This window comes from Bradyrhizobium iriomotense, from assembly GCF_018130765.1.
Classification (GTDB): Bacteria; Pseudomonadota; Alphaproteobacteria; order Rhizobiales; family Xanthobacteraceae; genus Bradyrhizobium; species Bradyrhizobium iriomotense_A.
The window spans coordinates 285,240-484,427 of sequence record NZ_JAFCJZ010000004.1 but is presented as its reverse complement, the minus strand read 5'-3'; the positions used below and the strand labels follow the sequence as shown (position 1 = coordinate 484,427).

Genomic DNA, 199,188 nt, shown 5'->3' with positions numbered 1-199,188 from the left:
CTGCGCGACGAGTACCGGATCAAGCAGGTGACCAAAGCCGAGTCCGACACGATCGCCGGTCTTGCCAAGCAGCTCGAACTCGATCCGGTCGAACTCGAAAAGACGGTCAACGAATACAATGCGGCCTGTGGCCCCGAACCGTACAATCCGGCCGTTCTCGACGGCAAGGCCGCCCGCGGCATCTCGCCGCCCAAGTCGAACTGGGCTCTGCCGATCAACAAGCCACCCTACGTCGCCTTCGTGACCACCACCGGCATCACCTTCACGTTTGGCGGCCTCCAGGTGAATACGCGCGGCGAAGTGCAGGATATGACCGATCAGTCCATCCCGGGCCTTTATGCTGCAGGCGAACTCGTCGGCGGTCTGTTCTTCGAAAACTATCCGGGCGGTACGGGCCTGATGTCCGGCTCGGTGTTCGGCAAGCTCGCCGGCGAAAGCTCCGCCGCTTATGTCGGCGCAAAGCCGCGAAAGTCCGCAGCTTAAGCTATTAGTCGTGCGAGGCGCTCGCGAGGGCGCCTCGTTCTGTTTCGCAACATCGTCGGCGATTTGACGTAGCCGGATGCGGGACTGCGCTGGCATCTCCGAAGAGCGCCTGCTCCGTCTGTGAACCCGACTGACCCGTCCGCTTACAGACAATACCGAATTGCCGATTTCGGCTCATTGACTACGACCAAGCCGCCTTCGAGGCGACTTCCAGCAACTGACTATCAATGGAGATTTGGATGACACAGAAGGTTGCCGTGATCGGCATGGGACAGATGGGATCGGCGATGGCCGCGCGACTCCGGGATTCGAATTTCGACGTCTTGGGGTTCGATTTGAGCGCCGACCAGCGCGCCAGGCTGACGAAAGACGGATTCCGGATGGCCTCGAGCATTTCGGACGCCCTCGCGGACCGCTCGATCATTCTGACCAGCTTACCCGATCCCAAGGCCGTGTCGGAAGCCTGGCTTGGTACCGCCGGAATCGTCGCGAGCGCCCAGAAGGGAGCACTCTGCATCGAGCTCAGCACGATTGATCCGCAGACAATGCGGACCGTCGCGGAAGCGGCGGCAGCCCGCGGAGTCGCCGTCGTCGACTGCCCCGTGAGCGGAGGTCCGAACGAGGCTAGGTCCGGCAAACTCATTCTCATTGCCGGAGGCGAATTGTCAGACATCACTCGTGCGGAGCCGATCCTGCAGAGACTGGGCGCCGAGTGGAAGCACACAGGTGGGGTCGGCACAGCCAAGGCCGTCAAGATCGTCAACAACATGATGACGATGGGCAACGTGCTAGTGGCGGCCGAAGCATTTGCGCTGGGTGTAGCCGCCGGCGTCGAACCACAGAAGCTGTACGACGTATTGTCCGTCAGCGGCGGGCGATCGCATCATTTCACCAAGCGCTTTCCCAACGCGCTCAAGGGTGATTTCTCTCCCGGATTCAAGATGGAGCTTGGTGAAAAGGACCTCGCACTGGCCATCGAGCTCGGCCGGGCAATCAAGATGCCAACGCCGTCGGCATCGTCATCGCGCGAACTGTATGCATTGGCCTTGGCTGAGGGCTTTCGGGGGCAGGACATCGTGGCGCTGCTATCGATGTACCAGAACTGGGCGGCCCCGACGAAGTGACTTCGGACAGACAGGCGGGCTCGAGCCCGCTTGTCGACGCAGTCAATTGCACATTGGCTAAGCGCCCGAAAAGGGCGCCTTATATGGCTCCCCCACTCGCCGCCTATTCTTCGACCGCCAGCGGGGACACGCGCGCCTTTCCTTCCGATCTTAATGCGGCCGGCGAGACCTTTGAATCTCGAAGGCGCAGATAGACCTGGCCAGCAATCAAGGCGGCGGACAGCGCGATGAATACCGCGCTGATTGGATGCTTAACGAAGGCGAGAATATCGCCGTGCGACAAAAGCATCGCGCGTCGAAAGCTTTCTTCGAACCGAGGGCCTAGTACAAACCCCAACAGTATTGGAGCGGGGTGGAAGTCGAGGCGCAGAAGCACAAATCCGACTAGGCCGACGAATATCGTCTCGGCGACCTGAAACATCTCGTTGTTGGCGCTGTAGACGCCTATACAGACGAAGAACAGTGCGCTCGGATAGAGATACTTGTATGGGATCATGAGGAGTTTAACCCAGAATCCGATGAGCGGCACATTCAGTACGACCAGAATAATATTCCCGATCCAGAAGCTGGCGACCAAGCCCCAGAAAATGTCGGGGTGCTCGCTGATTAGCTGGGGCCCCGGCGCAATGCCCTGGATCATCAGCGCACCCAGAATAAGGGCCATCACCGCGTCACCCGGGATTCCAAGGCTCATAGTTGGAATGAAATCGCCCTGCACGGCGGAATGTGTCGAGGCTTCTGGAGAGGCCACTCCCTCGATCATACCCGTGCCGAACGCATCGGGCGTCTTCGAAATCTTCTTCTCGGCGGCGTAGGATATGAACGACGCGATTGTCGGCCCGGTGCCGGGAATAAGAGAGCACAGGCTACCGATCAGCGTGCCGCGAAGCATCGCCGGAATGGCGCGACGCAGCTCGTCACGCGAGGGCTGCAAATCGCGAAAGCTTACCTTCGAGTAAGCAGTCGTGATTTCCGAAGGCTGGTTCACGCTCTTCAAGAACTCCGCGATACCGAACAAGCCCAAGGCCAGCGCCACGATCTCTACGCCATCATAAAGTTGGGTGACTCCAAACGTGAAACGCGGGGTGCCTGAGTCGATATCGTTGCCGACGATTCCAAGCAACAAGCCAACCGTGGTCATTGCGATGCCCTTGAGCGGCGAGCCACGTGACAGGGTCGATCCCGCAAGCAATCCGAGCAACATCAACGAGCATATCTCGGTTGGACCGAACTTGAGGGCAACCAGCACCAGGACCGGCGAGAGGAACACCATTTCGGTGATTCCCCAGGAAGCGCCGACGAACGATGAAATAACGGTGATTCCGAGCGCTGCCCCGCCGCGGCCCTGCTTGGTAAGCGGAAAGCCGTCAAGACATGTCACTGCATGCGGTGGATGACAGGGCAAATTCAGCAGGATCGAGCAGATGGCTCCCCCGTATTGCGCGCCGTAGAATACGCCCGACAACATGAGGATGGCGCCGACCGGCTTGATGCCAAACGTGAGCGGCAGAAGAATTGAGATGGTCGCAAGTGGCCCCATGCCTGGAAGCACACCGACCATGTTGCCGATGAATACGCCAATCAGGCACCACATCAGGTTCTGGGGTTCGAGGGCTACGCCGAAGCCATACCAGAGATCGCTGAACGCTTGTGCAAGCATCAGAAGCTCCACCTGAGCAAAGGAAGCGGCGACTGCAGAAGACCGACGAACAGGAAGGAGCCGACCACCGATACTCCCAGAGCAAGGATGAGGGAGCCCTTGAGCGTCGCGGCGCGATCGCCGCACGCGGACACGAAGACACACGCGAATGTTGCAGGAAGAAATCCGAACCGCTCGCCGAATATGACGAATAGGATGGGGCCTCCCAGAATGCAGCTCCACGCCCACCAATGCTTGTCTTTTGGAAGAAAGCAATCCTCGGGGTCGAGCGGCGAGGTGACTGCCGTCCCAATGATAAGGCCCCCTACTACCGCGAGGACAATGCCTAGCATGAGAGGAAACATGCCCGGCCCCATCCGGGCCAGCGTGCCGAGATTGTAGTTGATGCTGGAGTCGAGCGCGACAGCGCAGCCGAGCAGCGTGATCGCCATACCGGCGTAGAAATCGCGCTTACGTAGCAGGGTAGACGACACGAATTTTCCAGCTCCCACTAGGGTCCGCGCCCCCCGCGGACGAGGCCCGACGTTTCTGCTCGGAACTAGTTCGGTTCGAGGTGAGCCGCGGCCGCAACGTCGGCGAGCTGCTTCGTCTCGGTGCGGATCTTGTCGGCGAACTCGCTTGGCGTAAGCGTGGAGATCAAGCCTTGCGGCTCGAGGCGGGATTGCACGGCGGGATCCTGGGTAGCGCTTACGATCGTCTTCTGCAGCAGATCGACGATCGACGACGGCGTCTTCTTGGGAACGAAAATTCCGACCCAGAAGGTTATATCGAATCCCGGGTACCCAGATTCGGCAATCGTGGGAACATCAGGGAGCGCCGGCAGACGCGTCGGTGAAGAGACTGCGATGGCCCGAAACTTTCCGGCTTTGATATAGGGAATCGCCGAGAGGGTGTCGAAAACGGCGATAACCTCCTGCGAAAGAGCCGCAACTTCAGCCGCAGCCGCTCCACGGTATGGGACATGGAGCATCTGGATCTCGGCGCGCTGACTGAGAAGTTCGAAAGCAAGGTGAGTGATATTTCCGTTGCCGGCCGAGCCGTAAGAGATTTCTCCGGGCTTGCCTTTTGCAGCGGCAACAAGGTCTTTGACGGTTTTGATGTCCTTCGACTTAGGGTCATCGGCATTCACCACGAGGATGAGAGGCGTGGCAACGACCGTCGTGACCGGCGCGAAGTCTCGCTCGGGATCGTAGGGAAGCTTCTTGAAGAGAGTAGGATTGAGCGTGATCGAACTGCTGTTGCTGACGAAGATTGTTTGGCCGTCGGGCTCGGCTTTGGCTACGGCCTCCGCCGCCAGTTGCCCGTTCGCGCCGGTACGGTTCTCGACGATGAACGGCTTGCCCAGCTTCTGGCCAAGCTGATCAGCAATAATGCGAGCCGTTACGTCGATAGTCCCCCCAGGACTGAAGCCCACCATCATCTTGACGGGCCTCGTTGGATAGTTTTGCGCGGCCACCGGTCGAACGGCGAAGGTGGCGCCGAGCGCCAGCAGGGCGACGGCAAGCCGGACGACACGATTCATGATTTCCTCCATATACTTAGGCTTATGACGGGGGCGCGCCGGGCCCAAGTCGCTGAATAGCCGGAAATCTGCCAACTGTCTACAGCTTACAATTCAAAAACCGTTGTGCTAACGCCTCTTATCTTTGATCGTCTGCACCCACAGGGCCTAATAAAAATGAACAAAGAAACCACCAGTGCCTCGCAGCTCTCTCTGTCGGCTCTGTTCGCCAAGCAATGCCGGCTCAAGGCGCATCGGACAGCAGTTGTGTCGGCGGGGCGGGAGGTTAGCTATGCCCAGCTCGACGAGAGATCGAGGAAACTCCAGTCCCTACTTGCTTCTCTCGGATGTACACCGGGAGATCGCGTATGCATCCTCAGTGAGAATTCCCCGCTCTTTCTCGAACTCGCGATCGCGGCGATTCGACTGAAGCTCATCGTTTCCACTCTGAATTTCAGACTCTCAGCAAAGGAAATCCGACACTGCGTCGAGCTCGTTCAGCCCAAGGTTACTATCGTATCGACCAAACTGACCTCGCTCCTGGCTGACACGGCCTGCGGTGAGATGCTTGAAACTGGAGAACTTCTCGATCGTCGGATCGAGCAGTGTGATCCGATGGACGGTCCCGGTGTCGACGACGATCCCGAGGCCGGGCTGTTCATCATCTACACCAGCGGAACGACCGGTCTACCGAAGGGGGCGCTTATCAGTCGCAGAGCGATCCTCGCACGCCTTATGGTGTACGTTAGCGACTACGGAGTAGATGGCGGCGATACCTTTTTGGCCTGGTCTCCGCTGTGCCACATGGCCTCGGTCGAGTTGGGGCTTGGCACACTTCTGCTCGGCGGCAAGGTCGTCGTGCTCGATGGGGCAGACCTTCCCGTCATCTGCGATTATCTCGAGAGCGATAGTCTCAGTAACCTGATCTTCTTTCCAGGCATGGTCGAACAAACGTTAGCTTATCTCCGTGAGCGGCGGCCGCAGGTGAAACGGCTCAAGAAGTTCGGAGCCATGGCCGACCTTTTCGCACCGCAACAGATTGCTGACCTCACGTCAGTCTTTGGCGTCCCTTTCACGAACACGTTTGGTAGCACAGAGACGGGCATGCCGCCCGCGTCTGCAGGGCGGCTCGCAACCGGCGAAATTCCAACAGATCTCGGAAAGACCGAGAGCTTGCTTTGCGAGGTTTCATTGGTCGATGATTCCGGAACGCCTGTTCTCGAAGGACAGCCCGGCGAACTAGTGATGCGGGGACCGACTTTGTTCAGCGGGTATTGGAATGCACCGGATGCTACGCGCGACGCATTCCGTGGTGGCTGGTATCATACGGGTGACGTCTTTGTTCGCCGCACCGATGGCCGGTTAAGCTATGTCGACCGAAGCAAGTATCTGATCAAGTCCGGCGGCGAGAACATCTATCCCGCCGAAATCGAGCGCGTCGCCTTGCAGCATCCGAAGATCGTCGAGGCAGTCGTGGTCCGGCAACCCGATCCACGTTGGGGCGAGGTGCCAGTCCTTGTGGTGGCGTCGGAATCCCCTGCCCCGAGCTCCGACGAACTGATAGCGCTGTGTCGCGACGAGCTGGCATCGTACAAGCGGCCCAAACGAGTGATGTTCGTCTCGAAGGGCAGCTTGCCACGCAACAATACCGGAAAGATACTCCGCTCGGAGGTCGAGGCCTGGGTCGCAAAGCAACCGCAGGACGCCTGATCAGGCCGCCGGACGACGGCGGTACATAATCGAAACCTCCATCTCCTGCACCTCTTCATTGCGCTGATTGACGAAGGCGCGTGCGAACGTCACCACGCCTCGATCTTGCTGGCTGGTCTCCCGCTTGGAGATGACTTGCGTGCGGACAAAGATCGTATCGCCATGTTTGACCGGTCGCTTCATCCGCCACTTGTCGATTCCGAGCAGGGCAATCAGGGTCCCGTCGTTCATCCCGGATGCATAGTTGAGTCCTGCGGCGACCGCAAAGACGAGCGGACCGTGCGCGATCGGCTCCCCGAACGGCGTCGTCTTGCAATACTCGTGATTGGTGTGGACGTCGTTGAAATCGCCTGACAGGCAGGCGAAGTTCACGATGTCGGTCGATGTGATCGTTCGTCGTCCTGTGGTTAAAACCTGACCGACGGTGAAATCCTCGAAATACATTCCGCGGGGGGCTGGAGCGCTCGTCATCATTTGCTGGCTTCCCTAGCTTACAGGCCCATCAGTTTGGCGATGATGTTGCGCTGAATTTCGTTGCTTCCGCCGCCGATAGGCCCGAGGCGGGAGTCTCTGAAGAGCCGCTGCATATCGTGCTCCATTGAGAAGCCGGCTCCGCCCATGACCTGCATGCCAATGTTGGCGCATTCGAAGTCGTTTTCAGTGGCCACGATCTTGGCAATCGCCGTCTCCATCCGCGAGTCGTAGTTGGCGTCCAGCATCTCGGCAGTTCGATAGGTCACCAAACGGGCGATTTCGGCCTTGATGCGCATGTCGGCGAGCTTGTGCGCGATGACCTGGAACTTCGTGATTGGTTGATCAAATTGGATGCGCTGCGAGGCATAGTCCTGGGCGATGTCGATGGCCTTCTGTGCATTGCCGGCACCACAAGCGGCGATCGCCATTCGCTCAAGATTGAGACCACGCATGAGGATGCGCCAACCCTTGTTTTCCTGCCCGATCAGGTTGCGCGCAGGCACGCGAACTTCGTCAAAGTAGATCTGATTGGTATGCGTGGTATGCCTTCCCATCGTCTCGATGGGCCGGATCGTTACGCCGGGCGCCTTGGCGTCGACGAGGAATAGGCTGAAACCGTTGTGCGCCGGCTCCGCGTTCGGGTCAGTCTTGACGACCAGGACGATGTAGTCCGCGACGTGCGCTGACGTAATGAACCATTTCTGACCGCGAATGATGTAGTCGCTGCCATCCCGGACCGCGTGGGTCTTGATCGAAGCTGCGTCCGAACCGGTCTGCGGCTCAGTCAAAGCAAAGGCAATGTAGATGTCACCCTTGATCATGGGGACCATGTAGCTCTGCTTCAGCTCCTCGGTGCCATTGTAGAGTAGCTGAAGGCCCGCATAGATCGCGCTGGTCATGTACGTCGTACCGAGGCAGGCATAGTGGTAGGACAGCGTTTCCAGCAGGATAGCCATGTCCTTGTAGCTGCCACCAAGGCCGCCGTACTCCTCCGGATATAAAAGGCCCAGCCACCCTCCACGCGCCAGAGCTCGGTAGGCGTCATGAGGCCAACCACCATCACGATCGAGCTCGCGGATTTTCTCGATAGGAAGATGCTGCTCGGCCAAGCTCAAAAGGCTTTGGCGCATCAGCTTTTGCTCGTCAGTGAAACCGAAATCGTTGAAGAGTGGCATTGCTAATCCTCCAGGATCGAAGTTTGGCGGCAGAGAAGATCGGCTTCGATCCCAAGCGGCTTCCGACCTTCTGCCAACTGTTGACACATGACCCTCCGCTTACTATCAGTCCTTCGCGAAGTCAAAAACCACGGCCATGCGATTTCGGCCGATGCGGAGCGAAGGATGGGAGCACTCGAGCCTGACCATCGAATGGGCGGATGGAGCGGCGTAGGTTACGACAGCGTCGAGGTCGGCACGGCCTTCCCTCCGCAACCGCTGCCGATCGACCTGAACGATCTGGCGCGATTTTATAGATGTTTGGGCGAAGAGGCGCCCTGGCTTCGGCCGGGCTGTCGGATTCCCGCATTCTTGCTCAACGAATTCAAGGCGCTGAAGGGGCAGATGCGATTTCCGCCAGGCGTGCTGCACGCTCAGGAAGAAATCCAAATGATGAGTGCCGCCCATCTCGGAGAGCCTTTGACTGTCGAAATCTCGATAGTCGACAAATTCATCCGCAATGAGAAGCGTTTCATCGTCGTCGACCAGCATGTGAAATGCACAACCGATAGCCGGTCCGTCGCCAAGATCAAACACACGTTGTATTGGCCATGCTAAGCATTCATGAACTCGAGGTCGGACAACAATTTGCCCGCAGCGGGCCGCGGATGACGTTGGAATCATTCTGCGATTTCGGTTCTCTGCTCGGTACTGACGCTCCGATCCATTGCGATCCCGCTTACGCGGCTAATACGCCGTTTGGGAAGGTGATCGCTCAGGGCCCCCTGCTCCTCGCGCCATTCGAATCTTGGATGTGCGAGCTATTTGGCGAAGACGCCTGGAGCCGCACCGGAGCAATCCGGGGAAAGTTTCTTGTTCCTGGCCAGGTCGACAGCACGGTAAGGCTGGAGATGAGCGTCCGCGATATCGTTGACGGCAGGGTATTGTTCGATCTTCGCGCCCTCAGCGATCAAAACTTACTAGCGGTCGCCACCGCCGAACTCACTTTGGCCTCCTCCTAGCAGCGGTCGACACCTCTCGCTTAGAAGCGGCGGACTTACGCAGCTTATCGTGCTCTGCCGCACGATGGCACGATCGCATCTCATCGTGCGATCAAGCCACCCCTTCAAGCCACCCTGGATTACGCCGTCGCATCGGTTGATAAAAGTCGCCGGGACCATCCAGCTGGTCCCGGCGAAGTCAAGGGAGGAACGCCCTAGAGGGCGATGCTGCCGCTTGCCAGTGCCCGACAGGCTCCGCCGACAGCAGCGGATCGTCACGCGCTCGGACATTCGACTGATCTGAACGACCGAACACGAATTCGCTTCGAGAGGGAGTACGGAGCGAACTCGGCTGGCAGTAATGCAAGCCATCAACATGTCAACTGTCTACATTTCGGTATTTCATTATGTCCGCGCCACGGAAATGCATTCTGTTTGACGGGCTACGCAGCTCGTGCATAATGTTTACAGTTTTCACAACCGCGACGAATGCCCGCTTGGGCATTAAAGATCGCCAGCACATTTGGAGGGAACATGGAGCTTCGCGCTCAACGCGGGATCTTTGGCTATGGCTTGGCTGCAATGTTGCTGATCACAAGCACGCACGCTCACGCCGGTGAAAAGAAGTACGGCCCGGGCGCGAGCGACACCGAAATAAAGATCGGCAATACAGCGGCTTACTCGGGTCCCGGCTCCGCCTACGGAGCAATCGCCAAGGCCGAGGCAGCGTATTTCAAGATGATCAACGAGCGCGGCGGCATCAACGGGCGCAAGATCAACTTCATTTCGTATGACGACGGGTACAGCCCGCCAAAGACGGTCGAGCAGACGCGAAAACTGGTTGAAGGGGACGAAGTGCTGCTCATGTTCAGCATGATCGGCACGCCAACCAGCGCCGCCGCCCAGACTTACCTCAATGCAAAGCACGTTCCTCAACTTTTCACCGCCAGCGGCGCAGCCAGATTCGATGATCCGAAGGCGGCTCCCTGGAGCATGGGATGGTCTCCGAACTACGTCGCGGAAGGTCGGGTCTACGCCCAGTACATCCTAAAGAACTTTCCAGGCAGTAAGATCGGCATCCTCTACCAGAACGACGATATCGGCAGGGACTACCGCAAAGGCATTCGCGAAGCTCTGGGCGACAATGCCGCATCCATGATCGTAGCCGAGGTGTCTCACGAAACATCCGAGCCGACGGCGGATTCGCAAGTCTACAAGATCAAGGCCGCCAACCCCGATATCTTCATGGCGCTGACGACCACCAAGTTTACTGCGCAGATCATCAGGAAGATTGCATCCCTGGGATGGAAGCCTGTCCGCTTCATCTCAAGCTCCGCGGCCGGGATTACAAATGTGCTGCAACCGGCTGGCCTGGATAATTCAAAGGACGTCCTGAGTTCCCACTACATGAAAGATCCGAACGATCCTCAATGGAAAGATGACGCCGGGATGAACGAGTTCAGACAATTCATGCAGGAGCACTATCCGGACGGCGACAAAACGGATCTGTCTAATGCCTACGGATACGGATCGGCAACCGCTCTCGTGAAAGTTCTAGAGCAGTGTGGCGACGATTTGACGCGCGAGAACGTGATGAAGCAGGCGGAAGCTCTCGATCTTTCGATCGGAGTCTACCTACCCGGCTCGCGGCTGAAGACCTCGTCGACGGATCACGCACCGTTGGAGCAAATTCGTTTGATGAAGTTCACGGGCGAGACGTGGGAGTTCTTCGGCGAACTCATCGACGGTCACAAGGATCGCTAATGAACGTTGGGAAGTGCTTCTCCTACAGCAGCGGCGAAAGAATGAGGATTGCATGACCGGCGCGTTAGCGGGAAAGCGCATTATCGACCTGAGTACTGTGATTGCGGGGCCGCTATGCGCCCGCATTCTCGGCGATTACGGAGCCGACGTGATCAAGGTCGAGCCACCGGGCGGCGATCCGCTGAGAATTGCAGTTCCGGCACGAAGCCGAAAGATGAGCGCCTATCATCTGCTCTTGAACAGAAACAAGCGTTCTCTCGCTCTGGACCTTAAGAAGAGGGACGCAATCGACGTCGTCCGCCGTCTCGCAGCAGGGGCCGACGTTTTGATCCACAACATGCGTCCCCGCGCCCTGGAACGACTGGGGCTAGACTACGAATCACTCAATCGTGCAAACCCCAAGCTCGTCTGTACCAACATCATAGGCTTCGGCCGTCACGGCCCCTATCGCGATCGTCCTGCCTATGACGACTTGATCCAGGCGATGAGTGGCATTGCCTCGCTCGCAGCTCGGGGAAAAAACGGAGTTCCTCGGTATCTTCCTCTGAATGCGGTCGACCGGCTCACGGCAGTCACCGCGGCTCACGCAACTCTCGCGGCCCTTGTCCGTCAGGAGCGGACGGGACGCGGACAGGAAGTCGAAGTCCCAATGTACGAAAACGCCATCGAGTTCATGTTGGGTGACCACATGACTGGCGCGCTATACGACCCGCCGCTCGGTAACATCGGAAACGCACGAGCTGTATCGCCCGCCAGGCGCCCCTTCCCCACCAAGAATGGCGCGATTTGCGTGATTCCGTTCACCGATAAGCATTGGCTCAAGTTTTGTGAGGTCACCGGGCGGACAGACTATCAATCCGACGCACGCTTTTCGAGCCAGGAAGCGCGAGCAAAAAACCCGGAGGCGGTGCTCGACGCAATGGCGGCCGTTCTCGAGACACGATCAACGGCGGAATGGCTCGAGCTCTTCGCAAGCTCGGAGATTCCTCACGGTCCGCTGCATACCTTGGAAGATCTCCTCAAGGATGCTCACCTGAAGGAGGTCGGCTTCTTCGTGCGACGCAGACACCCGACTGAGGGCGACATGGTCGTTCCTCGTCCGGCGGTTTGGATGTCGGAGACTCCACCCAGCCTGGCCAGGGACGCTCCGATTGAGGGGGCCGCGACTCGCGAGATCCTACGGGAGTCCGGCTACGATGACGCTGAGATCGAGCGACTGATTATTTCCGGCGTCGCGATCGAAGCCGCCCCCCAACCTTGAGCACACAAAAGCGCTCCCGCCTCGCTCGGGCTCGCTGGCTCACCACGGACTCTCACTGAGGTACCATAACCATGCAGTTCACCCACGTTAAGCTCGAAATCGACGATCAGATCGCGACTCTGACGCTCAATAGGCCTGAGGCGCGAAACGCACTTTCCGACCCAATGCGACACGATCTCGACGAAGCTCTCAAGATCCTGCGGGCCCGCGCTGGAAGCGACGTCAAAGTCGTCATCTTGACCGGCTCGGGTGGAGCTTTCTGTGCCGGTGGCGACGTCAAGTCGATGCACGAACGTGGTGGGGCTAGGACCGCATTCGCCGCCCGCGAGGGTCTGCGCGAATCCCATAATCGAATGATGGATTTGCTTAACCTTGAGGTTCCTGTGGTCGTTGCCGTAGACGGCGCGGCTGCCGGCGCCGGCTTCAATTTGGCTCTCATTGGAGACTTCATTCTGGCAAGCTCCCGCGCATTTTTCGTTCAGAGCTTCGTTCGCATCGGCCTGGTGCCAGACTGGAATGGCCTTTTCCTGCTTCCGCGCCTGGTCGGATTGCAGAAAGCGAAGGAAATTATGTTCACGGGCCGAAGGATCGGCGCGGAGGAAGCACTTGACCTGGGTATCGCGCACTCGATCCACGAACCCGGCGCGCTTATGGATGCGGCGCGAGATCTTGCTCGACGCCTCTGCTTAGCGCCTACTCGCGCAATCGGATTGACGAAGAATATCCTGAACCAGTCATTTCATCTCGACGCTCGTACGATCCTCGAGCTGGAGGCGTATGCTCAAGCGACGGCGCGCACCGACGAGTATCATGCCGCAGCCGTGAAGAGATTTGTAAACAAGGAACCGACGCTCTTCGATTGGAATGCAAGACCGGAGCGGTCTGCGACAGGCGGGAGCGTCAAGGTCGCAAACTAGGTTGCGAAGACCACGAAACCGTCTCGCTAACACTCTAGGTGCGTACCGATGACCGCAATCGCCTACGACTACCCCGAAGATGTCCGGATGCTTCTCGACGCAGTCGGAAATTTCCTGAAGACCAAGATATTTCCGCTTCATCAAAAGCATGAGCGGCTCTTGAGCGATCAGCGCCTCCTGTACGAGAGGGACGGACGGTTTGCGCCTGACGTACTCCGCCTGATCCACGATGTCAGGGTAGCGTCGGCTCAAGAGGGGTTTTATGCGATGTGCGCCCCCCAACACATGGGCGGCGGTGGCTTTCCCCTCGTCGCCTATTTCGCAGTCTGGGAACAAATATTCCGGATGTGCGGAATGAAATATTGGCTAGGTCATCACGTGCTGAGCCATTGGGCTAAAGGCCCCAGCGCCGTGCTCGACAATTTGCACCCCGACGCAAAGGCCATACTTCTGCCCGACATCATGAGCGGCAAGGCGACGCTTTGTTTCGGTCTCTCCGAGCCGGAAGCGGGCTCCGACGCGGCGATGATAAAGACTCGGGCAACACCTGACAGAGACGGCTGGCGTCTCAACGGCAATAAGATCTGGACCACCAACAGCCCTCACGCCGACTACGCGGTCATTTTTGCAGTCACGGATCCCGAGCGAGCCGAACGCCGCGCTGGGGGCATCAGCACCTTTATCGTTCCAACCGCCTCGACCGGCTTCAATATCGAAAAGGTCATTCGAATGTGGGGCAGCCCTGGCGGCGACGAAGCAATGCTTCATTTTGACAACGTACGGCTCGAGCCGATGCATCTGGTGGGATCTTTGCATAGCGGTTTTCGCACGGCGATGCTCGGAGTAAACCTCGGGCGCATCTATAACTCGGCTCGCGTCGTGGGGATTGGACGATGGGCCCTCGAAATGGCCTTCGAGTACGCGAAGGTGCGTCGAACCTTCGGGCGACCGCTCTCAGAATATCAGGGCGTAATGTTTCCTCTCGCCGAGTCAGCGATGCAAGTTCATGCCGCGCACTTGATGAGCTTGAACGTCGCCCAACTGATCGATCGAGGGGCCACTGCGCAAAAGGAACTCTCGATGACGAAGGCCTTCGCGGTCGAAGCCGGCGTCAAGGCCGTCGATCGAGTGATCCAGCTTCACGGCGCGATTGGCATGACGAACGAAATGCACCTAACGGACGCCTACATTACAATGCGAAAGATCAACGTCGCCGACGGAACGAACGAAATTCTTCGGCGTCAGATCGTCAAGCAAATGCTCGCCGGCGATCTGGCGCTTTAGAAGGGGATTTTTTGTGACGAGCCGTACTCCTGAAAAGACCACGCTGTTCGCAGACCTCGCGGTGCCGATCATTGCAGCCCCGATGTTCCTTGTAACCGGACCGGAGCTCGTCGCCGCAGCAGCGGAGGCTCGCGTGGTTGGCGTCGCCGCGTCATCGTCCACGAGATCTTCGGAAGAATACGACGAGTGGTTCGACCAAATCGGTCAGCGACTCAGCGCCTTCAGCAGGCATACCGGCAAGGCTACTGGTCCCGTTGCCGCGAACATTGGGGCTCCTTCACGTGAACGTGGCGACACCCCGAGACACATTCGGGATTTAGAGGTCTGTCGGAAACGGCAGATTCCTCTGGTTATCACTGTAAAAGGCGATCCGACGGAACTCGTTAGCGAAGTGCACGGCTGGGGCGGTCAAATCTTTCACGACGTGACGACCCTTCGCCATGCGGAAAAGGCGGCCGCGGCCGGGGTAGACGGACTTATCCTCATTTGTGGCGGAGGCGGCGGACACGCAGGTACGCTCAACCCGTTCGCCTTCCTGCCGCAGGTGAGAAAGTTCTTTTCGGGCACAATCGTGCTAGGCGGCGCGATCTCCGACGGTCGATCCATACGGGCTGCGCAGGCGCTCGGTGCCGACCTTTGTTATATGGGCACGCGCTTCATCGCCACGCAGGAGTCGATGGCACCGGCGGGGTATAAGTCCATGATCGTCGAGAGCCAAAGTCACGAGATCATCTACACGCCGGTCTTTACCCGAGGCGTCAACTGCAACTTTCTTGGGAGATCGATCGCCGATAACGGGTTCCCGCTCGATGGCCTTACCGACTTCTCGCGCGCGAACCCGGCTCGTCTGGCGGAACGGAAGCCGTGGCGTGATCTTTGGTCGGCTGGTCAGGGGGTCGGCCTGATTGATGATATCCCGAGCACATCTGAGCTCGTCGCACGGTTAGCGCGCGAATATAACGAAGCGGCCGGTCCGCTGCCGTGAGGAACGAGATGGACCCTATCGGAATGGCCGGTGTCTCATCACCGGTGGAGTTACTTCGGCACGTGTCCAACATCGAACAGATGCGGAAGTGTTGCTTTCGGCAACGTCTCGCTTTTCTTTAGAGAGATTGCGTCGTTACCAAGCCAGGCCGTTGGGCTCGGCAAACAACGATGCAGACCCGGCTCGCACGCGCTTCAAGGTGCCGTCTCAGTCGCCCCGCGATTCCAAATCTCGCTCCTTCCCTAGAATCGACCGACAGACGTCAAGCGCGCTCCGGACATGCGCTTGAGCTAAGCTTTCGGCCTTTTTCGCGTCTCTTTGCGAAATCGCCTGCACGATTGCAGCGTGCTCGGTCTGAGCAGCAGCGAAAAAGCCCTTCCCGGCCGACATTGTTGGCCCCAGAAGAGCGGTTGAATCTTGTAGGACGGATAGGCTCTTCTCGAGATAGCGGTTGTGAGCGGCCGCTTGAATCGCGGCGTGCAAATCCCTGTCATGCCGATAAAAGCTAAGCGGTTCGCGACCGAGTTTCTCACCTGCGGCGACTAATTTGGCGAGCCCAGCGAGATCTTTCGGGCTTGCGTTCTTTGCCGCCATCGCAGCGGCGGTGCCTTCAAGGGCAGCGCACATCTCGTAGAGCTCTTCGACCGCATCAATGTCGAGTACGGAAACAACAAGTCCAGCTCTCGGCCGAAGATTCAGCAATCCCTCGAGCTCAAGTCTCGTGAGCGCTTGGCGAGTAGGCGTTCGGCTAATGCCAAGATGCTCTGCCAATTCGATTTCGCGCATTCGCCTTCCGGGAGCAAATCGCCCTTCAATGATCTCGCGTCGAAGCGCCGCATAAGCGTAGTCGGCAGCAGATGCGAACTTCGTACGATCCGGCAGCGTCATCTCGTCGGTCATAACGTCCTTCGACCTCATTCAGCAGGGGTCCTGCAAGGTGGCGCACCAAAGCGTTCGATATTTCGGCGCGTCCAGTCCCTGGTGGTGTGACCGATACCTACTTACTGGCTCTCCAAGCCGACCTCACAGCATCCACCCGTAGGTAAAAAATAGCAGCATGGCATGCCATTGTATACGGCGGGACTCCGCGTATACAGAACATGGCTTTTCGCCGCCAATGAGGACATTTAACGCTGCTTTTATGCCGCGGCACCGAGCCAGGCTTGGGTCAGCGGAAAGTAATTGATCGTCTATCCTCAAGCTCACTTGTCGTGGCCACTCCATCCCAAGTATTTTCAGCTTATTGAAATGTAAGATTGCGCTCACGCGCGATCTTGGCAGCGGAATCATAGGAATCTTGGATCAGTGCTCCCCACTTTGGGCCATCGATATACTCGGGGATTCCATCGGAACCGTCGAAGACCTTACGATATGCGTCTCCCTCAACGATACGTTTGAGCGCCGCCCTCAGCCTCAGCACAATTGGTTCTGGCGTGCCTGCAGTTACAGCTATGCCTACGTAGACTGGTACCCGGAAGTCGGGAAAACCTTGCTCTGTCGAAGTCTTCACGTTCGGAAGATAGGCCTGCCTCTCGGGAGAAAGCGCAGCGATGGCTCGTATGCTTCCGTCTTCGATGTACGGTTTTATTGACGTGAGCGTCGACAAGATCAATGGCACTCGGCCTCCGATCACATCCATTACCGCCGGCGCAATTCCACGATAAGCGACGTGAGTTAGCTCAAGTCCCAGTCCGTCTGCCCAGGCTTGAGTGTGCAAGTGTGAAGGACTGCCTGCCCCAGACGAAGTATATCCTGTTCCTGGATTCTTTCGAAGATAGGCGACAAGCTCTTGCAACGACGTTACGTCGATAACCTTCGGATTGACGAAGATGAAGGCGGACTGCGTCAGAATATTCCCCAAGGGGGTGGCTTGCTGAGACAGCTGAAACGGCTTCTTTTGGGCGACATGTGCGACCGCCGTTGAGCTCGGCAAGAGCAGGAGCGTATGGCCGTCGGCAGCGCTTCGTTCAAGGGCTCCGAGGCCAACAATCCCCGTTGCGCCTGGCTTATTTTCAACGATCACGGCCTGTCCGAACTCCTTCGACAGCCCGTCAGCGATCGTTCTTCCCATCAGGTCCGTGGGTCCGCCTGGTGCAAATGGAACGATGAGTGTCACTACTCTGCTTGGATAGCCTTCCGCGTTCGCAGCACAAGCAAGAAAGGCGCACACGATTGCGGTGAAAACGCTACGGAGAGCGTGGTTCATCCCTGGTAACTCCCTGCCCTAGGCTCGCGCGAGAGCGCGCATGCGGCGGAGAAGACTTCCGCTCCGCTCACCGCGGATCGACAAAAGCGCCACCAAGTGCAAATTGTCAACAGTTTTCAGAGAAAACGGAGTTTAGGCCCCCACATCCAAGGGTATGCCCGAAATCAATCCCGACCAACGGTCGCCGGAGGCAAAGGTCGACCGATGCGTCTCCGTATTGCTCGCTCTAATAGCAATCCAGTGTGCGACGTCCGACCACGTCGCACGAGACGCGCCTTGTTCTGCTGCCTGAAACCAAAAAGCCCCGCTTTAGCGGGGCCTTGAGATGGTGGGCCACCAAGGCTAGAAGCTGGGATCCTCTGATAAAAGACATTCCATTCGCATTGATATCTCGCGGAAATTTTTTCAACTGAACCAAAATCGGATCATTAGAGATCAATGGCTTACAGCGCATAATCCTACCTTGAGTGCGCGTCAAAGCTGGCGGATCGACGCCTCCGAGGCGTCGGCTTCATGGTGCGGCCTCTGTGCGGGACGGCATCGGCCAATCGCGGTGGCTCACCAAGGATAGGCGCGTGTCAAGCAGATTGCTTATTGCGTTAAGATCCGTCATCTCCCTGGCAACGGCGAAGAGGTAGTAATCGGGGCGCACCAGGGCGGCGATCAGGCCGTGCTCGCGGAGTCCGACTTCGAAGCACATCGATGCAGACGCGCGTATATCTAAGAGCAGTTCGGCGCACGCAAAGATGCCTCGCCTCCACGACTGGCATGGCGGCGGTGAATCGCGGTCGCAGTACTATGCGGCTTGATCCGCCGCAGCGCACGGAGCAGATCAAAACTCAAGGTCGGCGTCTTTCGCGACCCGGCCTTTCCGACGGATGAGTCTCGTGCAGAAGTCGTCTTCGAGCGCCACCTCCGCCAGCGCGTACTCGATAAGCTCGGTGTCGGACGTTATGCCGGAATTTTTCATCGCGGCGGCCACCAGATCTCGGCAAACGCGGCCGCCGATCCGACGGTTTTCGCCGCCGAGCAGACCAAGTTTCCGTGCCGTTTCCAAGACCGCACGCCGCCTGACGTTCGGCTGTACCGGTACGCTTGGACTGTCGCGGGCCGACTTCAAAATGATAGATCTCCTGCTCGGAAAATAGAGATTTGGCCAACGGGTTCAACGTCCTTATGGCCCAAAAGACGTCAATCTTTCCCGGCCTGACGAACAACTTGGAAAACAAGCTGCCGAACCCACGGGGGCAAGGACGAGCTTGCGGGATCACCTCAAAGGACTCCGATGGAGACACGATCACAGCTATCCGGCTCGGATTGACCCAAACTGGACTCCAAGAGAACCACTAATCCCGGACTGAACACCAAAACCATTTTGCGGCCAGACCCAGACCAAACGGAAACGACAGATCTAGCCAGGGTCTTTACCGGATGCGTACCGAGCAAACCGGAGTTGCGTCGGCTCAGTGGCGCCACTGGAACCCGGCTGACAAGGTATTGTCCGCGACCGGATCGGTTGCCGATTTGACCGGCTCGGCGCCCGTCAAGCTGCAAGAGCGCGAGCGACCGACCGATATTCACGTTCGAGCCTGTCGACATACTCGCGGACGGTCGTAACCGCGTGAACGGCTCCGATGCCTTGACCTGCCCCCCAGATATCCCTCCACACCTTTGCATCGGAATTGCCGCCCGAGCCGAAGTTCATCTGCGAGGGATCCGACTCTTGAAGATTGTCCGGATCAAACCCTGCATTCTCGATCGAACCGCGCAGATAATTGCCGTGCACGCCGGTGAACAGGTTGGTGTAGACGATGTCTGCAGCGCAACCATCCACGATGCCTTGCTTGTAGGCTGCATTTGCATTGGCCTCAGCGGTGGCAATGAAGGCCGATCCGACATAGGCAAAGTCGGCACCAAGCGCTCGCGCAGCTAAAATCGAGCCTCCGGTCGCAATCGCACCGGAGAGGGCGATGGGTCCATCGAACCATTGCCGTGTCTCCTGCACGAAGGCGAATGGCGAGAGCCGTCCGGCATGGCCCCCCGCCCCGGACGCCACCAAGATCAGACCATCGGCGCCCTTTTCGATCGCCTTGCGGGCAAACGCCTGGTTGACGACGTCGTGCATCACGACCCCGCCGTAACTGTGGATGGCATCATTCACTTCCTTTCGCGCACCGAGCGACGTGATCACCAGCGGGACTTCGTACTTCATGCACATCTGGACATCGTGCATCAGGCGGTCGTTGGACGCGTGCACGATCAAATTGACAGCGAACGGCGCCGACGGGCGGTCGCGGTGGCGCGCGTCATGCTCCCCAAGCTCACCCTTGGTCCGCTTGAGCCATTCTTCCAGCATCGAAAGAGGCCTTGCGTTCAGCGCGGGAAACGATCCGACCACGCCCGCTTTGCACTGAGCGATCACGAGCTCAGGACATGAAACGATGAAGAGCGGCGCGCCAATCATAGGCAGCCGCAAACGCCCCTCAAGGAAGTTACGTTCAACCATTGCTACAGGCTCCTGAGTGGGTGCCTCCGCGAACGGAAACAGTCCGTTGCCGCGCACCGATGGCGGTTATTTGCCCTCGAAACGGGCCGTGCGTTTCTGCATGAACGCGGCGACGCCCTCGCGAAGATCGTTTGTCACGAACGCTCGCCCTTGAGATAGGGCTTCGGCGTCCAGCGCGTCGGGAACGGTCGCGCTCCAAGCCATCTCAAGTTGGTCCTTAATGAGTCCAAGGCCAATGGACGGGCCATCCGCGAGCCGTCGCGCGATATTCAACGCCTCTGGAAGCAAGTCAGCATCTTCGGTGACTTTCCAGATCAGACCCCATTTCTCCGCTACCTCGGCCGATAGCGGCTCTCCTAGCATTGCCAGCGCTCGGGCTCGTGCCACCCCGATCGATCGCTGCAGAAACAGTGACGTGCCGCCATCGAGAGCCGCACCTAGACGTACAAAACTCAGGATGAACCGGGCGGACCGGGCCGCTATCACGATGTCTCCCGCAAGTGCGATACCGACACCGGCTCCCGCGGCTGCCCCGTTTACTGCAACAACGACCGGAATGGGCAGTCTGCGAAGCTTCTCAATGACCGGATTAAGAGTTGCCTCGATTCGAGCGGCAATTCCATTTCCCGCATCGAATGCGTCGCCACCGAATTGCGCTCCTGAGCAAAAGCCTTTGCCGGCCCCCGTTATAACGACGGCGCGGGCTCTCGGAGCCTCAGTCAGCCCATCGAGAGCACCGCCCAGTTCGTCGAGCAGGCTCCCGCCGAGCGCATTGTATTGATCCGGGTTATTCAGTGTAATGACGGCAACGGCTCCTCGCCGCTCGGTCAGCACCATCGACATTGGAACTCCCCCGACGACCTAGCCCGGATGCTTGCAATTCAGATAGAGATAATACTATTATCTATCCTTATGCAAGCAATCGTTCGTGCGGGCAGTACGTCAGTCGTGATGCGTTGGAGGTGGCGAACGACGCGCGAGTAGAATTTCTGCTTCGGCCGGCCAACTCGCATGGGAGGATGTCATGAAGGCGGTTGTCGTCGACAGTTACGATAAGATCGAAAATGTGAGCATCAGGGATGTTGCCAAGCCAGAGTTGTCGGCGGGGATGGTCCGGATCCGAATTCAGGCGGCAAGCGTCGGTTTTGTAGACGGCTTGAAGGTACGAGGCCTCTATCAGACCAAAGATCCCCTACCTTTCACGCCAGGAACCGAGTTTGCCGGCATCGTCGATGCCGCGGCCGCCGACGTCAAAGGCTTCGTACCAGGCACGCCGGTCATCGGCATGGCTCGATCCGGCGGGCTTGCAGAATATATCTGCGTGCCGACTGAAGGGATTTTCGTCCGGCCGAATAACATCGAACCGGAGGTCGGCGCCTCGTTCTTCGCCAACTATCTCACGGCGCTCTATTCGCTCAGCGCGCGGGGCAAGCTGCGCGCCGGGGAAACTCTTCTCGTGCTGGGTGCCGCCGGCGGCGTCGGGATAGCCGCAGTTCAGATAGGGAAATTGTTAGGGGCCCGCGTCATTGCGGCTGCGTCAACCGAGGCAAAGCGACAGTTCGCGACCAAATTCGGGGCGGACGCGGTCGTGGACTATACGCTTGAGGGTTGGCGAGATGAGCTCAAGACACTCACCGGGGGCCACGGCGCGGACGTGATCTATGATCCGGTCGGAGGCGATTTGAGCCTGCAAGCATTCCGCTCGATTGCGTGGAACGGACGCCATCTGGTGATCGGCTTTGCTTCCGGCACCATTCCGGCCCTGCCCTTCAATCTTCCCCTTCTGAAGGGAGGAGCCCTCCTGGGCATCGATCTCGCTCAGATTGGTCGTCGTGAGCCAGACGTCCGAGATCAAGTGATTGCCCAGCTATTTACTTTGTTGAGTGAGAAGAAGCTCGTCCCCGTCGTGGGAAAGGTCTTCGCATTTCAGGATTTTCGCGAAGCTTTCAAGGCGATGACGACGCGCTCTGCCCTCGGAAAGATGGTCGTGCGGATCGATTGACGATGCCCTCGGCCGCCTTGACACCCGGAGACACACCATGAAGGTTTCGGACGCGCTGAACTCTCGAAGGTCCGTACGGGCGTTTTTGGACAAGCCCGTCCCCGAAGAGACCGTCAGGGACATTCTGCTTGCGGCCGGCCGCTCACCGTCCGGCGGCAATCTACAGCCCTGGCACGTCTGGGCACTGGGCGGACAAGACCTCGAACGTTTCAAGGCCATTGTAGCCGAACGTATCAAGATCAGCCCGATGGGCGAGCAGACCGAATACAACATATATCCGCCCGAACTGAAGGAGCCCTACAAGACACGGCGATTCAAGAACGGCGAAGATCTCTATCGCACACTTGGAATTCCGCGCGAGGACAAGGCAGCTCGCCTCAAGCAGTTCGCAAACAACTTTGTCTTTTTCGGTGCGCCGGTCGGCTTGTTTTTCGCCATCGACCGCCAAATGGAACCGGGGCAATGGTCCGATCTCGGCATGTATATGCAGTCGATCATGCTGCTCGCCGTGGAGAAGGGATTGGGGACCTGCCCTCAGGAAGCGTGGGCGGTCTGGCACAAGACCATTGCGGAATTCATCGGTCTACCTCCCCATCTCATGATCTTTTGCGGGATGGCTCTCGGCTACGTGGATCCCGAACATCCGATCAACAATCTGCGTACCGACCGCGCCGACCTATCCGAATTTGCGACCATCCGAGGATTTTGATCGCGGAGGGCGACAGTTGCTCGCTGACGCCACGTTTCGGCTTTCGCGCGCTGGCGGCGCAGCTGCGACGGCAGACCATCCGGCCCCTAGAGCCCGTCAGAGACAGCAGGGGTTGGTGATCCCTGAGCTGTCGCGGCAACCTTCGTCGCCTGGGAAGGTCGGCTGATGCGTCTGTCGTACCGATCAGCCAAGGCCAACAGCCTCTTCCTGATGAAGGGGTCCGCCTTGTCAGCAAGGTCACGAACAATCTTGGCTCTATCTCTCAGAAACTGTTCGTCCACAGCGACCATCGTGATTGTCTTCATGTCGGACCACATCAGGTAGGGCTTGGTGGCGTCCAGTTCGCGATTGTGTCAGCAAATTCCTGTGGCAACCGATAGGATTCTTGCGCGGCCGGAAATGTACCGCTGCGAACGTCAGTGGCCCAGCGCGACAGCGCCTCGCGCAACAACTGAAAACCGTCGAGATAGGCGCGGACGAATTTAGGGCGATGGCCTTCGGTCAAGCTCAACACATCGTGAAAGACCAGCACCTGACCGGAGCAACCGGGACCTGCGCCGATGCCAATCGTCGGTATTGTCAGGGTCTCCGTCGCTCGCGTCGCGAGCTCGGCTGGAATGCCTTCGAGCACGAGGGCAAAACATCCGGCTTCTTGCAGACGGTGAGCGTCCTCGAGCAGGCGCGAGGCATCATCGAGTTTGCGGCCCTGCACCTTGAAGCCACCCATGACATTGACGCTCTGCGGGGTGAGGCCGAGATGGCCCATAACGGGAATTTCGCAATCGACGAGGGCTCGCACCATTTCGATGCGCTTGGCGCCGCCCTCGAGTTTGACCGCATCTGCGCCTCGCTGAAGGAAGCCTCCGGCGTTGCGAATCGTCTCCTCGGGACTGAGGTGAAAGCTGAGGAAGGGCATATCGGCCACGAGCAAGGCACGGGGCCCTGTGCGCGCCACGGCCTCCAGGTGATGGTTCATCATCGCTATGCTGACCGGCAGCGTGTTTTCGAATCCAAGGCAGACATTGCCGACGCTGTCGCCGACAAGAATGACGTCGACGACGCTATCGGCGATCCGCGCGGTAACCGCATCGTACGCGGTCGTCATCACGATACGCCGCGCCTCTTCTTTCCAGCGCTGCAGCGCTGGCACTGTAGTACGATCGAGGGACGGCTCAGCCATATGGCTCATCTGGACCTCAATTCGTGGACAGCGCCGGACTGGGTCCTCCGGCAAGTAAAGGCGTCGGTTTGAGATCACCCGCTTCACCTCTTATTTCGAAGTGATATCGCTCTGACGAATTCGAACTGACCGAGTATGTCAGGCGATCAATGATCCTGTTGTCGCGGTCGAAGGCGAGAATTTTCGGCCTCAACTCGACGATTCGCCGCTCATCGATGAACGTCGAACTGCAGATGATGATCTGGTCGCCTACCTGGCATGTGCGTGCAGCGGCTCCATTGAGAATGCAACAACGTGAGCCTGGCGCACCGAAAATGACGTAAGTGGAGATGCGCGCTCCAGAACTCTTGTTCCAGATCTCGACAAATTCCATTGGAAGGATGCCGGCCTCGTGGCATTGATCCGGGTCGAGGGTGATTGAACCGTGATAGTGGAGGTTGGCGTCCGTGACGTGGATGCCATGGAACTTCGCAGCGAGCACTTTCTTCATCGACGGCGACCTCGTGAGCTTTACACCTCGGCAGGATCGGCGCTTCCTAAAGAGGACGGCGGAAACCTGTCAACAACGGAACGAGCAAAGAAAGCAATTTCTCCAAAGCGGGCGGCAGTCGCAGACAAACATCTATTGATCGCGCAACCATCGATGAATGTTTTCGCACCTTCCCGCGAACGCCTAAAGCGAGCGCGCGATCAGAAGCTTCATGATTTCGTTCGTGCCTCCGTAGATCTTCTGAATGCGCGCATCGATGAAGGCCCTGGAGATCGCGTATTCCTGCATGTAGCCGTAGCCGCCGTGCAGCTGCAGGCACTCATCCGCCGTCTCCACTTGCTTGTCGGTACACCACCATTTCGCCATCGACGCCGTCACCGTATCGAGGTCACCGGCAATCATGCGCTCGACGCACCAGTCGAGGAACACGCGGGCGATGAAAGCTTCGGTTTTCCGCTCCGCCAGCTTGAATGCCGTATTCTGAAACTCCAGCAGCGGCTTGCCGAACGCCTTGCGTTCCCTGGTGTAGTCGACCGTCAGCCGGATCGAGCGTTCCATGGAGACGACTGCGGCAATCGCGATCGCGAGCCGCTCCAGCGGAAGCTGCTGCATGAGCTGCGCGAAGCCCTGCCCCTCCGACGTGCCAAGCAGGTTTTCGGCAGGCACGACCGCGTCTTCGAAGAACAATTCCGAAGTATCGGAAGCATGCATACCGATCTTGTCGAGGTTGCGTCCGCGGCGGAAGCCCTTGCAATCCGTAGCTTCGACGGCAATCAGCGAGATTCCTTTCGCGCCCGCCTCGCCGGTCCGCGCGGCTAGGACGATGAGATCGGCCGCCTGGCCATTACTGATGAACGTCTTCTGGCCGTTGATGACATAAGTTTTGCCGCGCCTGATTGCCGTCGTCCTGATGCTTTGCAGATCCGAGCCGGTGCCGGGTTCGGTCATGCCGATGGCACCGATCATCTCGCCGGTCACCATTTTCGGCAACCAACGCCGCTTCTGCTCCTCAGAACCGAATTTGAGCAGATAGCTGGCCGTGATTGCTCCGTGCGCGACAATTCCGGTCGATAGCTCCGGCACAATGCTCTCGACATCCTCGATCACGCTCGCTTCGTAAGCGAACGATGCACCTAGGCCGCCATAAGCCTCGGAGACGCTCGGTAGAAGCGCCCCCATTTCCCCCAGCGCAAGCCAGGCGGCGCGGTCCACCAGCTTCTGGCGCCGCCAGGTCTCTGCGCGGGGCGCAAGATCCTTGGCGAGGAACCGGCGGAATTGGTCCCGGAATGCCTCCAGCTCCTCGGTCATCCAGCTCGATCGATAGGACATCTGCATATCGCCTACAGGATCAAACCGCCGCCGCAGACGACCACCTGACCGCTGATGTAGTTGGACTCAGGGCTACAGAAGAGGTAGACGGCGTCGGCCGCTTCTTCAGGGGTCCCGCCTCGGCCCAGTGGGATGATGCGCGCCATCGACTCGAGCATGTGCGGTTGTACGCCGACCTTGATATCCCGCCCCAGGACATCGATTGTCTTTTGCTGTGCTTCGATCGGCTGGGTCAGCCGCGTATTGATCAGACCAAACGCCACGCAATTCACGTTCACCTTGTACCGCCCCCATTCCTTGCACAGCGTACGCGTAAGCCCGATCAAAGATGCCTTGGCCGAGGAATAGGACGCTTGCCCTGCGTTGCCGTAGAGGCCTGCGATGGACGAGATGTTCACCACCTTTCGGAACACCTCCTGCCCCGCCTCCGCTTCCTTTTTCGAGAAAACTCGGATGGGCTCCGATGCGGCTCGCAGAATGCGGAAGGGAGCAACGAGATGAACGTCGAGCATCGCCTGGAACTGCTCGTCGGTCATCTTCTGGATGGTTGCATCCCAGGTGTAGCCAGCATTGTTGACGATAATATCCAGCCCACCGAAGGTTTGAATGGCCGCCTGAACGAATCGGTCAGCGAACCCGGGTTCGACGACGCTGCCGTTGACCGCAACCACCTCGCCGCCTGCGGACCTTATCTCGCGCACGACGGCCTCGCCGACGTCGCCGTCCAGGTCGTTTACGACGAGCTTTGCGCCTTCGCTCGCCAGCTTCAATGCGATGGCGCGACCGATTCCCCGACCGGACCCCGTCACCAGCGCAACCTTACCTTTAAGTTTTGCCATCTTCCGTTCTCTCAATTGTCTGCTAGTTAAGGGCTACGATTGCTTCGCCGGCGAGCTTGACATCGCCGGCCTCGTCCTTGGCGCTCAGCGCGAGTTTCATGCATTCTCTACCCGCATGCTGCAGGAACTCGGTTACATGTCCTTCGCATGTCAACTTGGCACCTACCGGCGTTATCGAGGCAAAGCGCGTCGAGAAACTCAGTACGAGCGAAGCCTTGACGCCATCAGTTAGCGCCTGGCCCAGATAGGCCATTGCCAACATGCCGTGAGCAAAGACGTCGGGGAATCCCGCCTTCTTCGCAAAGTCGATGTCCACGTGGATCGGATTGTGGTCGCCCGAGGCGCCGCAGTACAATGCGAGCAAATGGCGAGTGATCGGTGGAAATGATTTCCGTACAACACAGTCGCCCACGGAAGGGCGCCCCGTTTCGACATTTGTCATAGCCGGCCCCTAGTTTCGTACGACGATGGTGCGCGTCAAATCCGCGACGTGCACTCCACGCTGGTTGGTGACCTTCGTGCGGATGGCGACCATGGTCAGCGCGCCGCCCTTCTTATCGGCGATGTCGGTCACCTCGGGTTGGAACGTGAGACAATCGTCGACTAACATCGGCGCGTAATACGCGAAACCTTGCTCGCCATGGAGAACGCGACCTAGATCGATGTCCAACTCGGTGAGCATCGCGAACGGCTGATCAGCATCCAGCATTTCGAGGCAGAAGGAGTAGGTCGGAGGCACCGCAAGACCCGAGTAGCCTTCCTTACGAGCTGCCTCAGGATCGTGATAGATCGGATTGCATTCACCGATCGTTTTCAGGAAATACCGCAATCGCCCCGGCTCGACCCGAGCCTTCACGGACGGCAAGACGCGACCAATGGCGCTTCGGTCTACCATGTGCCGCGCTCCTCAGGCTGCGCGCTCGTAGAGCGTGACTACGCACGCACCGCCGAGTCCAAGATTGTGTTGCAGGCCGATTCGAGCATTCTGGACCTGCGTCGCTTCGGCGGAGCCGCGAAGCTGTCTGGTGAGCTCGTAACACTGAGCCAGTCCGGTGGCGCCGAGCGGATGTCCCTTCGACAGCAGGCCGCCGGATGGGTTCGTCACGTACTTTCCGCCATATGTGTTGTCGCCGTCGACGACGAAGCGCTCCGCGCCGCCTTCGGGGCACAATCCCAGGGCCTCGTAGCTGATCAGCTCGTTATGGGCAAAGCAATCGTGCAGCTCGACTACATTGACGTCGTCGGGCCCGATGCCCCCGCTTTCATACACGTTGCGCGCAGCCGCCTTGGCCATATCGTACCCGACGAGCTGCATCATGTCGCGCGCCTCGAAGCTAGAAGGCGTATCGGTCGTCATCGATTGTGCGCGGATGCGCACATTCGTGCGAAGTCCGTGGCGTAAGGCGTACTGCTCCGACACGAGGACCGCGGCGGCAGCGCCGCAGGTGGGCGGACAGGCCATCAGCCGGGTCATGACTCCGGGCCAGATCACCTGGTCGTTCATGACATCCTCGGGCGTCACCTCCTTCCGGAAGAGCGCCAGCGGATTGTTCTTGGCGTGCCGGCTTGCCTTGGAACGGATCTTCGCGAACGTCTCCAGCGAAGTACCGTACTTCTTCATGTGGCTGAGCCCGGCGCCACCGAAATAGCGCAGCGCGAGCGGCACGCCGGGCGCATCGACCAGCTTGTCGGCGAAGGCATCGAACTCTTCGAACGGGCTCGGACGGTCCGTGAAGATGGTGCCCAGGGCTCCCGGCTTCATCTGCTCGAACCCAAGCGCCAGGACGCAGTCCGCCGCGCCGCTCTCGATCGCCTGGCGTGCAAGGTAGAGCGCCGTCGAGCCCGTCGAGCAGTTATTGTTGACGTTGACGACGGGAATCCCGGTCATTCCGACCGGGTACAGGGCACGCTGCCCTGCGGTCGAATCGCCGTAAACATATCCAACGTAGGCCTGTTGCACGACGGCGTAGTCGAGGGCGGCATCCCCAAGAGCGCGACGCGTCGCCTCGGCTCCCATCAGCGTGTAGGGATCATTCGCTCCCGGCTTGAGGAAGGGGATCATTCCGACCCCGGCCACATAGACTTTGGACATCGTACTCCTCCAATCCGATCAGTGCAGGCTTTCGACGACGAGTGCGATCCCCTGACCGCCGCCGATGCACATCGTAATAACGCCGTAGCGTCCCTTCGAGCGGCGCAGCTCGTACAGGGCCTTCACCGTGAGAATTGCTCCGGTCGCACCGAGCGGGTGGCCGAGAGCGATTGCGCCTCCATTGGGATTGACCCTTTCCGGGAGCAGATGGAGCCCATCCGTTACCGCGAGAGCCTGTGCAGCGAACGCCTCGTTCGACTCGATCACGTCTATGTCGTCGAGCTTCAAGCGCGCCCGTTCCAGAGCGATCGGCACGGCTTTGACTGGACCGATGCCCATGATTTCGGGAGACACTCCGGCGAGACCCCAGGATACAAGTCGTCCGATCGGCGAGAGGTTTCGTCGTCTGACTTCCTCCTCGCTGGCCAGAACGACGGCCGCGCTTCCATCGTTTATTCCCGAAGCGTTTCCGGCTGTCACGGTGCCGCCCGACTTGAAGACCGGCCTGAGCTTGGCCAAATCCTCGAGCTTCGTCTGCGGACGCGGATGCTCGTCCTGATCGAAGAGCATCGTTCCTTTTCGTGTATCAACTTCGACAGGCACCATTTGCGCCTTAAAGCGGCCTTCGGCGATTGCCGTTGCGGCACGCCGTTGGCTCGTGAGCGCGAACTCGTCCTGACGCTCGCGTGGGATGCGGCACAGGTCTGCGACGTTCTCCGCCGTTTGTCCCATCGCGCCGTGTCCGAAGGGATCGGCCAAGGTGTTGCTTAACCAATCATAGACGACGGCATCGCCCATCCTATGACCGTATCGCATCGTGGAGATCGAATGGGGAGCGCGGCTCATGGCTTCGGCCCCTCCGGCAATCGCGATCCTGGATTCGCCAAGGATGATCATTTGGGCCGCGCTGACGATGGCTTGCGCACCCGAGCCGCAAAGCCGGTTCACCGTCAGCCCCTGCGAACCGACGGGCATGCCCGCTTCGATGGCAACTGTCCGTCCGAGAAACAGATCCTGCGCTTCAGTCGGAATGACCGTTCCAAAGACGGAATGGTCGACGTTTCCCGGCTCGATATTTGCGCGCCGGATAGCTTCCTTGACGACGACAGCGCCAAGCGCGGTCGGCGATTTGTCCTTCAGGGTACCGCCGAAAGTCCCGATCGGCGTGCGTACACCGCTCACGATGAAGATGCCGGTCGACATTTTTTGTCCTTCATTCAGTTGCGGAAATCAGGGTGATAACATCCGCAGGCGTCGGAGCCTGGTACAGATGCTCGATGTCCGTGCGGCGCCTGGACAGCGCGGCCCGCTGGTTGAGATATCCCTTGTCGGTGATCTCGCCGTCCTTTGCCGAGGGCGTGTCGGCGAGCAGGAGAGCCCTGCCGATCCGAGACGCCGAGCCGCCTAGCGCGAGCTGAGACATAGCGGACGCAATTCGCGCCCGGACTGCGCGACTGCGGATCAACGCTTCGAGCTTTGTATGGATATCTCCAGTCACCTCCCGGCAGCCCGTTTCGTCCGGGAAAATGAGGAGCCCAACCTCGTCGCGATCATGCCCCGTGATGATGACATCCTGCACGACCGGGCTTGCGGCGGCGATGACGGCGAGGCGCAATTTGCTTGCCTGCACCCAGGTGCCTGTTGCGAGCTTGAAGTTTTCCGCGACCCGACCGTCGAACAGGATTCCGCACGAAGGATCCGTCAAGTCGACGAGGCGGCCTGCGTCGCCGGTCCGATAGTATCCCTCCTCGTCGAATGCGGCTGCCGTCGCATTCGGATTGCGCCAATAGCCAGGCGTGACCATCGGACCGCGGACTCTTAGCTCAGTCGCATCGCCCGTAGGCACCAGCTTGATCGCCGCCCCGGGGATCGGAATCCCGAGATTGCTGCAGTGAGTATTTCCCTTTGGAGTGATCGACACGACGGGACCCGTCTCGGTCGCTCCCCATCCCACGCAAACCGAAAAGTCGGGACGACCGTATTCGGCGGCCAGAGCGTGAAGCTCGTCCCAGGTCGATTGCGGCAAGGCGGCGCCGGCGGAGAACACAGCGCGCAGACGGCAAAAGAAGCGTTCCGCGAGCTCCGCATCGGATCGCATCGCACGCGTCAATTGTGTAAGACTGCCCGGCACTGAAAGGTGAATGGTCGGCGGTCGGCTCTTGATGTTCTCTATCGTATGCTCAAATTGGCCGGATACCGGCCTCCCCTCGTCGATGAACAGCGTACCAGCGTTTCGCAGCACGCAATTGAAGACAAGATTGCCACCGAAGACATGGTTCCATGGGAGCCAGTCCACGATCTCCGGAGGCTCGTTCTTCAGAAACGTCCAGACCTCCCGGACCGCCTCTTGGTTCGAGCACATCATGCCGTGCGTCACGATTACGCCTTTCGGCGTGCCCGTTGATCCCGACGTGAAGAGTATCTTCGCGATCGTCTCGGAGGAGACCAGGGGGATCGCGACCCTTGACTGCTGCCCTTCGTCCAGCAGTCGCTCCAGCTTCTCCTCGCTCGCTGAGGAGTTCCTGGCGACGATCGTAGGTATGCCCAGGCGTTTCGCGAGCTGAAAGCCGTGCGAACAGACATGCTCGTCCTGGGCGAACACGAGCCCCGGCGTCAGCGCCTCCAAGATCCCAGCTAACCGGCTTGTATCTTCGAACTGAGAGTACGCGACCGAAATCGGCGCGACGGGAATTCCGGCGATCATGGCCCCGAGCGCGATCACCGCGTGCTCAATCGAGTTTTGAGACAAGATCGCCAGCGGCCGTTCAGCGCTGAGCCCACGCCCGGTCAATGCGCGCGCGATGAATCCCGCCTCGATTTGCGCGTCGAGATAGGTCAACGACTTCCAGTCGCCGCGGACGCGCTGCTCGAGAAATGGCTTGGTCGGGTGGCGTTTCGCGGCAGCAGCCAGCATCTCGCCCAGGCTTGGAAACGCGCGAGCGGAGAGGCTCGGCCCCTCCAAGACGAGCGGTTTAGCGCCCGGCGCTCGCATCGCGTTCCTCCTTAGCATTGCCGTCTTATCCATTCTCTCAATTAGATAACATCGTTACTTTCCTTATGCAAGCCATATGATTTCAATCCCCCTTGGCGTTCTGCGCTGAGCAGAGCCACGGCCACAACCAAAAACTTGCTGCGCAGGCTCGGTCGATCAACTAGAAGGATTGCCGAGCCTAGAAAGGACAGGTTGCTTTGAGCAGACTTACTTCGCCGCCCGCGCCCCGGCCTTCTCGCTCCAGTCGGTCCGGCGGGAGCACGCGTAGTACAAACCGCTCCGAAGCAGGAACGCCCACTCCTTCAGCGATCGATATGTCATACCTTGAGGGTACGATCGGCTACGCGATACGTCGGGCCCAGATGGCGGTATTCGATGACATTTTCCGCGCTTTCGGTGAGCACAAGATCACGACTGCCGAGTTTTCTGTGCTGGCGATCGTTGCGGACAATCCGGGTATCAACCAGGCCGACCTCGCCCTCTCTCTCGGCGTTGAGCGCCCGAGAATGGTGCCGATCATCAACCGATTGGAAGAGAGCGGGCTCGCGAGCCGCCTGGTCGACGGCCAAGACGGGCGTACCCGCCGCATCCATCTCACCCGCCAGGGAGAGAAGCTGCTTGAGATTCTCAAGGCGCGGTTCGCCGAGCATCAAGCGCGCATGCTGAAGCGACTTCGAGCTGGTACTCCGGACGGTATTCTCTCCGATCTCTGGAAACTCGCAGGCAGGTGATCGCGAGTCCGCTTGTCGGGCGCCCTCTGCCTTCAAGGTATCCCGCCCGTATGGCCGATCGACCTTTAATGGCACCGTCATCTTCCTTGCTGGACGGCGCGCCGCTTGAGCCACCAGGCATATTGAACTGGCCAATGCAACCAGTTCGGGTCGCAGCCCATCTGCAGCGCGGCCTGTGCCGGCCAGTTGGGATTCCAAAGCAGTTCACGGCCAAGCGCTATCAGCGTCGCCTTACCTTCCTCTAGCACGCTCTCGGCATACTGGGGCTCGCGGATCAGACCGACGGCAACCGTCGGGATCCTCGCATCGCGTTGGATCCTTTCGGCGAACGGGACCTGAAATCCCGGAGCGCGCGACACCAGCGCATTGCCCTGAGGCAGTTTCATGCCGCCCGACGAGCAGTCGACGACGTCGACGCCGACCTGTTTCAGAGCTTTGGCGAACTCGACCGAATCATCGAGAGACCAGCCAATGTCGATTCCATCGACTGAGGATATCCGGACGAATACAGGCAGGTGCGCCGGCCACTCTTCGCGCATCACGCCGGCAAGCCGAAGCGGCAGGCGCATACGGTTAGCCAGGCAGCCTCCGTATTCGTCGTTGCGATTGTTCGCGAGCGGCGACAGGAACGAGTGCAGGAGGTAGCCATGCGCGCAGTGCAATTCAATGACGTCGAAGCCAGCCTGTCTAGCTCGCCGAAAGGCTAGCCGGTAATCATCAACGACCAGATCGATATCTTCACCCGTCATCGTGCGCGGCGCCGGCCAGCCTTCCTCAAACGGAAGACTGCTGGAGGCGGCGATGTCCCAAGCGTTTTCACTCCTCACAGCAACATCAGAGGGCCCGAGCGGGCCACCGCCTTCCCAGGGGCGCTGCGATGATCCTTTTCGGCCGCTATGGGCGATCTGGATCGCCGCCTTGGCATTCATCTCGTGAATGATGGATGCCAGCCGCGCCAGCCCTTCGACGTGGCGATCATCCCAAATGCCAAGACAACCATGCGTGATCCGGCCCTGCAGGTTGACGGAGCTTTGCTCCACAAAGACCAGCCCCGCACCTCCCGCCGCCAGCTTTGCGATGTGTCCAACGTGCCAGTCGGTTGCGAAGCCGTCGATCGCCGAATACGTCGCCATCGGAGAGACGACGATTCGGTTTTTCAACGAGAGCTCGCGTAGCTGGATCGGCGCAAAGAGCAGTGGAGTAGGACTCATTGGGCAGGATTCCTTAGCGCGGTGCCGGACGGACAAAACTCAGCTGATCGTCACGCCTCCGTCGATCACGAGAACCTGACCCGTCATGAAATTGCCGGCCGCCGAGCCGAGGAACACGGCCGCGCCGGCAATTTCGTCGGGAATACCGATCCGCTGCATCGGGCAACGCGACGTGGACGATTTCAGCGTCTCGGGATCATCCCACAGAGCCTTGGCAAAATCCGTCTTGATGAGACCAGGCGCGATGCAATTGACGCGAATGTTGTGTCGACCGTACTCGCACGCCAGGTTGCGCGCGAGCTGCATGTCGGCGGCCTTGGATATGCAGTACGCACCGATCGTAGTCGAGCCCGTCAAGCCGCCGATCGAGGACACGATGATGATCGAGCCGCCCTTCCGCTCGATCATCTGTGGCACCACCATGCTGATGATCCAGTTATTGGCGACTATGTTGTTGGTCAGAACCTTGTTGAACTGGTCGTCGGAGATATCTGCGAGAGGACCAAAATACGGATTGGACGCGGCGTTACAGACGAGAATATCAATCTTGCCGAACCGCTTGTTACTCTCCTCGATGAGGCGTTGAAGATCCTCCTTGCTTGATATGTTCGCCGCGATCGCGAGGGCCGTCCCCTCGCCGAACCGATCATTGATCTCTCTGGCCACTCGGTCGCAGGCGTCGCTCTTGCGGGAAGAGATAACGACCTTTGCGCCATGTTCCGCCATCCGCTCTGCGATCGCCCGGCCGATTCCACGCGTCGAGCCCGTGATCACCGCGACCTTCCCGTTCATATCGAACAGCGTCATTTGTCCTCCCCAATATCCAGCCGGCGCGTGTGCCGGCATTCCGAATGGATTCCAGTCCATTCAAGCCTCTAAAAACGGGCTCAGATTCCTCCGAGACACAGATACTTGATCTCCAGGTAGTCCTCGATCCCGTACTTGGAGCCTTCGCGGCCATTGCCGCTTTCCTTCATTCCGCCGAACGGAGCCACTTCACTGGAGATGATGCCTTCATTGATACCGACGATGCCGTACTCGAGCGCCTCCGCCACGCGGAAGATTCGGCCGATGTCGCGCCCATAGAAATAGGCGGCCAGTCCAAACTCTGTCGCATTGGCGAGCCTGATCACTTCTTCCTCGCTGGAGAAGTGGAACACGGGCGCGACCGGACCGAACGTCTCTTCCTTGAAGATGAGCATGTCCGGGGTTGTGTCCGCCAACACTGTCGGCTGGTAGAAGGAGTGCCCCAGCGCATGACGCTTTCCGCCGGTGACGATGCGTGCGCCCTTCTTCACGGCGTCACCGATATGCTCCTCAACCTTCTCCACCGCATCGATGTTGATCAGCGGCCCGATGGTGACTCCAGCCTCGAAACCGTCGCCCACTTTCATCGCATTCACAGCCTCGGTCAGCCGGGCAACGAAGGCGTCGTAGACCTTGTCCTGCGCGAACAGCCGATTGGCGCACACGCAGGTCTGCCCGGCATTGCGATATTTTGATGCGATAGCGCCCTTCACCGCCGCCTCGATATCAGCATCGTCGAACACGATGAAGGGCGCGTTCCCGCCGAGCTCCATCGACGTGCGCTTGACGGTTGCTGCCGCCTGGACCATCAGCTTCTTGCCGATCTCGGTAGAACCGGTGAAGGTCACCTTGCGCACGGTCGGATTGGACGTCATCTCGCCGCCGATCGCGCTCGCCGACCCGGTGACGACCGAGAAAACCCCCTTCGGAATGCCCGCGCGTTCGGCCAGCACCGCCAGCGCCAGCGCCGAGAGTGGCGTCTGGCTTGCCGGCTTGACCACCATCGCGCAGCCGGCGGCGAGCGCCGGGCCGGCCTTGCGCGTGATCATGGCCGCCGGGAAATTCCACGGGGTAATGGCTGCGCAGACTCCGATCGGCTGCTTCAGCACGATGATACGACGATCTGCGGTAAAGCCCGGAATGGTGTCGCCGTAGACGCGCTTACCCTCCTCGGCGAACCATTCAATGAAGGACGCAGCATAGGCCATCTCACCGCGGCTTTCCGCGAGCGGCTTGCCCTGCTCCGCCGTCATGATGACCGCGAGATCCTCCTGGTTGGCCATGATCAGATCGAACCATTTGCGCAGAATCGCCGCACGATCCTTCGCGGTCCGGGCGCGCCAGGCCGGCCAAGCCTGGTCGGCTGCAGCAATCGCGCGGCGCGCTTCCGCGGCACCCATGCTGGGCACGGTGGTCAAGGCCGCACCGGTCGCCGGATTTGTCACCGTCAGGGTCGCGCCGCTGTCCGCTGCCGACCACGCGCCGTTGATCAGGCAGGTATCGCGAAGCAGCGAGGGATCATTGAGCTTGAGCGCAGACGCAGCGGTCTTCATATGTGTTGTCATTGTAAACCTACCCTGCGGCTTTGGACTCGAAGGCTTCGCGCAGCTTGAAACGAATGATCTTGCCGGAGCCGGTCCGCGGAATCTCGCCGACGAAGACCACAGCTTCGGGCACCTTGTAGGAGGAGAGATGTTTTCGGCAGTGCGCGAGGATCGCCTCGCCATCGGGCAAGGCAACACGGCTCACCACGAATAGCGCAGGCACCTCGCCAAGATGCTGGTGCGGGACGCCGACCACGGCGCAATCGACCACCTGCTCGCACCCGCCGACGACCTCCTCGATCTCCGCGGGCGCGATGTTCTGGCCACCGCGGATGATGAGCTCCTTCAGACGGCCCGTAATGGTCAGAAACCCGTTCTCGTCGCTCTTTGCGAGATCGCCCGTGTGATACCAACCATTGCGCAAGGCGGATGCCGTCTCCTCCGGCTTGTTGTGATAGCCGATCATCACGTTGGGCCCGCGCACGATCAATTCGCCCTCGGCACCAAACGGGACGTCGTTTCCGGCGAGGTCGACGATCCGGACAGAGAGGCCCGGCACCGGCAGGCCGCAGGAGCCGAGCACGCGGCCGCCCATCGGCCAGTTCATCGTCACCATCGTCGAGGTCTCGGTGATGCCGTACCCATCCAGCAGCTTGATTCCGAACCGCGACTCGAATTCTCGATTCAAGGTTGCCGGCATGATCGCGCCGGCCGAGATCGCAAGGCGTACGCCTTTCAGCTCGATGTCGCTCTTACCCTTCGTCGCCTCCAGCAAATAGTGGAACATCGTCGGTACGCCCGGAACGATCGTGAACCTGCCGGTGCCAAGCAGCCGCAGCGCTTCGGTGGTCGAGAACTTCTCCATGATGTATTCGCTGGCGCCTGCGGCGAGCACACTGAGCACGGAGAGATTCAGCGCGTAGGAATGGAAAAGCGGCAGCGCCGACAGGATCGTGTCCTTCTCCGACAACATCGCGATCGGGGCCCAGCAGGACGCCGAGATCCAGAGCATGCTATGGGTCGACAGCAACACACCTTTGGCGCGGCCCGTCGTGCCTGAAGTGTAGATGATGAACCCGGGTTCCTGCATCGACAGGGAATCGCGCGGCACCGAGCGCGGTGTCGTCGAGGCGAGCTCGTCGTAGCGGACCCCCAGTCCCGTCCTTGCACCACGCTCGACCAAGACGACGTTGGTCAATGCCGGGCACTGCCGCCGGATGGCCTCGACGAATTCGAAACGTTCGTCGGTGGTGACGACCATGCTGCAGGCCGCATCCTGCAGCCGGTAGATGACTTCGCTTTCAGTCGCATCATAGCTGATGGGTACGCTGACCGCACCGGCCCGGGCAATCGCGAAGCAGGTTTCGACCCAGCGCACGCAATTGGGCAGGAAGATCGCGACGGTGTCGCCCGCACGCACGCCGAGATCGGCGAAATGGCCCCCAAGGTTCGCCGTGCGTGTCGCAAGCTCCCCATACGAGATCTTCCCTGCGGCATCCTCGAATGCCGTCTTGCTTCCCCGTTCCCCGGCATGCCGCTGGATCAACGCCGGGATTGGCGCAATCAGATCAGTCTGCAGCATGTTTCCTCCGTGTCGCTCGTTGTTGTCGTCAAACCATGCTGAAGCCGCCGCTGACGCTGATCACCTGTCCGGTGATCCAGCTTCCGTGCGGCGAGGCCAGCAAAGTCACCATCGGCGCGATGTCCTGCGGCAGGCCCAATCGACGCAACGGATAGAATTTCGTCAGCTTGTCGCGATTGGCCTCGACCCAGGCGCGGTCATGCGCGGTCTCGATCAACCCGAGCGAGATCGTGTTGGCCGTCGTGCCGAACCGGCCGAATTCGCGGGCCAGCGATTTCATCAGGCCGATGACGCCCGCGCGCGCCGCCGCGACGATTGCAAGACCGGATTCGCCGACCCGCGAGGAGTCGCCGACCAGCGCGATGATCCGGCCGTCGCCTGCCCTCTCGAGATGCGGAGCGGCCGCCTTCGACACGTGGATTGCGCCGTAGAGGCAGATGTTGATCTGCTTCTCCCACTCGTCGCGCTTGGTATCTGTGAAGCGGTTGCGCAGGGCGACGCCGGCATTGTTCACAACGATGTTGAGGCCGCCGAAATCCTTGACGATGCTGTCGACCATCGTGGTGACCGCGCCGAAGTCTGAGACATCAGCCTGGTATGCGATCGCCTTGCCGCCCATCTTCTCGATCTCGGCGACGACAGCGGCCGCGCCGTCCTTGGAGCCGTTATAGTTTACCGCGACCGCTGCGCCTTCCGCCGCGAGGCTCAGCGCGATCTCGCGGCCGACATCTCTTGCAGCGCCAGTGACGAGCGCGACCTTGCCCTTAAGCTTCATGTCCATGAGTTGATTCCTTGCGGTCTGTTGTTGCGTTTTCGATTAGGCGGAAAAGCCGCTCTGGGGATACCGGCAACTCGAAGATGTCGATGTTGAACGGCGAGAGCGCATCGGCGATGGCATTCGCGATCGCCGCGGGCGCGCCGATGGTGCCGCCCTCGCCCATGCCGCGGAAGCCGCCTAGCGTGGTCGGCGAGTCCTTCTCGATGTGGACCACCTCGATCGAGGGCACTTCAGTGGCGGTCGGGATGATGTAATCGACCAGGCTAGCGGTCAGGTTCTGGCCCTCGTCGTTGTAGACCACCTCTTCGTAGAGGGCGGCGCCGATGCCTTGCGCGACACCGCCATGAACCTGACCGTCGACGATCATCGGATTGATCAGCCGGCCGCAATCCTCCGCCACGACAAAGCGCTCGATTTTCACTTCAAACGTGCTCGGGTCGATCTCGACGACAGCGAGGTGCGCCGCGGTCGCACTGGTGCCGAATACGGGGTCGTACGTCCTGGTCGACGTCAGTTCCTCCCGCTTGTCCGAGGGGATGCGTCCCATCTCCAGATAGACGGCACGCGCCAGCTGGCGGAATGTCAATGCGCGGTCGGTACCGACGACGGTGACCTTACCGTCCTCCACCGCGAGATCGTCGGCGCTGGCTTCGAGCAGATGAGAGGCTGCCCGCACGAGCTTCTCCTTGACCTCCCGCGCGGCGAGTGTCGCAGCGCCGCCGGCAAGCACGGCACTGCGGCTCGCATAGCTGCCGGTCGCGTTCGGTACCGCCGCACTGTCGCCCTGGATGATGCGGATATCCTCCACGCGGCCGCCGAGATGCTCGGCGACGACCTGAGCCAGCGTCGTCTCCAGCCCCTGCCCCATAGAAGCCACACCGAAGGCCGCCGTGATCGCACCGGTGGAGTCGATCGCGATCTTTGCGGTTTCAGTGCCGGTGTTGATCGGCATTCCCGGCGCGACCGAGATACGCGAGCCGATTCCCGTCAGCTCCGCATAGCAGGCGATCCCGATTCCGAACCAATGTCCCGCTGCGCGCGCCCGAGCCTGCCGCGCGCGCAGCGCGCTGTAGTCGGCTTGCTCACAGGCAGCATCGAGGCATTCGGTGAAGGCGCATTGATCCCACACAATTCCCGATCCAATGCGGTAGGGAAATTCGTTCGGTTGGATCATGTTCTTCAGCCGCAGCGCCACCGGGTCCATTCCGAGCTTGCGCGCGGCCATGTCCATCAGACGTTCCGTGACGAAGGCCGATGTCGGCCGACCGACGCCGCGATACGGCCCCATTGGCGGTTTCGACGTCGCAACGCCTCGAACACGCCCGCGATAGTTCGGGATCTTGTAGGGCCCTGGGAGAAAGCTCACGACCTGGACCGGCTCGATCACGGCTGTCCACGGATAGATGGAATAGGCTCCGACGTCACCGATGACGTCCGCCTGGAGCGAAAGGGCGCGGCCCTCCGCATCCAGCGCCAGTTCGGCATCGACGATCTGGTCGAATCCCTGGCTGGTGGACGCGAGATCCTCCATGCGGTCGCTCGTCCATTTCACGGGCTGACCGAGCCGCCTCGCCGCGAATGCGACAAGGATCTCTTCGGCATAGAGGGACGCTTTACCGCCAAAGCCACCTCCGACGTCGGGGGCGACCACCCGTAGCCGGCTTCCCGGAATATCCAACGCCTCGGAGAGCGCGTCGCGAATGATGCCCGGCACCTGCGTCGACGAGTACAGCGTCAGCTCGTCCCGGCCGGCATCATATTCCGCGAGGTAGGTCCGGTTCTCCATCGCGAGCGGCGATTTGCGCCTGAACCGAAACCGTCCCGATACCCGTACCGCCGCGCATGCGATCGCCTGATCGACATCGCCAGTCCTGAACTCGCGCGCACAGAGGACGTTTGTGCCTGCCTCTTCATGCAGCAGCGTCGCGGAAGGCTTCGCCGCCTCCTCGGGATCGATCACGACCGGTAGCGGATCGAACTCGATGTTGATCAGTTCGAGGGCATCTTCGGCGAGGTACCGGGTTTCTGCCACCACGGCGACAACGGGTTCGCCGACGTAGCGCACTTTGTCTCGCGCCAACGCGGTGATTGCGGTGGCATGATAGTCCTTCATCCGCGACGTCGCGAAAATCGCGTTCACGCTGGCCATGTCCTCTGCCGTGAACACGGCGACGACGCCAGGCATGCCGCGTGCATCATCGCAATCGATCTGCTTGATTCTGGCATGCGAGTGATCGCTGCGGCGAAAAGCGACGTGGAGCAAGCCTGATACGCGACGGTCGTCGACAAAAGTGCCCTTGCCGGCCAGCAGGCGTGCATCCTCTGTCCGTTTGACGCGCGCGCCCACAATCTTGGGACGGGCGGCGAGACTGTCGGCCGCGCCGCCCCGCTCCACTGCCAGGATGGGCTTGCCGTCAGTCATAGCAATCCGCCCCCTTGCGCAGGCTCTGCCATTGGACGGCATCGTGCCCGCAGATCACCGTCGCGCGCTGCGCCTCGATCTGCCTGATCCTCTGGAACGTCTCTCGGCAGACATCCTTGTTCCAGGTGTTCTTAGGTACGATGTCAGCATCCAGATTGCCGCGAATACCGACCGCATCGGAGGCCAGCAGGAAGCGGCCGCTGTGGCGAAGCGTCAGCAGCGCGCCCATCAAGCCGGGAGTATGGCCAGGCAAATGAGCGAGCCTGATCGCGCCGTCGCCGAACAGGTCGATATCGTCGCTCACGACCTGATAGTTCAGGGGATGATCCCAGTCGGCCCGCAAGTAGCCCGCCTCCGCGGCGGAGGGTGCCTTCGCAACTTCGAGCTCCTCCTTGCGGACCAGGAACCGCGCTTTGCGGAAGAACTGATTGCAGCCGCAGTGATCGGTGTGGAAGTGCGAGCAAATGACGACGTCGATGTCGTCCGCCGTCAATCCAACCGCCTTCAGTCCTTCCAGCACGTTGTCGCCGACCGGCATGATCGGCGTCATGACGCGCGCCATGCCGCCCCATTGCCCGTCCGGGTCGGTCGCAACCTCGGGATGGCAGCCGGTATCGAACAGCACATTGCCCTTGGGATGACGGAGCAACACGCACGAGACAGGTAGCTCAATCGTCTCTGCGCGATCGGCATCTGGAAAATAGATGCTCTTGCGCATCCGCAGGCGCCCGCCTGAGAGGAAATGCATCTTCATAGCGCGCTCTCCTGGTTCTCGCTCTTGAGCGCGTCAGCCGCCGCCCTGACGGCGCGGACGATGTTCTCATACCCCGTGCAGCGGCACAGATTGCCGGACAGCCCTTCGCGGATCTCCTCGTCACTCGCCAGCGGCGACTTCTTGAGGAGATCGACCGCTGTTATCAGCATCCCCGGCGTGCAGAAGCCGCATTGCAACGCGTGATGATCATGGAATGCCTTCTGGACAGGATGCAGCCCGCCCGAAGTCGCGAGGCCCTCTACGGTCATGATCTCCGCACCATCGAGCTGTGCGGCCAGCAACAGGCACGACCGCGCGCTGTCGCCGTTCACCAGGACGGTGCAGGCGCCGCAAACCCCGTGTTCGCAGCCGACATGCGTTCCGGTCAGGCCGAGCTCGATGCGAAGGAAGTCGGACAGCAGCAGCCGGGGCTCGACGTCGTGCCGGTACGCACGGCCATTGACCGTGATGGAGATGGAGACTGATTTAGCCATGCCTCGCCTCCGTCGCGCGCGACCACGCTCTACGAATGGCGCGCTCGGCCAGCACGCCCACGAGATGCCGGCGATAGTCCGCGGAGGCGTGCAGGTCCGTGTTGGGTTCGACGGATGCACGGATCGAGCCCACGGCAGCAGCCACGAGGTGATCGTCGAGCGGCCGTCCCGATGTCAGCAGCGCTTCCGTCTCCGTCGCACGCATCGGCGTATCGCCGACGCCCATCATTCCGATCCGCACATGGGAGACGCGATCGCCGCTCCGCTCGAGACAAATCGCGACACAGGCAAGCGCGAAATCGCCAGACCGGCGCGCGACCTCCTCGAAGGCCCACCCGGCGCTCGGTGGCATTTTTGGAAAACTGACGGAAACGAGCATTTCGCCTTCGGCCAAATCAGTCGTCAGGGCAGCGACGAAAAATTCAGAGGCGCTAAGGGTTCGGCGCCTCTTCGCAGAAGCGAGCTCGAGCTCGGCATCGAGCAGCATTGACATCATCGGTAGCTCGGCTGCCGGGTCTGCATGCGAGAGGCTGCCACCGATCGTGCCGCGGTTGCGGATCGCGAGATGCGCGACGTGCCCCATGGCCTCGCTCAGGACCGGCAATTGCCTTGCGACCAGCTCGGAGGTCTCGATCATCCGATGTCGCGTAAGTGCACCAATCCGGATCCGCTCTCCCTCATCCTTGAGGTAGGCGAGATCAGGAATGCGGTTAATATCGATCAGCACCGAAGGACGCAGCAGGCGGAAATTCAGCATCGGCATCAAACTTTGTCCACCGGCCAGCAGCTTGCCCTCGCCGTTCGCCGCCGCGAGCGCAGCTGTCGCGGCTTGGACGCTGTCGACGGAGAGATACTCAAAGGGCGGGGGCTTCATGTCAGCACCACCTGAAATCCGGCTTCCGCTTCTCGGCGAAAGCCTTGCGAGCCTCTCGATAGTCGTCGCTGTTAGAGGCACGATCGATCATCGCCTGCGCGAGGAGGCCGTCATCCGCCAAAGCTGCATCATTGAGAATGTATTTGGCGCCCGAGACCGAGAGTGGCGCTTTTTCCGCTATTTGCGCAGCGAGGCTCAAGGCATCGTGATGAGGATCATCGGAAAGGCGATCCACCAGGCCAATGTTCAACGCCTCTCGCGCGGCGACCCTCTCCGCCGTGTAGAGGATGCGCTTGGCGTTGGTTATGCCGACGAGGGACAGCAACCGTCTGGTGCTGCGGACACCGTAGACGATCGACAGGTTTGCCGCGGGAATGCCGAGTGACGCTGTCGGAGCGGCAAAGCGAAAATCACAAGCCATCGACAGATGACAGCCGCCGCCGAGGCAATAGCCGGAGATGACCGCAATCACAGGCTGCGGAATGCCGGCGATAGCATCGGAACAGGAATCGACGGCCATTTCATAAGCCGTACTCGCCGCCGCATCCGCCCGGACCGCATCGAACTCCGAGACATCGGCGCCGACGCTGAAGCTTTCGCCGGCGCCGGTCAGAATGATGGCCCGGACCTCCCGGTTCGCGCCCAGCTCCCTGAACGTCGCAGCCATCCCCCTCCACATCCCGAGCGTCATGGCATTGCGCACATGGGGACGGTTTATCGTCACCGACGCGACGCGACCGTCAAGAGTGCAACTGATGTCCGACACGGCGTTCCTCAAATTCAGGCTTCTTTGCGCATCACGCGTGGTCGGCGGCGGCGCTCTGTCTCTCGACTTGCCCGCGAAATTCGTCGAAGAACTGTGCGGCGAGCTTCTTCGCGGTCGAGTCGATCAATCGCCCGCCGAGCTGGGCAAGCTTCCCCCCGACCTTGGCTTCAGTATAGTACGACAGCACGGTACCTCCGGGCATGTCTTCAAGCTGAACTTTGGCCGATCCGGCGGCGAAGCCGGCGATGCCGCCCTGCCCTTCCCCGGATATGCTGTAACCAACCGTCGGCTGGATGTCGGACAAGCGGACCTTGCCCTTGAACTTGGCCTTGATCGGTCCGACCTTGATGACCGCAGTGGCGATGAACTCGTCATCCGCCGTCCGCTCGAGCTCCTCGCATCCGGGAATGCAGGCCTTTAAGATAACCGGGTCGTTGAGGGCGCGCCACACCTGCTCTCGCGGCGCCTTCAGCTCGATCTTTCCGAACATGTCCATGGAGGTATCTCCCGCTCAGGCCGCAACGGTGTGGCCGCGTACGTGAAGCGGCACGATGACTGACTTCAATCGCTCGGGCAGCGGCACCGGCCGGTTCGAGGCTCGATCGACATAGACATGGACGAAGTACCCCTGCGCGCATGCCTCATCCTCGTCGTCCCTGAACAGGCCGATCTCATAGGTGATGCTGGTGTTGCCTTGTCGCCCAATGCGCAGGCCCGCGTGCACGATCGACGGGTAAGCGATTTCCTTGAAGTACCGGCATTTTGTTTCGGCAACTAGGCCGATCACCTGGCTCCGCCGCACGTCGAGAAAATCGTTCTCGATCAGATACTGGCAGACCGCGGTATCGAAGAAGGAGTAGTAAACCGCATTGTTGACGTGACAATAGGCGTCGTTGTCCATCCAGCGCGTCGTTATCGCCCGGAAGTGCGCGTAGTCGGCGCGGCAGTGGGGCCTGGCACGTTCGGTCATAGCGCCTCGCTGTAGATTGCGCGCGCGTCGTCCAACGATACCTCACGCGGGTTGTTGATGAGTAGCCGTTGCTGCTTCATCGCGTCTTCCGCAAGTTGAGGCAGATGGTTGTACGAAATGCCGACGTCGCGCAGTCGCGTGGGCAGTCCGAGCGAGACCGGCAGGTTCGATAGATAGTCGATGAGCGCCGCGCTGCGCTCGCGCGCACTGCCTTTGTTCCCGGGAACCAGGACTTCAGCGATTTCAGCATAAAGGGGTTCCGCCGCGATCGCATTGAACCGCAACACGCCCGGCAGCACGAGTGAATTGGACAGGCCGTGCGGAACATGAAAGCGGGCACCGATCGGATAGGCCAGCGCATGCACCGCCGCCACGGGAGCATTCGCGAAAGCCATTCCGGCCAGCATCGAGCCGAGCAGCATGGCCTGCCGCGCATCGCGATTCCGGCCGTTGCTGCAGACCTCGTGAATGTTGCCGCCCAACAGCCGAAGCGCCTCGCGCGCGAGGCAATCAGAGACCGGATTCTTCAGCCGCTTCGACGTATAGGCCTCGATCGCGTGCACCATCGCATCGATGCCCGTTGCAGCCGTCACTGCGGATGGCAGGCCGAGCGTGAGGTCAGCGTCAAGAACAGCCCAGTCCGGCAACAGCACCGGCGATACCACACCCTTCTTCTCGTTCTCGCCCGTCGTGACGATCGAAATCGGGGTGACCTCCGAACCGGTCCCGGCCGTGGTCGGCACAAGGATCAACGGCAGCCGCGGCCCCTTGGCAAGTCCGACACCATAGATGTCCGAGAGCCGCTCCCTGCCGAGAGCGAGCAGAGCCACGAGCTTCGCGGTATCCATCGAGCTTCCCCCGCCAATGGACACCACGCCGTCGACCTTGGCCGCCAGCGCCTTCTGCACGCCGGCCACGATGACGTGTTCCGGTGGATCCACCTCGACTTCGGTGAACACCGTCACGGCGATGCCTGCGCGCTTCAGGCCGTCGAGGCCGGGCTGCAGCAGCCCGGCAGCGGCCACGCCGGGATCTGAGACCAGCAGCACCGAACGGCAGCCCAGACCGTGCGCCAGCTCGCCGATGCGGGCTGAACTCCCCGGTTCGACCAGCGAAGACTTTGTCGATTGAAACGTGAAACCCTGCACGTCGGTTGTTCCCTAGATCGGCCCGCCGCCATTAACTTGCATAACTGAACTACTTTTGCAGAAGCGTGTCAACCTGCTTTGCGGCAACAGGGGCTTGCGCGTTCCGAAGATACTGCTTCGTCCGGTCGATGATCTCGCCCACGATTCCCTTGCGGAACATCAGCACGCACAGCATGAAGATGGCACCGATCACGATCGGAATTTTGGTCGACAAATCGATCGTTAGCCCCATGATGTTGATCAGGCCGAAGTCGGCCAGATAGCCCTCCAGCGCCACGATGAAAGTGGCACCGACGATCGGGCCAACAGCGGTGCCGAGACCACCGAGCAGGCACATCAGAATGACATTGCCGGATTGCGTCCAATGCGCGTCGGGCAGAGATGCAAGGCCAAGGGTCTGCGCCTTCAATCCGCCGGCGAAGGCCGCGACCGACGCCGAAATCACGAAGGCCATGAGCTTGTAGCTGCGACAATCGTAGCCCAGCGACATCGCGCGCGGCTCGTTGTCCCGGATCGCAAGCATCACCTGCCCGAACGGGGCCTCCATCAACCGCTGCAAGCCCCAGATGGCGCCGGCAACCGAGACCAATACGAATCCGTACATCACAAGGTCGTTGTCGAGCAGTAGCAGCCCAAACAGCCGGCCGCGAGGAATCCGCTGCAATCCATCCTCGGCTCCGGTGAAGGGTGCCTGCAGACAGAAGAAATAGACCATCTGCGCCAGCGCCAGGGTGACCATGGCGAAGTAGATGCCCTGGCGGCGGATCGCCATGCCACCCATGACGAAGCCGAGCGACGCTCCGACGAGTACAGCCAATCCGAGTGCCAATTCCGGCGTGATCCCCCAGACTTTCAGCGCGTGTCCAGCGACATAAGCGCCCAGGCCGAAGAAAGCGGCATGGCCGATCGACAAGAGCCCGACATTGCCCGTGAAGAAATTGAACGAGCAGGCGAACAGCGCAAAGGCGAGACACTTCGTCAGGAACAGCGGATAGAGCCCGCCGAACGGCGCGGCCACGCCGACCGTAAGAATTGCAAGGAAGATCGCGGTGGATGTGCGCATCTTCAGGCCTCCCGTCCCATCAGGCCTGCGGGTCGGATCAACAGGATCGCAGCCATGGCTATGAAAACAACAGTTGAGGAAACTTCCGGGTAGATCACTTTTGAAAGTCCTTCCAAGACGCCGAGCGTAAGACCAGAGAGAATGGCACCCGATAGCGAGCCCAACCCGCCGATCACCACGACCGCGAAGGTGACGATGAGGAGATTGGAGCCCATCGCCGGCTGAACCTGATAGAGCGGCGCGGCAAGCACACCAGCGAAGGCCGCGAGGGCCGCGCCGAGCGCATAGGTCATTGTGATCATGACAGGAACGTTGATCCCGAGGGCTTGAACCAACCTCGGGTTCTCGGTGCCCGCTCGCAAATAGGACCCGAGTTTGGTTTTCTCGATCAGCAGCCAGATGCCACCGCACATCGCAAGCGAAGCCACGACGATCCATATCCTGTAGACCGGCAGCCGCATGAAGCCGATGTCGACAACGCCCCGCAGTGCTGCCGGCACCGGATACGGTCGGCCTGCAGCGCCATAAATGTCGCGGAAGATGCCCTCGAGAAAGATCGCCAGCCCGAACGTGAACAACAGGCTGTAGAGATGATCGACCCCCGCCAGCCTACGCAGGAATAGCCGCTCGATTGCAGCGCCGATCAATCCGACGCCAATTGGCGCGATGACCAGGGACCACCAATAGTCGACTCCAAATACCTGCAGCAGCAGATAGCCGCCGAAAGCACCCAGCATATAGAGTGCCCCGTGTGCGAAATTGATCACGTTCAAGAGGCCGAAGATGATTGCGAGCCCAAGGCTCAACATCGCGTAGAAGCATCCGTTGACCAGCCCGATCGTAATCTGACCGAGCAGGACCTGGAGCGGGATATCGAACATTGCGACCACCTTTAGATACCAAGGACCCGATCCACGGCGGCGTTGCCGTCGAGTTCGTCGCGGCTTAGCTGCATGACGACCTCGCCGCGCTCGACGACGAGAAAGCGATCGGCTAGCGGCTGGGCAAAGTACTTGTTCTGCTCGACCAGCAGGACAGTGTAGCCGAGGCCCTTCAACCTGATGACCGTATCGAACAACCGATCCACGATGACCGGCGCGAGGCCTTCAGAGATCTCATCGAGCAGCAGAATGCGCGCGCCGCTGCGCAGGATCCGGGCGATGGCCAGCATCTGCTGCTCGCCGCCAGACAATCGCGTCCCTTGCGCGCGACGGCGCTCGGCGAGGTTCGGCAGCAATTCGTAGATTTGTTCGAGCGACATGCCCCCGTCACGCTGCTTCGGCGGCAGCATGAGGTTTTCTTCACAAGACAGGCTGGAAAAGATGCCGCGCTCTTCGGGGCAGTAGCCGATGCCGAGTCGTGCCACGAGGTGCGGCTTCATCCCGATCGCTTCGCGCTGATTTACCGTGATGGACCCGGCGCGACGGTCGACCAGACCGACGATGGCGCGCAAGGTCGTCGTCCGTCCGCTGCCGTTGCGGCCGAGCAGCGCGACGATCTCGCCCTCCCCGAGCGACAGGTTCATGCCATGCAGGATGTGGGATTCGCCGTACCAGGCATGCAGATTGTGCACACTCAGCGCAGGGACATGGGTTTCGAGGGGCATGGTCGTCATGATGCGCGCGCCCCCGGCTGCGAGCGATCGCCTCGGCGGTTCGAGCCGAGATAGGCTTCTACGACCTCCGGATTCTCGGCAAGCTCCTGATAGGCGCCCTCGGCAATGATCTCACCTCGCCGTAGCACAGTGATGGTATCGGCAATCTGAGCGACCATTTTCATGTTGTGCTCGACCATCACAACGGTGCGGCCCTGAGCCGCGCGCCGGATCAGATCGGTCACCCGATCGACGTCTTCATGCCCGAGCCCCTGGGTCGGTTCGTCCAGCAACATGACTTTCGGATCGGCCGCGAGGGTCGTCGCAATTTCGAGCGCTCGCTTGCGCCCATACGGCAGATCGCCAGCGCGCTCCCGCGCAAAGCTCTCGAGCCCCACCTGACCAAGCAGCCCGGAAATTCTGTCTTCGCCGAAGGTTGCAGCCTTATCGCCGGCCCAGAAGCGCATTGCAGACAGCATGGGTCGTTGCAGCGCCAGCCTGATGTTGTCGGCCACCGAGAGATTGGCGAACACGGCGGAGATTTGGAACGAACGCACGAGACCGCGTGCAGCAAGCTGATCGGGTCGCAAGGCGGTCACGTCCTCGGACTCGAAGCTGATCCGGCCTGAAGAGAGCGGAAGGAAGCGCGTCAGCAAATTGAACACGGTGGTCTTGCCCGCACCGTTTGGGCCGATCAAGGCGTGAATGCTGCCGCGCCTAATCTTCAGGTTGACCCCTGCGACCGCGACGAACCCGCGAAACTCCTTTCGCAGGCCCTGTGCTTCGAGAACGCAATCATTCGGCGCAGCACGACTGCGCTCGGCCTGGCTCATCCCGCGCTTCCTCATCTGATTTCTCGTGATCCAGGCGGCGCGACATCACGCAGCGTCGAGGTCACTTGACAGGACCATAGCAAATTAGTCTAGTTATGCAAGTCAAATATCAAGAGCGCTTTCGGGTGATCTCCGAGGGCCAAGCAGGGAGGGAGCAATGAGAGTAATTATTCGGTTCGGTCTGGGAGTGACATTGGCATTAGGGGCGGCGGTCCCGGCCCTTGCCCAAACCGCCGGGATTTCCGACGACGTCGTCAAGATCGGTGTCCTGACCGACATGTCCGGCCAGTTCTCGCACGAGTCGGGCGAAGGCTCTGTCACTGCCGTGAAGATGGCTGTCGAGGATTTCGGCGGCAGCGTGCTCGGCAAGCCGATCGAGGTCGTGGTGGCCGATCATCAGAACCGCAACGAAGTCGCGATCGCCAAGGCACGGGAATGGTACGACGTCGACAAAGTCGACATGATCGCCAACCTGATCAACTCCTCAATCGCGCTGGCGGTCACCAACGTCGCAAAAGAGAAGGGACGGATCGCGATCGTCAACGGCTCCGGCACATCACGGTTGACGGGCGATTCCTGCACGCCCAACAGCATCCACTATGCTTACGACACGTATGCACTGGCGCAGGGCACAGGCAAGGCGCTGATCAAGGAAGGCTTGAAGTCGTGGTATTTCCTGACTGCCGACTACGCCTTCGGGCATGCTCTCGAGGCCGATACCAGTGCCGTGGTCAAGGCCAACGGCGGCGACATCGCAGGGACGGTACGCTACCCCATCGACACCAACGACCATGCGGCGTTCCTGCTCCAGGCGCAGGCATCGAAGGCCAATGTCGTCGCGATCGCGGGGTCGGGCACCGTGTTCATCAACGCGCTCAAGTCGGCAAAGGAATTCGGCGTCACGCAGACCCTGGCAGGCTTGCTGGTCTGGATCACCGATATCCACTCGATGGGCTTACGGTCCGCGCAGGGCCTAGTGCTGACCAATGCGTTCTACTGGGATCGTGACGAGGAGACGCGCGCCTTTGCCAAACGCTTTTTCGCCAAGATGAAGCGCATGCCGCATATGGGCGACGCCGGCGACTATTCGTCGACCATGCACTACCTCAACGCCGTCAAGGCTGCCGGCACCGACGACGCCAAGACCGTAATGGCGAAGATGCGCGAAATGCCGGTCAACGACTTCTTCGCCAAGAATGGACGCATCCGGGAGGACGGACGCTTCGTCCACGACATGTATGTCTACGAGGTGAAGAAGCCCGAAGAATCCAAATACGACTGGGACTATTACAAGCTGCGGGCAGTGATCCCGGGAGACGAAGCCTTCCGGCCACTTTCCGAAAGCAAGTGTCCGCTGATCCAGAAATAGCTGGTCCTCCCAAACTTCAGCCGGGCAACGCCCGGCTGCTTTTTTTGCCGCCATAGCGATCCGGGTTGTAACGCATGCGATATTGCATCGCGTGCGCCTGTACAGGGTTCTTGCATTCGTCGCATATCACGGTCGGCGTGAAATCGTGACCGCAATCGATGTGGGTTAGAATCAGCGGCACCTTCCCGTTGGATCTCCACTTGTCGCCCCATGCCATCATGATGATCAGGGGGCCATAAAGATCGAAGCCCATTGGCGTCAAAAGGTACTCGAAGCGATCCGGCCCGCTTTGGTACATCCTCTTCATGAAGATTCCGCGCTCGACGAGCCGTGTGAGTCGATCGGACAGGATGTTCGGGGCGATACCTAGCTCAGACTGCAGTTTGTCGAACCGCCGCGCCCCGAAGAACGCCTCCCGAATTACCAGGAAGCTCCACCGGTCCCCGATGACCTGCAGAGCACGCGAAACCGAGCTTGGCCGACCCCGATTGAACTGCTCATCGTCTGACGACCGTCGCGAGCGTTTGGATGGTTCGACGCTGACGAGCCCCGCCCCGGGGCCATCGCGATAAGTGACGTGGCGGGCCGTCACCTTATTCAGGCAATGGGAGCAGGCAACGAACGGCTTGCTCACCTTGCCGCAATCGGCATGCACCAATTGCAGGGGCACGCCCTGGTTCTCGGAGAGCCATTTGTCCCCGAACTGCATGAGAGCCATGAACGTCGGGTAGAGATCGATGCCCGACCGGGTCAGGCGGTATTCGACCCAGCTTGACGTCTCGGAATACTCGATCCGCTTGAAGATTCCCTCCGACACCAGGCGCTGCAGCCGATCGGTCAAGGTCGCTCTCGGTATCTGCAGCATCGAGCGGAATTCTTCGAAACGATGGGCTCCGAAAAATGCCTCTCGGATTACCAGGAAGGTCCACGCGTCCGACAGGATGACCACTGTGCGCGCAACCGAGCATTTCCGCTCCCGAAGTTCGGATGTTCCCTTGGGTTTGCTGGCGGACCGGGTCTTTCGCGCGCTTGGGCTGCTGACGGGGTTCGTGCGAGCCAAATAATTGCTCCGGCGCTGCAAAATCGGACTGGTGCGTCTCTGGTCGTCAAAGCAAGCGCATCGAATGACCAGAACATGCGGACTTGTTGCTCGGAAGACAACTAGACCACTGAATGCCAGTTCACAACTGCAGAATGCCAGCCCGCGCTAGTCCAGCCCGGTCCCGTCCCCGCGAACTGGGCCCCGTGCGCGGGGATATCGGCGGCTCGCTCGCCTCTCGGCTTAGAGGGAGCGAGCGATGAGCATTTTCATGATTTCGTTGGTGCCGCCATAGATCTTCTGAATTCGCGAGTCCACGAACATGCGCGAGATCGGGTACTCCTCCATGTAGCCGTACCCACCGTGCAGCTGGAGGCATTCGTCAGCGGTCTGGACCTCCTTCTCGGAGCACCACCACTTTGCCATCGATGCGGTCGTTGCATCCAGTTCGCCTTGGATCAGACGTTCAACGCACCAGTCGACGAAGATTCTCGCTATTGTGGCCTCAGTCTTTCTCTCGGCCAATACGAAGCTCGTGTTCTGAAACTCCAGGATCGGCTTGCCGAATGCCTTCCGCTCCTTGGTATATTCGGCGGTAAGAGCCACCGCTCTCTCCATCGCCGCCACAGAGGCGATTGCGATCAATAGCCGCTCTCGAGGCAGTTGGTGCATGAGCTGAGCGAAGCCCTGGCCCTCCTCCGAGCCAAGCAGGTTCTCCTTCGGAACGATCGCATCTTCAAAGAAGAGCTCAGATGTGTCGGACGCATGGAGACCGATCTTGTCGAGATTGCGCCCCCGGCGGAAACCGCTCGCATCTTTCGTCTCCAGGACGATCAGAGAAATTCCAGTCGCTCCAGGCCCGCCCGTCCGCGCGACAACAATCACGAGGTCCGCGCACTGCCCGTTGGTAATGAAGGTCTTTTGACCGTTCACGACGTAATGGTCTCCTTCGAGCCGGGCCTGGGTGCGGACGCTCTGCAGATCGGATCCGGTCCCGGGCTCGGTCATGGCGATGGCGCCGATGAGCTCACCGCGCGCCATGCCGGGCAGCCAGCGTCGCTTCTGCTCTTCCGAGCCGTAGTTCAGGATGTAGTGAGCGACGATACCGCTGCTGACGCTCACGCCCGCCAACGCCTCAGGCACGACCGCGGCAAGGTCTTCAAACACCGCCGCATCAAACGCGAATGTCGCTCCGGCTCCACCATAGGCTTCCGGAACACTCGGCAGCAACGCCCCGATCTCGCCAAGCGCGCGCCAAGCGGAGCGGTCCATCATCTTCTCCTTCCGCCATCGAGAAGAGGCGGGCAACAGGCTGCTCCTCAGAAATTTCTGGAAATGATCCCTGAAGGCATCGATATCCTGCGTCATCCATGGCGAGCGATAGGGCATTTGTTCCTCTTAACTTGGATGATGAAGGGGCTCCCGCAGAAGCCGCATTCAAGTTACGGCAGCTGCTGGATCAGGCACCCGCCCGCTCGGCGAAGGACCACGCGGTTCGCGCCAAGGGCTCGATCCTCGACTCGATTTCGGCTGCGAGTGGATGCGCAGCCGTGCCGTCACGTACGCGTCCGATCACGCCCTGCCCAATGCAGGCAATGCGATAGAGATTGTAGGCGAAGTACCAATTCAGGTCCGATAGGCTCCGCCTCTGCGTCTGCTCTGCATAGAGCGCGACCATCTCCTCGATCTCCGGAATGCCCAGCGCCTCGAGGTCCAGCCCTGCCAGCCCGCTTCTTCCATCCGGAGGAATGACCCAGTGAGACAGGAAATAGGTGAAGTCAGCCAAGGGATCGCCGAGGGTGGAAAGCTCCCAGTCCAGTACAGCGGCGACTTGCGTGTCGTTGTTGGAGAAGATCAGATTGTCGAGGCGGTAATCGCCATGCACGATCGACACCCGCTCCTGTGGCGGCACCGTCGCGGGAAGCCAGCCTATCAGCCTCTCCATAGGATCGATCCGCCGCGTTTCCGAGGCTCGGTACTGCTTGGACCAGCGGTCGATCTGACGCGAGAAATAGTTGCCTGGCTTGCCGTAGGTCGACAAACCAATTGTCTCCGGATCGATCATGTGGAGGTGTGCTAGGGTTGATACCTCGGCCCGGTAGATGGCGCGCCTCTCTCGTGCACTCACCTGCGGGAGCGTACCATCCCAATAGTGCCGACCATCGATCCACTCCATCACGTAGAAGGCGGAGCCAATGACCTCATCATCATCGCAAAAGACGATGGGCCGCGGGACAGGAAATCCGGTTCCGTGGAGGGCCGACATCACCCTATACTCGCGATCGATCGCATGAGCGGAGGGCAGCAGTTTTCCCAAAGGTTTCCTTCTCAGCGCGTAAGCACCGGAGGGACTTTGGATCCTGTAGGTGGGGTTCGATTGACCACCATCGAGTTGAGAGACCGTGATCGGCTCCGCCAGATCCGGGATGTTCGTCTTCAACCAGACGAGCAGCCGTGGTCCGACAGTCCGGGAGCCACCTTCCGCGGTAGTGGTTGGCGTGAGTTGATCCTCGATACGGCTCCTCGGCGTCACGACTTTTTTCCCCCGAGGCGCTTCTTGAATTCCATATGCGCGATCTGGCGGTTATGAACCTCGTCAGGGCCGTCGGCCAGGCGCATGATCCTCATCAAGGCGTATTCGCGTGCAAGGCCGAAATCTTCGCTTACGCCAGCAGCGCCGTGCGCCTGAATGGCATCGTCAATCACTCGCAAGGCAATCCGGGGAGCAGCAACCTTGATCATTGCGATCTCCAGCTTCGCCTCCTTGTTGCCGACCCTGTCCATCAGGTCCGCCGCCTTGAGGCAAAGCAAACGCGCCATCTCGATGTCGATACGAGCTTCCGCGACTCGCTGTTCCCAGATCGACTGCTCCGACAGCTTCTTCCCGAACGCCGTGCGATTCAGCAGCCGCGTCGCCATCTTTTCCAGCGCAGCTTCAGCGACGCCGATCGTGCGCATGCAATGATGGATGCGGCCCGGCCCAAGGCGTCCCTGCGCGATCTCGAATCCCCTTCCCTCACCGAGCAGAAGATTGGCAGCCGGGACACGCACGTTGTCGAGCAGGATTTGTGCGTGGCCGTGGGGCGCATCGTCATATCCAAACACCGGAAGCATCCTCTCGATGTTGACGCCCGGGGTGTCGAGCGGAACCAGGATCTGAGACTGCTGCTGATGGGTCGGACCCGTTGTCGCAGTCTTGCCCATCACGATCGCAATCTTGCAGCGGGGATCTCCAGCACCGGATGACCACCACTTCCTTCCATTGATGACGTAGTGGTCGCCATCTCGCTTTATGGAGGTTTCGATGTTGGTGGCGTCCGACGAGGCTACCGCCGGCTCCGTCATCAAAAAGGCTGATCGGATCTCACCTCGCATGAGCGGTCGCAACCACCGCTCCTTTTGCTCCTTGGTCCCGTAGCGGTGAAGCACCTCCATATTGCCGGTATCGGGCGCCGAGCAGTTGAAGACTTCGGAGGCGAAGAAGACCTTGCCCAACTCCTCGGCACATAACGCGTATTCGAGGTTCGAGAGTCCGGCGCCCTTAAATTCGTCTGTATCATGATGATCGGACGGGGGAAGGAACAGATTCCAAAGACCTTGCGATCTGGCTCTTTGCTTAAGCTCTTCAACGATCGGAACGACGCGCCAACGATCGGAACCGAAACCCGCGATTTGAGATTCGTAGGCCGGGACGGACGGGTAGATGTGTTGCTCCATGAACCCGACGATCCGATCGCGCCAGAGTCGCTGCTGTTCGCTCAAAGTGAAATCCATTCTCTTGATCCTTTCATGCCAAGTCGCAGCCGGCAGCTCACGCTGGCGGTGTCCCTCAGTCTCCGCGCAGCGCGTTTCCGAAGACGACCCATTCCGTTCCGTCGAACCGCGCGAGATAAGCATCGCGGATCGGCCTATAGTCCGATGGGCTCGTATTGATGCTGATGCCTGGCAGCAGCAGCGGCAAGCGAACGCCCTTCAAATTGGAGGCCTGCTTCATGATGCTTTCTCGCGTCAGGTCGTCCCCACAGCGCGTCAGCACCTCTCGGAGCGCGTTGCCAAGCAGGTAGGCGTAGATGGCGTAAGAGTCGCTCTGCCCGACGTCAGGCACATATTCCTTCATGAAGGAGATGAACTCGGCGACATCGGGGGCAGACTGGGTCGCCGGCGTGACCAGCTTGACCGAAAGCATCGTGACCAGGCCTTCCGCTTTTTCCAAGCCGGCGGGCCTCAGCACGGCTTCGATATTCGGACAACTACCGGAGAGAAAGCGCAGCTCTGGACGCCATCCGACGGTGTAGGCTGCTCGGATCGCCTGTGCACAGGCGCGCGGTGTAACGCTATAGATCATGAAGGCATCCGCCTTCGTCGCGGCGAGGCGTGCGATCTCGGAATCGATCGTCGGGTACTGCAGATCGAACGGAAGGGCCAGAGCTACGACGGCAGACTCGTCGTTGCCCAGAGCCTCCTTTACTCCCTTCATGAACTCCTTACCGGTATCGTCGTTCTGATAGAGGATTGCGACCCTGCCATTGGGATATTTGCCCCTGAAATAGCGCAGATGGATTTTCGCTTCATCGGCGTAATTCGGTTGCCATGAGAGAGCCATCGTCCATGGAAAATGAGCAGGATCGTTCCACCTCTCCGCGGAAGACCCGATGAACAGTTGAGGCACCTTATTGGTGTTCAGATATTTCTGGGTCGCGGTGTTGGGCGCGGTGCCAATGGTTCCGAAGATCAGGGAAACCCCGTCGTCCTCCACCAACTTGCGCGTCTGCTCGACCGTCTTTGGCGGCGAGAACGCATCGTCGCGGCTGACGAACTGGATCCTGCGGCCGTTCACGCCCCCCTTCGCGTTGATCATCTTGAAGTACGCGTCGAGCGTCTTTCCTATGGTGCTGAGCGAGGATGCCGGGCCGCTGTACGGCATCGTATTGCCGACCTTGATTTCGGTATCGCTGACTCCGGGCCCATACAACTTCTCAGCGTGGGCGCTTCCAATCATGGCTACCAGCAATCCCGAAATTGCTGCAGCTGACTTTGATGCGAACATTGCGCTCCCCCTTATCTTTGCCACGGTTGGATCATGAACCGAGCTAGCCGCTCTCATTTCGAGCTGGACAAGTCGTCTCGAAGTTCGCCTTTGAGAACCTTCCCTGCCGCGTTTCTTGGAAGCGGCTGCCTCCTAATCTGGATTTTGCTCGGCACCTTGAAGCGGGCCAGATTCTCAAGCGCATACGAGATCAGGTCTTCTTCGGTTGTACGAGCATCGGAGCGGACCTGGACGACGGCGGCGACTTCTTCGCCTAGCTCGGGGTGAGACAGCCCGATGACAGCGGCTTCAAGGACGTCCGGGTGGGATAGGAGCGAATGCTCGATCTCTATCGAATAGACGTTCTCACCGCCCCGGATGATGATGTCCTTGGTACGATCGACGATGTAGAGGAAGCCGTCTGTGTCGAACCGACCGAGGTCTCCCGTCTTCAGCCACCCCTCCGTAATCGCCGCCGCCGACGCTTCCGGGTTATTCCAATAACCTTGGATCACACCCGCGCTGCTGACCCAGATCTCTCCAACCTGCCCAGTCGCAACCGTCTGGCTTGACTCGGGATCCACCACCTTCACGTCAACGGCTGGGAGCGGATACCCAACGCTGCCTGGATGGCTGAGGTAGTCACGCCCCCACACCGCACTGATAAGACCTGAAGACTCGGTCAAGCCGTATCCGTTCCCGGGAATGGACCGGGGAAGGACGTTACCAATCTGGGAGGGAAGTTCAGGAGGAGCCGGCGCGCCACTAAATCCGATCGCCTGCAAGCTGGAGAGATCGCGTCCCGATTGTTGCGCGCTGGCCAAGGCCTGCAGGACGATTGTCGGTACTCCGGTGAAGCTGTTGACCTTCTCTCTTTCCACGAGCTCAAGCGCCTGGTTCGCATCCCACTTGTACATGAGAACGATCTTTCCGCCGCTTGCCATCGCAGCAACTAGGTGCGCGTAGCAGCCGATCACGTGAAAGAGTGGGACGGCAAGAAGAGCAGTGGATTGCCCTGCCGACATCTGGGAAAGCTGCTGTAACGTCGCTCCCTCGCGAAGAACGGTGCGGGCGCGAGCGATTGAAACGTTGCTCAAGAACGTGCAGACGGCACGATGCGAGCTGAGTGCGCCTTTGGCGCGTCCCGTAGTTCCCGATGTATAGAAAATTGTTGCGGGATCATCCGGGTGGATATCGACCGCGCTCGGCCAATCGGCTTCGGCATCGTCGTTCCGATCCACGATCGACGCGAACGTTCGCACCTCTGGCGTGGTTTCGGCACCACGCGCGACGATAATGGCGCTGATCTTATTCTTTGGAATGAAAGTCCGAAGACGGCTATATCGCTCCGCATCGAGGATCACGACCCGCGCGCCGCAGTCGTCGAGTCCATAGCTCAGTTCGACACCGGTCCACCAGGCGTTCAGGGGCACCGCAATCGCACCGATTGTCACCGCCGCCCAAAAGGCGACGGACCACTCCGGAAGGTTACGCATGGCTATCGCGATTCGATCGCCCTTCTTCAAGCCATACGATCCTAGTAGTTCTTGAGCGAGCCGCCTGACCATCTGACGATGACGACCGAACGTCAGTCGCTCACCGTCATAGACCAGGTATTCTCGATCGGGCCATGACTGCCCGCGCTCAAACACGGCACCAAGATGCGGGGGAGTACTCTTGTAAACCCTCGCCGACGTTGGACCGATTCCGATGCTGTGCATCTCGAACGGCCCCCCGGGCCCGGTCAGCAACCGGTCGACGTCCGAACGACTTGGAAATGCGATACTAGCTCCTTGCGCGACCATCGATTGATTCCACCCGGTGATATCCGCTGCCGTGTTGCAGCTGTTGTTCTGCGGCGTTCGCTCCCGGAAGCGCTTGGCTTCCGGGAGCGCTGGAAGACTAGTTCTGCCAAAAGTCCTTCGAGAGGCGCCGGCGCTTCTCGCGACCTTCCTTCGTGGTGAAGTCGGAGATACCCGCGGTCGAGTCCTTCGGCACGCCGGTCACGGGCTTCAAGAAGGGATGCGGTTGGATCGGGCGCTCAAGTGACAGTGCCTGGTCGACGGTCATGTCGGCGCTCTTGTTCAGGGCGAACTTGGTGCGGCGGAGCGAGATAGGATTCTTGGCGAGCATGACCTTCACCAGAGCATCGACCTCCTTGTCGAGCTCGGCGGGCGCGCACAGGCGATTCACGAGATCATACCGCTCCGCGGTTTGTGCGCTGAAGAGGGCACCGATCATGTTCCATTCTTTTGCCTTGCGGCGACCGGCAAAGCGGTTGATGCGTGAAATGCCGCCCCAACCCGGGGTGATGTCCCAGTCGATCTCCGGCATGCCCCAGCGCGACCGATCGGTGGCGATCACGAAGTCGCACACCAGAGTGAGCTCGAGGCCGCCGCCCGTGCAGACGCCGTCGACCGCAGCGATGGTCACCGGGGTCAGGTTCTCGAGGATGTTGACCGTCTCCTGGTACAGCTCGACCTGCCAGTACGCATCATCGGGCTCCCACTGATTGAACTCCTTGATGTCGTCACCCGCGCAGAATGTGTCGCCAGCGCCCTTCAGGAGAAGGATGCGGCAGGCCCGGTCCGCCCTGACCTGGCGCACCGCCTGGTTCAGTTCAGCCGAGAGCTGCTTGTCGAGCGCGTTGTGAACCTTGGGCCGGTTGAGCGTGATCGTCGTGATCTCGCCCTTACGATCGTAGGTCAGTTTCTCGTATGCCATTTGACGGGGTCCTCCATATGCATGCTTGCATAAGGGAAGAATACATGATTACTTCCCTTACGCAAGCGTAAATCGTCGCTGCGTTGCCGCATCTGCATATTCGCGAGGAATCTTCGTGGGCTACGAGTTGCATCCCCCTTGTGCGGAATCAAAATCCGTTCGATACGGAATTATGAAACGCGGGAAGGGCGCATCACATTTTGATCCGATCTACCGGACGGGCGAACTTTTAGGAGACGCCTGGTCGTGGATGATTCTTCGCGAAGCGATTTTCGACGGCGCCACAAGGTTCGGCGAATTCCAGGAGCGATTGGCTATCTCGCCGAAAGTCCTCACGGCGAGACTGGGAATGCTGTCAGAAGGAGGGCTATTCGAAAGACACATGCTCGAAGGCCGCGGCGCCCCAGTCGAATATAGATTGACAGACATGGGAAGAGATTTCGCCTCATGTCTTCTGAGTGCAATGAGATGGGGGCTGCGCTGGCAGGAGACAAAAGCGAGGTCGCGTCACAGGACGGTCGTGTCTCACGAGAGATGTGGGCATCCTTTCGTGGCCGAATTCCGTTGCTCGCATTGCCGCGAACCCGTCCGCTCCCGTGACGTCGGTGTTGTTTCGATGCACCGGGCTTCCGCGGATCTGATCGGTCACAAACGGCAGCGTATGCCTGATCTCGACGTCATCGATCGCTCCGGGACCTGTCCGATAGCTTACACGCTACGCGTGATCGGAGACCGCTGGAGCTCTTTGGTAATCCGCGAATGCTTCCTGGGCACAAAGAGATTTAGCGAATTCGAGGAGCATCTCGGAATCGCTACCAATATTCTGTCAAACCGCCTCGAACGGTTGGTCCACCTCGGTGTTCTCATCGCAAGCCCAATCTCCGACCAACGAACGCGTTTCGCGTACAGGCTCACGGAGAAGGGGCATGACCTTTATGGCGTGCCGCTGGCACTTCTTACCTGGGGAGAGCGCTGGCTCGCGCGCGGCGAAAGCCTGACGAAGCTGGTGCATAAGCCTTGCGGCCACCGCTTGCGCGCTCTCTTCTGCTGCGGATCTTGCGGAGCTCCCGCATCCTTTGACGATCTGGCCTTCCGCGCAAGATAGCGCAGCCTAACCGCATCGAGTTGGGAGCTCGCGCCACAGACAAGTAGAAGTACCGCCGTGCCGTAATAGATAATATCGTTATCTAAACCAAGGAGGAAATGAAATGACCGTCGATTATTCACGCTACCACGAAATCACAGCGCAGCGAGAGGACCGCATCCTGACGCTGACGTTCAATCGGCCGGCACAGTACAACGCCGTGAATCACGAGCTCCACGAAGAGCTATCCGACATCTTTTACGACGTCGCGAAAGACGAAGAGACCGATGTCGTCGTGCTAACCGGAGCCGGAAAGGCGTTCTGCGCCGGCGGCGATCTCCATGCGATGAAGGAGCACGCCGACGCCCACGGGGGTCCGGGCAGCTACCTGTCGCGGGTGAGCGCGAAGCGGATCATCTATTCGCTGCTCGACATCGAGCAGCCGATCATCGCGAAGGTGAACGGCCCATGCATGGGACTGGGCGCTACGATCGCCCTCTTCTGCGACATCATCTACATGGCAGACGACGCCACTATCGGCGACCCGCATGTCAGGGCGGGCGTGGTGGCGGGCGACGGCGGCGCGATCATCTGGCCCCAGTTGATCGGATATGCCCGCGCGAAGGAATTTCTCATGACCGGAGACAGCATCAAAGCGCCTGACGCAGAACGCATGGGCTTGGTCAACCATGTGGTCCCACGCGCTGATCTCGACCGGGCCGTACAGGAGATGGCGCAGCGACTTGCAGAGGGACCCAGAGACGCCATCCGTTGGAGCAAAGTGTGTGCGAATGTCGGGTTGCAGCAACTGGCGCACTCGATTCTCGACGCCTCCATGGCCTACGAATTCCTGACTCTTCGTAGTCCTACACACAAGGAAGCGATCCAAGCATTTACCGAAAAGCGCAAGCCGCAATTCCAGGGGCTCTGAGCGGCTATCGTGATTCCTCGGCCGCGCTGGTCGAGGAATCATTCGAGGCTCTAGCCGCGACCACAAGTAGTTCAAATTGCGGAAATGACGTAGTTTTCCGTCACGTCGGCCACCGTCTCATCGACCTTTACACCAGCCGACAAAGATCAGCCGTCCGAGCCTTTACAGATTGGGGCGTGGCAACTCGGCGACGAAGACGTCCCCTCCTCGCAACGAACTGCGGGTCTGGTTGGGGCAAAGCCTTCGGACGAAAAACGAGCATCCCGAATACCGACACTGCATTAACCATTTCATCGCGGTAAGACTGGCTTTTCGCCGCACGTATTAGCATATTTGCGGTTGCCGCCCGGTGCTGGAACACCGAACGGCAACCTAACCACAACCGATTGTAAGGAAATCGATCATGGCTAAGCACGACTATAGCGCCGATTCGGCGCCACTGCCCCACCCCTCTCTGGCGTTTCAGGTCCGGTCCCATTTGACCGACGTCGACAGCGCGCTCACCGCCAATCCGGTGTCCATCGCGACCGACACGACCGCCCTCATCACCCGGCTGTCCAACGGCTAGCCGAGATCGCAAGGCCCGACGTCGTGTGACGCAGATGCGCCGCATGGACTGATCGGTTTTCGTCCTACGCTCTGGCCGAGCTTGCAGATGTAGTGCATCTGCCCTCACCGCAGCCGGAAGGCGAAAATCCAAGAGCCAATGATGCCAAACACCCTTCATTGCGAAGATCCGCTGTGAAGGCGTGACGCCTCAAAGGTCCGTTCTGGTTTAACGACGTCGGCCTCGTGATCTCTCAACCCAGAGAGATACACACAATGTCCTTTTTCTTCAACAACACCTCCGCGCAACCCGCCTGCACCAGCAACATCCACCGTCCGATGGGCGGCATCGCCGGCCTTCGGGAGGTCCACGACGACGTTGGTCGCCTCACCGTCTCGGCCTTCCCGTTCGCGATCGTGAAAGACATCTCGCTCACTCTCGCCGCAGTGCCGGCCTGCTACATCCTTGCGGATCATGCGACGGCCTATATCGGTGAGACCGGCAATGCAGGCCGCAGGCTCGGCGAGCATTCCTGCGATCCGTCGAAGGCCTTCGCCCGCGAAGTCTACGTCATCTCCGGGTACCAGCGTGCCTGGTTCGACAAGACGGCAGCCATCTACCTGCAGTTCCGTCTGACGCAAATCGCGGAGCAGGCCGGCTTGGTCGACATCATGAAGGGGACGAACCCGCAAGTGCTGGAGCTCCCCAACCACAAGCGCGCCTCGCTCGACCACTTCGTCGAGCACGGCGAGCGCCTGCTGTTCGACGCTGGATGCCGCGTACTCCGCAGTAACTTTGCGAGCCAGCGCCGCAAGCCGGAAGCGGCCGACGCCGATATGGCGATCGGGCCGGAAGACACCGGACCGATGCAGATCGACGTGACGGGCTTGCCCCCGCTCGGTAGTGAGCTCGAGCTCGCCTATGGCGACCTCTGGGCGCGCGGCTACCCGGTCCGCGACGGCTTCGTGGTGACGGCCGGGTCGGAGGTGCGCAGCCTCGTCAACCAGAGCGTCAACCCGATCCTGCACACCCGTCGGGCCGAACTCGCCGCGGCCGACGCGTTGGCCACCATCCCCGGCATCGACGACCGGGCGCGCCTCCGCGTGGCCGTCTGCTTTCCCTCTGCCGCCATCGCGGCGAAGGTTGTGACAGGTGCACACGTCAGCAGCGGCAAGTGGGTCAATCCCCGCTATCCCGAGCCGATCTTGATCGCGGGCTGAGGGATCAATCATGTCGAACAATATGGAAATGCCGGCGCGCGAACGCCTGCATCACAGCCTCTCCGTCCAGACCGGCGATGCTGCTGATCCCGCCTGGAAGATCTCCAGGCCGGCCACCTCCAGGTGGCCTTTCACCGCCCAGGATATCTCACCGCTCGCGTGGTGGCGGACCCTGCCCTCCAACCTCCTCCGCGATGCCGAGCACCTGCTGGTGATCGACACTCTCGACACGATCTGCGTGATGGACCGCCACGACGAGGTTGCTACGGCGCTGCGCGGTGATCCCGCCGTGGCCGTCGGGGTCGCACTCTCGCTGCTGCCCATCCACGAGGTGACGCTCACCGTCGACATCGCCATGACGGCGCTGCTGCGCTGCGCCCTCGGCGGCGACGCTACGGCCGCCATAGTCGTTGCGAATCTCCTTCACCGCATCGAACTCGACCATCCTTTCGCAACCGAGTTGTCGGCATCCTGGTGCACGCGGGCCGCCAGCCATTCCCGCGAGGGAGCGGGCCGCGTCCTCCAAAACTCCGACTTGAACGCGAGCCTGTTGTTGGACATGGGCGACTGCCACGAGGAGGTCGGAGCATGAGCGCCACGAGCGACGACAGCAACGACCTCGACCTGCCGGCCGCGGAGGACGCGGTCTCGACTGGCGCGGCTGCAGATTCGGCCGATTGGGACGAACGCCTCAAGGGTCTACCCAGGCTCCTGCGTTATGCCATGCTCGCCGTTGACGGGGCCGATCACGTTCAGGAACGGCTGATCGCGGAAATCAACGAGCTTTGCCCGGGACTACCCCACAATGTCGCATGGGCTTCGGTCCCAACGCTGGCCAACGGACTGGCGCTCGCAGCTGAACTCGACCGTCGCGCGGCTGCTCAGAACGAGCCGAATCTCAGGAGCCTTGCCGATAGCATCCGGCTCGTGAGCTTGCCCACGCCGCGTAGCGACGAGCACTTCGAATTGCATCGCAGAGTCGCCAAAGCGCTGGTCAAGGCATTTCAGGTGAGTTCGTTACGAGTTGAAGAGCAGGTCCGCTGCGATCTCGAGCGGTTCACCTACGGCTGGGCCGCGCTGCCGGCCTGCGCGCATTTTCTGCCGGGAAAGTTCTCTGCAGCAATGAACGCCGCGCAGGTCGGACACCGCATGGCAGAGCATCGTATCTCGGCAGCCAAGGCGGCACTACGAAGCAAACTCAAGGAAGAAGAAGAACGCAGAAAGAAGCGGGCGGCTGAGGATCGGGCCGAAGCTGTCCAGCAGCAGGCCGCCGAACCTGCGGAATCCGTTCCCGACCATCATGTCGTGGTGGCGCGTCTGTCGGACACGGAGATGAAGAACACCAAACTCAAGGAAATCCTGGGACCGCTGAAGGGCGTCATTAACACTGCTTTGCCGCTCGTCGAGGTGCCGCCGCTCCACGAGGCGCGCAATGTTCTGCTGTTCGAGTTCCCGTACGCGGCCGACGTCATCGATTTTGCGTTGGCCGATCTCGTCGGGCGCACCACGGTCCATTTGCGCCCCCTCCTGATTGTCGGCGAGCCCGGCGGCGGCAAGAGCCGGTTTGCCCGGCGCCTTGGCGAGGTGTTGGGTGTCAGCGTTTGGCGCACCGACGGTAGCCGTTCGGACGGCGCCGTCTTTGGAGGTACGGATCGCCGCTGGTACTCGGCCGAACCGTGTCATGCCTTCCTCGCCATTGCGCAAGGGCGCATCGCCAATCCACTTGTGCTGATCGATGAGATCGAGAAGGCGGCGACCAGGTCGGACTATGGCCGGCTCTGGGACACGCTTCTGGGCTTTCTGGAGCCGGAAACGTGCGCCCGCTACCCCGACCCCGCACTGCAGACCAATCTTGATCTGTCGCAGGTGTCGTACATCGCCACCGCCAACCGTCTCGATCCGCTGCCAAGCCCAATCAGGGACCGTTTTCGCATCGTGACCTTTCCCAAGCCGACCGCGAATGACCTGGACGCGCTGCTGCCGGCCGTGATCGTTGATCTCGCCAAGGAACGCGGCCTCGACCAGAGCTGGATGACACCGCTCGACGGCGTTGAGCGCGAAGCCGTCGCGAAGCACTGGCCCGGCGGCTCGGTGCGCCGCCTGCGCCGCATCGTCGAGGCCATCCTGCGCGAACGCGACGTCCGCGCATCGAGGAACTGAAACATGGCCGAGCATGGCTCCGGAAGGGCACGGCCACTATTGCCTCGACCGCCGCAATTGCGCGGGATAACCCGAGCGCAGGGCTTAAACGGCGCACCCGCGCCCGGTACTATCGCGGGCAATCCTCAGAGGACCGATACCGTGACCGATCCCCAGATCGTCTGCCCGAACTGCCGTACCGAAATCAAGCTGACAGAATCGCTCGCGGCCCCCCTGATCGCCGAAACGCGCCGCAAGTTCGACCAGCAGCTTGCTGCCAAGGAAGCAGACTTTGGCCGGCGCGAAGCGCTGCTCAAGCAGGCCAGCGAAGAAATCGCGAAAGCTCGCGAGACCGTTGACGAGCAAGTCGCCGCCAAGCTGAAGGCGGAGCGGTCCAATATCGTCGAAGCGGAAGCAAAGCGAGCACGCCTGGCGATCGCCGATGAACTCGGCGTGCGCGACCAGCAGCTGGCAGATTTGCAGCAAATGCTCGCAGCCAACAACGAGAAGTTGGCCGCGGCCCAGAAGATCCAGGCGGACATGCTCCGCAAGGAGCGCGAGCTCGACGATGCCAAGCGCGAAGTCGAGCTCACGATCGAGACGAAGGTCCAGCAGGCACTCGCCGCTGTGCGCGACAAGGCCAAGCTGGAGGCCGAGGACGGCTTCAAGGCGAAGGTTGCGGAGAAGGAAGCCCAGATCGCCGGCATGAACCGGCAGATCGAGGAACTCCGCCGCCGGGCCGAACAGGGCTCACAGCAGCTGCAAGGCGAAGCCCTGGAGCTCGAACTGGAATCCCTGCTCCGGAATCAGTTTCCGCGCGACCTCATCGAGCCGGTGCCGAAGGGCGATTTTGGTGGCGACGTCCTCCATCGCGTGTTTGGTCCTGGTGGGCAGACCTGCGGCACGATCCTTTGGGAATCGAAGCGAACCAAACGTTGGAGTGACGACTGGCTGACCAAGCTCCGGAGCGACCAGCGCGCAGCCAAAGCGGAGGTCGCCCTCATTGTCTCCAGCGCGTTGCCGAAGGATATCGAAACCTTTGGACTGGTCGACAATGTCTGGGTCGCGGAGCCCCGGTTCGCCGTTCCGCTGGCGATTGTGCTCCGGCATGGGCTGATCGACCTCGCCGGCAGCCGTCAGGCTCAGGAAGGCCAGCAGACCAAGATGGAGATGATGTACGGCTATCTGACCGGTCCGCGCTTCCGCCATCGCATCGATGCGATCGTGGAGAAGTTCACCGACATGCAGGCCGACCTCGACCGCGAGCGCAAGACGATGATGCGGCTCTGGGCGAAGCGCGAAGAACAGCTCCGCGGCGTGCTCGACTCCACCGCTGGCCTCTACGGCGACCTCCAGGGCATTGCCGGTCGGGCAATGCAGGAAATCGAGAGTCTTGATCTACTGATGATCGAAGCGAAGGGTGAAGCGGCGGAGTAGATAGGGGAGCTAATATGCTCGTTTGAGCACTGATAAGGTTTGCGACCAAACCTTATCAGTCGGTCAACTGGAACCATCTTTTCCATTTCCTTGTTTGTCGCCAACTACTCTGCTTGCGACCACACCTCCCGGTCTGCAACCCGGCTCCGCTTGTCACTGTTTTGCCTGCCGCTGCCTTCCAGGATACTGGAACTGCGCACAAATGGCGGAGGTGTTCGGAACCATTCGTCAGCGTGAGAGGACCCGTCTCGATGAGGCAGCACTGCGCTCTTGAGTGCTGCTTGCTTCACGCCACAAACGAGCAACCTGCGAGCAGCAGCATCGCCCGGCCCAAGGCGGCTAGCATCCTGGGATCACGCTCGCACAGAGCTTCCATGACAGCTCGGACATCGAGGGCCTCGCCGCCTGAGGTGGCATAAGCGAACCTCGTCGCCACCTTGCCTATCTCGCGATAATAGGCGGTGAGATCTTCGTGGGCGGCGCACGCCTTCATGGCGCACAACATCAACGGAAGTATCTGCTCGGACTTGGAAGCGTTTGTTACCAAGCGCAGGCATCGAGTAATGACCGCATCTGCTAGCGTCGCACTTCTCGTCATGGAAGCGACATAAGCGCAGCACGTGAGTATCAAACGAGCGGTCCGAGGCGAGGCAAGCTCCTCGTTCGACCCTTCTAACAATCGCATCATCTCATCAATGTGGCTGCTATCGATCCCGCCTGCGTATGCGATAATCAAAAGGCCCGGAGCTTGCTTGAATGAATCGCGCTGTTTGAGAAGCTCCTGAACCTTGTGGATGTCGGCTTCTCTGGGGTGTGTCAAAGAAGGGAGCCGAAATCCATCGAGCGGGCCGGGGAAAATTGCTGACATTTTTGGATCGAGTTGGTTGAGCGCGGTTTCGATAAGACTTGTCCAAGAGGCAGGCGCCTTTCGTTTGCCGAACCGGCCAAGGGCTCTAAGGCATCGACCAACTATCTCGGCTCTGATCGAATCCGGTCCGATCCAATCTGAATCCCAGCGAGGCTCTTCTCGCAAATCGGGGACGGCATGCCACGTGTAGGCGCCACTAAATGCGTCTACCGCCCACCTCAGGAACTTCGTTGTGTCTGTGATATTGGACAGTGCGTTCGTAAGGACACCGGCGTGGGCAAGCGCAGCCAAGCGGAACCAATAGAGGGGTGCGCTGTGCTCGTTTGCGAGAGATCTCAACCGAGTGCTCGATATGACCGCGCAGGCCGAGAAAACCTCACATCGCCGATGAAGCCAAGTGGGGTCTTTGAAGAGCCTTTCTAAAAAGCGTCGTCCCATCGCCGTTGCAGCCCTGTCGCCGGCGCGATGTCTCACCACGCAGATCTCAAAACCGAACAGCAAAGAAAATGGATCAAAGGCGCCAAGCAGCAACTCAGTTTGGGTCAGCGATATGCGAGGCATCTCGCTCAACGGCATTACGTCGTCCGACAGACACCCGAAGGCGAGCCGCCGCAACCCGACATCTCCTTTATCCAACATGAAGCTACGGAACGAGGCATGCTGGCCCTGAGCATGCTCGGACAAGGTACTACCGCTCGGGACTGGTCCGACCAGGCGCTCAAAGTAGAGCCGGTCACGGGGGACCATGTTGTCCCCATTTAGGTTTTTCGGTTTCGAGAGCGACGCAGCGAAGGCCTCCGGCGTCTCCCTCGTGGCTGCGGCCAATTTGACGAACTCTTCCTCCTTGAGTGGACCAGTTCTTAAGGCTTTCTGCCAAGCCTTCTCCTCGTCGCGGAGCAAAGGATGGTTCTTAAGCATCCGCGCTAACGTGGCTGATCGCTTGCTTTGAGACGTACTGAGAAGGCTAGCCTCAGAAAACCTCAAGTTCAGACCGTCAAGGACGATCACCGGAACGCCGGCACGATCGATCGATGTCTTGACTGTGGCACGTGATCCGTCTGCGAGGCTCAATTGCGCGGAACGTTTCCCGGCTAATGCATTCCTAACGCACTTTACAAAGCTCGTCAGTTCTACCTCTTTAACGCCGTTTAGCGTCAATGCGGTCCTTAGCGGAATGCCAACTGCAGCTGCAAATCCGTCGAGTTCGAGAAGGTCTTTCTTAGTCTCTGGATGAGCAGCTAAAACCAGTCTTCTAACCACCGCTCGCCTGACGTCGACCGGATAGGCATCCTTCGTTTCAACAAGCTCTCTTAGGAACTTAGCGATGAATTCGATCGACGAACGATACAAAGCTGGCTGCGCTGAACGGAAGTGCTTGAGCAATCGTTCTTCGACCCAAACACCGTAGCGCTGCTCCATCTCCACTCTTGAGAATGGGCTTGTTACGAGCATCGCCAGATGGTTTGTCGCTACCTGTGTCGCTGCGCCCCATGCTCGCTCGTCCGCGGGCTGGCGTACCCACGCGAGAGGATTTGGAAGGAGAGTTAAGAGCCAGTTCGCGCGCGCAATCGTCCCTGCGGAAAATCGCCGGTCACTCCAGACTTGACGAAGAACCTGGTAGATCACTTGCCGTGAATGATTGAACCATGGGACTTCGGTGTCGACAAATGCCTGATTTTCATATGCGATCGTGAGGCTGCGGCGTATGGCGGTTAGCTCAGGTGTCTCCACCAGATGCTCGCTCTCGTTCTCCGCCCTATTTAGCTCGCGTCTCAGCTCCTCGGGATTGAATGGCACCGGGTGGTAACCGGCCGCCCGCAGCCGATGATGGTGTTCGTAGATCTGCGGCTCAGACAGCTGTCCTCGACTGTTAAGAGCGCGGATTAAGTCAAGGGTTGTAACGCACGGCACGGCCCGCTTTCCGTCTGACCAGCGCCCCTCATGAATAAGGTAGCGGTCATCGCAGACAACGGCGTCTATCTCTGACAGGTCTGACATAATGTCGACGGAGGGGAGTTTCTCTCCAACATTGTGTTCCTCGTCGCCCACCGCGCTAGGCAACTGCCGTCGGGCGGTGAAACTCAGACCCGAGCGTGCTTCGATGGACGCGTTGAGTGTCGAGCGAATACGCTCCACGGCGGATAAGAGGTCGGCAGAGGCCTCGGAGCTTTGGATTACCGAATCGCAATGGCTTTCAACCTCTTCGTGAACGAATACGTTCTTGATCTCCTGAGTGAGTGCGTCGAGTAGACCGACATGGTGAAGGTACACGACCGAGAGTTGGTCTAAATACAGAACGGATCGCTTAGTTATTCGCTTTGACTTAAATGGCCAGCCCTGATCCACCTGTGCTAGATAGACTTTCGCTCCTTCCGCGACAGCGTTCGTGACTTTACCTTTGAGATAATGCAAGACCTCCAGAGTGTCGGTGATGCAATCAGAGAAGGCGCTCATATCGACCTTCTCTTCGAGGAGTGACCGAAGCTTGAAGACCAGTGCGCTACGCACGACTATAGCCTTGTTCTCCCGCGCGGTATTTAGCAACTGATGCAGGTCCGGATCGATATCGAGGGACACGCTCTCGGCGACGCTTATCCGCTCTGATTTGAGAATTTTGAGCCGCTTCTTCGCAATAAGGTCCTTAATGTGCCGAGCTTTGGCGACCTCGGACGGCTGACGGAAGCGAATGAATTGCCTGTCGATGAAAAGAGAACTTAGGGTAGATGGCGCAATGCGGACTTGATCGAATGCGCCGATCACCTTTCCCAGTAGGCCCAAATAGTCGAGCGTGTAGAGCGCCGTGATGTCGAGAGCGATCCTGCGCAGGCCGTCTAGATCGTTGGGGCCTCTCGCACCGGAGAAGGCCAGTACGGGAAATTGCTGTTTTGGATTTGTGGTTCGTTGATTTCGTTTTGCGACGCCAACATATAGCTCTATGGGCTGGCGGTTGACGACGCGGGCGGCCACATTGAGGGGAATTTGGGCTTGAGCTAAAAGGTCGTTGGCGTTCTCAACTCTCTCGTTCCATCCGGGGGTTCGGTTGACGATCTCTTGAAGCTTAACGTGTTGGATTGGGCCGGTCGGTCCTGAGAGCTCAACGGCTTTTTGAAACCACTCGTGCGCGCGTGATTCTTGGTATTCGTCGCCTCTGTCGACGGAAAGTTGATAAGCGGCAAGATAAGGTTCAGGTTTGTCCGGTGCGGCAGCGATCGCGGCATCCCTAAATTGATCGACGTAGGGGCTGCCACATTCAAACGCCATGCGCGCGAGCCTTATGAGCGATACTGGGTCAAGTTGCGCAATGCGCGATACTTCGCGCGCGACGATCGATTGGATATGCCCCCAATCTCCCGTCTCCATAGCCGTGTTAATGTCCAGCTCTCGATCGTTCGTCTCATGACGTTTGCCGACTAGCTCCCGGGCGATAGTACGCGCCTCCAGAACTCGGCCGAGATGGAAAAGCGCCCATCCTTTGACCGAAGCAAATTCATCCTTTCTGGCATGAAGCTCCGGATATTGGTCGGACAGTTCGATGATCTCCTTGTACTGTCGTTCAGCGTAAAAGGCTTTCTGGGCGAGTTCGTAGTCCTCCTCCCGCTTATCTTCTTTGACCAGGATGGGCGCATATTTGGTGAGTTCTGCAAAATTCTTGTCTCGGAACAGGCTGAGCACCAGCAGTCGCAGGTGCGTGAGTTCCTTGTCGGTCTCATACAGGTTGCGAACGCGTTCGGTCTCGTTGCCTTCTTCGACAGAAGCGATCAGCGCCTCTATGGTGGTGGCCGCTTGTTCGCTGAGGACTTTCTTGCGATGTTCTTTAACTCGTACCTTGGCATCTTCAAACCGGCCGATGCGGGTTAGTGCTTCAGCTTCAATGTGCGCGAGGATCTCAAGGGAGAGATCTTGGCGTGAAAAGACTTCAGCGTGATGCTTGTCGAAGTATTCGGCCAGTTTTTTGACGTCTTGGCTGAACCAAGCCAGCAGAAACAGGGTGTACTGGTCATCAGCGGTGGCTTGGCCCAGCTCATACTTTGCAGTCAAGGAACGCTGTAGCGCGTCGCGATTGAAAGGGATTTTATAGGCGAGGGCCAGTCGCACCCTGCGCAGCGTCTTGTCGGGATCTTTGATCTCTTCCTCAATCTGCCGCTTTGCATCTTGGGCGGTCGATGAATCTTCGAGACGCAACCACAAGATCTGCTCATCGAGGTAGGGGCTGTAGAGTGTTAAATTCAGCGGCTTTATGCTTGATCGCGCAGCTTCAAGCTCTGAGCGTGCCTTAGCAATATTCGCTTGCGTTTGAGGGATGCTCGCAAACTGCAGCATTCGTGGGTTAATCGGTAGACCTTGGAACAGTACCCCTCGCTGATCACTAGGAAGTACAGCTGCGAGCAGCAGATTTGCCCGAATGGTTCTGAGCGCCGGAAACTGCTCTAGCCAATCCGCTGACAGGGCTTCCGCCTCGGTGAGCGCTGTCTGATGGTCACCTACCTCAGCGCGGCGTAATAGCAGATTGATTGAACCTGCGGCCCCGAGATCACGAATGCTGTAACCTTCGAGACGCATCCATGAGAGCGCTTCGGCGACGCCTTGGCGGCGAGCGATCACATTGAAGCGTGCGGCGCGCGCCTCAGGCCGGTCGAGTTTGCTCAGCCGCGTTAGGGCTTCGTCGCTATTGCCTTCCGCATCCGGCAACAGGGCGTCATAAAGCAACGTGTCACCCACGCCGAGCTTTAGTGCCTCAGCATGGAAACGCTTCGCGTTATCGACAGTCTCTGATGCCAGATTTGCCCTTGCTGCACGCTCTAGCGCGTCTGCGCGTAGAGCAATAGGCGCGGCTACCAAATTGCCAGCCGTGACGCGGGCGGCTATCTCGCCAAATTCCTGCGCAATCTTTGCCTCGCCAAACCCGCGTCTCTTATTTGCGCGTTCCAGCTCGGCCTTGAGCTGGCTTTCCGCGAAATCAGGCGGCAGGGCGTAAACCTGAACAGATGTTTGCCGCTGAATTTGGTCTGCAATGCCTTGAACTTGAGCGGCGGTCGGTTGGCCCTTTTGAACTTGGGCTACTTTATCGAGTTGTGTTTGGAATGCTTGGAGTGAGGGGCTCCACCCAGGATCGAATGCCTGCCGAGCACTGGGATATTGGTCGATCAGTTCTTCGAGCGTTCCCCAGCCCCAAACCTCAATGCGGATGTTCCGCTTCTTCTTGGCCTGATCAAGTGTAAGTTTCTGGGCTAGCTGATCCAGCGCTGTATCGTTCTTAGCTGTTGTAATGATGATGTATTCTTTTAGCTTCGGCGAATACTTGAGAGCCTTCTTCACCTCGGCGCGGACTTCATCTGCAGTCAGCGTGCTGGTCGGAGCTTTCTTTTTGCACTGAATGCCGACGATCTTGCTGACCTTCTCATCGCGGTAGCCGATCAGATCCACGCCATATTGTTCCTGGCCATCGCGCCCGAGGCGCTTCACCGAGGGGTCCTTTAAAATCTCACGGAATAGGACAACCGCTTTGCGCTCAAAATCTGCGTGATTTTTTGGGATAGGAACGTGGGTCGGCGTACTTCCTGCCATGGTTTGCCAGACTTCCTTGACCGCATCCTCAATAGATTTTTTTACAAAACTGGTGCGGGTGGCCGGACTCGAACCGGCACAGGCCTTGCGGCCCGCGGATATTCCTACCACTTCGGCTTTCGCCGCCGCCCATTCGGGGGCCGTGGTCTGGACTGTCCCCTCACCTTGGCGATGTCCGCTGTAGGTACCGCGCGTCTAGTCTCTACACCTTGTCCCTGCCGGGGCTTTGCTCGGGATTGCCAGCTAAAGTTTTCCCGAGGTTCGGTTCTGCTCCTGAAGTCTCCCCAGGGCGCTCGATGGTCAAATCCCCGCGGTACAACTGACAATATCGGCAAACGGACTTTACCCTCAAGGTCACCGAAGTGCGATTGCACAACAATTTGGCTAAGGGCGAGCGATAAGGAGAGCGCCATAGCGCAAAAGGCGAGCCGCTACCTGCTCGCAAGAGGAGCCCCTTCGGGCAGATTTCACGGCCCGGGGGCGATTCAGGTCCTTTGCTTTGACCGCGAGGGTTGCGAGAACGGCGCAACTTTTTTCTCCGCTACCCAGGGAAGCAGCTGCACCTCATGAGGCTCTAAATGAGCCGTTACGACCGGGAGCTTCTGCACAAATTCGTATAGTGCCGCGATCTCGTGCGGCTCGCAGTACCGTTCGCTGGTCTCGCTCTTACCGCCGTGTCCGAGCAGATCGGCACGATCCTCCTCCACCACGGACTTCTTCTTGAGCTGTGCGCCGAACAAGTGACGCACTGCGTGCGACCCAAGCCCCTCCTCCGTCACGCCAGCGGACGTCAAAATCGGCTTGAACTCCTTGTAGAAGCGATCACCCAGTGGGGAACGGCTGGAGGGAGAATAAAGATCAGGGAAAAGCAGTTCATAGCCGAGCGACTTGATGGCCCTCACGTATTCCGCGAATTTCAGCCGCAAGACTTCGGGATTGAGCGGGATATTGCGCTGGGATTGCGGATTCTTGATCCGCCGCCGCTTGTTCTTGGCGATGTGAATGTAGGGGATCGGGCCGTTGTCTAGAACGACGTCGTCGACCATCAACCCGCACAATTCCTCCCGGCGGCAGCCGGTATAGTAGATGAGGATCGGCACGAAGTAGAGAGCGCAATGGAATATCCGGCGCAGGGTATCCGGTCCGGATTCCGCCAGCCGATCCCAAGCCGCACAATTGTTGAAGGGAGGCGTCCGGAAGATCGCCTCGGCCTTCTCGATGGGCAGCTTGGCTCTTTCGTCGCGTGCGCGCTTTTTCTTGCCCTTCGAGCGCAGTTTGACGAGATCGATCTTCTCTAGGCTAATAACGCCACGCGCAGCTGCGTGCCGAAAAATCTGACCAAGGAAGGTGAGGTGACGATTGAGCGTGTCGCCGCCGATCCCGCGGCTCTTCGCATCGCGCGCCGACGCGTCGGCGCGCAGCTCGGCGATGGTCCGATGCTCATCCTTCGGCGATTTGCCGTAATGCTTGTAGACCTCTGACCGCATGAAATCGACGAACTTGCCGACGCGTTGCTGATCAAGCTCATCTAGTCCCTGGACCAGCTGATCCTGCAGCATGAACTTGACGAATAGGTTTGAGATGCTCCGGGCTTGCCTTTGAGTTTTCTCGTCCCAATGACCATCCTTGGCGTTTTGTTGGATGACATTTTCAGCGAAGGTGGAGAAGTCCGTCATCGACAGGGACGCCGCGGCGGGACGATCCACGGCCTTCGGTGGATCGTTTCTCCGGAGGTCGATGCCGGCCTCGGGTGATACAACCTGCTGCGGTGGATCGTTCACGGCCATGAGCATGCGATCCACAAAGCCCACATCCTCTATGCGCCTGCCTCCGTAGCGCCGATCGATTTCGGCCAGGGCGAGCTTCATTCCGCGGAAGTAGGTTCCTTGCGCGACCCCCAGGTTCATCGCTGTCGGGAGGGCGCCGACGGCACCGATCATATGATCGAGAATATGGGGGTTCGTCGGCACCATATTGTTGCGCCGGAGCATCGTCAGATGGCGCTTCACCGCCTCGATGTCGGCCTCAGAAAGTCCGCCTGCGGCCATCCGGACGCGATCCTCATCACGTACGACCGCGGCTGCACCTTGAGCATCCAAGAGCGCAAAGGTCCAAAATGCCTGCTTGTCGCCCATTCGATCGCGCTCGAGATCGAAATCAGACGAGCTCTTGGCGGCATACGCGAGCCGGTCGAGCTTCACGAGCTGCCTGTCAACGACGCCGCGAAGCATTGTCTCAATTTGAGACTTTGACAGGTGCGGGTCGAAGCTATCGGCGAGCATCGCGGCATCTTCCAGGATCAGGTCAAGCTGAGAGGCCAGCCGACGCGCCACGGTTCGGCTCGTCGTTTTCAGGCTGAGAAAAAGATGCGGACGTTCCACAAGATTGGCAAGCGCGCGAGGCACTCGGCGCCGCCAGTAATACACGGCGCTCCGGCGAAAGATGTGGACAGCCATTGCGAACACCACCCTGTGCAGCAGCAGTGTGTCCCAGAGCTGTGCAGCAGCTCCCCAGCCAGGCCGGTTTCGTGAGCAATTTCAGGCTGGGCGGGAGATCTGGCTGGGGCGGGAGGGATCGAACCTCCGAATGGCGGAATCAAAATCCGCTGCCTTACCGCTTGGCTACGCCCCAACAGGCGACCTCGGGACGGCGGAAGAACTGGCTACCGCAGATTCCCTCGGGTCGGAGCCGGTCTATAGGGTGCGGCACGGCATTTCAACCGCCTGGAGGGGCAAAATACCACAGTCCCCGGGATCGGCCGCGCCACACTCTATTATCGCGCCACACTCTATTATAGTGATCCGGGCGGAGGCCCTGTTCCGGGACTGAACCGTCCCGCGTCCGGGCAGTTGAGACCGCCGTCATTTCATGGGAATACCGCGGCCAAGACCAGTCTCCGGGGAGTGAACCATGACCTACCGCGCGCCGATCTCTGACATGCTGCTGTCGCTCAATCATGGCGCCGGCCTGAAGGCGGCGGTGGAAGCCGGCCATTACGGCGATTTCGACGCCGACATTGTGGCCGCCGTGCTGGAGGAAGCCGGCAAGTTCGCAACCGACGTGCTGGCGCCGCTCAACAAGGTCGGCGACGAGCACGGCATCAAGCTGGATGCCGGCAAGGTCACGACCGCGCCGGGCTGGCCCGATGCCTACAAGCGCTGGACCGAGGGCGGCTGGAACGCGGTCTCGGGGCCCGAGGATTTCGGCGGCCAGGGCCTGCCGCTGGCGATCAACGCCGCCTGCACCGAGATCTGGAGCGCCGCCAACGTCGCCTTCGGCCTTTGTCCGCTGCTGACGGCCTCGGCGATGGAGGCGCTGGATGCCCATGGCAGCGACGAGCTGAAAAAAATCTATCTCGAAAAGCTCGTCTCCGGTGAGTGGACCGGCACCATGCAGCTGACCGAGCCGCAGGCCGGCTCCGACGTCGGCGCGCTGCGCACCCGCGCCGAGAAGCAGGCCGACGGCACCTATCGCATCAAGGGGACGAAGATCTTCATCACCTATGGCGAGCACGACATGACCGACAACATCGTGCATTTCGTGCTGGCGCGCCTGCCCGACGCGCCCGCAGGCACCAAGGGGATTTCGCTCTTCCTCGTGCCGAAATTCATGGTGAACGCCGACGGCTCGCTCGGCGCGCGCAATGACATCTTCGCCAGCGGCGTCGAGCACAAGCTCGGCATGCACGCCTCGCCCACCTGCACCATGACCATGGGCGATCATGGCGGCGCCATCGGTTTCCTGATCGGCGAAGAGAACCAGGGCATGCGCTGCATGTTCACGATGATGAACCAGGCGCGGCTCGGCGTCGGCCTGGAGGGCGTCGGCGTCGCCGACCGCGCCTATCAGCAGGCGTTGTCCTATGCGCAGGAGCGCAAGCAGGGCCGCGCCATCGGCAAGAAGGGCGAAGGCTCGGACGCGATCTTCGTGCATCCCGACGTCAAGCGCATGCTGATGCGGATGCGGGCGCAGACCGCAGCCGCGCGCACCATCTGTTACGCCACCGCCGTCGCGCTCGACGTCTCCATGCGCGCGAGGGATCCGAAGGTGCGCGCCGACGCGGCCGCACGCGCGGCGCTGCTCACGCCGATGGCCAAGGGCTATTCCACCGACATCGGCAACGAGGTCGCCTATCTCGGCGTGCAGGTGCATGGCGGCATGGGATTCATCGAGGAAACGGGCGCCGCGCAGCATTATCGCGACGCGCGCATCACCGCGATCTACGAGGGCACCAACGGCATCCAGGCGATCGACCTCGTGACGCGAAAGCTCGCGGCCAATGGCGGCGCCGCCGTGTGGGCGCTGCTCGACGAGCTTTCTGCTGTCGCGAAGCAGGTCGAAGCGTCCAACGATCCCGCCTTCGGCACCACCGGCACCAAGTTGCGCGAGGCGCTGGAGGCGTTGACGCGCACCAGCAAGTGGCTGCTGGAGCGCGTCGCCTCGGCGCCGAACGAGGCGCTGGCCGGCGCAACGCCGTATCTGCAGCAGTTCGGCTCGACGCTCGGCGGTTGCATGCTGGCTTCCGAGGCGCTCGCCGCGAAAGCCGACGGCAATACCGACGCCACGCGCTACGTCTCGCTTGCGCGCTTCTTCGCCGAGAACATCAGTGTGCAGGCCGGCGCGCTCGAGCGCACCGTGACGGAGAGCGCGGAGTCGGTCGCGGCGGCGGACGCGGTGTTGCTGTAGGTGGAAAGCACTGACCACACACTCGGTGTCGTCCCGGCGAAGGCCGGGACCCATAACCACCGGGAGCAGTTTGGCGAAGATCGGCAGTTAAGCAGCTGTTCCGCGGTACCAAGATCCCGCGTTAGTCGATAGATCACGCGGTATGGGTCCCGGCCTTCGCCGGGACGACACCGAATATTTGGCTCGTTCAGCAACGTGCGGGTACGGTGGTCCCGGATTGCGCTACGCTCCATCGGGGCTACGGCGCTGCGATCTTCGCCCTTCCTCCCGGCCGCCACAGCACGATTCCCGCCGCTACGAGATCCAGCACCACGCACATCGCAAACGCCGTCGTGTAATTGCCGGTAAAACTGCGCACGAGGCCGACGATACCCGGGCCGAAGGCGCTGACGACGCCGCTGATCGAGGTGCCCAATCCCATCGCGGCGGCAAAGGCGGCAGAGCCCAGCTCGCGCTGGATGATCAAAGGCGGGAACGTGATCATGTTGCCGATCGAGAAGCCGTAGACGGCACAGCACGCCAGCAGCACTGTTGGATTCGTGCTCTGGAGAAGCACGAACAGCGCGGCCGCCTGGCTCGTCATCGACGCCGCGCAGGCGAGCCGCGGATCGAGCCGGTCGACGAACAGGCCGAGCGACAGGCGCCCGACCACCGCCATCGCGGCCATGATCGTCACCGCAAGACCCGCACTGGCGCGGCCGACCAGCGGTTCGAGAAACGTCACCTGGTGGATGATGAATCCCATCTGCGCCAGCAGCGCGATCGCGATCGGCAGCACCATGGTCCAGAACGCCGCGTTGGCGAGCAGCACCTTGCGCAAACGGGCCGGCGCCACCGTACCCGCACCGGACGGTCGACTGCCCGATGTCAGTGAGGTCCCGCCGGGCCAACCGATGAAGCCGACGACCACCGGCAGCACCAGCACCACCATGACGATCGTCGCCGCCAGCATCGCCGAACGGAAGCCGATGCTGCCGGTCAGCGACAGCAGCAGCGGAACGAGGATGATGCCGCCGCAGGTCGCCCCGTTGAAGGCGAGGCTGAGCGCGAGGCCGCGGCGCCGATCGAACCAGGAATTCAGAACGGTCGCGATCACCACGGTGCCCATGCCGGTCCAGCCGACCGCCATCAGCGCATAGGCGAGATAGAGCTGCCAGGGCGTCTGCATCAGCGCCAGCAGCGCCGTCGATGCGCCCAGCGCGCAAAGCCCGCACAGGATCAGCGCGCGCAGCCCGATGCGCGCGAGCAGATCGTCGGTGAAAATGACGAGGACGGACGTCAGGAGAAACGAGAAGGTGCTGGCCGCGGAGACCAGCGTGCCCGGCCAGCCATGGGCGCGCTGGAGTTCGGCGAGATAGACGCCCTGGCCGTAAAGGCCGAAGCCGAACATGAAGAAGGCCATCAGGAAGCAGGCCAGCACGACGCGCCAGCCGGGATAATGCAGCGAGGATTCGTCAACGCCCGTTGCGGCAATCATCGATCGAGCAATCGGCCAATGGAACTCGGGCACGATCGTGCCCCACAACCACCGGTTTTTCAAACAAAACATTGTAGCTATTTGTTGCGACGCGCAACGGGGTGTGACGGACCATGCAACCCGCGGTGGGCGCGACCCCGCGCATCAAGCTCGAAAAGGTTGAGCGAGCGCATTGGCACGCCAGCAAGATGATGTAGGCTGAGGCCTCGCGAGACTCGCGGACGGCAAACGGCGCGGCGGCGCAGGGGGGCTCTCATGCCGAATGGCAATATCGTGGTCACCGAAGAGCGGGGGACGCGCGTGATCACCCTGCGCCGTCCGGGCAAGAAGAACGCGATCACCCAGGACATGTACAAGGAGATGAGCCACGCGATCGACACCGCGCAGAACAATCCCGATATCCGCTGCATGATCATCACCGGCGGCTCCGGCGTGTTCACCGCGGGCGACGATATCGACGATTTTCTCAACGCCGACACGGCGCGCCCGGAGACACTGTCGAACGGCGCGAAATTTCTCTATTCGCTGGCCCTCAACGTCAAGCCGATCATCGCAGCCGTCGACGGTGCGTCGATCGGCATGGGCACTGTGATGCTGTTTCATTGCGACTACGTGCTCGCCTCGACAGCCGCGACGTTCTCCGCGCCCTACATCAAGCTCGGGCTCGTTCCGGTCGGCGCGGCCAGCCTCCTGATGCCGAACACGATGGGGTACCAGCGCGCCTTCGCGATGCTGGTGATGGGGCGGACCTTCACCGCCGCCGAGGCTCACGCCGCAGGCTTCGTCAACAGCGTGGTCTCGCCGGGACATACCGAGGTCGAGGCGCGCAAGGTGGCGCGCGAGATATGCCGGCTTCCGGCCGAGGCGGTCGCGACCTCGCGCAAACTGCTGCGCACTCCGCCGGAGGAATTGACCCGCCGCATCGACCAGGAGGCCCATCTGTTCGGCGAGCGATTGAAATCGGACGACGCCATGGCGGCGTTCAACGCGTTTGCGAACCGGAAGAAGCGGTAGGCGAGCGCGGTGCGAACCCCTCTCCCCTTGTGGGAGAGGGTGGCATAGGCGGCCTTCGGCCGCCGTTCTTAAGAACGCCGATGCTTCGCATCGGCTACGGCGCTAGCGGCGAGACGGGTGAGGGGTATGTCTCCGCGAACGATGCTGCATCGAGTGCTCGGAGAGAGCCCCCTCATCCGGCGCTTCGCGCCACCTTCTCCCACAAGGGGAGAAGGAAGGAAGCGCGGCGCGTTCACGACAATGCATCGTGAAATCTTCGCGCCGAACGACTAGTCTGGCTTCCATGCAATACCGATCCATCCTTGCCGTCCTCGCGCTGACCTGCGCCCTCCCCGCCTCCGCCCAGATCGCCGCGCCCGTCGAGCTGCGCATTCTCGCGATCAACGATTTCCACGGCAATCTGCGGCCGCCGCCGGGCGGGATCCGCATCAATGACCCCGAGGACAAGTCCAGGAAGGTGATGGTCGCGGCCGGCGGCGCCGAGTACATGGCGACGCTGGTCAAGCAGCTGCGCGAGGGGCACAAGAACACGATCTTCGTTGCCGCCGGCGATTTGATCGGGGCGAGCCCGTTCCTGTCGGCGATGTTCCACGACGAGCCCTCGATCGAATCGCTCTCGATGATGGGGCTTGCGATCACCTCGGTCGGCAATCACGAATTCGACGAGGGCAAGACCGAACTGCTCAGGATGCAGAACGGCGGCTGCCATCCGGTCGACGGCTGCCAGGGACCGCATCCGTTCCTAGGTGCCAAATTCCATTATCTCGCGGCCTCCACAGTGGAGACAGCAACCGGCAAGACCGTGCTGCCGCCCTACGAGATCAGGGAATTCGAGGGCATCCCCGTCGCCTTCATCGGGCTGACCTTGAAAGAGACCGCGGGCATCGTCTCGCCGTCAGGCATTGCCGGGCTCGAATTCCGCGACGAGGCCGAGACGGTGAATGCGCTGGTGCCGCAGCTGAAGGCGCGCGGCGTCGAGGCGATCGTGGTGCTGATCCACCAGGGCGGCGAGCCCTCAGGCGATTACAACGAATGCCCTGCGATTACGGGGCCCATCGTCGATATCGTGAAAAAGTTCGATCGCGCGGTCGACGTCGTCGTCAGCGGTCACACCCACCGCGCCTATGTCTGCGATATCGACGGGCGTCTCGTCACCAGCGGCGACAAATACGGCACGCTGGTCACGGCGATCGACCTCAAGCTCGATCCGGCAACGCGCGACATTGTCAGCGCGAGAGCCGAGAACGTCATCGTCGCCAATGCCTCGCTCGCGAAGGACCCCGAACAGACCGCGCTGATCGACGCCTATGACAAGCTATCCGCGCCGATCGCCAACCGGCCGGCCGGATCGGTGACGCAGACGTTGTCGCGCGTTCCGAACGAGGCCGGCGAAAGCGCGCTCGGCGATGTCATCGCGGACGCGCAGCTCGCAGCGACCAGGGACGCCAAGGATGGTGGCGCTGTCATCGCGCTTACCAATCCCGGCGGCATCCGCACCGATATCGTCCCGAAGGAGAACGGCGCGATAACGTTCGGCGATGTCTTCGCCAGCCAACCCTTTCGCAACCGCCTCGTCACCATGACGCTCACGGGCAGCCAGCTCAAGGACATGCTGGAACAACAATGGCTCGATCCGAAGCGGCCGCGGATCCTGCAAGTGTCGAACGGGTTCAGCTATACCTGGGATGCGTCGAAACCGTTCGGCGAGCGCGTGATGGCGGAGAAGATGGCGCTCAACGGCAGGCCGATCGAGGCTGGGACCGGCTATCGCGTCACCCTCAACGATTACCTCGCCGTCGGCGGCGACGGATTCACGGTCGCCAAGCAAGGCTCGGGGCAGCAATATGGCGGCTACGACGCCGACGCGCTGTTCACTTTTTTCCGGGCGCACGGGCCGATCGGCCCACTGCCTCCGACTCGCATCCTGCGTGTGAATTGATCCGGATCAAACGGGCCGGAACGGGACAACCCTTTGCCATTCCCGTCCAAGCGCATAGATTGGGTTTGGCATTGCGTTTTGGCGCCGGATGCGTCAAGCGACGTCAAGAGCCCGCATCCCCATGAGGCCGACCTGATGAGCACGCTTCTCCTGTCCCACAAGGCTTGCCTCGACCACGTCACGCCGCCGGGACACCCCGAACGGCCGGACCGGCTGCGCGCGGTGGAGGAAGCGCTGTCGCACGAGCGTTTCCAGTTTCTCGTCCGCGACCAGGCGCCGGAGGGCGATCTCGACCTCGTCACGCTCTGCCACAACGAACACTACGTCACTGAATTGCGCCACATCGCGCCGACCAGCGGCCAGGTCTATATCGACGGCGACACCTCGATGTCCCCGGGCACGTGGGAAGCGGTGATGCGCGGCGTCGGCGGCGCGGTGGCGGCGACCGAAGCCGTGATGGCGGGCGAGCACCGCAACGCCTTCGTCGCAGTGCGCCCGCCGGGCCATCACGCCGAGATCGGCAAGCCGATGGGCTTCTGCTTCTTCGACAATGTTGCGATCGCCGCGCGCCACGCACAGCGCAAATACGGCATCAAGCGCGCGGCCATCGTCGATTTCGACGTGCATCACGGCAACGGCACGCAGGACATCTTCTGGTCGGACCCGACCGTGATGTACTGCTCGACGCACCAGATGCCGCTGTTTCCGGGCACCGGCGCCAAGAGCGAACGCGGTGACCACGACACCATCGTCAACGCGCCGCTGGCGTCGGAAGACGGCGGCCCCGAATTCCGCTCCGCGTTCGAGAATCTGATCCTGCCGCAGCTCGAAAAATTCAGCCCCGAGCTTCTCATTATCTCGGCCGGCTTCGATGCCCACTACCGCGACCCGCTGGCCTCGCTGAACCTGCGCGCCGAAGACTACGCCTGGGTCACGCGCAAGCTGATGGACCTCGCCGACAAGACCGCAGGCGGCCGCGTTGTTTCGGTGCTCGAAGGCGGCTATGACCTGCAAGGACTGAAAGAATCTGTTACGGCGCATGTCGGCGCCCTGATGGGCGCTTGAAAGCACTCGCCACATTAAGCCCGCAAAACCCGCCTTCACTGCGGGCTAAGCGAATCGGGCGATCGGAAACGGATATGGCCGAAAATACCCAAGTCGACGTCTCCAGGCTCACCTTCGAGCGCGCGATCGAGGAACTCGAAACGATCGTGAAGCGGCTCGAGGACGGCAAGGTGCCGCTCGAGGAATCCGTGACGATCTACGAGCGCGGCGAGGCCCTGAAGCGCCGCTGCGAGGAACTGTTGCGCCAGGCCGAGGCCCGCGTGGACAAGATCACCACCGACGCCAGCGGCCAGCCCACCGGAACCGCCCCGCTCGACGTCCAGTAAGGCCGATGATCAGGACCCCGTTCCGGGCATCTGAAGCCTGCATATTTTTCATGATTGCACGCCGCAGATTCCCCCTCACGTGGCGGGCCAACCCGGGACAAGGATCAGGGAACTCCCTCCCAAGGGCCACTCGGTCCCTCGAATCCGCCAAAAAACCCCTCGCTCCCGCCAAAAATACTGCCGCGGAACCGGGCAAGACTGGAACCTGCCGCCGGCGCCGCGATTAACCACTCTGGCCCGGGGGTTGCAGGTGCATGCCCGTAATCGGCCCGGCGGGTTGGCTTTGGCCCAAGCTTTGGTGTAAAGCTGCGCGGAGTGTGGCTTTTTGTTAGCCTTGACGTGGGCACCGATTACCAACGACAAGCGCTTCAAATTGCTAATGAAATTGGCTGGGACGGACGAAGCCGATCTAAGTGACAGGGATCACAGAGACTGAACCGGAGCGCACCTAAGCTCACCTAAGCTTGAAGACGGGGCCTTGCCCCATGCAGGTGGCTCCGACGGTTTAAGGACTCGCGCTGCGCCGATATTGTGCAAACCCATCGCGCACCGGAACGATCTTCCGGCGCTGACAAATTGGAAATCGCCGTGAACGCATACAGTAAGACGCCGCTTCTCGACACCATCCGGACGCCGGAAGACCTGCGCAAGCTCAAGATCGAGCAGGTTCGCCAGGTCGCCGACGAGCTGCGGCAGGAGACCATCGACGCCGTCTCCGTGACCGGCGGTCACTTCGGCGCGGGCCTCGGCGTGGTCGAGCTCACCACCGCGATCCATTACGTCTTCGATACGCCGCGCGACCGCCTGATCTGGGACGTCGGCCATCAGGCCTATCCGCACAAGATCCTCACCGGCCGGCGCGACCGCATCCGCACCCTGCGCACCGGCGGCGGCCTGTCCGGCTTCACCAAGCGCAGCGAGAGCGACTACGATCCGTTCGGCGCGGCGCATTCCTCGACCTCGATCTCCGCCGGCCTCGGCATGGCCGTGGCACGCGACCTCTCCGGCGGCAAGAACAACGTTATCGCCGTGATCGGTGACGGGGCGATGTCGGCGGGCATGGCCTATGAGGCCATGAACAATGCCGGTGCGATGAACTCGCGCCTGATCGTCATCCTCAACGACAACGACATGTCGATCGCGCCGCCGGTCGGCGCCATGAGCGCCTATCTGTCGCGTCTCTACTCCGGCAAGACCTATCGCACGCTGCGCGATGCGGCCAAGCAGATCAACAAGCGCCTGCCAAAGATCCTCGCCAACCGCGCCAACCGCGTCGAGGAATATTCCCGCGGCTTCATGATGGACGGCGGTACGCTGTTCGAGGAACTCGGCTTCTATTACGTCGGCCCGATCGACGGCCATAACCTCGACCATCTCCTGCCCGTGCTGAAGAACGTGCGCGACATGGAGGAAGGCCCGATCCTGGTTCACGTCGTGACCCAGAAGGGCAAGGGTTACGGCCCGGCGGAAGCTTCCGCCGACAAGTACCATGCCGTCGTCAAGTTCGACGTCGCGACCGGCACGCAGGCCAAGGCCAAGCCGAATGCGCCGGCCTACCAGAACGTGTTCGGCGCGAGCCTCGTCAAGGAAGCGCAGAAGGACGACAAGATCGTCGCCATCACCGCAGCGATGCCTTCCGGAACCGGCGTCGACATCTTCAACAAGGCCTTCCCCGACCGCACCTTCGACGTCGGCATCGCCGAACAGCACGCGGTGACGTTTGCCGCAGGTCTCGCCAGCGAAGGCTACAAGCCGTTCTGCGCGATCTACTCGACCTTCCTGCAGCGCGGCTACGACCAGATCGTGCATGACGTCGCGATCCAGAACCTGCCCGTCCGTTTCGCCATCGACCGCGCCGGCCTCGTCGGCGCCGACGGCGCGACGCATGCCGGCTCGTTCGACAACGCCTATCTCGGCTGTCTGCCCAACATGGTGATCATGGCGGCCGCGGACGAGGCCGAGCTGGTGCACATGGTGGCGACCCAGGTCGCGATCGACGACCGCCCGAGCTCGCTGCGCTATCCGCGCGGCGAAGGCCGCGGCATCGAGATGCCCGAAGTCGGCATTCCGCTCGAGGTCGGCAAGGGCCGCATGATCCGCCAGGGCAGCAAGATCGCCCTGCTCTCGTTCGGCACCCGCCTCGCCGAATGCGAGAAGGCGGCCGACGAGCTCGCCGCGCACGGCCTTTCGACCACGATCGCGGATGCGCGCTTCATGAAGCCGCTCGACACCGAGCTGGTGCTCAAGCTCGCCCGCGACCACGAGATCCTGATCACGATCGAGGAAGGCTCGGTCGGCGGCTTCGGCTCGCATGTCGCGCAGTTCCTGACTGACCAGGGCGTGCTCGACACCGGCATGGTCAAGTTCCGCTCGATGGTGCTGCCCGACGTGTTCCAGGACCACGACACGCCCGCCGCGATGTACGGCCGCGCCGGTCTCGACGCTAAGGGCATCGTCGCCAAGGTGTTCGAAGCGCTCGGCAAGGACGTGAAGGCCGAGACGGTCAAGCTGGCTTGATGGGTTTCACCTCTCCCGCTTGCGGGAGAGGTCGCGCCGAAGGCGCGGGTGAGGGCTTTCTCCTCTCGGGGGTTCTCGATTGCGGAGACACCCTCTCCCCACCCCTCCCCCGCAGGCGGGGGAGGGAGCGCAGTTTTCGCCGCGGTTCGCAGCTCGCCTGATTTTCTCCTGAGTAACTCTCCATGAAAATCTATCTGGCAGGTCCCGACGTGTTCCTGCCGGATGCGGTCGAGATCGGGCGACGCAAAGCCGCGATCTGCGCCGCACACGGGCTCACCGCCCTCTATCCCCTCGACAACGTCATCGATCTCAGCGCGCCTGACGCCTCGCGGCAGATCTTTTGCGGCAACGAGGCCATGATGGATGCGGCCGATGCCATCATCGCCAACCTCACCCCGTTCCGCGGCGCCGGCGCCGATCCCGGCACCGTCTATGAGCTTGGCTACATGGCCGGCCGCCGCAAATTCTGCCTGGCCTATTCCAACGATGGCGCTGCCTATGCCGACCGTGTCGGTCGCTTCATGGAGCTCACCTCCGAGGACGGGCGGCTGGTCGATGCCCAGGGGCTGACGGTCGAGGATTTTGGCCTCGTCGACAACCTCATGATGATCCATGCGCTGGAGCTGCACGGCTGCCCGCTGGTGACGCCGGCCGCGATGCCCATCGACGTCTGGCACGACCTTGCCGCGTTCGAGACTTGCGTCCGGATGGCAGCCGCGCGATTGATCGCTAAATAAGCGCCAATCCTCTTCGGAGAGCCAATGTCCCCTCCCCGCAAGCGCGCGGATGTATTGCTGGTCGAGCGCGGCCTGTTCGAGAGCCGGGCGCGGGCGCGCGCGGCCATCGAAGCCGGCCTCGTCACGGCCGATGGCAAGCAGGTTTCAAAACCGTCGGAGACGATCGCCGAGGATGCGGTGATCCAGGCCGAGCCGGCGCACCCCTATGTCTCGCGCGGCGGCGTCAAGCTCGCGGGCGCGCTGGAGCGCTATCCGATCGAGATCGAGGATCATGTCTGCCTCGACGTCGGCGCCTCCACCGGCGGATTCACCGAGGTGCTGCTGGCAAACGGCGCGAGCCTGGTGTTCGCGCTCGACGTCGGCACCAGCCAGCTGCATCCCTCGCTGCGCGGTCATCCCAAGATCGTGTCGATGGAGGAGACCGACATCCGCGCCTATGAGGGCAAGCGCCTGCCGGCGCGGCCCGATATCGTCGTCATCGACGTCAGCTTCATCTCGCTCAAGAGCGTGCTTCCGGTGGCGCTGTCGCTGGCGGCGGCACCGATGAGCCTGCTGGCGCTCATCAAGCCGCAATTCGAGGCTGACAGGAAGCACAACAAGAAGGGCATCATCCGCGACGCCGCCGTGCATCAGGCGATCTGCGACGACATCGCGGCGTTTGCAGCCTCGCTCGGCTGCACCGACATCGAGGTGTTTCCCTCCTCGATCGCCGGTGGCGACGGCAACATCGAATTCTTCCTGGGCGCGCGCCGTGGTTGAGCGCTTGACGATCGATCACGTCGGCCATCGCGGCGACGGCGTCTCGCTCACCACGGGCGATGCAGTCTACGTGCCCTACACGCTTGCCGGCGAGACCGTCGAGGTCGACCACGTCGCGGGCCATCATCCCGACCGCCGCAAGCTGCTGGCGGTGGACGTCGCGAGCCCCGAGCGCATCGAACCATTCTGTCCGCATTTCGGCGTCTGCGGCGGCTGCGCCATCCAGCACTGGGCCGCGGAACCGTATCATGCCTGGAAGCGCGGCATCGTGGCCGAGACGCTGGCGCAGGCCGGCATCGATTGCGAGGTGGCGCCGCTGGTCGATGCCCATGGCGCGGGGCGCAGGCGCGTGACGCTGCATGGCCGCTTCGGCACGCACGACATCCTCAAGGTCGGATTCTCGGCGACGAGCTCGCACGACGTCATCCCGATCCATCGCTGCCCAATCCTCGATCCCGCACTCGAGGGCGCGCTCGATGCGGCCTGGGCTATCGCAGAGCCCCTGACGTCGAAGATGCCGGTGACCAAGCCGCTCGACATCCAGGTCACCGCCACCATCAACGGCCTCGACGTCGACGTGCGCGGCTCCGGCCCGCTGCCGACGCCGCTCGTCACGGCATTATCGCGCGTCGCCGAGCAGCATCGCCTGGCGCGGCTGACGCGGCATGGCGAGCTGGTGCTGCAGCGCCTCGCGCCGACCGTGCGGATGGGCCGCGCGGAAGTGACGCTGCCGCCGGGCTCGTTCCTGCAGGCGACCGTCGCAGGCGAAGAGACGCTGGCCGCACTCGTCGCCGAGCGCGTGGGCAAGGCCAAGGAGGTGCTCGACCTCTTCTGCGGCGTCGGACCGTTTGCGTTGCGGCTCGCCGAGAAGGCGCGCGTCACCGCCTATGACAACGACGCCGGCGCGATCGCGGCGCTCGCAAAGGCAGCGCGCACGCCGGGCCTGAAGCCGATCAAGGCCGAGCCGCGCGACCTGTTCCGCCGCCCCCTGGTGCCGCCGGAGCTGCGCGACTTCGATGCCGTGGTGTTCGATCCCCCGCGCCAGGGCGCACAAGCGCAGGCGCTGAAGCTCGCTGCGAGCAAGGTGCCGGTCGTCGTTGCGGTCTCATGCAACGTCGCGACTTTCGCCCGCGACGCGCGATTGCTGCTCGACGGTGGTTACAAGATGGACGCAGTGGTGCCGGTCGACCAGTTCCGTCACACGCCGCATGTCGAGCTGGTGGCGAAGTTCACGCGCTAGCGCCGCAGCCCGCTCAACGCCGGCGACTCGCCGGGCAGCATGTTCGACCTGATGTCGCTGTCCATGCGGCCCGAGTCCTGCTGGACAACCCCGGCCCCGAACGACAGGCTGAGGTTGGAGGTCGGCTTGAATTCGACGCCGGCAAATGCGCTGTATCCCGGTGCGGCGCTGGAGGTCAGCGGCGCAATCGAGCTGCCGATGCCGTTGCCGAATTTCAGCGTGTCGAACCCGGCAAAGAACGTGACGGGCATGCCGCCCGCAGTCTTGGTGTTGTAGCCGAACTGCGTGCTGTCATAGGAGAGCGCGCTGAAATTGCCGGCGAGGCCAGTCTGGCTGAGGCCGCTCCAATTCAGGTTGCCACGCTGGCTGCCAACGAAGAAGCCGTTCGCAAAGTGGGTGCGTCCACCGGCATCGCCGGCATTGAAGCTCGGAAAATTGCCGTAAGCGTCAGAGCTCTGGCCATCGCTTCCGCCATAGCCAAAGGCCCCACCCGGGATCCAATATCTCAGGGGTGCGACCTGCGCATGAGCCGGTGCTCCGCAGAAGCAGAGCACGGCGAAGAGGGTTGCGAGCGCACGTGAAGAAGCAAAGCCTAGCATTCAGGTAACCGTCGGAACGTCCCCGGATCATACAAGCAGGACCGCCAGATTGCCAGCGACGCGATGCCGGTGGCCGGCTCCCCCAGTTCCGGGGATCACCTCTTCCTGACGCATTGAACCTGCTCCGTGACGGATGGACCCATTTAAGGGGCCGCAAGCTTGCGCTTGCCGCAGCCCGGTAACGCGCAATTGCGCAGACCTTTGAAAATGTCCGTCATTGCATGGAGGCTATCATGGAGGTCAATTCCGACAGGTTGAATGCCTTTATGGGCAAGATGATCACCGAGGTGGGGGCAGCGATGAACGCATCGCTGGTCCTGCTGGGCGACAAGCTCGGCCTTTACCGCGCCCTCGCCGCCAAGGGGCCCATGAACTCCGCCGAGCTCGCAAGCGCCACAGGGACGACGGAGCGTTATGTCCGCGAATGGCTTTCAAGCCAGGCGGCGTCCGGCTACGTCGAATATGACACCGCTTCCGGAAAGTTCTCGATGCTGCCGGAGCAGGCGATGGCGCTTGCCGACCAGGACAGCCCGGTGTTCCTCGGCGCGGTCGGCAATGTCATTGCCGCGGCGTTTCTCGACGAGCCGAAGGTCACGGACGCGTTCAAGACCGGCAAGGGTGTCGGCTGGAACCGGCGCAGCGAGTGCCTGTTCTGCGGCACCGCCCGCTTCTTCCGCACCGGCTACATGCATCATCTGGTGCAGGAGTGGCTGCCTGCGCTCGACGGCGTCGTGGACAAGCTGAAGCGCGGCGCCAAGGTCGCCGATGTCGGCTGCGGCCACGGCGTCTCGACACGGCTGATGGCGGAGGCCTTCCCCAACTCCCGCTTCTACGGCTTCGACTATCACGAGGGTTCGATCGAGGCCGCGCGGAAGGCAGCCAACGAGGCCAAACTCGGCGACCGGGTCTCTTTCGCGGTGCACTCGGCCAAGTCCTATCCGGCCGAGGGCTACGATCTCGTCTGCTTCTTCGATTGCCTGCACGACATGGGCGATCCCGTCGGCGCCATCAGCCACGTGCGCGAGACCATGGACAAGGACGGGACCTGCATGCTGGTCGAACCGTTCGCAGGCGATCGCCTCGAGGACAATCTCAATCCAGTCGGCCGCGTCTACTATGCGGCGTCGACCATGATCTGCACGCCGGCCTCGCTCGATCAGGAGGTGGGCTTGGCGCTGGGTGCACAGGCGGGCGAAGCGCGGCTGCGCAAGGTCGCGCGCGAAGGCGGCCTGTCGCGCTTCCGCCGCGCCGCGGAAACACCCTTCAACCTGATCCTGGAGGCGCGGATCTGACATTTCTCACGCGGGCCCGTGGAGGCGGCATACGGCCATGCCGGTGCCGCAGCCTCGCGCCGCGCCGACATCCTTGCCTGGCTCGCGCCGCAACGTAAGCTGGCGGTCGAAGAAGGCGGCGTGAGTCCGCCGGAATGGGAGGATGACGATGCGATATCTTGGCCTGGCGCTGGCTGTACTGGTCACTACGGCAATCCCGGAAGTGGGCCGCGCTGCCGAGCCGACCCGCTTCGTGCCGCTGAAAGCGGACGAGCTGACGCCGGCACAGAAGGAATGGGCGGATGCGATCGCGGTACCGCCGCGCAACGCCAAATTCACCAACCCGCCCTACCGCGCCTATATCCGCAACCCCGAGCTCGCACCAAAGCTCTCGGCGATGTCGGACTATCTGCGCTGGAATTCGTCGCTGCCGGCGCGCCTCAGCGAGTTCGCCATCCTGATCACAGCAAGGCAGTGGACGGCGCAATACGAATGGTTCGCGCATTATCCGCTCGCGATGAAGGCCGGGCTCGATCCTGATGTCGCCAAGGACATCGCGAACGGCGTGCGTCCGAAGGCGATGAAGGACGACGAGGCCGCGCTCTACGATCTTGCGATGGCGCTCCATCGCGACAAGAGGGTGTCCGACGAGGTCTACCGCGCCGCGCAGCAAAAATTTGGCGAGCGCGGCATCATGGATATCATCGGCCTGATCGGTTATTACGACCTGGTCTCGATGACTCTGATCACGATGCAGGCCGAAGCGCCGAACGACAGCGTGCCCCCGCTGCCACCGCTGGCGGCGAAATAGAGGCAACACGCGCGCCTTTCCAGTACCGTCACCCCCGCGCAACGGCGAAGCCGTTGTCGCTGGAGGTGGCCGCTTCTTCAGCGGCCCTCGAAGGGCGACGGCCCGGCTGCATCGGGGCCGCGCATCCTTCGAGGCTCCCCATGGGACGCGTTGCGTCCCACGCCTCGCACCTCCAGCGACGAGCGCTATGCGCTCGCACCGGGATGATGGATTGGTGGGCGCATCCGTAGCACGTACCTGAAGACTTGGAGACCCCCGTGACCTCAGACAATCCCGTCACTTATGAACGCGTCGGCAACATTGCCCGCATCACGCTATCCCGACCGCCCGTCAACGCGCTGAGCCTCGAGGTCATCCGTGCGGTGGTGGCCGCGCTCCGCCGCGCTGCCGACGATAGCGATGCGCGCGTCGTCGTGCTGGCCAGCGCAATCGCAAAACGCTTTTCGGCGGGCCTCGACCTCGACATCCTGCTTGGCAAATCAGGCGCGCAGATCCGCGAATTCCTCCAGGCGCTCTATATCGACCTTTACGACGCCCAGTACGGCCTCGGAAAACCGTCGATCGCCGCGGTCGGCGGCGCGGCGCGCGGCGGCGGCATGACCATGGCGGTGTCCTGCGACGTGGTGCTGGCATCCGAGAGCGCGACGTTCGGCTATCCCGAGATCGATGTCGGCGTGATCCCCGCCATCCACTATGCGCATCTGCCGCGCATCGTCGGACGCCACCGTGCTTTCGAGCTGTTGTTCACCGGGCGCGTCTTCAGCGCTGCGGAAGCACGCGAACTCGGCGTGGTGAACCGTGTCGTCGCCGATGCCGAGCTCGAGGCGGAAACCGAGAGGCTCGCGGCGCAATTCGCCGCCAAATCGGCCGCGGTGCTGCGGATGGGGCGCGCTGCCTTCATGCGCCAGATCGATCTCGATTATCGCCGCAGCATCGCAAGTGCCATGGACGATTTCTGCAACGTCGCGACGTCGGATGAGGCGCAGGAGGGCCTGCGAGCCTTCGTGGAGAAGCGGGCGCCGAAATGGTAGAGGATCGCCCGGCGTCCGAGGCGCGAGCTGCTAAAGCGCGATGAGATTGGGATGAATCGTCATCGCGCTTTAGGTTGTCGTTTACGCATGATCTTTCCGGAAAACCGCTTCGCACTTTTCCGGATCATGCTTTAGCGTCCCCAGCGGTCCGACCAGATCTTCTCGCCGATCAGGCAGCTGACGCGCGGCTCCTTGTCCTTGTCGGCCACGCGCACCACGGGGCGCTCCGGCGTGCGGCCGGCGACCTCCATCAGCAGCTTGGTGCGGATCGCCTCCTTGAACTTGTCGCGGTCCTTGATCGCGATGACGAAGGAGCCGGGACCGCCGACGACGCAGTCCTCGTAATAGTAATCGAGATTGTCGATATCCATGGTCGAATAGGAGGGCTCCTTGACCATGATCGGCAGGCCGTTGATGACGATGCCCTTCTCGAGCGCGGCGTCGCGCGCCACCGTGACCGGGCTGCCGTTGTTGTTGGGACCGTCGCCCGAGATGTCGATGACGCGGCGCAGGCCCCGATAGGGATCCTCGTCGAACAGCGGCATCGCGAAGGTGATCGCTCCGGAGATCGAGGTGCGCGAGGCGCGCCGGATCGGCGTCTTCATGATCTCGGCGGCGACCGCATCCGCGGTCTCCGGTCCGTCGATCAGCCGCCAGGGAATGATGATCTTCTGGTCGGTGGAGGCGGCCCACTCGAAATAGGTCACCGCGATCCGGCCATTCGGACCCATCTTCAGCGCCTGGAGAAACTCCTTCGACTGGATCGCCTGCGCGTAGCCTTCGCGCTGGATCGCCAACTCGTCCATGTCCATGGAGTAGGACACATCGACCGCAAGGATCAGCTCGACATCGACCGTCTGCGCATCCTTGTCGGCCGCCAGCCGCTGCGGCTCTGTCCTGGGCGGTTCAAACTTCGGCCCTGGTGCAGCTAAGCCCGCGACGTCCCCCCCGGCGAGCACGCCGGCCACCAGCACAGCCCCGATCGAGAACAGCAAGCGCATCGCAGTCTCCCGTCGTATGACGCGATGGTGACATGCAATCGCCTTGCCGCAAAGTGCGAAGATCGCTTGCGCTTCACATTCGAGTTAGGAATTTGCACGCGTCACGCAAAGCTGCCGCCGTGTTGCCGCGCTTGCGTCACCGGAACAGGTGCGGTCACAGGCTCCGTCATTGCGGGGCGGCTCGAAGAGCCCGGAATGACGGCGACGAGCGTGGAGTGCACGTCCGGCCCACTTGTCCGGGGCGATTTCCATGCTAGGCTGGCCGCACAGATGGGGATGGAGTCCCCCGACAACCGCCCAGCGGCCTGGACCGTAGTGGGCTGATGACTCCTGCTTGAGGTGGGGCAATCATTGAGCCTCCGCCTTTGGCGGGAGCATGGACAAACCCGCCGATGGCGGGTTTTTTGTTGCCTGAACGAAGGAGAAGGCGTGGCGACGACGACACCGAGTGCTGCACGTAGCGGGCTGCCCAGGGGAATCTGGGTGCTCGGCTTCGTCTCGATGCTGATGGACATCTCCTCGGAGATGATCCACGCGCTGTTGCCGGTCTATCTCGTCACCGTGCTCGGGGCTTCGACGCTCACGGTCGGCTTCATCGAGGGCATCGCGGAGGCCACCGCCTCGATCACCAAGATCTTCTCAGGCGCGCTGTCGGACTGGCTCGGCCGCCGCAAGCTGCTCGCTGCCCTGGGCTACGGACTAGCCGCGCTGACAAAACCGCTGTTCCCGCTCGCGCCGAGCGTCGGATGGCTGGTGGCGGCGCGCTTCATCGACCGCGTCGGCAAGGGCATCCGCGGCGCCCCCCGTGACGCGCTGATCGCCGATATCGCACCTCGCGGCCTGCGCGGCGCGAGCTTCGGCCTGCGGCAATCGCTCGACACCATCGGCGCCTTCGTAGGGCCGCTCGCAGCGATCGGCCTGATGTGGTGGACGGCGGACAATTTTGCCCTCGTGTTCTGGTTCGCCGTGCTGCCGGCCTTCCTGTCGTTCGGCCTGATCGCCTTTGCCGTGAGCGAGCCCGAGCCGGACCCGAGCCGGGAGCCTCCGAAGAATCCGCTCAATCTCGCTGCGATGCGGCAGCTCGGATCAGTGTACTGGCGCGTCGTCGCGGTCGGCATCGTGTTCACGCTCGCCCGCTTCAGCGAGGCCTTCCTGATCCTGCGCGCGCAAAATATTGGGCTCAATGCGATGTGGGTCCCGGCGGTGCTGGTGCTGATGAACATCGCCTACGCGCTCTCGGCCTATCCGGCCGGCGTGCTGTCGGACCGCATCAACCGCACCGGCCTGCTCGCGCTCGGCCTCGTCTTCCTCGCCGGCGCCGACCTTGCACTCGCGCTGCTGCCGAACCTTGGTGGCCTCGCGCTCGGCGTCGTACTGTGGGGCCTGCATATGGGATTGACGCAGGGCCTGCTCTCGGCGCTCGTCGCCGACGCCGCCCCGCCGAGCCTGCGCGGCACGGCCTTCGGCTATTTCAACCTGTTCACGGGCCTTGCCCTGCTGGCGGCGAGCGTGATTGCCGGTGCGCTGTGGGACGCCTATGGCCCGGCCGGCACGTTCCTGGCCGGGCTCGGCTTCGCACTGGTGTCGCTGGTGGGCCTGCTCGCCATCGGCAACGGGCTCGCAACGGAGGGCAAGCAATGACGGAAGGCGGTTCATCGTGCTGAGCGGAGTCGTTGCGATCATGATCGGCAGCGTGCTGGGCGGCTGCGCGCGCTACTTCGTCTCCGGCGCGATCGCGCGGCGGCTGGGCGAGACCTTTCCATGGGGCACCATGACCATCAACGTCACCGGCGCCTTCCTGATCGGTATCTTTGGCGCGCTGGCGACGCATCCGGGCTCGGTCTTCGCCGCGCCCAATCCCTGGCTATTCGCGGTGACCGGGTTCCTCGGCTGCTACACCACGGTGTCCTCGTTCAGCCTGCAAACGCTGACGCTCGCCCGCAACGGCGAGCCCATGCATGCGCTCGGCAATGTCGTGGCCTCGGTCGGGCTGTGCCTCACGGCCGTGAGTTGCGGCTTCCTGCTTGCGGATCGTTTGGGAGGCTAGAGGCAGATGAACTCCCCTTCCGCCGAGCGCTGGCGCAGTGCTGTTCTTTACGCCTGGGTTTCCGCCGGCAGCATCGTCGGCGGGCTGACGCGCTATCTGGTCGGGCTCGCGCTCGACACCGGGCCGGGCTTTCCCTTCGCGACGCTGTTCATCAATGCCACGGGCTCGCTGATTATCGGCTTCTACGCGACGCTGACCGGCCCTGATGGCCGCGTGCTGGCGCGGCCCGAGCACCGGCAATTCGTCATGACCGGGTTCTGCGGCGGCTACACCACCTTCTCGGCCTTCAGCCTGGAAACCTTCCGCCTGGTCCATGGCGGCATGAAATACACTGCGCTCGCCTATGTCGCGGCCTCCGTCGTCTGCTGGCTGGTGTCGGTGTGGGCCGGGCATATGATGGCGAGCCGCTACAATCGCTTGACGAGGAGCTGACCATGCAAATCCCCAATCAGGCAGTTTCGCTTCGCATCTTCATCGGCGAGAGCGACCATTATGACGGCAAGCCGCTCTATGAAGCGATCGTGCTGAGGGCGCGCGAGCTGCACCTCGCCGGCGCCACCGTGCTGCGTGGTCCCATGGGATTCGGCAAGTCGAGCCGGCTGCACACCTCGAAAATCCTGCGGCTCTCGGAAGACCTGCCGCTGCTGATCGAGATCGTCGACAGCGAGGACAACATCAATGCATTCCTGCCCATCCTGGACAGCATGATGTCGAGCGGCCTGATCACCTTGGAGAAGGTACAGGTCCTGCAATATGGTGCGAAGGCCGCGAGCTGATCGCTTCCGGCCGGAAACCTTTAGCCCGCCGTGTCCAGGAGGCGGAATGAACGACAGCGTCACCAAGCCGAAAACCAGGACCAAGACCAAGGTCGAGCGGCCGAAGCTGCACAAGGTCATCCTGATCAACGACGACTACACGCCGCGCGAATTCGTCACCATGGTGCTGAAGGCCGAATTCCGCATGACGGAGGATCAGGCCTACAAGGTGATGATCACCGCCCACAAGCTTGGGGCCTGCGTGGTCGCCGTGTTCACCAAGGACGTCGCCGAAACCAAGGCCACCCGCGCCACCGACGCCGGCCGCGCCAAGGGCTATCCGCTGCTGTTCACGACCGAGCCGGAGGAGTAGGACTTCATCGTGCGACGATGAATGACCTTCAGCCCGGTGCGCGTCACGCCATCACCACCGGCGTCTCCTCACCGAGTCCATAGACGCGCTGCGCCTTGGAAAATCCGGCGATCGGAAATTCGCCGAGCGCGCGCCAGTCGTGGCGGCAGGCCTTGGCAAAGACTTCCGAGACCACGACGGTGCGGCCGAGCCGGCCGGCGATCTTCTCCAGCCGTGCTGCGAGATTGACGGCGGGGCCGATGCAGGTGAAGTCAAGCCGGTTGCCGCCGCCGATATTGCCATAAAGGATGTTGCCGACGTGGAGCGCGACGCCGAAACGGAAGCGCTCGACGATGTCGCCGACCGGAAAGGCGAGCGCCTCGACGCTGGCGCGGGACTCGCGCGCAGCCTCCAGCACGCGCGTGCAGACATGCGCGGCATCGCCGACATATTCGTCGATCGGAAACACCGCGAGCAGGCCGTCGCCCATGAATTTCAGCACCTCGCCGCCGTGGCCGCGGATCGCGGTGACCTGGCAGTCGAAATACTGGTTGAGGATCTCGACCACGGTCTCGGCGGGCAGCCGGTCCGACAGCGCGGTGAAGCCGCGCAGATCCGACAGCCAGATCGCGGCCTGCATGGTGTCGTTGTGGCCGCGGCGGATCTGGCCGCCGAGAATGCGCGCGCCGGCGCGGTTGCCGACATAGGTGTCGAGCAGCATCTCGGCGGTGCGGCGCAGGCTGATGATCTCCGCGACACGCGCGAGCGGCGTCACGATGGAGCGGATTGCCGCGACGTGGTCGTCGCTGAAGCCGCCGGGACGGCGCGTGACCCAACTCGTCGCATGGACCGAGCCGTCGAGAAACGGCATGGGCACTGCGATGTAGTCGGTCGCCCCTTCGGCCCGCATGTCGTCGAGAAACGGAAACCGCTCGTTGTCGCGATCGTCGATACGTCCCCGGACCTCCAGCCCCTGCTCGAACACGATACGAAGCGGGCTCTTGGCAAATTCGGGCGTCTCCAGGATCTCGAAATCGACGGAGCCGATCTCGACCTCCTCGCCCTGCCGCCAGATGAAGTTGCGGCCAAAGATTTCCGGATGCAGCGTGCGGATGAAGATGCCGAACCGCCACAGCGGCAGGCCGGCCTCGACCAGATGCTCGCAGACGTCGGCGATCATCTCGGCCGGGGTTCCGGACGACCTCGCGCCGTCGATCAGCCAGTTGGTGATGCGCTGGAGCTCGGAGGTTTCCATGCGCGCATTTGCGGACGAAGTTGTGCAGACGTCAAGCTGCGCGGTGGGCTGGTACCGCGACATTAAAGCGTCACTGCAGTGTCTTCACCTCCCCAGCGGGGAGAGGTGAAGAACTCAACGCCCGACCTGCCCGCGATCCCGAATGAAATGATCCGCCAGCACGCAGGCCATCATGGCTTCGCCGACCGGGACGGCGCGGATGCCGACGCAGGGGTCGTGGCGGCCCTTGGTGAAGATCTCGGTGTCGGCGCCCTTGCGATCGACGGTGAGGCGCGGCTGGAGGATCGACGAGGTCGGCTTCACCGCGAAACGCACCACGATCGGCTGTCCCGTGGAGATGCCGCCCAGCACGCCGCCGGCATGGTTGGAGAGAAAGCGCGTGCCATCATTGCCGGTGCGCATCTCGTCGGCGTTCTCCTCGCCGGTGAGCTCGGCGGCGCCAAAGCCGGCGCCGATCTCGACGCCCTTCACGGCGTTGATGGTCATCATCGCGCCCACGAGATCGGAATCGAGCTTTGCGTAGATCGGCGCACCTAAGCCGGCCGGCACGCCTTCGGCGACGATCTCGAGCACCGCGCCGATTGAGGAGCCGCTCTTGCGGATGCCGTCGAGATAGGTTTCGAAGAATGCGGCCTTGTCCTTGTCCGGACAGAAGAACGGATTCTTGGCGATCTCGTCCCAGTCCCACTTCTCGCGATCGATCTTGTGCGGGCCGATCTGCACAAGCGCGCCGCGCACCTTGACGTCGGGCAGCACTTTTCGCGCGATCGCGCCGGCCGCAACCCGCATCGCGGTCTCGCGCGCCGAGGAGCGGCCGCCGCCGCGATAGTCGCGCAAGCCGTACTTCGCCTCATAGGTGAAGTCGGCGTGACCGGGACGAAACTTGTCCTTGATCTCGGAATAGTCCTTCGAGCGCTGGTCGGTGTTCTCGATCAGGAGCCCGATCGGCGTGCCCGTCGTCACCTGCACGCCGGTCTCCGGATGCGCCATCACGCCGGACAGGATTTTCACCTGGTCCGGCTCCTGGCGCTGGGTGGTGAAACGCGACTGGCCGGGCCGGCGGCGGTCGAGATCACGCTGGATGTCGGCCTCGGTGAGCGGGATCATGGGCGGGCAGCCGTCAACCACGCAGCCGATCGCCACCCCGTGGCTCTCGCCGAAGGTGGTGACGCGGAACATGTGGCCGAAGGTGTTGAAGGACATCCGTCTCTAGCTCGTAAGTCAGTGCTGACTTGTGGTAGCGCCCCGGAATACGGCGTTCAACCCCGTTCCCGTCATTCCGGGATGGTCCGAAGGACCAGACCCGGAATCTCGAGATTCTCAGGTGCGCAAGGGCGCACCGGAGTTCGGCGCCTCGCGCCGCCCCGGAATGACGGCACCTAACTAAACTTCTCCAGCCGCCCGTCGCGGAACACGTAGACGGCGCCCTGCTCGATATAGAGCTCGGCGGCGCTGGCGGGGGTCTCCAGCCCCAGGGACACCATCAGGGCCCGGCAGGTCCCGCCATGGGCGACCGCGACGGTGTCGGTCCGGAGCTGGTCGTACCAGGCCCGCACGCGGACCTGGACGTCGGCATAGGTCTCCCCGCCGGCCGGCCCCACCGTCCATTTGTCGGCGAGGCGCCTCGCATAGATATCGGGATCTTTCGCCTCGCTTTCGGCCAGCGTCAGCCCTTCCCAGGTGCCGTAGCCGATCTCGCGCAGGCGATCGTCGAGCGCATAGTCGGCCACCGGCAGCTCGAGCTTGCCGCGCGCGAGTTCCATGGTCTGGCGTGCGCGGCCGAGCGGGCTCGACACATAGGGCAGCACCGCCTTGTCGCGGCCCTCTCGCCTGAAGAGATCGGCCAGAATGCCGCCGGCCTGCACGGCCTGACTGCGCCCGCGCGCGTTCAGCGGGACGTCCTTGGTGCCCTGAAGCCTCCCGAGCGCGTTCCACTCGGTCTCGCCGTGGCGAAGATAGTAGATCGTGGGCACAGGCATTTGCGGGGCTGAGGGTTAGTCCTTGCCGCCGAGCGAAATGTCCGGCGCGTCCGGCCGCTTCATGCCAAGCACGTGATAGCCGGAATCGACGTGATGCACCTCGCCGGTCACGCCGCGCGAGAGGTCGGAGAGGAAATACAGCGCGCTGCCGCCGACGTCCTCGGTGGAGACGTTGCGCCGCATCGGCGCATTGTACTCGTTCCACTTCAGGATATAGCGGAAATCGCCGATGCCGGACGCCGCGAGCGTCTTGATCGGCCCCGCCGAGATCGCGTTGACGCGGATGTTCTTCTCGCCGAGATCAGCGGCGAGATAGCGCACGCTGGCTTCCAGCGCCGCCTTGGCCACGCCCATCACGTTGTAATGCGGCATCCACTTCTCGGCGCCGTAATAAGAGAGCGTGATCAGCGAGCCGCCGTCGGTCATCAGCTTCTCGGCGCGCTGCGCCACCGCCGTGAACGAATAACAGGAGATCAGCATCGACTTGGAAAAATTCTCCTGCGTGGTGTCGACGTAGCGGCCGTCGAGCTGCTCGCCATAGGCGATGGCGTGCACCAGGAAATCGATCTTGCCCCACTTCTCCTTCAGCACAGCGAAGGCGGCGTCGATGGTCGCGGCATCGGTGACGTCGCAATGGCCGAGCACGAGGCCGCCGATCTCGGCGGCTAGCGGCTCGACGCGCTTCTTCAGCGCATCGCCCTGATAGGTGAAGGCGAGCTCGGCGCCGGCGGCGTGGCATGCCTTGGCAATGCCCCAGGCGATCGAGCGGTTGTTGGCAACGCCGAGGATCACCCCGCGCTTGCCTTGCATCAGACCTGAATTCTGCGCCATTTTTGAACGTCCCGTCGAGCTCTCGTTGAGGTCTGGAGGTACACCAGCCCTCCCCGGCGGTACAGCCCTAATACGCGGCGTTAACGCTGTTTCGAGCGCCGGAATAGCCGTTCCATTCGGGTGTTATGATCGCTATAGGCGCTCGCGCCGAACACCAGGACGTCAAGACGGCAATGAGTGCGTTTCGCCAGAGTGTGGAAGCCATGATCCCGGCGTTGCGCCGCTACGCCCGCGCGCTCACGCGCGATGCGGATGCGGCCGACGATCTGGTGCAGGACACTTTGGTGCGTGCGCTCCGTTCGGAGCGATTGTTCCTCGGAGGCGACGTCAGGAGCTGGCTCTATACGATCCTGACCAACCTCAACAAGAACCGGCGGCGTTCGCTGGCAAGGCGCCCGCAATTCATGCAGCTGACGGAGAACAATCCCGACGCCAGCGGGACCGAAGCCGAGGGGCGCGACATCGAGAAGGCGCTGGCAACGCTAGTTGAGGAGCAACGCTCGGTGCTGCTGCTGGTGATGCTGGAGGGCATGAGCTACCGCGAGGTCGCCGACATCCAGGGCGTGCCGATCGGCACCGTGATGTCGCGCCTGGCGCGGGCGAGAGCCCACGTGAAAGCCTCGCTGGAGGGTGAGCGCCCAGCGCTCAGGCGGGTGAAATGATGGCAGGCCTGATGCATCGAATATTGTCCGCCCGCAGCCTGACGGTGAGCTACGCGAAGTTGAGCCACGAAGGACTTTTTGGGCCGCAGAGCCAGAGACGACCGATATGAACGACCGCAACATTCCCATCACCGAGGACGAGCTCCACGCCTATGTCGACGGCGAGCTGCCGGCCGAGCGAAGCGCCGACGTCGAGGCCTGGCTTGCCGCCCACCCTGAAGATGCGGAGCGGGTGCAATCCTGGCGGACCATGGCCGAGATGCTGCACGCGCGTTACGACTCGGTCGCCCAGGAGCCGGTGCCGGCACGGCTCGAGCTGGAGCGGCTAGAGCGCCGTCCGCGGCAATGGCTCTATGGCGCCGCCGCGGCCGTGCTGGTGGCCTTCGTCGCCGGCGGCACCGCCGGCTGGGTGGCGCATGGCGCCGCCAACGCACCTTCGACCTTCCAGAGCTTCACGGCGGATGCGCTCGACGCCCACCGCCTCTATGTCGTCGAGGTCCGCCACCCCGTCGAAGTCGGCGGCAACGAGCGCGATCACCTGCAGGCCTGGCTGACCAGACGCTGCGGCTGGACCGTGTTCGCGCCGAATTTGGAGGCGAGCGGGCTGAAGCTGGTCGGCGGTCGGCTGCTGCCGGGGCCGAACGGTCCGGCGTCGTTCCTGATGTATGAGGGCGCCTCGGGCGAGCGGTACACGATCTACTCGGCCAAGACCGAGAATGGTGCAACGCAAATGCGCTACGCCAGGACGGACAAGGACGGCGCGCTGTTCTGGGCCGAGCGCGGCGTCGGCTATGTCGTCAGCGGCGGCGGCAGCGACCGCGAGCGACTCACCAAGGTGGCGCAGGCCGTGTACGACCAGGCAGAGAAAAACGGCACCTAGACAACTGCACAAGCGCGGTGCCTCGATTCCGTCATTGAAAATTTGGAATCAGGACATGGACGCGTCTCATTATCGCACCGGGTGTTCACGCGATTATGAGTAGCGTTCGATCCGCCGATCGACGCGGGCGGCCTCGATTGGGGTTTTTGGTACCGCGCTGGTCCCCCTCTCGAGGCCGCACCTTTTTATCGGCTGTCCCGCCGGACAGCCGACACGTCGAGACCATGAAGCGCTACACGCCTCAGGCATATGATGAGCATCATCTCCTGGACGATGCTTTAGGCCTTCAGGAAAAACCCCTTCAGTTCGATCGCGCCCTAACCGAGCCCGCTACGTGGATTGTAGGGGTGTTGGTCCCGCCACTTCTCCATCAATGCTTCAAGCTCGGCGTCGTTCCCGTCCGGTAGCATAATCCTGATGGTGACGAAGAGATCCCCGGTTCCACCAGATTTTGGCAACCCCTTACCTTTGAGACGGAAGGTCCGGCCGCTCGAAGTGTTCTTGGGGACCGAAAGCTCCACGGCATTGCCAAGGGTGGGCACGCGGACCTTGGCTCCGAGCACCGCCTCGTAGAGCGTGACCGGCAGGTCGATCCTGAGGTCAGCGCCCTCGACCTTGAAGAACGGGTGCGGCGAGATGCTGATGGTGATCAGGAGATCGCCGGGCGGATGGCCCTGGGCGCTCTCGCCCTGCCCGCGCAGCCGGATCTGCTGGCCCTCGGTGACGCCGGCCGGAATCTTGACGTTGAGCTCCTTGCCGGTCGGCAGCCGGACGCGCTTCTCGCCACCCTTGACCGCCTCTTCCAGCGAGACGGACATGGCGACGTTGACGTCGAGATCGAGCCCGACCCCGCCGGTGTCGAATTCGAACTGGGCACCGCCGCCGGCCCCGGGCCGCGCGCCGCGCATCCCGCCGCCGAACATGCTGTTGAGGATGTCCTCGAACGCGCCGCCGCCCGGCCCGCCCGCACCGCCACTCCGGAACGTGTAGCTCTCGAACCCGCCCGGGCCCGCACGGCCGCGCGGCCCGCCGCCGCCCGGAAAGCCCTGGAAGCGCGGCTTGCCCTCGGCGTCGATCTCGCCGCGGTCGAACTGCTTGCGCTTGTCCTCGTCGCCGATGATCTCGTTCGCCGAGTTGATCTCGGAGAAGCGCTCGGCAGCCTTCGGGTCGTCCTTGTTGCTGTCGGGATGGTGCTTCTTGGCAAGCTTGCGATAGGCGCTCTTGATCGCGGCAGCGTTGGCGCTCCGCGGCACCCCCAAGACCTCATAGGGGTCGCGCATCCGTCACGTCTCCTTCAAGGAATCGAATTGTTCAAAGGGCTCCCCGCCCCACCTGCGATCCATGTGGGGTGGGAGTGGCATTTTTGCAACTAGAACTGCCGGCCGAATCCTAGCTCCGCCACGGCTTTAGCGTATGAATCTCCCAACGGCCACGACTGCTTTGGCAGCCGGCGCCCTGGAGCCAGCTTTCCGTGGTCCCGTTGACGTAGCTCGCCAGGAAATCCCGGCACTTGCGGCCGTCCTCGGCCGCATAGGACTGCGCGATCGGCGTCACCGAGCCCCGCGCGCCCGTCTCCGGGTTCTCCCAGTGCTGGCTGGAATCCTTGTCGCCCTTGCTCAGCACGTCCGAGGCGGCGTTGCGGGCGAAGGCGAGATCGATCTCCGTCGGCGCGGTGTCTTTCGCCGGCCGCACGATCGAGCCGGTGAGGTCGCTGTCCTCGGCCTTGGCATAGGCACTCTTGTCGACACGGGAGAAGCTGCAGCCGCCGCCCCCGAGCCCGATCAGAATGATCGTCATGACAAGGCTGAACGGCTGGATCGCCGATAGGCCAACGCGTCCCCATGTCCTATATAGGGCGGTAGCGGACAACAACGCGTTTTGGACCGCGGGACGCAACTCGGACTCCAGACATGACCGACACGACCTCGATGAAACACCAGACACCCTTAACATCCGGTGATTTCACCGCCGCCGACGAACCATTTGCGCTGTTCGAGGCCTGGCTGAACGAGGCGATCAAGAGCGAGCCGAACGATCCGAACGCCATGGCGCTCGCAACCGTCGATCCCGATGGGCTGCCCGATGTGCGCATGGTGCTGATGAAAGGCTTCGATACCGAGGGTTTTGTCTTCTACAGCCACATCGCCAGCCAGAAGGGCCGCGAACTCGCCGCAAATCCTAAGGCGGCTTTACTTTTTCACTGGAAGTCGCTGCGCCGGCAGGTCCGCATCCGCGGCAACGTGACGCCGGTGACCGATGCCGAGGCCGACGCCTATTTCGCGACGCGGCCGAAGCAGGCGCAGATCGGCGCCTGGGCGAGCAAGCAATCCGAAGCGCTGGAGAGCCGCTTCGCCTTCGAGCAGGCCATCGCCAAGGTCGCCGCCAGATATGTCATCGGCGAGGTCCCGCGGCCGCCGGGCTGGAGCGGCTGGCGCATCGCGCCGGTGCGCATCGAGTTCTGGCACGACCGCCCATTCCGTCTGCACGACCGCATCGAATTTCGTCGTGACGCCGCCGGCCAGCCATGGTCCAAGACGCGGATGTATCCTTGAGCCTTATCCTGAGCCTCGTCTCGAGCTTTGGGCCGACCTGAAAGATGTCCATGCCGCATTCGTCCAACCTGCCGCGTCGTACGCTGCTCCTGACCGGGGCGAGCCGCGGCATTGGCCACGCCACCGTGATCCGCTTCTCCTCGGCAGGCTGGCGGGTCATCACCTGCTCGCGGCATCCGTTTCCCGAAGACTGCCCCTGGGATGCCGGACCTGAGGACCACATCCAGGTCGACCTCGGCGACCCCAAGGACACCGCGCGTGCAATCACGGAGATCCGCCGCCGCCTCGAAGGTGGCACGCTGCATGCGCTGGTCAACAACGCCGCGATCTCGCCGAAGGGGCCCGGCGGCTCGCGGCTCGGCTCGGTCGACACCGAGCTGGACACCTGGACGCATGTCTTCCACGTCAACTTCTTTGCGCCGATCATGATCGCGCGCGGATTGATCGAGGAGCTGAAGGCGGCCAAGGGTTCGGTCGTCAACGTCACCTCGATCGCGGGCTCGCGCGTGCATCCCTTCGCGGGCGCCGCCTATGCGACCTCCAAGGCCGCGCTCGCGGCGCTGACGCGCGAGATGGCGTCCGACTTCGGCCGCGTCGGCGTGCGCGTCAACGCGATCGCGCCGGGCGAGATCGACACCTCGATCCTGTCACCGGGCACCGAGAAGATCGTCGATCAGCAGATCCCGATGCACCGCCTCGGCACACCGGACGAAGTGGCCAAGATCATCTACGTGCTGTGCACGGACACCAGTTCCTACGTCAACGGCGCCGAGATCCACATCAACGGCGGCCAGCACGTCTAGGCATCCTCTATCCTTCGTCATGCGAGCCAACGGGTCCGCGCGAAGCGCGGCCCGATGACAGGCTCCGCGAAGCAATCCAGATTGCCTCCGCGGAGACGGTCTGGGTTGCTTCGTCGCTTCGCTCATTGCAATGACGAATTGGAGATAGTGACGAGGGAAGCAAGGCGATCCAGACGACGCCGCCGCAAGACCTGGATCGCCCGCCCTTCCTTCCGTTCCTCAATCGACTCGAATCCGACGTGACCGATCGCGCAGTCTTGGAGCAGAAGCACTTGGAGCTCCGGCATTGAATGCAGTCGAGCAGTCGTCGTCGTTCTCGCCATCGAGCAGCGGAGCACCACAGTGCCGGCACAGGCGTGCCGACATCGACATCGCCTTGCCGCTCGCCAGAACCTGACGATAGTTCGCCAGATCGATGACGTTGCGGGGCGACGTTATGTGTTTTTCAACCATGGTTGTTCCTCGCGGCTACGCACTACTTATCGCAGACAAGTTTCGCGCAAACGTTCAGCCCACCGCTCAAATTTTACCGGAGGAATTGGGGCAGCAAACACGCATCACCGCGACGCCGCAATCCCGCTCTATTCTGCGACACGATGCACCGTGTCTCTACGACCAGCGTAAGGTCTCGGTAGCTATTTTCCGAGAGTGCGACGAGATCACAGCCACTTCTTCCACTTGAAGATCCAGTACGGGACGATGGCGGCGATCAGCATCATCACCAGCGCCATCGGATAGCCGTGGACCCATTCGAGTTCCGGCATCGCCTTGAAGTTCATGCCGTAGATCGAGGCGATCAGCGTCGGCGGCATCAGGACAACGGCCATGACCGAAAACAGCTTGATGATGTTGTTCTGCTCGAGATTGACGACGCCGAGCATGGCGTCGAGCACGAACGTGATCTTGTTGGAGAGATAGGAGGCATGGTCGGTCAGCGAGACGACGTCGCGCTGCATGGTCTTGAGCTGCTCGCGCATGTCCTTCGACCATTTGACGCCTTCCACCACCGCCGAGAGGAATGCGGCGACGCGGCCGATCGAGACCAGGCTCTCGCGAACCTTGGAGGTCAAATCGCCCTTGCGGCCGATCGAGATCAGGATCTGGGAATATTGCTTGGCGTGACCGTGGCGCTCGCTCTCGGGCTCGAAGATGTCATGCGAGACCTGGTCGATCTCGGCGCCGCAGCGCTCCAGAATGTCGGCGCAGCGGTCGATCACGGCGTCCAGCAGTTCCATCAGCACCATCTCGCCGGTGACGTTCGGCGTGCAGGAACGGCCCAGCTTGGCCTCGACCAGGGCGAAGGGTTTGGGCAGGTCGTAGCGCACCGTCACCAGACGATGGTCACCCAGGATGAAGGTCACTGCCGTGGTCCGCGGCATGTCGGTATCGGAGTGGCACATCAGCGTCGCGGTCATGTAGCGGGCGCCGTTCTCGATATAGAGGCGGCTGGAGATCTCGATCTCCTGCATGTCTTCCCGGGTCGGGATGGCGATGCCGGCCAGCCGCTCCACGGCCTTGTCCTCGGCGGCTGAGGGGTTGACGAGGTCGATCCAGACCGCGTTCTCCGGCAGCGCCGTGAGATCCTCGATAACCGCCTTCTTGAGGGAGGCCTCGGAGGGAACAAACACCGAAAACATGAACAACTCCAGAGAACCTGCGACAGAATGACAGCCCTTAGCGCGATTCTGACAGGTTCACGATGACAACAACATTAACGGAGGGATTAACGGAGCGTTTGCATTTGTGGCGGCCACGTGGCTCAACTGTGGCACGGAATCGACAGTTCGGGCCTTTCCCGCCCCAAAACGCTCACAGCATCGCAAAACTTGCGGCAGAAAAGCCACAGCTTGGGTCTCGCAGCGCGGGAAAAGGCCTTCAGCGCTGGAATTGTGGCAGATTTCAACGATAATGGGATTAACGGAGTCGAGGAACTTGGGCGCTAGGCTCAGGCCTTCCGCACGGTATTGTTTTGATTGGAACCAAACCATGTCGTCGCTGAAAGTTAAGTTGGGGATTTTGGCCGCCGGTCTGATGCTGTCGGGCTGTATGCAGGCAACACATTTCGAGGCGACCGACACCAAGGCGTTCAAGCCGAAGGACAAGGAACTCCTTGCCAAGGTCCGGTACGAGAACACCCCGGTCGCGGAGCCGTTCCGCCGCGCCATCGTCGAGTACCACCGCAAGGAATCGCCGGGCTCGATCGTGGTCGATTCCGACAATCACTACCTCTATTACGTGCTCGATGGCGGCAAGGCGATCCGTTACGGCATCACAGTCGGCGAAGAGGCCATGGCCTGGTCGGGCATTGCCAAGGTTGGCAGCATGACCGAGTGGCCGGCCTGGCACCCGACCCCGGGCGAGATTTCCCGCCTAGGCGTTCCGACCTATGTCGCGCCCGGTCCGGACAATCCGATGGGCTCCCGCGCGATGTATCTCTACTCGGGCGGCAAGGACACGCTGTTCCGCATCCACGGCACCAACCAGCCGGAATATATCGGCGCCTCGATCTCGTCGGGCTGCATCCGCCTGACCAATGAGGACGCAATCGACCTCTACGGCCGCGTCAAGGTCGGCACGATTGTCGTCGTGCTCGAGCCCAAGCACGGTGACTCCCCCTACAACTCCCGGCTGGCGCTCGGCGCCGGCGGCACCGGCCAGGCGGGCAGCTACTGATCGCCTCCTGATCTCTGAAATCCAAAAGCGCCGGTTTTACCGGCGCTTTTTTGTTGCCGGCTTGTGCTGCTGAGCCTTCTTCTCCGGTGTCGACTTGTCCTCAGGCGCGGGGGATTTCTCCGCCGCCTCGTCATCGGCGCCTTCCTTTGCCTCGGGCTTGGCCGCGACCTCGCGCGGCGGCGCCTCCTCGGGACGCTCAGCAGGCAAGAGCGGCGCGACCTGCGGCAGGGGATCCCAGACGTTCCACTGGCAGATCCGGTAGTCGTTGCGCCGCTGCGCGAGATCGAGATGGATGTGGTCCTCGTGGTACCAGTCCGAACCCGGACCGAGCACGGTGGAAAAGCGCGTGCAGACCGAATGCAGCACGCGCTCGCGCACATCGCGCGACATGGTGCGGTCGGTGAGGCCGATCGACTGCCCGTTGGCGAGCTTGATGGCGCGCACGTCGAGCGCGTTGGCCTTGCCGTGCTCGGACAGCATCGCGCCAATGATGCGGTTGCGGCCCCGGCACTCGAAGCTGTCGAAATTGTCGAGATCGCTGATGGTCGTGCCGAGGCTGGCGGCCAACGGCACCATGTCCTTGCGCACCCAGTCGGCAATCGCGGACGCCATGGTACAGCGGAGGATCGCCGCCGGCTTCACCGTCACCTTGCGCTTGTCCGGCAGCACGATGGCCTCCAGCCGCACCAGATCCTCGCCGCCGCAGGCGCCGGGGCCGCGGATATCCGGGATGGACGGCGCAATCGCGATATCTTCGGTCAGCGCGAGGCGGCAGGCCGAGAGTTGCTTCTCCGGCGGCCGCGCAGCCTCGGCGGGCTTGGTGTCACCCGGCTTGTCCGGGGACGGCTTGCCGTCCTCCTCCGGCGGGGCCTCGTCGGATGCCTTGGGAGCCTCCTCGGGGCGCGGTCTCGGGAGCGGTATCCTGGCGGAATGACCCGTCGCACGCGGCCGTGGTGTACCAAGGCCAAAAATATCGAGCGGCGCAGCATATTTTCGCGCCTCTGCGCGCTCCGTCAGCACAAGCGACAGCCCCAGCGCGACGGTAACCATTGCCGCGCAGGCGGACATATAGCCGCGACAAGACCATTTGCGGCGAAAGTCCGGCAGGCTAAAATTCATGACAAGTCTTTGGCCCAACGCTGAGAGCGATAACGCGCCCAGCGACTTCTCGGAGGAACGTCGGAATGCTTGGTTTGATGCAAGACTGGCCCCTGCTCTGCCACCGGATCATCGAACACGCCGCCAGGATTCATGGCAAGCAGGAGGTGGTCACGCGATCGGTCGAAGGACCGATCCATCGCACCAACTATGGCGAGATCCACAAGCGCGCGCTCAAGGTCTCCCAGATGCTGGAGCGCGACGGCATCAAGCTCGGCGACCGGGTCGCAACGATCGCCTGGAACACCTGGCGCCATCTGGAGGTGTGGTACGGCATCATGGGGATCGGCGCCATCTGCCATACCGTCAATCCCCGCCTTTTCCCCGAGCAGATCGCCTGGATCATCAACCATGCGCAGGACCGCATCGTGATGACCGACATCACCTTCGTTCCGGTCCTGGAGAAGATCGCCGATAAGCTGACAAGCGTCGAGCGCTACATCGTGCTCACCGACAAGGCGCATATGCCGCAGACCACGCTGAAGAATGCGGTGGCCTACGAGGACTGGATTGCCGAGGCCGACGGCAAATTCAAATGGAAGGACTTTGACGAGAACACGGCGGCCGCGATGTGCTACACCTCGGGCACAACGGGCGACCCGAAGGGCGTGCTGTACTCGCATCGGTCCAACGTGCTGCACGCGCTGATGGCCAACAATGTTGATGCGCTCGGCACCAGCGCCTCCGAGACGATGCTGCCGGTGGTGCCGCTGTTCCACGCCAACAGCTGGGGCATCGCCTTCTCCGCGCCCTCGCAGGGCACCAAGCTGGTCATGCCCGGCGCCAAGCTCGACGGCGCCTCGGTCTACGAGCTGCTCTCGACCGAGAAGGTGACGCACACTGCCGGCGTGCCCACGGTGTGGCTGATGCTGCTCCAGCACATGGCCGCCAATAATCTGAAGCTGCCGGACCTGAAGATGGTGATCTGCGGCGGCTCGGCGATGCCGCGCTCGATGATCAAGGCCTTCCTCGACATGGGCTCGAACGTGCGCCATGCCTGGGGCATGACCGAGATGAGCCCGATCGGCAGCGTCGCGGCGCTGAAGCCGCCGTTCCAGAACGCAACCGGCGACGCCAAGCTCGACGTCCTGCAGATGCAGGGCTATGCCCCCTTCGCGGTGCAGATGAAGATCACCGACGATGCCGGCAAGGAGCTGCCCTGGGACGGCAAGACCTTCGGCCGGCTCAAGGTCTCCGGGCCCGCGGTCGCCAAGGCCTATTACCGCCTCGACGCCAACATCCTCGACGAGGAAGGCTTCTTCGACACCGGCGACGTCTCGACCATCGACGAGGCCGGCTACATGCGGATCACCGACCGCTCCAAGGACGTGATCAAGTCCGGCGGCGAGTGGATCTCCTCCATCGACCTCGAAAACCTCGCGATCGGCCATCCGGCCGTGGCGGAAGCCGCCGTGATCGGCGTGTTCCACCCCAAATGGGACGAGCGGCCGCTCCTGATCGTGCAGCTCAAGCAGGGCCAGCAGGCGAGCCGCGAGGACATCCTGAAATACATGGACGGCAAGATCGCCAAATGGTGGATGCCCGACGACGTCGCCTTCGTCGAAGGCATCCCGCACACGGCCACCGGCAAGATCCTGAAGACGGCGCTGCGCGACCAGTTCAAGGATTACCGCTTCCCGAACGCGGCGGCGTAGCCGGGCAAGCACCATGCACCGTCATTCCGGGATGGTCCGAAGGACCAGACCCGGAATCTCGAGATTCCGGGTTCGCCCTTTGGGCGCCCCGGAATGAGGGGCAGTGATGACCAGGAACCCTTGAATTTGCTCCCGGGCCGTGGTCTCAACGGCCCATCGTCGCGCCAGATCGGCCGGCACCAAGACCCCGGCAGAGCTTCACCCGATGGCCCGCAGGTTTTCCGCTCCCTACCAGACGGAGCCCGTGTCCAGCCTCGCCAACTGGGCGCGCAATCTCGCCGTGTTCGCGGTGGTGGCCGTATTGGTGTCGATCCTCATCGTCCGCTTCGGCTTCCTGGAGCCGAAGCCGGCGCTCGTCACCTTCTTCGGGGGCCTCGCGATCGCCGGGCTCTCGATCCTGTTCGGGCTCGCGGGCTTCGCTGCGATCTGGCAGAACGGCTCGCGCGGAATGGCGCGCATCCTGCTCGCGTTCCTCATCGACGGCGCCATCCTCGCCTACCCCGCCTATCTCGCCCTGCAATACCGCAAGCTGCCGGCGATCCACGACGTCACCACCGACCCGATCGACCCGCCCCGCTTCGACGCATTGGCGCGTCTGCGCACCGGCGACGGCGCCAATACGGCGGTCTATGCCGGCCTCTACTCGGCCGAGCAGCAGCGCCATTTTTACCCCGATATCGAACCGATCGAGCTCGAGATCCCGGTCGATCGCGCCTATGCGATCGCGCTCCAGCTGGTTAACAAGCGCAAATGGCTCGTCATCGACGAGCGCGCGCCGCAGCCGCCGCGCCGCATCGGCCGCATCGAGGCGGTGGCCCGCACGCCGATCATGGGCTTGCGCGAGGACATTTCCATCAGGGTCGTGCCCGACGGCGAGGATTCCCGTGTCGATATCCGCTCCGCCTCGCGCTATTTCGACAGCGATCTCGGCAGCAACGCCGCACGCGTGAAGAAATTCATCGAGGATCTCAACACCGCTGCGGACGCCGATGCGCTGAAACCGGTGAAGAAGACTCCGGTGGCGCCACCCAAGGCACCGGCGAAGACGGTGAAGAAATAGCCCCTGGTGTCATTCCGGGGCGATGCGCAGCATCGAACTATGATGCGCAATTGCGCATCTGAGAATCCATTCTTCCACCAACGCCGCGGCCCGATGGATTCCGGGTTCGCGCTAGCGCGCGCCCCGGAATGACGCGCTAGGCCATCCGGTACGTCCCGCCGATCACGGGATCGCCATCGGTCGCGACCACGCCGCGCGCGACGAGGTCTTCCAGATGCGCCAGCACGGAATAGCCCGCAGCCGTCGTCAGCCTCGGATCGATGCCGATATAGATCGCGCGCACCATGGTCGGGATGTCGGCCTCGCCCTTGGCAAGGCGGTGCAGGATCGAGGCCTCGCGGGCCTTGCGGTGACGGATCAGGAAACGCACGAAGCGCGGGCCATCCGGGATCTCGGGGCCGTGGCCGGAGAAATAGAGATCCTCCTCGCGCGCGGCGAGACGGTCGAGCGAGTCCATGTAGTCGATCATCGAGCCGTCGGGCGGCGCCACGATCGAGGTCGACCAGCCCATCACGTGGTCGCCGACGAAATTGAATTTCCGCTCGGCCCAGGCGAAGGCGAGGTGGTTGGCGGTGTGGCCGGGCGTCGCCACCGCCTCGAGGCGCCAGCCGGCCCCCTCGACGACGTCGCCATGGGCGATCCTGATATCGGGTGCGAAATCGCGATCGACGCCGGATTCCGGATTGTGCTTCTCGCTCTCGAAGCGCGGGCGTGAGGCGCGGTGCGGGCCCTCGGCGTAAACCGGCGCGCCGGTCGCCTGCTTGATCCGCGCGGTGTTCGGCGAATGGTCACGGTGGGTGTGGGTGACGAAGATATGCGTCACCGTCTCGCCGCGCACCGCCTCGAGCAGCGCTGCTGCATGCGCCGCATCATCCGGACCGGGATCGATGATCGCGACGTTGCCGGTGCCGACGATGTAGCTGACCGTGCCGGAGAAGGTGAAGGGGCTCGGATTGTTACAGAGCACGCGCCGCACGCCGGGCCGGATTTCCTCGACGATTCCGGGCTGAAGCGGAAAATTGCGGTTGAACGGGACGTCGTCGTTATCGGACATCGGACTTCCTGTGCACTGCTGCCCCAATCCTCGCCGTCATACCCCGCGAAGGCGGGGTATCCAGTACGCCGCGGCGCCCGTGGCGAAGGCGAGGTCTCTGGGATACTGGATCACCCGCCCCAGTGCGCAATTGCGCACAAGGCGGGCGATGACAGCTGAGCAAGACAACGGCCACGGAATACGTGGCTCAGAAAAACGCCTGAATGCCCGTGATCGCACGTCCCAGGATCAGGGCGTGGACGTCATGGGTGCCCTCGTAGGTGTTGACCGTCTCGAGGTTATGGACATGGCGCATCACGTGGTACTCGATCGAGATGCCGTTGCCGCCGTGCATGTCGCGGGCGGTGCGGGCGATGTCGAGCGCCTTGCCGCAATTGTTGCGCTTCATGATCGAGATCATCTCGGGCGCGAACTTGCCCTCGTCCATCAGACGGCCGACGCGAAGCGAGCCCTGAAGGCCGAGCGCGATCTCGGTCTCCATATCGGCGAGCTTCTTCTGCACCAGCTGGGTCGCCGCCAGCGGCTTGCCGAACTGCTTGCGGTCGAGCGTGTACTGGCGGGCGCGGTGCATGCAGTCCTCGGCGGCGCCCAGCGCGCCCCAGGAGATGCCATAGCGGGCGCGGTTGAGGCAGCCGAACGGGCCCTTGAGGCCCGACACATTGGGCAGCAGCGCGTCTTCGGGAACCACGACCCCGTCCATCACGACCTCGCCGGTGATGGAAGCGCGGAGCGAGAGCTTGCCGCCGATCTTGGGCGCGGAGAGGCCCTTCATGCCCTTCTCCAGCACGAAGCCGCGGATCTGGTTGTCGTGCGCCACCGACTTGGCCCAGACCACGAACACGTCGGCGATCGGCGCATTCGAGATCCACATCTTGCTGCCGGTGAGGCGATAGCCGTCCGAAACCTTCTCGGCGCGGGTCTTCATGCCGGCCGGATCGGAGCCGGCGTCGGGCTCGGTCAGACCAAAGCAGCCGACCCACTCGCCGCTGGCGAGCTTCGGCAGGTACTTCTTGCGCTGGTTCTCGTCGCCATAGGCATAGATCGGATACATCACCAGCGAGGACTGCACCGAGTTCATCGAGCGGTAGCCGGAATCGACCCGCTCGATCTCGCGCGCGACGAGCCCATAGGCGACGTAGCTCGCATTGGCACAGCCATATTCCTCGGGCAGCGTAATGCCGATCAGACCGAGCTCACCCATCTCGTTGAAGATCTCGCGGTCGGTCTTCTCTTCCAGGTAGGCCTTGGCGACACGCGGCAGCAGCTTGTCCTGGGCATAGGCACGGGCGGTGTCGCGCACCATGCGCTCATCTTCGGTGAGCTGCTCGTCGAGCAGGAACGGATCGTCCCACTGGAAAGAAGCCGCAGCCGGCTTGTCCTTGGCCTGAGGGCGCACGCTCATGAAACGTCCTTTCGCGTCTGGTTCCGTCTAGAAATTGCCCGACAAATTAAAGCGCCGCGGCAACAAGTGCAAATGCATCCTGGTTTCGGTCATTCCGGGGCGCGCAACGGCGCGAGCCCGGAAACGACGTGGTCAGGTTTCGAGCTGCTCGTTGGCGACGATCTCGATGCCGAAGCCCGACAGGCCCTTATAGTCATGCACCGAGGATGTGAGGTGCCGGATCGAGGTGACGCCGAGATCGCGCAGGATCTGCGCGCCGACGCCGATCTCGCGCCACTGGCGGTTGCGGTCGGCCTCGGTCGAGGTCTCGTCCTCCAGCGGCGATACGGGCACACCGGCCGCACCGTCGCGCAGATAGACCAGCACGCCACGGCCGGTTTTCTTGAAATGCTCGAGCACGATCGCCATGCGCTTGTGGCCGGTGAAGGTGTCCTTGACGATGTTCGGCTTGTGGAAGCGCGTCAGCACGTTCTTGCCGTCGCCGACGCCGTTATAGACGAAGGCGACGTGGGCGATGGAATCGAACGGCGAGCGGTAGGCATAGCCCTGCAAGGGTCCGATCGGGCTTTCGGTGACGAAGGTCGAGACCCGCTCGATCAGCTTCTCGCGCGCCTGGCGGTAGGCGATCATGTCCGCGATGGTGACGTGCTTGAGCTTGTGCCTGGCAGCGAACTGCGCGACCTGCTCGCCCTTCATCACGCTGCCATCGTCGTTCATCAGCTCGCTGATGACGCCGACCGGCGGCAGGCCGGACAGCTTGCAGAGGTCGACGGCGGCCTCGGTATGGCCCGAGCGCAGCAGCACGCCGCCATCCTTGGCGATCAGCGGGAAGATGTGGCCCGGCCGGGCGAAGTCGTTGGCGCCGACATTGGGATTGGCGAGCGCCCGGCAGCACGAGGCACGCTCCTCGGCCGAGATGCCGGTGCCGCCGTCGGGCTTGTAGTCGACCGAGACCGTAAATGCGGTGGTGTGCGCGGAATCGTTGTGGGCGACCATCGGATCGAGCCGCAGGCGGCGGGCGTCCTCGGTGGTGACGGGGGCGCAGACGATGCCGGAGGTGTGGCGGATGATGAAGGCCATCTTCTCGGCGGTGCAGAGCGAGGCGGCGACGATCAGATCGCCCTCGCCCTCGCGATCCTCGTCGTCGGTGACGACGACGAGTTCGCCCCTGGCAAAGGCCTGCAAGACTTCCTGGACGGTATCGGGCATTTCCCAATCTCTATCGGTTATGGGGCCGGAGGCTTGCCGGACGCCTTAGCCGGACTTGGCTCCAAGCGCTAGTGTCCTGAACGCAACCGCATATGCCTGATGGCGGGCCGGCCCGCGGGCCTCAGGCTTGCACCGAAGATACCAGGGATATAGGTGCGCAGAGCCCGGACGGAAGACGGCAAACCGCCGTCAGGGCAACACCTCGCGCCGCTCGCCGAGCCGCAGATCGAGCTCGGCACGCTTGTCCGCGAGCAGGCCGGCCTGGGCGGCTTCGATCACGGTAAACAGCTCATGAGCATCGCTGAGCCGGGTCACCGTGACGTAGCTGGCGCCAGCCGCATAGAGCTCGCCCACATCCGACAAAAGATCGGCCGTGGCAACGATCAAGGCGGTCGGATTGAGGGTGCGGACGTGACGGACCAGCTTCTCGTTGCTGGCGCCCTTCAGAAGCGCGTCCGGCACGCTGAGGATGATCATCTCGGACTTGCCGACACCGGCATGGAGCAGCGTGTCGGCGCTGCTGATGTCGCCATAGATGACGTGCAGACCGCGCGACAACAGCGTCTGGTACACATTGGGGTTGAAATCGATCACCGTGATCTGCTCGAGCAGCACCGGGGCCTGCCGTTCGATCTCGGCCAGCAGCGCGCTCGCCGCACGGAAAAAGCCGAGGATGACGATGCGGCGGGCCTCGCCATGGCCGCCCTCGTGGCTCTCCTCGGCATGGCCGTTGCCGTGGTCGAGATCGCGCAGGCCGATCCGCTTCAACGGACCGATCGCCCAGCGGGTGATCTCGTCGCTGCGGCTCATCGCGAAGGTTGAGAGCACCGCCAGCACCACGAAAGCGAAGGAGGCGGCATTCGCCGTCTCGGCTGCGATGTGATGGTCGTTGACGCCGGTCTGGATCACAACAAGCGAGAACTCGGAGATCTGCGCGAGGTTGAGAGCCGGCAACAGGCTGGCGCGCAGCCCCTGCTTCATCAGGTAGAGCGGCGTGAAGGTGGTGACGAGCCGGCTCACCACCGTGAACGCCGCGATCATCACGGCAAGCCCGATCACGGAGAGGCCTGGCACGGGAATGGTCATGCCGAGCGCAACGAAGAACAGCGTGATGAAGAAGTCCCGCAGCGTGGTGACCTTGGCGGTGACGTCGAGCGCGTAAGGGAAGGTCGAGAGCGAGACGCCGGCAATCAGGGCGCCCATCTCGCGCGACAGCGAGAGCCGCTCGGCCGTCTCGGCGACGAGGAAGCACCAGGCGAGCGCACCGAGCAGGATCAGCTCGGGACGACGGGCGATCTGGTGGAACAGGCGCGGCAGCACGTAGCGGCTGACCAGCAGCGCGGCGGCGACCAGCACCGCGACACGGCCGATCGAGAGCAGGATGACGGTGACTTCCAGATTGGCAAGGCTCGGCTGCACCGCCAGGAACAGGATGGCGAAGATGTCCTGCAGCACCAGGACGCCGAGCGTGATGCGGCCCGGCAGCGTGTCGAGCTCGCGCTTCTCGTAGAGCACCTTGACGATGATGACGGTGCTCGACAGCGCGCAGGCGACGCAGAGATAGACCGCGTCGAAATGCCCGCCACCGAGCGACAGGCCGATGCCGACGAAGAACGCCACGCCGAGCAGGCAGCCGCCGAGGAGCTGGCCGCCCGCTGCAAACAGGATCACCCTTCCCGCCCGCACGATCTTCTTCAGGTCGATTTCGAGCCCGATCATGAACAGCATGAAGATCAGGCCGAGCTCGGAGATGACGCTGATCGAGTCCTGCGACTTGACCCAGCCGGCACCGAATGGACCTATGCAGAAGCCGGCGATAAGGTAGGCCAGGATCAGCGGTTGCCGGGAGAAGTGGGCCAGGAGGCCCAGCACCCAGGCAAACAGGATACAGAGAGTGATGTCGCGAATGAGCTCATGCATGCCAAATTGGTCCGTTTTGCCGCACCCTAGTGGCGGGTTGCGGCGCGGCAAGCGAGCAATTCGTCACATGCGGTTCGTGCTCTGGTTGATAGCCCTGCTGGGTCCATTCGCGTCCGCCTTGTCGGCCGCAGCGCAATCCAAGGTCAATATCGAGCAGACTTTTGCCGATTCGCTCACCGCGCTGCCGAAAGAGGAACTCGCCGTCTCCGGAGGGTTCTACGTGCCGGCCTATTCCAGCGTTGCGATGAGCCAGGGCAAGCTGCGCGTCGATTTCTCGGTGACATTGAGCGTCCACAACGCCTCCGAGACGCAAGCACTGGTGCTCAAACGCATCGCCTATTTCGACACCGCAGGCAAGCAGGTCGAGAGCTATCTGAAGGCGCCGGTGGCCTTGAGGCCCCTCGCCACCGTCTCGATCTTCATTCCGACCGACGACGTGCGCGGCGGGACAGGCGCCAATTTCATCGTCGACTGGGCCTCGACAAGCGAGATCTCCGAGCCGGTGGTCGAGGCCTTGATGGTTGGCGGCGTCGCCAATGCGCATTACGCTTTCATCAGCCAGGGACGCCCGACCAGGACGGTCGGAAAGAAATAAGACCGTCCGCCCCGGACGGTCGGCAAGACGTAAGGCCGCGGGCGCAATGCCAGCCGGCTCAACAAAAACAAGACGAGGAACGCTCCCATGACGTCCAGCTTCGATTTCGCTCCCCTGTTTCCTGCAGGGCTGCCGGCCCCGACTGCGCGCTGGACGGGCCTTGCCAAATACAGCTTTGTCGGCGGCAACAATGATTCCGAGCAGGTCCCGCTCGACGAGCTGATCGAAGCGACCAACACGGTGCTGCGGCGCGAGGGCCGCTCGCTCGCCACTTACGGTCTGGCGCACGGGCCGCAGGGCTATCTGCCGCTGCGCGAATTCCTGGTGACAAAACTGAAGCGCGATGCCGGCATCAACTGCACCGTCGACGATCTCCTGATCGTCTCGGGATCACTGCAGGCGCTCGACCTCGTCAACAACACGCTGCTGACGCGCGGCGACACCGTGATCTTCGAGCAGGACAGCTATCAGGGCTCATTGACCCGCCTAGCCCGGCTCGGGGTCAATGTGGTGGGCATCCCTCTCGACAAGGACGGCATGCGCATGGACGCGCTGGCCTCGACGCTGGCCGATCTGAAGAGCCGCGGCATCCGCCCGAAATACATCTACACCATCCCGACGGTGCAGAACCCGACCGGCAGCATCATGCCGGAGAGCCGCCGCACTGAGCTGGTGCGGCTCGCAACCGAATACGGCGTGCCGATCTTCGAGGACGATTGCTATGCCGACCTGGTCTGGTCGGGCCAGCGGCCGCCGGCGATCCACGCGATGAGCCCGAACGGCGGCGTGATCCATATCGGCTCGTTCTCGAAATCGATCGCGCCGGCGCTGCGCGTCGGCTTCATTGTCGCGCCCTGGGATGTGATGTCGCGGATGCTGTCGCTGAAGACGGATGCCGGCTCCGGCGCGCTGGAGCAGATGGTGCTGGCGGCCTATTGCAAGCCGCATTTCTCGACCCACGTGCCGGCCTTGACGAAGGCGCTGCGCACCAAGCTCGACACGCTGATGGAGGCCCTCAACGAGCAGTTCGGCACGGCGGCCGAGTTCGAGGAGCCCAAGGGCGGCATCTTCCTCTGGGTCAAACTGCCCGAGCAGGTCGATACGCTCAAACTCTATCAGGCTGCGCTGGCCGCCGGCGTCTCGATCAATCCGGGGCCGGAATGGTCGACCAACAAGAGCCATTCGAGCTCGCACCTGCGGCTGTGCTTTGCAAGCCCCACGCATCAGCAGATCCGCGAAGGCGTCGCCGTGCTGGCCGAGGTCTGCCGCAAGGAGTTCGGCGTGCCGGCCCGCAGCGCCAATGTGGAGAAGCGGGCCTGAGGCCGATGACTCATCCGTCGACGTGGAATTCCACGTTGACCTGGCCGCTGCCCGAGGACGGAAAATAGTCGCAGAGCTGCTCGGCGGCCCCGCGGTAGTCGGACCAAGCCGAGCGCAGCAAACAGCATGATGGTGTCCGCCATCCCGCCCTCGCCATTGCACTTGATGGCGTAGTCGGGAAGCATGTCGAGAAATTCGCGGTAGCGGCGGCTCTGCCAAAGCTCGAGCACGCGCAAATCGACCTGGCGGTTGAACTCGCTGGCGACCGACGTCCACGCTTCCGGGCCGAGCTTCTTGTTTGGCCAGAGCCGATGCGAGAGCGAGCCGCTGGCGAGGATCGCGACCCGTTCGCCGGATTCGTCGATGGCCCGGCGGGTCGCTTCACCGAGAACCCGGCTCTCCTCGAACGAGGTGAACAGCGGCGAGGCGACCGAGACGACCTTCGCAAAACCGTCCGGGTTCATGTAGTGCATCGGGACGATGGTGCCGTATTCGAGCCCGAGGCTCGCCACCTGGTGGGCGATGACGTTCAGACCGGCATCTTCGGCCCTGCCCGCAATGGCTTCGGCGAGCCCGGTATCGCCGGGCAGATCGTAGCGCAGATCCTGAATCATCTGCGGTGCCTCGTGGCTGGTGAACGAGCCGCGATGCCGCGCATTGGCGTTGATGTGATAGCCGAAATTCGAGAGCCAGTGGGTATCGAACACCACGAAGCTGGTGACGCCGCGCTCGCTCGCCCGCCGCCCAAGCTCGCGCAGGGACTCGACGGCGGCCTGGCGCGCGACACGAAGCGGGCTGCCGGGCTGCTCCGACAGCATCAATGATGGAACGTGGGTGACCTTGGCCGCGAGTACGAGCTGCCCCATGGCGGCCACCCCCGAAACGTCAGGCCGCCTGTGGCTGGCTGCCGTGGATCGCCGAGGCCAGCCGCAGCAGCAGGACGATCGAGACGTTGCCCTTGCCGGCCTCGATCTGGGCGATGTAGCGCTCGGAAATCCCCGAGCGGCGGGCAAGCTCCCGGCGTGACAGGTCGCAGCGGGTGCGCGAGGACCTCAGGCGGTCGCCCAGCTCGGCCAGAAACGCGGTCTCCGAATAGGGCGGCACGGCGCAGCTCCCCGGCAGCACTTCGCCCGCAAAATCCATGACTTGATTCAGCATTGGTGTATCCACGTTCGCCTTCGGAGCTGCCATCCTACCCCCGCTGCGGCCGGCCTCATTGACGCGGATCAAATTCGCGCGCGATCGGCAGCCGGCGTGGACGGCCGCGCCGGGGATGCTAAACTTTGGAATTCTTCGAGGCGGGGCTTTTCGGGACATGACGCGTTGTTTGAGCCGCTGGACCACGGCGGCATTGCTGTGGGTTGCCTTCATACCTCTAGCGCGCGCGGAGACGCTTGCGGCGACGGTCGAGCAATGGGGCCTGCTCGGCTCATGGGCGGTCGATTGCGCGGCCCGGCCAGACCGCGACAAGGGGGCGCTCCTGACCTATGAGATCCGGAAGGACGGCCGGGTGATGTACCGGCGCAATTTCGGCGACGCCAAGGACGAGAACGAGGTCGTGTCCGCCACGGTCAACGCCGAGGGCCTGCTCAATGTGATGGTGTACTTCCCCTCGCTGCATCAGGCTCGCGAGTTCGGACTGCTGCTGGCGAAGGACGGCAGCCTGCGCGCGATCTACAATCGCAGCGAGCGCGGCGAGTACACGATCAGGGACGGCAAATACGTCGCCACCGGTGCGCCAACGCCCGCGCAGCAGCGCTGCGATTAAGCATTCCATTTGCGCATGATCTTTCGGAAAACCGCTCCACACTTTTCCGGATCATGCTCTGTCTGAACATCCGTTCAGAATTCTCCTGCAATTCCTCCGGAACGTTCGTACGAATGCGCGGTTTAGATTGGCATTCGATTGGAGGAGGACAGCATGAAGAAGCTTGGTTATGTGGTTGCCGCTCTTGGCGCGCTCGCGATCGCAGCGCCGACGCTGGCGAGTGCGGAGACGGTAGTGATCAAGCGTGGTCACGATCACGGCCCGTACGCTGCGCATGCCGAATACGGCATGCATCGTGACCACGGCTGGCATCGTGGCTGGCGTCATCATGACGACAGGGTCGTGGTGATCAAGCGCAGCCATCGCCATCACCACTGGGACTAATGCGCAACGCAAACGTGGAAATGGCCCCTCGCGGGGCCATTTCTTTGCGTGCTTCTTCCTTCTCCCCTTGTGGGAGAAGGTGGCGCGAAGCGCCGGATGAGGGGTTGCTTCGGCGAACTCCAACGCAAGAGATTCGAGCGCGGATAGAACCCCTCACCCGTCTCGCCGCTTCGCGGCGAGCCACCCTCTCCCACAAGGGGAGAGGGTAAACAACGGCTGCCTCGGCCGACTAATCCCACGCCGGCGCGAAGCCCGGATTGACGCAGCGCCTGTCCTTCGGCAGCGCCGCGATTTTCTTGCGGTCGGCCTCGTCGAGCGTGATCTTCAGCGCATCGAGATTGGCCTGCTGGCTCTCGCGGCGCGAAGCCTTCGGAATCGCGGCGACGCCGTCCTGGTCGAGCAGCCATTTCAGCGCGACTTGCGCGGCGGTCGCATTGTGTTTGGTGCCGATCTCGCCCAGCACGGGATCCGACGCGATACGCCCCTGCGCCAGCGGGCAATAGGCGACCAGCGGGATCGACTTAGGCTTGAGATAGGCCAGCACCTTCGATTGATCGAGCATCGCGTGATATTCGATCTGGTTGCAGGCGATCGGCGCCTTGATGTCCTCGACCGCGATCTTGAGCAGTGCGGTAGTGAAGTTGGCAACGCCGATGGCCCGCGTGCGCCCCTCTTCCTTCAGCTTCATCAACGTCTCGAACACCGCGCCCCAGTTCGCGGACTTCGACGGCCAGTGCACGAGATAGAGATCGACATGATCGAGCCGCAGCTTCGTCAGGCTGGCATCGAAGGCACGGCGGATTGCATCGGGGGCGAGGTTCTCGTGCCAGACCTTCGTCGTGACGTGCAACTCGCCGCGCGGCAGGCGGGCTGCGGCAAGCGCGGCGCCGATCGGCTCTTCGTTGGCGTACATCTCGGCGGTGTCGATGTGGCGGTAGCCGATCGCGAGCGCGCTCTCGACCGCCGCCCGGCAGGCATCGCCCTGCATGCGGAAGGTGCCGAGGCCGAGCTTGGGCATGCTGATGCCCTGTGTCTTCAGATGATCCATGAAACAGGCTCCTGACGTATTTCAGCCCGCCGAATGCGCGCAGCGATGCCGCGTGAGCAGACTCTTCAGTGATGGAAAAGAGATGGCAGGAGCGGACATTATAGCGCGCCGCCGGAGCAGGGCCAAATCAAGATCAGGTCAGCAAGATAGCCGGCGGGTATCGCCGCGACAGCCAAACGGCATTTCAGATCGGCTCCCTCTCCTGTCAGCATCTCACCATCGCGGTCATTCCGGCCGCACACAAGATGGAGACGATCATGAAGACGCTTTTGACGATGGCCATTTTGGCGGCTGCCGTTGCCGGCGCCGCTCCGGCGCATGCCGACGGCTTTGCCTATATGGGCTCGCCCAAGCAGGGCGAATTTTTCGTCCGGCAGACCACCGCGCCGCGCGCTCCGGACTGGATGAACGCACGCGCGGAGACCCCGCGACCCGTGACCCGGCCGGTGCGCGGCGGCATCGGCCTTCGTGCGCCTTAGGAATGCTGCGCCACCACGGCCGGGCGCGGCTGCGGCTGCGGCTCGATGTCGACCGACCAGAGATCGCGGTTATCGACATCCTTCAGGGTCACGGTCATGACGCCACTCGCGCCGTCGATGTCGACACGGCCGAAGAACTGCAGGCCGAAGCAAGGAGCGAGATTCTCGCCCTGCGCCGCGCTACAGCCGTTCTGGTACATCGCGACCGGACCAAACGTATTGTCGAGCTCTCCCGGTCCCCAGCTGCCGGCATGCAGCGGACCGGAGACGAATTCCCAGAACGGCTCGAAGTCCTGGAATTGCGCCTTGTTCGGATCGTAATAATGCGCGGCGGTGTAGTGCATGTCGGCGGTGAGCCAGACGATGTTGCGCACACCCGTGCGCTTGATGGAGGAGAGCAGATCGGCGATCTCGTGCTCGCGCCGGTCGGGTGCGCCATTGCCGAGCGCGACCGCGTCGAGGCTGACCAGACCGATCGGCAGATCGGCCGCGATCACCTTCCAGGTCGCGCGTGAGGCAGCAAGCTCGCGCTTCAGCCAGGCGAGCTGCTCGGCGCCGAGAATCCAGCCTCGGTGATCGTTGCCCTTGTTCCAGCTGTCGTCGCGATAGCTGCGCATGTCGATCATGAAGACGTCGAGCAGCGGGCCGTAGGCGATCTTGCGATAGACCCGGCCCTGCCGCGCGCCGATGTCGCGGATCGGCATGAAGTCGAAGAAGGCGCGGCGGGCGCGTGCGACCAGTCGCGAGGTCCCGTCGTCCTCGAAACCCGCATCGTCATAGCTGCCGGCCGGCGACCAGTCGTTGGTGACCTCGTGGTCGTCCCATTGCGCGAACATCGGCACCTCGGCGTGGAAGGCGCGAAAGTGCTCGTCCAGATGGTTGTATTTGTAGTTGCCGCGAAACTGCGCCAGCGTGTGCGCGACCTCGGCTTTTTCCTCAGTGACGATATTGCGCCAGGTTGCGCCGTTCGGCAGCTTCTGCTCGGTAGGAATCGTGCAATCGGCGTAGATGTGATCGCCGGAGTGGATGAAGAAATCGGGGCGGTTGTCGAGCATGGTGCGGTAGCTGCGATAGCCCCCGCGCGCGATGTCGATGCCCCAGCCCTGCCCCGCGGTGTCGCCGGACCACAGGAACGAGATCGACCGGCCTGAGGCCGGCGCGGTGCGGAAATGGCCGACGCGGCTTTCGCCGGTGATGCCGGTCGCGACGTCGTCAAAGCGGACGCGATAGAAGATGTCCTGCCCCGGCGGCAGGTCGTTCAGCAGCAGTTTTGCGGTGAAGTCGGCATCGGGCAGCGCGTCACGCGAAGCCGACGCGATGATGGCCTTGAAGCTCTCTGTGGTCGAGCACTCCACCTGCATCCGTGCGGCCCGGTCCGCGCGCCCCCAGATCACGGCAGAGCCATCCGAGACGTCGCCGGACTGGATGCCGCCCGCGATCCGGGGGCGGTCGGCGGCGCGGCTGATGCGGGGCGTTGCGAGCGTGCCGAGCGAGGCGACGGCGAGGCTTGAAGTCGAGCGGACCAGGAATTGTCGCCGGGTCCATGCGCGCGGGGCGCGGAGCGTTGCCATTCAGGAGACCTTCGTCGAATCGCGACGGAAGGTGCCTGCGCTCCTTGACTCCCAGCTTACGGTTTCTTGACTCCGCGCCTACGGTTTTACGACGCGGGGATGACGGCAGTTAATTGCAAACGAGATGGTACCGCAGAGAACGTCCGCCCCCTCGCCCCGCTTGCGGGGCCGCGACGAGCTTCGCTCACGCTGAGAGGGTTGGGGTGAGGGGGAGTCTCCTCGAAGAAGGTAAGAGCTGGAATCACGGAGAGTCCCCCTCACCCGGAATCTGCGCTCCGCGCAGATTCCGGCCTCTCCCCGCAAGCGGGGAGAGGCGAAGGGAGCGCTGCGACTACCGCTTCCAGTTGCAGATGCCGCCGCTGCGGCACGGCCAGGTCTGGATACGAGTGTCCATTGCCTGGGCGTCGAGCGGATTGCCGCGGCGATGCGCGAGCTTGGCGCGGGCGGCGCCGCGCGGCTGCGTGCTCCTGGCATGCGCGACCTTCGGCTCGGGCACGTGCACGCGTTCAGCTGCGACCCTCTTCGGCACATCCATCGGCTCGACCCGCGCCTGCGCGTCGTTGCCGCCCTTCGCCTCGAGCGCGACCGGCGCGAAGCGCGTCTCGGGTCCGAGCCGCTTCGGCGACAGCACTGCCTTGGAGAGATCGAGACCGAGATATTCGTCAGGCTTGTAGTCGTCAGCACGCGCGATACCGCCCCACGCAACGGCGAGGGCTACGGCAACGGCAAAAGGAACGCTTTTCAGGACCACGGACGCCTCCTGAAATGGATTATTTAGGGCGTAATTTATCCCTATTTAGGAGGCATCGCGCGGAATTCCAGCGGCCGGTTGCCGCCGTGGTTAAGAAGTTGACGGGTGTCAGGCGACCTTTCGCGTCGCCCCCGTCCCATCCAGGAACCCGATCAGGCGGCCGCGGATGATGGTTTCCGCCTCGTTCATGATGCGATCGATGAGTTCCTTGCAGGAGGGGATGTCGCGGATGAGGCCGGCGACCATGCCGCAGCTCCAGGCACCCGCGTCCATCTGCCCCTCCAGCATGATCCTGGGATAGACGCCCGCGACCTGGTCGTGAATGTCGTCGATGGTGAGCTTGGCGCCCTTCTCGCGCTCGATCTCGATCAGGCGATCGACATTGGCATTCTTCAGCACACGTTCAGTGTTGCGCAGGGCGCGCATGATGAGCCGGGTGTCGAGCTCGGTGGCCGCAACAAGCGCGTTCTTCACGTTGTCATGCACCGGGGCTTCCTTGGTCGCGATGAAGCGCGTGCCCATGTTCATGCCGGCCGCGCCCAGCGACAGCGCCGCGACGAGGCTGCGCCCGTCGGCCATGCCGCCGGAGGCGACGAACGGAATCTTCAACTCCTCGGCCGCACGCGGCAGCAAGATCATGTTCGGAATGTCGTCCTCACCGGGATGGCCGCCGCACTCGAAGCCGTCGACGCTGACGGCGTCACAACCGATGCGTTCGGCCTTCAGTGAGTGGCGGACCGAGGTGCATTTGTGGATCACCTTGATGCCGGCGGCCTTCAGCGCCGGCATGTAGGCTTCCGGGCTGCGGCCCGCGGTCTCAACCGCCTTGATGCCGCCCTCAACGATCGCGGCGATGTATTCCGGATAAGGCGGCGCGGAGAAGGTCGGCAGAAAGGTAAGATTTACGCCGAACGGCTTGTCGGTCATATCGCGGCAGCGCGCGATCTCCTTGGCGAGCAATTCCGGTGTCTTCTGCGTGAGACCCGTGATGATGCCGAGCCCGCCGGCATTGGAGACCGCGGCGGCCAGATCGGCAAAGCCGACGAAATGCATGCCGCCCTGGATGATGGGGTGCTCTATGCCGAACAGTTCGGTGATCGCAGTCTTCACGTAAGTCGCCTCCCGGATTTTGGTTTGTATGGAATCAGTCTAACCGCAGTCTTGCGCCGCGGTCACCACTTCTCTCCGAACGGCCTGATCTCCATCTCGAAGGTCCAGGCGTTCTTGGGCTGCTGGTAGAGCTGCCAATAGGCGTCCGCCACCGACGACGGCGGCATCAGGAGGTCGGGATTGTCGAGCGCGTTCGGCCCGAGCGCTTCGAGCCGGCGCTGGCGCACCCATTCGGTGTCGACGCCGGAATCGATGATGAGATGGGCGACGTGGATGTTCTTCGGCCCGAGCTCGCGCGCCATCGCCTGCGCCACCGCGCGCAGGCCGAACTTGGCGCTGGCGAAGGCGGCAAAGCCGCTGCCGCCGCGCAAGGACGCGGTCGCACCGGTGAAGAAGATGTTGCCGCCGCCGCGCGGCAGCATCAGCCGCGCCGCCTCACGGCCCGCGAGGAAGCCGGAATAGCAAGCCATCTCCCACACTTTCCGGAACACGCGTTCGGTTGTGTCGAGGATCGGGAAATTGACGTTGGCACCGACGTTGAAGATGCAGACCTCGAGCGGCGCATGCTTGTCGGCATCGTTGAGGAACGAGATGACCTCGTCCTCCTTACGCGCATCGAGCGAGCGCGCGTGGATCTCGCCGCCGGAGGTCTCGATGTCCTTCACCAGCGGCGCCAGCTTGTCGCCGTTGCGGCGGCCGGCGAAGATCGAAAATCCTTCCGCGGCGAACTTCTTGGCGATCTCGGAGCCGATGAAATCGCCGGCCCCGATGACGGCTGCTGTGGCGTTTCGCTTGGGCAAGGTCGCCTCCTCCGCTGAGCATGTGGTTGAGCGGAAGGCTATAGTTCTAAAATAGAACTGTCAAACTTCCGGGACAGATGCTAGGCTTAGCGGGAAATTGTGTTGATCGTTCAAGTCAGTTCCTTTTTCTGACTGACTAGCACTGCGCCGGAGACGGATCATGAAGTGGGACACGCTGGATGAGGAGCCCTGCTCGCTTTCCCGCACCGTCGCCGTGGTCGGCGATCGCTGGACGCTGCTGATCCTGCGCGAATGCTTTTTGCGCGTGCGCCGGTTCGAGGCGTTTCAGTCCTCGCTCCAGATCACACGACACCTGCTCTCGGAGCGGCTGAAGAAGCTGGTCCGCTTCGGCATCCTGCGCCGCGTCCCCTATTCCGAGGCGCCCAAGCGCTACGAATACATCCTCACCCAGAAAGGCCTCGACCTCTACCCGATCATCATGGCCATGGTGCATTGGGGCGACACGCACATGGGCGACGAGCGCGGCCGTCCGCTGCTGCATGAGCACAGGAATTGCGGCAAGCTCTTCGATCCCGTGATGGTGTGCTCGGAATGCGGCGAGGTACTGCATGCCAAGCAGGTGCATGTGCATGCGGGCCCGGGGCGGGAAGAAGCGGTGGGGTGAGCTCAAATGTCGTCCTGGCGAAAAGACAGGACCCATTACCCCAGGGAGACGTTTGGCGAAGACTTGGAGTTCGGTACGACGACCACACGCAATCGATAGATTCCGCGGTATGGGTCCTGGCTTTCGCCAGGACGACAGCGGGAGCTCAATGCCCCACCGCCATTCGTGATTGCAACGGTCAAAAAGCAAGCGCGGCACTTACCGTGCCGCGCTCGCCTCGATCATCCTGCCGCGACGCACTTCGCTCAGTGCGTCTTGGTCTCGTGCCATTTCTCGAGATCGGGTTTCACCTTGTTGTCCGATCCCTGCTCCTTCTCCGGATTGCCCTTCCAGGGCTTGTCCATCTGGGCATGAGATCCCCAGTCATTCTGCTGCCGGGGATCGTCGTTGGGCCGTTCCTTGCTCATCGGATATCCTTCCGTGAAGCGCCTTACGCGAACGGAACACCGTAGTACGAGTTGATGCCCCGAACGGCGGCGTCATCGCTCCAGTTCCAATCGCTTTTCGCGCCGTATTTCGGCGCGCCTTCCAGTTCCTTGGTCGTGATGCCGGTGACATAGCCGCCGAGCTCGGTGTCGTATTTCAGCGACTGCCAAGGCAAGGGGTAGTGATCATTACCGAGGCCCAGGAATCCGCCGAAACCGAGCACGGCGTAGGACACCCTGCCGCTGACCTTGTCGATCATCACGCGTTCGATCGAGCCGATCTTGTTGCGGTCTGCACCGTAGACCGATGTTCCCTCGACCTTGTCGCTGCCGATCAACCGGCCCATCTCGCTGCGGTCCAGTTCGCCTTGATTCAGCATTGTAATTCTCCACTCAGCCGATGTGTGGGCCAACCAGCTCTGATGGTGATCGTTCCAGCGTGCGGGTGCGGCATCTCGCGGCCAAGCAGGAACATCACAGAGAACGCGCCGTTCTCAATGTGCCCACCAGGAAACCGGGAGTGAGGTGGACCATGAGCGACTTCCGCGACATCCAGCATGGCGTCAATGATCCCGTCGACGGCGTCGATGTGAAGCAGCACTTCAACGACAACAGGACGCCGCACGAGCGCGCGCAGCGCCATGCGGACGTTCGCGCAGAGCCGTCGGCCGCACCAGGCGAGCCGTTCCTGCCGGAAAGGCTGCGGCGCAAGCCGACCGATCCGATCAACCCGCGCACCGGCCGCAATCCGACCGATTAGGAACCTCGGTCCCCAATCCCGTGTTGATCGGCGCAAATGTGCGCGGCGAGGAAGCTGGTCGAGCAAGCCGTGCAGGGTCTACGTGCAGCTTGCCGCGGCCGATGCGAGCTACGCGACCGGTCAGGTGTATGGCGCTGCAGGCGGATCCGGACAGCCGTAGCCGCAGGAACGATCATCGTCTCCCAAGCCTTACAAGAACGTCACGGGAGACATTGCACCAGCCGCGGACCGATGGCAGTCGTAACAGTCAAACCCACTCGGATCGACACGGTGATCGCGAATGAGATCGCCGACCACACCAATTCAGGGCTGGAGCAGACAGCGCAGACGCTGACCTGGGCGGCCGACGAGCATGTGCTTCTGGCGCTTGCCGCTGCAGGATGGCTCTACGCCCAATTGCACCGTCCGGAAGCACGCCCTGCCGCCAATCACATTCTGGCAGTGACGTTGGTGACTGCCATGATTCCGCACGCGCTGAAGTCCGTGTTCGACCAGACGAGACCTGACCGCATGACCGTTCGCGGTCATCGGAACGGCGTTCCCTTCTCCGGGCGAGCGCGCGATGCCTTCCCCTCCGGCCACGCCATGCACATGGGTGCGCTCGCCTCGGCCGCAGGACTGCTGCCGGCGGGTCCGCGCCGCACGGTACGCGTCATCACGGTTGCGCTTTCGCTGACGCGCGTCGTGCTGCTGGCGCACTGGGCGAGCGATGTGGTAGCCGGGTTCTCGCTCGGTGTTGCCGTCGAACGACTGCTCAGGCCGCTCACATTGGCGAGGCGCCAGCACCGCAGGCGGGTGCGGCCATGACCGAATATGTCGTGCGCTTCATCGCCGGCGGGGTGATCGTCTCAGCTTTCGCGATCCTTGGCGACATGCTGCGGCCAAAGAGTTTTTCCGGCCTACTCGGCGCCGCACCCTCGATCGCGCTCGCCACGCTGGCAATCGCGATCGTGCAGCATGGCAGAGCTTACGCCGCAGCCGAAAGCTGGACCATGATCTATGGCGCGATCGCGCTTGCCTGCTACAGCGTCGCCGTGTGCCATCTGCTGATGCGTTTTCGTTTTGCCGCGCTGCCCGCCACCACTCTCGCCTTCGCTGTATGGCTGGTCGTCGCCTTTGGTCTGCTCGCGAGCTTCGGAGGTGCCGCCTGATGCTGGTCAAGCTGTCCCCATCGGCGTTGAAGCAAACGCGCTGGTACGAATATGCTATTCGCTTCGTGCTCGGCGGAGTGGCGACAGTGCCGGCAGGCATGATGGGTGCGAGCTTCGGCACCTCCATAGGCGGGCTCTTCCTTGCCCTTCCCGCCATCTTCTGCGCCAGCGCAACGCTGATCGAAAGTCATGAGCGCCGGGCCAAGGAGAAGGCGGGCCTCGACGGCCGCCGGCGTGGGCAGGAGGCCGCAGCGCTCGACGCCGCCGGCGCCACCTTGGGAAGCATTGGTCTTGCTGCGTTCGCTGCCGTCTTCTACGTCACGGTCCCCGTGAGCAGCGTCGCGGCCTTCATCTCCGCCATCTTCGCCTGGGCCGTGGTTTCAGTCTCGGCGTGGTGGATGAGACGGAAATTTCGCACCGTCTCGCCTCATCGGTCGTCCGGATCCTGGTCGCGATCAGCGCGGTGCCGGAGCGCCCCGCAGTTTCAGGAATTCAAACATCTCCGCGGCGGCATGAAGCTGTTCGATGCGTGCGGCAACGGAATCCCGCTGAATGCCGAGCGGCAGACTTGCAAGCTCGTGCTCGAGCCGCAGCCTCTGCGCGTCGAGACGTTGTTCGAATGTGTGGGGTTCAGACTGCCTTCGCATCGTCCGTCCTCGGAGGTTGCAGGCCCGGCTGTTGGCCCAGCGCTCGACTTGATCGATGACCTTCTGGTGACTCGGCCGCACCGGCTTGGGTGCTTCTGGCTCGTCGGAAAGCTTGCGGGGTAACCTGACCTCATCCGTCATGGCCAATCTCCCTTTGCAGGAGAATGCGCCAGCACGAGACTCGTTTCAATATAACTTATTGATTTTACTTGATGTTTCTACTCACTTGGCGTTTTCGCCGATTCTTGTGGAACTCCCGCCAAGTTCGTTGGTTGAGCAGACTACTAAACTTACTCATTTTGCGTGATCAACCATGAATGACCTTCGCGCAGAGCGCCTTCAGGTCATGCTCTCACCCGACGAGCTGGCCGCGGTTGATGATTTCCGGTTCAAGCACCGCATGCCGACCCGCGCAGCGGCGGTGCGCGAACTGCTCAAGTTCGGGCTGACGGCAGCGGGCGTCGATGCAAAGGCCGGGGTCAAGTCAAGCGACTTCGGCGTGTTCGGCCGCGGTCCCGAGGGACACACGTCGTCGGATCCCGATAACGGCAGCGAGGACTGATCCAAAGCTCTCGTCACAAGCAAACGACCCCGGCACGGTGGGTGCCAGGGCCGTCCTTGGAGATTGCTTCCGGTGCACCGGGGGCATGCCAACCGGAAGCAATCCGTCGACTCTTCGCGCGCGGATTCGTTCCCTGCGAGAACCCTCTAGCGTTTGAGCATGATCCTTCCGGAAGACCGCTTCACGCTTTGCGCTAACGCGGCCCTCCGGGTCCAGATCATGCTCTACCCGGTTGGCGCGTCACCGGAATCGTCCGGCATCACGCCGGAGCCCGGCGTCTTGTTCTTATCGGTAAGGTCAGGATCGCGCGTCGCCTCACGCGACGGTGAGCCCTTCGGGTTCGCCTTGTGCACTGTCTGAGCGCGCTGCTTGTCGCGCGGCTGCTCCTCCGCGCGCTTGTCCTTGACGATGCCGTGGTCGGAATGGGCCATGTTATGCTCTCGCTTCTCTCTCGATGTATCGAAGCGGCTACGCATGTCAGCGCCGAATGTTCCGGATGCGAGCGGCAACGCTAGCCATGCGCGGCATGAACCGCAGCCGACGCCTTCTCGAGATGCACCTGCCGTACCGTCGTCACCGTCGCGAACGCGACCGAGATGCCAAAGGCGAGAATGAGTGAAAGAAGGGCAAGACGTGGAGCCATTGCAAAAACTCCTTCTGGAATCAAAATCCACGCGATCGACTGTTCCCGGATGATCCTGGATTGGCCGCAAGCGTTCCGTGCGTCGCCTCACACGCGGATTCACGAAGACGAGAGCCGCCTATGCCTCCCGGTCTTGGGGGATGCCGACCGTCACGGGCGGGACTTCGCCATCGAGCCAGTCCTGCTCCCTCGCGAGCGCCGTCCAGGCATCCGCCATGCGCGAATAGCGCCTGTAGGAGGGTTGCCCTTCCGCGCGCTCGGCGAGCTGCAGGCAGTTCTCGGCGTTATCCCTGAAAATGTCGGACTGTTTCATGGGGGAAGACGTGGGGACGGAACTCCTGCATCGCAACCGTCCTTGCCGGATCTTAACGGGCGGGAACTTCGCACGACATCGGTCATTGTCATCAATGCGAGTTCTTGTCGCGATCATCCTGGTGTTCATTGGCAGCGCAGCGCTGGGCGACAGCACCGGCGAGCAAAGACCTGATAACCGCGCGCCGACGGCCATCGACGTCATCAGCGGCCTCTACGCGTTCAGCCGCTTCCAGCACGGCCTTCTGGAGAGCACCGATCTGAAGGGCAATGCGGAGGTGAAAAACCTTGCCGCCTTGCGTGCCGAAGAAGCTGCGAAACGCGACAAGACCCTGAAGGATATTCAGGAGGCGATCGGCGCCGAGCCGCGCATCGGCAAGACGGCGGCGAGTGCGGGTCTCGCCGAGCCCGACAGCTCGGACGGACCGGCTTACGTCCGGACTTTCTATGCCGCGCAGATCCCCGAATATGAGTCCACCATCGCCCTGCTCGAACACTATCTGAAAGCCCCCGACAATGCGGCGCTTGCAGCGTTCGCGCGCGAACAGCTGCCGACGCTCCGCTCGCAGGTCAAGGACGCCGAGCGCACCATGGCGGACAAGTAGCCGCCCCGCATCCCCGTTGACGTCCTTGCCGCCCGAGATCGACGTGCCGCTGCCGCCGGACCCATTGGCCCTTCCTGAGAACCGTAGGTCCGCGAGCATCGAAATGGTCGAAAGCCGGTGCCCAAAATCTTTCTGAAACCCCATGGAACCATCGGCAGCCTTCACCGTTGCTTTAACCGGGCTGAGCAAAGCAGGTTCCATTTCCTCGCGCCGCAACCTTGGCGCTTGATTTCGAATTTGGCTGACGCTCTATTTTGATCAATTGCGTCTCGCCTTAGATTCGGCCAGCGCCTGCGGGGGAATCAAGTATGAGCGACCTCGATCCCGGAACTGCATCACGCTCCGGTCGTCGCGTCCCGAAACCCAAAACCAACGGAATGTCGGATCCGGATTCCCGGCCGGAATTGCTGCTCGCGCTACAGGCGATGCGCAGCGGCGATTTCTCAGTGCGCATGAGCGGCGACTATCTCGGCATCGACGGCAAGATTGCCGACACTTTTAACGAAATCATCGCTGCCAACCAGCGCATGGCGCAGCAGCTCGAATTGGTCGGCCAGGTGGTGGGGCGCGAGGGCAAGACCCGGCAGCGCGTGAAGTTCGGCCTCGCCTCCGGCTCCTGGGCGGACATGGAAGGCTCCGTCAACACGCTGATCGACGATCTGTTGTGGCCGACGCGCGAGGTGACGCGCGCCGTCGCCGCGGTGGCGCAAGGCGACCTGCTGCAGACCGTCAAGCTCGACGTCGACGGCCGTCCGCTCCGCGGCGAGTTCTTGCAGTCGGCGAACATCGTCAACACCATGATCAAGCAGCTCGGCGTGTTCACCTCCGAGGTGACGCGCGTGGCCCGCGAGGTCGGCACCGAAGGCAAGCTCGGCGGCCAGGCCCAGGTGCCGGAGGTGACCGGTGTCTGGAAGGATCTGACCGAGAGCGTCAACTCGATGGCGAACAACCTGACCAACCAGGTTCGCAACATCGCCGAGGTCACGATCGCGGTCGCCAACGGCGACTTGTCCAAGAAGATCACGGTCGACGTCCGCGGCGAGATCCTTCAGCTCAAGGAAGCCATCAACACGATGGTGGACCAGCTCCGCTCCTTCGCCTCCGAAGTGACGCGCGTCGCGCGCGAGGTCGGCACCGACGGCAAGCTCGGCGGCCAAGCGATCGTGCCCGGTGTCGCCGGCACCTGGAAAGACCTCACCGACTCCGTGAACGCGATGTGCGGCAACCTCACCGCACAGGTCCGCAACATCGCCAACGTCACCACGGCCGTGGCGCGCGGCGACCTCTCGCGCAAGATCACGGTGGACGTGCGCGGCGAGATCCTGGAGCTGAAGGACACCATCAACACCATGGTGGACCAGCTCAACTCCTTCGCCTCGGAGGTGACGCGCGTCGCGCGCGAAGTCGGCACCGAAGGCAAGCTCGGCGGCCAGGCCCAGGTGCCCGGCGTGGCCGGCACCTGGAAGGACCTCACCGACAACGTCAACTTCATGGCGTCGAACCTGACCGCGCAGGTCCGCAACATCGCCGACGTCGCGACCGCCATCGCCGGCGGCGACCTGTCGAAGAAGATCACCGTGAACGTGTCGGGCGAGATCCTTCAGCTGAAGGAAACGCTCAACACCATGGTGGATCAGCTCAATGCCTTCGCCGGCGAAGTCACGCGCGTCGCGCGCGAGGTTGGTACCGAAGGCCGGCTGGGTGGCCAGGCCAACGTGCTCGGCGTCGCCGGCACCTGGAAGGATCTCACGGAAAGCGTCAACTCGATGGCGTCGAACCTGACCGCGCAGGTCCGCAACATCGCCGAGGTGACGACCGCGGTCGCCGGCGGCGACTTGTCGAAGAAGATCACCGTGGACGTGCGCGGCGAGATCCTGGAGCTGAAGGACACCATCAACACCATGGTAGACCAGCTCAACGCCTTCGCCGGCGAAGTGACGCGGGTGGCGCGCGAGGTCGGCACAGAAGGAAAGCTCGGCGGCCAGGCCCAGGTGCGCGGCGTCGCCGGCACCTGGAAGGATCTGACGGACTCCGTCAACTCGATGGCCTCCAACCTGACCGGCCAGGTCCGCAACATCGCCGAAGTCGCGACCGCCGTTGCCAAGGGCGACCTGTCGAAGAAGATCACCGTCAACGTGTCGGGCGAAATCCTTCAGCTGAAGGAAACGCTCAACACCATGGTCGACCAGCTCAACGCCTTCGCCGGCGAAGTCACGCGCGTTGCGCGCGAGGTCGGCACCGAAGGCAAGCTCGGCGGCCAGGCCCAGGTGACGGGCGTCGCCGGCACCTGGAAAGACCTCACCGACAACGTCAACTCGATGGCGGGCAACCTCACCGCCCAGGTCCGCAACATCGCCGAGGTTGCAACCGCGATCGCCGGCGGCGACCTGTCGCGCAAGATCACGGTGGACGTCCGCGGCGAGATCCTTCAGCTCAAGGACACGCTGAACACGATGGTCGACCAGCTCAACCGTTTCGCGGGCGAGGTGACGCGCGTGGCGCGCGAAGTCGGCACCGAAGGCCGCCTCGGCGGCCAGGCCAACGTGCCCGGCGTCGCCGGCACCTGGAAGGATCTCACCGACAGCGTGAACTCGATGGCGGGCAACCTCACCGCGCAGGTCCGCAACATCGCCGAAGTGACCACCGCCGTGGCGCGCGGCGACTTGTCCCGCAAGATCACCGTGGACGTGAAGGGCGAGATCCTCGAGCTCAAGAACACCATCAACACCATGGTGGACCAGCTCAACGGTTTCGCCGGTGAAGTCACCCGCGTCGCGCGCGAGGTCGGCACCGAAGGCAAGCTCGGCGGCCAGGCCGAAGTGCCCGGCGTCGCCGGCACTTGGAAGGACCTCACCGACAACGTCAACTTCATGGCCTCGAACCTGACGGCGCAGGTCCGCAACATCGCTGAGGTCGCAACTGCCATCGCCGGCGGCGACCTCTCGAAGAAGATCACCGTGGACGTGCGCGGCGAAATCCTGCTGCTGAAGGATACGCTGAACACCATGGTCGAGCAGCTGCGCTCCTTCGCCGCCGAAGTGACGCGCGTCGCGCGCGAGGTCGGCACCGAGGGCCGGCTCGGCGGCCAGGCCGTCGTGCCGGGCGTCGGCGGCACCTGGAAGGATCTCACCGACAACGTCAACCTGCTCGCTGCGAACCTTACCACCCAGGTCCGCAACATCGCCGAAGTGACCACCGCCGTGGCGCGCGGCGACTTGTCCCGCAAGATCACCGTGGACGTGAAGGGTGAAATCCTCGAGCTGAAGAACACCATCAATACCATGGTGGACCAGCTCAACGCCTTCGCCGGCGAAGTCACGCGCGTGGCCCGTGAAGTTGGCACCGAGGGCGAGCTCGGCGGCCAGGCTCAGGTGCCCGGCGTCGCCGGCACCTGGAAGGACCTCACCGACACCGTCAACGTCATGGCGGCGAACCTGACCGAGCAGGTCCGCGGCATCGTCAAGGTGGTGACGGCGGTCGCCAACGGCGACCTCAAGCAGAACCTCACGGTGAAATCGAAGGGCGAGGTCGCAGCGCTCGCCGACACCATCAACAACATGACCGAGACGCTCGCAACCTTCGCCGATCAGGTGACCTCGGTGGCGCGCGAAGTCGGCGTCGAAGGCCGCCTCGGTGGCCAGGCCGACGTGCCGGGCGCTGCCGGCACCTGGAAGGACCTCACCGGCAACGTCAATCTTTTGGCCGCGAACCTCACCTCGCAGGTCCGCGCGATCGCGGAAGTCGCGACCGCCGTTACCAAGGGTGACCTGACGCGATCGATCCAGGTCGATGCCCGCGGCGAAGTCGCGGAATTGAAAGACAACATCAACACGATGATCACGAACCTCCGTCTCACGACGGATGTGAACACCGAGCAGGACTGGCTGAAGACCAATCTCGCGAAATTCACCAACATGCTGCAGGGCCAGCGCGACCTCACCACCGTCGGCCGGCTGCTGCTGACCGAGCTGTCGCCCCTGGTGAACGCCCACACTGGCGTGATCTACCAGATCGAGAGCGAGGACAATCCGCAGCTCCTGCTGCTCGCCTCCTACGCCGGCGACGGCGTCTATCCCTATCAACGCGTGCTGCAATTCGGCGAGGGCCTGATCGGCCAGTGCGCACTCGACAGGCGGCCGCGGGTCGTCGCGAACATTCCGACCGACGTGGTGCCGATCAATTCCGCACTGTTCCGCGTCGCCCCGAAGAACCTCGTCGTGCTGCCGGTTCTGTTCGAAGGCCAGGTCAAGGCCGTGATCGAGCTCGCCTCGCTCACCTCCTTCACGACCTCGCAAATGACGTTCCTGGAGCAGCTCACCGACTCCATCGGCATCGTGCTCAACTCGATCGAGGCGACGATGCAGACCGAAGGCCTGCTCAAGCAGTCGCAGCAGCTCGCCGGCGAGCTTCAGACCCAGCAGCGCGAATTGCAGCAGACCAACGAGCAGCTCGAGCAGAAGGCGCAGCAGCTCGCCGAGCGCAACGTCGAGGTCGAGCGCAAGAACCAGGAAATCGAGCAGGCCCGCCGCGCGCTCGAGGAAAAGGCGACCGAGCTCGCGCTGACATCGAAGTACAAGTCCGAATTCCTCGCCAATATGAGCCACGAGCTGCGCACGCCGCTGAACTCCATCCTGATCCTCGGCCAGCAGCTCACGGACAATCCGGACGGCAACCTCACGGCCAAGCAGGTCGAGTTCGCCCGCACCATCCACGGCGCCGGCACCGACCTGCTCAACCTCATCAGCGACATCCTCGATCTTTCCAAGATCGAGTCCGGCACGGTGACGGTCGATGCCGAGGAGATCTTGACCGCGAACCTGCTCGAGACCGTCGGCCGGCCGTTCCGGCACGAGGCGGAGAACCGCGGCCTCTCGTTCAAGATCGACGTCGATCCGAACCTCGCGCGCAGCATCGTCACCGACTCCAAGCGCCTGCAGCAGGTCCTGAAGAACCTGCTCTCCAACGCCTTCAAGTTCACCGCCGAAGGCGAGGTGCGCCTGAAGGTCGAGGCCGCCCTCGGTGGCTGGGGAACGGATCACCCGGTGCTGAACTCCGCGCCGGCCGTGATCGCGTTCGAGGTGTCGGATACCGGCATCGGCATTCCCCCGGAGAAGCAGAAGCTGATCTTCGAGGCGTTCCAGCAGGCCGACGCCGGCACCAGCCGCAAATATGGCGGCACCGGCCTTGGCCTTGCCATCAGCCGCGAGCTGGCGAGCCTGCTCGGCGGCGAAATCCATCTGCGCAGCGCGCCGGGCAAGGGCTCGACCTTCACACTCTATCTGCCGCTGAAATATTCCGGACCGACGCTGGCGCCGCGTGCCGCTCCGGCGCCGCAGCAATACAGCCAGCCGCCGGCGCTGCAGCCGGCCGCGCCGGAGCAGCAGCGCGTCATCGAGCAACTGCCCGACGACCGTCTCAACCTCGAGCCCGGCGACAGCATCCTCTTGATCGTCGAGGACGACCCGCATTATGCGCGGGTGCTGGTCGACCTCGCGCGCGACAAGGGCTTCAAGGTGCTGGTCGCCGCGCGCGGTGCGGAGGCACTGGAGCTTGCCAAGCAGTACCAGCCGCGCGCAGTCTCGCTCGACGTGTTCCTGCCCGACATGCTCGGCTGGACGGTGCTGAGCCAGCTCAAGCACAATCCGCTGACCCGCCACATCCCCGTGCAGATCATCACGCTCGACGAGGACCGCCAGCATGCGCTGGCGCGCGGCGCCTTCTCCTTCGTCAACAAGCCGACGACGACCGAGGGCGTCGCGGCGGCGCTGACGCAGATCAAGGAATATGCGCGTCCGCGGCGCAAGCGGCTCCTGATCGTCGAGGACAACGAGGCCGAGCAGCTCTCGATCCGCGAGCTGTTGCACCACGACGACATCGAGATCGTGGCAACCGACACCGGCGCCGGCGCACTCTCGATGCTCCGCGAGGCGCCCTGCGATTGCGTGGTGCTCGACCTCCGCCTGCCGGACATGAGCGGCTTCGAGGTGCTGGACCAGATCCGCAACGACGAGGCGCTCTCGAATGTTCCGGTGGTGGTCTTCACCGGCCGCGAGCTTTCGGCGGAGGAAGATGCCGAGCTGCACACCATGGCGCGCAGCATCGTGGTCAAGGGCGTGGAATCGCCGGAACGTCTGCTCGACGAGACCGCGCTGTTCCTGCATCGCGTGATCACGGAACTGCCGGTCGAGAAGCAGCGCATGCTGGAGAAGCTGAACAGTTCCGACGAGGACCTGATCGGCAAGACCGCGCTGCTCGTCGACGACGACGCTCGGAACATCTTTGCGCTGTCGAGCGTGCTGGAACGGCGCGGCATGAAGGTGCTGACAGCGACCACCGGCAGCGAAGCCGTGACACTGGTCGAATCCAATCCGGAAATCGCCATCGTGCTGATGGACATCATGATGCCGCAGATGGATGGCTATCAGACCATCGGCGTGATCCGCGAGAACCCGGCCTTCGCCCGCCTTCCGATCATCGCACTGACCGCCAAGGCGATGAAAGGCGACCGCGAGAAATGCCTGGAAGCTGGAGCTTCCGACTACCTCGCAAAACCCGTCAACACCGATCAATTGCTGCTTGCGATCCGCATGTGGCTGCACCGCTGAGCTGGATCCGCGAATGGACCACGAAAAGGTCAATATCCTCCTCGTCGATGACCAGCCGGCCAAGCTGCTCGCCTACGAGGTGATCCTGAAGGATCTCGGCGAGAACCTCGTGATCGCCTCGTCGGGGCGCGAGGCGCTGGAGGTGCTGCTCAAGACCGAGATCGCGGTGATCCTGGTCGACGTCTGCATGCCCGAGCTCGACGGCTTCGAGCTGGCGGCGATGATCCGGGAACATCCGCGCTTCCAGAAGACCGCGATGATCTTCATCTCGGCCATTCAAGTGAGCGACATCGACCGGTTGCGCGGCTACGAGATGGGCGCGGTCGACTACGTGCCGGTGCCCGTGGTGCCGGAGGTGCTGCGCGCCAAGATCAAGGTGTTTTCCGAGCTCTATCGCAAGACCCGCGAGCTCGAACGGCTGAACCAGGAACTCGAGGACCGGGTCCGCGCCCGCACGGCGGAACTGGAGAACTCCACCGCCAAGCTGCGCGAGAGCGAGCAGCGCCGCAGCATGGCGATTGCCGCCGGCAAGATGGGATCCTGGGACTGGGACTGGATCAATGGCGACTGGATGTGGGACGAAGGCCAGTACCGCATCTTCGGCGTGACGCCGGAGACCTTCAACGTCACCTCGGCGAACATCCAGGCGCTGCTGCACCCCGATGACGTCGACCGGTTCGGCGAGGCGATTGCCGCGTTCAATGGCGGGGCACGCGCCTATGAAGGGGAATTTCGAGTCAGGCGGCCCGACGGTGAGGTGCGCTGGTGCGTCGGCACAGCGGCCGCGACGGTGGACCAGGCCGGCCGCGTGGTGCGCGTGAGCGGCGTCACCGTTGACATTACCGAGCGCAAGCGCGCCGAGGAGCGGCAAAACCTGCTGGCGCGGGAAGTCGATCATCGCGCCAAGAATGCGCTGGCGCTGGCGCAATCGATCGTGCGTCTCACCCGTGCCGACGAGGTCAAGGCCTATGTCAACGCCGTCGAGGGGCGCATCAATGCGCTGGCGCGCGTGCACACGATCCTGTCGCTGTCGAGCTGGCAGGGCGCCGAGCTTTCCAAGCTGATCGACGAGGAGCTTGCACCCTATTCGCTCGGCGACCAGATCAAGCTCGCGGGCCCGGAGGTTCAGTTGCTGCCGACAACCGCCCAGACGCTGGCGCTGGCGCTGCACGAGCTTTTCACCAACTCCGCAAAATATGGCGCGCTCTCGACGCGATCGGGCCGACTCTTGATCGGCTGGCAGGTCGAGGAAGACCACCTCGCCCTGACCTGGGAGGAATCCGGCGGTCCGCTCGTGAGGACGCCGAAGTCTCGCGGTTTCGGTACCCGAAGCCTGCTTGCGAGCGTCGAGTCCCAGCTCGGCGGACGGGCGCAATTCGATTGGCGGGCCGAGGGACTGTTGTGCCGCCTGGACGTGCCGCTGACCCGCAAGACCCCTGCCTCCGCAGCGCAGGGCAAGTTCGACGCCGACACCTCTCCCGAGCTGCAGCGCGCGTCGGGTTAACCGGACGCGGCGACTTTCGTGCGCAGGATCGACCGGGGTTCGACGGCGACGCGCCCTTCGAGCCAGGCTTCCGTTTGTGCGAGATCGCGCAGCGCCTTCGCATAGCGGCGGGCGGCGCTTCGCTCCGCGCCGTGCGGCAGCTTGCGCGCCTTGCGCAACATGTCCGCAGCCGCATTCCGATAGGCCAGCGAGCGATAGAGATAGACGACCTTACCCATGGTGAAGGTTCCCGTGTTGATGGCCTTCATCCTCGCAAGCCCGGCATGAACGCCGGATGAAGCGGCCGATGACAATTCCTTCATGCAAATGGAACCCGCGATCATTGCGCGCGTTGCATGTGCAATCGAGGGTCGGTTCCATGCGTGCGAACAAGACACCCAAGAAGCCACCGAGCCTGATCTCTCCCACTGGCGTCATCAAGCTCGTGACGCATGCGATGATGGGCGCAGCACTCGGGCTCGCATTCGGCCTCGCGCTCACCCTGTCCAATCCGGCGGTCGCCAATCTGCTCAATCACGGCGGAAGCCAAGCGATTCTGGTCTTCGCCCTCACATTGGTGACGACGTTCGCGATCGGCGCGACGCTCACCGGCGTCGTGTTCATCATCGACGAGGACAAGGAATTTTGAAGCGGCGTGAAACGCGCGGATTACTTTGTCGGGAACTCCTGCGACGAACGGCAGTTGGCTGCCTGCGTCAATTTAACCCAGGGAGTTCCCGCGCATGAAGACAACCAAGCTCGCTCTCGCCATGATGGTGGCAACCGGCCTCGCCGCTGCCCCGTTTGCCGCACAGGCCAAATCGCACAAGGCGAAACATGAATCCTCGACCTCGCAGACGACCGGCGCCAACACGAAAACCAAGAGTCCCGATGCCTCCGGCCAGGGCGGCTCCGGCCCTGGCTCCGATCAGGGCGGCACGATGACCAAGGGCACAAGCACCGCCAAGTAAGGCTCGGCTGCTCATCGAAGGTCCCGCAAGTGCGGGGCCTTCTCGCTTTGGCATTCGATGCGATCCCTCCGACGCCACATCGCACGCGCTAAAGCGCGATGGGATCAGGATGAATCGCCATCGCGCTTTAGGTTATTGTTTGAGCATGATCTTTTCGGAAAACCGCTTCGCACTTTCCGGATCATGCTTTAGTCACGCTGCATATCGGCGACGTTCAGTCAGCAGCTCGCAGAATTCATCTTCACGAGATGGTCGAGCTGCGCCCGCTTGCGCGCAATCAGGAGCTGGGCCGCGGCGTCGTCGAGCCCCTCCCGCTGCAATTGCCGGATCGCGGAGCCCAGTTCGAGAATCTCGGCGCGCAGTCTCAGGATCCGGTACGTGTCCGGGTCTTCCTCCATGACGCGCTCCCAAAGCTTTCAGCGGTGCGCGATCGTCCGCACGGGATCTGCGGCTTTCTTCAGCAGACGAAGTCGTACACGATCGCGGACATCCGGCAGGACATCGCCACCGCCGGCCGCCTTCCATTCGCCGATCAGCAAATTGACTCTCTGGCGCAGATCCATCTGCGCCAGAGCCTCTTCCGTGCAATCGCGATCGCGGTTGACGAGGTCGCGCACAGATGCCTCGACGTCGGCCATCTTAAGCCTCAAGGCACTGATTTTACGTCTAATTTCATTAATTCTGTTGTCCATGGCTTGTTAGAACAAAATAAGAACATATAGTCAAGTCACGAATTCAGAATGGAGCGGCCAGATGCAGGTTCAAGGTAAATACGACGCCCGGGTTTTCCTCAGCGAGCAGATGACGCGGGCGCAAGGCCTGAAGTTGAAGCGGCTGAGCGAGGAGGCCTATCAGCCCGCGCAATACGATCGGGCTCTATCCTTCAGCGAAGCCGCGCGCCGCATCCAGGTGCTGGAAGCCGAGATCGAGCTGGCGAACTCGTTCTGAGACCCGCCGCGCGGCTGGAACGTTGAGTCCGCAGTAAGGTTCTTTCCCTGAGCCAAGGGAGAGAGTTGATGGCACGCAAGGCAACAAAGCGCCGCTATTCGCGCAGCGTCGGCAGCGATGTCGAGCGCGAGATGCGACGTTATAAGAAGGGCACCGCAAGAAGTGGCCCCGGCGGTCGTGGTGGGCGCGTGAAGAGCCGCAAGCAGGCCATCGCGATCGCCCTGTCGGAGGCGCGCGCGAAGGGCAAGAAGGTGCCGAAGAAAGCCTCAAAGCGGAAGGCGGCCAAGAGAGCGGCAAAAAAATCGTCGAAGCGCAAATCCAGCAAGCGGTGACGCTGACACCCCGTCAGATCATGCTGCCCGGCATGAAGCACCGGATCGAAATCCCGAACGCCGTCTTCACCGGCCAGACCATGGTGCGCCCCGCCCGGTTCGGTTCGGTGATGACGGCTTCATCCGGCACATCCACCCATTGACCGTCGAGACGCACGCGATAATGACCGTCGTGCGATTCCCAATCGGGATCCGAGACGGCAAATCCATCGGCATCCGAGCAGCACGGGCCGAGATGGCTGCGCAGACTGTCGAACCAGGGCTTGAGCGGTGAATCCGCGTAGCGGCCGTCGTCGCGCCCGAGGGCGCTTCCGGCCGAGAGCACGAGCGGCGCCACGAGCAGCGCACGTCTCAGCGAGAGCTTCAATCGATCCATGTCGGCACCGATCAAATGCGAACACCGGCCGGTTCCAAGGCAGCCGGACGTTCGGAGTTCCACCCCTGCGGGTAATATGGACTCAAGTCTGACGAGCGAACGCGGCTTTTTCGGACTAACCCGTCATCAATGCTGCCGTTAACGAGAATGTTATCGTCGGCCTGTGGGTATCTTCACGCCGGCACGAAAAAAGGCGGCCCGCGGGCCGCCTTTTTGAATTGCCGTTCAAAGCGAGGGACTTACGCGAGCGGCACCGCGACGAACCGGGTCGCCTCCGCGCCCTTGACCTGAAGCAGCACGCTGTTCTTGCCGGACGATTTCGCCTGCGCCAATTCGGCGCGGACATCGCCGACATTGGCGACGGGCTTGCCGCCGACATTGAGGATGACGTCGCCGGTCTGGATGCCGCGCTGCGCTGCCGGCCCTTGCGGATCGACCTCGGTGACGACGACGCCCTTCTGGCCGGCGCCCTGCACCTCGCCGGCCGGCGCGAGGCTAAGCCCGAGCCGCGGTGTGCCCTTGTCCGGCTGCACTTTGCCCTCATCGGCTTTACCGTTGCCCTGCGCCTGCCGCTCGTTCGGCAGCTCGCCGAGTGTGAGCGTCAACGTCTTGCTTCCGCCCTTGTGGAAGACATCGAGCTTCACGGACGTGCCCGGTGCCAGCGTCGCGATGGTGCGGGCAAGATCGCGGGAGTCCTTGATCGCGGTGCCGTTGACGGCGGTGATGACGTCACCCGCCTCGATGCCGGCCTTCGCCGCCGGGCTGCCGTCCTGCGGATTATCGACGATCGCGCCGCGCGCCTCCTTCAGGCCGAGACTATCGGCGATGTCGGCGGTCACCGGCTGCACCTGCACACCGAGCCAACCGCGGGTCACGGCACCCTTGTCCTTTAACTGCGCGACCACGAGCTTTGCGGTCGTCGCCGGGATGTCGAAGCCGATGCCGACCGAGCCGCCCGACGGCGAGAAGATCGCCGTGTTCACGCCGATCACGTTGCCGTTCATGTCGAAGGCCGGGCCGCCGGAATTGCCCTTGTTGATGGGCGCATCGATCTGGATGAAATCGTCGTAGGGCCCGTTGCCGATGTCGCGGCCGCTGGCCGAGACGATGCCGGCGGTCACGGTGCCGCCGAGGCCGAAGGGATTGCCGACCGCCACCACCCAGTCGCCGATCCGCGGCTTCTGGTCGGCGAATTTGACGAAGGGAAAGTCCTTCTTGCCGTCGACCTTGATCAGCGCGAGATCGGTCTTCGGATCGGTGCCGACCACCTTCGCGGTGTAGGTCGTGCCGTCGTCCATGGTGACTTGCACGGACTCGGCGTGATCGACGACGTGGTTGTTGGTCACGGCGTAACCGTCGGCGGAGATGAAGAAGCCGGAGCCTTCGCCGGTGACCATCTGGTGACGCTGGCGCGGCATGCCGTTCATGCCGCCCGGGCCGCGGAAGCCGAACTGCCGCGAGAACTGGTCGAACGGCGAGTCCTCGTCCGAATCCATCCGGTTCTGTTGCAGCATCGCATTCTTGTCGTTGTCGCGGTCGATCTTGACCCGCACCGAGATCACGGCGGGCTTGACCTTGGCGACGAGGTCGGCGAAGCCCGGCGGCGTGGCGGCGGTTTCCGCGGCCTGCGCGGGCGTGACGAAGGAGGTCATGCCGAACTGCGAGGAGCCGGGAGAGCCGGCCAGCACGGCCACGCCAAGCGCGGCCACGGTGCCGAGCAGCGCAAGCCGGCGCGGCCTCAGGATCTTCCGGGACGTGGTAGTGTCGGAATTGACGCGATCGTTCATGTCGAAATGTCCATGTTGGGTCAGGTGTCGCCTTGCACCCAACATGGCCGTCGCTACCTTACGGCGTTCCGTCCACGCGATTAAATCTTGGCAAAGGTGCTGCGGCCGGCCGTCCAAGATCGGGGCTGCACATTTGATGCAGCTCAAGGCTGCCCCTCGGCGCAGTGGAAGACTGCTTCTATCAACGATGTCGATCGGAGGCGCGCCATGTACAAAGACATTCTCGTCCACATCCCGACCGAGCGGCCGATGCGTGCCGTGATCGACGGCTCGATCTCGCTCGCGGCGCATCTCAACGCCCATCTCGACGCGGTCGCGGTCGGCTATGTCGCGAGCAGCGCAGCCTACGTCATGGACGGCGGTGCCGCCATGGCGGCCGTATTCGAGCTGGAACGCGAGCGCGCGGTGGAACGGGCCGAGGCTGCGCTCGAGGTGTTCAAAAGCGAAGCGGCGAACGCCAGCATTTCCTACACCTGTCACCCGCTCGGCGCGATCCCTGCCGATGCAGCCGGCTCGCTCGGCGCGATGGCGCGGCTGCACGATCTCAGCATCGTGCTCCAGCCCGATCCGGCGCAGGGTTCATTCGACAACGACGTGCCCGGCGAAATCCTGTTCCAGGCCGGCGGCCCGGTACTGTTCCTGCCGTACACCTTCCGTGGCGCCTTCAAGGCGAGGCGGATCGGCATCTGCTGGGACGGCAGCCGCGTCGCCGCCCGCGCGATGCGCGACGCAGCGCCATTCCTGGCGCGCGCCGAAGGGATCGTGATCATCACGATCAACGAGGCCGACGCGGTCCCGGGCGAAGTATCGGCAAGCAATCTGGCAAGGCATCTCGGCCGGCGGGGCCTGTCGACCCGCACCGTCGGCCTGTCAGCCGCCCGATCCGACATTCAGCCGACCATCCTGTCGCTGGCGGCCGACGAGAACCTCGACCTCCTGGTCATGGGCGGCTACGGCCATTCGCGATTACAGGAACGCTTTCTCGGTGGCGTTACCCGCGCCATGCTGGAGGCCATGACGATCCCGACGCTGATGTCGCATTAGCGAAGGCGGCCCAACGCTCTCACGCCGCGGCGGGGGTCTCCCATGCTTTGGCGACAATGGCGTCCTCGTCGCGTTGCGCATTGCACGCGTCGAAATGCGCCTTGAGCTCGACTTCCGCGAGATGTTCGAAATGTTCGGCCTGACCGAGCAGCTCCCAGTTTTGAAGCGGCCTGTAGGCGGCCTGCTGACGACAGAGGGACGCCAGCGCCCGGTAGCGACGTACGTTCTCCATGAGACCCTCCCTCGCATTCACTGGGCTTATTGCCCTAATTTACGTCAGGCCGATGGCGTTTATGCAAAACATTTGCTGCGTGCACAACGCGCCTGAACTCAGTTAATTTCGAGAAGCTCGGGTAAGAATTTTAGTTCCAAACGTCGGCGTGGAACTCCCGTCCCATGCGCTAGGCATAGAGGCGGCGCTCCACGGTCACGCCCACCAGGTCGAGATAGCGCTCGATCAGCTCGGGCCGGCCGACGAGGTAGCCCTGCATCTCCTCGCAGGCCTCGCGCGCCAGGAATGCACGCTGCGCTTCCGTCTCCACCCCTTCGGCGACGACCGGAATCTTCAGCGCATGCGCAAGGCTCAGGACCGCGCGGACGATCTCTGCCGATTGCGGCGTCGCCTCGAGATTGGAGATGAAGCTGCGGTCGATCTTGATCTTGTCGAACGGAAACGACTGCAGATAGGACAGCGAGGAGTACCCGGTGCCGAAATCGTCCATCGCGATACGGATGCCGAGCGCCTTCAGCCGCCGCAGCAGGTTGAGCGCGCGGGTGAAATCTCCGATCAGTACGCCCTCGGTGATCTCGACCTCGAGCCGCGTCGGTGAAAGCCCCGTCTCCAGCAGGATCTGGTCGATCGAGCGTTCGAGGTCACCGGCCTGGAACTGGACCGGCGACAAATTGACCGCAACCTGTAACGGCCGCGGCCAGGACGCCGCCTCGCGGCAGGCCTCGCGCAGCACCCATTCGCCGATCTCGACGATCAGCCCGTTCTCCTCGGCAAGAGGAATGAACTCGTCCGGCGGCACGAAGCCCCGCGTCGGGTGATTCCAGCGCAGCAGCGCCTCGAAGCCGATGACCTCGCCCTCCATCCGCGCCTGCGGCTGGAAGTAGACCAGGAACTGGTTCTGCTCCAGCGCCTGCCGCAGATCGTGCTGCAACAGCCTGCGGTCGCGCAGTTCCTGGTCCATCTCGGATTCGAAGAAGCAAACCCTGCCCCGCCCCACGCGCTTGGCGCGATAGAGCGCGGAATCGGCATTGGCCAGCAGTGTCGCGGCATCCACGCCGTCATCGGGATAGACGGCGACGCCGACGCTGACGCCCACATGGGAGAGATAGTCGTCGATCTCGAGTTCCTTGCCGATCACCTCCACCAGCCGCTCGGCGAGCGTCAGCACGTCCTCACGGCGGACGTTGTCCGGCATCAGGATCATGAACTCGTCGCCGCCGATGCGGGCGACGAAGGCGCCATCGGCTTCCGCGGCAAGACGATCGGACGCCGCCCGCATCAGCATGTCCCCGACCGGGTGTCCGAAGACGTCGTTGACCTCCTTGAAGCGGTCGAGATCGAGGCTGAGCACCGCAAAACTGGTCGAGGCCTCCTGCGCCCGCTCCAGCCGTTCGTCCAGCGCCGCGTTGAAGGCGCTGCGGTTCGGCAGGTCGGTCAGCGCGTCGTGATATGCGAGATGGCTGATGCGTTCCCGGGTGGTGACGCGCTCGGTGACGTCCTCGATCACGCCAACCAGATATTGCGGATCGCCGGCGCCATTCGTGATCAGCATTTTACGTGAATTGACGACGCGGTCGTGACCCTTGACGCCTATTTCGAGCAGGTGCTCCTCGAGGAACATCGGCAGGCCGCTGGCAACGACTCGACGATCCTGCTCGTTGACGATGCGGGCGACGTCGGCCGGAAAGATCTCGTCGGGTGTCCGGCCGAGCATCTGTTCGCGCGGCATGCCATAATAGCTCTCGCCGGCGCGGTTGAGCAGGATGTAGCGCGAATCCTTCGCGCATTTCGCGAACACGCGATCGGGATGTTTTCGACGATAGTATCGAGGAACTCCTGGGTCCGCAGCAGATCTTGCTCGACCTCATTGTGCGTGTGCGCGCGTGCGTCGACCATTCGCTGGCGGTCGCGCTCGCTTGCCGCATAGGCCGCGCTGACGAGCTCGCCGAGCTTGACCACGTCGACTCGTCCGCTTGCGTCTGTGGCGCAGCGAAGCTGCTCGGCGAACAGGCGATGCATGCTCACGCCGTCGCTCCGCGCTGCGCGCAGGCCCCATGTTTGCGAATGTCCTCGATCCACATCCCCGCGCACTCTCGCATTTCTAGGCGGCAGCTTGCGACGCTTAGCGTTGCTCGGGCGTTAATCGAATTTTCGCCTCAGGCACGTTGGTTACCCCGACCTGAAAGAGCCAATCGGTTTTGTCCAGCATCCCCGTAGAAGCCCGGAGCAAAGTGCCACGCCTTGGGACAACCGGAACGGCGAAGCTTTCGATGCTTGTGCCTCCCGTAGTCTACCGGACGCGACCTCCTTCGCCCACGCGCATCGGCTGCGCGGAACTATGTTGCAGCTTGGGAACCCGGCCGGCTTCGGCGGCGATGCGAATGGCAGCGATATTGGCGGCATAGTCGGCACTGCTCTTGCCGCGAAAGACGGCGGAGCCCGCCACCAGCGTATCGACGCCGGCGGCGGCAACCGCTGCCGCATTGTCTCGCGTAATGCCGCCATCGACCTCGAGCCGGATCGGCCGGTCGCCGATCATGCCTCGAATGCGCCGGATCTTTTCGAGCTGAGATTCGAGGAAGGCCTGGCCGCCGAAACCCGGATTGACCGTCATCACCAGCACGAGATCGAGACGATCGAGCACATATTCGATCGTGCTCTCGGGTGTCGAGGGGCAGAGGCTGACGCCGGCCTTCTTGCCGAGCGCGCGGATCGCCTGGAGCGAGCGGTCGAGATGAGCGCCCGCCTCGGCATGGACTGTGATGACATCCGCCCCGGCCTTCGCGAACGCCTCGAGATAGGGATCGACCGGCGCGATCATCAGATGCACGTCGAAGACCTTCTTCGTCACCGGCCGGATCGCCTTGATGACGTCGGCACCAAAGCTGATGTTCGGGACGAAATGTCCGTCCATCACGTCGCAATGGATCCAGTCGGCGCCGGCCGCATCGATGGCCGCGATCTCCTCGCCGAGACGCGCGAAGTCTGCGGCCAGGATCGAGGGCGCAATAAGGATCTCGCTGGTCATGCCTTCAGGCTCCTTTCCGTAACCGGACCACCGCTAAAGACGCGGCTTGCAAGGACATCCGCCGGATCGATGGTTTCGAGGTCGGCGACATCGAGCATCCGGTTGAGATCGGACACCAGGCGATCGGCCTGCCGCAGACGGATGCGATCCACCGCGTTGCGGATCGAGCGGGCGTTGGAGAAGAACGGCTGGGTCCGGCGCAAGGCGATGTATTTCTCGAACGCCTCGCGTGCCGCTGCCGAGAATCGATAGCCGCGCTCCTTCAGCATCAGCTCGGCAATGACGAGCAGCTCGGCCTCTGCATAATCAGGAAATTCGATGTGGTGCGCGATGCGCGAGCGGAAGCCGGGATTGGAGGCGAAGAAGCTCGTCATCCGTTCGCCATAGCCGGCGAGGATCACGACGAGGTCCTCGCGCTGGTTTTCCATCACCTGGAGCAGGATCTCGATCGATTCCTGGCCGTAGTCGCGCTCGTTGTCGGGACGATGCAGATAATAGGCCTCGTCGATGAACAGCACGCCGCCCATCGCCTTCTTCAGGATCTCCTTCGTCTTCGGCGCGGTGTGGCCAATATACTGGCCAACGAGATCGTCGCGCGTCACCGAGATCACCTGCCCGCGCCGCACGAACCCGAGCCCGTGCAGAATCTTGGCCATGCGGAGCGCTACGGTAGTCTTCCCGGTCCCGGGGTTTCCCGTGAACGACATGTGCAGCGTCGGTGGCGCGGCGGCAAGACCTGCGCGCTGCCGGATGCGCTCGATCAGCAGCAGCGAGGCGATCTGGCGCACGCGATTCTTCACCGGTTTGAGCCCGATCAGCTCCTGGTCGAGTTGTTGCAGCGTATCGGTGATCCCGGCCGCTTCAGCCTCCTTGCGGAGATCGAATTGGGTCTCGCTCCGTTCGGTCGTCGTGGCATGGGGGACATCGAGCATCGGCACCTCGAAGAAAGAGCTTCGCCGCGGGGAGCGGCGAAGCAGTGGTCCGCCAAGGATACGGAGCAGGGAGAGCTCCGCGCGGAGGGAGAATGGCTATTGAGCGGCGTGCGCGGCCGGCTTTCGCACCGTGGTGTAGCGGACCGCGCGTCCGGCCGCTTCCTGCCGCACCAGCTCGAATTCCGCTTCCTGCGGCGGCCGGTTGACGAGGAAGGAGATCCGCACCGACTCCCAGCCATGACTGGAATCGAAGCCGCTGATGCGGATGTAGCGGTCGCCGTACACCCGGCGGCATTCGGCGAGCTCCATCATCACGCCGGCGGCGTCCTGGAGGTCGAACATCGGCAGGCCCCACATCTCCCAATAGGTGTTGCGGGGATGCGGGTCGTCGGTGAATTCGATGTTCACCGCCCAGCCATTGGCGAGGCAATACTGCACCTGCTTGGTGATCTGGTCGTCCGTCAGATCGGGCAGATACGAGAAGCAGCCCTGGGTTATCTTCATGTTGACTCTCCTCAGACGGTTTCGAGCGCGGTCGGCACGAAGTCCGGCGTGTCGGTGGACTGATAGTTGAAGGTGACGTCCTTCCAGACCTCGAGCGCGGCCTTCAGCGGCGTGCAGGTCTGGGCCGCCTTGGCCAGGATCTCCGGGCCTTCGTGGACGTAGTCGCGGCCCTCATTGCGGGCGAGGATCATCGCCTCCAGCGCCACGCGGTTGGCGGTCGCGCCGGCCGCGATCCCCATGGGATGGCCGATGGTGCCGCCGCCGAATTGCAGCACCACATCCTCGCCGAGCAGATCGAGCAACTGGTGCATCTGCCCCGCATGGATGCCGCCTGAGGCGACCGGCATCATCTTGTTGAGGCTTGCCCAGTGCTGGTCGAAGAAGATGCCATGCTCGAGCTTGGTCGGGTTGAAGTCCTCGCGGCAGACATCGTAGTAGCCGCGCGTGGTATTGGGATCGCCTTCGAGCTTGCCGACCACCGTGCCGGCATGGATGTGGTCGACGCCGGCAAGGCGCATCCATTTGGCAATGACGCGGAACGACACGCCATGGCTCTTCTGCCGCGTATAGGTCGAGTGACCGGCACGATGCAGATGCAGGATCATGTCGTTGCGCCGCGCCCATTTGGCCATGGACTGGATCGCGGTGTAGCCGATCACGAGGTCGATCATGACGATGCACGATCCGAGCTCCTTGGCGAACTCCGCGCGCTCGTACATGTCCTCCATCGTCCCCGCGGTGATGTTCAGGTAGGTGCCCTTCGCCTCGCCGGAGGCCGCCTGCGCGCGGTTCACCGCCTCCATGCAATAGAGGAAGCGATCGCGCCAATGCATGAAGGGCTGCGAGTTGATGTTCTCGTCGTCCTTGGTGAAGTCGAGTCCGCCCTTGAGCGCCTCGTAGACCACGCGGCCGTAATTGCGCCCGGACAGACCGAGCTTCGGCTTCACCGTTGCGCCCAGCAGCGGCCGGCCGAACTTGTCGAGCCGCTCGCGCTCGACCACGATGCCGGTCGCCGGTCCCTGGAACGTCTTCACATAGGCGACAGGAAAGCGCATGTCCTCGAGCCGCAGCGCCTTCAGCGGCTTGAAGCCGAACACGTTGCCGATGATCGAGGCCGAGAGGTTGGCGATCGAGCCTGGCTCGAACAGGTCGAGATCATAGGCGATGTAGGCGAAGTACGAGCCCGGCGTGCCCGGCACCGGATCGACGCGATAGCATTTCGCGCGATATTTCTCGGCCGCCGTCAGGCGGTCGGTCCACACCACGGTCCAGGTCGCGGTCGAGGATTCGCCGGCGACTGCGGCCGAGGCCTCGATCGGGTCAACGCCCTCCTGCGGCGTGACGCGGAACAGCGCGATGACATCGGTGTCCTTTGGTGTGTAGTCGGGCTCCCAATAGCCCATGCGCTTGTATTCCATCACGCCGGAGCGATAGCGCTCTTTGCCGCGGACCGTGCTTGCATGTGCGTTCATGTCTCTCTCCTGCTCTTTTTCTCTGCTCTTTCTGATTGACTAGGCCGCCACGGACTCGCGGGCATCGATGCGCGGATCGAGCTCGCCGGCGCGATAGCGCCGCGCCATCTCGCTCATCGGGACCACCTTGATCTTGCTGGCATGGCCGGCGGTACCGAACTGCTCGAACCGCTCGCGGCAAAGCTCTCGCATCGCGTCCATCGCGGGCTTGAGGAATTTGCGCGGATCGAACTCGGAGCGTGCCTGCGCCGCCACTTTCCGGAACACGGCGGTCATCGCGAGACGGCAGTCGGTGTCGATATTGACCTTGCGCACCCCACTCTTGATGCCCCGGACAATTTCTTCGACCGGCACACCCCAGGTCTGCGGCATCTCGCCGCCGAACTGGTTGAACATGTCCTGAAGCGGCTGCGGCACCGAGGAGGAACCGTGCATGACGAGATGCGTATTCGGCAGCCGGCGATGGATCTCCTCGACCACCCGCATCGCCAGGATGTCGCCGTCAGGCTTGCGGCTGAACTTGTAGGCGCCATGCGAGGTGCCCATCGCGATCGCCAGCGCATCGACTTTCGTGGCGCGGACGAAATCGACGGCCTGGTCGGGATCGGTCAGCAGCTGGTCGTGGCTGACCTTGCCCTCGACGCCATGACCATCCTCCTGTTCGCCACCGCCATGCTCCAGGGAGCCGAGCACACCGAGCTCACCTTCGACGGATGCGCCGACCCAATGGGCGAGATCGACAACGCGGCGCGTGATCGCGACATTGTAGTCATAATCGGCGGCGGTCTTGGCGTCGGCCTTGAGCGAGCCGTCCATCATCACCGAGGTGAAACCATGGGCGATGGCGGAGGCGCAGGTCGCTTCGTCATTGCCGTGGTCCTGATGCATGCAGAGCGGAATGTCCGGATAGGTTCGCTCCAGCGCGTCGATCATGTGCGAGAGCATGAGATCGCCGGCATAGCTGCGCGCGCCGCGCGAGGCCTGGATGATGACAGGCGCGTCGACCTCGGCCGCCGCCTGCATGATCGCGATGCCCTGCTCCATGTTGTTGATGTTGAACGCCGGCACGGCGTAACCGTGGCTTGCGGCGTGATCGAGCAGTTGGCGAAGGGTGATACGTGCCAAGGGTCGTCCTCCTTATTGGCTCTTGCGGGCAATCGCCCGGCGGGCCGCTTCCGCAATGCTTTGCGGTGTGATGCCGAATTCGCGGTACAGCACCGGCGCCGGCGCCGAGGCGCCAAAACCGCGCATGCCGACGAATTCACCGTCGGTGCCGATCCAGCGCGACCAGTCGCCCTGCACGGCCGCCTCGATGCCGACGCGCGGCGCGGTGCCGAGCACGGAGGCGCGGTAATCGTCCGGCTGCTCCTCGAACAGCGCGAAGCACGGTGCGGAGACCACAGCCGCACGAATGTGCTCGGTCGCGAGCAGGCGCGCGGCTTCCAGTGCAATCGACACTTCCGAGCCGGTTGCGATGAGCGTCACGTCGCGGCCGCTATCCGGCGAGACGACGAGATAGGCGCCGCGTGCAACGCGGTTCCTGCCGCGGGCATCGCTGCGGAAGGTCGGCAGCGCCTGCCGCGACAGGCACAGCACCGAGGGGCGATCCTCCGCTTCGAGCGCGCAATCCCAGGCTTCCAGTGTTTCCACTGCGTCGGCGGGGCGGAACACCAGCAGGTTGGGAATGACGCGCAGCGCCGCTAGATGCTCGACCGGCTGGTGCGTCGGACCGTCCTCGCCGAGACCGATGGAGTCGTGCGTCATCACATGGATGACGCGCAGCCGCATCAAGGCCGCAAGACGGATGGCGGGCCGGCTGTAGTCGGAGAACGCGAGGAACGTGCCGCCATACGGGATGAAGCCGCCATGCAGCGCGAGGCCGTTCATCGCGGCCGCCATGCCGTGCTCGCGAATGCCGTAATGGATGTAGTCACCGGCGAACGCACCGCTCTTGACCGGCGCCTGCGCCTTGGCGTGAGTCAGGTTCGAATGGGTGAGGTCCGCCGAGCCGCCGACCAGGCCGGGAATCGTCCCGGCGATGCCGTCGAGCACCTGTTGCGAGGCCTGCCGCGTCGCGAGCTTCGGCCGCTCACTGGCGAAGCGCTCGCGCAATTTCGCGGCGGCCAGCGCATAGGCGGCCGGCAGAGCGACGGCCTTACCCTCGACGAACAGGTCGCGCTGCTCCGGTGTCGCGTCTTCGTAGCGATCAAGCCATGCGAGACGATCGACCTGCCCGCGCTGCCCGATCATCCGCCACGCCTTCTGGATCGTGACAGGCACCACGAAGGGCTGATAGTCCCAGCCGAGCGTCCGGCGCGCCGCCGCCGTCTGTTCGGTGCCGAGCGGTGCGCCATGCGCCTTCTCGGTGCCCTGCCGATCAGGCGCGCCATAGCCGATGATGGTGCGGCAGGCGATCAGCGACGGCTTTGCGGTCTCGCGCTCCTCCGCGATCGCCTGTGCAACGGCTTCGGGATCGTGCCCGTCGACGCGGCGCACCGACCAGCCGGAAGCCGCGAAACGCGCGAGCTGGTCGTCCGACGTTGCAAGCGAGGTCGGACCGTCGATGGAGATGCCGTTGTCATCGAACAGCACGATCAGCCGGCCGAGCCCGAGATGGCCGGCAAGCGAGATCGCCTCCTGGCTGAGGCCCTCCATCAGGCAGCCGTCACCGGCGATGACATAGGTGAAGTGATCGACGAGGCCATCGCCATGCCGCGCATTGGCCATGCGCTCGGCGAGCGCCATGCCGACCGCAGTGGCAATCCCCTGCCCCAGCGGTCCCGTCGTGGTCTCGACGCCCGGCGTGTGACCATATTCGGGGTGCCCCGGCGTCTTCGAACCCCACTGCCGGAACGCCTTGATGTCGTCGAGGCTGACATCGCCGCCGGTGAGGTGCAGCAGCGCATAGAGCAGCATCGAGCCGTGGCCCGCCGACAGCACGAAGCGGTCGCGGTCCGGCCAGTTGGGATGAGCCGAGTCGAATTTCAGGAAGCGCGAGAACAGCACGGTTGCGACATCGGCCATGCCCATGGGCAGGCCGGGGTGTCCGGACTGCGAGGTCTCGATGGCATCGACCGCGAGGAAGCGGACGGCATTGGCGAGATCGTTGTGCGTGACCGCCGTGAGGTCGGCTTCGGCGTGGACGGAGATGTTCATTGGATTCTTCTCTCCCTGTTCACTTCAGGCTGCGCTTGCGCTCGATCAGCTGCATGATCAGCGGTGTCAGGATCAGCTGCATCGCCAGATCAAGCTTCGCACCGGGACACACGATCGAATTCGCGCGCGACATCCAGCTCTGCGGCAGCATCGACAGCAGATAGGGGAAGTCGATGCCGCGCGGGTTCTTGAAGCGGATCACGACCATCGATTCGTCCGGCGTCGGGATCCAGCGCGCGATGAACGGATTGGAGGTGTCCACCGTCGGCACGCGCTGGAAGTTGATGTCGGTCTCGGTGAATTGCGGGCAGATGTAGTGGATGTAATCGGGCATCCGCCGCAGGATGGTGTCGGTGACGGCCTCGGTCGAATAGCCGCGCGCGCTGCGGTCGCGATGCAGCTTCTGGATCCATTCGAGATTGATGACGGGCACGACGCCGATCTTGAGATCGGCATAGCGCGCGACATTGACCTTGTCGGTGACGACCGCGCCGTGCAGGCCCTCGTAGAACAGCAGGTCGGAGTTCTCCGGCAGCCGCTTCCACTCGGTGAAGGTGCCGGGCGCCGCACCATGCAGCGCGGATTCCTCGGCGTCATGGACGTAGTGCCGCGTCACCGCCGTGCCGGTCTCGCCATAGTCGCGGAAGGCGCGCTCCAGCTCCTCGAACAGGTTGGTCTCGGGGCTGAAATGACTGAAGTGCTTGTTGCCGCGCTCGGCTTCCTTCGCCATCTGCGTGCGCATCTCGGCGCGGTCATAGCGATGGAAGGCGTCGCCTTCGATGTAGGCGGCGTTGACCTTCTCGCGGAAAAATATCTGCTCGAACGTCTTCTTGACCGAGGTGGTGCCGGCGCCGGAGGAGCCGGTGATCGAGATGATCGGGTGCTTCCTGGACATGCGTTCACCTCGCTCAGAGTCGGAAGAATCCGCGCCGCGCGAACAGCGGCGCCGACACGCTGGCAACCAGCAGCGGATCGCAATGCAGCTCCTCGACGCGCCGCACCTCGTTGCTCGAGCCCATGATCAGCGGCACGCGCTGGTGCAGGCTTTGCGCGGACAGGTCGAGGATGCGCTCGCGCCCGGTCGTGGCCGAGCCGCCGGCCTGCTCGATGATCATCGCCATCGGGTGCGCCTCGTAGGTGAGGCGCAGGCGGCCGTCACCGTAGCCGGGCCGCGCGTCCGAGGGATAGAGGAACACGCCGCCGCGGGTGAGGATGCGATAGGCTTCCGCGACCAGCGAGCCGATCCAGCGCATGTTGAAATTGTGGTTGGCGGGCCCCTCGACGCCGGCAAGGCATTCGTCGATGAAGGCGCGCACCGGCGGGTCCCAGTGCCGGCGGTTCGATGCATTGATCGCGAACTCCTCGCAGGCCTCGGAGATCTGCACGGCGCTGCGCGCGAGGCGGAAGCAGCCGGCGTTGCGGTCGAGCGTGAAGATGTCGACGCCGTCGCCGAGCGTCAGCACCAGCGAGGTCTGGGGCCCGTAGGTGACGAAGCCCGCCGCGAGCTGCGCCGAGCCGCGCTGATGGAAGGCGAGCGACAGGTCGTCGGGCGCGGGCAGGATCGAGAAGATCGTGCCGACGGTCATGTTGATGTCGATGTTGGAGGAGCCGTCGAGCGGATCGATCGCGATGCAGATGCGTCCCTCACGGTCGCCGATCTGCGGCTCGCGCATCTCCTCCGACGCCAGTGCCGCGACCGGCAGCTTGCCGAGGCAGCGGCGCAGGATCGCATCGGCCTGCACGTCGAGATCGCGCTGGACATCGCCGTCGCTGTTGCGGCCCGTCGTCAGGCCCGAGGCGTCGGCGAGATCGCCGCTGGCGATGAGGTCGGCGATCTCGATCGCCGCGGCCGCGATGGCATCGACTGCGGCCGCCACCGCCAGCGCGTGGGGTGCGGTCTCTGAATACCGTTGAAGGTGATCGTCCAGCCTGAATTGCCCAGTCATCTGCGTCCATCCCCTGGGCCGGCGCCGCATCCATTGCCCTCCCCGCTGGAGGTCGGTGCGGTCAGTCCCGGCATCAGGAGATTGACAGGGGCGGCTTAATAAGGAAAATTTCTAATCATAATGAGCGCCAAAGAATTTTCTTATAATGGCCCCGGCCATGCGGCGGCCCAGCTCCGGCATCTGACGATCCGGCAGCTGCGCTCGCTCGCGGCGCTCTCGGCCAAGGGCAGCGTGACCGCGGCCTCCGGCCATCTCGGGCTGACGCAGCCGGCCGTGACCCAGCAGCTCCGGCAGCTTCAGGACCTCGCCGGCCTGCCGCTGGTGCAGCGGACCGGCGACGGCATGCTGCTGACGGAGGCGGGCAAGGAGGTGCTGGCGCTGGCCGAGCGGGTCGAAGCCGCGATCATGGATTGCCAGGGCGCGCTCGACCTGCTGGCGGGGCGGACCGGCGGCACGGTGCAGCTCGGCGCGGTCTCGACCGCGAAATATTTCGTGCCGCATGCGATCGCGGCGTTCTCGAAGCGGCATCCCAAGATCGAGATCAAGCTCACCATCGGCAATCGCGAGGAGATCCGCGAAGCCATGCACGGCTACGACCTCGATTTCGCGGTGATGGGTCGGCCACCGGCCGACGTCAGCGTCGACGTCCGTCAGCTCGGACGCAATCCGCACGTGATCGTCGCGCGCAAGGGGCACTGGCTGGAGAAGGATTCCGGTCTCAGCCTGACCGATCTCGTGCACGAGACCTTCCTCACCCGCGAGCCCGGCTCGGGCACGCGGACGCTGATGGAGGGCATGTTCCAGAAGTCGGACCTCGAGCCGATCATCGGCATGGAGATGAGCAGCAACGAGACCATCAAGCAGGCGGTGATCGCCGGGCTCGGCATCGCCTTCATCTCGGCCCACACGGTCGCGCATGAGCTCACCGAGGGCCGGCTCATCGTGCTCGATGTCGCCGGCCTGCCGATCGTCCGCCAGTGGTATGTGATCCGCCGCAGCGACAAGGTGCTGCTGCCGCCGGCGCAGGCGATGTTCGATTTTCTTGGTTCGGAGGGGGCGAACTATCTGCCCGTCGTGCCCGAGCTCAGCGGGCAATAGCCCGCGGACGCCTACGCCATCAGCTTCATCGCGATCGTCGCCGCCAGAATGACGATGATCTGCAGCAGGCGCTCTGTGGTGAAGATGCGGTTGAAGGTGGTCATCGCTCGCCCCCGGCCTCCGTAAAGGAGATCTCGATCGGGATGTTGCTAGCACAAGCGGGCATCGAGACAATTCCGTAGTCGCCCCGGGTCGCCCGCCCCCGGCCGGGCGGATCGCGCCCCGCCCTGCGCGGTCAACAATCAGGCCGCGAGCGGAGCGGCGTAGTCGATGCGCCCAGCGAAATAGGCTTCGAGCTCCGACAGCGCCCGCGCTTCCCACTCCCTCGCCTGCTCCAGCAGCGACCAGCTCTGGCCCGGGCGGAATGCAGCGGTCTGGCGATAGAGCGATGCGATGCCGCGATAGCGGCGCACGTTCTCCAAGATGGCGTGTCCGTTGATCTGGCCGTTCATGTCCGAAAACTCCCTCGTCATTCCCGGGAGAGAAATTGCGGCCAAATCTTTTTCGAAAAGTTAGCGGCGCGCGGCAAGCTCGCGCATGGTTGCCGGACTGTTGCGCGTGCGCAACGCGCACGCCCGCGCAACGCCGATTTATTGCGAATTCGTTGCCGCGCTCTTGCCCGAAGGCTTGAGCCCGCCGCGGCTGATGATGGCCATCGTCTCGCGGCAGAGATCGGCAAGGCCGATCAGGAGCACAGCGAGCAGGCAGAACAGGTTGATGGAATCCGCGTTTGCGCTGGTCAGCGGGGTGAACTCGAAGAACGGCGGTATGAACGCCCACCACACCAGCGGAACGGTGAGCAGCGCGGCGAATGTCGCCGCAGGCACGCCGGCGACGAGCGCGAGCACGAACAGGCTGGGCACGAACGCCGCGAAATAAAGCTTTGCGCCGAGCGCGACGCAGATGCCCTGAAGCAGGGCCGATACTGCGACGATGACGAGTCCCAGCAGAAACGCCTGCCACGACCATGGCCGTACCCGCGGTACGCCAAACAGCCCCGCACGCCTCATCAGCCTCCCCCTGCCGCCCGTTAACCAGGTCCGATTGCGACGAAAGTACTACAACTGCAACCGAACCGCGAGATGGAAATTGCGGCACAGAAGGATTCGTCAGGCACCGGATGGCTTCTCGTCCGCGGCTTGGTAAACGCGCGCATTGCACAATGAGCAGTCCCGGTAACTATTCAGTGGCCGCATAGAGCAGGCCCGCGACGAGCAGAGCGAGGCCAATGGCCGAGGCCAGCGTCCAGCCGCCTTGCGCGAAGGCCCAGGCGCCGATCGCGGAGCCGGCGGCGCCGGCCGCGAAGAATGTCGCCATATAGAGGCCGTTGAGGCGGCTGCGATGCTCATGCCCGAGCGCAAAGATGGCGCGGAAGCCGAGCACGACGTTGCCCTGCACACCGATATCGATGGCAATGGCGGCCACGACCAGACAGGCGAGGTTCAGCATCGAACCGGGTGCGCCGAGATAGGTCGCAAGGAAGCCCGCAGCCGCGAGCAGCATGGCAACCAGCGTCGCGATACGGCTATGGCCGCGATCGGCGAGCCGGCCCGCGATCGGGGCTGCAAACACGCCGGCGACGCCAGCCAAGGCGAACAGCGCGATGCCGCGCTGGGAGAAGCCGAACGCGGCGGCGAGCTGGAGCGGCGCCACCGTCCAGAACAGGGTGAAGCAACTGAACAGGCTCGCCTGGTAGAGCGCGCGGCGCCGGAGCAGCGGCGTGGTCAGCGCCAGATGCGGCATCGACAGCAGCAGCGTCCCGTAGTGCATGCGCGCGACGGGCTTGCGCTTCGGCAGCGACATCCAGAGCGCGGCCGCGAGCACGACCATCAGCGCGGCGGAGGCGAAGAACACCGCGTGCCACGATGAGGCCGCGGTGACGAAGCTCGACACCGGGCGCGCCAGCATGATGCCGAGCATCAGGCCGGTCGAGACGTTGCCGACGACGCGGCCGCGGATCGCCTCGGGCGCCAGATGTGCGGCATAGGGGATGATGATCTGCACCGCGACCGAGCCGAGGCCGATGAACAGCGCGGCCACCAGGAACGGCAGCGCATGGGTGGCGAAGGCGGCAGCGAGCAGTGCGGCGGCGCCGAGCGTGATGACGGAGCAGATCAGCGCGCGGTTCTCGACGAGGTCGCCGAGCGGCACGATGAAGAGCAGCCCCACGCCATAGCCGATCTGGGTCATGGTCACGATCAGCCCCGCCGCCGCATGCGAGAGGCCGAGCGCGGCGCTGATCGGGGCGATCAGCGGCTGCGCGTAATAGAGGTTGGCGGCGACCATGCCACAGGCCGCGGCAAGCACGAAGGTCAGGCGCTGCGACACCGCATCCGGCTCGGGTGCGGTCTCGATCGTGGCATTCATGGTCATTTACGCAGTCTCCGATATATCGGGAACGATCATTCCCTAATAGGACATAAATTCAGGCGAGCAGCTTCATCGCGACGCCGACGAGGCGGGCCCCGTCGAGCGGGAGGCGCGCCTTGCCGACGACGCGCATGCCCTGCGTGATGCAGATCATCAGCCGCGCGGTGTCGTCGGCATCGACATGGCCCGGAATCGAGCCGTCGGCCTGGCCCTCGCGAATGAGGCCGGCGATGAAGTCTTCATTGGTCTTGAGCTGCGCGTCGACACGCGCACGGATCACGGGATCGACCGCCGACAATTCAACGGCGCTGCCGACCACAAGGCAGCCGCGCCGTCCCTCGATGCCCTGGGAATGTTCGACATAGGATAAGAGCACGTGGCGCAGCCGCTCGCGGCCATTCTCCCCGCGCGCCGCGGCGCTGCGGGTCTGCTCCTGGCGCAAGCCGGCGTAGCGCTCGAAGGCGGCGAGGAATACGGCATGCTTGTCGGCAAACGCCTTGTAGACGCTGCCGGTGGCAAGCCGCATCGCGGCAGTGAGATCCCCGATCGAGGTCGCGTGATAGCCGCGCTCGCGAAACACCCGAAGGGCGCGGTCAAGCGCGGTGTCCATGTCGAACTCCCGGGGACGACCGGGCGGACGGGCGACAGCTTGCGATCGGCGGGCGGCTTTTTGCATTGCGGGATAATAGGGAATGATCGTTCCCGAATAAAGACACGTGGTTGTGATTGTGGGTCCGGCCCCTCTCGTGTCCCGGACAAGCAGCAATGCGCAAGCGTTGCGGCGCCGAGCCGGGACCCAGACTGCGCGAGCGCCCTTGGAAATGTGGGCCCCGGCTCTGCAGCGCATCGTCGAAGAGACGCTGCGCTGCGTCCGGGGCACGAGAGCGGAGTGTGGCGCACGCTCTTTCCAAGTCATCATTGCGAGCACAGCGAAGCAATCCAGAATCCCTCCGCGGAAAGGCTCTGGATTGCTTCGCTGCGCTCGCAATGACGGAGTATGAAGCAACAGCGCGCTCTTTCGGCTTGCATTTCAACTTACAGACACGCCTTCGCCTTCTCGCGGCTCATCTCGCCCGAGCTTTGCTTGATCTCTCCACCCTCTCGATCCAAGAGGGCGCAGGGAAGGCCGGGTGCTGACCTGGCACCCGCGGTCCACTGCGCGAAGATATAGCGCAAAAGAACCGCACAGCAGCATACAGGTGAAGCCTAACACTCGGCCTTCCCTGCGCGATGGTCGGACGGCTTATGCCGTGCTCTCCCGGGAGCCGAATTCCTTCTGGCCTCCCTCACCTCGCGAATTGACGATGCCGTCTGCCCGGTTGGGCTCGCGCGCATCTTCGCGAAAGGCTTGACCGTAGCAACGACGGCCAGGACCACACGGTTTTGCCGTACGCGTATCCGCCGGCCGCCACAGGGTTTTCCCGCGCTGTCGACATCGCGGGAAAAATGTTGGCGAGACGAACTTTCAGCGCCGCTCGTCTGCACGTGGTTACGAGCTCACAGGGACTACCCGCCCTGCCCTTAACCTTTCGTGCCGACGCTGCCGCGTCCACCGCAAGCCCGACTCGCGAAAATGACGACCACATGATCGCCCCTCAAGGATGAGCCGGGACGGGCGATACGTACGACAAATCCGAATTTCGGTAAAGCGGAATATTTTCGCAGCAGCGGGTTGACAGGCGGCGACACACCCGGTCCCGTAGCCCGGATGAGCGTAGCGGCATCCGGGATCTTTGCGAGTTGATTCCCGGGTGTCGCTGCGCTCACCCGGGCTACAAGAGCCTCACCTCTTCACCGCCGACCCATCCGCCATCGTCGCCACGCCCTTCCGCTCCACGATCATCCCATAGGCCCGCGGCTGGCGGTGAACGTCGAAATTGAATGTCGTGCGCTTGTAGGAGTTGCAGAGGTCGAGATCGCAGCGGGCGAGCGCGAGCTCGTCGCCCTTGGTCGTGCATCGCGCGATGATCTCGCCGGAGGGCGCGATGATGCAGCTGCCGCCGATATGGTCGACACCCTCCTCGACGCCGGCCTTGGCGACGCCGACCACGAAGGTGCCGTTCTGATAGGCGCCGGCCTGCATCACCAGGTGATTGTGGAACAACGAGAGGTCGTCATGCTCCGGCGCGGGCGGATTGTGCACCGGCGTGTTGTAGCCGATCATCACCATCTCGACGCCCTGCAGGCCCATCACGCGATAGGTCTCGCTCCAGCGGCGGTCATTGCAGATCGCCATTCCCATCATACCGCCGAACGCTTCGACGACGCCAAAGCCGCTGCCGGGCTCGAAATAGCGCTTCTCCAGATGCTGGAATTTGCGCCACGGCTCGTGCTCGGCATGGCCGGGCAGATGGACCTTGCGGTACTTCGCAACGATCGCACCGCTCTTGTCGACGAGAATGGAGGTATTGTAGCGCCTGACGTCGCCGGCCTCGACCGTCAGCTCGGCATAGCCGAGGTGAAATCCGATGCCGAGCTCGCGGGCGAGATCGAACAGGGCTCGCGTCTCCGGCCCCGGCATCTCGCGCTCGAAAAAGCTGTCGATCTCGGCCTGATCCTCGAAATACCAGCGCGGAAAGAAGGTGGTCAGCGCGAGCTCGGGATAGACGATCAGGTCGCAGCCGTTGGCCTTCGCCTGGCGCATCAACGCCGTCAAGCGCGCCACGACCTCGGTCCTGGTCTCACGCCGCGCAATCGGGCCAAGCTGGCCGGCCGCCACATTCACAAATCTCGTCACGCGTCTGTCCTTCGCTTTTTGGACGTGCGCTACCCGCGCCGTCGCGATCGCGCACATGCAGATTCCGCGCCTATGACGCGCGCTGCGCAAGAGCAAGCCGGCCTGCGCGAGCAATCGAGGAACTTCCGTTGCCAATCTGCAACGGTTCCCAACAGTCTGAAGCCGGACAAAAGAAACTCCCATTGCGGCCACGAACCGCTCTCACAACGCCGTGAGACTATCAGGGGAATAACGATGCGCGCACAACGCGTTTGGAAAGTGAATGGGGCCGCCAGCATCGGGCAGCTCCAATCCAGGCTGGACGACCTGAACAAGCGTCTCAGCCAGCTCGAAAACCAGAATCCGGAGAATTGGAAGCTCGAAGAGCTGAGATCGAGCGCGCTCAGCCTGTCGCGCGAGATCGACGACATCCGCTGCGCCGAGGCGACGGCGGCGTTGAGCGAACTGCTGCGGAAGTAGCCGGCCGACCGATTCGCGCGTCGCGCAGGAACCAACCTTGCTCGCCGTCATTTCCATGCTGAGCATGGAGCAAGATCATGACCAGGCACCTGACACGGGCCCATCTCGCGCGCGGCGTGGCCGGCGCCGTATCAACGCTGGTCCTGTGCGCTGCGGCGGCCTTCACCATCGCGCGCCACTTCGCGCCGTGAGGAATGTCCCATGACGTCCGACCCCGAGGAATCGGTCAGGCTGCAAGGTTTCGGCGAGATGACGTTGCGCACGGCAATCGCGACGCTGATGGCGCTCGGCCCGCGCGAGCGATCGGAGGCCGCCATCTTCCGCGTCCGCGACGGCGTGCAGCTCGCGCAAAGCGAGATCGCCGAACTCGCAGCACACTGGGACATCCCGCCGATGCCCGAAGTCAGGTCGCCAAGGCTCGTCCCGGAGCAGCACTGGACGGACATCGTGCGCGGCATGGTGCGCGAGGCGCCGCTGCCGTCGCTGATGCTGGCGTTCCTCGTCGGCGTGCTGGTGGCGCGGCGGTAGGCCTCTGACCTACCGCGCGGCCACCATGTACACCCGGGCCGCCATCACGAGAACACGAAGTAGTCGCTGTGAAGATTCGCGACCGTGGATCCCTTGATCAGGATCGTATCCTGGCTGTCCAGCGTGATCAGGACATCCGAACCCTGCTGAGCCATGTGAAGATCGTTGAAACTTGCAGCAAGCGAAGAGCTGACCGAGATCTTGTCCGTGCCGGCAGAGGTGTCGGTGTTGAAGCTGTAGACCGTGTCATTGCCGCCCTGATAGGTGACCGTGCCGCCATTGGTGGTGCGGAAGTAGAACGTGTCGTTGCCCGCACCGCCGGCAAGCTTCAAATTGTCGGCATAGGCATAGACCTCATGGGCCCCGCTCGTGTGCGTATATTCGCGCATCGTCAAATTGCCGCTGGCATTAATCGTGTCGGTGCGGATGTCGCCGGTCCCGTCCTGGCTGTAATAGTCGACAGCGCGGGAGCCGTCAGCCGCGATGTGCGTGTGGTTGAGGACCGCTCCGGTGCTGGAGTAGTTGGAGATGTCCTCGCTGCCGTCCGTATTGTGCTTGTCCAGATAATCGTAGCTGCCGTCGGAGTGGAACCGCTCGACGAGCGTCACGCTGCCGCTGGCATTGTACGCCTGGTGGGTCGACGTATAGGACTGGCCGGTGATTTGATAGAGATAGGCATCCGACGAGCCGTCCGCGTGAACGATATTGTCCTTTGTCAGCACACCGCCCGTGTAAGTCTTGTTCTCCGCGCTGCCGTCGACGTTGGCCGTATACTCGGTCAGCTTGTAGCCTGCCGAGGTATCGTAGGTCGTGGTTGTGGTGCCGGTCGAGATGACCGAGACCTCCGTGCTCAATTTGCCGGCGCTGTCGTAATAGTCATAGAGTTTCGAGCCGTCCGCATTGTACGCCGCCTTGTAGTCGTAACTGCCGTCGGCGTGGAAGCGTTCGACAAGCGTTACGTTGCCGCTGGCGTCGCTGGCCTGATGCGTCGAGGTGTAGGACTGACCGGTGATTTGGTAGACATAGGCATCTGACGAGCCGTCCTTGTGAAGGACGTTGTCCTTCGTCAGCACACCGCCCGTGTAAGTCTTGTTCTCCGCGCTGCCGTCCGCATACGCAATGTAGTCCGTGAGCTTGTAGCCGGTCGCCGTGTCATAGGTCGTTGTCGTGGTGCTGGCCGACGTGACGACCACTTCGGAGCTGTGAAGCCCCGTGCTCGTATAGTAATCGGAGACCGTCGAGCCGTCCGAGTTGTAGGCCACCTTGTACTGATAGCTGCCGTCGGCGTGGAAGCGCTCGATCAGCGTCACCTTGCCGCTCGCGTCGCCGACCTGATGGGTCGTGGTATAGGACTGGCCGGTGATATTGTAGATGTAGACCTCGGACGAGCCGTCCTTGTGAAGGATGTTGTCCTTCATCAGCACGTTGTTCGTGTAGACCTTGTTGTCGGCGCTGCCGTCCACATTGGCCGTATAGACGTTGAGCTTGTAGCCCGTCGTCGTATCGTAGGTGATCGTCGTGGTGGCGGTCGACGTGACGACCACTTCGGAGCTCCGAACCCCCGTGCTCGTATAGTAGTCGGAGACCTTGGAGCCGTCCGAGTTGTAGGCCACCTTGTACTGATAGCTGCCGTCGGCGTGGAAGCGCTCGATCAGCGTCACCTTGCCGCTCGCGTCGCTCACCTGATGGGTCGAGGTGTAGGACTGGCCGGTGATGTTGTAGATGTAGACCTCGGACGAGCCGTCCTTGTGAAGGACGTTGTCCTTCATCAACACGTTGTTCGTGTAGACCTTGTTGTCCGCGCTGCCGTCCACATTGGCCGTATAGACGCTGAGCTTGTAGCCCGTCGTCGTGTCATAGGTCGTCGTCGTGGTGGCGGTCGACGTGACGACCACCTCGGAGCTCTGAGCCCCCGTGCTCGTGTAGTAGTCGTAGACCTTCGAGCCGTCCGAGTTGTAGGCCGCCTTGTACTCGTAGCTGCCGTCGGCATGGAACCGCTCGATCAGCGTCACCTTGCCGCTCGCGTCGGTCACCTGATGCGTCGTCGTATAGGACTGGCCGGTGATGTTGTAGGCATAGACCTCGGTCGAGCCGTCCGTGTGAAGGACGTTGTCCTTCATCAGCACGCCGTTCGCATAGACCTTGTTGTCGGCGCTGCCGTCGGCATTGGCCGTATAGACGCTGAGCTTGTATCCGGTCGAGGTGTCATAGGTCGTCGTGACCGTGCTGGAAGAGGTCACGCTGACTTCCGTGCTCAGCGCACCGGTGCTGCTGTAGTAGTCGTAAAGTTTGGAACCGTCGCTGTTGTATGCAGCCTTGTACTGATAGCTTCCGTCGGCGTGGAAGCGCTCGATCAGCGTGACATTGCCGCTCGCGTCGTAGGCAGTGTGCTGCGACGTGTAGGGTTGGCCGGTGATGCCGTAGTGGTAATAGTCGAGCCGTCCGTCGGCCTGTGTAATGCTCTTCGAGACGAGGGCGCCGCTGCTGTCGTAGCCCCAGACGGTGGTCTCGGTCAGGGAACCGCTGGCGTCGAAATCCTGCTCCTTGGTCCAGCCGACGCCGCTCCAGGTGACGGAAAAGGAAAAGCCACCGTCGATCTTCGACAGCAGACTGCCATAGTGGGCAATCACGTATTCCATGGTCTGGTTCGACGAGACGGCCAGAACATGCGTGTCGCTCAACGTCACCTTGTCCAGCCCAGTGGCGGTCGCCAGAGTGTCCATCTGGGCGACGAACTCGGCAGATGTCATCGTGAGAGCGCTGTCCACCACCGTCCCGGCTTCGGCGGCCGGGTGAGTCGCACCGACCTCGATGACCAACGGATGATCGCTGAGGCCGATCTGGATTGTGTCCGTGTTGTAATACACCGCAATCGGGTCCGTCCCCTGCAGTGGGTCATAAACGTAAATGGTGCTTTGCACCTGCCCGAGCTGAACGGTAACGGACGTGACCGGCGTCGTGATTTCGGTCTGGGTCGCACTGTCCCATACGCGCGTATCGGCCCATACGACGAGGTCGCTGACGCTGCCTGACTTGTTCATCAGCATCGTATGCGTGTTGCTGGGCGCGTTGGAAAGCGTGTAGCTCAGATCCGAAGCGGTATGAGCGCTGCCGTTGTCACCGGCGCTCAAGATGGTCGTCAGATTGTGGACTGCGACAGCGGCTTCCTTCGGCGTTCCGTCAACGTTGAAAAGACCGAAATGGGCTTCCTTGTCGCCTCGAGCCGCCGACGATGGCGAGTCGAACAGTTCGTAAATATAGGTGGCGGAAGATCCGTTTTCATAGGCGAGGAGCAGATTGGAGAGGACAAGCTTCGCCTGCGCGTCCTCATTCGCGCCGATGCCCATCACGCTCGACAAGGTCGTATAGCCGGTCTCCGTCACGATGACCGGATCGTTCGTCGAAATGTTCTGCGCCAGACGGAGGTCGTCTTCGATCTGAGCGTCGGCGAGCGCGCCGGTCTGCACGTAGACGTGTGCATTCGCCGCGTCCGAATAGGCGCTCATGTCGCCAACCACGTCGTTCGTCGCGTCGGTCTGGTATCCGATGCTGAAGTTGACGACGGTGACGCCGCTGAGAGTGCCGTTGGCTTTCACGGCGGCGTAGAGAGCCTCCTGAAACGCCGCCGCGCCTTCAAGCGAGGTCAGACCGTTGTAGGAAAAGGTGTTGAGATTGGCTTCATTGATGCCTTCGATGGACAACAGGGCGCCGGGGTGCTCCGTCATGAACTCCGCAAGTGAAGCGACGTAGCTGGCCAGCCCGCTGCTGCCCGTCTCCGGCAGCGTGTAGGCCACGCGAAAATCGAAAGAGACACCCGCATTGGCAAGCGCGTCGATGACCGAATTCGCATGCCCGATTGCGTTGTAGGAGTCACGAACGTGACTGATGCCCAGATAGTCCAGACTGTTGATGATCAAGCTGGAGTTTGTGTAGGCGTCGGTATAGGCGCCCGCATTGGTGTTGATACCGAGAGAGTTCACAAAGCTAGATGCAGTGGTGACCGTCGCGTTCGACATGTACAGCGCCCCATTTCCGATGGAGCGCAGCCTGACAGGTCACTCCTAAAGAAATCCGACTTCAAGAAAGCTAAAATTGTCCGGCTTTCGCCTAAATTTTCAGCTCATCGCGCACATCATATGCCCCCTTCCATCAAGTTCCCCGGCGGAACAAAAACCACCAAGATCCACATCCGCTCGCGCGAGATCGACGACACCCGCTGCGCCGAAGCGAAGGCGGTGTCGAGCGAGCGTCTGCGCACGCACGCTAATGGATTCGGCGATGTGGGGAACCAACTTTGCCGGCCGCCATTGGCGGCGACATCGATGCTATCGCACGCAACTTTGCAAAGAGAGTGGTGATCGCGTGACGACGAGATGACGTTGCAGGGGCGATCGCCACGATGATGGTGCTCGCACGGGCACGAGCGATCGCTGCCGTATGATTACGGTCCGCGTTATTACGGTCCGCAACGCGCGTTTGGCCGCGGGCGAGATCGTCGATCTCGCCCGCGGGTTGGAACACGACGTTGTTCGAGTTCCCGGATCCGCTGGCGCGGTGATGAAGGGCGTCTACGCCGCCGGCCTCGATTCCCCTGACCTATTCATGACGGTTCATTGCTGACCTGCTCTTGGTGTCGCGCATGGTCAGATAGACCAGCAGCGACACCGCGATGCAGCCGGTCAGATACCAGTAGAACCAGCTTTCGTGACCGATGGACTTGAACCAGAGCGCAATCGGTTCCGCGGTGCCGCCGAAGATCGAGACGGTCAGTGCATAGGGCACGCCGACGCCGGTCGCCCGCACGCTGGTCGGAAACAATTCGGCTTTCACCACCGCATTGATCGCCGTGTAGCCCGACACGATCATCCAGGCAGCGGCGATGAGGAGGAAGGCCGAGAAGGCATCATGCGTCGCCTGGAGCGTCGTGAGCAGCGGAATGGTGAACAGCGTGCCGGACACACCGAATCCGATCAGGAGCCACTTGCGCCCGATGCGGTCGGAGATCGCGCCGTAGATCGGCTGGAGCACCATCGCGAAGACGAGGCTTCCTGCCGTCACCATGGTGGTCTGGTCGTCCGTCAGCTTCACCGAGAGGCGAAGGAATTTCTGCATATAGGTGGTGTAGGTGTAGAAGGCCGCCGTGCCGCCCATGGTCAGCCCCACCACCAGCAGAAGCTCGCGCGGATAGTTCAGCAGCATACGGATCGAGCTGGATTTCTTGACCGCCGCCTGGCTGTTCTTGAAGGCATCGGTCTCATGAAGGTTGCTGCGCATCAGCGCGGCCACGACCGCGAGCACGGCACCGAACGCAAACGGCACGCGCCAGCCCCAGGCGCGGATCTCCTCGGTCGAGAGGAACACCTTCTGCAGCAGGAGCAGCACCAGGATGGCGCAGAGCTGACCGCCGATCAGCGTCACATACTGGAAGCTGGAATAGAAGCCGCGGTTCTTCTCGTCGGCGACCTCGCTGAGATAGGTGGCGCTGGTGCCGTATTCGCCGCCGAGGCTCAGCCCCTGCAGGACCCGCGCTAGGCCGAGGATGACGGGAGCGGCCAGACCGATCGAAGCGTAAGTCGGCGTCACCGCGATGATCAGCGACCCGAAGCACATCATCACGACGGATAGCGTCAGGGCGTTGCGCCGGCCGTAGCGGTCGGCAAGATGGCCGAACAGCCAGCCGCCGAGCGGGCGCACCAGGAAGCCCGCCGCAAACAGCAGTGCCGCGTTGAGCTGTTGCACCACTTCATCGCCGTCGGGGAAAAATGCTTTGGCGAAATAGAGCGAAAACGCCGCATAGGCGTAGAAATCGTACCACTCGACGAGATTGCCGACGGAGCCGACGAAGATCGCCCGCAGCCGGCGCGTCATGTCAGCGCTATTCGCAGGCGTCTCCGTGACGGGCGCGCCGACATTTTGAATTGAGGCTTCCTGTGAACTCACGATTTCCTCCGCATGTTTGTTGTCCTTTGACGAAGCCATCCGCTCGCTTGTCGGGGCGCGAGTTGATGCCGTCCCGGAAAACCGGATGGTTTCGGCGCTCCTTCAGCAACGGCTGTGCCAGTCGCGACCGGCGCGCGAAAACGCAGGGAATTGCAGCGAATGGAGCGATTTCCCGAGGAAGAAGGCCTCGCGAAGGCCAGAGCGTCGGCAAGAATCCGCCGATGCGAACGCCGCTATCGGCGGATTTCCGCCGATGACTTGCCGGCTCAGGGATCCCTACGACCGGGCCGCGCCAGCGCGTATTTCGCCATTTTCTCGTTCAGGGTCCGGCGCGGCACACCAAGCTCCTCGGTGACGGCGGCAATCGACCCGTCATGCTCGCGCAAGGCGGCCTCGATCAGCGCGCGCTCATAGGCCGCAACGCGGTCGGCGAGCGACCGCTGCGGCGCGCCCGGTTCGCCGCGCCGCAGGATCTCGGCCACGCTGCGGCCGGTCGCGACCAGTCCCAGCGCATAGCGTTCGGCGACGTTCTTCAGTTCGCGCACATTGCCGGGCCAGTCATGGGCGAGCAGCGCGTCGAGATCGTCCGCGCGCAGCGGCGACATCGTGCGGCCCCCTCCCTTGGCGGCAGCGGCAGCAAAATGCTCGAACAGCAGCAGGACGTCGTTGCCACGCTCGCGCAGCGGCGGCAGGTGGATCTCCGCCGCCGCGAGGCGGAAGTAGAGATCGGAACGGAAGCGCCCCTGGCGGCTTTCGGTCGCAAGATCGCCTTTTGCAGCCGCGATGACGCGAACGTCGACCGGCAGGAGCCTGTTGGAGCCGACCCGCTCGATCGTACGCTCCTGGAGCGCGCGCAGGATCTTGGCCTGGAACGGCAGCGGCATGCTCTCGATCTCGTCGAGCAGGAGTGTGCCGCCGCTGGCGTGCTCGAACTTCCCGATGCGGGCGCCACGCGCGCCGGTGAAGGCGCCGGCCTCATGGCCGAACAATTCGCTTTCGAACAGCTCGGCCGGGATCGCGGCACAGTTCACGGCGACGAAGGGCGCCTTCGCACGCGGACCGAAATCGTGCAGAGCCCGCGCCACCACCTCCTTGCCGGTCCCGGTCTCGCCGGTGACGATCACGTCGCGATCATGACCGGCAAGCTCGAGGATGCTGGCCCGCACCGCGACCATCGCCTTCGACAGGCCGACCAGGCGGGCATCGATCGCGCCGGGCGCGGCAAGGCGATCCGAGAGCTGGCGAAGCTGCAGCTTCAACTGCCGCCGCTCGATGGCGCGCGTGATGACGGCCGAGAGGAGCTCGGGATCATGAGGCTTCTGCAGGAAGTCGTAGGCGCCCTCGCGCATCGCGGCGACCGCCAGGGGCACGTCGCCATGCGCTGTCAGCAGCACAACGGGAATGTCGGGATCGGCGCGGTGAACGTCGCGCATCAATTCCAGCCCGGATCGGTGCGGCATGCGAAAATCGGTCAGCACGGCGTCGGGCGGGCTCTCTGTTACGAGGCGCATGGCCTCATCGGCGCCGGCGGCGGCCCGGACCGTGAAACCGCCGAGCTCCAGCCATTGCCGCACCGAATTGCGGACGATCTCCTCGTCGTCGACGACGAGCACGGACCCGCTCATACGTGCAATTCCTGATGTTGCGAGGCCGCCGCGACGTCCATGACCGGAATGACGACCTTGAAAGTCGAGCCCCTGCCCGGCGTGCTGTCCACCAGGATATCTCCTCCGAACTCCCTGACAATTCCGTACGAGATCGAAAGCCCGAGGCCAAGCCCCTCGCCGATCTCCTTGGTCGTGAAGAACGGGTCGAACAGCGATTTGATGTGCTCGGGTGCAATGCCCGCGCCGGTGTCGCTGACCTCGATCACGGCGCTGTCGTCGCGGCGGTCGAGGGCGACCCCGAGGACCCGCCGCTCGCGATCGCGCATCGCATCGATCGCATTCGACAGCAGATTGACGACGACCTGCTCGAGCCGGATCGGATTGGCGAGCCCATGAAGCGGCTCGGCGGGCGCGGAGCGCACCACCTCGATATGCTCGTGGTCGATCCGGTATTGCAGCAGGCGGATCGCATTGTCGATGACGGGCGCAAGCGCGACAGCGCTGCGCGTGCCGGTCTCCTTGCGCGCGAACATCCGCAGGTGATCGATCAGCGCCATCATGCGCTCGGCGATCGAGGACATCAGGTCGAGATTGGCGGCGGCACGATCGACCTCGTTGCGGCGGAGCAGCACGCGGCTGCTCGCGACATAGGTGATCAACGCCGCGAGCGGCTGGTTGATCTCGTGCGCGACACCGGCGAGCGCCTGACCGAGGCTTGCAAGCTTGGCGCTCTGCACCAGGCTTTCCATGGTCCGGCGCAGCTCTTCCGTGCGCTCGGCCACGCGCCGCTCGAGGACGTCATGCGCATCGAGCTTCGCCCGGACGACCTGCCGCCGCTGATAGGCAACCAGCACGACCAGCAGAGACGCGATCAGGGCGAAGACGCTCGCGATCGCGGCGGTCGCCGCGTTGCGCCGTGCGTCCGCGACGTCCGAGAACAGGAGCAGCCTCCAGCCCTGATCGTGCGGACGGACCTGAAGGGCGTAGTCCCCAAGCTCGGCATTGCCTCGGCCGCGCGCACGACCGATCTGGACGCGTTCCCGGTCGCCTTTGGGCACGAAGACCGGAGCTGGGTCGATCGCCTGACCGAATTGCTGCGCGGCATTCAGTTCTGCGAGCCGCTGTGTGGGGATCGGCAGCAGCGGACGGTATTTCCAGTCCTCACGGCTGGCGAGGAAGATCACGCCGTTCTCGTCCTCCATCGCGACGAGGTCGCCGGCACGCGCCCATTCGGCCTCGAGCGCACTGAGATCGATCTTGACCACGGCGACGCCGAGGGTTTTTCCGCCCTCCATGATCCGGTGCGACAGGAAATAGCCAGGCTGCCCCGTGGTGGCGCCGACGGCATAGTAATGGCCCTCGCCGGCGCGCATGGCGTCGATGAAATAGGCGCGGAACCCGTAATTGTGTCCGACGAAACTCGACTCCAGATCGAAATTGCTTGCCGCGAGCGCGAGGCCGGTGCTGTCGAGGACATACAGCTCGGCGGACCGGGCTCCCTGATTGAGCGATTTGAGGTAGCGATTGGCGGCGGCGGTCGCCGATGCATCATGGGGGTCGCGATAGAGCTCGCGGATGGGATCGGCGAGCGACAGGACCGCCGGCAGATAGCGATAGCGCGCAACAGTCGCATCGAAGGTGCTGGCAATCAGCGCAAGCCGGTCGTTGGCCTCCCGCTCCATGCGCGCAAAGGCGGCATCCAGCGCAAAGACGTAAGCCAGCCAGCCCGCCGCCGCGATGGCCGCAAGCGCGGCTACGCCGATCAGCACGTATCGCGGCAGGGCTGGACGGGGGCGTTGCATCGGGGCTCCGGATCGGGGCGATATCGCTAGGTAGCACAGGCAGGGCCTGCGGCGCGGCTACGAACGCGAGGGGCTCCGGCGAATCGCCGAGCCGGCCGCTCGGCCGCCTTGCACCCTGATCGCCTTGCGGAGCCATGCCGCATCGGCAAGCGGCCCTGCCGAGCCAAATCCGCCGTGGACCCGATCCCGAAATCGTTGCAAAAAGGCGTTCCGAGGCGCTGGCGGCCGGTCCGCCAAGCCTCTGGAAAACGTCAACTTTTGGAAGAATGGTCGGAGTGGCAGGATTCGAACCTGCGACCCCTGCGTCCCGAACGCAGTGCTCTACCGGGCTGAGCCACACTCCGACAAGAAGGCGGCTTATAGCGTCGGGTTTGGCGCACCGCAAGCGGCCGAGATGAGGAATTTTGTCCCTGTGAAAACGGGTCTTGAAACGCTGATTTTACCGGCGGGCGAAGCCGCCGCAGGGGCCGCCGCCCGGACGCTTGCGGCCGGCGGGCTGGTCGCGTTTCCGACCGAGACGGTTTACGGGCTCGGCGCGGATGCCGCCAATGCCACGGCGGTCGCCCATATCTACAGCGCCAAGGGGCGGCCGGCCTTCAATCCGCTGATCGCGCATGTGCCTGATATCGCCGCTGCGCGCCGGATCGGCCGGTTCGACGCGCGCGCATTGAAGCTCGCGGAGGCGTTCTGGCCGGGGCCGTTGACCCTGGTGGTGCCGAAGACGGACGACTGCCCGGTGTCGGATCTCGCCACTGCGGGCCTCGACACCGTCGCGATCCGCATTCCCGCCCACCCGGTGGCGCAGGCGATCCTGCGCGCCTTCGGCGGAGCCGTGGTGGCGCCGTCGGCCAACATCTCCGGTCACGTCTCGCCAACGCTGGCTGCGCATGTCGAGAGTGATCTATCGGGACGGATCGACCTGATCGTCGACGGCGGGCCGGTCGACGTCGGTGTCGAATCGACGATCGTCGGCTGCTTCGAGACGCTGATGCTGCTGCGCCCCGGCGGGTTGTCGCGCGAACGGATCGAGGCGGTGCTCGGTGCAGCCATGGCGCGGCCGCCGGTGGAGGCCCAGCCGCTGGCGCCGGGCATGCTGGCCTCGCATTACGCGCCGCGCGCCAATGTGCGGCTCCGCGCGCAGGACGTTACCCCGGGCGAAGCGCTGCTGGCGTTTGGCCCCGCGCGGCTGCCCGGCGTTGACGCTGCGTCGGCCGTCATGAATTTGTCGCCCGCCGGTGATCTCGATGAAGCCGCCGCCAATCTGTTTGGCTATCTTCGGAGCCTCGATGCGAGGAGCCCGCAGGCGATCGCGGTGATGCCGATCCCCGAAGAGGGCTTGGGCGAGGCGATCAACGACCGGCTGCGCCGGGCGGCGGTTGCGCGATAAGAAAGCGGAATGAAAGAAGACGACATGAACATCAACAAATCCGCCACGCCTCCGCTTGCACCCGAGCTGATCGAGCAATTCCGCAAGATCGTCGGCGATCGCCACGCGATCACCGATGCGACCGACATCGAGCCTTACGTCACCGAGGAGCGCAATCTGTTCCACGGCCGCTCGCCGCTGGTGCTGCGCCCGGGCTCGACCGCGGAGGTCGCCGCAATCTGCAAGCTCGCCTCGGAGCACAGGATCGCGCTGGTGCCGCAGGGCGGCAATACCGGGCTCGTCGGCGGCCAGACGCCGCATAATGGCGAGGTGGTGGTGTCGCTGCGGCGTCTCGACAAGATCCGCGAGGTCGACACCGCCTCCAACACCATGACCTGCGAGGCCGGCGTGGTGCTGCAGGTCGCGCAGCAGAAGGCGTCCGACGTCGACCGGCTGTTTCCGCTCTCGCTGGGCGCCGAAGGAAGCTGCACCATCGGCGGCAATCTCTCCACCAATGCCGGCGGCACCGCCGCGCTCGCCTATGGCGTCGCGCGCGAGATGGCGCTGGGGCTCGAGGTCGTGCTCGCCGACGGGCGCGTGCTCAACGTGCTGTCGAAGCTGAAGAAGGACAACACCGGCTACAATCTGCACAACCTCTTCATCGGCGCGGAAGGCACGCTCGGCATCATCACCGCAGCGACGCTGAAACTGTTTCCGAAGCCGCGGGCGGTCGAGACCGCCTATGTCGGACTGAAATCGCCCGACGCGGCCTTGAAGCTGCTGACGATCGCGCAGAGCGAGGCCGCCAATGCGCTGACGAGCTTTGAGCTGCTGTCGGAGATGGCGGTCGATTTCTCGGTCCGCCACGGCATCGACGTGCGCGATCCGCTTGCCGAGAAGCATCCCTGGTACGTGCTGATGGAATTGTCCTCTCCCGGCGACGACGCCCGCACGCCGCTGGAGACGATCCTCGGCCGCGCCATGGAGGAGGAGATCGTCGACGACGCCGTGATCGCGGCCAGCCTCGCCCAGCGCAACAATTTCTGGAAGCTGCGCGAGGAAATGTCGGCGGCGCAGAAGCCGGAGGGCGGCTCGATCAAGCACGACATCTCCGTGCCCGTCGCTGCCGTGCCCGCCTTCATCGAGGAAGCCAACGCCGCGGTGGTGAAGCTGATCCCGGGCGCGCGGCCGGTGCCGTTCGGCCATCTCGGCGACGGCAACCTGCACTACAATGTCAGCCAGCCGATCGGGGCCAACACGGCCGATTATCTGGCGGGCTGGCACGAGATGAACGCGGTGGTGTTCGAGATCGTGCTGCGCATGGGCGGCTCGATCTCGGCCGAGCACGGCATCGGCGTGCTCAAGCGCGACGAGCTGCCCGAGGTGAAGGACAAGACCGCGATCGAGCTGATGCGGGCGATCAAGGCGATGCTCGATCCCTACGGCATCATGAATCCGGGGAAGGTGCTGTGAGCGTGTCTCTCACGATCGATGCGATCAGCGATGCCGACGTGGAGCCGGTTGTCGCGCTGTGGCAGCGCTGCGGCCTGACGCGGCCCTGGAACGACCCGCATGCCGACATCGCGCTGGCGCGGCGGCGCGACAATTCCACCGTGCTGATCGGCCGCGAGGCCGGCGCCATCGTCGCGACCGTCATGGTCGGCCATGACGGTCATCGCGGCTGGGTCTATTACGTCGCGGTCGACCCCGACAGCCAGAAGCGCGGCTACGGCCGCCTCATCATGGCGGCCGCGGAGGACTGGCTGCGCGCGGCCGGCATCGCCAAGCTGCAGCTCCTGGTCCGGCGCGAGAACGCGCAGGCCAATGCGTTCTACGGCTCGCTCGGCTTCGAGGAATCCACCTCGGTGATGTTCCAGAAGTGGCTCGACGGCCGCGCGACGACTTCCTAGCTCCCGGAAAACAGCCATGACCATTTCCGACCGCGTCCGCATCAAGGACGTCCGCGTGCTCTCGGACAACTGGACGCCCCTGAAGACCACGACGTTCGAGTACCGGCGCGCCGATGGTGCGTGGCAGACGCAGCACCGCGAGACCTATGAGCGCGACAACGCCGCCGCCGTGCTGCCCTACAACCTTGCCCGGCGCACGGTGATCCTGGTGCGCCAGTTCCGCCTGCCGGCATTCATCCGCGGCTACGACGATCTCCTGATCGAGGCCGCCGCCGGCGTGCTCGACGATGCCTCCCCCGAAGTGCGCATCCGCGCCGAAGCCGAGGAGGAAACCGGCTACCGGCTGCACCACGTCCACAAGGTATTCGAGGCCTTCATGAGTCCAGGCGCCATCACCGAGAAGCTGCATTTCTTCGTCGCCGAGTACGAGCCCGAGATGCGCGTCAGCGACGGCGGCGGCCTCGAACATGAGGGCGAGGACATCGAGGTGCTGGAACTCTCCATCGACGACGCTCTGGCGATGATCGCCGACGGCCGCATCATCGACGCCAAGGCGATCATGCTGCTGCAATACGTGGCGCTGCATATTTTCAGGTGAACTGTCTTCCTTCTCCCCTTGCGGGAGAAGGTGGCGCGAAGCGCCGGATGAGGGGTATGCTTCCGCGAACTCCCGAGGGAGTTGGACTTGCGGAGAGATACCCCTCACCCGTCTCGCCGCTATCGCGGCGAGCCACCCTCTCCCACAGGGGGAGAGGGAAAAGGGCGCGGCTCGCTCTATCGGCGCTGCAATTCTGTCCTGCGCCGCCGCTCCCCCCGTTGAGCAACCCCAAAACTACCTCTAGTCTGTCGCCAACCAAGAACCAGGAGACGCGCCCCATGTCTGCTCCGCGCGACGACGAATTCGGCTTTGCGCCCGACTACGACTCCCCCGTCCCCTATATGCAGCGCACGCGCGATTATTACGCGGCGATCGGCTACACCACGCCGTACCGCTGGGCGCATCACACCGAGGCGCCGTTCCAGCCGCTGAAGAAGCCGCTGGCAAAATCGCGTGTCACCATCATCACCACCGCTGCGCCTTACGATCCCACCAAGGGCGACCAGGGGCCCGGTGCGGCCTATAACGGCAGCGCGAAGTTCTACCAGGTCTATGACGGCGACACGTCGCAAGAGCACGACCTTCGCATCTCCCACATCGGCTACGACCGCAAGCACACCTCGGCGACCGACAGCGGCACCTGGTTTCCGCTGCCGCAGCTGCTGAAGGCGTCCGCCGCCGGACGTATCGGCGAAGTGGCACCGCGCTTCTTCGGCGCGCCGACCAATCGCAGCCACCGCGTCACGCTCGACACCGACGCGCCGGAGATTCTTTCGCGCTGTATCGCCGACAAGGTGGACGTCGCGGTGCTGGTGCCGAACTGCCCGGTCTGCCACCAGACCACCGCGCTGGTGGCGCGGCACCTCGAGCGGAACGGCATTCCGACCGTGATCATGGGCTGCGCCAAGGACATCATCGAGCACGCGGCAGTGCCGCGCTTTTTGTTCAGCGACTTCCCGCTCGGCAATTCCGCCGGCAAGCCGCACGACGTCGCATCGCAGGCGCAGACGTTCGAACTGGCCTTGAGGCTGCTGGAGACCGCAAGCGGCCCGCAGACCACGATGCAATCGCCGCTGCGCTGGAGCGAGGACGCCTCCTGGAAGCTCGACTACAACAACGTCGCGCAGCTCTCCCCAGAGGAGCTGGCGCGGCGCCGTGCCGAATTCGACAAGCAGAAGGAGATCGCGCGCGGCAACCGCGCCGCCTGACGTCCTCCAAAAACAACAATCAGGGGAGAGAGACGTGACGCGACCGTTCGAGGGCGTGAAGATCCTGGATTTTACGCAAGTGCTGGCCGGTCCCTATGCGAGCTACCAGCTCGCGCTGCTGGGGGCGGACGTCATCAAGGTCGAGCGGCGCGAGGGCGAGGACATGCGCCGCACGCCGCTCTCCCGCGAATGGGCCGAGCGCGGGCTCGCGCCGGCGTTCCAGGCCATCAACGGCAACAAGCGCAGCCTGACGCTCGATCTGCAGAAGCCCGATGCCATCGCGATCGTGAAGAAGCTCGCCGCGCAGGTCGACGTCGTCATGGAAAACTTCCGTCCGGGCGTGATGGACAAGCTCGGCATCGGTTATGAGGCGCTCTCCGCGATCAATCCAAAGCTGATCTATTGCGCAGTCTCCGGCTTCGGCCAGACCGGCCCGGATCGCCTGCGGCCCGGCTATGACGGCAAGATGCAGGCGCTATCCGGCATCATGGCCATCACCGGCCATCCGGAGACGGGGCCGACGCGCGCAGGCTTTGCGGTGTGCGACGTGCTCTCGGGCGCCACGGCCGCATTCGGCGTGTCGAGCGCGCTGTATCAGCGAGACCGCACCGGCAAGGGGCAGCTCATCGACGTCTCCATGCTGGAGGCGACGATGGCGTTTCTCTCGGGGCAGATCGCCGACTGGTCGGTCGCCGGCCATCGCCAGCAGCTTTCGGGCAACCAGGCGGTGAGCCGCAGGACGACGGCAAACCTGTTCAAATGCGGCGACGGGCACATCCTGCTCGCCGTCAACAACGAGAAGCAGTACCGCGCGCTGATGTCCACGCTCGGCCGCGAGGACACGCTGAGCGACCCGCGCTTTGCCGACTGGTTCGCGCGCAACGAGAACGAGCCGGCGCTCCGCGCCATCATCGAGGAGGCGCTGGCGAAACGGCCGGCGCGCGAATGGGAGACGATTCTGGAAGACGCAGGCGCGCCCTGCGCCAGCATCTGGAAGGTCGAGGAGGTCATCGACCATCCGCAAATCAAGGCGCGCGGCGCGATCCAGGAGCTCGACACGCCCTACGGCCGCCTGCGCTTTGCCGGCAGCGGATTCAAGCTCGCCCATGGCGGCGGCAAGCTCGACCGGATGGCGCCGGAGCTGGGGGCGGATACGGACGCGGTGCTGAGCGAACTCGGGTTCGATGCGGCGGAGATCGCGGGGCTGAGGGCGAGAGAGATTGTGTGAAACTCCGCTGCCGTACAAAACTCCGCTGTCGTCCCGGACAAGCGCCAGCGCAGATCCGGGACCCATAACCACAGGATGGTGTTTGGCGAAGACTCGTGGTTGCCATCGCGCGCAACAACCGCTCCCTGTGGTTATGGATCCCGGATCTGCGCGCGCTTTGGGCGCGCTTGTCCGGGACGACAGCGGAGTGCTTGCCTAAAACAACGACCCCTGCCCGTCATCGGATGACGCGGCAGCAACCTTCCGCACCACCTTCTTCGGCTTCGCCGCCTCCGCCTCCATCTCCTCCGCACTGATCGGCAGGAGCAGCTGCTCGTCGTCATTGGCGACGCGGTTGACGCGGGTCGAAACAGGGTGCCAGGCGAATTCGCCGATGCGCGGTGCCGTCAACAGCGGCAGGATCGCATCGATCTCGTCGCCGCGATGATCGAGCCAGCGCTCGAAATCGCGCGGGCTGATAGTCACGGGCACGCGGTCATGCAGCGCGGCGAGATCCTCGCTGGCCGCCGCCGTCACGATCGCGACCGTGTCGAGCTCCTCGCCGTTCGGCCCGACCCAGGTCTCGAACACCGCGGCAAAGCCGAGCGGCTCGCCGTCGGCGCGATGGATGAAGAAGGGCTGCTTGCGGCCGCCCTCCGACTTCCACTCATAATAGCCGTCGGCCGGGATCAGGCCGCGGCGCCGGCGAATCGCTTTCTTGAACGCGGGCTTCTCCAGCACCGTCTCCGAGCGGGCGTTGATCAACAACGTAAATCCGCGGGGGTCCTTGACCCAGGACGGCAACAGGCCCCAGCGCATCAGGCGGAAATGGCGCGCGCCGTTCTCGACCAATACGACCGGAATCGGTTGCGTCGGGGCGACATTGTACCGGGGCGGGAAATTCGGCTGCTCGATATAGCCGAACAGTTGCCGCAAAGCCGCGGGGGCCGAAGTTATGACGAAGCGTCCACACATCCTTGGGGGCCTATATAGGGTCCGTTCAGGTCCTTTTAACCCCGAACGTTAACACTGCGGCAGATGAGCTCAACGGCCACCCAACCCGCCCGGCATGTACAGACGGGCCCCGAGGCTGCGGCCTGGGCCGAACGGCTGCGCGTGGCCAACATCAACCCGCGGACCGGGCTTGCCACTGACTATCTCAACCATTTCAATGAAGCCGTGATGCTGCTGGAAATGGTCCCTGATATGCCGGAATGCGCCGAAGATTTTTTGACCTGGTCGCCGCTGTCCTATGCCGAGCATTTCACGGCGTCGAACTTCAAGGCGCGGGACCTCGCGATCGAGGCCTATGAGAAGGCCGATCCCAACGTGCGCGCCCAGTTCGACCACATCACGGACACCATGACCTCGATCCTGACCGCGGTCGGCTCGGCCATGCGCGAGGTCGAGAAGGACACGACCCGCGTTCGCCTCGCCGAGCAGGCCACGCTCTGGGTCAAGCCGCTGATCGCGGCCTGCGGCGGCATCATCAATGGCGGCGCGGAGGCCGACGTCGACACCATCATGGCGAACTAGCGCCATGTCCGCCGTCGTCCAGCCCAGCCATCCCCAGATCGCCGTCAGTGCCGCGATTTTTCGCGACGGCAAGGTGCTTCTGACCCGCCGCGCCCGCTCGCCCGCAAAAGGGTTCTATTCGCTGCCCGGCGGCCGGGTCGAGTTCGGCGAATCGCTGCACCAGGCGCTCAAGCGCGAGGTCGACGAGGAAACCGGGCTCGAGATCGAGATCATTGGGTTAGCCGGCTGGCGCGAGGTGCTGCCGGCCGCGCCCGGCGCCGGCCACTACCTCATCATGTCCTTTGCCGCCCGCTGGGTGGCCCGGGAGCCGGTCCTGAACGACGAGCTCGACGATTACTGCTGGATCGCCCCGGACGCCCTGGCGAGCCTTGGCGACCTCAAGCTGACCGGGGGGCTGGAGGAGGTCATCCAGTCCGCCCACCGGCTGCTGGGGGCCTGACGGCCCGCCTTGCGCCCGCCGTCCCGAGGGGGCATACAGCCGCCGATGTTGACGCGATTTCTGGCCATTTTTGCCCTGATTGTCGCCTGCGCCTGCGCGCCCGCCCGGGCCCAGGACGTGGCAGCGCCGTTTGACGGCGAATTGCAGCGGCTGGCCGAGATCCTCGGCGGGCTGCATTATCTGCGCGGCATCTGCGGGTCCAACGAAGGCAACAAATGGCGCAGCGAGATGCAGGCGCTGATCGATGCCGAAACTCCCTCCGGCGAGCGCCGCACCCGCATGATCGCCGGCTTCAACCGCGGCTATAACGGCTTCCAGCAGACCTATCGGAGCTGCACGCCCGCCGCGACGGTGGCGATCCGCCGCTATATCGAGGAAGGCTCGAAGATCTCGCGCGATCTCACCGCGCGCTACGCGAACTGAATTCTCTCTGTCATTCCGGGGCGCGACGAAGTCGCGAGCCCGGAATCCATCTGGCCGCAGAGACTGCCGAACAATGGATTCCGGGCTCGCGCTGCGCGCGCCCCGGAATGACGGAGTGCTGGAACCCTGTCATCGAGTTTGTTCACAGCCGTTAACCGTTCCTAAAGATGTAGCCTAGCGGGCGTTAATACGCGTGCTACACCTCTCGTACAGCGCATCGCCGTGGACGCGCCCCAGCCCTGATCGAGTTTCATGAGCCAGCCGATTTCCTACGCCCCCGACCGTGCGCCACTGCCCGATCACGAGCAGAAGCAGGCAGCCCTGAGCTATCTCAACGAGGCCTGGGCCGAGGCGCGCCATGACGGCGTCGACGGCGACTGCCTGGCGCAGGCGAGCCTGTTCGCCGCATTCGCCGAACTCGTCGGCACCTATGGCGAGGACGCGGTCGCGAAATTCGTCGAGGGTTTTCCCGGCCGCATTCGCAACGGCGAATTCTCCGTCGACATCTCCAGGCAGTAAGCCCTGCCTCGAAAATGACCCCGCCACGCGGGCGGGGCCAGTTGACGGATGAATGACTTTGCGACGACAAGGTCGCGAAGTCTGCCGCCTTTATCGCACGGAAGCCGTCTCCCGCGGACAAGCATTAGTCTCGCGATGAGCGGGAGATATTCCCGACAGAGCCGGGAACGCGCTCCCTCCTCCTTCTCACGGCTCGATCTTGAGCGTCGCTTTCATGTTCGGATGATAGCGACAGTAGTACTCGACCGTTCCAGCTTTCTTCACGACTGATGTCGCCGACTTCTTCGGCGGCAGCGTCACGTCGAAATCGCCGTTCTTCGCAGTGGCGGTGTGGGCGAAGACGTCCTTGTTGATCCAGGTGATGGTATCGCCGACCTTCGCCGATACCTCAGCCGGAGCGATCACGAGATTCTCCATCGTGATCTCTATCGTCGCGGCGCGCGCCGGGACTGATATCGACAGGAAGATGACCGCAAGCGCGATCGAAGCGAGGCGTCCCGGCATCCCACCCTCTCTATTTCAGCTCGACCGCGACATGCTCGGCGTGCTGCTGATGGCCCTGAAAGATCTTCAGGCCGGTCTGCAACAGGCTCTTCAGCTCGGCATTGCTGGCGGACGGAATGAGCTGGGTCTCCAGCGCGCCGTTGACCGCCTTGTGGTAGGCGACCTCGTTCGCGACATAGGCCTTGTCGAACGCTGCGCCGCTCAGCTTGTCGAGCTCGGCCAACTTGTCGCTCGCCTGCTTCGACAGCGCCTTGCTGGTGTCGTTGTCTTCAGGGGTGACGTTCAGCTTCTTGACCAGCGCCAGCGCCTGCTTGTTGACCGCCTCGTGGTCGCGCAGCATGTCCTCGGCGAACGCCTTCACGTCCTTGTTCTTCGCTTTTTTCTGCGCCTGCTTGGCGGCGTTGATGTCGATCACGCCGGCGGTGTAGGCGATATGGGCGATCTGCGGATCGGTCGGCTTGTCGGCGGCGCTGGCGCCTTGCAGCGCAGGGCTCGACAGCAGAATTGCCGCGGCGACCGCCGCGCTCCAACGGATGAACATGGTTTGACACTCCTGTGATGCCGGACGTTTCGCCGGCGCGTTGCTTCACAGGAATTGGATGGGCGTTTCGCGCAAACGTTCCCGGAAAATTTCAGCCGCCTACACCGAGCCGCTTCAGCACCGCTTCGGTCAGGCGCTCGCAGCGCCAGCCGGCAAACGGGAAGGCATCCATCATCACCGGGCCGATCTCTTTCTCGACATTCTCGCGCAGCATGGTGCGGGCGCGATGCAGCCGCGTCTTCACCGTCTCGGGTTTCACGCCGAGCAGATCGGCGGTCTCCTCGATGTTCATGCCCTCCATGACGCGTGCGACGAACACCATGCGAAAAACGTCCGGCAACTCGTCGATGGCGCGTTCGACGACGCGCTGGATTTCACGTTGGGCCATGGTCCTTTCCGGATCGCCTGCGGGAGAAACGGGAAATTTGATGATCTGCGCCTCGAGCGCGGCTTCCGACACCGAGCCGAGCTCGACATGCGGCCTCGCGCTTCGCGACCGGCCAAGCGCCTCGTTGATGGCGATGCGCGACAGCCAGGTCGACAGGCCGGACTCACCGCGGAAGCCGTCGAGATGGGTGAAGGCGCGCAGATAGGTTTCCTGCACCACGTCCTCGGCTTCGCTGTCGCTACGCAGAATTGCGCGCGCGAGGCGGTATAGCCTGCGGTTGTTGGCCTGCATGATCTCGCGCAGCGCGGCCTCGTCGCGGCCCCTCGCGCGATCGATCAGTTCGGCTTCCGATGACCGGATTTCTGATGCCTTGACGTTCGGTCCCTTGGCCCCGGCGGCGGTCCCTTGCATGGCGGTTACCTGCTCGTTTCGCATCGTTCCGGACATTGGATGCAGGCCAAGTGAAAAGGTTCCTGACTTTCTTACCCGGCCCTGGAGGGGGAGGGTAAGAAAGACCTAATCCGTCTCGATCGGCAGTGACGGATCCCGCGCCCATTCGCCCATCGAGCCGTCGTACAGCGTCAGCTTGTCGTAGCCGAGCTGGGTCAGCAGCAAGAGGTCGATCGTCGCCGAGATGCCGCCCCCGCAATACACGATCACATTCTTGTCGCGCGTGACGCCCTGGGCGACGAACTTTGCTTCCGCATCCGCAAGATTCGTCAGCGTCTTGTCGGCATTGACAAGCGTTGGGGCTGGCACGTTGACGCTGCTCGGCACGCGGCCGGGCCGACCGTAGCGGCTCGGCTCGAGGCCTTGGTGAAACTGCGGCAAGAGCGCGTTGACGATGGCCGTCGCGGGATCACCGATCCGCGCCTTCACGACATCCTTGTCGACGAAGAAGCCCGCGCGCGGCGCGGCCTTGAAGGTCGTGGCCGGATAGCCCTTCGGTGCGCCCGTCTCGACCGGCCGCCCCTCTTCCTTCCATTTGTCGCGGCCGCCGTCGAGCACGCGGGCATCGACGCCGAGTGAGCGCAGCATCCACCAGAACCGCGTCGACCACATCATAGTGCCGATGCTGTAGAGCACGATGGTCTTGCTCGCATCGAGGCCGTGGCGGCCGAAGGCCGCCTCGAGCTGGGCCACTTCAGGCATCATGTAGAGCGGCCGCGCGGAGGTGTCGGAGAACTCGCCTTGCAGGTCGAGGAAATCGGCACCGGGAATGTGGCCGGCTGCGAATGTCTTGTCGCCCGGTACCGCACGATAGGGCACGTCGCTGCCCGGCGGGACAGGTTCATTGTAGGTCGTGCAGTCGTAGAGGCGGAGATTGGGATCGCCAAGGATCGCGGCCAGTTGCCCGGTGGTGATGAGGGGTGTCGGTTGGGACATGCGATGACCTCTCCAACGTCGTCGTCCTGGCGAAAGCCAGGACCCATTACCACCGCATTATCTGGCTGCGGGCAAGTGTGGCCACCAATCTTCGCAACAATACCCGGTCGGGGTTATGGGTCCTGGCTTTCGCCAGGACGACACCGAGTGTGAAGCGTATCTGTGCCATCTAACGACCAAGGCCCCTACTGCTTCAGCGTCTCCAGAAACCGCACCGGCTCGCCTTGCGAGGGCGTCACCAGCTCGCCCTGCCACATCACGCGGCGGCCGCGGATGAAGGTGCCGACGGGCCAGCCTGTCACGCGGACGCCATCGTAAGGCGTCCAGCCGGCCTTGGAGGCCACCCATTTGTTGGTGATGGTTTCGCTGCGCTTGAGATCGACGATGGTGAAGTCGGCGTCATAGCCCGCGGCGATCCGGCCCTTGCAGGCCATGTTGTAGAGGCGCGCGGGGCCGGCACTGGTGAGATCGACGAAGCGGGCGAGCGACAGGCGGCCCGCATTGACGTGGTCGAGCATCAGCGGCACCAGCGTCTGCACGCCGGTCATGCCGGAGGGCGAGGCCGGATAGGTCTTCTGCTTCTCTTCCAGCGTGTGCGGAGCATGATCCGAGCCGAGCACGTCGATGATGCCCTGCTCGATGCCGCGCCAGATGCCGGCGCGGTGATCGGCGCCGCGCACCGGCGGGTTCATCTGCGCCAGCGTGCCGAGCCGCTCGTAGCACTCCGGCGCGACGAGGGTGAGATGATGCGGCGTCGCCTCGCAGGAGGCAACATCCTTGTGGTCGCGCAGGAACTCGATCTCTTCCTTGGTCGAGATGTGCAGCACGTGGATACGCTTGCCGGTTTCACGCGCGAGCTTGACGAGGCGCTGCGTCGCCATCAGCGCCGCGGCCTCGTCGCGCCAGACCGGATGCGAGCGCGGATCGCCCTCGATGCGCAGCGGCTTGCGCTCGTTGAGGCGGTACTCGTCCTCGGCATGGAATGCGGCGCGGCGGCGGATCACCTGGAAGATGCGGCGCAGGCTTTCGTCGTCCTCCACCAGCAGCGCGCCGGTGGACGAGCCGATGAACACCTTGACGCCGGCGCAGCCCGGCGCGCGCTCCAGCACCGGCAGGTCCTGCACGTTCTCGCGGGTGCCACCGATGAAGAAGGCGAAATCGCAGTGCATGCGGTGATGGGCGCGCTTCACCTTGTCGGTGAACTCGGCCTCATTCACAGTCAATGGGGACGTGTTCGGCATCTCGAACACGGCGGTGACGCCGCCCATCACGGCGCTGCGCGAGCCGGTCTCGAGGTCTTCCTTCTGCTCCAGCCCGGGCTCGCGGAAATGCACCTGCGTGTCTATCACGCCGGGCAGGATGTGCAGGCCCTTGCAGTCGATCACCTCGGCGGCTGAGCCTTGCGACAGCGCGCCGATCTCGGCGATGCGGCCATTGGCAATGCCAATGTCGCGCTGGCCCTCGCCGTCCTGGTTGACGACCGTGCCGCCCTTCAAGATCACATCAAAACGCTGGGTCATGGGGCCTCTCTCATCCCCAAGCGCAGGGCTCGAGGTCTTGTCGTTTATGCCTTGCGGGCTTACGTTCCGGAGCAACATGTCGCAAGAGATTTTCGCATGAAATCAGCGTTTCTTCCCGACCGGGGCGTGGTCAAAGTCGCGGGCGAGGATGCGCGCAACTTCCTCAACGGCCTGATCACGACCGACGTCGACAGGCTGAAGCCGGGCTTGGGGCGATTCGGCGCGCTGCTGACGCCACAGGGCAAGATCATCGTCGATTTCCTGATCACGGAGGTGCCGGCCGGCCATGGCGGCGGGTTCCTGATGGATTGCCCGAAGGTGCTGGCGGAGACCCTCGCCACCAAGCTGAAATTCTACAAGCTGCGCGCCAAGGTGACGGTGGAAAACCTCGATCTCGGCGTGCTCGCGGCCTGGGACGGCCAGCTTGCGGCGCAACCGGACCTTGCCTTCGCCGATCCGCGCAACGATGCGCTCGGCACTCGCATCCTGATCCCCGAGGATCTCAAGCAGAAGCTGTCCGACCTGATCGGTGCCGACCTCGTCGACGCGGCCGACTATGAGGCGCACCGCATCGCGCTCGGCGTGCCGCGCGGCGGGCTCGATTTCATGTACAGCGATGCCTTCCCGCACGAGACCAACATGGACCGCCTCGCCGGCGTCGATTTCGACAAGGGCTGCTATGTCGGCCAGGAGGTCGTCTCGCGCATGCAGCATCGCGGCACCGCGCGCACCCGCAGCGTCAAGGTGCTGCTCGATGACATCTCGCCGGAAGTCGGCGTCAGCATTCTCGCAGGCGACAAGCCGGTCGGGACCATGGGCTCGTCGGCGCAAGGCAAGGGCATCGCGCTCGTGCGTATCGACCGCGTCGCCGACGCGCTCGATGCCGGCCAGCCGCTCACGGCCGGTGGCCTTGCCCTGACGCTCGCCGAACCTGACGTCGTCCGCGTTCCAGCCAAGCAGCCCACCGCATGAGCCGCGCTCCCCGCCTGCATCCCGACGGCCTGACCCGCTGCCCCTGGCCCGGCGAAGATCCGCTCTACATCGCCTATCACGACACCGAATGGGGTGTGCCGGAGTATGACGACCGCGCGCTGTACGAGAAGCTGATCCTCGATGGCTTCCAGGCCGGCCTGTCCTGGATCACGATCTTGCGCAAGCGCGACAATTTCCGCAAAGCTTTTGACGATTTCCAGCCGGAGAAGATCGCGCGCTACAATGCCAAGAAGGTCCATGCGCTGATGAACGATGCCGGCATCGTGCGCAACCGCGCCAAGATCGACGGCGCGATCCTGAGCGCGAAGTCGTATCTCGACATCATGGAGAAGGGCCCGGGCTTCTCAAAGCTGCTGTGGGACTTCATGGGCGGAAAGCCCAAGGTCAACCATTTCAAGACAACCGCGAGCGTGCCGGCCTCGACGCCGCTGTCGGTGCAGATCTCCAAGGAGCTGTCCGCGCGCGGCTTCAAGTTCGTCGGCCCGACCATCGTCTACGCCTTCATGCAGGCAACCGGCATGGTCAACGACCATCTCGTCGACTGTCACTGCCACGCGACCTGCGGCAAGACGCAGCGCAAGCCGCGCCTCAAGGTCAAATGACCGCGAAGAAGACCGCACGCGGCGCGGAGTCCCGCGCCTGGCAGCGCATGCTGTCGGGACGGCGGCTCGACCTGCTCGATCCCTCCCCGCTCGATGTCGAGATCGCCGACATCGCCCATGGGCTGGCGCGCGTCGCGCGCTGGAACGGGCAGACCACCGGCGCGCACATCTTCTCGGTCGCGCAGCATACGCTGCTGGTGGAAACCGTGCTTCGGCACGAGATGCCGCGCGTGGACCAGCGCATGCGGCTCGCCGCATTGCTGCACGATGCGCCCGAATACGTGATCGGCGACATGATTTCGCCGTTCAAGGCCGTGCTCGACGGCCATTACAAGGCGGTGGAGAAACGGCTGCTCGGCGCCATCCACATCCGCTTCGGCCTGCCCCCGGTGCTGGCAGACGAGATCACCCAGGCTATCAAGGCCGCCGATCGCGGTGCGGCTTATCTCGAGGCGACCGAGCTTGCGGGCTTCAGCGAGAGCGAGGCGCGGCGCCTGTTCGGTAAGGATCCGGGCCTCTCCGACAGCGTCCGGCGCGACTATCTCACGCCCTGGACCGCGGCACGGGCGGAGAAGCAGTTTCTGGAGCGGTTTGGCGCGGTGTTTGCGTAGGTCCTGTAGGCGGTTGGTGGCGCCTCAATCTCTGCTGTCGTCCCGGCCTAGTGCGCAATTGCACACGGGGGGCCGGGACCCATAACCACAGGGAGAGGTTGCGGCGCAAAACTGATCACCACGAGCCTTCGCAAAACCTAATCCTGTGGTTATGGGTCCCGGGTCGGCGCGCGCTTGTGGCGCGCTTGTCCGGGACGACGGTGAGGCTTCGCTTTGCCCACCCTACGGCCGCGGCTATAATCAACAAAAAGGTCCGCCATGATCCACGTCTGTTCCCTCGCCGCGCTTCCCGAAACCGTCCGCCTCACCAGGGCCAGCCATGTGCTGACCGTGATGGCCAATGTCGAGCAGGTGGCGCGTCCGGTATCCGTGCTGCCGGCCAACCATCTCAAGGTGTCGATGGACGACATCACCGAGGAGATGGACGGCTTCGTCGCACCGTCCGAGACGCATATCGAGCAGGTGCTGAACTTCGTGCGCGGCTGGGACCGCAGCGCGCCGCTGGTGGTGCATTGCTATGCCGGCATCAGCCGCTCCACCGCGAGCGCCTTTGCCGCCGTCTGCGCGCTCAATCCGCATCGCGACGAGATCGAGATCGCTAAGAAGATCCGCGCGGCCTCGCCGATCGCCTCGCCGAACCGGCGCATCGTCGGCCTCGCCGACCGCGCGCTCGGTCGCAACGGCCGCATGCTGCGCGCGCTCGACGAGATGGGCCCGGGCGCGATGATGGTCGAGGGCCGCCCCTTCGTGATCGAGCTCGAATGACACAAGCGATCTCAGCCGCATGAGCGAGACGCTGCTGACACCGATCGAGATCGGCCTGACCGCTGCGATCGTCGCGATCGAGGACCATGAACCGCTGATCCTCACCGCGCACAGCAGTGACGGGCTGGCGGGCCTGCCGTTCGGGCCGTTCGACGCGCTGAGCCATCGCACCTTCGAGATCGGCCTGCGCGCCTGGGTCGAGGCGCAGGCGGGCCTGCGGCTCGGTTATGTCGAGCAGCTCTACACCTTCGGCGATCGCGGCCGTCATGCCGAGGCCGGCGACACCGGCGCGCATATGGTGTCGATCGGCTATCTCGCGCTCACACGCGCCGCGGGCGGCGAGCTCGCGGCAAACGGCGCAAGCTTCGAGCCGTGGTACCGCTTCCTGCCCTGGGAGGACTGGCGCGAGGAGCCGCCCGCCATCATCGCCCGCGACATCATCCCGGCGCTGACCAAGTGGGCCGAAGAAGAACCCCCCGAGACGACGCGCGCGCTGCCGCGCAAGGATCGCGTGCGGTTCTATTTCGGCCTCGACGGCGCGCCCTGGGACGAGGAGCGCGTGCTCGACCGCTACGAGCTGCTCTACGAGGCCGGGCTGATCGAGGAGGCGCGGCGCGACGGCCGTCCTGCGGCATTAGCGCGCAAGGCGCTGCCGGCGCTCGGGACCTCGATGCGGTTCGATCACCGCCGGATTCTCGCCACGGGAATCGCGCGGCTGCGCGCAAAACTGAAGTATCGTCCTGTGGTGTTTGAACTTTTGCCCGCCGAGTTCACACTCACGGAATTGCAGCATACGGTGGAAGCGATCTCCGGCCGGCATCTGCACAAGCAGAATTTCCGCCGCCTGGTCGAAACGGAAGCCCTGGTCGAACCGACCGGCGTGATGTCGACACAGACGGGCGGACGGCCGGCAGCGCTCTACCGCTTCCGCCGCGAGGTGCTCCAGGAGCGGCCCGCGCCGGGCTTGCGCGTTCGCTCCCGGCGCTAGACCCTGATATTTGTGGTACCGGCCCCTGCCCGCCGGTTGCCTGGAGGCTTCATGTTCGACGGCCCGTTCGACGTCTTTGCGCTGATCATTGCGATCATCGCCTTCCTGATCGCGATCAAGGCGGCCAGCCAGGCGACCGAGTTGCGCCGCCAGCTCAACTTGCTCGAAGGGAAGTTTTATGCGCAGCGGCCAGTGCAACCGCCGCCGCTGATGCCCGCGCAGGTTCAGGCTGAAGCGCCCGCAACGCCCGCCGACGAGCCGCCGCCGCTGGCTCCCGAAGCGGAGCCGGCACCCCCTCCGCTCGTCACCGAAGAGGTTTCACCGCCCCCGCTCGAACCGGGCACGGACACTGATGCGCCGCCTCCGGTGCCGGAGGCCGCGCCCGCGCCCGGCTTTGAAGAGCGTCTCGGCACGCGCTGGGTGGTCTGGATCGGCGGCCTTGCGCTCGCGCTCGGCGGCTTCTTCATGGTGCGCTATTCAATCGAGGCCGGCCTCCTCGGCCCCGGCGTGCGCGTCTTCCTCGGCGGCCTGTTCGCAGCCGCGCTTCTCGGCGCCGGCGAATGGACGCGGCGCAAGGAGAGCATCTCCGCCATCGCGGCGCTGCCGATCGCCAACATCCCCGCGATCCTCACCGCCGCCGGAACGGCGGTGGCGTTCGCCACCATCTATGCGGCCTATGCGCTCTATGGCTTCCTCGTGCCCGCCACCGCCTTCGTGCTGCTCGGCATCGTTGCGATGGGCACGCTCGCCGCAGCGCTGCTGCACGGGCCAGCGCTCGCCGGCCTCGGCGTGGCCGGCGCCTTTGTGACGCCGATCCTCGTCTCCAGCGGCAAGCCGGATTACTGGGCGCTCTACATTTATCTGGCCGTCGTCACCGCCGCGAGCTTTGGCCTCGCCCGCATCCGGCTGTGGCGCTGGCTTGCGGTCACGACCATCGCCTTCGCGGTGCTCTGGATCTTCCCGGGGCTCGATACCGAACAGGTGCAAGTCGCGCCGCACGCCTTCCATGTCATGGCGGGCTTCGTGCTCGCCGCGCTGCTCGTGGTCTGCGGCTTCATGTTCGGCCCGACCATCGAGGACGGCGAGATCGAGCCGGTCTCGTCGGGCGCGCTCGGCGCCTATCTGTTCGGCGCGATGCTGGTCGTGCTGTCGAGCGCGCATGCGGATCTGGCGCTGATCGCCTTCACGCTTCTGGTCGGCGGGACGCTGTTCGTGGCCTGGCGCGCGCCTGCGGCGACCGGCGCACTCGGTGCGGCTGCTGCGACCGTGTTCATCGTGTTCGCCGAATGGGCGGTGCGCGCCAACCCCGACATGCTGGTGCTGCCGGGCGGCCCGATGCCGGGCGTCGGCCCTGTCGCGACCGACAGTTCGGTGACGCTGCATCTGGTGACGGCCGCGATCTTCGCCGCCGGCTTCGGCGTCGCCGGCTTCTTCGCGCAGGGCCGGTCGAATTCCGCGATCATTCCCGTGGTGTGGTCGGCGGCGGGCGTCGCCACGCCGATCGCGATCCTCGTTGCGCTCTATGCGCGCATCGCCCATCTCGACCGCTCGATCCCGTTCGCGATCCTCGCCGTGCTGCTCGCCGCGGCCTTTGGCGCCGCGACCGAAGCCTTGATGCGTCGCGAAGACCGGCCGGGCGTCGCAACCTCGACCGCATTGTTCGCCACCGGCACGCTCGGTGCGCTGGCGCTGGCGCTGACCTTTGCGCTGGAGAAGGGCTGGCTCACCATTGCGCTGGCGCTGATGTCGCTCGGCACCGCCTGGATCTCGTTGCAGCGCCCGATTCCGGTGCTGCGCCGGTTAGCTGCCATCTTCGCCGCGATCGTCACCGCACGCATCGTCTATGATCCGCGCATCGTCGGCGATGCCGTCGGCACGACGCCGATCTTCAACTGGCTGCTGTGGGGCTACGGCCTGCCGGCGGCCTCGTTCTGGGGTGCGAGCATCTTCCTGCGTCGCCGCGCTGACGATGTCCCCTTGCGCGTCGTCGAGGCGGCCGCGATCCTGTTCACGGCGCTGCTCGCCTTCGTCGAAATCCGTCATTTCGCCACCGGCGGCCAGATGACATCGGCGCCGTCGCTGCTCGAATGCGCGCTACAAGTCTGTATCGCACTCGCCATGGCGATCGGGCTGGAGCGCCTGCGGCTGCGCAGCCGCAGCATCGTGCACAATGTCGGTGCGGTCGTGCTGACGGCGATCGCCGGGCTCATCAGCGTGTTCGGCCTCTTCATCCTGGAGAACCCGCTGATCTGGCACATCGACGTCGGCGGTGCGGTGTTCAACCTGCTGCTGCTCGGCTATGCGCTGCCGGCGGTGCTGATGCTGCTATTGTCCTACGCGGTGGTCGGCGAGCGCGGCAAGGTCTACGCCAACACCATCGCCGGCGGCGCACTGGTGTTCGCGCTCGCCTACGTGACGCTGGAGATCCGCCGCTTCTATCACGGCCCGATCCTTTCCACCGGCCCGACGACGGGCGCCGAGCAGTACACCTATTCGATCGGCTGGCTCGCCTTCGGCGTCGTGCTGCTCGGGGTCGGCATTCTCGTCAACTCGGAACGGGCGCGGCTGGCTTCCGCCGCCGTCATCGCGTTGACGATCCTGAAGGCGTTCGTCATCGACATGTCGACGCTGACAGGCGTCTACCGCGCGCTGTCGTTCATGTGCCTCGGCATCGTGCTGGTCGCGATCGGCTGGCTCTACCAGCGCATCCTGTTCCGGCGGCAGGCCCCACCGCCGCCGGCGCCGCAGACGGGCAGCTAGCGATCAGGCCGCGCGGACCGACTCCAGGAACTGCGCGACCTCGACCTTGAGGCGCGTGCTGTCGGTCGCCAGCGACTTCGCCGCCGACAGCACCTCGACCGAGGCCTCGCCGGTCTCGATCGCGCCGCGCTGCACGTCGGTGATGTTGGAGGAGACCTCCTGTGTGCCGAGCGAAGCCTGCTGGACGTTGCGCGAGATCTCCTGCGTCGCGGCGCCCTGCTGCTCGACGGCGGCGGCAATCGCTGCCGACACTTCGGACAGCCGCTCGATGGTGCCGCCAATCTCCTGGATCGCGCTGACGGACTCTTCCGTCGCCGCCTGGATGCCCGACACCTGCGCCCCGATCTCGCCGGTCGCCTTCGCCGTCTGCTCGGCCAGCGCCTTGACCTCGGACGCCACGACCGCGAAGCCGCGGCCGGCTTCGCCCGCCCGTGCCGCCTCGATGGTCGCGTTCAGCGCCAGCAGATTGGTCTGGCCCGCAATGGTGTTGATGAGCTCGACCACGTCGCCGATGCGGGAGGCCGCCTGCGACAGCGCGTTGACGCGCTCGTTCGTACGCGCCGCCTGCTCGACCGCCTCGGTCGCCATCCGCGCCGAATCCTGCACGCGCCGGCTGATCTCGGTGATCGAGGACGACAGTTCTTCGGAGGCAGACGCCACGGCCTGGACGTTGGTGGAGGCTTCCTCGGAGGCCGCCGCAACGACGGTGGCGAGCTCCTTTCCGCGCTGCGCGGTGCTGGTCAGCGTCGACGCCGACGCCTCGAGCTCGGTCGAGGCCGAGGAGACGGTGCCGACGACTTCGCCGATCATCGCCTCGAACTTGCGCGTGATGGCATCGACCCGGCGGCCGCGCTCGATCTTGGCCTCGGCGTCGAGCCTGGCCGCCTCGTCGGCCGCCCGCTTGGCGATCAGCGCTTCCTTGAAGATCTGCAGCGCATCCGCCATCGATCCGATCTCGGTCCTCTCGCCGCGATGCGGCACCTCGGCCGAGAGGTCGCCCTCGCCGAGCGACTGCATCGGCTTGATGATTGAAGCAATGCCACGCGAAACGTCACGCACGAGATAATAGGCGGCGCCGATCGCGATGATGACCGAGAGCACGATGATGCCGACCAGCACGCGGAAGATCAGCGCATAGCTGTCGGCCGCCTGCTTCGTCTCCAGCTCGGCACCGCTGTTGTTGAGCTCAATGCCCTTCTGCAGCAGCGGATCGGCCGCCTGGGCCATCTTCGCGACCTTGGTCTGCAGCATCTCATTGGCATCGGCCGGAAAACGGCCGACGCTCTTGCGCGACAGCGCCATCACGTCCTGCACGCCGTTCAAATACTCGGCCCACGCCTTGGCCCACTGCTCATAGAGCGAGCGCTCTTCGAACGAATTGATCAAGGGCTCGTAGACCTTGCGCGTCTTCTCGATCCGTTCGCGCAGCGAGGCCAGCCGCTTCTCGGCGGCGTCCTTGCCCTCGGCGCTGTCCTGCATCAGGTGCAGGCGGAGCGCGACGCGCAGCTCGTTGATGTCGGCGCGGAGCGAACCGAGCGCGCGCACGCTCGGCAGCCAGCTTTCCGCTATCTCGACCGTGTGGGCATTGATGTTCTGCATGGTGCCGATCGCCGTCACGCCGACGCCGGCGAGCGAGAGCACGAGAACTGACAGCACGGTCAGAAGCTTGAAGACGATCGACAACTTCGACATCACGACAAATCCCGGTGAAGACCTAGCAACGCACGAATGACATGCGCCGCAATCGTCGCGACAGGACGACAGGGCGGAAGTCAGTTCATCAATGCTGGCTGGTTCTTATCCCCTCAGATTGCGCTGATAGTTGCAAACAGGCGTTAACAGGAACCTACGTAAAACTACGCGGCCGCACTGGCTGCCGTTATTTTTTCCGCAACCAGTTGTTGCGGTCGCGCAGATATCCCGCTGCGTCACACCAGCACACCGCAATGCAACATTCGAACGGCGGCACCGACATCGTCACGCAGCCCGCACCGACTCCAGGAAGCGCGCGACTTCGCCCTTCAGCCGGTTGCTCTCCCGCGACAGCGACTGAGCAGCCGAATGCACCTGCGCCGAAGCCGCGCCGGTCTCGCCGGCGCCGCGCTGGACGTCGCCGATATTCGCCGAGACTTCGGACGTGCCGTGCGCGGCATGCTGGATGTTGCGGGAGATCTCCTGCGTCGCCGCGCCCTGCTCCTCCACCGCGGCGGCGATGGTCGACGAGATCTCCGACATCCGCGCGATGGTGTCGCCGATCTCCTTGATCGCGCCGACGGAATCTTCCGTCGCGGTCTGGATCGCGCCGATGTGCTGGCTGATCTCGCCGGTTGCCTTCGCGGTCTGCTCGGCGAGCGCCTTCACTTCGGTTGCGACGACCGCAAACCCCTTGCCGGCTTCACCGGCCCGCGCCGCCTCGATCGTCGCGTTCAGCGCCAGGAGATTGGTCTGGGCGGCGATGGTGTTGATCAATTCGACCACGTCGCCGATGCGGCTCGCCGCTTTCGTCAAATCGGCGACGCGCGCGTTGGTGCGCTCGGCTTGTCCGACCGCAACGTCGGCGACGCGGGCCGATTCCTGCACCTGGCGGCTGATCTCGGAGATCGAGCTCGTCATCTCCTCGCTCGCTGATGACACCGACTGCACGTTGGCGGATGCCTCCTCCGAGGCCGCTGCAACAGCGGTCGCAAGCCCGTTGCCGCGTTCGGCGGCCTGCGTCAGCGTGTTGGAGGAGGCCTCGAGCTCGGTTGCCGCCGACGAGACGGTCTCGATGATCTCGCCGACCGCGCCTTCGAACGTGTCGGCGAGCCGACGCATGTCGGCCTTGCGCTGTTCGCGTCCGCGCGCATCCGCTTCCAACTGTTCAACGCGCAGCCGCTCGGCCTCCGCCATGCTGGTCCTGAACACCTCGACGGCGCCGGCCATTTCGCCGATCTCGTCCCTGCGCCCGACGCCGGGAACGGAGATCGAGAGTTCGCCGCGCGCAAGTCGCGTCATTGCGCCGACCATGGCACCGAGCGCCTTCGAGATCGAGCGTCCCAGGAGAAAGCCGACGGCGGCAAGCACGACGACGGTGACACCAAAGGCGACAACCATCCACAACCGCACGACCTCGCGGGTGGTGGCCTCGGCGACCTCCGCCTGCCTGGACATGGCATCAACCGCCGACCGCACCTCGACCATGACAGGCTCGATCTCGCGGAAGGTCTTCATCATGCTGGCATCAAGGGCCGCGCTCTGCTGCGCGGTCTCCGCCCAGGCCGAAAACTCGGACTGGTATTTCTGGAGCTTGGCCATGATGTCGTTCATCACCGCCGTAGGGACTGCAACGACCTCTATCGCCTTGGAAAATTCAGCCGCGGCCTTCTTCACCTCGGCAATGTACTTTGGGTCGCGCCGCAGCATGAAGTCCTTCTCATGCCGGCGCATCATCAGCATCCAGCTCGTCGTCCTGGGATCGTCGATTTCCTTCAGCTTGGTCTCGATGTCGTGCACGGCAGTGCGGAGCGAGCCGGACAGGCCGAGCGTCTCGGACAGGCCGAGCCTGGTCTCCGCAACCACCAGCGCGGCGAAATCCGACGCGTAGCGCCTGAAGCCGTCCTGAGCCTGCTTCATCTTGTCCGACAGCGCTTTCATGCCACCGGCCGCCATCAGCCGCTGCACCTCGTCGAAATCGCGGTTGATCGGCCCGATCAGCTCGGCATGCGCCTTGGCGGAGCTTTCGGTGCGCCGCTGCTGGAAGTTCTTCTCGTTGCGGCGCGCCTCCAGCATCTCGATCGAGAGCTGCTTGTCGAGATCGGCGATGGCGCGGGCGCGATTGGCAGTGTCGCGGGAAGCATCCTGGGACAGGCTGCCGATCTCGTAGATCGCGCCAAAAGCGACGAGGCCGATGAGGCCGAAAAGTCCGATCGCCATGACCTTGTGGGTCAGGCGGATGGAAGGGCCACTCATGAATGTGCTCCAACGAATCGAGACGCAATACGCAGAGGGCGACTCAGCGCCCGGAATATTGCGGGCATCATGACTGCGTCGCTTTTCCGGAAGGTTAACCCTGCGTGCATTGGTCATGGCGCCGAAATATGAACGCGCGCAGCCGCCACGCTTTCACGCG

The 199,188-nt window shown here is 63.0% G+C and carries 188 protein-coding genes, 2 tRNA genes, 1 pseudogene and 1 riboswitch; of the genes and pseudogenes, 84 read left to right on the top strand and 107 right to left on the bottom strand.

Annotated features, from left to right (window positions below; all coding sequences use genetic code 11):
- A partial coding sequence (locus JQ635_RS10930; protein WP_211409846.1) for an FAD-binding protein occupies window positions 1–483 on the top strand: 483 nt, incomplete at its 5' end.
- A 239-nt stretch (window positions 484–722) separates the two neighbouring features.
- The gene (locus tag JQ635_RS10925; protein ID WP_211409845.1) at window positions 723–1,607 is read left to right on the top strand and encodes an NAD(P)-dependent oxidoreductase; all 885 of its coding nucleotides are present in this window, start codon (window positions 723–725) and stop codon (window positions 1,605–1,607) included.
- Window positions 1,608–1,710: 103 nt separating this feature from the next.
- On the opposite strand, the gene JQ635_RS10920 is transcribed toward JQ635_RS10925, so the two are convergent.
- The 3 genes from JQ635_RS10920 to JQ635_RS10910 form a co-directional block, all read right to left on the bottom strand.
- A complete protein-coding gene (locus tag JQ635_RS10920) occupies window positions 1,711–3,267 on the bottom strand; it encodes a tripartite tricarboxylate transporter permease (RefSeq protein ID WP_211409844.1) in 1,557 nt (518 codons plus the stop codon).
- On the bottom strand, window positions 3,267–3,740 hold the full coding sequence (locus JQ635_RS10915; RefSeq protein WP_349631853.1) for a tripartite tricarboxylate transporter TctB family protein: 474 nt from the start codon (window positions 3,738–3,740) through the stop codon (window positions 3,267–3,269). Before JQ635_RS10915 ends, JQ635_RS10920 begins: the two co-directional genes overlap by 1 nt.
- A 65-nt stretch (window positions 3,741–3,805) precedes the next feature.
- Window positions 3,806–4,789: a Bug family tripartite tricarboxylate transporter substrate binding protein gene (locus JQ635_RS10910; protein WP_211409843.1), complete on the bottom strand. Its 984-nt coding sequence runs from the start codon at window positions 4,787–4,789 to the stop codon at window positions 3,806–3,808.
- Between the two features lie 156 nt (window positions 4,790–4,945).
- Here JQ635_RS10910 and JQ635_RS10905 point away from each other — a divergent pair, with 156 nt between their 5' ends.
- Entirely contained in the window at window positions 4,946–6,478 is a 1,533-nt protein-coding gene (locus JQ635_RS10905; RefSeq protein ID WP_211409842.1) for a class I adenylate-forming enzyme family protein, read from the top strand.
- On the opposite strand, the gene JQ635_RS10900 is transcribed toward JQ635_RS10905, so the two are convergent.
- The gene (locus tag JQ635_RS10900; protein WP_211409841.1) at window positions 6,479–6,952 is read right to left on the bottom strand and encodes a MaoC/PaaZ C-terminal domain-containing protein; all 474 of its coding nucleotides are present in this window, start codon (window positions 6,950–6,952) and stop codon (window positions 6,479–6,481) included.
- A gap of 17 nt (window positions 6,953–6,969) precedes the next feature.
- Window positions 6,970–8,127 (bottom strand): acyl-CoA dehydrogenase family protein, encoded by a 1,158-nt coding sequence (locus JQ635_RS10895; RefSeq protein ID WP_211409840.1) that lies wholly within the window; start codon window positions 8,125–8,127, stop codon window positions 6,970–6,972.
- A 165-nt stretch (window positions 8,128–8,292) separates the two neighbouring features.
- Here JQ635_RS10895 and JQ635_RS10890 point away from each other — a divergent pair, with 165 nt between their 5' ends.
- The 7 genes from JQ635_RS10890 (at window position 8,293) to JQ635_RS10860 (ending at window position 15,318) form a co-directional block, all read left to right on the top strand.
- Window positions 8,293–8,724 (top strand): hypothetical protein, encoded by a 432-nt coding sequence (locus tag JQ635_RS10890; protein WP_211409839.1) that lies wholly within the window; start codon window positions 8,293–8,295, stop codon window positions 8,722–8,724.
- Entirely contained in the window at window positions 8,718–9,128 is a 411-nt protein-coding gene (locus JQ635_RS10885; protein ID WP_211409838.1) for a MaoC family dehydratase, read from the top strand. Before JQ635_RS10890 ends, JQ635_RS10885 begins: the two co-directional genes overlap by 7 nt.
- A 513-nt stretch (window positions 9,129–9,641) precedes the next feature.
- Complete coding sequence (locus JQ635_RS10880; protein ID WP_211409837.1) at window positions 9,642–10,871, top strand: ABC transporter substrate-binding protein; 1,230 nt, start codon at window positions 9,642–9,644, stop codon at window positions 10,869–10,871.
- A gap of 52 nt (window positions 10,872–10,923) precedes the next feature.
- Complete coding sequence (locus JQ635_RS10875) at window positions 10,924–12,132, top strand: CaiB/BaiF CoA transferase family protein (RefSeq protein WP_211409836.1); 1,209 nt, start codon at window positions 10,924–10,926, stop codon at window positions 12,130–12,132.
- A 71-nt stretch (window positions 12,133–12,203) separates the two neighbouring features.
- Window positions 12,204–13,049, top strand: coding sequence for an enoyl-CoA hydratase/isomerase family protein (locus tag JQ635_RS10870; RefSeq protein ID WP_211409835.1), 846 nt, complete (start codon window positions 12,204–12,206; stop codon window positions 13,047–13,049).
- Between the two features lie 48 nt (window positions 13,050–13,097).
- On the top strand, window positions 13,098–14,333 hold the full coding sequence (locus JQ635_RS10865; protein WP_211409834.1) for an acyl-CoA dehydrogenase family protein: 1,236 nt from the start codon (window positions 13,098–13,100) through the stop codon (window positions 14,331–14,333).
- A gap of 13 nt (window positions 14,334–14,346) precedes the next feature.
- The gene (locus tag JQ635_RS10860) at window positions 14,347–15,318 is read left to right on the top strand and encodes an NAD(P)H-dependent flavin oxidoreductase (RefSeq protein WP_349631852.1); all 972 of its coding nucleotides are present in this window, start codon (window positions 14,347–14,349) and stop codon (window positions 15,316–15,318) included.
- Window positions 15,319–15,525: 207 nt separating this feature from the next.
- Here JQ635_RS10860 and JQ635_RS10855 read toward each other — a convergent pair whose 3' ends face one another.
- The 5 genes from JQ635_RS10855 to JQ635_RS10835 form a co-directional block, all read right to left on the bottom strand.
- The gene (locus JQ635_RS10855; protein ID WP_211409833.1) at window positions 15,526–16,218 is read right to left on the bottom strand and encodes a GntR family transcriptional regulator; all 693 of its coding nucleotides are present in this window, start codon (window positions 16,216–16,218) and stop codon (window positions 15,526–15,528) included.
- A 340-nt stretch (window positions 16,219–16,558) separates the two neighbouring features.
- Entirely contained in the window at window positions 16,559–17,524 is a 966-nt protein-coding gene (locus tag JQ635_RS10850; RefSeq protein WP_211409832.1) for a Bug family tripartite tricarboxylate transporter substrate binding protein, read from the bottom strand.
- 832 nt (window positions 17,525–18,356) lie between these two features.
- Entirely contained in the window at window positions 18,357–18,644 is a 288-nt protein-coding gene (locus JQ635_RS10845; RefSeq protein WP_246583423.1) for a hypothetical protein, read from the bottom strand.
- Window positions 18,645–19,067: 423 nt separating this feature from the next.
- Window positions 19,068–20,030: an NAD(P)H-dependent flavin oxidoreductase gene (locus JQ635_RS10840; RefSeq protein WP_211409831.1), complete on the bottom strand. Its 963-nt coding sequence runs from the start codon at window positions 20,028–20,030 to the stop codon at window positions 19,068–19,070.
- A 66-nt stretch (window positions 20,031–20,096) separates the two neighbouring features.
- On the bottom strand, window positions 20,097–20,873 hold the full coding sequence (locus tag JQ635_RS10835; protein ID WP_211409830.1) for an enoyl-CoA hydratase-related protein: 777 nt from the start codon (window positions 20,871–20,873) through the stop codon (window positions 20,097–20,099).
- A 181-nt stretch (window positions 20,874–21,054) separates the two neighbouring features.
- On the opposite strand from JQ635_RS10835, the gene JQ635_RS10830 reads away from it, so the two are divergent.
- Window positions 21,055–22,032, top strand: a complete 978-nt coding sequence (locus tag JQ635_RS10830) for an NADPH:quinone oxidoreductase family protein (protein ID WP_211409829.1) — start codon at window positions 21,055–21,057, stop codon at window positions 22,030–22,032.
- A gap of 37 nt (window positions 22,033–22,069) precedes the next feature.
- Window positions 22,070–22,741 carry a nitroreductase gene (locus tag JQ635_RS10825; protein ID WP_211409828.1) on the top strand — a complete coding sequence of 224 codons (672 nt, stop codon included), beginning with the start codon at window positions 22,070–22,072 and terminating at the stop codon, window positions 22,739–22,741.
- A gap of 316 nt (window positions 22,742–23,057) precedes the next feature.
- On the opposite strand, the gene panB is transcribed toward JQ635_RS10825, so the two are convergent.
- The 9 genes from panB to JQ635_RS10780 all read right to left on the bottom strand — a co-directional run bounded on the left by panB (window position 23,058) and on the right by JQ635_RS10780 (window position 31,663).
- Window positions 23,058–23,930: a 3-methyl-2-oxobutanoate hydroxymethyltransferase gene (gene panB / locus JQ635_RS10820; protein WP_211409827.1), complete on the bottom strand. Its 873-nt coding sequence runs from the start codon at window positions 23,928–23,930 to the stop codon at window positions 23,058–23,060.
- Window positions 23,931–23,937: 7 nt separating this feature from the next.
- On the bottom strand, window positions 23,938–24,411 hold the full coding sequence (gene panD, locus JQ635_RS10815) for an aspartate 1-decarboxylase (protein ID WP_211409826.1): 474 nt from the start codon (window positions 24,409–24,411) through the stop codon (window positions 23,938–23,940).
- A 183-nt stretch (window positions 24,412–24,594) separates the two neighbouring features.
- The gene (locus JQ635_RS10810) at window positions 24,595–25,740 is read right to left on the bottom strand and encodes an acyl-CoA dehydrogenase family protein (RefSeq protein WP_211409825.1); all 1,146 of its coding nucleotides are present in this window, start codon (window positions 25,738–25,740) and stop codon (window positions 24,595–24,597) included.
- An 11-nt stretch (window positions 25,741–25,751) separates the two neighbouring features.
- Window positions 25,752–26,579, bottom strand: coding sequence for an SDR family NAD(P)-dependent oxidoreductase (locus JQ635_RS10805; RefSeq protein WP_211409824.1), 828 nt, complete (start codon window positions 26,577–26,579; stop codon window positions 25,752–25,754).
- 22 nt (window positions 26,580–26,601) lie between these two features.
- Window positions 26,602–27,021 (bottom strand): MaoC/PaaZ C-terminal domain-containing protein, encoded by a 420-nt coding sequence (locus tag JQ635_RS10800; RefSeq protein WP_211409823.1) that lies wholly within the window; start codon window positions 27,019–27,021, stop codon window positions 26,602–26,604.
- 9 nt (window positions 27,022–27,030) lie between these two features.
- The gene (locus JQ635_RS10795) at window positions 27,031–27,474 is read right to left on the bottom strand and encodes a MaoC family dehydratase N-terminal domain-containing protein (RefSeq protein ID WP_211409822.1); all 444 of its coding nucleotides are present in this window, start codon (window positions 27,472–27,474) and stop codon (window positions 27,031–27,033) included.
- Between the two features lie 12 nt (window positions 27,475–27,486).
- Window positions 27,487–28,671, bottom strand: a complete 1,185-nt coding sequence (locus JQ635_RS10790) for a lipid-transfer protein (RefSeq protein WP_211409821.1) — start codon at window positions 28,669–28,671, stop codon at window positions 27,487–27,489.
- A gap of 18 nt (window positions 28,672–28,689) precedes the next feature.
- Window positions 28,690–29,874 carry a beta-ketothiolase BktB gene (gene bktB, locus JQ635_RS10785; RefSeq protein ID WP_211409820.1) on the bottom strand — a complete coding sequence of 395 codons (1,185 nt, stop codon included), beginning with the start codon at window positions 29,872–29,874 and terminating at the stop codon, window positions 28,690–28,692.
- Window positions 29,875–29,884: 10 nt separating this feature from the next.
- Window positions 29,885–31,663 carry an AMP-binding protein gene (locus tag JQ635_RS10780; protein WP_211409819.1) on the bottom strand — a complete coding sequence of 593 codons (1,779 nt, stop codon included), beginning with the start codon at window positions 31,661–31,663 and terminating at the stop codon, window positions 29,885–29,887.
- A gap of 362 nt (window positions 31,664–32,025) precedes the next feature.
- Between JQ635_RS10780 and JQ635_RS10775 the strand changes: the two genes are divergently transcribed.
- Window positions 32,026–32,394: a MarR family transcriptional regulator gene (locus JQ635_RS10775; RefSeq protein WP_211409818.1), complete on the top strand. Its 369-nt coding sequence runs from the start codon at window positions 32,026–32,028 to the stop codon at window positions 32,392–32,394.
- A gap of 77 nt (window positions 32,395–32,471) precedes the next feature.
- Here JQ635_RS10775 and JQ635_RS10770 read toward each other — a convergent pair whose 3' ends face one another.
- The 17 genes from JQ635_RS10770 to JQ635_RS10690 all read right to left on the bottom strand — a co-directional run bounded on the left by JQ635_RS10770 (window position 32,472) and on the right by JQ635_RS10690 (window position 49,234).
- A complete protein-coding gene (locus JQ635_RS10770) occupies window positions 32,472–33,605 on the bottom strand; it encodes an NADH:flavin oxidoreductase/NADH oxidase (RefSeq protein ID WP_211409817.1) in 1,134 nt (377 codons plus the stop codon).
- Between the two features lie 39 nt (window positions 33,606–33,644).
- On the bottom strand, window positions 33,645–34,412 hold the full coding sequence (locus JQ635_RS10765) for an SDR family NAD(P)-dependent oxidoreductase (protein WP_211409816.1): 768 nt from the start codon (window positions 34,410–34,412) through the stop codon (window positions 33,645–33,647).
- Between the two features lie 80 nt (window positions 34,413–34,492).
- Entirely contained in the window at window positions 34,493–35,977 is a 1,485-nt protein-coding gene (gene gabD / locus JQ635_RS10760; RefSeq protein ID WP_246583422.1) for an NADP-dependent succinate-semialdehyde dehydrogenase, read from the bottom strand.
- Window positions 35,978–35,984: 7 nt separating this feature from the next.
- Window positions 35,985–37,538: a class I adenylate-forming enzyme family protein gene (locus JQ635_RS10755; RefSeq protein ID WP_211409815.1), complete on the bottom strand. Its 1,554-nt coding sequence runs from the start codon at window positions 37,536–37,538 to the stop codon at window positions 35,985–35,987.
- Window positions 37,539–37,566: 28 nt separating this feature from the next.
- Window positions 37,567–38,319 (bottom strand): 3-oxoacyl-ACP reductase family protein, encoded by a 753-nt coding sequence (locus JQ635_RS10750; protein WP_211409814.1) that lies wholly within the window; start codon window positions 38,317–38,319, stop codon window positions 37,567–37,569.
- Window positions 38,303–40,738 (bottom strand): xanthine dehydrogenase family protein molybdopterin-binding subunit, encoded by a 2,436-nt coding sequence (locus tag JQ635_RS10745; protein ID WP_211409813.1) that lies wholly within the window; start codon window positions 40,736–40,738, stop codon window positions 38,303–38,305. The genes JQ635_RS10750 and JQ635_RS10745 overlap by 17 nt, the downstream gene beginning before the upstream one ends.
- On the bottom strand, window positions 40,731–41,492 hold the full coding sequence (locus tag JQ635_RS10740) for an N-acyl homoserine lactonase family protein (RefSeq protein ID WP_211409812.1): 762 nt from the start codon (window positions 41,490–41,492) through the stop codon (window positions 40,731–40,733). Before JQ635_RS10740 ends, JQ635_RS10745 begins: the two co-directional genes overlap by 8 nt.
- A complete protein-coding gene (locus tag JQ635_RS10735) occupies window positions 41,489–41,986 on the bottom strand; it encodes a (2Fe-2S)-binding protein (protein ID WP_211409811.1) in 498 nt (165 codons plus the stop codon). Before JQ635_RS10735 ends, JQ635_RS10740 begins: the two co-directional genes overlap by 4 nt.
- On the bottom strand, window positions 41,979–42,860 hold the full coding sequence (locus tag JQ635_RS10730; RefSeq protein WP_211409810.1) for an FAD binding domain-containing protein: 882 nt from the start codon (window positions 42,858–42,860) through the stop codon (window positions 41,979–41,981). The genes JQ635_RS10735 and JQ635_RS10730 overlap by 8 nt, the downstream gene beginning before the upstream one ends.
- A 1-nt stretch (window position 42,861) precedes the next feature.
- Complete coding sequence (locus JQ635_RS10725; protein WP_211409809.1) at window positions 42,862–43,626, bottom strand: enoyl-CoA hydratase/isomerase family protein; 765 nt, start codon at window positions 43,624–43,626, stop codon at window positions 42,862–42,864.
- Between the two features lie 31 nt (window positions 43,627–43,657).
- On the bottom strand, window positions 43,658–44,122 hold the full coding sequence (locus tag JQ635_RS10720) for an SRPBCC family protein (protein WP_211409808.1): 465 nt from the start codon (window positions 44,120–44,122) through the stop codon (window positions 43,658–43,660).
- A 15-nt stretch (window positions 44,123–44,137) separates the two neighbouring features.
- Window positions 44,138–44,596, bottom strand: coding sequence for an acyl-CoA thioesterase (locus JQ635_RS10715; protein WP_211409807.1), 459 nt, complete (start codon window positions 44,594–44,596; stop codon window positions 44,138–44,140).
- Entirely contained in the window at window positions 44,593–45,744 is a 1,152-nt protein-coding gene (locus JQ635_RS10710; RefSeq protein WP_211409806.1) for an iron-containing alcohol dehydrogenase, read from the bottom strand. The genes JQ635_RS10715 and JQ635_RS10710 overlap by 4 nt, the downstream gene beginning before the upstream one ends.
- 49 nt (window positions 45,745–45,793) lie before the next feature.
- Window positions 45,794–46,807, bottom strand: coding sequence for a branched-chain amino acid ABC transporter permease (locus JQ635_RS10705; protein ID WP_211409805.1), 1,014 nt, complete (start codon window positions 46,805–46,807; stop codon window positions 45,794–45,796).
- A gap of 2 nt (window positions 46,808–46,809) precedes the next feature.
- A complete protein-coding gene (locus tag JQ635_RS10700; protein WP_246583421.1) occupies window positions 46,810–47,688 on the bottom strand; it encodes a branched-chain amino acid ABC transporter permease in 879 nt (292 codons plus the stop codon).
- An 11-nt stretch (window positions 47,689–47,699) separates the two neighbouring features.
- Complete coding sequence (locus tag JQ635_RS10695; protein ID WP_433996558.1) at window positions 47,700–48,422, bottom strand: ABC transporter ATP-binding protein; 723 nt, start codon at window positions 48,420–48,422, stop codon at window positions 47,700–47,702.
- On the bottom strand, window positions 48,419–49,234 hold the full coding sequence (locus tag JQ635_RS10690; protein WP_211409802.1) for an ABC transporter ATP-binding protein: 816 nt from the start codon (window positions 49,232–49,234) through the stop codon (window positions 48,419–48,421). Before JQ635_RS10690 ends, JQ635_RS10695 begins: the two co-directional genes overlap by 4 nt.
- A gap of 157 nt (window positions 49,235–49,391) precedes the next feature.
- Here JQ635_RS10690 and JQ635_RS10685 point away from each other — a divergent pair, with 157 nt between their 5' ends.
- On the top strand, window positions 49,392–50,603 hold the full coding sequence (locus JQ635_RS10685) for an ABC transporter substrate-binding protein (protein WP_211409801.1): 1,212 nt from the start codon (window positions 49,392–49,394) through the stop codon (window positions 50,601–50,603).
- Between the two features lie 16 nt (window positions 50,604–50,619).
- On the opposite strand, the gene JQ635_RS10680 is transcribed toward JQ635_RS10685, so the two are convergent.
- From JQ635_RS10680 to JQ635_RS10650, 7 genes are all read right to left on the bottom strand, one after another.
- Window positions 50,620–51,552 (bottom strand): winged helix-turn-helix transcriptional regulator, encoded by a 933-nt coding sequence (locus JQ635_RS10680; RefSeq protein WP_211409872.1) that lies wholly within the window; start codon window positions 51,550–51,552, stop codon window positions 50,620–50,622.
- 333 nt (window positions 51,553–51,885) lie between these two features.
- Window positions 51,886–53,031, bottom strand: coding sequence for an acyl-CoA dehydrogenase family protein (locus JQ635_RS10675; RefSeq protein ID WP_211409800.1), 1,146 nt, complete (start codon window positions 53,029–53,031; stop codon window positions 51,886–51,888).
- 70 nt (window positions 53,032–53,101) lie between these two features.
- A complete protein-coding gene (locus tag JQ635_RS10670) occupies window positions 53,102–54,205 on the bottom strand; it encodes a phosphotransferase family protein (protein ID WP_433996559.1) in 1,104 nt (367 codons plus the stop codon).
- Window positions 54,172–55,416 carry an acyl-CoA dehydrogenase family protein gene (locus JQ635_RS10665; protein ID WP_211409799.1) on the bottom strand — a complete coding sequence of 415 codons (1,245 nt, stop codon included), beginning with the start codon at window positions 55,414–55,416 and terminating at the stop codon, window positions 54,172–54,174. Before JQ635_RS10665 ends, JQ635_RS10670 begins: the two co-directional genes overlap by 34 nt.
- Window positions 55,417–55,471: 55 nt before the next feature.
- On the bottom strand, window positions 55,472–56,689 hold the full coding sequence (locus tag JQ635_RS10660) for an ABC transporter substrate-binding protein (protein WP_211409798.1): 1,218 nt from the start codon (window positions 56,687–56,689) through the stop codon (window positions 55,472–55,474).
- Window positions 56,690–56,742: 53 nt separating this feature from the next.
- Complete coding sequence (locus tag JQ635_RS10655) at window positions 56,743–58,389, bottom strand: class I adenylate-forming enzyme family protein (RefSeq protein ID WP_246583446.1); 1,647 nt, start codon at window positions 58,387–58,389, stop codon at window positions 56,743–56,745.
- A gap of 181 nt (window positions 58,390–58,570) precedes the next feature.
- Window positions 58,571–59,392, bottom strand: a complete 822-nt coding sequence (locus JQ635_RS10650) for an enoyl-CoA hydratase/isomerase family protein (protein WP_211409796.1) — start codon at window positions 59,390–59,392, stop codon at window positions 58,571–58,573.
- A 115-nt stretch (window positions 59,393–59,507) separates the two neighbouring features.
- Between JQ635_RS10650 and JQ635_RS10645 the strand changes: the two genes are divergently transcribed.
- The 7 genes from JQ635_RS10645 to JQ635_RS10615 all read left to right on the top strand — a co-directional run bounded on the left by JQ635_RS10645 (window position 59,508) and on the right by JQ635_RS10615 (window position 66,750).
- Entirely contained in the window at window positions 59,508–60,497 is a 990-nt protein-coding gene (locus tag JQ635_RS10645) for a winged helix-turn-helix transcriptional regulator (protein WP_211409795.1), read from the top strand.
- Between the two features lie 103 nt (window positions 60,498–60,600).
- Entirely contained in the window at window positions 60,601–61,407 is an 807-nt protein-coding gene (locus JQ635_RS10640) for an enoyl-CoA hydratase/isomerase family protein (protein WP_211409794.1), read from the top strand.
- Window positions 61,408–61,810: 403 nt separating this feature from the next.
- Window positions 61,811–61,975 carry a hypothetical protein gene (locus tag JQ635_RS10635; RefSeq protein ID WP_211409793.1) on the top strand — a complete coding sequence of 55 codons (165 nt, stop codon included), beginning with the start codon at window positions 61,811–61,813 and terminating at the stop codon, window positions 61,973–61,975.
- Between the two features lie 254 nt (window positions 61,976–62,229).
- Window positions 62,230–63,174: a hypothetical protein gene (locus JQ635_RS10630; RefSeq protein ID WP_211409792.1), complete on the top strand. Its 945-nt coding sequence runs from the start codon at window positions 62,230–62,232 to the stop codon at window positions 63,172–63,174.
- Window positions 63,175–63,184: 10 nt separating this feature from the next.
- Window positions 63,185–63,766 (top strand): hypothetical protein, encoded by a 582-nt coding sequence (locus JQ635_RS10625; protein ID WP_211409791.1) that lies wholly within the window; start codon window positions 63,185–63,187, stop codon window positions 63,764–63,766.
- Window positions 63,763–65,334, top strand: a complete 1,572-nt coding sequence (locus tag JQ635_RS10620; protein ID WP_211409790.1) for an AAA family ATPase — start codon at window positions 63,763–63,765, stop codon at window positions 65,332–65,334. Before JQ635_RS10625 ends, JQ635_RS10620 begins: the two co-directional genes overlap by 4 nt.
- A 141-nt stretch (window positions 65,335–65,475) precedes the next feature.
- Window positions 65,476–66,750: a DUF2130 domain-containing protein gene (locus JQ635_RS10615; RefSeq protein WP_211409870.1), complete on the top strand. Its 1,275-nt coding sequence runs from the start codon at window positions 65,476–65,478 to the stop codon at window positions 66,748–66,750.
- A 286-nt stretch (window positions 66,751–67,036) separates the two neighbouring features.
- Here the strand turns inward: JQ635_RS10615 and JQ635_RS10610 are convergent, their stop codons facing one another.
- From JQ635_RS10610 to JQ635_RS10600, 3 genes are all read right to left on the bottom strand, one after another.
- A complete protein-coding gene (locus JQ635_RS10610; RefSeq protein ID WP_211409789.1) occupies window positions 67,037–73,294 on the bottom strand; it encodes an HTH domain-containing protein in 6,258 nt (2,085 codons plus the stop codon).
- Between the two features lie 374 nt (window positions 73,295–73,668).
- On the bottom strand, window positions 73,669–75,639 hold the full coding sequence (locus tag JQ635_RS10605) for a DUF6538 domain-containing protein (protein ID WP_211409788.1): 1,971 nt from the start codon (window positions 75,637–75,639) through the stop codon (window positions 73,669–73,671).
- Window positions 75,640–75,739: 100 nt separating this feature from the next.
- A tRNA-Gln gene (locus tag JQ635_RS10600) sits at window positions 75,740–75,814 on the bottom strand.
- Window positions 75,815–76,093: 279 nt separating this feature from the next.
- Here JQ635_RS10600 and JQ635_RS10595 point away from each other — a divergent pair.
- On the top strand, window positions 76,094–77,869 hold the full coding sequence (locus JQ635_RS10595; RefSeq protein WP_211409787.1) for an acyl-CoA dehydrogenase: 1,776 nt from the start codon (window positions 76,094–76,096) through the stop codon (window positions 77,867–77,869).
- Between the two features lie 238 nt (window positions 77,870–78,107).
- Here the strand turns inward: JQ635_RS10595 and JQ635_RS10590 are convergent, their stop codons facing one another.
- On the bottom strand, window positions 78,108–79,346 hold the full coding sequence (locus JQ635_RS10590; RefSeq protein ID WP_211409786.1) for an MFS transporter: 1,239 nt from the start codon (window positions 79,344–79,346) through the stop codon (window positions 78,108–78,110).
- Between the two features lie 255 nt (window positions 79,347–79,601).
- On the opposite strand from JQ635_RS10590, the gene JQ635_RS10585 reads away from it, so the two are divergent.
- From JQ635_RS10585 to JQ635_RS10550, 8 genes are all read left to right on the top strand, one after another.
- The gene (locus JQ635_RS10585) at window positions 79,602–80,360 is read left to right on the top strand and encodes an enoyl-CoA hydratase-related protein (RefSeq protein ID WP_211409785.1); all 759 of its coding nucleotides are present in this window, start codon (window positions 79,602–79,604) and stop codon (window positions 80,358–80,360) included.
- Between the two features lie 283 nt (window positions 80,361–80,643).
- Window positions 80,644–82,299 carry a bifunctional metallophosphatase/5'-nucleotidase gene (locus tag JQ635_RS10580; protein ID WP_211409784.1) on the top strand — a complete coding sequence of 552 codons (1,656 nt, stop codon included), beginning with the start codon at window positions 80,644–80,646 and terminating at the stop codon, window positions 82,297–82,299.
- A 135-nt stretch (window positions 82,300–82,434) separates the two neighbouring features.
- On the top strand, window positions 82,435–83,364 hold the full coding sequence (locus JQ635_RS10575; protein WP_211409783.1) for a histone deacetylase family protein: 930 nt from the start codon (window positions 82,435–82,437) through the stop codon (window positions 83,362–83,364).
- Between the two features lie 74 nt (window positions 83,365–83,438).
- A complete protein-coding gene (locus tag JQ635_RS10570; RefSeq protein ID WP_061021206.1) occupies window positions 83,439–83,690 on the top strand; it encodes an exodeoxyribonuclease VII small subunit in 252 nt (83 codons plus the stop codon).
- Between the two features lie 588 nt (window positions 83,691–84,278).
- A complete protein-coding gene (dxs, locus tag JQ635_RS10565; RefSeq protein ID WP_211409782.1) occupies window positions 84,279–86,207 on the top strand; it encodes a 1-deoxy-D-xylulose-5-phosphate synthase in 1,929 nt (642 codons plus the stop codon).
- 182 nt (window positions 86,208–86,389) lie between these two features.
- Window positions 86,390–86,944 (top strand): nucleoside 2-deoxyribosyltransferase, encoded by a 555-nt coding sequence (locus JQ635_RS10560; RefSeq protein WP_211409781.1) that lies wholly within the window; start codon window positions 86,390–86,392, stop codon window positions 86,942–86,944.
- 24 nt (window positions 86,945–86,968) lie between these two features.
- Complete coding sequence (locus JQ635_RS10555) at window positions 86,969–87,703, top strand: TlyA family RNA methyltransferase (protein ID WP_211409780.1); 735 nt, start codon at window positions 86,969–86,971, stop codon at window positions 87,701–87,703.
- The gene (locus tag JQ635_RS10550) at window positions 87,696–88,943 is read left to right on the top strand and encodes a class I SAM-dependent RNA methyltransferase (protein ID WP_211409779.1); all 1,248 of its coding nucleotides are present in this window, start codon (window positions 87,696–87,698) and stop codon (window positions 88,941–88,943) included. The genes JQ635_RS10555 and JQ635_RS10550 overlap by 8 nt, the downstream gene beginning before the upstream one ends.
- On the opposite strand, the gene JQ635_RS10545 is transcribed toward JQ635_RS10550, so the two are convergent.
- A complete protein-coding gene (locus JQ635_RS10545; RefSeq protein WP_211409778.1) occupies window positions 88,940–89,542 on the bottom strand; it encodes a hypothetical protein in 603 nt (200 codons plus the stop codon). The two genes, JQ635_RS10550 and JQ635_RS10545, sit on opposite strands and share 4 nt — an antisense overlap.
- A 233-nt stretch (window positions 89,543–89,775) precedes the next feature.
- Here JQ635_RS10545 and JQ635_RS10540 point away from each other — a divergent pair, with 233 nt between their 5' ends.
- The 3 genes from JQ635_RS10540 (at window position 89,776) to JQ635_RS10530 (ending at window position 92,655) form a co-directional block, all read left to right on the top strand.
- Window positions 89,776–90,834 (top strand): class I SAM-dependent methyltransferase, encoded by a 1,059-nt coding sequence (locus tag JQ635_RS10540; RefSeq protein WP_211409777.1) that lies wholly within the window; start codon window positions 89,776–89,778, stop codon window positions 90,832–90,834.
- Between the two features lie 148 nt (window positions 90,835–90,982).
- The gene (locus tag JQ635_RS10535) at window positions 90,983–91,624 is read left to right on the top strand and encodes a carboxymuconolactone decarboxylase family protein (protein WP_246583417.1); all 642 of its coding nucleotides are present in this window, start codon (window positions 90,983–90,985) and stop codon (window positions 91,622–91,624) included.
- A gap of 257 nt (window positions 91,625–91,881) precedes the next feature.
- The gene (locus JQ635_RS10530; RefSeq protein WP_211409775.1) at window positions 91,882–92,655 is read left to right on the top strand and encodes an enoyl-CoA hydratase/isomerase family protein; all 774 of its coding nucleotides are present in this window, start codon (window positions 91,882–91,884) and stop codon (window positions 92,653–92,655) included.
- A gap of 131 nt (window positions 92,656–92,786) precedes the next feature.
- Here the strand turns inward: JQ635_RS10530 and JQ635_RS10525 are convergent, their stop codons facing one another.
- Window positions 92,787–93,656 (bottom strand): DUF1194 domain-containing protein, encoded by an 870-nt coding sequence (locus JQ635_RS10525; protein WP_211409774.1) that lies wholly within the window; start codon window positions 93,654–93,656, stop codon window positions 92,787–92,789.
- 263 nt (window positions 93,657–93,919) lie between these two features.
- Window positions 93,920–93,996: riboswitch (Fluoride riboswitch) on the top strand.
- Between the two features lie 89 nt (window positions 93,997–94,085).
- Between JQ635_RS10525 and JQ635_RS10520 the strand changes: the two genes are divergently transcribed.
- From JQ635_RS10520 to clpS, 5 genes are read left to right on the top strand one after another with little or no spacing between them, the layout of a single operon-like run.
- Window positions 94,086–95,297, top strand: coding sequence for an MFS transporter (locus JQ635_RS10520; protein WP_211409773.1), 1,212 nt, complete (start codon window positions 94,086–94,088; stop codon window positions 95,295–95,297).
- A 16-nt stretch (window positions 95,298–95,313) separates the two neighbouring features.
- Window positions 95,314–95,703 carry a fluoride efflux transporter CrcB gene (gene crcB, locus JQ635_RS10515; RefSeq protein ID WP_211409772.1) on the top strand — a complete coding sequence of 130 codons (390 nt, stop codon included), beginning with the start codon at window positions 95,314–95,316 and terminating at the stop codon, window positions 95,701–95,703.
- 6 nt (window positions 95,704–95,709) lie between these two features.
- Entirely contained in the window at window positions 95,710–96,135 is a 426-nt protein-coding gene (crcB, locus tag JQ635_RS10510; RefSeq protein WP_211409771.1) for a fluoride efflux transporter CrcB, read from the top strand.
- 2 nt (window positions 96,136–96,137) lie between these two features.
- On the top strand, window positions 96,138–96,479 hold the full coding sequence (locus JQ635_RS10505; protein ID WP_211409770.1) for a DUF190 domain-containing protein: 342 nt from the start codon (window positions 96,138–96,140) through the stop codon (window positions 96,477–96,479).
- Window positions 96,480–96,525: 46 nt separating this feature from the next.
- The gene (gene clpS / locus JQ635_RS10500) at window positions 96,526–96,831 is read left to right on the top strand and encodes an ATP-dependent Clp protease adapter ClpS (protein ID WP_211409769.1); all 306 of its coding nucleotides are present in this window, start codon (window positions 96,526–96,528) and stop codon (window positions 96,829–96,831) included.
- Window positions 96,832–96,874: 43 nt separating this feature from the next.
- Here the strand turns inward: clpS and JQ635_RS10495 are convergent, their stop codons facing one another.
- From JQ635_RS10495 to fabI, 4 genes are all read right to left on the bottom strand, one after another.
- Complete coding sequence (locus JQ635_RS10495) at window positions 96,875–98,065, bottom strand: adenylate/guanylate cyclase domain-containing protein (RefSeq protein WP_211409768.1); 1,191 nt, start codon at window positions 98,063–98,065, stop codon at window positions 96,875–96,877.
- A 114-nt stretch (window positions 98,066–98,179) separates the two neighbouring features.
- A complete protein-coding gene (gene aroC, locus JQ635_RS10490) occupies window positions 98,180–99,268 on the bottom strand; it encodes a chorismate synthase (RefSeq protein WP_211409767.1) in 1,089 nt (362 codons plus the stop codon).
- Between the two features lie 176 nt (window positions 99,269–99,444).
- Window positions 99,445–100,044, bottom strand: coding sequence for a histidine phosphatase family protein (locus tag JQ635_RS10485; RefSeq protein WP_211409766.1), 600 nt, complete (start codon window positions 100,042–100,044; stop codon window positions 99,445–99,447).
- A 15-nt stretch (window positions 100,045–100,059) separates the two neighbouring features.
- Entirely contained in the window at window positions 100,060–100,875 is an 816-nt protein-coding gene (gene fabI / locus JQ635_RS10480; RefSeq protein ID WP_028180364.1) for an enoyl-ACP reductase FabI, read from the bottom strand.
- A 173-nt stretch (window positions 100,876–101,048) separates the two neighbouring features.
- Between fabI and JQ635_RS10475 the strand changes: the two genes are divergently transcribed.
- Together JQ635_RS10475 and JQ635_RS10470 are read left to right on the top strand one after the other, a co-directional pair.
- Complete coding sequence (locus tag JQ635_RS10475; protein ID WP_011085414.1) at window positions 101,049–101,537, top strand: sigma-70 family RNA polymerase sigma factor; 489 nt, start codon at window positions 101,049–101,051, stop codon at window positions 101,535–101,537.
- Window positions 101,538–101,643: 106 nt separating this feature from the next.
- Complete coding sequence (locus JQ635_RS10470) at window positions 101,644–102,417, top strand: anti-sigma factor family protein (RefSeq protein ID WP_211409765.1); 774 nt, start codon at window positions 101,644–101,646, stop codon at window positions 102,415–102,417.
- 317 nt (window positions 102,418–102,734) lie between these two features.
- Here the strand turns inward: JQ635_RS10470 and JQ635_RS10465 are convergent, their stop codons facing one another.
- Window positions 102,735–103,697: a DnaJ C-terminal domain-containing protein gene (locus tag JQ635_RS10465; protein ID WP_211409764.1), complete on the bottom strand. Its 963-nt coding sequence runs from the start codon at window positions 103,695–103,697 to the stop codon at window positions 102,735–102,737.
- A 109-nt stretch (window positions 103,698–103,806) separates the two neighbouring features.
- Window positions 103,807–104,214, bottom strand: coding sequence for an RT0821/Lpp0805 family surface protein (locus JQ635_RS10460; RefSeq protein WP_211409763.1), 408 nt, complete (start codon window positions 104,212–104,214; stop codon window positions 103,807–103,809).
- Between the two features lie 113 nt (window positions 104,215–104,327).
- Here JQ635_RS10460 and pdxH point away from each other — a divergent pair, with 113 nt between their 5' ends.
- A complete protein-coding gene (pdxH, locus tag JQ635_RS10455) occupies window positions 104,328–104,969 on the top strand; it encodes a pyridoxamine 5'-phosphate oxidase (RefSeq protein WP_080135591.1) in 642 nt (213 codons plus the stop codon).
- Between the two features lie 50 nt (window positions 104,970–105,019).
- Window positions 105,020–105,772: an SDR family NAD(P)-dependent oxidoreductase gene (locus JQ635_RS10450; RefSeq protein ID WP_211409762.1), complete on the top strand. Its 753-nt coding sequence runs from the start codon at window positions 105,020–105,022 to the stop codon at window positions 105,770–105,772.
- Window positions 105,773–105,991: 219 nt separating this feature from the next.
- Here the strand turns inward: JQ635_RS10450 and JQ635_RS10445 are convergent, their stop codons facing one another.
- Together JQ635_RS10445 and JQ635_RS10440 are read right to left on the bottom strand one after the other, a co-directional pair.
- Window positions 105,992–106,225 (bottom strand): hypothetical protein, encoded by a 234-nt coding sequence (locus tag JQ635_RS10445; RefSeq protein WP_211409761.1) that lies wholly within the window; start codon window positions 106,223–106,225, stop codon window positions 105,992–105,994.
- A gap of 206 nt (window positions 106,226–106,431) precedes the next feature.
- Window positions 106,432–107,409 (bottom strand): magnesium transporter CorA family protein, encoded by a 978-nt coding sequence (locus tag JQ635_RS10440; protein WP_211409760.1) that lies wholly within the window; start codon window positions 107,407–107,409, stop codon window positions 106,432–106,434.
- A gap of 349 nt (window positions 107,410–107,758) precedes the next feature.
- On the opposite strand from JQ635_RS10440, the gene JQ635_RS10435 reads away from it, so the two are divergent.
- The gene (locus JQ635_RS10435; protein ID WP_011085407.1) at window positions 107,759–108,445 is read left to right on the top strand and encodes a L,D-transpeptidase; all 687 of its coding nucleotides are present in this window, start codon (window positions 107,759–107,761) and stop codon (window positions 108,443–108,445) included.
- A gap of 36 nt (window positions 108,446–108,481) precedes the next feature.
- Here JQ635_RS10435 and JQ635_RS10430 read toward each other — a convergent pair whose 3' ends face one another.
- Entirely contained in the window at window positions 108,482–109,564 is a 1,083-nt protein-coding gene (locus JQ635_RS10430; protein WP_211409759.1) for an extensin family protein, read from the bottom strand.
- Window positions 109,565–109,629: 65 nt separating this feature from the next.
- On the opposite strand from JQ635_RS10430, the gene JQ635_RS10425 reads away from it, so the two are divergent.
- Window positions 109,630–111,258: a fatty-acid--CoA ligase gene (locus JQ635_RS10425; protein WP_211409758.1), complete on the top strand. Its 1,629-nt coding sequence runs from the start codon at window positions 109,630–109,632 to the stop codon at window positions 111,256–111,258.
- 205 nt (window positions 111,259–111,463) lie between these two features.
- Window positions 111,464–112,318, top strand: coding sequence for a DUF1499 domain-containing protein (locus JQ635_RS10420; protein ID WP_211409757.1), 855 nt, complete (start codon window positions 111,464–111,466; stop codon window positions 112,316–112,318).
- Between the two features lie 136 nt (window positions 112,319–112,454).
- Here JQ635_RS10420 and JQ635_RS10415 read toward each other — a convergent pair whose 3' ends face one another.
- The 4 genes from JQ635_RS10415 to JQ635_RS10400 all read right to left on the bottom strand — a co-directional run bounded on the left by JQ635_RS10415 (window position 112,455) and on the right by JQ635_RS10400 (window position 117,903).
- Complete coding sequence (locus JQ635_RS10415) at window positions 112,455–113,372, bottom strand: MBL fold metallo-hydrolase (protein ID WP_211409756.1); 918 nt, start codon at window positions 113,370–113,372, stop codon at window positions 112,455–112,457.
- A 187-nt stretch (window positions 113,373–113,559) separates the two neighbouring features.
- Window positions 113,560–114,774 (bottom strand): acyl-CoA dehydrogenase, encoded by a 1,215-nt coding sequence (locus JQ635_RS10410; RefSeq protein WP_211409755.1) that lies wholly within the window; start codon window positions 114,772–114,774, stop codon window positions 113,560–113,562.
- A 132-nt stretch (window positions 114,775–114,906) separates the two neighbouring features.
- Entirely contained in the window at window positions 114,907–115,983 is a 1,077-nt protein-coding gene (gene ribB, locus JQ635_RS10405; protein ID WP_211409754.1) for a 3,4-dihydroxy-2-butanone-4-phosphate synthase, read from the bottom strand.
- 189 nt (window positions 115,984–116,172) lie between these two features.
- Window positions 116,173–117,903: a cation:proton antiporter gene (locus JQ635_RS10400; protein ID WP_211409753.1), complete on the bottom strand. Its 1,731-nt coding sequence runs from the start codon at window positions 117,901–117,903 to the stop codon at window positions 116,173–116,175.
- Window positions 117,904–117,970: 67 nt separating this feature from the next.
- Here JQ635_RS10400 and JQ635_RS10395 point away from each other — a divergent pair, with 67 nt between their 5' ends.
- Window positions 117,971–118,498: a DUF3124 domain-containing protein gene (locus JQ635_RS10395; protein ID WP_211409752.1), complete on the top strand. Its 528-nt coding sequence runs from the start codon at window positions 117,971–117,973 to the stop codon at window positions 118,496–118,498.
- A gap of 87 nt (window positions 118,499–118,585) precedes the next feature.
- Window positions 118,586–119,818, top strand: coding sequence for a PLP-dependent aminotransferase family protein (locus JQ635_RS10390; RefSeq protein ID WP_211409751.1), 1,233 nt, complete (start codon window positions 118,586–118,588; stop codon window positions 119,816–119,818).
- Here the strand turns inward: JQ635_RS10390 and hpaD are convergent.
- Complete coding sequence (hpaD, locus tag JQ635_RS10385) at window positions 119,722–120,684, bottom strand: 3,4-dihydroxyphenylacetate 2,3-dioxygenase (RefSeq protein ID WP_246583415.1); 963 nt, start codon at window positions 120,682–120,684, stop codon at window positions 119,722–119,724. The two genes, JQ635_RS10390 and hpaD, sit on opposite strands and share 97 nt — an antisense overlap.
- Before the next feature lie 19 nt (window positions 120,685–120,703).
- Window positions 120,704–120,976, bottom strand: coding sequence for a helix-turn-helix domain-containing protein (locus JQ635_RS10380; protein ID WP_172787337.1), 273 nt, complete (start codon window positions 120,974–120,976; stop codon window positions 120,704–120,706).
- A 157-nt stretch (window positions 120,977–121,133) separates the two neighbouring features.
- Between JQ635_RS10380 and JQ635_RS10375 the strand changes: the two genes are divergently transcribed.
- Both JQ635_RS10375 and JQ635_RS10370 read left to right on the top strand, forming a co-directional pair.
- The gene (locus JQ635_RS10375; RefSeq protein WP_211409750.1) at window positions 121,134–121,586 is read left to right on the top strand and encodes a hypothetical protein; all 453 of its coding nucleotides are present in this window, start codon (window positions 121,134–121,136) and stop codon (window positions 121,584–121,586) included.
- A gap of 153 nt (window positions 121,587–121,739) precedes the next feature.
- Window positions 121,740–121,970, top strand: a complete 231-nt coding sequence (locus JQ635_RS10370; RefSeq protein ID WP_211409749.1) for a hypothetical protein — start codon at window positions 121,740–121,742, stop codon at window positions 121,968–121,970.
- A 229-nt stretch (window positions 121,971–122,199) separates the two neighbouring features.
- Here JQ635_RS10370 and JQ635_RS10365 read toward each other — a convergent pair whose 3' ends face one another.
- Window positions 122,200–123,018 carry an aldo/keto reductase gene (locus JQ635_RS10365; RefSeq protein WP_211409748.1) on the bottom strand — a complete coding sequence of 273 codons (819 nt, stop codon included), beginning with the start codon at window positions 123,016–123,018 and terminating at the stop codon, window positions 122,200–122,202.
- Between the two features lie 257 nt (window positions 123,019–123,275).
- Here JQ635_RS10365 and JQ635_RS10360 point away from each other — a divergent pair, with 257 nt between their 5' ends.
- Window positions 123,276–123,497 carry a hypothetical protein gene (locus tag JQ635_RS10360; RefSeq protein ID WP_211409747.1) on the top strand — a complete coding sequence of 74 codons (222 nt, stop codon included), beginning with the start codon at window positions 123,276–123,278 and terminating at the stop codon, window positions 123,495–123,497.
- On the opposite strand, the gene JQ635_RS10355 is transcribed toward JQ635_RS10360, so the two are convergent.
- The 4 genes from JQ635_RS10355 to JQ635_RS10340 all read right to left on the bottom strand — a co-directional run bounded on the left by JQ635_RS10355 (window position 123,494) and on the right by JQ635_RS10340 (window position 127,729).
- The gene (locus tag JQ635_RS10355) at window positions 123,494–125,068 is read right to left on the bottom strand and encodes an alkaline phosphatase D family protein (protein ID WP_211409746.1); all 1,575 of its coding nucleotides are present in this window, start codon (window positions 125,066–125,068) and stop codon (window positions 123,494–123,496) included. The genes JQ635_RS10360 and JQ635_RS10355 overlap by 4 nt on opposite strands.
- Window positions 125,069–125,399: 331 nt before the next feature.
- On the bottom strand, window positions 125,400–125,819 hold the full coding sequence (locus JQ635_RS10350; RefSeq protein ID WP_211409745.1) for a hypothetical protein: 420 nt from the start codon (window positions 125,817–125,819) through the stop codon (window positions 125,400–125,402).
- Between the two features lie 108 nt (window positions 125,820–125,927).
- Entirely contained in the window at window positions 125,928–126,929 is a 1,002-nt protein-coding gene (locus JQ635_RS10345) for an NAD(P)H-dependent flavin oxidoreductase (protein WP_211409744.1), read from the bottom strand.
- 62 nt (window positions 126,930–126,991) lie between these two features.
- Complete coding sequence (locus JQ635_RS10340; protein WP_211409743.1) at window positions 126,992–127,729, bottom strand: SDR family oxidoreductase; 738 nt, start codon at window positions 127,727–127,729, stop codon at window positions 126,992–126,994.
- Between the two features lie 160 nt (window positions 127,730–127,889).
- Between JQ635_RS10340 and JQ635_RS10335 the strand changes: the two genes are divergently transcribed.
- Window positions 127,890–128,354: a winged helix-turn-helix transcriptional regulator gene (locus tag JQ635_RS10335; protein ID WP_211409742.1), complete on the top strand. Its 465-nt coding sequence runs from the start codon at window positions 127,890–127,892 to the stop codon at window positions 128,352–128,354.
- A 245-nt stretch (window positions 128,355–128,599) separates the two neighbouring features.
- On the opposite strand, the gene JQ635_RS10330 is transcribed toward JQ635_RS10335, so the two are convergent.
- Both JQ635_RS10330 and JQ635_RS10325 read right to left on the bottom strand, forming a co-directional pair.
- Window positions 128,600–128,761: a hypothetical protein gene (locus JQ635_RS10330; protein WP_211409741.1), complete on the bottom strand. Its 162-nt coding sequence runs from the start codon at window positions 128,759–128,761 to the stop codon at window positions 128,600–128,602.
- Between the two features lie 23 nt (window positions 128,762–128,784).
- Entirely contained in the window at window positions 128,785–129,159 is a 375-nt protein-coding gene (locus JQ635_RS10325; protein ID WP_211409740.1) for a PRC-barrel domain-containing protein, read from the bottom strand.
- A 152-nt stretch (window positions 129,160–129,311) separates the two neighbouring features.
- Between JQ635_RS10325 and JQ635_RS10320 the strand changes: the two genes are divergently transcribed.
- The 5 genes and pseudogenes from JQ635_RS10320 (at window position 129,312) to JQ635_RS10300 (ending at window position 131,899) form a co-directional block, all read left to right on the top strand.
- On the top strand, window positions 129,312–129,539 hold the full coding sequence (locus tag JQ635_RS10320; RefSeq protein ID WP_211409739.1) for a hypothetical protein: 228 nt from the start codon (window positions 129,312–129,314) through the stop codon (window positions 129,537–129,539).
- Window positions 129,540–129,770: 231 nt separating this feature from the next.
- Window positions 129,771–130,346, top strand: a complete 576-nt coding sequence (locus JQ635_RS10315; protein ID WP_211409738.1) for a phosphatase PAP2 family protein — start codon at window positions 129,771–129,773, stop codon at window positions 130,344–130,346.
- Window positions 130,343–130,690 (top strand): hypothetical protein, encoded by a 348-nt coding sequence (locus tag JQ635_RS10310; RefSeq protein WP_211409737.1) that lies wholly within the window; start codon window positions 130,343–130,345, stop codon window positions 130,688–130,690. The genes JQ635_RS10315 and JQ635_RS10310 overlap by 4 nt, the downstream gene beginning before the upstream one ends.
- Window positions 130,690–131,142: pseudogene (locus JQ635_RS10305) on the top strand (DUF3147 family protein); the annotation flags it as partial. The gene JQ635_RS10310 and the pseudogene JQ635_RS10305, both read left to right, overlap by 1 nt.
- 508 nt (window positions 131,143–131,650) lie before the next feature.
- Window positions 131,651–131,899, top strand: coding sequence for a hypothetical protein (locus JQ635_RS10300; RefSeq protein WP_211409736.1), 249 nt, complete (start codon window positions 131,651–131,653; stop codon window positions 131,897–131,899).
- Window positions 131,900–132,123: 224 nt separating this feature from the next.
- Here JQ635_RS10300 and JQ635_RS10295 read toward each other — a convergent pair whose 3' ends face one another.
- The 3 genes from JQ635_RS10295 to JQ635_RS10290 all read right to left on the bottom strand — a co-directional run bounded on the left by JQ635_RS10295 (window position 132,124) and on the right by JQ635_RS10290 (window position 132,855).
- The gene (locus JQ635_RS10295; RefSeq protein ID WP_211409735.1) at window positions 132,124–132,330 is read right to left on the bottom strand and encodes a hypothetical protein; all 207 of its coding nucleotides are present in this window, start codon (window positions 132,328–132,330) and stop codon (window positions 132,124–132,126) included.
- Window positions 132,331–132,410: 80 nt separating this feature from the next.
- The gene (locus tag JQ635_RS39200; protein ID WP_283826467.1) at window positions 132,411–132,542 is read right to left on the bottom strand and encodes a hypothetical protein; all 132 of its coding nucleotides are present in this window, start codon (window positions 132,540–132,542) and stop codon (window positions 132,411–132,413) included.
- A gap of 118 nt (window positions 132,543–132,660) precedes the next feature.
- The gene (locus JQ635_RS10290; protein WP_211409734.1) at window positions 132,661–132,855 is read right to left on the bottom strand and encodes a hypothetical protein; all 195 of its coding nucleotides are present in this window, start codon (window positions 132,853–132,855) and stop codon (window positions 132,661–132,663) included.
- A gap of 94 nt (window positions 132,856–132,949) precedes the next feature.
- Between JQ635_RS10290 and JQ635_RS10285 the strand changes: the two genes are divergently transcribed.
- From JQ635_RS10285 to JQ635_RS10275, 3 genes are all read left to right on the top strand, one after another.
- Entirely contained in the window at window positions 132,950–133,459 is a 510-nt protein-coding gene (locus JQ635_RS10285; protein WP_211409869.1) for a DUF4142 domain-containing protein, read from the top strand.
- 308 nt (window positions 133,460–133,767) lie between these two features.
- The gene (locus tag JQ635_RS10280) at window positions 133,768–140,064 is read left to right on the top strand and encodes a HAMP domain-containing protein (protein WP_211409733.1); all 6,297 of its coding nucleotides are present in this window, start codon (window positions 133,768–133,770) and stop codon (window positions 140,062–140,064) included.
- Between the two features lie 13 nt (window positions 140,065–140,077).
- The gene (locus JQ635_RS10275; RefSeq protein ID WP_211409732.1) at window positions 140,078–141,568 is read left to right on the top strand and encodes an HWE histidine kinase domain-containing protein; all 1,491 of its coding nucleotides are present in this window, start codon (window positions 140,078–140,080) and stop codon (window positions 141,566–141,568) included.
- Here JQ635_RS10275 and JQ635_RS10270 read toward each other — a convergent pair.
- Window positions 141,565–141,870 (bottom strand): hypothetical protein, encoded by a 306-nt coding sequence (locus tag JQ635_RS10270; protein ID WP_246583414.1) that lies wholly within the window; start codon window positions 141,868–141,870, stop codon window positions 141,565–141,567. The two genes, JQ635_RS10275 and JQ635_RS10270, sit on opposite strands and share 4 nt — an antisense overlap.
- Window positions 141,871–141,926: 56 nt before the next feature.
- Between JQ635_RS10270 and JQ635_RS10265 the strand changes: the two genes are divergently transcribed.
- Window positions 141,927–142,196, top strand: a complete 270-nt coding sequence (locus tag JQ635_RS10265) for a hypothetical protein (protein WP_211409731.1) — start codon at window positions 141,927–141,929, stop codon at window positions 142,194–142,196.
- A 94-nt stretch (window positions 142,197–142,290) separates the two neighbouring features.
- Complete coding sequence (locus JQ635_RS10260) at window positions 142,291–142,518, top strand: hypothetical protein (protein WP_211409730.1); 228 nt, start codon at window positions 142,291–142,293, stop codon at window positions 142,516–142,518.
- A gap of 218 nt (window positions 142,519–142,736) precedes the next feature.
- On the opposite strand, the gene JQ635_RS10255 is transcribed toward JQ635_RS10260, so the two are convergent.
- On the bottom strand, window positions 142,737–142,916 hold the full coding sequence (locus tag JQ635_RS10255) for a hypothetical protein (RefSeq protein ID WP_211409729.1): 180 nt from the start codon (window positions 142,914–142,916) through the stop codon (window positions 142,737–142,739).
- Between the two features lie 18 nt (window positions 142,917–142,934).
- Entirely contained in the window at window positions 142,935–143,156 is a 222-nt protein-coding gene (locus JQ635_RS10250) for a hypothetical protein (RefSeq protein WP_211409867.1), read from the bottom strand.
- A 115-nt stretch (window positions 143,157–143,271) separates the two neighbouring features.
- Here JQ635_RS10250 and JQ635_RS10245 point away from each other — a divergent pair, with 115 nt between their 5' ends.
- Both JQ635_RS10245 and JQ635_RS10240 read left to right on the top strand, forming a co-directional pair.
- The gene (locus JQ635_RS10245) at window positions 143,272–143,466 is read left to right on the top strand and encodes a DUF3072 domain-containing protein (protein WP_211409728.1); all 195 of its coding nucleotides are present in this window, start codon (window positions 143,272–143,274) and stop codon (window positions 143,464–143,466) included.
- A 68-nt stretch (window positions 143,467–143,534) separates the two neighbouring features.
- A complete protein-coding gene (locus tag JQ635_RS10240) occupies window positions 143,535–143,798 on the top strand; it encodes a DUF6496 domain-containing protein (protein ID WP_211409727.1) in 264 nt (87 codons plus the stop codon).
- A gap of 13 nt (window positions 143,799–143,811) precedes the next feature.
- Here the strand turns inward: JQ635_RS10240 and JQ635_RS10235 are convergent, their stop codons facing one another.
- Together JQ635_RS10235 and JQ635_RS10230 are read right to left on the bottom strand one after the other, a co-directional pair.
- A complete protein-coding gene (locus JQ635_RS10235; protein WP_026312964.1) occupies window positions 143,812–144,174 on the bottom strand; it encodes a hypothetical protein in 363 nt (120 codons plus the stop codon).
- A 239-nt stretch (window positions 144,175–144,413) separates the two neighbouring features.
- A complete protein-coding gene (locus JQ635_RS10230) occupies window positions 144,414–145,961 on the bottom strand; it encodes a Do family serine endopeptidase (protein ID WP_211409726.1) in 1,548 nt (515 codons plus the stop codon).
- Window positions 145,962–146,168: 207 nt separating this feature from the next.
- Between JQ635_RS10230 and JQ635_RS10225 the strand changes: the two genes are divergently transcribed.
- A complete protein-coding gene (locus JQ635_RS10225) occupies window positions 146,169–147,005 on the top strand; it encodes a universal stress protein (RefSeq protein ID WP_211409725.1) in 837 nt (278 codons plus the stop codon).
- A gap of 19 nt (window positions 147,006–147,024) precedes the next feature.
- On the opposite strand, the gene JQ635_RS10220 is transcribed toward JQ635_RS10225, so the two are convergent.
- The 10 genes from JQ635_RS10220 to JQ635_RS10175 form a co-directional block, all read right to left on the bottom strand.
- The gene (locus tag JQ635_RS10220) at window positions 147,025–147,237 is read right to left on the bottom strand and encodes a hypothetical protein (RefSeq protein WP_211409724.1); all 213 of its coding nucleotides are present in this window, start codon (window positions 147,235–147,237) and stop codon (window positions 147,025–147,027) included.
- A gap of 169 nt (window positions 147,238–147,406) precedes the next feature.
- Window positions 147,407–149,035 carry a putative bifunctional diguanylate cyclase/phosphodiesterase gene (locus tag JQ635_RS10215; protein ID WP_349631851.1) on the bottom strand — a complete coding sequence of 543 codons (1,629 nt, stop codon included), beginning with the start codon at window positions 149,033–149,035 and terminating at the stop codon, window positions 147,407–147,409.
- Window positions 149,036–149,527: 492 nt separating this feature from the next.
- Window positions 149,528–150,265, bottom strand: a complete 738-nt coding sequence (gene rpe, locus JQ635_RS10210) for a ribulose-phosphate 3-epimerase (RefSeq protein WP_211409723.1) — start codon at window positions 150,263–150,265, stop codon at window positions 149,528–149,530.
- Window positions 150,262–151,197, bottom strand: a complete 936-nt coding sequence (cbbX, locus tag JQ635_RS10205; RefSeq protein ID WP_211409722.1) for a CbbX protein — start codon at window positions 151,195–151,197, stop codon at window positions 150,262–150,264. The genes rpe and cbbX overlap by 4 nt, the downstream gene beginning before the upstream one ends.
- Before the next feature lie 96 nt (window positions 151,198–151,293).
- Window positions 151,294–151,701, bottom strand: a complete 408-nt coding sequence (locus JQ635_RS10200; protein ID WP_211409721.1) for a ribulose bisphosphate carboxylase small subunit — start codon at window positions 151,699–151,701, stop codon at window positions 151,294–151,296.
- A gap of 11 nt (window positions 151,702–151,712) precedes the next feature.
- A complete protein-coding gene (locus JQ635_RS10195) occupies window positions 151,713–153,173 on the bottom strand; it encodes a form I ribulose bisphosphate carboxylase large subunit (RefSeq protein WP_211409720.1) in 1,461 nt (486 codons plus the stop codon).
- A gap of 39 nt (window positions 153,174–153,212) precedes the next feature.
- Window positions 153,213–154,298, bottom strand: coding sequence for a class II fructose-bisphosphate aldolase (gene fba / locus JQ635_RS10190; RefSeq protein WP_211409719.1), 1,086 nt, complete (start codon window positions 154,296–154,298; stop codon window positions 153,213–153,215).
- A gap of 12 nt (window positions 154,299–154,310) precedes the next feature.
- Window positions 154,311–156,329, bottom strand: a complete 2,019-nt coding sequence (tkt, locus tag JQ635_RS10185) for a transketolase (protein ID WP_211409718.1) — start codon at window positions 156,327–156,329, stop codon at window positions 154,311–154,313.
- Window positions 156,330–156,348: 19 nt separating this feature from the next.
- Window positions 156,349–157,224 (bottom strand): phosphoribulokinase, encoded by an 876-nt coding sequence (locus JQ635_RS10180; protein WP_211409717.1) that lies wholly within the window; start codon window positions 157,222–157,224, stop codon window positions 156,349–156,351.
- A 13-nt stretch (window positions 157,225–157,237) separates the two neighbouring features.
- Window positions 157,238–158,275, bottom strand: a complete 1,038-nt coding sequence (locus tag JQ635_RS10175) for a class 1 fructose-bisphosphatase (RefSeq protein ID WP_211409716.1) — start codon at window positions 158,273–158,275, stop codon at window positions 157,238–157,240.
- A gap of 120 nt (window positions 158,276–158,395) precedes the next feature.
- Here JQ635_RS10175 and JQ635_RS10170 point away from each other — a divergent pair, with 120 nt between their 5' ends.
- Complete coding sequence (locus tag JQ635_RS10170) at window positions 158,396–159,373, top strand: LysR family transcriptional regulator (RefSeq protein WP_211409715.1); 978 nt, start codon at window positions 158,396–158,398, stop codon at window positions 159,371–159,373.
- A 242-nt stretch (window positions 159,374–159,615) separates the two neighbouring features.
- On the opposite strand, the gene JQ635_RS10165 is transcribed toward JQ635_RS10170, so the two are convergent.
- The 5 genes from JQ635_RS10165 to JQ635_RS10145 all read right to left on the bottom strand — a co-directional run bounded on the left by JQ635_RS10165 (window position 159,616) and on the right by JQ635_RS10145 (window position 164,480).
- Window positions 159,616–159,825 (bottom strand): hypothetical protein, encoded by a 210-nt coding sequence (locus JQ635_RS10165; RefSeq protein WP_211409714.1) that lies wholly within the window; start codon window positions 159,823–159,825, stop codon window positions 159,616–159,618.
- Window positions 159,826–159,963: 138 nt separating this feature from the next.
- The gene (locus JQ635_RS10160) at window positions 159,964–160,383 is read right to left on the bottom strand and encodes a DUF4118 domain-containing protein (RefSeq protein WP_211409713.1); all 420 of its coding nucleotides are present in this window, start codon (window positions 160,381–160,383) and stop codon (window positions 159,964–159,966) included.
- A 169-nt stretch (window positions 160,384–160,552) separates the two neighbouring features.
- Window positions 160,553–161,746 (bottom strand): MFS transporter, encoded by a 1,194-nt coding sequence (locus JQ635_RS10155; RefSeq protein WP_211409712.1) that lies wholly within the window; start codon window positions 161,744–161,746, stop codon window positions 160,553–160,555.
- A 52-nt stretch (window positions 161,747–161,798) separates the two neighbouring features.
- Window positions 161,799–162,419 (bottom strand): TetR/AcrR family transcriptional regulator, encoded by a 621-nt coding sequence (locus JQ635_RS10150; protein ID WP_211409711.1) that lies wholly within the window; start codon window positions 162,417–162,419, stop codon window positions 161,799–161,801.
- A 1,107-nt stretch (window positions 162,420–163,526) separates the two neighbouring features.
- Window positions 163,527–164,480, bottom strand: coding sequence for an N-carbamoyl-D-amino-acid hydrolase (locus JQ635_RS10145; RefSeq protein WP_211409710.1), 954 nt, complete (start codon window positions 164,478–164,480; stop codon window positions 163,527–163,529).
- Window positions 164,481–164,714: 234 nt separating this feature from the next.
- Between JQ635_RS10145 and JQ635_RS10140 the strand changes: the two genes are divergently transcribed.
- Both JQ635_RS10140 and JQ635_RS10135 read left to right on the top strand, forming a co-directional pair.
- On the top strand, window positions 164,715–164,939 hold the full coding sequence (locus JQ635_RS10140) for a hypothetical protein (protein WP_018648745.1): 225 nt from the start codon (window positions 164,715–164,717) through the stop codon (window positions 164,937–164,939).
- Window positions 164,940–165,140: 201 nt separating this feature from the next.
- Window positions 165,141–165,467, top strand: a complete 327-nt coding sequence (locus JQ635_RS10135) for a hypothetical protein (RefSeq protein ID WP_211409709.1) — start codon at window positions 165,141–165,143, stop codon at window positions 165,465–165,467.
- Between the two features lie 44 nt (window positions 165,468–165,511).
- Here the strand turns inward: JQ635_RS10135 and JQ635_RS10130 are convergent, their stop codons facing one another.
- The gene (locus JQ635_RS10130; RefSeq protein ID WP_211409708.1) at window positions 165,512–169,483 is read right to left on the bottom strand and encodes a hypothetical protein; all 3,972 of its coding nucleotides are present in this window, start codon (window positions 169,481–169,483) and stop codon (window positions 165,512–165,514) included.
- 120 nt (window positions 169,484–169,603) lie between these two features.
- Here JQ635_RS10130 and JQ635_RS10125 point away from each other — a divergent pair, with 120 nt between their 5' ends.
- Window positions 169,604–169,825, top strand: coding sequence for a hypothetical protein (locus JQ635_RS10125; RefSeq protein WP_211409707.1), 222 nt, complete (start codon window positions 169,604–169,606; stop codon window positions 169,823–169,825).
- Between the two features lie 238 nt (window positions 169,826–170,063).
- On the opposite strand, the gene JQ635_RS10120 is transcribed toward JQ635_RS10125, so the two are convergent.
- The 4 genes from JQ635_RS10120 to JQ635_RS10105 form a co-directional block, all read right to left on the bottom strand.
- On the bottom strand, window positions 170,064–171,335 hold the full coding sequence (locus JQ635_RS10120; RefSeq protein WP_211409706.1) for an MFS transporter: 1,272 nt from the start codon (window positions 171,333–171,335) through the stop codon (window positions 170,064–170,066).
- 338 nt (window positions 171,336–171,673) lie between these two features.
- Window positions 171,674–173,032, bottom strand: coding sequence for a sigma-54-dependent transcriptional regulator (locus JQ635_RS10115; RefSeq protein ID WP_211409705.1), 1,359 nt, complete (start codon window positions 173,030–173,032; stop codon window positions 171,674–171,676).
- A complete protein-coding gene (locus tag JQ635_RS10110) occupies window positions 173,029–174,816 on the bottom strand; it encodes a sensor histidine kinase (RefSeq protein WP_246583411.1) in 1,788 nt (595 codons plus the stop codon). Before JQ635_RS10110 ends, JQ635_RS10115 begins: the two co-directional genes overlap by 4 nt.
- 267 nt (window positions 174,817–175,083) lie before the next feature.
- Window positions 175,084–175,160, bottom strand: a tRNA-Pro gene (locus JQ635_RS10105).
- Window positions 175,161–175,228: 68 nt separating this feature from the next.
- Between JQ635_RS10105 and JQ635_RS10100 the strand changes: the two genes are divergently transcribed.
- The 6 genes from JQ635_RS10100 (at window position 175,229) to JQ635_RS10075 (ending at window position 181,126) form a co-directional block, all read left to right on the top strand.
- Complete coding sequence (locus JQ635_RS10100) at window positions 175,229–176,203, top strand: L-threonylcarbamoyladenylate synthase (RefSeq protein ID WP_211409704.1); 975 nt, start codon at window positions 175,229–175,231, stop codon at window positions 176,201–176,203.
- A 24-nt stretch (window positions 176,204–176,227) separates the two neighbouring features.
- The gene (locus JQ635_RS10095) at window positions 176,228–177,655 is read left to right on the top strand and encodes an FAD-binding oxidoreductase (RefSeq protein ID WP_211409865.1); all 1,428 of its coding nucleotides are present in this window, start codon (window positions 176,228–176,230) and stop codon (window positions 177,653–177,655) included.
- Window positions 177,652–178,092 (top strand): GNAT family acetyltransferase, encoded by a 441-nt coding sequence (locus JQ635_RS10090; RefSeq protein ID WP_211409703.1) that lies wholly within the window; start codon window positions 177,652–177,654, stop codon window positions 178,090–178,092. The genes JQ635_RS10095 and JQ635_RS10090 overlap by 4 nt, the downstream gene beginning before the upstream one ends.
- A 16-nt stretch (window positions 178,093–178,108) precedes the next feature.
- Window positions 178,109–178,690 carry an NUDIX domain-containing protein gene (locus JQ635_RS10085; RefSeq protein WP_211409702.1) on the top strand — a complete coding sequence of 194 codons (582 nt, stop codon included), beginning with the start codon at window positions 178,109–178,111 and terminating at the stop codon, window positions 178,688–178,690.
- Between the two features lie 278 nt (window positions 178,691–178,968).
- On the top strand, window positions 178,969–179,898 hold the full coding sequence (locus JQ635_RS10080; protein ID WP_211409701.1) for a glycine/sarcosine/betaine reductase selenoprotein B family protein: 930 nt from the start codon (window positions 178,969–178,971) through the stop codon (window positions 179,896–179,898).
- Between the two features lie 34 nt (window positions 179,899–179,932).
- A complete protein-coding gene (locus JQ635_RS10075) occupies window positions 179,933–181,126 on the top strand; it encodes a CaiB/BaiF CoA transferase family protein (protein WP_211409700.1) in 1,194 nt (397 codons plus the stop codon).
- Window positions 181,127–181,321: 195 nt separating this feature from the next.
- On the opposite strand, the gene JQ635_RS10070 is transcribed toward JQ635_RS10075, so the two are convergent.
- Window positions 181,322–182,080, bottom strand: a complete 759-nt coding sequence (locus tag JQ635_RS10070; RefSeq protein WP_211409699.1) for an SOS response-associated peptidase — start codon at window positions 182,078–182,080, stop codon at window positions 181,322–181,324.
- A gap of 63 nt (window positions 182,081–182,143) precedes the next feature.
- On the opposite strand from JQ635_RS10070, the gene JQ635_RS10065 reads away from it, so the two are divergent.
- The 4 genes from JQ635_RS10065 to JQ635_RS10050 all read left to right on the top strand — a co-directional run bounded on the left by JQ635_RS10065 (window position 182,144) and on the right by JQ635_RS10050 (window position 184,022).
- A complete protein-coding gene (locus JQ635_RS10065; RefSeq protein ID WP_063691864.1) occupies window positions 182,144–182,641 on the top strand; it encodes a hypothetical protein in 498 nt (165 codons plus the stop codon).
- A gap of 4 nt (window positions 182,642–182,645) precedes the next feature.
- Complete coding sequence (locus tag JQ635_RS10060) at window positions 182,646–183,080, top strand: NUDIX hydrolase (RefSeq protein WP_211409698.1); 435 nt, start codon at window positions 182,646–182,648, stop codon at window positions 183,078–183,080.
- A gap of 45 nt (window positions 183,081–183,125) precedes the next feature.
- Window positions 183,126–183,503 (top strand): TIGR02301 family protein, encoded by a 378-nt coding sequence (locus JQ635_RS10055; RefSeq protein ID WP_211409697.1) that lies wholly within the window; start codon window positions 183,126–183,128, stop codon window positions 183,501–183,503.
- 252 nt (window positions 183,504–183,755) lie between these two features.
- The gene (locus JQ635_RS10050; RefSeq protein WP_018648760.1) at window positions 183,756–184,022 is read left to right on the top strand and encodes a hypothetical protein; all 267 of its coding nucleotides are present in this window, start codon (window positions 183,756–183,758) and stop codon (window positions 184,020–184,022) included.
- Between the two features lie 186 nt (window positions 184,023–184,208).
- Here JQ635_RS10050 and JQ635_RS10045 read toward each other — a convergent pair whose 3' ends face one another.
- From JQ635_RS10045 to JQ635_RS10025, 5 genes are all read right to left on the bottom strand, one after another.
- Window positions 184,209–184,526 (bottom strand): cupredoxin domain-containing protein, encoded by a 318-nt coding sequence (locus tag JQ635_RS10045; RefSeq protein WP_211409696.1) that lies wholly within the window; start codon window positions 184,524–184,526, stop codon window positions 184,209–184,211.
- A 10-nt stretch (window positions 184,527–184,536) separates the two neighbouring features.
- Window positions 184,537–185,067 (bottom strand): DUF4142 domain-containing protein, encoded by a 531-nt coding sequence (locus tag JQ635_RS10040; protein ID WP_211409695.1) that lies wholly within the window; start codon window positions 185,065–185,067, stop codon window positions 184,537–184,539.
- Between the two features lie 91 nt (window positions 185,068–185,158).
- Window positions 185,159–185,866, bottom strand: a complete 708-nt coding sequence (locus tag JQ635_RS10035; protein ID WP_211409694.1) for an RNA polymerase sigma factor — start codon at window positions 185,864–185,866, stop codon at window positions 185,159–185,161.
- A gap of 105 nt (window positions 185,867–185,971) precedes the next feature.
- Window positions 185,972–186,841: a sulfurtransferase gene (locus JQ635_RS10030; RefSeq protein ID WP_211409693.1), complete on the bottom strand. Its 870-nt coding sequence runs from the start codon at window positions 186,839–186,841 to the stop codon at window positions 185,972–185,974.
- 185 nt (window positions 186,842–187,026) lie between these two features.
- Window positions 187,027–188,361 (bottom strand): dihydroorotase, encoded by a 1,335-nt coding sequence (locus JQ635_RS10025; protein ID WP_211409692.1) that lies wholly within the window; start codon window positions 188,359–188,361, stop codon window positions 187,027–187,029.
- A gap of 96 nt (window positions 188,362–188,457) precedes the next feature.
- On the opposite strand from JQ635_RS10025, the gene JQ635_RS10020 reads away from it, so the two are divergent.
- The 6 genes from JQ635_RS10020 to JQ635_RS09995 all read left to right on the top strand — a co-directional run bounded on the left by JQ635_RS10020 (window position 188,458) and on the right by JQ635_RS09995 (window position 195,080).
- Window positions 188,458–189,333, top strand: a complete 876-nt coding sequence (locus tag JQ635_RS10020; RefSeq protein WP_211409691.1) for a YgfZ/GcvT domain-containing protein — start codon at window positions 188,458–188,460, stop codon at window positions 189,331–189,333.
- Window positions 189,330–189,956 (top strand): DNA-3-methyladenine glycosylase I, encoded by a 627-nt coding sequence (locus JQ635_RS10015; RefSeq protein WP_211409690.1) that lies wholly within the window; start codon window positions 189,330–189,332, stop codon window positions 189,954–189,956. Before JQ635_RS10020 ends, JQ635_RS10015 begins: the two co-directional genes overlap by 4 nt.
- Window positions 189,953–190,567: a YfbR-like 5'-deoxynucleotidase gene (locus tag JQ635_RS10010; RefSeq protein WP_211409689.1), complete on the top strand. Its 615-nt coding sequence runs from the start codon at window positions 189,953–189,955 to the stop codon at window positions 190,565–190,567. The genes JQ635_RS10015 and JQ635_RS10010 overlap by 4 nt, the downstream gene beginning before the upstream one ends.
- A gap of 258 nt (window positions 190,568–190,825) precedes the next feature.
- Complete coding sequence (locus JQ635_RS10005; protein WP_018648769.1) at window positions 190,826–191,332, top strand: tyrosine phosphatase family protein; 507 nt, start codon at window positions 190,826–190,828, stop codon at window positions 191,330–191,332.
- 19 nt (window positions 191,333–191,351) lie between these two features.
- Window positions 191,352–192,320, top strand: a complete 969-nt coding sequence (locus tag JQ635_RS10000) for an NUDIX hydrolase (RefSeq protein WP_211409688.1) — start codon at window positions 191,352–191,354, stop codon at window positions 192,318–192,320.
- 51 nt (window positions 192,321–192,371) lie between these two features.
- Window positions 192,372–195,080, top strand: coding sequence for a DUF2339 domain-containing protein (locus tag JQ635_RS09995; protein WP_211409687.1), 2,709 nt, complete (start codon window positions 192,372–192,374; stop codon window positions 195,078–195,080).
- A gap of 3 nt (window positions 195,081–195,083) precedes the next feature.
- On the opposite strand, the gene JQ635_RS09990 is transcribed toward JQ635_RS09995, so the two are convergent.
- Both JQ635_RS09990 and JQ635_RS09985 read right to left on the bottom strand, forming a co-directional pair.
- On the bottom strand, window positions 195,084–196,772 hold the full coding sequence (locus JQ635_RS09990) for a methyl-accepting chemotaxis protein (RefSeq protein WP_211409686.1): 1,689 nt from the start codon (window positions 196,770–196,772) through the stop codon (window positions 195,084–195,086).
- Between the two features lie 285 nt (window positions 196,773–197,057).
- Complete coding sequence (locus tag JQ635_RS09985; protein ID WP_211409685.1) at window positions 197,058–199,028, bottom strand: methyl-accepting chemotaxis protein; 1,971 nt, start codon at window positions 199,026–199,028, stop codon at window positions 197,058–197,060.
- Window positions 199,029–199,188 lie beyond the last annotated feature (160 nt).

Excerpts from the sequence above, each read along its gene's own strand:
- JQ635_RS10050 (WP_018648760.1), top strand. The coding sequence starts at position 183,756 with ATGAGCCAGCCGATTTCCTACGCCCCCGACCGTGCGCCACTGCCCGAT.
- JQ635_RS10165 (WP_211409714.1), bottom strand. The coding sequence starts at position 159,825 with ATGAACGGCCAGATCAACGGACACGCCATCTTGGAGAACGTGCGCCGC.
- JQ635_RS10110 (WP_246583411.1), bottom strand. The coding sequence starts at position 174,816 with ATGCAACGCCCCCGTCCAGCCCTGCCGCGATACGTGCTGATCGGCGTA.
- JQ635_RS10270 (WP_246583414.1), bottom strand. The coding sequence starts at position 141,870 with ATGAAGGAATTGTCATCGGCCGCTTCATCCGGCGTTCATGCCGGGCTT.
- JQ635_RS10870 (WP_211409835.1), top strand. The coding sequence starts at position 12,204 with ATGCAGTTCACCCACGTTAAGCTCGAAATCGACGATCAGATCGCGACT.
- JQ635_RS10740 (WP_211409812.1), bottom strand. The coding sequence starts at position 41,492 with ATGAAGATGCATTTCCTCTCAGGCGGGCGCCTGCGGATGCGCAAGAGC.
- JQ635_RS10545 (WP_211409778.1), bottom strand. The coding sequence starts at position 89,542 with ATGCTAGGCTTTGCTTCTTCACGTGCGCTCGCAACCCTCTTCGCCGTG.
- JQ635_RS10170 (WP_211409715.1), top strand. The coding sequence starts at position 158,396 with ATGAGCGCCAAAGAATTTTCTTATAATGGCCCCGGCCATGCGGCGGCC.
- JQ635_RS10770 (WP_211409817.1), bottom strand. The coding sequence starts at position 33,605 with ATGAGTCCTACTCCACTGCTCTTTGCGCCGATCCAGCTACGCGAGCTC.
- bktB (WP_211409820.1), bottom strand. The coding sequence starts at position 29,874 with ATGTCGACCGGCATCTTCATCGTGAGCGGTGTACGCACGCCGATCGGG.
- JQ635_RS10475 (WP_011085414.1), top strand. The coding sequence starts at position 101,049 with ATGAGTGCGTTTCGCCAGAGTGTGGAAGCCATGATCCCGGCGTTGCGC.
- JQ635_RS10125 (WP_211409707.1), top strand. The coding sequence starts at position 169,604 with ATGCCCCCTTCCATCAAGTTCCCCGGCGGAACAAAAACCACCAAGATC.
- JQ635_RS10765 (WP_211409816.1), bottom strand. The coding sequence starts at position 34,412 with ATGACGCTGTTCGATATGAACGGGAAGGTCGCGGTGATCACGGGCTCG.
- JQ635_RS10315 (WP_211409738.1), top strand. The coding sequence starts at position 129,771 with ATGGCAGTCGTAACAGTCAAACCCACTCGGATCGACACGGTGATCGCG.
- JQ635_RS10535 (WP_246583417.1), top strand. The coding sequence starts at position 90,983 with ATGCGATATCTTGGCCTGGCGCTGGCTGTACTGGTCACTACGGCAATC.
- JQ635_RS10255 (WP_211409729.1), bottom strand. The coding sequence starts at position 142,916 with ATGGAGGAAGACCCGGACACGTACCGGATCCTGAGACTGCGCGCCGAG.
- JQ635_RS10875 (WP_211409836.1), top strand. The coding sequence starts at position 10,924 with ATGACCGGCGCGTTAGCGGGAAAGCGCATTATCGACCTGAGTACTGTG.
- JQ635_RS10555 (WP_211409780.1), top strand. The coding sequence starts at position 86,969 with ATGTCCCCTCCCCGCAAGCGCGCGGATGTATTGCTGGTCGAGCGCGGC.
- JQ635_RS10325 (WP_211409740.1), bottom strand. The coding sequence starts at position 129,159 with ATGCTGAATCAAGGCGAACTGGACCGCAGCGAGATGGGCCGGTTGATC.
- JQ635_RS10155 (WP_211409712.1), bottom strand. The coding sequence starts at position 161,746 with ATGACCATGAATGCCACGATCGAGACCGCACCCGAGCCGGATGCGGTG.
- JQ635_RS10360 (WP_211409747.1), top strand. The coding sequence starts at position 123,276 with ATGAAGACGCTTTTGACGATGGCCATTTTGGCGGCTGCCGTTGCCGGC.
- JQ635_RS10400 (WP_211409753.1), bottom strand. The coding sequence starts at position 117,903 with ATGCATGAGCTCATTCGCGACATCACTCTCTGTATCCTGTTTGCCTGG.
- JQ635_RS10115 (WP_211409705.1), bottom strand. The coding sequence starts at position 173,032 with ATGAGCGGGTCCGTGCTCGTCGTCGACGACGAGGAGATCGTCCGCAAT.
- JQ635_RS10005 (WP_018648769.1), top strand. The coding sequence starts at position 190,826 with ATGATCCACGTCTGTTCCCTCGCCGCGCTTCCCGAAACCGTCCGCCTC.
- JQ635_RS10010 (WP_211409689.1), top strand. The coding sequence starts at position 189,953 with ATGACCGCGAAGAAGACCGCACGCGGCGCGGAGTCCCGCGCCTGGCAG.
- JQ635_RS10015 (WP_211409690.1), top strand. The coding sequence starts at position 189,330 with ATGAGCCGCGCTCCCCGCCTGCATCCCGACGGCCTGACCCGCTGCCCC.
- JQ635_RS10175 (WP_211409716.1), bottom strand. The coding sequence starts at position 158,275 with ATGACTGGGCAATTCAGGCTGGACGATCACCTTCAACGGTATTCAGAG.
- JQ635_RS10790 (WP_211409821.1), bottom strand. The coding sequence starts at position 28,671 with ATGTCCAAAGTCTATGTGGCCGGGGTCGGAATGATCCCCTTCCTCAAG.
- JQ635_RS10805 (WP_211409824.1), bottom strand. The coding sequence starts at position 26,579 with ATGGCAAAACTTAAAGGTAAGGTTGCGCTGGTGACGGGGTCCGGTCGG.
- JQ635_RS10825 (WP_211409828.1), top strand. The coding sequence starts at position 22,070 with ATGAAGGTTTCGGACGCGCTGAACTCTCGAAGGTCCGTACGGGCGTTT.
- JQ635_RS10865 (WP_211409834.1), top strand. The coding sequence starts at position 13,098 with ATGACCGCAATCGCCTACGACTACCCCGAAGATGTCCGGATGCTTCTC.
- JQ635_RS10130 (WP_211409708.1), bottom strand. The coding sequence starts at position 169,483 with ATGTCGAACGCGACGGTCACCACTGCATCTAGCTTTGTGAACTCTCTC.
- JQ635_RS10880 (WP_211409837.1), top strand. The coding sequence starts at position 9,642 with ATGGAGCTTCGCGCTCAACGCGGGATCTTTGGCTATGGCTTGGCTGCA.
- tkt (WP_211409718.1), bottom strand. The coding sequence starts at position 156,329 with ATGAACATCTCCGTCCACGCCGAAGCCGACCTCACGGCGGTCACGCAC.
- JQ635_RS10235 (WP_026312964.1), bottom strand. The coding sequence starts at position 144,174 with ATGGATCGATTGAAGCTCTCGCTGAGACGTGCGCTGCTCGTGGCGCCG.
- JQ635_RS10415 (WP_211409756.1), bottom strand. The coding sequence starts at position 113,372 with ATGTCCGATAACGACGACGTCCCGTTCAACCGCAATTTTCCGCTTCAG.
- JQ635_RS10065 (WP_063691864.1), top strand. The coding sequence starts at position 182,144 with ATGAGCTCAACGGCCACCCAACCCGCCCGGCATGTACAGACGGGCCCC.
- JQ635_RS10620 (WP_211409790.1), top strand. The coding sequence starts at position 63,763 with ATGAGCGCCACGAGCGACGACAGCAACGACCTCGACCTGCCGGCCGCG.
- JQ635_RS10000 (WP_211409688.1), top strand. The coding sequence starts at position 191,352 with ATGAGCGAGACGCTGCTGACACCGATCGAGATCGGCCTGACCGCTGCG.
- JQ635_RS10440 (WP_211409760.1), bottom strand. The coding sequence starts at position 107,409 with ATGTTTTCGGTGTTTGTTCCCTCCGAGGCCTCCCTCAAGAAGGCGGTT.
- JQ635_RS10450 (WP_211409762.1), top strand. The coding sequence starts at position 105,020 with ATGCCGCATTCGTCCAACCTGCCGCGTCGTACGCTGCTCCTGACCGGG.
- JQ635_RS10040 (WP_211409695.1), bottom strand. The coding sequence starts at position 185,067 with ATGTTCATCCGTTGGAGCGCGGCGGTCGCCGCGGCAATTCTGCTGTCG.
- JQ635_RS10030 (WP_211409693.1), bottom strand. The coding sequence starts at position 186,841 with ATGTCCCAACCGACACCCCTCATCACCACCGGGCAACTGGCCGCGATC.
- JQ635_RS10375 (WP_211409750.1), top strand. The coding sequence starts at position 121,134 with ATGACGCGTTGTTTGAGCCGCTGGACCACGGCGGCATTGCTGTGGGTT.
- JQ635_RS10225 (WP_211409725.1), top strand. The coding sequence starts at position 146,169 with ATGTACAAAGACATTCTCGTCCACATCCCGACCGAGCGGCCGATGCGT.
- JQ635_RS10925 (WP_211409845.1), top strand. The coding sequence starts at position 723 with ATGACACAGAAGGTTGCCGTGATCGGCATGGGACAGATGGGATCGGCG.
- JQ635_RS10750 (WP_211409814.1), bottom strand. The coding sequence starts at position 38,319 with ATGGACATGAAGCTTAAGGGCAAGGTCGCGCTCGTCACTGGCGCTGCA.
- JQ635_RS10605 (WP_211409788.1), bottom strand. The coding sequence starts at position 75,639 with ATGGCTGTCCACATCTTTCGCCGGAGCGCCGTGTATTACTGGCGGCGC.
- JQ635_RS10070 (WP_211409699.1), bottom strand. The coding sequence starts at position 182,080 with ATGTGTGGACGCTTCGTCATAACTTCGGCCCCCGCGGCTTTGCGGCAA.
- JQ635_RS10395 (WP_211409752.1), top strand. The coding sequence starts at position 117,971 with ATGCGGTTCGTGCTCTGGTTGATAGCCCTGCTGGGTCCATTCGCGTCC.
- JQ635_RS10485 (WP_211409766.1), bottom strand. The coding sequence starts at position 100,044 with ATGCCTGTGCCCACGATCTACTATCTTCGCCACGGCGAGACCGAGTGG.
- cbbX (WP_211409722.1), bottom strand. The coding sequence starts at position 151,197 with ATGCTCGATGTCCCCCATGCCACGACGACCGAACGGAGCGAGACCCAA.
- JQ635_RS10300 (WP_211409736.1), top strand. The coding sequence starts at position 131,651 with ATGAATGACCTTCGCGCAGAGCGCCTTCAGGTCATGCTCTCACCCGAC.
- JQ635_RS10200 (WP_211409721.1), bottom strand. The coding sequence starts at position 151,701 with ATGAAGATAACCCAGGGCTGCTTCTCGTATCTGCCCGATCTGACGGAC.
- JQ635_RS10230 (WP_211409726.1), bottom strand. The coding sequence starts at position 145,961 with ATGAACGATCGCGTCAATTCCGACACTACCACGTCCCGGAAGATCCTG.
- JQ635_RS10365 (WP_211409748.1), bottom strand. The coding sequence starts at position 123,018 with ATGGATCATCTGAAGACACAGGGCATCAGCATGCCCAAGCTCGGCCTC.
- hpaD (WP_246583415.1), bottom strand. The coding sequence starts at position 120,684 with ATGGGGCAGCTCGTACTCGCGGCCAAGGTCACCCACGTTCCATCATTG.
- JQ635_RS10195 (WP_211409720.1), bottom strand. The coding sequence starts at position 153,173 with ATGAACGCACATGCAAGCACGGTCCGCGGCAAAGAGCGCTATCGCTCC.
- JQ635_RS10575 (WP_211409783.1), top strand. The coding sequence starts at position 82,435 with ATGAGCACGCTTCTCCTGTCCCACAAGGCTTGCCTCGACCACGTCACG.
- JQ635_RS10180 (WP_211409717.1), bottom strand. The coding sequence starts at position 157,224 with ATGTCCAGGAAGCACCCGATCATCTCGATCACCGGCTCCTCCGGCGCC.
- JQ635_RS10705 (WP_211409805.1), bottom strand. The coding sequence starts at position 46,807 with ATGCGCACATCCACCGCGATCTTCCTTGCAATTCTTACGGTCGGCGTG.
- JQ635_RS10135 (WP_211409709.1), top strand. The coding sequence starts at position 165,141 with ATGACGTCCGACCCCGAGGAATCGGTCAGGCTGCAAGGTTTCGGCGAG.
- JQ635_RS10585 (WP_211409785.1), top strand. The coding sequence starts at position 79,602 with ATGCCGAATGGCAATATCGTGGTCACCGAAGAGCGGGGGACGCGCGTG.
- JQ635_RS09985 (WP_211409685.1), bottom strand. The coding sequence starts at position 199,028 with ATGAGTGGCCCTTCCATCCGCCTGACCCACAAGGTCATGGCGATCGGA.
- JQ635_RS10245 (WP_211409728.1), top strand. The coding sequence starts at position 143,272 with ATGCAGGTTCAAGGTAAATACGACGCCCGGGTTTTCCTCAGCGAGCAG.
- JQ635_RS10460 (WP_211409763.1), bottom strand. The coding sequence starts at position 104,214 with ATGACGATCATTCTGATCGGGCTCGGGGGCGGCGGCTGCAGCTTCTCC.
- aroC (WP_211409767.1), bottom strand. The coding sequence starts at position 99,268 with ATGTCCTTCAACACCTTCGGCCACATGTTCCGCGTCACCACCTTCGGC.
- JQ635_RS10240 (WP_211409727.1), top strand. The coding sequence starts at position 143,535 with ATGGCACGCAAGGCAACAAAGCGCCGCTATTCGCGCAGCGTCGGCAGC.
- JQ635_RS10095 (WP_211409865.1), top strand. The coding sequence starts at position 176,228 with ATGAACATCAACAAATCCGCCACGCCTCCGCTTGCACCCGAGCTGATC.
- panB (WP_211409827.1), bottom strand. The coding sequence starts at position 23,930 with ATGAGCCATATGGCTGAGCCGTCCCTCGATCGTACTACAGTGCCAGCG.
- JQ635_RS10390 (WP_211409751.1), top strand. The coding sequence starts at position 118,586 with ATGACGTCCAGCTTCGATTTCGCTCCCCTGTTTCCTGCAGGGCTGCCG.
- JQ635_RS10370 (WP_211409749.1), top strand. The coding sequence starts at position 121,740 with ATGAAGAAGCTTGGTTATGTGGTTGCCGCTCTTGGCGCGCTCGCGATC.
- JQ635_RS10265 (WP_211409731.1), top strand. The coding sequence starts at position 141,927 with ATGCGTGCGAACAAGACACCCAAGAAGCCACCGAGCCTGATCTCTCCC.
- JQ635_RS10780 (WP_211409819.1), bottom strand. The coding sequence starts at position 31,663 with ATGCGAGCGCCGGGCGCTAAACCGCTCGTCTTGGAGGGGCCGAGCCTC.
- JQ635_RS10335 (WP_211409742.1), top strand. The coding sequence starts at position 127,890 with ATGAAGTGGGACACGCTGGATGAGGAGCCCTGCTCGCTTTCCCGCACC.
- JQ635_RS10700 (WP_246583421.1), bottom strand. The coding sequence starts at position 47,688 with ATGTTCGATATCCCGCTCCAGGTCCTGCTCGGTCAGATTACGATCGGG.
- JQ635_RS10640 (WP_211409794.1), top strand. The coding sequence starts at position 60,601 with ATGACCGTCGATTATTCACGCTACCACGAAATCACAGCGCAGCGAGAG.
- JQ635_RS10910 (WP_211409843.1), bottom strand. The coding sequence starts at position 4,789 with ATGAATCGTGTCGTCCGGCTTGCCGTCGCCCTGCTGGCGCTCGGCGCC.
- JQ635_RS10775 (WP_211409818.1), top strand. The coding sequence starts at position 32,026 with ATGGCGGTATTCGATGACATTTTCCGCGCTTTCGGTGAGCACAAGATC.
- JQ635_RS10830 (WP_211409829.1), top strand. The coding sequence starts at position 21,055 with ATGAAGGCGGTTGTCGTCGACAGTTACGATAAGATCGAAAATGTGAGC.
- JQ635_RS39200 (WP_283826467.1), bottom strand. The coding sequence starts at position 132,542 with ATGGCTCCACGTCTTGCCCTTCTTTCACTCATTCTCGCCTTTGGCATC.
- JQ635_RS10850 (WP_211409832.1), bottom strand. The coding sequence starts at position 17,524 with ATGAACCACGCTCTCCGTAGCGTTTTCACCGCAATCGTGTGCGCCTTT.
- JQ635_RS10055 (WP_211409697.1), top strand. The coding sequence starts at position 183,126 with ATGTTGACGCGATTTCTGGCCATTTTTGCCCTGATTGTCGCCTGCGCC.
- JQ635_RS10685 (WP_211409801.1), top strand. The coding sequence starts at position 49,392 with ATGAGAGTAATTATTCGGTTCGGTCTGGGAGTGACATTGGCATTAGGG.
- JQ635_RS10430 (WP_211409759.1), bottom strand. The coding sequence starts at position 109,564 with ATGAATTTTAGCCTGCCGGACTTTCGCCGCAAATGGTCTTGTCGCGGC.
- gabD (WP_246583422.1), bottom strand. The coding sequence starts at position 35,977 with ATGACAACACATATGAAGACCGCTGCGTCTGCGCTCAAGCTCAATGAT.
- JQ635_RS10525 (WP_211409774.1), bottom strand. The coding sequence starts at position 93,656 with ATGCGCTTGCTGTTCTCGATCGGGGCTGTGCTGGTGGCCGGCGTGCTC.
- JQ635_RS10290 (WP_211409734.1), bottom strand. The coding sequence starts at position 132,855 with ATGAAACAGTCCGACATTTTCAGGGATAACGCCGAGAACTGCCTGCAG.
- JQ635_RS10590 (WP_211409786.1), bottom strand. The coding sequence starts at position 79,346 with ATGATTGCCGCAACGGGCGTTGACGAATCCTCGCTGCATTATCCCGGC.
- JQ635_RS10655 (WP_246583446.1), bottom strand. The coding sequence starts at position 58,389 with ATGCACAGCATCGGAATCGGTCCAACGTCGGCGAGGGTTTACAAGAGT.
- JQ635_RS10120 (WP_211409706.1), bottom strand. The coding sequence starts at position 171,335 with ATGACGCGCCGGCTGCGGGCGATCTTCGTCGGCTCCGTCGGCAATCTC.
- JQ635_RS10695 (WP_433996558.1), bottom strand. The coding sequence starts at position 48,422 with ATGACGACCATGCCCCTCGAAACCCATGTCCCTGCGCTGAGTGTGCAC.
- JQ635_RS10140 (WP_018648745.1), top strand. The coding sequence starts at position 164,715 with ATGCGCGCACAACGCGTTTGGAAAGTGAATGGGGCCGCCAGCATCGGG.
- JQ635_RS10260 (WP_211409730.1), top strand. The coding sequence starts at position 142,291 with ATGAAGACAACCAAGCTCGCTCTCGCCATGATGGTGGCAACCGGCCTC.
- JQ635_RS10280 (WP_211409733.1), top strand. The coding sequence starts at position 133,768 with ATGAGCGACCTCGATCCCGGAACTGCATCACGCTCCGGTCGTCGCGTC.
- JQ635_RS10885 (WP_211409838.1), top strand. The coding sequence starts at position 8,718 with ATGCTAAGCATTCATGAACTCGAGGTCGGACAACAATTTGCCCGCAGC.
- JQ635_RS10735 (WP_211409811.1), bottom strand. The coding sequence starts at position 41,986 with ATGGCTAAATCAGTCTCCATCTCCATCACGGTCAATGGCCGTGCGTAC.
- JQ635_RS10835 (WP_211409830.1), bottom strand. The coding sequence starts at position 20,873 with ATGTCGATGGTGCTGACCGAGCGGCGAGGAGCCGTTGCCGTCATTACA.
- JQ635_RS10330 (WP_211409741.1), bottom strand. The coding sequence starts at position 128,761 with ATGAGCAAGGAACGGCCCAACGACGATCCCCGGCAGCAGAATGACTGG.
- JQ635_RS10320 (WP_211409739.1), top strand. The coding sequence starts at position 129,312 with ATGAGCGACTTCCGCGACATCCAGCATGGCGTCAATGATCCCGTCGAC.
- JQ635_RS10570 (WP_061021206.1), top strand. The coding sequence starts at position 83,439 with ATGGCCGAAAATACCCAAGTCGACGTCTCCAGGCTCACCTTCGAGCGC.
- JQ635_RS10380 (WP_172787337.1), bottom strand. The coding sequence starts at position 120,976 with ATGCTGAATCAAGTCATGGATTTTGCGGGCGAAGTGCTGCCGGGGAGC.
- JQ635_RS10800 (WP_211409823.1), bottom strand. The coding sequence starts at position 27,021 with ATGACAAATGTCGAAACGGGGCGCCCTTCCGTGGGCGACTGTGTTGTA.
- JQ635_RS09995 (WP_211409687.1), top strand. The coding sequence starts at position 192,372 with ATGTTCGACGGCCCGTTCGACGTCTTTGCGCTGATCATTGCGATCATC.
- JQ635_RS10900 (WP_211409841.1), bottom strand. The coding sequence starts at position 6,952 with ATGATGACGAGCGCTCCAGCCCCCCGCGGAATGTATTTCGAGGATTTC.
- JQ635_RS10730 (WP_211409810.1), bottom strand. The coding sequence starts at position 42,860 with ATGAAGCCCCCGCCCTTTGAGTATCTCTCCGTCGACAGCGTCCAAGCC.
- JQ635_RS10580 (WP_211409784.1), top strand. The coding sequence starts at position 80,644 with ATGCAATACCGATCCATCCTTGCCGTCCTCGCGCTGACCTGCGCCCTC.
- JQ635_RS10310 (WP_211409737.1), top strand. The coding sequence starts at position 130,343 with ATGACCGAATATGTCGTGCGCTTCATCGCCGGCGGGGTGATCGTCTCA.
- JQ635_RS10495 (WP_211409768.1), bottom strand. The coding sequence starts at position 98,065 with ATGGAAACCTCCGAGCTCCAGCGCATCACCAACTGGCTGATCGACGGC.
- JQ635_RS10435 (WP_011085407.1), top strand. The coding sequence starts at position 107,759 with ATGTCGTCGCTGAAAGTTAAGTTGGGGATTTTGGCCGCCGGTCTGATG.
- JQ635_RS10035 (WP_211409694.1), bottom strand. The coding sequence starts at position 185,866 with ATGCAAGGGACCGCCGCCGGGGCCAAGGGACCGAACGTCAAGGCATCA.
- JQ635_RS10745 (WP_211409813.1), bottom strand. The coding sequence starts at position 40,738 with ATGACTGACGGCAAGCCCATCCTGGCAGTGGAGCGGGGCGGCGCGGCC.
- panD (WP_211409826.1), bottom strand. The coding sequence starts at position 24,411 with ATGAAGAAAGTGCTCGCTGCGAAGTTCCATGGCATCCACGTCACGGAC.
- JQ635_RS10890 (WP_211409839.1), top strand. The coding sequence starts at position 8,293 with ATGGGAGCACTCGAGCCTGACCATCGAATGGGCGGATGGAGCGGCGTA.
- JQ635_RS10905 (WP_211409842.1), top strand. The coding sequence starts at position 4,946 with ATGAACAAAGAAACCACCAGTGCCTCGCAGCTCTCTCTGTCGGCTCTG.
- JQ635_RS10795 (WP_211409822.1), bottom strand. The coding sequence starts at position 27,474 with ATGGTAGACCGAAGCGCCATTGGTCGCGTCTTGCCGTCCGTGAAGGCT.
- rpe (WP_211409723.1), bottom strand. The coding sequence starts at position 150,265 with ATGACCAGCGAGATCCTTATTGCGCCCTCGATCCTGGCCGCAGACTTC.
- JQ635_RS10540 (WP_211409777.1), top strand. The coding sequence starts at position 89,776 with ATGGAGGTCAATTCCGACAGGTTGAATGCCTTTATGGGCAAGATGATC.
- JQ635_RS10020 (WP_211409691.1), top strand. The coding sequence starts at position 188,458 with ATGAAATCAGCGTTTCTTCCCGACCGGGGCGTGGTCAAAGTCGCGGGC.
- JQ635_RS10425 (WP_211409758.1), top strand. The coding sequence starts at position 109,630 with ATGCTTGGTTTGATGCAAGACTGGCCCCTGCTCTGCCACCGGATCATC.
- JQ635_RS10150 (WP_211409711.1), bottom strand. The coding sequence starts at position 162,419 with ATGCAAAAAGCCGCCCGCCGATCGCAAGCTGTCGCCCGTCCGCCCGGT.
- JQ635_RS10715 (WP_211409807.1), bottom strand. The coding sequence starts at position 44,596 with ATGACCGAACGTGCCAGGCCCCACTGCCGCGCCGACTACGCGCACTTC.
- JQ635_RS10505 (WP_211409770.1), top strand. The coding sequence starts at position 96,138 with ATGCAAATCCCCAATCAGGCAGTTTCGCTTCGCATCTTCATCGGCGAG.
- JQ635_RS10420 (WP_211409757.1), top strand. The coding sequence starts at position 111,464 with ATGGCCCGCAGGTTTTCCGCTCCCTACCAGACGGAGCCCGTGTCCAGC.
- JQ635_RS10160 (WP_211409713.1), bottom strand. The coding sequence starts at position 160,383 with ATGAGGCGTGCGGGGCTGTTTGGCGTACCGCGGGTACGGCCATGGTCG.
- JQ635_RS10855 (WP_211409833.1), bottom strand. The coding sequence starts at position 16,218 with ATGACCGACGAGATGACGCTGCCGGATCGTACGAAGTTCGCATCTGCT.
- JQ635_RS10635 (WP_211409793.1), top strand. The coding sequence starts at position 61,811 with ATGGCTAAGCACGACTATAGCGCCGATTCGGCGCCACTGCCCCACCCC.
- JQ635_RS10080 (WP_211409701.1), top strand. The coding sequence starts at position 178,969 with ATGTCTGCTCCGCGCGACGACGAATTCGGCTTTGCGCCCGACTACGAC.
- JQ635_RS10660 (WP_211409798.1), bottom strand. The coding sequence starts at position 56,689 with ATGTTCGCATCAAAGTCAGCTGCAGCAATTTCGGGATTGCTGGTAGCC.
- JQ635_RS10665 (WP_211409799.1), bottom strand. The coding sequence starts at position 55,416 with ATGGATTTCACTTTGAGCGAACAGCAGCGACTCTGGCGCGATCGGATC.
- JQ635_RS10220 (WP_211409724.1), bottom strand. The coding sequence starts at position 147,237 with ATGGAGAACGTACGTCGCTACCGGGCGCTGGCGTCCCTCTGTCGTCAG.
- JQ635_RS10275 (WP_211409732.1), top strand. The coding sequence starts at position 140,078 with ATGGACCACGAAAAGGTCAATATCCTCCTCGTCGATGACCAGCCGGCC.
- JQ635_RS10025 (WP_211409692.1), bottom strand. The coding sequence starts at position 188,361 with ATGACCCAGCGTTTTGATGTGATCTTGAAGGGCGGCACGGTCGTCAAC.
- crcB (WP_211409771.1), top strand. The coding sequence starts at position 95,710 with ATGAACTCCCCTTCCGCCGAGCGCTGGCGCAGTGCTGTTCTTTACGCC.
- JQ635_RS10840 (WP_211409831.1), bottom strand. The coding sequence starts at position 20,030 with ATGGTTGAACGTAACTTCCTTGAGGGGCGTTTGCGGCTGCCTATGATT.
- JQ635_RS10650 (WP_211409796.1), bottom strand. The coding sequence starts at position 59,392 with ATGGCATACGAGAAACTGACCTACGATCGTAAGGGCGAGATCACGACG.
- JQ635_RS10295 (WP_211409735.1), bottom strand. The coding sequence starts at position 132,330 with ATGGCCCATTCCGACCACGGCATCGTCAAGGACAAGCGCGCGGAGGAG.
- JQ635_RS10920 (WP_211409844.1), bottom strand. The coding sequence starts at position 3,267 with ATGCTTGCACAAGCGTTCAGCGATCTCTGGTATGGCTTCGGCGTAGCC.
- JQ635_RS10410 (WP_211409755.1), bottom strand. The coding sequence starts at position 114,774 with ATGAGCGTGCGCCCTCAGGCCAAGGACAAGCCGGCTGCGGCTTCTTTC.
- JQ635_RS10285 (WP_211409869.1), top strand. The coding sequence starts at position 132,950 with ATGCGAGTTCTTGTCGCGATCATCCTGGTGTTCATTGGCAGCGCAGCG.
- JQ635_RS10355 (WP_211409746.1), bottom strand. The coding sequence starts at position 125,068 with ATGGCAACGCTCCGCGCCCCGCGCGCATGGACCCGGCGACAATTCCTG.
- JQ635_RS10755 (WP_211409815.1), bottom strand. The coding sequence starts at position 37,538 with ATGCTGCAGACTGATCTGATTGCGCCAATCCCGGCGTTGATCCAGCGG.
- JQ635_RS10445 (WP_211409761.1), bottom strand. The coding sequence starts at position 106,225 with ATGGTTGAAAAACACATAACGTCGCCCCGCAACGTCATCGATCTGGCG.
- JQ635_RS10595 (WP_211409787.1), top strand. The coding sequence starts at position 76,094 with ATGACCTACCGCGCGCCGATCTCTGACATGCTGCTGTCGCTCAATCAT.
- JQ635_RS10720 (WP_211409808.1), bottom strand. The coding sequence starts at position 44,122 with ATGGACATGTTCGGAAAGATCGAGCTGAAGGCGCCGCGAGAGCAGGTG.
- ribB (WP_211409754.1), bottom strand. The coding sequence starts at position 115,983 with ATGCCCGATACCGTCCAGGAAGTCTTGCAGGCCTTTGCCAGGGGCGAA.
- JQ635_RS10470 (WP_211409765.1), top strand. The coding sequence starts at position 101,644 with ATGAACGACCGCAACATTCCCATCACCGAGGACGAGCTCCACGCCTAT.
- JQ635_RS10895 (WP_211409840.1), bottom strand. The coding sequence starts at position 8,127 with ATGCCACTCTTCAACGATTTCGGTTTCACTGACGAGCAAAAGCTGATG.
- JQ635_RS10625 (WP_211409791.1), top strand. The coding sequence starts at position 63,185 with ATGTCGAACAATATGGAAATGCCGGCGCGCGAACGCCTGCATCACAGC.
- fabI (WP_028180364.1), bottom strand. The coding sequence starts at position 100,875 with ATGGCGCAGAATTCAGGTCTGATGCAAGGCAAGCGCGGGGTGATCCTC.
- pdxH (WP_080135591.1), top strand. The coding sequence starts at position 104,328 with ATGACCGACACGACCTCGATGAAACACCAGACACCCTTAACATCCGGT.
- JQ635_RS09990 (WP_211409686.1), bottom strand. The coding sequence starts at position 196,772 with ATGTCGAAGTTGTCGATCGTCTTCAAGCTTCTGACCGTGCTGTCAGTT.
- JQ635_RS10630 (WP_211409792.1), top strand. The coding sequence starts at position 62,230 with ATGTCCTTTTTCTTCAACAACACCTCCGCGCAACCCGCCTGCACCAGC.
- JQ635_RS10085 (WP_211409702.1), top strand. The coding sequence starts at position 178,109 with ATGACCATTTCCGACCGCGTCCGCATCAAGGACGTCCGCGTGCTCTCG.
- JQ635_RS10560 (WP_211409781.1), top strand. The coding sequence starts at position 86,390 with ATGAAAATCTATCTGGCAGGTCCCGACGTGTTCCTGCCGGATGCGGTC.
- JQ635_RS10675 (WP_211409800.1), bottom strand. The coding sequence starts at position 53,031 with ATGCCCTATCGCTCGCCATGGATGACGCAGGATATCGATGCCTTCAGG.
- JQ635_RS10250 (WP_211409867.1), bottom strand. The coding sequence starts at position 143,156 with ATGGCCGACGTCGAGGCATCTGTGCGCGACCTCGTCAACCGCGATCGC.
- JQ635_RS10060 (WP_211409698.1), top strand. The coding sequence starts at position 182,646 with ATGTCCGCCGTCGTCCAGCCCAGCCATCCCCAGATCGCCGTCAGTGCC.
- JQ635_RS10810 (WP_211409825.1), bottom strand. The coding sequence starts at position 25,740 with ATGTCCTATCGATCGAGCTGGATGACCGAGGAGCTGGAGGCATTCCGG.
- JQ635_RS10465 (WP_211409764.1), bottom strand. The coding sequence starts at position 103,697 with ATGCGCGACCCCTATGAGGTCTTGGGGGTGCCGCGGAGCGCCAACGCT.
- clpS (WP_211409769.1), top strand. The coding sequence starts at position 96,526 with ATGAACGACAGCGTCACCAAGCCGAAAACCAGGACCAAGACCAAGGTC.
- JQ635_RS10690 (WP_211409802.1), bottom strand. The coding sequence starts at position 49,234 with ATGAGCCAGGCCGAGCGCAGTCGTGCTGCGCCGAATGATTGCGTTCTC.
- JQ635_RS10045 (WP_211409696.1), bottom strand. The coding sequence starts at position 184,526 with ATGCCGGGACGCCTCGCTTCGATCGCGCTTGCGGTCATCTTCCTGTCG.